This window comes from Paenibacillus sp. ACRSA (assembly GCF_022346845.1).
Lineage (GTDB): Bacteria > Bacillota > Bacilli > Paenibacillales > Paenibacillaceae > Paenibacillus.
In genome coordinates this window covers 173,015-403,700 of the sequence record NZ_JAKRNP010000003.1, presented here as the reverse complement: position 1 = coordinate 403,700, position 230,686 = coordinate 173,015, and the positions used below count along the sequence as shown (strand labels likewise).

Here is a 230,686-nt window from a genome sequence, read left to right as displayed (position 1 = left end):
CTGAACGGTAGGGCCGAATATTTCCATTACAGGAATGCGCGTAGCTTGACTGGGAATGCTACTCATCGATCATCCACTCCCGTCTCGCTTCGGCATAACTGGTTGGTGTCTCATAGAGTCGTACAAACTCCGTACGTCCGCCTTCGGTGAGTGCCGCATATGGCTCCGTCTGAAGCGCATGTTCCATCTGTTCGAACAGCCATACGACCATATTTTCTGCCGTTGTGTTCATCAGAGGCAGTGTCTCATTAAGGTACTGGTGATCCAGATAACCTTCGATTTGTGTTTTCCATATATCTTTAATATGTCCAAAATCAACCGTCAGCCCGGTTTCACCCGGATAACCGCTGATGCCGAAAATAACTTTATACGTATGACCGTGAAGGTTTTTGCACTTACCTTCATAACAATGCAGATGATGTGCCGCGTCAAAAGTAAACTCTTTGCTGACCAGTACACGTTTGCGATGATATCTTAGCTGTGTAGGCAGAATATCCTCGTCAATCCGTTGCAACCGCTCAACAATACGGAATGTTCCAGGCTCTCTCATCGCATATCCACTCCCGTATGACCAGTTGCTGTACGTTGCTCCACGTACTGATCCAATCCGGCTTTGCGCAATTTACATGCAGGGCATTCTCCGCAGCCATCCCCAATCACGCCGTTATAACAAGTGAGTGTGCGCTCGCGTACATATTCAAAGGCACCCAGATCATCTGCCATTTTCCAAGTCTGGGCTTTGTCCAGCCACATCAAGGGCGTGTGAATTACGAACGGATAATCCATCGACAGATTAAGAGTGACATTCATTGATTTTACAAATGAGTCGCGGCAATCCGGATATCCACTAAAATCAGTTTCACATACACCTGTGATTAGATGACGTGCGCCTTTTTGTTTGGCAAGAATAGCGGCAAAGCTGAGGAACAGCAGGTTACGTCCATCCACAAAAGTGCTGGGCAGTTCGCCTTCATTATGTGTAATTTCTACATCATTACGAGTTAATGCGTTAGGGGCAAGCTGGTTGAGCAGGCTCATATCTAGCACAGTCTGCTGCACACCGAGATCCTTAGCAATAGCAGAAGCACATTCAATCTCCAGCTTATGGCGCTGTCCGTAATCAAATGTAACCACCTCAACCTCAGCAAATTGCTGTTTAGCCCAGAATAAACAAGTTGTACTGTCCTGACCGCCGCTGAAAACAACGACTGCTTTTTCTTCGTTCAACATAAAAAAACCTCTCCATCTTCTTAAGATCACGCCATGCACTTAGGCATAGGGTGTCGGAAGAACAGAGAAGTCCATGAACTAACATCCATCAAAAAACACACCTTCTTGCAAATCGCTTCAAAAAAGCGGATTTCCAATCCAGTGTCCTTAGTTTTTTACGTACATGCTGTTTGTGTTGTTAACACAAAAGTATTGAACTGCTGTACAACAGGTGCATAACACGGTGTCCACAAGATCAATTCAATGTACGCAAGACTGTGCTGACCCGTTGGATCAAGTCTTGTAGAGGGAGTTCGCGAACCTCTCCCATGCCAGGTGGCATGGATTTTCTTCTTCAAATGTCTGATCCATTATAACATGAAACCGCCTGGTGGCTACCTCACTTCAATAAAGTGGCATAAGTCCCCAGACGGCTTGGCGGTGAAATTCATTATTTAATCAAAACGTTCCCAAAGGGAATCACTTCTTTCAAGATTCGCTTGAACAGACCTTCATCGTTCACATCCCGTTCCAGTCTGCTATTCTCACGTCCTGCTTGAAATAGAACCGAGCCGTGTCCAGTCATCTTCCAATGATAGTTCATATGCTGGCTCGCCAGATGGTTCCCATATACGGTGAGTTCCAAGTGTGCATTCTCAGGGTAAGCGATAATGCTGCCCGCGTCGACATAGAGCGGAGCGGTGGGATGTAGCTCCTGTTGGCATACTTGGCCTTGAGTTAACAATCCGATCTTGCCTTTTCCCGAAAACTTCATTTTGACCGCATCTTGGGTGATGAGCATATTTTTAATTTTCTGAATTTTGGTATGCATGGTGACGCCATCGGAGTAAAAAAAGAGATGTCGGAAATCGTATAACAGATCACTCTCTTCATCCAGCTCGACCTCTTTCATCGTAAAGCCGGGAGGGAGTGCGGCTACAAACTGGCAGGGACCAGAGATTTCCGATTTAATCAGTTTCTTTTTGCGGACAATGCCTGAAATGTTCATAAACTTATCATTACGGCTATTGCTAGAGCCGCGAAACGCAACAATCTGCTGTGGATGCAAAATATGAAGCCGGTCGTTCTGAACAAGCGAGAATGTAACGACTTGTCCAGCGCCACCAGCTTCAACGGTATTGAGGTGTATGTGCATGCGGCTGCTCCTGTTCTCGTTTTAGATTCGGCCTGAGCGACGACGCATTCCCAAACGCATAAGGCGAATCAAAATAAAGTAACCCAATATAAGAGCAACGATTGTAATAATCATCGTCTGAATTCGTTTGGCGGTAGTATTTTTGGCATTTTGATCGTCTTGCAATTGGCTGACCATTTCAGTCAGTTTTTGGTTTTGTGCGATTAACTGATCATTCTGAGCTTTGAAGGCTTCGACGTTCGCCTGGGCTTGTCCCAACTGGGCGGAAGTTTCATTGAGCTTGTTTAACGTCTCTTGATAGCTTTGCTGTAGGGCATTCACTTCTCCTGGAAGTTCAGCTACCCGTTCCCATCCGCTGTATATATCTGAAAATATATTGGCATTTGCTGCATGTACTGTAGAAGTTAACGAGGCAGTAAACAAAATGCATGTGGTGAATAACACCCGAATTAGAGCATGATGAATCGATTTTGGCATTCATGACACCTTCTTTCGATGTGGTAGATTCGTCAGACGATTTGTGTCTTTATTTGTTTCATTAAATGAAAACATGGCTCTTACATTATACGTCAAAAGTAGCGCAATGGGTTCAGGCTATCCACATTTTTTGCAAGTAATATTTAGTTTCGTTCACAACGTGTCAGGGTAATAGAACGATAAGGAAGCACACGAACAGGTCTGACTTATAAATATTACCCCAGTTCAGGGAGCTTACTCTTCACAAAGACGAAAATATAATGAAAATAATATATCCGATTTCGGAAGAAGATCGTATACAAAAGGAGTAGAAAAATATGCATACTACAGAACGTGGAGCACCAACCAAAACAATTATGATTACAGTCAATGGCGAGCCTATTGGACGCAAACTAATTATTGATAGTGTGACGTACGCGCCGATTGCCGAAACAGAATGGAATGAATCAATACCTCAAATTTTAAATAATTTATCTGCAATGTGAGTTAGGTCTTGTCAAGAATAACCCCTTGAAAAGCGTGGTAATTTGCCAGGCTTTTTTGTCGTTTATTGTCGTAATTAGACGGATTTAGAAGGAATAAACCATCTATAATTATTTTTGTGTAAATTTTATATACGAACATATGTTCCGTGACAATATAGTGTCCATTCACCCTGATAACTTAGAAGATAATACATAAAAATCGGGGGGGAGACGACGTAGTGAACTCAGTCTTTGAAGTATGTTATTCGTGGAACAAAGAGGCCATACCGACGGGAGGAGCCGACCCCGTGTATATGATGATTGAATGGCGTAACGGTTCCCCTGCCAAAAGACTCAGGAAGTTAGCACCTAAAATTGTGTCTAGAGACTTGGAATTATTGCTCAAACCGGAATATGGGATCGAGCTTAAGGGAATTTACGGATGCCGCTCCAAAGAGACAGATATCGGTTGGGTGCTACGACTTGGAGATGTCTATAAAGGCGAGAGTAAACAGATCTTACTCGAATTTGCGATGGGATCCAGATTATCAGGTAAAGCTTCTGTATGTTCAGCCTATTGGAGTACACGCAAACTGAAACAGAGCCAGCGAGTGTTGCTCCGAAGAGAACAGTTGTACATTCAATATACGAGTCATTTGGGTATGTTGAGGCAACCGGAGGATCCGAAGGTCGAAAAGACCATTAAGCTTAGTGAGACAGTACCGTTGATTAAACAAGCTCTACGAGCTTATGAAAGAGGGCGTGTACAAGAAGGAAGTAATCTACTGCGACGACATGCGGATGCCCTGCTGATTGAAGCAGCCCGTAAACAAGACTTGGATTATTATGAAGAGGCCGAAATGGTGGAGAAACTGCGCTATCACTATGAAATTACGTATGCTAATCCTTACCAAGTTCGTGGAAAAACGATGTTAGGCGAGTAGGGAGAAAGAACCATTCATAACGTGATACCAATAACTGTTTCTACATAGATTTTAAAGGTGAAGTTAAGAAATAAGTCGAATTTACTATGAATGTGATAATGGATATTGCAAAAAAACAGAAGTAGTAAATAAGTTCAATCATGCAATGTCCATCATCATAAAAATGGATGGAGTTGTCACAAATTTATTGAAACAACATCGTGGAGGATCCGGCAAAATGACAGACCGACTGATCCGATTAATGCGCATTATCACGCTTGTGCAGGCCAAACCTGGAATTCTGGCTCGTGAGCTAGCTGAGCGGTGTGAGACAACGGAAAGGACGATATACCGTGATATGGAGGCTCTCAGTGCAATGCATATTCCGATTGCGAATATGGGACACGGTCGAGGGTATATGTTTATCAGCCAATTTGCGATGTATCCCCTGAATTGGTCAGATGATGAGACTGCAGCTTTTATGCATTTGGCTGAGGTTATGGAACATATCCGCCCGTTGTTGAAGCCAGCTTTTGAGAGTGCATATGAGAAGGTCATCGCTTCAAGTCAGAAAAATAAGACGGAGCGGGTGGAATGGTCGGAGCACATTAGTGGGTTGTTTAAAGTTGGGATACCCGTCTGGCAAAATGAAAATTCTGATATGATGAATAGTACACTGGTCACCCTTCTTGAAGCTAGTATTTCTCAGAACACGATTGAAGCAGAGTACATCACCGAGGGGAAAAAAATCGTCATTCAAATAGATCCGTATAGTCTAATTCCTCGAGAGTACAGATTTGATCTGCTCGCTTATTGCCATCAATCGGAGAAGCTGAGGAGATTTCAAGTGGGTCGTTTACAGAACATACGAATTTTGCCTCGCACATTCCGCAAAGATGACTTCCTATTACAGAACTATTTCCGAACCCCAAGGGATGGTAAAGCTACCGAGTGGATTGCGTTTAAAATTCGATTTTCTCCAAATGCCGTAGAGCATGTGATGCAGCAGCAATATTTAGTACGTCCTCTGATGACGAGCGAGCCTGGGGGCACGCTATTATTTGAAGTCATTTTGAGTGATGACCAAGAGTTATTAACATGGTTAACCCAGTATGGTCCCAATGCAGAAATTCTTGAACCCAAAGAGTATCGAAACCGAATGAAGGAATGCCTAGAGCGCTGGCAGCAAGTTTATAAACAAGCCCCTACCTAGGGTGTGTCTCAAAACTCGCTGAAGTACATCTTTTACCGCCTTTTCGCCCCTTGCTGCGTACTTTCCTTTGACGTGCCCCGGCACGCTTGCGGAAAACTTCCTTGCTTGGAACGAAAATCCGGCTAAATCTGCTTCCTTCGGAGTTCTAAGATACGTCCTAATAAGCATTCCTTGTGTTGGTCATGCAAGCGTAGATTATTCTTTGCTCTTAAAGAGATGAGCCAAGTTTCCAAAAGGTGACTCGTGATCATCATCCATACTGCTGGAATAGACCACCTTGGATGTAATTCCTTCATCATCTGCGGCGCAATTCGTCTCAAGATTAAAACTCTCAAATTGATGAATGAATACTTTGGCTGTGTTGATCGCATCATCAAGTGCTCTGTGCTGCGTACCATCGAATTCAATCCCGCATAGTTCAAGTGCCTGAGCAAGTCCGAGCTGACGGAACTTACCTTCTTTGCGTACAGTGCGTGACCATTGCTGCTGTAAATCGTTATGATTCGTGATCCATGCTACATCGAGCTGATGTGTCCGGCAATGAGAGATTAACTTACTGCGATCATCCGGGCCCCATGAGCACATGTAGTATGGGTCGTTACCCATCCATGCAATGAAGTTTCGTATCGCTTCCGGAAAGAGCGGGGCTGCATCAATGTCTTTCTGAGTAATGCCTGTGAATTGAATCGTATCGGTAGAGAGTACCGATTTGTTAGAAGGACGAACATAGGTATGGAACGTGTCGGAAACGACCAGACCGTTCTCACCTTCTGTAACTTTTACTGCACCGATATCAATAATTTCGGAAGAGTAGCGAGCATTACGACTTACGGTAAATTCCAGATCATAAATGATATATGGCATTGGATGAACTCCTTTGTGAAATGTACATGTATAACATAGCGGATTAACGAACTGATTGTTATTTCTCTATATTACAGGTAAGAATCCAACATGTCAGCCACCAGGGCACATTTCATAGCAGAGAGAAGATGGGTTTGAAGTGCAGAATACAAAGGGCGATAGGCTATTCATTTGAGGCCTCATGCCTCTTTACATTAGAAAATGCGAACTTTATAATGGGTAAAGTTAGGGGGAAGTTCCAAGTTTTTGTTATAAGCATGTTCAAGTGGATAGACCGTTTGAGCATACAAGATCGATGTATAATTAACATTTCCTGACATGGTTGAAGGCCATTGGGAAATGTTTTTTTTAATGACATCAGATTACATATGGGGGTTAGGTTAGGTGGGGAAAAGTAAAAAGGGAAGAGTAGCGCTTATTGCCGCGGCTGTATTTATCGTTGTATGCAGTGCTGCCTATGGGGCGTTCTATATCTGGAACAAGAACTATAAGTTCAACAATAATTATGTCTGGCAGCCGTTGGAGGCTGTGCAATCGACGACAGAGCTCGCTGATTCTTACGATGTTATTGTCGCCGGAACGGATCCGGAAGGCATCACTGCAGCATTATCAGCGGCACGAAACGGCATGACTGTGTTGCTCACGGAAGCTCGTGACCGGAAGATGCTTGGGGGATTAATGACAGAGGGTGGACTGAATACGCTGGATCTGAACTACTCTCCTGATCAGCCACAATGGTTAAGCAGTCTGAGGCAGGCTGACTTTTTGAACAAAGGTATTTTTCAAGAATGGTTTGATCAGATTGAGGGCAGTTCATTTGATACGAACACTGCTGCGAACGTTTTCTACCAAATGGTTCGTTCTGAGCCTAACATTGATCTGTTGATGCATGTGAAGCATATGGAACCGTTGACTGAGTCTGCTTCGGGTGATCAAAAGTCCATTACAGGAATGGACATCACAACGGAGGAAGGGACGACTGTGCATATTGCGGCGCGTTCGATCATTGATGCGACCCAAGATGCAGATATCGCCGCAGCTGCTGGAGTGCCTTATTCCATAGGTAGACAGGATATTGGAGATGGCAAGTCTAAGATGGTATCCACCCTCGTCTTTAAGTTAAGTGGTGTTACAGATGCCGTATGGCAGAAGTTCAGAGACAGAGAAGGAACAGGTGTGGATAAAATGAGTGCCTGGGGTTACGGAGATGCGCGAAACTATGAATCAACCGATCCAGAGCGTGTGAAAATTCGTAGCCTAAACATCGGCAGACAGAATGATGACACCATTTTGATTAACACGATGCAGATCTTTGGAGTTGATCCGTTAGATCCTGACTCTGTGCAGGAGGGTCTACGAATAGGTAGGGAAGAGGCTCCGAGAATTGTAGACTATTTGCAGAAAAATTACCCCGAATTCGCAGGTCTTCAATATGAGGGGACTGCCGATGAACTTTATGTCAGAGAATCACGCCATATCTATGGCGAATATCGGTTGACACTCGCTGATCTCATGGAAAACAGGGATCATTGGGATGCTGTCGCCTATGGCTCTTACGACATTGATATCCAAAGCACAAGTGCCGGACTGCCAGGTACAATTATGATGAGTCCGATTCAGTATGGGGTGCCTTTTCGTGCATTGGTCCCCTTGAACGTAGATGGTCTGTTGGTTGTTGGACGAGCTGCGAGCTATGACACTATTCCTCACGGAAGCGCGAGAGTTGTGCCATTAGGAATGGCAACAGGGGAAGCTGCCGGAGCAGCGGTCAAGCTGGCCGATCTGCATCAAGAAACGTTCCGCGAGCTGTCTGCTTCACAAGAACGTGCAACCGAACTACGTACCATGCTGGAGAAGCAAGGAATGGATTTATCGATGCATACATTCGATCAACCCGACTATATGAAGCATAAGGATTACCGAGGTTTATTAGCTGCCGCAAGTATGTACATGACCTCTGGTAACTATAATAATGATGGATGGGACTTGGATGTTGCCATGAATCCCGAGCGCTTCTTGAGCAAATTAAAGCGGATGCAGGCAATGTTCCCGAGCAGTTACCCGGGACAAGCTACTGAAGCTATCACAAACATAACTAACCCAGCTTCAATGCCGCTATCACTCAATCAGGCTGCATATATGATATGGCTAATGATCGAGCCTGTTGGAGCATCCATATCGCCTGAGCAAGCTATAGCTGAATTGCACCGGGAGAATCTCATTAGTGATGCTACGCTGGATGGGATTGCAGACCAAAACGGGCTCACGAATGGAGATGCATACATGCTTCTCCGTGATGTGGTCGAATATCATTCAGATAAGGTATTTGAATGAGTTATAAGCCACGCCCTAGTTGACAATTTTGGGGTAATGAACTAATGTGATCAAAAATGGTAATAGCGATCAACAAGGACATGATTACGACGGTTGGCTTCAACAGAGAGAGAACCAATGGTGTGAGGTTTTCGTTGCTGCTTCGTAATTCCCGCCTTGCTAGCTGCGGAGGAGAAGGTCGATGACTGCAACTTCCGCCGGATGAGCCCGTTATGCTCTGAAGGATTGCATGACTGCTACTCGCCCTTAGGTGCGATAAGCGTTGGCTTATTCAGTGAGCTCAAGTTCAAGAGAACTTCAGCAAGGTAATCAAGCTGAATTCATGCAGTTAAATAAGGGTGGTACCACGACACATTCGTCCCTTGACGGATGTGTCTTTTTGCTGTTTATCCAATGATTATAGTGTGCGTCAGATTACAAAAAGAAGAGGTGTATCCACATGCGACAAAGTGAAATTCTAATCCCTACATTACGGGAAGCGCCAGCCGAGGCAGACGCAGCAGGACATCGCTGGTTGCTACGCTCCGGCATGATTCGCCAATTAGCATCCGGGATCTATAGCTATCTGCCAATGGGGCGACGTGTTCTGTTAAATGTTGAACGCATCGTTCGCGAAGAGATGGATCGTGCGGGATGTCAGGAAGTATTGTTGCCGATTATGCAGCCTGCCGAGCTCTGGGAAGAGTCCGGAAGATACGACCAGTATGGGCCGGAGCTTATGCGCTTGAAGGATCGTCATGCACGCGAGTTTGCACTTGGGCCAACTCATGAAGAAGTGGTGACTGCACTGGTACGTGATGAGGTCAACTCTTACCGGAAGTTGCCATTCACGTTATACCAGATCGGAACGAAATTCAGAGATGAACGCAGACCGAGGTTTGGTTTGTTGCGTGGTCGGGAATTTGTGATGAAGGACGCGTACTCCTTCGCTTCCAATTGGGAAGAGCTAGATCAGACGTACCAGGCGATAAATACGGCGTATTCACGCATTCTGGAGCGCTGTGGCTTGAACTATATGCGCGTTGAAGCGGATGCAGGAACGATTGGGGGACAAGGGGCGACACATGAGTTTATGGCGCTTGCCGATGTGGGTGAGGATACCATTGTCTCCTGTGGGAAATGTGGCTATGCAGCCAATCTGGAGAAGGCAGGGTACCAAGCTTCCAGCTTGAATTCTTCAGGTGAAAAAGGCACAACGATTCTGGCTGGCTCCGAATTGAAACACGATCTTCAGCCAGATTCTAATTCAGGTGCAACGTGGACTCTAATAGAGACACCGGGTATTCGTACGATTGACGAATTAAGCTCCTTCTTGAACATTGGGGCAGAAGCGATCATCAAAACATTGGTATATCAGGCGGATGATAAGTTGGTTGCGGTACTTGTTCGTGGGGATCATGAAGTCAACGATATTGCATTGAAGCAGGTATTAGGTGTGGAAGAGCTAAATTTAGCTGATGAAGCTGCGCTCGCAGGCCATCCTGAATTGGCCGTAGGTTTCCTAGGACCCATTGGATTGAACATACCTTTAGTTGTGGATCGGGATGTGGCTGGAATGGAAACGGCGATTACAGGAGGCAACGAGGCAGATATACATCTCTCAGGAGTGCGTCCAGGTAGAGACTTCCCCGTGAGCCGAGTCGAATCCGTTCGTTTTGCAACAGAAGGTGATGGGTGCCCTTCATGCGGAGAACCACTTTCGTTTACGAAGGGAATCGAGGTGGGGCATATTTTCAAATTAGGGACGAAGTATAGTGATGCTATGGGCGCGTCATTCTTAGATCGTAACGGTCGTCAATGCGCACCTGTGATGGGATGTTATGGTATCGGTGTATCACGCTTAATGGCGGCGGTAGCTGAACAATATGCAGGTGAGGACGGTATACAGTGGCCTGCGTCTATTGCTCCTTACGATGTACATCTCATCACGCTGAGTTGGAAGGATGAACAGCAACAGAAGCTGACGCTTGAGTTGGAACAACAGCTTATGGACGCCGGATACAGCGTATTATTGGATGATCGAGATGAACGACCTGGCGTCAAATTCAAGGATGCAGAGCTGATTGGATTACCTGTACAGATCGTCATTGGCAGAGGAGCAGCTGAGGGACAAGTTGAACTGGGATCACATGTGCTTACGATATCTGGGGATTCCAAACGGATCAGTATGGCCGCGCAAGAGGCTGTAGATCTTGTGAAGGAACAGCTATAATCTTGTAGCCACCATGTGCGTAGATATAGGTCCAGTTATTATGCGGTAAGCTGAAATTCAGTTGTAATGGCACCCATAAGCCGGAAAAAGAGGGCTAGAGTCATAGAAAAGAATTTTAAATTTTGCATATTGTCATCCGTAAACACTATATTGTTGTATGTTGTATTCTGTATACAACAGGTTTGTGTTAAAGGAAGCAACTAGCAAAGTTTTTTCTCGGAGTGACTGTGCAAATACGCAACATCTAAATGCAAGAATGGACAATTAAAAATACAAGGAAGCCTATGATAATGGCAATTATGGGGATATTTACTATAGTTCACTGCGGTAAATGAAGGGAGAACTTTTTGCCCAGTGCACCGCTGAAGATGTGTTTTTGGCGCGGAGTTTGGAAAATGAAGCAGATAGAACCGGTGCAAGGTTGTTAAGTAGGAAGGCCAGCATGGTAAGCATAGTGGTGCCATTCATATTGCCGATTCGTTCCGTATACTAATTCTTGAGTCTGTCAAAATAACATAAGAGAAAGGGTGTTCCATCAGCCGATAGCGGCTCTGAGGAACACCCTTTTATTGTTAAAACTATCGTTCAATTCACTAGCTTAGGTTACACTCACATGCAACGCTAATCCTGTCTGCACGCTCTTGCTCTGGAAAGCAGCTTAAGAAGCGGCTGGCAGTTTCAGTGATTGACCTGGATAAATCCAGTGTGGGTTTTTGATTTTGTTCAGCTTTTGCAATGCCTGCCATGTTGTGCCGTATTGTTTGGAGATGGAGTACAAGGTATCTCCCGATTTAACAACATGCACTTTAGCTGGTGCTGGCTTGCTTGGTGTAGGTTTAGACGGTGCTTCTGGTTTCGGTGTTTCTGGTTTTGGTGATTCTGGCTTCGGTGTAACCGGAGCTGGTGTTTCTGTTACTGGAGCTTCTGGTTCAGCTGTAGGCAATGCAGCTTCTTTGATCCGGCCGTCTGTTTTGATATCTACAGCGCCGAGTTGTTGCATGTATTCAATCAATGCTTCATCCAATGCACCGTACATGCCAGTTGTTGGGTATTTCGTGAACATCGTGTATTCGTCACCACCAACAGCTGTGAAGTCATTCGTAGCTAGTGTATACGTAGCTCCTGGATCCAGTGCTTGATCTCCAACCATCACGGAATGCACGCGGCTTCCTTTGTCTTGGGAAGGATCAATGCTGAATGTGATACCGGATACTTGCGGGAAACCACCACTCGGTTCAGGGTAGGAGCCTACGCCGTTTTCAAGAGCAGCCACAACATCGGAGCCCTTCACATCAATCGTTACAACCTGGTTACCAAAAGGAAGAACGGTAATAACGTCACCTTTGGTTACAACACCTGCTTCAATGGAAGCACGAATGCCGCCACCATTTGTCAGCGCAATATCTGCACCACTTACGTTACGAATTGCGTCTGCGAGCAGGTCGCCAAGGTTTGTTTCCCCAGCACGAACTTGTTCACGCTTACCGTCCAGCAGAACGGCTGTGTTAGCTACTTCTTCTTTCAGAATTGGTTCTTGTTCTTTCTGAATGGAGTTCACCAAAGTGGCAACTTTCTCATTGGGTTTAATATCTTTTGCTGCTGCTTCATCAATCAATGTAGCTTGTTTTTTCGTTACTTTACCAGCATCTACCCACAGGTCAATAACCCCTACGTAGTTCGTATATTCCCCTGCACTAGCGATCAGTGTTCCATTATCGGAAACCAGACCATCTTGCAGTACAGTGTGGCTGTGACCATCGATGAATACATCAATTCCAGGCACTTCTTTAACGACTTTGAAACTAGTATCTGTACTGGATGCATCTTGTCCAAGGTGTCCCAATACAACGACAACATCTACTTTGCTGCGGATTTCATTCACGAGCACTTTAGCTTCCACAGTTGGATCTGTGATATCAAGACCTTCTACATTTTTCGGATTCGTTTTGTACATTGTTTCCGGTGTAGTCAGAGCGATGATACCGATTTTCACGCCATCTACTTCTTGGATCAGATACGGTTCAAAAAGACGAGTACCGTCTTTCTTCTTCACGTTGGCGCTAAGCATTGGGAAATTCATCATGTCCGCAAGCTCAACGAGGCGTTCGGAGCCGTAATTGAATTCGTGGTTACCAGGTACGATTGCTTGGTAGCCCATTTCGTTCATTACTTTGACGATGCTCTCACCGTTAACCAGCGTGGCAAATGTTGTGCCGTGTACAGCATCTCCAGCATCAAGCAGGAGGGTATTTGGGTTTTCGCTACGGTATTTGTCCGCAATTCCAGCTACTTTAGCAAAACCCATCGCAGGTGAGGATTCAACTGCGCGTGCATGTGTATCATTCGTATGTAGAATGGTAATGTGCTTGCCTGTGCCCGGAGTGGTATCCGCAGCCGCAGCCATGCCTACACTGCCAAACAGCAAACAGACCGTTAGCAGAAGTGAAACGTAATTCTTCCAGATTTTCATATGAATCCGAAACCTCCCAAAATAGTAATCTACTTGAGCGTGTATAGCTCATTTGCTATTTTAGCAGACAATGATTAGGAAATCTCGCGATTTACGTAAAAATAGGTAACCTACAAGTGACATCATATTGTATGGATGCAAAAAGAAAATAAATTTTAACAACGAAGGAACGTATGTTCTTAGTTGGGGTAAAAAAAATGCTGCACTTCACGAGGCAGTCCTGTACGTAAGCAATATTTTTCAAGTGATTCATCGGGCTCTGGAGTTACCCCTGAGGTTAAGAGCTGAATGGCAAAAAGATTCGCCTGTCTTTCCAGTTTGCCAGGTGCAAAATAGGAGTGCTCCTCTAAAAAGAAACGGTTGATGCCTTTATGCAATCGGTCATGCCCCAGTTCGTGAGCACATACAAAACGTTGCCATTCTGGAGCCAGGTCATTGTGAATCACAATAAATCTGCGTCGCAGCTTACGAAAATACAAACCTTTGGTGGACTTTCCGAGATTGGTGAAACGGATATGTATCCCAAGGGCTCTCGCAATGCTGAAAGGGCAGTTTGTCCGGTGCTTTCGAATCAGCTTTGTTACAATGTCATCCATATCATCTCACCCGCTGCTTCAATTTGGTTCACCCTGTAATGTTTCATTGCTTCTTATCTGGATCGGTTGTTTTCTTGCGTTTGTTCATCTGCTTAGCTTCCCAGAATAGTCCTGTTAGAACATCCTTAATACGCTTCTTGTCCTCGTCATCCAGTGGTATGCCATCAAACATGAGATCATCCTCATCCTCCAGCATTTTCTTAAAGTCTCGACGATCCTTATAAGTTGCCCATTCAGGTGTGACCAGTGCATCTGTTGTGGTATTCATTTCTTCCATATATCCAGCTTGCTTCATCATCTCTGCATAAGGAACGGAGAGGGCATCTGCCAATTTGCGAATGGTTGCTGGTTTGGGAACACCACGAACCCCATTCTCAATGCGTGAAATCTGTGAGTTACTAATTCCTGCGGAATCTGCTAGCTGATTGATACTATAGCCTTGCAACTCTCGCAGTTGTTTGAGGTAAGATCCAAAAGCATGCTCCACAATTCATGCCACTCCTTCAATTAGTCTATCGTAGTCTACATCTATGTAAGTTCAACTAATGAATATTTACACTTGCCACTCCGATGACAGAATAACCTTCCGAGCGCTGTTATCCCCAGATTTTTTTGATTCCCTTCTTTAAAGGGAAAATCCGGCGATAAAGGCGAGCGCTTCGCTTCTTCACGTTATTTCTGTCTTCTCCGTTCACGTGTAAAAAGTTTAGTTGAACTTATATAATTCGTAGAAGACGACTTGGATGGAACTCGTTCATTATTTGTACTATATCGTATATATACCATTAGGTAAAGAGATTTGAAACAATTATGCCAAAAGGTAAAGAGAATGAGAGAGTGAGTTTTATTTTTGGCTCAAAATGACCCAAAATGAGGGTTTACTCCAATCTCCAGAAAGTGGTATCCTCGAATAGAAATACGAACATTATACGAACAAAATGTAAATTAATGATAACTGATGCCTATTAAAAATACCATCGTTTTTTGGTCTATTCACGCTCGAACAGATTCCAAAAGGCAACAAAGGAACATGAGCTATATGAAGCTCTAGCACAGAAAATAAAATGTTCAGTATATAAGGAGGAGAATGATGATGGAATTATTGTTACCCGAATTGGATCGCCGAAAAACACAGACTGCGGTTGAAGCTGCTCTGGAGAAGTATCGCATATACAAAACCATTGCGTTTGAAGAGCGAGAAGTGATGGTGACTGCGAGCTATGCAGAACGCTTCCATGGTGCAACGAACGTAACCGGAGATTCAACGGCTCGAACAGCAATTTATAATGTGGATGTCCAGCGGGCACGTCAATCCTATTGTGATACGATTGATTTTATTGTCTCTCGTCTTAGTGAGAAAGAGCGTCTGCTTGTGTGCGAACGTTATTTGAAGGATGAAGATGTATTCGATTATAAAGTGTATAACCACGTGTTCGACCCTCCTGTAAGTAAGGATACGTATACGAAGATTCGAACGCGTGCCTTCTATAAGTTGGCTCTTGCTCTATCCGATCGAGGGTTAATTAATGTAGAGCCGTTATCGGCAACACGCAAGGAGCGTAAGAAGCTGGGGTGAGGGCGGCGAACTTCATCCTTTAATATCCATGCCTGATTGGATACAATAATGAACAATACATGGTTTAGTTAAATTACGTGTTCAAAAGGTGCGGTCGGAATTTTTGAACAACCTCTTAAAGGAGAGAATCTGCATGTCTGAAGAAGGTAGGATGCAGGAAATGTACACCCTGAAGACGATTGCGGAGACGTTGAATACCTCGAACGACCTGAGTACGATGCTCGATACCGTAATAGGTAAGTTATTGGGTCTTACAGGACTGACAACAGGATGGTTATTTCTGATTGGTGAACGCGGAGAATATTCGTTCATGGCAGACTATAATTTGCCTCCTGCACTTCAGCGTCAAGAGAAGCAACCGATGCGATGTGGCACGTGTTGGTGTCTGAATCGCTTCTGGGATGGGCGATTGGACAATGCTGTTAATGTTCTTAACTGTAAACGACTTGAGGATGCGCGTGAATATCAATGGGGAGATACCTATGATATCACCCATCATGCAACGGTACCTCTTCGATCTGGTGAGAAGATGTTAGGGCTGCTCAATGTAGCTGCCCCGAACAAAGAGCACTTTAGTGAAAGTGAACTGGCACTATTACAGGCAGTAGCTTATCAGATCGGCAGTGCGATTGAGCGGATGCGGTTATATCGTGCTGAGCAGAGGCGAGCAGATCTATTTGCGAAGCTAGGCGGATTCAGCAGTGCGTTAGGACTCGCGGTGAATGAATGTAAGCATTTGGATTCGCTGGCTGAGACAACGGTTAGTCTGCTAGGGCAACATTATGATTGGCCATTTGCGGCATTGCTGAAACTCAGAGAGGATCGTTTGGTTGTACAAGCTGCACATGTTGTGGGAGCCTTGCAGCAACGATCATTATATGAAGATTTTTCTATAGATGGTTTGAACGGGCTACAGCGTGCTATTGATCTTCATCGAATTACGAAATTATCCGCCTCAGAGGTTCAAGGTATAGCTACAAGCAGTGCACGGTCGTTACCTGTACCTGTTCTATCTTCGGGTCTCGCCGTCCCCATTCTGAGTATTATTCCGGGAGAGGCAGGCGTATTAGTCGTTGGTTATGCTCAATCCAGCATTCTCCCTCAGGCGGATCATGAGGTACTTGAGGCGATTGCTGAACACATTACTGCGTCGTGGGAAAGCTTGAAGCTTGCTGAACAACGGCGTGAGTTGGCTCGATTGGAAGAACGGAATCGCTTGGCACGGGATCTGCATGATTCGGTCAACCAGATTCTATTTTCCTTGTCCCTGACGGCGAAGGGAGCTGAGAGCATGATGTTGGGCTCTGCAGAGCTTGAGCCTATTAGAGAGGCAATGAAGGACGTTCGTTCTCTCTCACAGGAAGCGCTGAAGGAAATGCGAGCACTGATTATGCAGCTGCGACCGGCAGGTTTAGAGAAGGGGCTAATGAGTGCATTGCAAGAATATGGTGCAGGACAGGGACTGCAGGTGGCTGTCCATCGTTCTGGTATGGGAAGTCTGCCCCGAAGTGTTGAAGACGGGCTATGGCGAATCGGACAGGAAGCCCTTAATAATGTACGTAAGCATGCTGGTGTGGACGCGGCTGAGATCATCCTACATTTGAGTGATCGTGAGGTAACATTAAGCGTAACCGATCGTGGGAAAGGTGGAGCCAAGCGGCGTGGAGCTTTGTCCACTCGTTCTCTCGGATTATCGATTATGAAGGAACGTGCTCAAGCGTTGGGAGGTCGATTGGAACTTGTAAGCTCCGCTCGCAAAGGAACAATAGTAACGGTGATTGTCCCGCTTACGTCTGGAACGGTAGAGAATTAAGGAGGAGAAGAGATGCCGATTAGGATTTTGCTTGCGGATGACCATGCGATGGTCAGACGTGGGCTTCATGTTTTTCTATCCACACAGTCCGATATGGTTGTCGTTGGCGAGGCATCTGATGGACAGGAAGCGTTGCAACAAGCGGCAGAGCTCGAGCCGGACGTGGTGTTAATGGATCTGCATATGCCTGTACTCGATGGAATAGAAACAGCTAGACAGCTTCGAGTGCTTACGCCTAGTATTCGGATCATTGTGCTCACATCGTTCTCAGACCAGGATCATGTTGTACCTGCTGTACGTGCTGGGGTCAAAGGATATTTGTTAAAAGACATCGAACCAGAGGATCTGGCGGTGGCGATCCGCAATGTACATGCAGGTCAGGTGGAGCTTCATCCGGCGGCGGCTGGTCAACTCATGCATGTCATGGCTTCTGCTGAACTATCTATGAATGAACAGCAGTTATCGTTGAAGCAGACAGAGCAACAGCCTGTACAAGAGCAACGTCAGGATAAGGATATGGAAGCACAAGCATCCGCACAGGATCTTGATACGCTGACCCGTCGTGAACGGGAGGTGCTGGGGCTTATCGCTCAGGGGTTGAGTAATAAAGAAATTGCAGCCCAGCTAGTCATTACTGAGAAAACAGTAAAAACACATGTTAGTCATCTATTGGATAAATTAGGGCTATCTGATCGTACACAAGCTGCGATCTATGCGGTCCGCAAAGGATGGGTGGTCTAAGCATCATGACCACACCTCAGTCCAAAGTCGTAGAAACTCAGCCGAAAGGTTGAGTTTTTTGGTGCTGGAAGTTAAGCCTTTCTGCTGACGCATCTAAGGGTGAAGAAAGATATGCTAGTAATACATAAACGAGAACACGAAATGAAAAAAAAGGAGCGTGACCCAATGAAATTTATTGTTGTGGCAGGAAGTAACCGCAAAAATGCGACCAGTACACGTCTGGGAGAATATGTGATTCAAGCTATTCATGGTCAAGGACATGAAGCGAGCCTGTTCGATTTATATCAAACACCGGTTCCTTTCTACGCGGCGGATGAGAAACTCGACGATGATCTACATTTGGCTGATCTGAAGGCACGAGTGCTCGCGGCTGACGCCATTATTTTAGCTACGCCAGAGTACCATGGAAGCATAAGCGGTGTGCTCAAAAACGCACTGGATCACCTAGGTCAATCCTATTTCAGCGGGAAGCCGGTGTTGTCCATTAGTTCATCGGGAGGTGCTGTAGGCGTAAGTGCGCTACTACAGTTACAAGCGATTGTGCGGAATATGCATGGGATCAATGCATCAGAATGGATTTCCATTGGTGGAGCGCAACGTAGAAGATTCGAGGCAACATACGATGGATACGAGGAATATGAGGGTAGTCAGGATATTGAGGAACGGATTCAAAGTGTACTTGGTTCATTTTTGCATCTAGCAGAGGCCATCACGTCTGCACGTAAATAACACTTGATAGAGAGGGGGATGTCGCATGATTAAAGGTATATTTGAGACACATCTGAATGTAACGGATCTGGAGAGATCCCAGCATTTTTACGAGCATATTATGGGTCTGGAACATGCATATGGACAGCCCGAGCGAGGGAACTCCTTTTACTGGGTCGGTGGTAGAGGAAACGCAATGTTAGGCATCTGGCAAAAGGAACCTGATAAAGTTCAGCGGCAGCATTTCGCTTTTCATGTGTCCTTAGAGGATATGAAACAAGCCGTCCCATATCTGGAGGCTAAAGGGATTGCGGCGCGTAATTTCTTAGATGATGACATTGGCGAATTGTATGTGTTCAGCTGGATGCCCGCCGTGTCGGTGTATTTCACCGATCCAGATGGGCACTCACTTGAGTTCATATCCATGCTGCCAGACGAAGCGAAGCCTGAGCTGGGCATGGTACCGTGGAGCAAGTGGGAACGCATGCATGGACGTGGTTAGATCAGCAAGAGGAAACGAGATGGTATTTGAAGAGGTTACGTTATACACTGCACAGTTGAAAGATATTAAACCGTTCTATAAGGATACGCTCGGCATTCCCATTGTCGATGAATCTGAGCGTTCATTTACGATTCAAGCTGGACAGACAAGAATGGTATTTATGCAAAACGAGACGAACGAGGAGCACTTCTATCACTTTGCATGGATGATACCTTCAAATCTCTTTCAGGAAGCAAAGGAATGGGTAGCTTCTCGTGTTCCGCTTAGTCGGCAAGATGGTCAAGATCAGTGATACCTTTGCGCCGATGGGAGATATGAATGGTCTATTCATTGTTGTGAAAAAAGAACGGATCTGGTTCTTCTCAGAGCAAAAAGCACAGGTACATGCACTTGAGGTCGTCGTCCAAGATGTCGGAAAGCTGCAAATGTAGTTAAATGCAAGCAAGTGAAGTGAAAATGGAACTGGTCAACAAGGGTGTGCATATCTTCACGATTTTGCTCATTTAATAGAAGTATCCGCAATGTAAGCGGTATATATGGGGAAACACTTATGCGATGAAGGAGGGATGAATTATGGATCGACGTTTGTTAGAAGAGGGTCTAATGATCATCGTTTCGAGTCGGGAGCACACAGGGGATCTGTGGCACGCCCATTATGGGGCAGCGGCGATTGCGGCTTACTTCTGGGTGAGGGAGAACCGCCTAACCTCTCTGGCTGCTGGAAGTGTCACAGCTGAAGCCAAGGCAATGCTCCGTAAACATGGCGTACACTCGGGAGAAACTTCTTTGCGAGGTGAAGTGTTGCCAATGGAAGAAGCGGAAGCACTTATTACCCAGGCACTGGATCGTACTATTGGTGAACTCCATTGGGTTGGGCATCAAGCCATCTATGGGGCATTTAGCCTAAAGGCCATTCGTGAGCTGGAGGGATGGGGGACTGCCCGCGATATACAGCAGCTAGTGGAGCTGATTGATTCATTTGAGCGGACTGTGCCGGGAAGATCGTGGATCAATACGACGGTTAAAGAAATACGCACGCTACGTGTAGATGAATCTGACGGTTTTCCCCTGATTGAACGTCCGGAGGATCTGTCGCGTCTCATTCTGGATGAGCTTGGGGCATTTGATACCATCTATCAAGCAGAGGCTCATCATGATCTCATCGGACATATGTTAACGTATGGACATGCACTTAATATGTTGTATGAATTAGGTTATCCAAGCTTGTTCTACCAAGGGCTGACGCCGTTCTTAACGATGGTAAAAGCGTTGCGACTGAGCCGTAATGTGGATCATGAACTAGGCAGGCTGACATTGCAGTCTCCTGTGGATCAACTACCCTTGGTACGTGCTGAACGCTCGATTGCACTGCCGCATGAACTTGAATACTGGCTGACAGATCGACGCTCACAAGATTGGAACAGCGGACATGTATTTAAATTCCCATTCAGCTTCTATCATCATGCAAGAAACAGCAATTCGGTTCCAGAGAGCTGGGAAAACTTCAGATATATTATTGCTTAACAAGGCTACGAAAGAAACATTCATTCCATGTTGTGGATTGAGTGATTAGATAAATAGTATCAATGGACATATGTAAGGAACGAGGAAATAGAATGAGAAGAGCACAGCCTGTGAAGCATAGGGGCATGTGCTCTTCTTTGGTATGTGGATGTAAGCTGATCCTTAATTCTAACGGACTCCCATCCAAATGATGAAAAGAATTAACGTAGCTCGCGATAACAACATAAAAAGGGGTTTCGTCGATGGATTACGTACGACCCAAACTCCCCAAGAACAGATCAGGGCTGTGCTCGTCCAAAAAACCAGTAAAGGCAAGCCTTCGTCTGTGAAAGGGAACGAAATTGGAGGTAGAGTGGAAAGACCTGTACCAAGGAATAACCAAGCTGTCATATAAACGCTAAGGAAGGAGGCTAATACAAACATAATCGTCTGAGACCAGAAGCGATATAAACCGACTAGACGGAGGATAATTACAGAAAGCAGATACAGCAGCATCACACTCGTTAAATACATCACCACAGTCCATCCAATAAACGAGTCAGTTACTACGCCAGCCTCCCTATATAGAAGGAACAGGGTCAATATATGCATCACGTAACCTGTCATATAACCACTTGTGATCACCCAGAGGTAGAACCAATCTGATTTTTGCATACAATTCACTCCTCTTGATCCTATAAATCTTTCATTTGCAGTATAAACGTTAGCAGGAGTATAAAAGTTGAGTCAAATCAACTAATATTAAGCCTTCGCAAGAAACCGACGCTGAGCCGACGTATTAGCTTCCACAATCGGTCTTAATTCAGGCGGTTAACCGTCAGCGTAGACGTTTAAAAGAGGTAAGATGGTATTATCGGATCAGAAGGAAAGCAATCATATCGATATCATCTATGAATCTACTGGCTAATGGCCAGTTTTTTTAATAGGGGCTAAGCGTTCTGATCAGGTGCTGAAGGAAAATCTCATTCTTGGAGCAGGAGGTAGCATGATATGAAAAAAGTATTGTATGTCCCACTCGATGATCGTCCAGCCAACCTGGATGACGTCATTGTACAAGGTAAAGCAGCCGGTCTCCATATCGTTACACCGAACCGGAAGGACATCCGAAACCGCTTGGATTCGGAGAAAACGGTAGATGGCACCACATTACTTGGTACATCTACACCTCAGTATGGCAAGCCGTCCAATATTCACGATTTTATTCTAGAGCATGCTGCTGAAGTTGAAGGCTTCATTATTTCAAGCGATATGCTGGCTTATGGTGGTCTGATTGGTAGCCGCGAGCTTCGTGAGAACGGAGGCGGTGATTATCCGAACTATGATCAGGAGACGACGCGGTTGTTGGATGTAATTCGAGTTATTAAAGAGAAATATCCATGTAAACCCGTTTACGTGATGGACACGATCATGCGACTTGCGACCACTTCATTTGCAGATGGACTTGCGCTTGATGCTTATAATGAATCGCGAGCATTAATGCAGCAGCCTCGACAGACGTTTACTGCTTTTGAAGATATTATCCAGGGGTATAACTTGTCTCCTGATTCTACAGAGTATGGTGAGACGACCTATTTTGACAAAGAACAATATTACAATACCAGACAGCATAAATTCAAAACGAATCTATACATCCTGGATCAACTGGCACGTAAGGGATATATTGACTTTCTCGCGGTTGGTGTAGATGATGCCAATACACAAGGCGTACAGATTAACGAGATCCGTTATGTGGAGAATCAAATTAACGAATGGCTTGGCGGAGTAGCTGGGCAGAATCCAGACCGTGCGATCATTCTTCCGGATGCCGATGGTTTGGGGCATTCGTTGTTAGCTCGCATGGCAAATCAATTGATTCGTGATGGCGAAAAAACACGTTATGCGGTTACCTACTTTGGCCCGCATGGTAATACCATCGTGAACACCTACGAATATATGAATGTGCATGAGAATGTAGCCCGACATATTGATATCGTGGGTGGCGTGCTTGTTGCTGATTCTGCATATCCAGTTCCAGAGGAAGAGACGGATACTGATCTTGTCACAGGCGAGAACGTTAGGCAGGATGGCGCTTCGCTTCAAGCGGCAACGTTCGATGTTGCCTCAGAACTTGATCGAATGACCAGCCATTCTCATAAGAACAAACCAGAGCCTAACTTAGAAATTGTGGCGATTACGGCACTGGAACAGGTAGAGGCTGCTGTTGAGCGAATTAACGTTAATAGTGAACAAGGTATGCCCACGGTTGTGATTGATTTTGTAGGTAAAGGTCCGGCGAATGTAGATGTAGCTGAAGCGCTATTGACTAGTCCACACACTGGTCGCGTTCTAGGATATAGTGCTTGGAATACACCGGGCAATAAGATTGGAATTGCCGTTGGTATGGGACAATCTCGTTATGCCTTTATTACGAAAGAAACAAATGCCTCTGCACTAGAGGAAGCGATGAATGTTCAAGGGTCACTACTGTTTAAACGTTTCCTGAAGGATTATTACTACAAAGCGGTTGCGATTGCAGATATTCGCACGTATTCCCGAGCTCATGCCTTGTATACCAACGTGGCTACGCTCGCGGATCAGAATATGCTTTTGTTCAATTCCAGTGAGGATTACGAACACCTACAATCGTTGCTGCGAGATTTAATGCAGACATACACAACGACACTTGCCGCTAAACCTGCATTTGCCCAAGGTAATGATGCGGTGGTTCAGTTGGAAGATGGGGAAAGCTCCTATGCTGCGTATGAAAATGCAGAGCTGGAGTATACCAATCCGGACTTTATCTGGGGACGTGCGTTTGAAATTACGCTGAACCCCCAAGTTACATTGGTGTCTGATTAACTTCATATAGTGTCGTCTTTTTTCCACCCAAGATACTCTCTTAATCGCACCGAAGTCATGCCAATCACCATCCGCGTTTGGGATCAACAGGTGTAAGATTATATTATCGGATCAATCGCACAGGGACACACCGAAAGCACATACGCTAATGTACAGCAGACCGGCCATGGAGCCGGTCTTTCTTATGCGGTGATGTTGTCTAGTTTGGTTCGATCATAGATTGTATTGCAGACGGAATGTTAAAGGGGGAGTTTCATGACTGCTGCATTGTCGCTGCACAGTGGGAGCAGATCATACATTTGCAGCTGAAGGGGGCGAAATAAATTTGTCTATAACAACTGAGGTAAATTCCACAGCAAGTGTGGGCAGGATGAGCACGCTCATGAAGCAGACATTAAAGCAGAAACTTGCTGAACTTGTTCCGGCGTGGAAGGGTCAGGTGCGTGATGCTCTTGCACCGGGCGAGTTGGTAAATGAACCTTGTGCGGTCATTGCTTTTGCGGAAGAAGTACCTAAATCTAGCTGGGCAGGATATCGCCGAATCATTCGCATTGCTCCATATGCGAGACTCACAGAGGGTGGAGCGGAGCAGTTGGAGGTCTGGGCCAGTAAGTTGGTGGAGGGATTACACCAGATCCGATTAAAGGATACGGAGGGCAATGCCTTCACCTGTATCTACCTCGGATCTTCCGATTGTGATCGAATAGATTCTGGTGCAGGCTTCATTACACGTAGTCTACGATTTGGGGTCTATATACCTGAGGTCATTGAACATGATCTTGCCATCGAAACGCAGGACTATTCGTTGCTTGCACTCCAGAATTGGACACAAACTGAGCTTGGTTCAAGTTGGTCTGTCTATCGTGATATGTGGCCTGGAGGGTACGAATCTCCTTCTGTCTTGTGGCGAATCACGAGTTACGATATCGCCGAGGCGGGTGCTTCTACACTGGAGATTCACAAGCAGTTCGTGGGACATGTCATGACTAGAAATCCAGTGGCGACACGTAACACTGTAATTCGGCTTGTGGAACAGCTAGGGATACAAGCACGAATCGCAATTACTGATGCGGGGAGCGAAGATACTAACGAGAGCAGGCGATATGTCACGGTTGATGACGTCTCTGCCGATTTACAGGTGGACGCCTACCTGAATGGGCAGATCCGTCTGACCTTACAGGAGCGGATTCGTCGCCCAGGAACAGACGTACCTTTCATTCGTCAGGTGCATCATAGCAGAGGAATAGAATAAGCATGAATCACAATAAATTTATGAATAGTTCATGTTCAAAAGCAGACTTTCTGAACAATCTTTAGTTGAACTTATAACCAAATGAGGTGAGATGGCGTTGACAAGCTCAATCGAACAAATCCAACAAGGCGCCGCGAAATATACGCGAGCCGAGCTAATCAATCATGCGGAAGCCCTCTTTGCCGTTAAGGCTGAGGTGCTGTATGGGGCGCTGAGTGTAACGGCGGCGCAGACGTTTTCCATTGCGGAAGCACAAGAACGAATTAACCAATTTATGAAAGCGAAGGTGAAGGGCTAATGGCAGGCGGAACATGGGAGCAGACGAATCGTCCGGTACTTCCGGGCTTATATATGAATTTTCAGGCGGCGGCAGCATCGTCCATTCAAGCAGGAAATCGTGGAACTGTTGTAGTACCAGTGAAGGCAAACTGGGGGCCGGCGGGGACTTTTGTAGAAGTGGGCAGCGAATCAGCGATTGAACGGATTTTCTCAGCGGGTGCAAAGGACAATGGGACAGCATACACCTCTCTAAAGCTTGCCCTGCTCGGCGGGCCGAAGAAGCTATTGGCCTATCGGGTCGTGGGGGAAACGGCGAAGGCGGGAAGTCTTACACTCAAGGATCGTAACGATGAAGATGTACTGCAATTGGATGCCAAGTATGCAGGGGATCGGAGTAACGATTTCTATGTCACGATTCAACCTGGCATCATTGATAATACGAAGCATGAAGTGCGCCTTTTCGAAGGTAATCGCATGTTGTATGCGCTGGTGACAGCAGATATCACAGGTGCAGCTCTGGCAGATCAGATCAATGCGGATGAGAACAACGTATGGGTAACAGCAGTAGCGATTGGAGATGGTACGGGCGAGGTTGCCACCGTTGCTGGTGCATCATTCAAAGGCGGTGTGAGTGGCAATGACAGTCTGACCAATGCGGATTACATTGCCGTACAAGAGGCGCTTGAGAGTGAACAATTCGATGTATTGGCTCTGGATCAAGCCGCGGATGCCCCTCTACTTGCAAGCTTTGGCGCATGGGTTAAACGTGTGCGTAATGAAGGCAAACCGGTTATCGCCGTATTTGGCGGTTCCGCAGCAGATGATACATCGGCGAGTGCTGCTCAGAAGGCATCGGCCCGTTCAGCACAGTTGAACCATGAGGGTGTCGTTAACATGGGTACGGGGGTGCGTTTGGGAGACACCTTCTATAGCTCGGCTGAGACATCTGCGTATGTTGCGGGTCTGATCGCAGGTCAGCGCTTGAACGAATCCACCACGTATGCATCAACTCCGTTCGATGATGTGACACGTCGCTGGACGAGAGCTGAACAGGAGCAGGCTGTGCAGAATGGTGTGTTTATTTTCTTCCACGATGGTCGTCAGGTTAAAGCACTGCGTGGTGTGAATACGCTAGTTGCTCCGGTAGCTGGTCAGAATAATGCCTGGAAAAAAATCCGTTCCATCCGTGTTATGGATGCCATTAACGTTGACCTGCAGCGTTCTGCTGAGGACACGTACATCGGTAAAGTGAACAACACGGAGGAAGGTCGCCAGGCATTGATTGGGGCAATGAAAGCCTATCTGGCACTGCTCGCGCAGAGCAATGTGATTGAAGCATCCGGATACGATGTCGTTCTCGATCCTGCGTATTATGGAACGGCTCCGATTCTGAAGCCGGAAGCAGATCAGGTGTATTTGCAGTGGAATGTGAAGCTGACGGATGTGATGGAGCAATTATTCGGCACTTTTTATGTGCAATAAGATTTGTTAGGCGTGCAGATTCTAGTTTGTGTGTAGAGTGTGCTGTTTCAAGATAAATGAGTTTAGCCGGCTGTGGAAGTAAGCGAATGGGGCAAAGTCCAATCATATCCATAATAAAAATATGTGAACGAATGGTTTACGCGAATCGATACGTTCAATGATCCCAAGGAGGAATATTCATGTTAGATGCATCAAGAGTTATTCTCGGTACCCATGGTCAGCTGCATATTGATGGTACGTGGCAGACCAATATTAACAAGCTGGAAGCGAGTGTAGAGATTGAGAAGCGTGAGCTGAATCTGGTCGGTAACGACTGGAAGGTGCACAAGAATGGAGCGAAAAAAGGAACAGGTACGATGACAGGGTACAAAGTCACTTCAGATATGATTACACGTGGTTTCACGAAGTTCCAGATTATCTCCAAGCTAGATGATCCAGAGTCCTATGGACATGAGAGTGTACTGCTAAAAGGGTGTATGGTGGACAAAATTCAGCTTGCGAACTGGACTGCCGGGGAAGAAGTGCCGGAGGAAACAGGCTTTACCTTCGAAGGATTTGAGTTGCTTAATCCGATTGTAGCGAACTAAGAATCGTAGTTAGGAATATGAAGTAAGACAAAGTAAGACAAAGGAAGACAAAGGAAGACAAAGGAAGACAAAGGAAGACCAAGGAAGACCAAGGAAGAGGAAGGCATAGGCAAGGCGAAAGCAAGGTTATGGAAAGCTAACCCGAAGATATAGTAATTATAAGAACAAGCAGGCTGAGGGCAACTCGGTCTGCTTCTTATGTTTCAGCGGATTTTGTAATACGAAGTACATTTTAGGAAGCTAAAAGGAGACATGCCTCGATGAGTATGAATGAAAAGCTGTCAGAAGAGCAAATTTTGGATCAGCTATTTGAAGCGGCAGAGCGATTGCCAGAGGAAAATGTGCGTATTCAGCGGTTGGATCTGCTGCTTACGCTGCGTGGACTGACATCCTCCAAAGTCGATCAGATCCGCGAGCGTTGTACAGTTCGCAAAACGGTCAAGGGTCGCACCGAAGAAAAGGTGGACACGGAAACGTTCAATGCACTGCTTATCTCCGAAGCGACGGTGAAGCTGCAAGTGCGCAGCCTGGAATTATCCGGCTGGGGTGATAGCCGCATTACTGGTCGCATGAAGTTGTCTGGCGGGGAACAAGCGGTTCGCCGCATGCTGCTTGCTGGTGAGCTGGATGCGGTGGGTGACAAAGTACTGGAGCTATCTGGGTTCGGTGTGGAGATTGAAGACCTAAAAAACTAATTCACTCCGGCGGGATGACAACGTTCCTCTATCACATGTGGGTGCGTCATCATCTAAGACCCGGAGAGTTCTGGTCTCTACCCCGAGGCGAACGCTCGTTGTTGCTTGCTTTCTCGGAAGAGGAAATGGATGCAATCACGAAGCAAAACAATCGGTAAGGTAGAGGAATCCATATGGAATGACAGGAGGTGAATTAGATGGCAGAAATGATTGTAGGTCTAAGTAAGTCCAATGCGCAGATGCGGACAACCCTTCGTTATCTGGATCAGATTCAGCGCTCGACCGAACGGCTGGGCAGGGTGCGATATCAGAGTCTGATTAAAACAAATAACGAGCTGCGAACAACCGGACGCAGACTTGAGCATGTGTACAGTACCGCAATTCGATTGAGCAGATTGCGCATCACACCAACGATTGGGCTGAATGATCAGCTAAGTCCTGCCTTGGATCGGGTATTGGCGAAGCTGAACCGAGTTCAAGGGCAGATGGTCAAAGCATCGGGAACGGTCTCTGTCGAGGTGCGCCAAAAGGTTGAAGTGGCGATGGGTAAGATGAATCCGGCGAGCAATCCTTCGCTGTCGCTTAGTATTGGCAGCAATAACAATACGGTTAAGAATGTAGCGAAGGAAGAAGAAAAAGGCTGGTTGGATAAGGGTGCTGATTTTGCAGATTACATTAATAAATTTGGAGATGCAGTAACTCATGTTGCGAATCTACTCGGAAAACTACGAGATGGTTGGAACAAGATAAGAGGCAAAAAATCTAAAACAGATGCTGCTTCAAGCCCGGCCGCTAAATGTGGTTGCTGCTCTGGCGGTAGTCTTGGAAAGACTCGCAGAGGTGGTTCAAAGAGCGGTTCAAGAGGTGGGAACCGATCCAGAACCAATTCTCGAACTGGAAATGTTGGTGGTGGTCAAGCCGAGAAAACCCCACGTAGAGTTTCTGGGGGAGGTTACAGAGGCCGATCCCCGAGAACTACTCCAGCACCCGCTCCAACCCAATCCAAAATTCATGAAGACACATCAAACAAGTCCTTCCGCGAATCCGTATCCATGGAGAAGAATAGGCGGATGCGAGGTGGAGGGAAATCCGGTTTTAGCTCGGGCATCCTGTCAGGTTCACCGATGGGCATGTCCAACCTGTTATCGGGTAACGGCATGTTTAGCAAGATAAGCGGAGGTCTAGCGAAAGGAGCAGGAAAACTGCTTGGGCCGATCAGTATGTTGACGAGTGTAGCGAATGTGGCTTCTGCTGCACCTGGAGAGCGTGGCCGAGCCGTAGGTTCCATGATTGGAGGAACAGCGGGTACCGCTATTGGCAGTGCCATTGGGAGTGTGATTTTACCTGGGATTGGCACGTATGTGGGCGGCGCAATTGGTGGCTGGGCAGGAAGTGCTGCGGGCGAATGGATTGGCGGTAAAGCGAAGGATATTGGCAATTTCATGTCGAGCGCAACTGAGAGCGTGGGCAATGCTGTATCTGGTGCGGTAGATTATGTCGCCGAAAAAACGAAAAACATCACGAGCGGCATCTCCAATTTCTTTGGGTTTGGCTCGAAGGAAGAAGAGAAGGTTCCACCCGCTCCCGTGCCTCCAGCACCTTCGGTACAACCTACAGTAGCTCCTCCATATATTCCTTCCGCACTCTTGACCACAGGTCCATGGGCGTATACGACATCAATGGGGGTTCAACCCACTTCGGCGGCATTTCAAGGTTCGAGCATGATGCAACTGCAGGCAATGAATGCGGGAAATGGATCACAGTCCACAGCGGGAACGAATGGCAAATCATCCCCGATGACCGTACAGATTTCGGAAGATCAGATGAGTAGCCTGTCGAGTTACCTTAAGGATTTCAAAACCGAAACAACGAACCAGATTGCTGTAAATGTTCCTGTAGGTGCGGTGCAAGTTACCGTTCGCGAGAATGCGATTGACTATGATGGGCTTGCCCGACAGGTCGGACAGCGTGTGGTGAGTGAGGTACGACGTGCGATGGAGAACCGCAAAACGATCATGGCCTAGGATGAAAGGAGGTCAGGTATGAGTGTGATTGAAGATCAAGTGAAAGGGATAGAGATGGAGTTCACGTTAAAAGACGGAACGACATCATTCCAATTCCCCGTGAATCCAGAAGAGTTGAATATTTCCCGTACCAAAGGGTATGAGACGATTCAAATGCTGGAGCATGGTGAGTTTGATTTTGCGCAGGGAGAGAGGGTGAAGGAGATCACCTTCTCTTCTTTTTTTCCCAAAGAATACGATGCATCCTACTGCACGTATGCAGATATTCCCGATCCACGTGTAGCGATGAACATACTGAATACATTTCTAGTATCAAAGAAGCCGCTGCGCTTCATTATTACGAATACAGGAGTGAATGTGCCTGTGTATCTCGTGTCTCACAATACGACCTTCCGGGGTGGGGAGAGTGGGGATATTTATTTTGACCTCACCATGCGTACTTGGCGGGACTCGAAGGTAGAGAAGACGAGTGCGAAGACAGCAGGCCAGGCAGGCAAGACAAATACTCGCACCGATCTGAAAAAAACAAACAAGACTTATATCGTTAAATCTGGGGATTCGCTGTCCAAAATAGCCAAGCTGGAGCTTGGGAGCAGTTCCCGATGGAACGAAATCTATAAGCTCAATGCCAAGACGATTGGCAGTGATCCGAACCGGATCAAGCCTGGACAGAAGCTGGTGATGCCGTGACGTACCAGGTCATCATTGACGATCAATACGACGTGACCAAACTGGTGGAGACGATTACGCTGAAGGATTCGCTCGAACAGATTGCTTATCAGGCCAACATCCGTCTGGCGGTGTCTGCATCCTCGGGTCTACCTGCGATATCACCGGGGATGCCGGTGCGGATCAGTGGGGTTCCTTTTGGAGAAAAGGCGAAGGTTCCGTTATTGCATCCTGCTGTCATCTGGGAGGTTGAAAGCTCCAATAGTGGCACGAAGCGATTGTCTCTCACGGTGTACGACCGCATGATCTATTTGGAGAAGTCGGAGGATGAGTTCCTGTTACCCAAGGATCAGACCGCGACGCAGCGGCTCAAAACGTACGCTAAGGAATGGAAAATCCCCTGTGCCACGTTGCCAGATACCAAAACTAAGCTCGGGAAGGCGGTGTATCGGGCGCAGACGATTTTCTCGATGATGTTTGCTGATCTGAAGGAAACTGCCAAGTCAGGAGGAGACATGTATCATCCTCGAATGACGTCTGGAGGGTTGCAGCTCTATAAGGTAGGCAGTAACACAAAGGTGCACGAGCTGGATCGGCTCATCGATCTGACACAGATGCGGACGCTCGAAGGTGCAGTTACGAAGGTGAAAGTCATGGCGGCTTCGGAGTCGGGAAGTGGCAAAGAGGTTCCCTCCAAAGTGCTCGCAATTGAGCAGGATGGTGTAGCTGAACTCGGTACATTGCAAAAGCTGATCGAGGACGATCAGGTGAAAACAGCGGCTGCCGCCAAGAAACTGGCGAAGAGTCGTCTGGCCGGGGTTCAGGAGACGTTTACCGTGACTGCTCCAGATATCAATACCATTCGAGCCGGGGATGCCGTGTTATTGAAAGGACTGAAGCTAATCGTCATGTCGGTGAGCCGTGATCTAGCTGGAGCTGGAACGATGACGTTGGAACTAGCTACAGCGGAGATGGTGAGAAGGAGGGTTTACCTTGAATAACGATGATCCATATGGACAGTTTGCCGATGTGATGCGTGGTGCGATGAATAACCATTCTCGCCAAGCCGTTAGTGGAATGGGTGCCGTACTGGGTACGGTGACTTCATCGGGTGTGAAACTGGATGATTTCAAGCATGAGGTGCAGGATTATCTTATTGCTGAGTTTCCCGGAACATTGACGCTGCCGGAGCGTGAGGTTGTTGGCGCAATTTCAGGGATCGGTGATGTGGCGAATGGCGGGACGACGAGCGTAGGACGGTTTCTTTTGCAGGAGAGTGAAGTAGATGAAGCCAATTGGTCGCTGGGAAAAGGCTTGAAACCTGGGGATCGTGTGCTTGCCATGCGTGTGAATAGCGGGAACGACATCGTAGTGCTGTGTAAGGTGGTGAGTGCGAATGCCTAGTTTATTTCCCGGTCGAGGTGTGGTCTGGGGAGATGAGGAGGATCTGTCGGGTGCGGCTTCGGAAGAGGTGATCTTTGGACGGAGCTGGCGATTCGACTATGATACGGGGGATTTTGTACTGACCCCGAGTGGGAAGGTCGCTGTCGCAGATGCTCATGAGGCTTGGGTACAGTGGTGTATCAAAGCGGTCAAAACACCGCGGTACCGGCATGTGATCTATTCTCGGAACTATGGTTCCGAGCTTGAGGAACTGATCGGGCAGGGGGATCGCCGGGGTGTGCTGGAAAGTGAGATCGCTCGTATGGTGAGTGAGACGTTACTGGCAGATCCCCGCACTGAATCGGTAGATCAGTTCACATTCAACTGGAACCTTGAACAATGTATGTTTTCTTGCCGGGTGGCGAGTGTGCAGGAAGAGATGTTTATTTTGGAAAGTGAGGTGACTTGACGGGATGGCTGAGATGCCGCGTTATTTGGAGGATCAGACGGAGGAACAGATTATGCAGCGCATGCTGGATCGTCTGCCCGCGGATCTGGATAAGTCAGAGGGTTCTTTCTTGTGGGATGCAGAGGCTCCGGTAGCGTTCATGTTATCTGAGACAGCACTCTGGGCACAGGAATTATTACGGCGTGGATTCGCAAGTACCGCTGCGAGCAGTGATCCAAATTTTCGTTCGGAGGAGCTGGATTTACGGGTTGGAGAACATGGCATTGTTCGACGTGCTGCGGTGGTGGCACAAGGTGTGGTGAGATTCATGGGTACGCCGGGGAAAGTGGTGCCAGCAGGCACCGTAGTGGCAACACTCGCGGATGAAGTATCGGGTGAAGCCTCGTTAGAATATGAAACGGTTGGCCGTGTGGAGATAGGTGAAAATGGTTCTGGCATGGTCGGTGTACGAGCACTCGTTGCGGGAAAAGAGAGCAATGTGCCAGCAGGCACGGTAACCGTGCTGTCTACACCGATGAGCGGCGTGACTTCGGTCACGAACGTAGATGTAATCAAGGGCGGAGCGGATATTGAAGCAGATACCGCTTTGCTAGAACGCTTCTATGCCAAAGTCCGCAATCAGGGAACCAGTGGTAATAAAGCTCAATATGTACAGTGGGCAAGTGAAGTTCCGGGAGTTGGAGCGACGCGAGTTAGTCCGCTCTGGCAGGGGCCTGGCAGTGTGGGGCTGTATTTGCTGGATACAGATAAACGAGCTGCGGGCAGTGATCTAGTGGCGGCCGTGCAGAAGTACGTAGACCCAACACAGGATGGACAAGGTGAAGGCGTTGCACCCGCGGGGCCTGTAGTAACCGTCATGCCGGCAGAGGAAGTGCCGATGAATATTCAGGTGAAGCTGACACTGGCGAGTGATGCCACGCTAGCCGATGTGCGGGAGTTGATCGAACGCGGGGTGACCGCGTATCTGAAGCAGCTTGCTTTTGCCGATCCGCTCGTTCGCTACACACGTATTGCTGCGATCCTGCTCGACATTCCGCCGATAATCGACTATTCGGAGCTTACCGTGAATGGCGTAAGCGATCAGAATATTGAGATGACGGCAAGTCAGGTGGCGGTTCTGGGAACGGTGGATGTGCATGAATAGTGGGAAAAGTCAGAGTGGGAAGGAGGCTAGCGGATATGAGTAATCCTTCTACGACGACTGTGAAGCTGACAAGCCCAAAGGGGCGGGAGCTTTTCTCATATTTGCCCAGTTATTACGAGACTTCGCGGGTGATGCAAGCCGATATGCAGTCCAAAGGTACCGAGATAGATTTCTTAGTTCAGGCACTGGATGAGACATTGGATCAATTTTTTGTCCGTACGGCAACATGGGGATTAGGCTACTGGGAGCAGGAGCTGGGCGTTGAGACAGATCGTCTCAAACCTGTGGAACAACGGCGTGCTGTCGTGGAATCCAAGCTGCGTGGTGCGGGAAAGTTCTCAGGCAGGCTTGTTGCCAATGTAGCTGAGGCGTATGCCGGAGGCAAGGTGGATGTATCATTTCAGCAGGAAGCGTGGAGTTTTACGGTGAGCTTTGTGGATACGATGGGTATTCCGCCCAATATTGATGATCTCAAACGGGCAATTGATGATTTGAAACCAGCGCATATGGCTGTGGAGTACGAGTATCGCTATCTGATCTGGGACGATCTGGACAACAAACAGATTACCTGGGATGAACTAGATGCCGCGTCCCTGACGTGGAACGAACTGGAGGTGTGGGCATAATGCCAAAAGAAACAGATCGACTGAAGTTACCCTTGCCCCTGGGAAATGAGAGTGTAACCCGGGAGAGTATTAATGGGATTTTTGAAAAGATTGATGCAGGTGTGGCGACACGTGAATCCATCCTTATATCTGCGGAATCTGATCTTAATAGCTATATTACAGAAGGGGAATATTATTGCCCAACAAATGCGACGGTAGCAACTTTAGCTAATTCCCCAGTAGGAGTAGCCTTTCATTTGACGATAGAAAAACATGCTGGTGTGGTTCAAACTCTAACAACCTTTGAACCGAGTAACCTACAAGTCTTTCAAAGGAACTACTATGTCGGATGGGGGCCATGGAGAAAAGTACCTACAAGGGATGATATTGATGAGGTAAAGCTATATACCGATCAGAAGGTCGGGGAAATCGTTATTGATGATGCATCCTTAACAGATAAGGGTATCGTCCAACTATCCAACGCAGTTGATGGCACTCGTGAAGATTTGGCTGCGACGGAGAAGGCGGTAGGAGATGTTTTAGATAAATTAACTGAACATGATTACGACACTTTGAAGCACATTTCAAGTGCCGAAAGAGCACTATGGAATAATGCTGTAGGTTATGGAACAACAACTGGTTCAGCAAATTCTTATAATATTAATCTTTCACCTGCTCCATCAGCTATCGTTGCTGGAATGAGAATAACGTTGAAAGTACATGTAAGCAATAATGGGGTATCGACTTTAAATGTGAATGGAACTGGGCCAAAACTTATAAAAAAATCAAACGGATCTGATTTAACGAGTGGGTTTTTTAGAGAAGGTGGAGTATACACAATTGTTTATGATGGAATGGCTTTTATCTTGCAGGGTGAAGGGGGGGAGTACGGAACTGCAATTGAAGGTGATGTTCGCGCTGGAAAGACAATTAGTACGGAGAATGGACTAGTAAGTGGTACTCTTCCTAACAGAGGGACAGCATCATTCAGGTCTGATATAAATAACACCGTATCAATTCCAGCGGGTATTTATAATCAGAGTAGTATTGCACCATTTGAAGCAACTCCAGGTAATACTCGTATTTATGGACCCAATAGCTCAGACTCGGTATCAGGTAATGTAACAACGCCAACCCCAACTAGTTTATCAGTAACTATAAAAAGAGCAGGTGTTTATCGAACTGAGCTTCAATTTGGAAGCATATGGTCTACTACAGGACTTACTGTATATGTACAAATCTATTCTAGTAGTGGTTCTACTGGAACTTTGCGTTCAATGGAAGTAAGAGGAACTACTAGTCCTATGTACGTGGAAGATATATATTTTAATGCTGGTTCAAAAGTTGGTGTACGTTTGTGGTTTAGTTCATCAAGTAGTGTATCAATGTCAGTATCATATTTTTCTTTATTAGTACAATCACCTACATTCATTTAATTGAAATCAATATATCGGAAATTTGGTAGAACAAGCGATTAAATGCGGGAGTTACCTTATTTCTTCTGAAGCATCTTGTATTTCGAATCAAAGGAGGTGAAACCATGGAACGATGGGATACCCTGTGGAAATGGGGGATAGCACTGATAAGTAGTGCAGGGACGTATTTCTTTGGAGGATGGTCGGGTGTGCTCGGGGTACTGCTCGTATTCGTCATTCTAGACTACCTATCAGGGATCGCGGCGGCGGGGGCGACAGGAAAGTTAGAAAGCAATATTGGGATGTTCGGCATTGCACGTAAAGTATTTATTTTTGCAATGGTATCGGTGGCTCATCTGGTGGACGGTGTTCTGGGAGACGGACATTTGTTCAGGGATGCGGTCGCCTTTTTTTATATCGCGAATGAGCTGTTGTCTATTATTGAAAATGGTGGCAAGCTGGGCGCGCCCATTCCGCCTGCGATTCGGCAGGCAATAGAAGTGCTCAAGGGTAAGGGAGGAGCCGGGGATAACCCCGGTAACCTCCCTTTTAGGTCTAATGAATCTTTTGCTCAAACAGATGATGATAGTGACGTACCAAAGAAAAAAGATAAAAAGTAATTGCATCTTTACATTGTTCAGCTACCGCACAAAAAAACAAATCTAATAGAAATTCAAATAGTATGTTGAAAGCAAACCTATAGCAAACCGAATAGGACTAGCCTCGAAGAATATTTTAGAATCATTTAGCTAATAAACTAGGAATAGAGTAGATCCAACAGTTTTATCTATCACTAAAATGATTAACCTTACTCTCAAATTAGGAATCCAAAATCTAGGGAGAACAGCAAACGATGAGAGCTCTGACATTTTAGTGATTGGTACCTAACCACTAAACGAGTTTTGTTTTATAACACACCACACGAACCCTAACTATTCCAGCAACCACCGAACCTAACCCAACAACATTCCCTCTAAACTCCTCAAAACTTCCAAAACATCAGGACATGCACACAGGCAAACTACCTTGTCCTGACATCTAATATATACAAACGGCAAACTTGCCGCGTAAAGGGTGTGAGAACCATGCAAACGAGAACGCCAGGCAACACGCAGGGTATTGACGTCTCCCGTTATCAGGGCACGATTGATTGGGCCAAAGTTAAGGCAAGTGGCATGACATTTGTGTTCATCAAGGCTACGGAGGGACGAACATATACCGATCCAAATTTTCAGCAAAATGTGGCTGGTGCACTTGCGGCTGGCATGCTGGTGGGAACGTATCATTTTTTCCGCGGAACCTCTACAGAGATCGCCAAAGCAGAAGCAGCGCATTATGCGAACACGTTGCAAAAGGTCGGGGGTGCGAAGGCATTACAATTACCTCCTGTCATGGACTATGAGAATAACCCCGGTAATTTGAGCAGAGCGCAGATGAACACTGTAGCCAAAGCTTTTTTAACCGAATTACAACGTCTTACTGGCATAAAACCAATTATATATACGGGCAATTCATTTGCTGGAAATTTTGATGCCTCGCTCGGGTCGTATGATCTATGGATCGCGCGTTACAGCAACACACTTGTACCGGATGATCAGCCTGCTTGGAAGCGTTGGACATTCTGGCAGTATACGGATTCAGGTAAGGTGAACGGCATTGCGGGCAACGTCGACATGAACGAGTTTGAAGGGACGGCAGCGCAGCTACGAGCCAGATATGCACCTGCAACTACACCTCCAAATCCACCTAAACCGACAGAACCCACAAATCCGCCGAACCCAACCGAACCACCGAAAGGGGGCGAACCGATGACAACCGAAGAGAAAGCAGCGTTTGATGCGTTGAAGGCACAGGTGGAGAGACTACAGGCACGCCAGCAAATGGAGGTTCCGGTATGGGCCAAAGCGGCTGTAGAAGCTGCATTAGCCTATGATCCGAAGAACCCGTTGTTTAGCATCGACAACGGAGCGAGTTATGATTTTTATCGTTTTATCACGGTCATGCACCGTAGAGGTTTGTTTAAAAAATAAAGCTGATCCCAAATAAATGTACACATTCTACTTGTAAATGTAGCTTTACCAAAGCCAAAGACGCCAATCTCTAATGAGATGGCGTCTTTCTTTGCGGTTACTAACAAATCATTTTACACGGAACGGAGAGGGGAGAAAAACGGAAGAAGCGGAAGCGTTAGCCCAAAAGCTATTTGAAAAGAAATCTGGGGGGCACATCGACCTTCAAGGCTTTTCTATATCAGAGTCGCATGCGCGACCAATCTTTAGTTCGGTTTCTCCAACAAAGGTACTAAATACGAATCATAGTACCGCTGAAATGCTTCTTTGGTGCGATCATCTGTCAACGCGCTTTTAGATATAATCATCGCCTGCACATCAGAAACGTATAGATAGTAGTGCTTCTCATCTTCTCGTACAACGACAAACTGATCCCATGCCAAGAAATTTTGATTGTTTTTTGTCTTCCGTGTGATGCCTTGCTCATCTAACAACATCGTATTAAGGCCAAGGACGCCATTTAAATTCTGTTTTTTCATCATCCGAACTATGGAGAAGAGTGTTAATTTTTTGTACAAGCTAGGGAAAACGATGATCCATAGTAGAATGATTCCAATAGTTACAAGTGAAACAGGCCTTTGAAAAATGAGATTTAACAATAATAAAGGAATAGGGAACGCAGAGAGTAGAATGTATTTTACCTTACGATGATGTTTGGATCTTGAGATCACATTTTTCTGTAAGTCGATTAGATCATCAAAAGATAGGTTAAACTGTAGCTTCACAATGAATCGCCTCCATTCATATCTTCTAAATTGTAACGTATTTCAGTAAAAATGGAAAAATAAAGCTTATATCTAGTGGCTACATAACTCGCATCAATCTAGTAATTCGAACGAAATGAGAAGTGGTCAGTAGGGGATGCCAAGACTTTTTTTGTCGATCTATGTTCTATTTCCGTGCTTTATGTAACTTTAAATAACATAGATCATAAAGTTGATGAGCGTTCTATGTAAATCTCTTGTCTAAATGATTAATGTGATGTAAAGTAAGTTACACAAAATGGTTTTTGCCACAGTTTATGAGCATAATCCTCCCATCATGACAAGACTATAACACCCAAAGTTATTGTAATGTCTCCCTGTTGTATATTCCAACACCCTTGAAAACCACTCCTATGTTAGTTTCTATCTAAATGATCCCTATGCTAATGAGTATATGTGTATACCCCAAACAAGTGCCCAAGCTTTTACTCTTATCAATTGACCTTTGTTTAATTGTTCCATCTCTTTCTCTCTCTCTCATTTTATCTACTATTCCTCAACATGATTGCTCAAATTTATTAAAGGTATCATGGGCATGTTATGCCCTTAATAGATACAGATAGTATGTGATACACGCCTCAACGATTTCTTGGATCAGCATTTTGCATGTTGTACGTAACAATCCTGGAAGCATGTTGACTGAACGTGTATCCACTATCCATCCATCGGGATCATTGTTTTGGCACGCCAGCATCACACACATTTTGAGACAGGGAAGGGTGTTGTACGTATGCGAATGAGAAAAAAATGGTTGTCCGGTTTGATGGTTATGGCAATGAGTACGGTCTTGGCTCTATCGGGTTGCTCTAGCCAGGAGGGGACGAACACGCCTGCTCCAGCGGAAGGTAGTGATCCACCAACGGAGGAAGTAGCAACGCAGGATACGATGATTATGGGACGGGGTGGAGATTCTGTTGCCTTAGATCCTGCCATTGTAACTGATGGTGAATCCCTCAAGATTGGACATCAGGTGTTCGATTCATTGCTTGATTACAAGGAAGGTGGAACAGAGGTCATCCCTGGACTTGCGGAGAGCTGGGAGATTTCGGCGGATGGACTTAAGTACGAGTTCAAGCTGAAGACGGGTGTGAAATTCCATGACGGAACTGATTTTAACGCTGAGGCTGTTGTATTCAACTTCAATCGTTGGAGTGATCCTGCGAGTGAATATAAATTCGAAGGTGATTCCTTCGATTATTACGATTCCATGTTTGGCCCAGAGGATGGACGCGTGATTAAGGAAGTGACGGCGATTGACGAGACTACGGTGGAGTTCACACTGAACCAACCACAAGCACCTTTCCTACAAAATATCGCGATGACGCCATTCGGCATTGCTAGTCCAACCGCCATTCAGGAGAAAAAGGAAAACTTCAAAACCGATCCTGTAGGCACCGGTCCATTTGTATTCAAAGAGTGGAAGCGCAACGACTCCATTACACTGGAGAAAAATCCAACGTACTGGAAAGAAGGACTGCCGAAGCTGAACAAAGTTATTGTTCGCTCCATTCCAGATAATACAGCTCGTTTCAACGCCTTGCAGAACGGCGAAATTGACGTGATGGAGGATCTGAATCCGGATGATCTGTCGATCCTGGAGTCGAATGCTGACCTGCAGAAGATTGAACGTCCACCATTCAACGTGGCGTATATCGGCTTTAACTTTAAGAAGAAACCTTTTGATGATGTAAAAGTGAGACAGGCGCTGAACCATGCGGTGAATAAACAAGGCATTATTGATGCGTTCTTTGCTGGACAAGCTCAGCCTGCGGTGAACCCGATGCCACCAACATTATGGGGATACAACGATAGTATTGAGGATTACCCGTATGACTTGGAGAAAGCAAAAGCATTGCTTGCCGAAGCGGGCTTCCCTGACGGATTGCCAGATCCGGTAACCTTCTATGCGATGCCAGTATCTCGTCCGTACATGCCTGATGGTAGGAAAGTAGCCGAAGCTATCCAAGCCGATTTTGAGAAAATTGGCGTAAAAACAAACATTGAGTCTCCCGAGTGGGCGACGTATCTCGATGATGCCAAAGCTGGGGAGAAGGACGATATCTACATGCTCGGTTGGACGGGTGATAATGGTGACCCAGATAACTTCTTGTACACGTTGCTGGATAAAGATGCAATCCCAGGTAACAACCGTAGCTTCTATGTCAACGAGGAACTGCATGTGTTGCTGACGGATGCACAGAAGGAGACCGACCAGGATAAACGGGCAGAGTTGTATAAACAGGCACAGGTCATTATTAAGGAAGACGCACCATGGATTCCGCTTGTGCATACCACGCCAATTCTGGCGGGTAGTGCGAAGTTGAAAGGTTTTGTTCCTTCGCCGCTGGGTAGCGAATCCTATGCAGGTGCCTATTTCGAGGAGTAATGAGTAAGCTGTAAACTGTGATCCGTGTCTGAATTTTAAAGCGCTGGCGCACACGCAATGCTTAGCAGAACCATCATCCGGACGTAATCATCTCGAAGCATACGTGTCCGCTGGCGTTTTTTTCTACTTAATCGGTTGTTCAAAAGGCGGGTGAATGAGGATTGAATAGTTACATCGTCAAACGAGTATTGGTACTGTTGCCTGTTCTGTTAGGCATGACGTTAATCGTTTTTTCCATCATCCATGCCATTCCCGGTGACCCGGCGGAAACCATTCTGGGACAAAAGGCAACAGAACAATCCAAACAGGCTCTTCGAGACCAACTTGGCTTGGATAAACCCTGGTTTCAACAATACTTTGCATATCTCGGTGATCTGGTCAAAGGCGACCTAGGAACTTCTATCCGAACGAAGGTTCCGATTGCCCAGGAAATAGGGCCGTATCTGACGGCAACGTTTGAATTAACGATGGCAAGTATGCTGTTCGCCATTATCGTTGGTGTCAATGCGGGGATCGTCAGTGCGTGGAAGCATAACTCCTGGTTTGATTACTGCTGCATGGTCATTGCACTGGTTGGGGTTTCGATGCCAATCTTCTGGCTTGGCTTGATGGAGCAATGGCTGTTCGCCAACAAACTGCAGTGGTTGCCATCCATCGGTAGGATGAACCCGCGCGATCCGATTGAAGCGATCACAGGTCTGTACGTACTGGATACGATGATTGCTGGTCGCTGGGATCAGCTATGGACGGTGACGAAACACTTGCTGTTGCCGAGTATTGCGCTGGGTACGATTCCAATGGCAGTCATTGCACGCATGACCCGTTCCAGTATGCTCGAGGTGATGAGTTCGGATTATATCCGTACTGCAAAAGCTAAGGGATTGGGTCCGTTTTTTGTCGTGTATGGACATGCGCTGAAAAATGCATTCATTCCCGTACTTACCGTAATCGGCATTCAGACGGGATCGCTCCTCGGAGGAGCGGTGCTTACCGAAACCATCTTTGCATGGCCGGGCGTCGGACGCTATATATATGAAGCAATTAGTTCAAGAGATTATCCGGTGATCCAGAGCGGAATCCTGATCGTTGCTTTTTTCTTCGTGGTGATCAACCTGATTGTAGACTTACTCTACGCCGTATTTGATCCAAGAATCAGCTACAAATAATCCAAGAAGGGGATACCGCATGGCCAAATTATCGACGAATACGGGCGCTTCCGTGGATGTTGCAACCAAATCGACTTCAGGCCCATGGCGGGAGGCTTGGAGAACGTTTCGTAAAAATCGGCTAGCGCTTGCCGGGCTGGTCATCATTGTATTTTTTATCCTAATCGCCTTCATTGCACCTTATATTTCACCTTATGACTACAAAGAGCAGGTTCTCACAGATCGCTTGCAAGCTCCATCGGCTGAGCATTGGTTTGGCACGGATGATCTCGGACGGGATGTGTTCTCCCGTGTGCTGCATGGGGCGAGAATTTCGTTATGGGTCGGATTCTTCTCCGTCATCGGTTCGATTATTGCTGGCGCGCTGTTAGGGCTGATTGCAGGATTTTATGGCAAATGGGTGGATATGCTTATCTCACGTCTGTTTGATATCTTGCTTGCTTTTCCAGGCATTCTACTCGCGATTGCAATTGTCGCTATTCTGGGGCCGTCTTTGCAAAATGCCTTGCTCGCCATTGCCATCGTCAACATTCCGACCTATGGCAGACTGGTGCGGTCGAGGGTACTTAGCTTGAGGCAGGAGGAGTTTGTTACGTCGGCACGGACGCTTGGAGCAGGCAATGCACGAATCTTGTTTCGGCATATCTTGCCGAATAGTCTTACGCCTCTGATTGTACAGGGCACGCTGGGTATCGGTACGGCGATTATTGAAGCGGCTGCGCTTGGATTTTTAGGTATGGGTGCACAACCGCCTGATCCAGAATGGGGCAAAATGCTGTCCGATTCCCGCCAATTCATTCAGAAAGCACCTTGGACACTCATTTTCCCTGGTATTTCGATCATGCTTACCGTACTTGGCTTTAACTTGCTAGGGGATGGACTGAGAGACACGCTCGATCCGAAGATGGCGAAAAAGTAAACGTCTTCTATCCATAGCTATATGTCATTTGCCTAATTCAGGGCACTAATTATTCGCGAAAATAGCTTGAATGCTATGTGTCAATGTTTCATCTACTTCAATAGAAGTATAGGTTTGTTGTACCCGTAACCAGTAGAACGCGGATTAATATTTGAATAGACAGCCGACTACATAGTCGGCTGTCTGCTCGTTAAAGTAGAGGGCAGTGTATTTTCAATATGTGGTGTAGAAAATTCTATTATTAGTTATAAAGGACTGCAAAAAATGATTAGCCTTATCGCAAAATGAAATTAGGTATTGTTTTACATACAGCGATAACTCCATTTCACGCCATTCAATTTTCCCGTTGTGTATCTTTTCTAACTCACATGTCACAATCAAACCCACTACCTCGTTCTATATGCAAACGACAGAAGAGGTGGATATTATGAAAACATTAACGTGCGTTGTCATTGGCGCTGGGTATGCGGGAATTCATGCAGTAAAAGAAATCCGTAAACGGTTTAAGGATCAGGTGAATAAGCATCCGCTGCGACTAGTTCTGATTGACAAGAACGCTTTCCATCTGCGTAAAGTGTTAATGTTTAGACCTGCCGTTACAAATGAAGACATACGGATTCCGCTAACTAAGTTGTTTCCGGACGAGGTTGAATTGGTGCAGGCCAGGGTCCACAATATCAATGCGGTAGAGAAAAAGCTGGTATATGTGAATGATGTGGGAGCAGAACATGAGATGAATTACGATATGCTCGTTGTAACCGTGGGCAGTGTGATTCGACAGCCCGATCCGGATCAGGGTGGAATTGCACTCACCTCACTGGAAAGTGCGCAAAAGATACGGAGTGTATGGCTTACTAATCTTCAACAAGCCGCTTCTGAATCTAATGTAAGAGAACGTGAGCGATTGCTGCGCATTGCAATTGTAGGAGCTGGTATAAGTGGCATAGAAACTGCTGCAGAGCTAGCTTATTATGTCCGCAAGGATGGGGAGCGGCTAGGACTTGACCCGCAAGCTATTCAAATTGATCTGTACAATGCACATGAACGCCTTTTTCTCGACGGCCCTGCCAAAGTAGGAATGAAACTAGAACGACTTCTCCAAGACATTGGTATAAACACACTGCATAATAAACGGGTCATCAAGGAAGAAGATGGGGTAATATGGTTGTCAGACGGTGAAAAGCGGAGTGTGGGGCTGTGTGTCTGGACGCTTGGACTACTGCCTAATCCGATGATTCACACGATCGGCTTGCCGATAATATCTGATGGGCATGTGCGTGTTGATGTCAGCTATAGAGTGGCGGATATGCCTGGAGTCTATAGTATTGGTGACTGCGCCAGAATTGTAGACCCGCTTAATGGGCATGTCGATGGCAAGACGTGCAAGGAAGCGATTCCCCAGGCTGCTCGGCTTGCCAAGATTATGCTGGCAGACCTCGAAGGACGCCAAGCACCGGTTCATGAGAGCTACATGAATTTGTTTAGCATCGGACTGGGTCCTGACAAAGGGTTAACCTGGGTAAACAAATGGGGGATTGATTTTGTCATCACAGGTAAACTGAGTTGGAAAATTAAGGAGTACACATGGGATGCAGCAAGTATGTTGACGACATGATCGGATGAATGAGGTGGCTGAGATGGAGGAATTATACGGTCGGTATAAAAAGTTATTGCTTACACTGGCTTACCAGATGACGGGTACGTGGACCGATGCGGAAGATGTCGTGCAGGACGTATTTCTTAAAGTATGCGATGTGAATCCGGCTGGTCTGACCGAGGAACCGAAGGCGTATTTGTGTAAAATGGTCGTTAATCGATGCCGAGATCTGTATAAATCGGCTCGCAGGAGACGAGAACGTTATGTCGGAGAGTGGCTCCCTGAACCCATTCCGACTTCAACGGTAGATCCACTTGATTTTATAATGCGTGATGAATTGCTGTCCTATGCCGTCCTGGTCATGCTAGAGAAGTTGTCTCCGGCAGAACGCGCGGTGTATGTATTGCGTGAGGCTCTTGGTATTGAGTATGGCGGTATAGCCGAAATCATTGGTAAAAGCGAGATCAATTGCCGAAAGATTTTCAGCCGTGCAAAAGGGAAGATGGGGCTGAGCGAAGGGGAACCAGATATTATCAAGACGGATAGAGAAGCGTGGATTCGCCAATTTATAGCCGCGTTTGAGCAGGACGACGCAGAGCGAGTTATTTCCATGTTAGCGAGCGATGTCGTACTCATATCCGATGGGGGAGGGAAAGCGCTCGCTGCCGTTCGGCCGATTGCAGAACGAGATTCTGTTTTCAAATTTCTGTATGGTATTTTCCATAAATCATTTCAACATGAAGATGGACTACGGATAGATGTGAGAGAGATCAACGGCCAGACAGGAGTTGTTATTCGTATGGGAGAGCGTGTCGATACCGTTGCGCTGATTCATATCATAGGACTTTCTATTCGCAACATTTATCTTATTCGAAATCCAGATAAACTTCGATTTTTTCATCATATCTGAGTTTCATCTCATACTTCATGCCGTTTCGAAGCATCGTTCGAGGCGGCTTTTGTATTGCCTACCCTATTACGTTAAAATAAGAAGATGCGCTCGATTTCAAGCGTTGTTCAATCATTTTGTTAAAATATCCGCCATCATGTTGACACCCAATTTTCCCATATGTTATATAAAAGGTAGGGTTTAGCACTCTAACGACCTGAGTGCTAATGCAGGATGCTGTTAAATACACGACTACATATGGAATGATTTTGTTTTAAATATTAAATTGTTGAATTTGAAGAGAACACGAGTGTGGCTGAACAGAAAATATTCGGTACGTCGTAGCGTGTCTTCCTGAATGTTCTGATCTAGAGAAAGCCTCATAATTTCATTGGGTTCTTGGCTAATAGCCTAAGTAGTGGAGGGGGCGGAATCGATTCTGAAGAAGCGATAGCGTTCGCCTTTGTCTCCGTATTTTCACCTATTTAATATAATTCACAAAAATTTGGAGACAACAGCGATCGAAAGAACGATCCGTAACCGGAACGGTCACTGGAGGAGAGCCTTCAACGATAGTGATTTAATGAGTCTTGAATATGAATTAGATTAGTTCAGGTATTAAGCGACAGAAGATTTTCTGTCCATGTGATGCTTGTGTGGAGATTCTAATTTTTACTTTTAATATTTAACTCAATCATTCGATATCCAAATTGAGAGGAGACACCCATTCATGGCTAAGAAAGAATTCCAAGCAGAATCCAAGCGTTTGCTAGATATGATGATCAACTCCATTTACACGCAAAGAGAAATCTTTTTGAGAGAGCTGATCTCTAACTCCAGTGACGCGATTGACAAAATATATTACAAAGCCCTCACCGATGACTCACTTGTATTCAACAAAGAGGACTACTACATTAAACTGACCATCGACAAAGAAAATCGTACACTCACTCTGACCGATACCGGTATTGGTATGACTCAAGAAGAGCTGGAGAACAACCTCGGAGTTATCGCGAAGAGTGGTTCCCTTGCGTTCAAGAAGGAAAATGAAGCAAAAGATGGACATAACATCATCGGACAATTCGGGGTTGGTTTCTACTCCGCATTTATGGTGGCAGACAAGCTGACCGTGACAAGTAAAACGCTGGGCAGTGATGAAGCGTGGAGATGGGAATCCGAAGGTGCGGATGGATATACGATTACACCAGCAGAGAAGGATTCTGTAGGAACTGAGATCGTTCTGACGATCAAGCAAAATACCGAAGAAGATTCATATGACGAGTTCTTGGAAGAGTACCGCCTAAGATCCATCATCAAGAAATACTCTGACTTCATTCGTTACCCAATCAAGATGGATGTGACGGGACAACGTCCTAAGGAAGGTACAGAGAACGAGTTCGAGGAATACCAAGAAGAACAAACCGTTAACAGTATGGTACCGATCTGGCGTAAAAATAAAAGCGAACTGACCGAAGAAGATTACACGAACTTCTATATGGAGAAGCGCTACGGTTTTGACAAACCGCTGAAGCACCTGCACATTAGTGCGGATGGCGCAGTGGTATACAATGCAATCTTGTTTATCCCTGAGAACACGCCGTTTGATTATTACACCAAAGAGTATGAAAAAGGTCTTGAGCTCTACTCCAACGGTGTATTGATCATGGACAAATGTGGCGACCTGCTGCCGGATTACTTCGGTTTTGTTAAAGGTATGGTGGATTCCGAGGATCTATCTCTGAACATCTCTCGTGAGATGCTACAACATGACCGTCAGCTCAGCCTGATTGCAAAAAATATCAAAAACAAAATTAAGAGCCAACTGCAAAGCTTGCTCAAGGACGAGCGTGAAAATTACGAGAAGTTCTACCAAGCATTTGGACGTCAGTTGAAATATGGCGTATATAGCGACTATGGTGTGAACAAAGATACCTTGCAGGATCTGTTGCTGTTCTCTTCTTCCAAAGAGAAGAAGCTGGTTAGCTTGGATGAGTACGTCTCCAGAATGCCGGAAGATCAGAAGTATATCTACTATGCGTCTGGTGAATCGATCGAACGGATTGAAAAATTGCCACAAATCGAGGGTGTACTCGACAAAGGCTACGAAGTGCTCTACTTCACAGACGATATCGACGAATTTGCGATCAAGATGATCACGAACTACAAAGAAAAAGAATTCAAATCCATCTCCAGCGGTGACCTTGGCATCGAGGACAGTGCGGACAAAGAAGAAACAGAAGCGCAGGACAACGATAACAAAGAGTTGTTTGAAGCGATGCAAGCACAGCTCGCAGGCAAAGTAAAAGCGGTTAAAGCTTCGAAACGTCTGAGAAGCCACCCGGTATGTCTTTCCACTGAGGGCGAGCTTACCATTGAGATGGAGAAAATCTTGAAAGCTATGCCTAACAGTGAAAATGTACAAGCAGATAAAGTGCTGGAGATCAACGTGAACCACGATGTTTTCAAATCGTTGAAAGATGCATTTGCACAAGACAAAGAAAAACTGAGCTTGTACACAAGCCTGTTGTATCACCAAGCCTTGCTGATTGAAGGTTTGCCGATTCAAGATCCAGTTGAATTCACAAACGATATCTGCAAAGTGATGGTGTAACTCGACATTTTAACGTGTTTAAAGTGAAAGACAGGACAAACAATGTCCTGTCTTTTTACTATACCGACAAAACATACGTCATGGGGAAGAGCTTGCCAACCAAACGATGTCCAAGTAACTCAACGGATTAGTTAATCTAAATGATAGGTGTATGGACAGAAAGTGAGTTGTCAGTCGTATTAACATGATTAGTTGGTGACTCAATTAATCAAGCAGTCTCATACCAATTTCGATGCAAAGTGGAAAATTGCCTATTCTCTTTTTTTAAAACATACTTGACAGGTAGGGATAAGGGGGTTATATTGGTTTCAATAATACTTCACTACTAATTAAATGAACAGTGAAATAATTTCTGAGCTCATTGGATCACCAAAGGCTCCAGTACATCATCCCCGTGGGGAAGGTGTGCCGGAGCCTTTTTTTTATTGCCTCCACACGAGGAATGAGGCCGAGTTCACAGAAGGGAAGGCTGCCTAATGGATAAAGAAACATGGGAGCAACTAACGATTGTAGATGACCTATACCGCAAAATGGTACGCAGATTTGTGAAAGAACGGGATCGCGTTAGCGTGGAAGGTGTGACGTTACCTGCCATGCTCATTTTACAAAAGATCATTCGCGATGGTGAGCAGCGACTTGGCGATCTGGCAGAACAGATGGATTTTACCTCAGGTGCAATCACTGCACTGAGTGACAAGCTGGAAAGCGCGGGGTATACGGTACGCCGCCGTAAGGAGGATGATCGCCGCACGGTATTGTTGGATATTACCGCCAAAGGGCGGGAGATGGTAGCCCGCAACAACAACATCGGTGATCGATGTATTACGCTTCTGTTTCAAGGGTTCACGGTAGAGGAGCTGGAACAGCAGAGCCGTTTCTATGAACGGATATTTGCCAATCTGGAGGGATTCTCCGAAACATTGCTGGGGCTGGCAGAACAGAATGCGGAGGCTCCATCACCTGTGGATCAGGAACAGAAGCCGGCACGAAACAGTGAGAAAAATTATTTGAGTTATTGAATGAATTGCATAACTCGCTAACTTGAATTTTTGTAACTAGAGATAGGCTATTAATTCTACTTAATACACAAAAGGAGCGGATTACGATGGGACACTCAACTATTTACCCGACAGGGGCAACGGTATTTCAACCAGACAAAGCATGGAGTGGATATACAATCTTTCAGGCAGGGGATGAAGGTGTTGTTCTGATCGACATGAACGGCAGAGAAGTGCGTCTGTGGCAAGGATTGATCGGTTTTCCGGCCAAATTATTCCCGGGTGGCTACGTGCTTGGAAGCACTGGACGCAGAGATCCCAAGTTTGGTATTCAGGATAATCTGGATCTGGTACAGGTGGATTGGGACGGTAACATCGTCTGGAGATACGACGGATATGAACACATTGAAGACCCTGGTTATGAGCCGCTCTGGTATGCAAGACAGCATCATGACTATCAGCGGGAAGGTAATCCGGTGGGGTATTATGCACCAGGTTTGGTACCGAAGATCGGTAGTGGTACCACACTCATTCTGTCTCACAAAAACGTCAATAATCCGAACATATCAGATAAGCCGTTGCTAGATGATACGATCCTCGAAGTGGATTGGCAGGGCAATATCATATGGGAATGGGCGGCAAACGAGCATTTCGAGGAACTAGGCTTCGACGAAGCGGCACGCAATGTGTTATTCCGTGATCCCAACTCTCGATCCTTTGGTCATCTGGGAGGGGGCGTGGGAGACTGGCTGCATATCAACTCGGCTTCGTATGTCGGCCCAAACCGCTTTTATGATGCTGGGGACGAACGTTTCCATCCGGATAATATTATCTGGGATGCACGCGAAGCTAATATTATTGCAATTACTGACAAACGCACAGGTAACATCGTCTGGCAGCTCGGGCCAGATTACTCCCGACCAGAAGTGAAGCATATTGGATGGATTATCGGTCAGCACCATGCCCACATTATCCCGAAAGGGCTGCCGGGTGAAGGTAACCTGCTAGTGTTCGACAACGGCGGATGGGCTGGATATGGTCTGCCGAATCCTGCTTCTCCGATTGGGCTGAAATCAGCGGTACGTGATCATTCCAGGGTACTGGAGATTGATCCGGTCACTTTGGAGATCATCTGGCAGTATACACCAGCAGAAGCAGGCTTTTCGGTACCAACGGATTCATACAAATTCTATAGTCCATATATCAGCTCTGCTCAACGGCTTGCGAACGGTAATACACTTATCACGGAAGGTTCGAACGGACGTCTATTCGAGGTAACGCGTGAGTATGAACTAGTTTGGGAATACATCTCGCCGTATTGGAATGGTCGTAATACCAACATGGTGTATCGTTCTTACCGTGTTCCTTATAGCTGGGTGCCTCAGTTAGACAGACCAGAAGAAACGGCGATTGAGCCGATCAGTGTCGAGGATTTTCGTGTCCCAGGAGCTGCTTCAAAAGGGGCTGAATCGGTCGTGAGTGTTATAGCAACACTGCCATTCGTCGAAGAAGCTGCCTGCGTGACGACCTCACATGATTTGAAGTCCGATAAAGGCGACCATACGAATGAATAGGATAAACATTAATTCTACGCAGGGGTGATTACCGTGAGAAGATCATTGATTCATTCATCCATAATACTTTTGGTTACGACTATGCTTATACTTTCCGGTTGTGCATCGGGAGAAGAGGGCGGGGCGCAGACAGGAAATGCTAGTGCTGAAGGGAAAAAAGTGAAAATCAGGATTGCGGATACGGCAAGTAATCCAACGTTTCGTGTCGGTATCGAGAAAGGATTCTTTGCGGAACAGGGTATTGACGCTGAGAGTATGATTTTCGGTACGCCTGCCGAAGGTGTGAACGCCTTGTTCATTAATCAGATCGATATCGCCTATGGTGCGGACTTCCCTGTATTAAACGCTCTTTCCAAAGGTGACTATTCCGTCATCGCTTCGGCTGGGCAAGCAACGGATTATGCGGCTGAGTCTTGGAAATTGTACGTGAGTAACGACATTCAAGCCGCTGCCGATCTAAAAGGAAAAAAGGTGAGTTTTTTGAGAGGCACCTTCATTCCCTATTTATGGGATGAGTATCTGAAGGACAACGGAGTGGCACTGCAGGATGTAACGCAGGTGGGTCAGGGTTCTTTTGACGAGACATATATCGCACTGAAGCAAGGTGACTTAGATGCTGCCTGGGTTGTTGGCTCGGCATTGACTGACAAATTCGATGCGCTGGACAACGTGCATCAGCTATCGGATATGTCGAAAACCTCAGTGCGACTTGGCATGGGACTTGTTGCGAGTGATGCGTTCATTTCGGAGAATCCTGAAATGATTAGCGGGTTCCTGAAGGCGCTCAATCAAGCTTCAGAGTATGCGCAGGCTCACCCAGAAGAAGTGGCTGACTTGCAGTACAAGTTAACCAAGCAGCCCAAAGAAGCAACCCTGAAGGATATCCCGATCAACCCTTGGGTTGTTGGTTTCACTCAAGCCGCCTTTGATAGCCTTGCCAAGCAAAAGCAATATATGGTCGATAATGGAATCATTCAGCAGGATTTTGATCTTGCAAGTAAATTGAAGTTGGAGCCGTTAAGCAAGGTGCTACCAGATCAGGTCACTTTTGATAAGTAGATATATTAGTACAGAGGAGGGTCTTGCATGTCAACACCTGCAACGATATCGGCTATTGAGATCGAACAGCTTCGTAAAAGCTATAACGATGTGACGGCTGGCGATGTTCATTACATTATCAAAGACGTGAATTTGGTCATCAGGGGAGGAGAATTCTTTGTCCTGCTCGGGCCAAGTGGTTGCGGCAAATCAACGTTGCTTAACATGATAGCGGGTTTTATTTCCAAATCAAGCGGACAATTGAAAGTCAATGCGAGTGAAATCTTGAAACCGGGGAAAGATCGAGCCATGGTGTTTCAACAGGCAGATTCTTCACTGTTTCCATGGTTAACTGTGAGACAGAATGTGGAGTTTGGGTTACGTATGGCACATGTACCTAAGGCTGATCGAAAGGCGATCTCAGATCGGTTTATCGCGATGGTTGGTTTGAATGGTCACGAATCCAAATTCCCGAAGGAACTTTCGGGCGGCATGAAGCAACGTGTTCAGCTCGCGCGGGTGCTTGCCAACGATCCGGCCATCCTGTTAATGGATGAACCATTTGGAGCGCTCGACGCGATGACGCGCAGGACGATGCAGAAGGAATTGGTCAATATCTGGCGTGAGACGAACAAAACGGTTATTTTTGTGACCCATGACATTCAGGAAGCGTTGCTGCTCGGTGAGCGAATTGGCATCATGTCAGTGGGACCGTCCTCCAACATTACGGACATTTATGACGTGAATTTACCCTACCCGCGCAATATCGCCTCCGAGGAACTGGGGGCTCTATACGAGCGGATTGGCAGCCATTTTGAGAAATAGGGGGCGTACGTTATGAAATGGTTGGAACGCAAATGGATTACTGTTCCAATATTATGGTTAGTGGTTATCGGTATTTGGCAGATAGGTGCGTTGATCTACGGATCGGATGTTGTTCCAGGGCCATGGGCGACCTTGCTGGGAGCCAAGGAGTTGATTGCTGATGGCACATTGGTGCAGTATATTGGCATCAGCTTTCAGCGTGTGTTGATTGGATGGGTACTCGGCAGCCTAATTGCTATTCCGATTGGTCTGTTGATCGGTCAGGTACATATCATCCGTGTGTTTGCAGAGCCGTTCCTGAATTTTATCCGCTTTATTCCACCGATCGCGTTCATTACGTTGTTTCTGGTCTGGTTCGGAATCGGAGAACAGTCGAAGATAGCCCTGATTATGTACGCGACCTTTTTTATTGTCATTCTTAATACATTAACTGGTGTGCTTGCAGTGGAAGAAGATAAAATACGTTCAGCCCGCAGTATGGGAGCAAGCGAGTGGCAGATATTGCTGTACGTGGTTGTGCCAGCAACGACGCCGTACATTTTTACCGGAGTAAGGCTGGCTATGGGGACATCTTACATGGCAATCATCGGAGCGGAAATGATAGCTTCCAATGAAGGTGTTGGTTACTTAATCTGGAATTCGCGCTTATTCTTTCGCACAGACTGGATATTTGTCGGCTTAATCTGCCTAGGGTTCATGGGATTTACTACCGACAGAGTGTTCAACTGGTTTGGGCGCAAGGTGTTAGGCAGATACGGTATATCCAATGCACCAGCGTGGAAAAGGTAAACTGGGAAGATCGGTATGAATGAACACATGAGCGATTCGCAAACGTAACATTTTGCGAGGTCGCTTTTTTCATTTCTATGGACTCTTATATGGACTCTATTTGGAGGAGAATGTTCCAGTGTATATGTTGAGAGGTTGCACGAACGATCATTGGTCAGGGTATAATGAGATAAAGAGGACTGACCGTAACAAGTTGATGTGAGAAGATATAACAATGACAGATAGGTTTTGCTTTTCGAAACCGCTGATTATGTGTATAATCACTCAAAATAGAGACAGTCGGCTAGGAGTGATCAAGATGCAATGGAACGATCTGAGAGAACATAGACAATATCCTGAATTGACGAAGATGGATGGGGCTCGCGCAGCCTATGAACGGGATTATTCGAGACTTATCCACTCACCAACCTTCCGTCGGTTGCAAGGCAAATCCCAGGTGTTTGGGGCAGGAACAGGCGACTATTATCGTACTCGTTTAACTCATTCACTAGAGGTAGCGCAGATTGCACGAGAGGCAGCGAGAAGTCTGCTTCGTCGTTTTCCCGAGGTGGATTGGAATCAGGCAGATAATGCTGGACTCATTATCGATTCAGAAGTGGTGGAATGTGCAGCGATTGCGCATGATTTTGGCCATCCACCGTTTGGACATAAAGGGGAAGAAGTATTAGACGGTATTCTGGATAATCTCATCAACACCGAGTTGAAGAAGATTATGAAGAAGAGTCGCAGTGCACAGACACCTAGACCAGAAGCGGAAGTACGTGCTGAACTGAAGCGTAAATATGAACATTTTGAAGGCAATGCGCATAACTTCCGTCTCATCATGTATCTGGAGAAACGGGAGGATATCGACGGACTTAATCTGTCTGATGCAGTACTGCTGGGGATTAATAAATACCCTTATCCGGGGACAGAGAGCAAGAAGGGCATGTACCACCACGAGTGGCAGTATATTCGCGAGATCCGTGATCGTTGGAACATCCCGGCGGGCAAGAAGACGCTTGAAGCGCAGCTGATGGATCTGTGTGACGATATTGCCTATTCAGCGCATGATCTAGAGGATGGTATCAAAGCAGGCAAAATTGAAGTGCATGAGCATTTCCTGCAAGACCCTCATATCAATCGACTTATCGTAGATAAAATTACGACGCTTGAAGATCTGTTCTGGAACGGTTGGACGCGCGAGGCTATTGGGCAAAAGGTGGAAGAGGTACTTGCTTCATTTCTGCGTGTATGGAATGAGAAGATGCCGTTCTGCGAGCATGATTACTCACGGACTCGCCGTGAGGTCAAGGCGTACTGGGTAAGTTTGTTTGTAGGCAGTCTAGGCGTAATTGAGGACGGGAACTGGAAGAAGGTTACGTTTGTTCGAGAAGGTAAGGAAGATCTCGATATGCTGCGCACGGTGAGTGTGCTGAAAAGCTTCGCTTGGGTGACCATGATTCGTGACCTGCGTGTGCAACGGTTGCAAAAGCGTAGTGAATGGATGATTAAACGCCTATGGGACGCATTTCTAGATCCAGAGACATCCAAATCGATTATCCCGTCGGACTGGCTGCAACGGTATGAGAAAGATCAGGCGAAGGCGAATCCGATCTGGACTTGGGAGCATATGGTGATTGATTATATTGCTGGCATGACGGATGCTTTTGCCGAGAAAATCTACAATGAACTATATGGCTTAAAGGTTGGCTCCATTTACGATCTCGACTAGAGCTATGGAGTTGTTTCATAAAAGTATACAAGGACAGGGGGATGAGACGCTTGGATATGAGCACATATCATCCAACCCATCTGGGCGTGCTTGACTTAGTTCCAAGGCTTGGCGGCGTGTCAGCAGAGCGTGCATTGCAACAAGCGGTAACGCTCGCTCAACATGCCGAAGAATGGGGATATTTACGATACTGGACTTCGGAGCATCATGATATGGAAGAACTCGCTTCGGCATCCCCAGAGGTGCTTCTTGCTCATATTGGAGCGAGAACCTCCTCGATTCGACTAGGATCGGGTGCAGTGCTTCTGCCGCATTACAGCGCACTTAAGGTAGCCGAGTCGTTCCGCTTACTTGCATCACTCTATCCTGGGCGGATCGAATTGGGTCTGGGAAGGGCACCTGGTGGTGGGCCTCATGCTACGATGGCGCTGAGCGGTAACTATCTACAGCATGTATCCCAGTTGCCTGATAAGCTGGAAGCTCTCACTGCACTCCTTGAGAATCGGTACACCTATGAGGAGCATGAGGTACAAGCACGACCTATTCCAGAACATCCATTATCGGTATGGATGCTCGGCACGAATGTGAAGAGTGCTGAGTTTGCTGCCCGTTTTGGTATGGGATATGTATTTGGCCAATTCATGAGTGAGGCGGATGGAACGGAGGCTGTGCGGCGATACCGGGAAGGTTTTGTTCCTAGTGCGCATCGAACCGAGCCGGAAGTGATGGTGGCTTTGAGTGTGCTATGTGCGGAGGATGAGGAGCAAGCGCGAAGCTGGAGTCGTCAGATGGAAGAGCGGCGCAGAGCGAGCACGACAGGTGATTCTTCACAGAGTAACGGTGATGAGAGTGCTTCTAATGCAGATGAGGAGCCATCAGATCGGCATATTGCCGGAACCCCCGAGCAGGTGTGGAAGCAGATGCACCAAGTCAGCGCACGGTTGCGTACGAATCAATTGCTAATCGTGACGGCAGGCCCTGATTATGAACGAAGACTTGAATCTTACAAACTTCTCGCCGAATATCCAAAAAAGGTTCAATCTCTAAAATGATAGGAAGAGCTGCAGTTCACGAATGTTGGTGTGCTGCAGTTTTTTTATGATTTTATAGGTAGAAAGGTTTGGAAATTAGGCTTATACTTCATGAAGATGAAAATATGTCACAGATCCTATGCGGCATTCACAAGATTTTACAAAACAAAGTATCTTAATAACAAAAGAATGTTATAATACTTTACGTCTGTTTTGTCACAGATATAATATAGAAAAGGATATTTTGCAAGATGCCAAAAGAAGGTTGATTAGCAGACAAAAGTCCTAAAAATCCACTGTTTTGAACAAGCACTAATAAGCCAAATCCGGCATGAGGGGGAAATCGTATGTTCAGCAGATTCAAGATCAAGAGTATTGGTCTGCGTATCAGCATCGCGTTCTATCTGTTAATCCTCTGTTTAATTCTTCTGAGCGTGACCATCATCACCCGAATGAATTCGATGGAAGCCAACACAAACGAAATAACGGGTAACTGGATGCCCTCCATTCAGCAGATTAATCGAATTAATTATACGACAGAGCATATTTTGTCGCTGAGCTACCGTCATTTCGATGCACAGGCATCAGACAAGACGGGACTGGCGGAAGAGCGTACTCAGTATATTCGTGAAACGGCTCAGGCTATAAAGATATATGATCAGCAGCCAAAGGCTCCAGAGGAGAAAGAACATTGGGATACCTTCAAATCCAAGTGGGAAGCCTATCTCAAAATCAATACCCAATCTATCAAGCTCAGCGATGAAGGGCAAGAGCAGCTCGCGAAGGAAGTATCGGAGAAGGGTGCCGATTCGTTTGATGCTATGCAGGTTGATCTAGATTACCTGGTGGAATACAACCAAAATCAATCCGACTTATCTGCGGCTCAAACGATTCGTTCCGTGCAGGATGGTCGTATGATTATCATTATTGGTGTTCTGATCATGATCGTGATTACAGTGATCACCATTCCGATTATCCGTTCCCAGGTCGTTAAACCGCTGCTTCGCGTGATTAGTGCTGTGAAGTTGATTGCCGAAGGGCAATTGAATGTTCAGGACATACATACGAAACATCAGGATGAAGTCGGCGTTCTGGCTAAGGCAGTCAATGACATGAAAGGTAACCTGACTTCAATGGTGCTGAATGTAAGACGTGTTGCAGAAGCGGTGAACCGTCAGAGCAGTGAACTAGCGATTTCCTCAGAAGAGGTTAAGATCGGTAGTAGTCAAATTGCACTCACCATGGAAGAGTCAGCGAAGGCGGCGGAGAGTCAAGCGGAGACGGCAGTACAGTCTGCGCGTACGGTTGAGGAATTGAATGAGCACATTCAGCAGCATACAGAACAAGGGAAACAGCTACGTATCATGTCGGATCTTGTGTTAGAACAGGGCCTGAATGGTCGCAAGGCGATGGAGCAGTCGGTTCAACAAATGAAGCAAATCGCAAGTTCTGTCTCGATCTCTATGGATAAGATGGAACTGTTGGATCGCAAGAATGAGGATATTACGAAGCTCGTACAAGTGATCCATGATATTGCGCGTCAGACGAACCTGCTTGCATTGAATGCATCAATTGAGGCAGCGCGTGCCGGAGAGAGTGGTAGAGGATTTGCGGTCGTAGCCGCTGAGGTTCGCAAATTATCGGAGGCTGTACAGACGTCGGTAGAAGAGATTACAACGATTACCCAAGATATTCAGCAGGACTCCCAAGGAGTTGTCTCAGAATTGAGGACTGGCGTTCAAGAGACTGAACGTGGACAGGAGCAAGTCCTGCAAACGGGAAGTGTGTTTAAGAATATCAATGAGTCGGTTGAGGGTATGGTTCAGGTGATTGGTACGATGACGGATGGGCTTGAAGGCATGCAGGAAGCAAGTGGACGCATGAATGACTTCAGTCAACAGATCTCGGCTGTATCGGAACAATCTGCGGCGAGTGTCGAGGAAGTATCGGCATCAGCAGAAGAGCAAGTTAGCTCGATGGAAACGATTAGTGGCAGTATTCAGAATCTGAAGGAGTTGTCCGATGACCTGCTTACTTCCATTGAGAAATTAAAAATATAGACCTTTTTCTAGGTATGAATAAGTGGGATTGTTGAACTCGCATTTATAATAGAAGAAACATGAAGGATGGCTACTGTTTTGAACGAATCCAATCGTAAATTTTCCGCAAAAGGAAGTTATCTGTACACCTTTGCTTGCCACGAGAATGAACGTGAGTTATGTATGCTTGAACTGGAAGTTCTACTGCGTCACGCTTCAGAAATTCATTCGATCTCTGGGGCATATGTCAGATCGGAAATCAACATTCCACCTGGAAGAAGTCCCTTTATTCGTGGCAGGTTAGAAGTGAGTGCTGAGGCAGACTCGATTAGTGAGCTATTGCCATTTGCTTCAGAGATCAAGATACTGCCGGAGGAGACGTTCAAGGTCGTTTGTCCGAAAGAAGGAGACGACACACCAGATTACGAATCTGCTCGCAAGCTGGAGAGACAAGTCGGGATGTGCATTCAGGGTAAAGCGCAGATGAAGGAACCGAAAGTGACTTTCGGCCTAATCCATGCTGGTGGAAAATGGATCTTGGGGCGGTGGACAGAAGCAGATCGTTCCTGGCAGAATCGCCGTAACAAACCGCAAAATTATTCAACTGGATTCGGTGTAGCTCTGGCTAGATCGCTTGTAAATATTGCGGTTCCAGAGATTCAGGGTCATCGATTGCTTGATCCATGCTGCGGAATGGGAACAGTTGTTATTGAGGCAATGTCCATGGGGATTGAGGCCAGAGGCAATGATCTGAATCCTCTCGCAGTTCAAGGTGCACGTGTTAATCTTCCCACTTACGGATATGACGCGGCATGTATAACTTTAGGTGACATGAATGATCTGCAAGGTAAGTATGATGCAGCCATTTTGGACATGCCCTATAATCTATGCTCTGTTCTTCCAGATGATGAGCAACGAGCGATGCTCACAAGTTTACGGCGATTGACTGGACGAGCAGTAGTCGTCTCTACCGAATGGGTGGAGAACCACTTATTATCTGCAGGCTGGAAGGTGACAAACTACTGCAAGGTGAGTAAAGGTACGTTTATACGACATATCTGGTTATGCACATAAGCTCGGGTGTAACTGGAAACTATTTCAGTTGCTGATATTAAATTTTTTTAAAGATAATGTAAAATAAAGTAAAATGATAGAAAATGAAAACCTCCAATCCTGGAAAAGTATGTATTCCGGAGTGGAGGTTTTTTGTTATTTGTACAATTATGCATAGGAATGATTGGATGATTTAATACTGATGATCATAATCTACTGGATTACGAGGGAGTGATTTGCCAGCAAGGTAGGCCTCTAAATTTTCTAGGAAAATATCGAGTGCGCGATCCTTATATGCTTCTGTGCTCCCCGCAATATGTGGTGTAATTAATACATTGTCCATTCCCCACAGAGGGTGTTCTGAAGGGAGAGGTTCCTCCTCAAATACATCCAGACCGGCAAAGGCGAGATGTCCGCTATTTAGAGCATCTAGAAGCGCATCGGTTTTCACACTAGGACCTCGTCCCACATTGATGAAGCAGGCACCTGGTTTAAATTGTGCGAAGGCAGTTTCATCATAGACATGTTTGGTCTCGTCCGTCAGCGGCAGGATGTTAATGACATAGTCACCTTGCCCCAGGGCTTTATGTAAACCGGACATGTCATACATACGATCAACATTAGGGACATCTTTACCAGAGCGGCGCACGCCGATCACATTCATGCCAAGCGCTTTGAGGATTCGAGCCGTTTCACTGCCGATTTCTCCTACGCCAGCAATGACAGCTGTTTTTCCGTGTAATTCAGGCAGAGGCTGATCAGGTGCTTTCCACTCATGTTGCTGTTGGTGCAGCATTGCTTGTCTTAACCAGCGGCTGTGAGATAACATCATGCCCAAAATAATTTCCGTAATTGGAATAGAGTGAACTCCATTTGCACTGGTTACTTGAATTTGCTGTTGTTCCAGATCCGAGAATGGCAGGTTATCCACACCAGCAGACCATACCTGAACCCACTTCAAGGAGCCTTGCTTCTTGAGTACATGTTCTTTAATAAGAGGAGACCAGCCTAGAATGATTTCAGCTTCTTGTAGCTCTGTCGGGTCCATGTCGTTGGCTTTGCCAACGTTCAAGGTATAACCAGGTGCAGCGTCCAAAATTCGTTGTTGCTGTTCCTCTGACAGTGCTGGAAAACATACAATTTTACCCATGATATGTAGCCTCCTAAGTTTTATTCACTTGTAATATCAAGTGTAGCAGATTTGAAGTTGATGTGCAGAAAGAGCAAGGGGGTAGGTGGCTACCTCTAAGGCATTCTGGCATCGAAATCGTCAGTGCAACATTTTTTTAGTTGGATATATATATTTATTTACCCAACTTGAAACAATAGGTATGACTGTGAAATAATAAAACGAACTTTAGAGGGGTGTATCCGATGAACTATCGTAACCATAATGATTCGCATGTTAATCATCATTCGCAACAAGAAAGGCTGTTTACAGCCATTCGCCTTCCTGATCCCATTCAGGAAACGTTGCAAATGGATGCAAGGCTTGCGCAGAGTAAACTCGATTTTCGCAAGTGGACTCACCACAAAGATTATCATATCACTTTGCAATTTCTGGGAGATACACTTGTAAGTAACATGGGTCATCTTCGGAAGGCACTTCGTGAAGTCAGTGCAGAAGTTCAATCCTTTTCGTTGCAGATTACCGATTGGGGTACATTCGGACTGGAGCAGACACCAAAAGTGCTGTGGAAAGGTGTTAGCGGAGAGATGGATCGTTTGAATCTGTTGCAGAAGAGAATAGTAGAAGCGACATCAGAGCTGGGATATAAAGCGGAGTTGAGACCCTATCGACCTCATATTACAATCGCTAGAAAGTTCCTGGGAGCTGTCCCTGGAAATGAAAATAAAGGAATAATTGAGGTGCTTCCAGAACATTCTACTGGAACACTTTCATGGAATGTGGAGGATTTTGTACTTTATGTGACGAGGCTTGGGCGTAGCCCGATGTATGAGATTGTGGAGACGTTTTCTTTTTCCGGAAAATGATCTATATCCCATATAATCACATTGACATTACGTTGTTCCCTATGTAATATTAGCCAACGTTATTCAAATTCTTTTTTTTGGGTTACTTAGATTAGGGAATTGTTGCGACTAGGAGGAATCTTCGAATGGATATTATAAGCAAGAATCGTTGGGTAGCACCGATGTTATCTGTGCTGCTTGTGTGTATAGTGGGGGTTAATGTAGTCCAGGCGACTGGGAAGTGGAATGAGGATGGTGATAGTAAGCAGATGACTGAGCTCGCAGCGTCTGTGAATAATGGAGCAGTTTCTTCAAACGAGGATAGGCGAATGCTGCAAGATGGGACAAGTCTGTCTAACGATACGTCTGCTTCGAGTGCAGACTGGATTAATACGCTTCCGGCCAAAAATTGGCTTGTTTCTGCTCAGGAAGAGCAAGAACTAGCAGAGGCTAGAGCCAAAAATAAGGCAAGAGCAGCGGCGGCAGCTCAAGCTAAGAAAGAAGCAGCAGTGAAATTGGCGAAGATCGAGAAAGCCAAAGCAGCAGCTGCACTTACAACTCCCCCCAAAAAACTTTACTTTACGCGGACCAAACTTCTGAACCAGGCGGACTCGAAGCTCGCTACCTGGTCATGCAGTGTGTCTGATAAAGATGTGCTTCTGCTGCAAAAAATTGTCATGGCAGAGGCGGAAGGTGAACCGTACGAAGGCAAAGTGGCAGTTGCTAATGTTGTCTTAAACCGGCTGCGGTCAGCCAATTTTCCCGACTCCATTTACAAAGTGATTTATCAGAAATCTCAGTTTAGTCCTGTAGCTAATGGACGTTTGAAACGCGTTGTTCCAAATGAGGACAGCATTAAGGCCGTGAATGCAGCATTGAACGGGAAGAAGGAAGTAGCCGATGATACGTATTATTTCTTATCATTGACGCTTGCGGATGATCTGACAGTGGCTCGTTCACAGAAAAAGGTAAAAACAATCGGTCATCATACATTTTACAAGTAAAACAAGCTGGATGTGTTAAGAAATCAAAGGTCGGTTCAAAAGGGTACTAATTGTGCCAATAATTCTGCAAACAGGCAGGCTAGTTAACTATGTGAGCTTCACTGGTGACCAAAAATAGCCGGATTGTGCAGGTTTATTTCGTGGTTTTCGAAAGATCATTACTTTTAAATTACCCTTTTATATGGAAAATCATACGATAAAATTATCGAAATAAAAAAGGTTCCTTCCAACTTGTGGAGGGAACCTTTTTTGTATGATGTTATTCGAGAGAAATAGGCTTGATGAGGTCAAATGACATCATATAACTCGTCTTATCCTCAGTATGACCCTCGTAGAACGAATCTAAAGGGGTCTAGAGGGGTTAGAATGGGATTCTGGTACCTGACAGCGGCGTGGCAGTAATCCCGGCTGTAAAACGCTCTTTAGGAGCGTTTGTAAGTTCCGTAGTCGTCGGAAATAATAAGTCGTGGACAGCCTGTGCGCAGCATGTAGGATCGTAAGTCGATTTGGACTTGGTAAGTTTAGCCGTATTTGGCTGTTCCTCGGCCGATGTCTGAGCAGAATGCTGATCACATAATTCCCCAAATCGTTTCGAAATGACCTCTGCTGAATGAATGACCTGCCCATATCCGGCTTGTACGAAGTATTCACAATTTTCTTCCTCTTGCCCCGGAAGCGGAGGAACAAACAGCATAGGCAATCCTTTCGCCAGTGCCTCCGTACATGTCATGCCACCAGGCTTCGTGATTAGCACATCGGAAACATCCATCAGCTTGCTGACTTCACGGGTGTACCCATAGATCCGAATGTTCGGATGCTGGAAGCAAGGCATTTCTTTCATTTTGGCTATCATCTTTTCATTGCTTCCAAGACAGAAGAGGAGCTGCACACGGTCTGCCCAGGAGGTTAATGCCTTCATATGTTCTTCGTCAAAAGAAAGTCCCCAGCCTCCACCCATCAGCAAAGCTGTCGGCATATCTTTAAGCCCAGACTCCTGTCTTAACGTGGCTTTGTCTCCTGCCTCCCAGAAGTCGGGATGAACTGGAATGCCTGTAATTTGAATACGGGACGGTTCGACCCCTCTAATCTCTAGCAATGCTTTTACTTGTGGAGTAGAGACCAGATATTTGTTGACCTCTGGATTGATCCACGTCCCATGGACATCGTAATCGGTAACCACGGTATATAAAGGAACATCAAGTCCTTGGCGTTTAAGCCTAGAAATAACCGCATTCGGAAATGGGTGGGTACAGATTACGGCATCTGGCTTCAATTGAGCCACGACCTGTGCCGTTTGCGTATAGAAAATACGGTGTAGCGCTAATTTCGTAAAACCGTTCAGTGATTTGTTATATTGCGTGCGATATAACAAACTGACAAGTTTGGGCTGCACAGATAATGTTTTGCGGTATGCAGAGAAAATTAACGGGGCTACCGTTGGATTCAAAAATTTACCGAGCTCAATCACTCGACTGTGGATATGCGGGCTTACTTTCTTGATTCCGCTTGCCAGTGCATGGGCGGCTTGGGTGTGACCGGTGCCGAAACCTTCTGATAATAAGAGCACTCTTGGTTTTCGCATGAGTTCACCTTTATTCATAAATTTAAATTCAAATCAATTGTAAGTAGATTTTGCCGGAACGTTGCGATACTACAAGAATATACAACGAGGCGGAAAATCATGTTTTTTTATTCGTTAGATAATTACACAAGATTAAGAGTTCTGAGACATATAACTTCCGATTCATTCACGTTGATGGAATCATCATACACTATAGACGACGCTCCACGTAGTTTCCACTGCATTTCGGTTAAAAAATATTAACACAATTTTTTATATTTAGGGTTGCAATCATTTTTCAAAGGTGGTATTGTAATTTTTGACCGAATGACCGAAATGTATTTTTGGTCACTCCCTAAAGGACGATCATGGAATAAAGGAGGAGATATGATGGCTCCGATTGACCGGAGACAGCAAGTGATACAAGCGGCAGCGCAATCGTTCGCCATGTTCGGATATAAGGCGACCACGATGGATCAGGTAGCCAAAATTGCGAATGTGGGCAAAGGAACGATTTACACGTTTTTTACGAATAAGGAGCAGTTGTTTGATCAGATTTTGGTGGACGTCATCCAGGAGATGAAGAACATTGCTCATCGTGAAGTTCATCAGGAAAGTGCGTTTTTTGAGAATCTGTTCCGTGTCCTGGACTCATTGTTGGAATTCAGACGGGATCACGATCTGTTGGTGAAACTTGCTCAAGAGTTAAAGGATTTCGGTACACTTCAGGCCAAAGAAGGTCTGGATAAAGTGGAAAAGGTCATTTCGGACTTTCTGACACGTGAGCTAGAGAAGGCCAAGGCTTCAGGCGAAATTCGCGACTGCGATCCACAGGTTGTGTCATTTATGATGATTCGATTATACATTGCCCTGACGTCGGATTGGAATAAGCAACATGAGCCACTTAGCAAGGAACAGATCAAAAGCTACTTTCGCCTTTTCTTAATGGAAGGAATTGCTGTTGTTACTTAAATGGTACGACGGTGAGGCTTGTCGGAAGACAGGTTGTTTTTTTGCCCTAAATTGACCGTTTGAGGAAAATGGTCATACGTTATTTCAGAAATTTACTTTTTCACATCAAATGTTTACATTACAAGGAATTCCTGCTGATTAGCAGAGACAAGGGGAGAAATGACATGAAATCTTTATCCGTGTTTTTCAAGGATGTGGGATCGGCCGTGAGAAACCCGAAGGTATTGATCCCCGTTATCGCCATTATGTTTATTCCGATTCTGTATAGTGGTATCTACCTAGCGGCCTATTGGGACCCATATGGTCATGTGGATCAGATGCCTGTCGCAGTAGTCAACCTCGATAAAGGGGCTGAGCTGGAAGGGAAGTCCTTGCATGTTGGGGAAGATCTCGTTGATGAGTTGAAGAAAAATGCAGATTTTAAATGGGAATTTGTGAATAGTGCTCAAGCACAGCAAGGTATGAAGGACGATAAGTATTACATGCAAATTACGATTCCTGAAAATTTCTCATCTCAGGCTACCACATTGCTGGATGATCAACCTAAACCCGCGGACCTCATCTATGAACCTAATGGTAACTATAGCTTCGTAGGTGCTCAGATTGGTAAGACGGCGATCAAGGATCTGAAGGCGAAAGTATCAGCTAAAGTGACAGAGGCGTATGCGGAGACATTGCTTGATAAGTTCTCTGAGGTGTCTGACGGACTTGCTGAAGCCGGAGACGGTGCTGGCGAGCTGAATACCGGTGCAGGCAAGCTGGATGATGGTGCTGTGAAGCTCAAAGATAATTTGGCTAAGCTTGCATCAGGAACAATTGAACTACAAGAAGGGCTTTCACCTTTGACTGATGGTGTCAATGCGCTTCATACAGGAGCTACGAAGCTGGAAACAGGTACTTCAAGCTTGGTTTCTGGTCTACAGCAGCTTCAAACCGCAGCCGGAACACAGCTTCAGAGCGGAGCTGATCAGTTGAAAGAGGGTAGCGACAAGCTGTCAGCTGGTCTGCAAACGTCGCTGGATGGTACAAGTAAGCTGCAAACAGGGCTGCAAGCCTCCGAACAAGGTAGCGCTAAATTGTCAGAGGGTCTGCAAAGTGCGGTTCAAGGTAGTGGTACTTTAGCTACAGGATTGCAGTCGGCTGTCGACGGAAGTGGCCAGGTTGCAGATGGGGCTAAAGGCGTTGCCGATGGATTGAAGCAGCTTGCTGCCGCAAATCCAGAGCTAGCCGAAAGCGCTGATGTGCAGAAACTGCTCGCAGCAAGTCAGGCGGTTGCCGATGGTAGTGCGCAGCTGCATGAAAGTGAGCAGAAGCTGGCACAGGGTGCAGGTCAATTGCATGAAGGTAACCAACAACTGGTTACGGGAGCAGAGCAACTGCATGAAGGTCAGAAGCAACTGCTTGCAGGTGCAGGTCAGCTTGTGGGCGGACAAGAGCAATTGCTGGCAGGTGCGAGCCAACTTTCTGATGGAGGTTCTAAGCTCTCAGATGGCCTAAAACAATTTACAGGTAAGCTCAGCGAGGCTGCAAACGGCGGTGCGCAATTAGCAAGTGGTGTTAAACAACTTGGAACAGGCACAAGCGCTTTGCAAACGGGCGTTGGTAAATTAAGCGGAGGCGTTTCCTCCCTAACGGATGGTTCCAAACAACTGGGTGATGGTGCAGGCAAGCTTGCCGATGGATTGTCCGAGTTGAAGGACGGTTCGAATGAGCTGGCAACGAAATTGAACGATGCTGCTCAGAAAACGTCTGAAGTGAAGAAAACCGATGATGTTGTGAATATGTTCGCTGAACCGGTGAACTCATCGGAGAATGAAGCAGAGGTTGTGCCAAACTACGGTACAGGATTGACGCCTTTCTTCTTATCAATCGGATTGTTTGTCGGGTCTCTGATCTCAACGATTGTATTGAAAATGCGTGATACATCCGTGCCAGGTGCATCTGGATGGAGTCGATTTGTCAGTCGTACACTGGTCTTTGGTTCGATGAGCGTCTTCCAATCCGTGATTGTAGCAAGCTTCATGTTGTATGGACTTGGATTAGAGACACACAGTGTACCGCTGTTCTACCTGTTCACGATCATTACAGGTCTTACATTCATGATGATTGTGCAGGCGCTCGTAACATGGCTTGATCTGCCAGGACGATATGTAGTCATCTTGATGTTGGTCTTCCAACTCGCGGCAAGTGCAGGAACGTTCCCAGTGGAGCTGATTCCATCATGGTTGCAAGCATTCAGTCCTTGGCTGCCAATGACTCACAGCATTATGGGCTTCAAGGCGGTTGTATCTAGCGGTAACTTTGATGTGATGTGGCATCAAGCTGGAATTCTGGCGATCTACGCTGGTGTCTCCATCCTGCTCACGCTTGCCTTCTTCCTCTGGAACGGCAGAAAGCCGAAAAAGGAAGTTGAATTGGTCGAATCGGGTCAAGTTGTGACTGCATAAAGCATAGAGAAGTGCGAAATTTTAAAAAATAAAGTTTGTAGTTCAGTATCAAAATTATGCAACATAGTAGTCAAATAGTGCAAAGAGCCTACAGCCCTAAAATGGGCAGTAGGCTCTTTCTGTATACAAATGCATGCTAGAAGGCTGAAGGAGGGTTACTAGGATTTTACATTTGACTAAATATGGCTGAAACACACGCCCCATATGGAATGATTTTCTTTTGTCAGCAGATAAATTCAGTTGTACTCTATCATAAAATGTGTATAATTATTCGAAAAAGAGATGAATTTAAACGTCATCACACTAAAGCTGTACTGCAAAACATTTCTTATCAGAGGTATTAAAAAGTTTAAATTGCGCTGATGTTAGGTCGGTGTTAAAATAATAGAACTATATCAAAAAAACGTCGCTTCATAATGAGTGGTCGTGCCAGCGGCTACGTGTTGTTATATTAGACTGTTACCGAATCGTTCGGTCAGTCCACTTTCAAATAGCGACTGCCTCAGTCGCAAGGCTTGAAACTATGACAGATGATGGCTGTCACCTCTATTCAGCAGGCTTCGTTAGTTAGCCAGCTCCTCCCGTTTCATTGTTGCTTGTTGCCTATGTTCTTGATCTTTCCGAAATACTTCATTATAGAAAGGTTGCGTTCCATGAGACAGATCGGATTACCTCCTAAACAAGGTCTTTATGACCCACAGTTCGAAAAAGATGCATGCGGAATGGGTTTTGTTGCCAACATTAAAGGAAAAGCTTCACACGATATCGTTAGCCAGGCACTGACCATGCTCAGTAATATGGAGCACCGCGGAGGACAGGGCAGCGAGCCAAATTCCGGCGACGGAGCCGGAATTTTGATTCAGATCCCACATCGCTATTTTGCACAGGAAGCTGAACGCCTCGGATTTGCATTACCTGAACGAGGATTCTACGGCGTAGGCATGCTGTTCCTTTCGCAAGATGCTGAGATTCGTCACGCACATGAGGAGAGCCTCAAGAAGATTATTGAAGAAGAAGGACAGACATTCCTAGGTTTCCGGGATGTGCCTACGTATGATGAGATGCTTGGTCGTTCTGCACTGGCTGCGAAGCCATATGTACGTCAGGTGTTCATTGGCAGATCTGCCGATGTGAAGGATGAGCTTGGGTTCGAGCGCAAACTTTATGTTATTCGTAGACGCGCTGAGCTTGCTATTCGTTATTCTGCGGATGAGAAAGAGGGCGGATCATTCTATCTGCCAAGCTTGTCTTGTCGCAAAATTGTATATAAAGGCATGCTGACAACGGAACAAGTTGGACAGTTCTATCTGGATCTACAAGAAGAGTCTGTGGAATCGGCAATTGCTCTTGTTCACTCTCGTTTTAGTACGAACACCTTCCCAAGCTGGGAACGTGCCCACCCGTATCGCTTCATGATCCACAACGGTGAGATCAATACGATGCGTGGTAACGTGAACTGGATGCATGCTCGTCAGTCTTTGTTCGAGAGCGAAATTTTTGGTAATGATATCTCCAAAGTGAAGCCGGTCATTAATCCGGACGGTTCCGATACAGCGATGTTTGATAACACACTTGAATTCCTCTATTTAAGTGGACGCTCTTTGCCACACGTAGCCATGATGATGGTTCCTGAGCCATGGAGCACAGATGAGGGAATGGATCCTGCCAAAAAGGCATTCTACGAGTATCACAGCACGATGATGGAGCCTTGGGATGGACCGGCAGCAATGGCGTTCACGGACGGCTTGCAGATCGGTGCAACGCTCGACCGTAATGGTCTTCGTCCTGCACGTTATTATGTAACGAAGGATGACCGAATCATCCTATCTTCCGAAGTTGGTGTATTAGACATTGAACCGGAAGAAATTCTATACAAAGACCGTTTACGTCCAGGACGCATGCTGTTAGTAGATACAGAGCAAGGACGCATTATTTCCGACGAGGAAGTTAAAGCGCAAATTGCAGCCGAGAATCCGTACCAGGATTGGCTGGATGAGCACTTGATGGATCTGAATGAATTGCCAGAAGCACCGGAGCTACCTGATCCAAAACATGATAATGTAACTCAGCTTCAGCTTGCGTACGGATATACGTTCGAAGAATTACGCAAAGTGCTTGAGCCGATGGCATCAACAGGTATGGAAGCAACAGGTTCCATGGGTTATGATGCACCGCTCGCAGTATTCTCGGATCGTCCACAGCGTTTATACAATTACTTTAAACAGATGTTCGCACAAGTAACCAATCCGCCAATCGATGCGATTCGTGAAGAAATCGTAACGTCTACAGCAACTACAATTGGACCAGAGCGTAACTTGTTGAATCCTGAACCGGAGAGCTGTCGTCAGATTCGTCTGGATACACCGGTATTGTCTAATGAAGACTTTGCCAAAATCCGTCATGTACGTCGCCCAGGCTTCCGTTCCATGACAATCCCAATCTTCTTCGCAGCCAAAGAAGGAGCAGAAGGACTTCGCAAAGCTATGGATCTGCTCTTTGAAGCAGCAGACCGTGTCATTGACAAAGGTCATAACATTCTGATTCTCTCTGACCGCGGCGTGGATGCGGAGAATGCAGCTATTCCTGCATTGCTGGCTGTTGCGGGACTACATCACCACTTGATCCGTCAAGGAACAAGAACGAAAGTTAGTATTTTGCTTGAATCGGCTGAACCCCGTGAAGTTCATCACTATGCATTGCTGCTTGGGTATGGCGTGAGTGCCGTGAACCCATATCTGGCATTCGAAACTTTGGATGACATGATCCAGCAAGGTTTGCTGCGTGGGATCTCACATGAGAAAGCTGTGAAGAACTACATTAAAGCCGCGACTAAAGGCGTTATTAAAATCCTGTCCAAAATGGGTATCTCAACGATTCAATCTTATCGTGGAGCACAGATCTTCGAAGCTGTGGGTCTGCAATCTGATTTCGTTGACCGTTACTTCACATGGACACCTTCCCGAATTGGGGGGATTGGACTTGAAGAGGTTGCGGCGGAAGCATTGACGCATCATCATCGTGCTTTCACGGAAAAAGATGGTAATGATAAGGTGCTGGATTCCGGCGGTGATTACCAATGGCGTAATGATGGAGAAGAACACTTGTTCAATCCACAGACAATCCATACCCTGCAGCATGCAGTGCGTACCGGCGATTATAAATTGTACAAAAAGTATTCCAAATTGGTTCAAGGTGAGAATGATCAATTGCTGACCATTCGGTCGATGCTGAAACTGAAACCAGTTGGTAACGCAATTCCTCTGGAAGAAGTAGAGTCCGTAGAATCCATTATGCGCCGTTTCAAAACGGGCGCGATGTCCTTCGGATCAATCAGTAAAGAAGCACACGAAGATCTTGCAATCGCAATGAACCGTGTCGGTGGTAAATCGAACACAGGTGAAGGCGGAGAAGATCCAGCTCGCTTCATTAAAGATAGCAACGGTGATTCTCGTCGTAGTGCAATCAAACAGGTGGCATCTGGACGTTTCGGTGTTACTTCGAATTACTTGGTTAATGCTGACGAGATTCAGATCAAGATGGCGCAAGGAGCAAAACCGGGTGAAGGTGGGCAATTGCCAGGACGTAAAGTTTACCCTTGGGTTGCTGAGGTTCGTGGATCAACACCAGGCGTAGGTTTGATCTCTCCACCACCGCATCACGATATTTATTCCATCGAGGATCTGGCTGAGCTCATCTATGACTTGAAGAATGCCAATCCACGTGCCGAGATTAACGTGAAGCTGGTATCGGAAGTTGGCGTAGGTACCATTGCAGCAGGTGTAGCTAAAGGTCGTGCCGACATTATCCTGGTGAGTGGTTATGACGGTGGTACTGGTGCATCACCACAAGGTTCGATCCGTCATGCGGGTATGCCGTGGGAGCTAGGACTTGCCGAGACACACCAAACGCTGATTCTAAACAATCTGCGTGACCGTGTCGTATTGGAGACAGACGGCAAAATGCTGAATGGTCGTGACTTGGTTGTTGCAGCATTGCTGGGCGCGGAAGAGTATGGTTTCTCCACAGCACCACTCGTTGCTCTGGGTTGTATCATGATGCGTGTCTGCCAAATGGATACTTGTCCTGTTGGTGTGGCGACACAGAATCCAGAACTACGTAAAAACTATATGGGTGACCCAGAACACGTCGTTAACTTTATGCGTTTTGTTGCAGAGGACGTTCGTGAGATCATGGCTGACCTTGGTTTCCGTACCATTCAAGAAATGGTAGGTCGCACAGACTGCCTGGAGACTGTAGAAGCAGTGGATCATTGGAAGAAAAAAGGTGTAGACCTGTCCGTATTGCTGCATGTGCCTGAGATGCCAGAAGGCTCTGCACGTTATCGTACACAGTATCAGAATCACGGTTTGGAAGAGACGCTGGATATGCAGCAATTGCTTCCGCTCGCAGGACCAGCTATTGAATCCGGTCAACCGGTAGAGGCCGTGCTTCCAATTACGAACGTGAACCGTGCCGTAGGTACGATCCTGGGCAGTGAAGTAACACGTAAATATGGTCTCGCTGGATTGCCAGAGGATACCATTCAATTCAAATTTGTTGGATCTGCTGGACAGAGCTTCGGAGCCTTCGTTCCTAAAGGGATTACCCTGACGGTAGAAGGGGACTCCAATGACTATGTCGGCAAAGGTCTATCCGGTGGTAAACTCGTTGTAATGCCTTCGCCAAAAGCGACATTCGACGCTGAGGATAATATCATCATCGGAAACACGGCTCTCTACGGAGCAACAAGTGGCGAAGCTTATATCCGCGGCATCGCGGGTGAGCGGTTTGCTGTTCGTAACTCTGGAGCAAAAGTTGTCGTTGAAGGTGTAGGCGACCATGGTTGCGAGTATATGACAGGTGGACGCGTCGTCGTTCTGGGCGATACAGGTCGTAACTTTGCGGCAGGGATGTCCGGAGGTATTGCCTATATCTATGATCCAGAAGGAACGTTCTTGCAACGTTGTAACCTGGAGATGGTACTGTTGGAGCGTATTGAGGATTCAGCAGAGAGCGCAGAGCTGCATGGAATGATTGAACGCCATGTTGCGAATACAGGAAGTGCAGCAGGTCAGCGCATCTTGGAGAATTGGCAGCAATCGGTAGATCAGTTCGTGCGTGTCATCCCGAAAGACTTCAAACGTATGACAGAGCAGATCGAGCGTATTCAAGCGACTGGACTGACGGGTGAGGCAGCATTGCTGGCAGCATTTGAAGCTAACATGCGTGAGCTTGCACGCACAGGCGGGTAATTTGCCGGGATGAAGCTAGAAATGGAGTAGCGGAGCGTAGGCAAACTACGTGAGCAACTGAGTTGTTTCCGAGGGAAACAAGCTTCGTAAGCATTCGCTTATTTCGGCTGAATTCCATATTCGACGCTGATCATGCCGTTAGGCATGCTACGTAATCAAAATAGCCCTTTTTAAACAACATCTAATAGGAGCTTTATGTTTGCCTGTGTGGCATTCATAAGGCTCCTATTTTGTTTTCGACAAAATTAGAACCCCGACCAAAAACGCTATCGCCATGAGACGACAACATTGAGGAGGGTTCTCAAGTATAATTAGGCTAGTTTTGGAGCACAGGGAAAGTATTAAGATAGGAGAGGTTCGCGGAATGAATATGAAAAATCCAAACAAGGGCGATCGCAAGCCGAAAGGTGAACACGTTGAAACAACCGAGATGGACATCAAAAAAGTTTTACTGCAATGCGGAATCGACCCAGAGCGTTGGAACGATTACATATCCTCCGTCAACAACATACGTCCTTGACTAGAACTAGAAGACATGAATGAAATGGAGGGAACTAAAGACAAGAAAAAAACCCAGAAACCGATAAATTGCTTTTTCGGTGCTGGGTCTTCTTTTGCAAATCTAAGCATCTAATCCATACTACGCTCCATACGGACAAAGGCAATAAAACGACGTGCCTCTTCTTCGGTCAAGGGTTTACCGTCGATCATCAGGCCGAAGCGTTCCAACACTTCCTTATCCGATAATTCAAGAGAATCAACAAATTCCCGAACGTCCTCATCCATTACCATATCACTCTGCTTCGTACGACCAATGAGATAATCAATGGATACGCCAAAAATGTCTGCAAGCCTTGTTAATACTTCAAAATCCGGTTTGCGTCGATTCTTCTCATAATGGGAGAGTGCAGCCCGGGTAATATGGATGGAGCTCGCAAGTTCTTCTTGAGTAAGTCCCCGCTGTTCCCTTAATTCAGCAATGCGATTCCCGTAGTTCATAAGCCATTTCCCCCTGAACGCCATGTCAAATATATATCGAAACAATCCTGAGCTATTTTTTGATCAGGGCAGCTTTCCTGCAAAAATGATACGACCGCACCAGATTAATACAACCATTGTCATGTAAAAAGACAGTGAAAATATTGCAATGTAGGTCTGTCTAAGGACATCTCATATTGTCGTAAATCAAAAGAACCATGTCCAAATACTGCTTGACATGATACAATTTGTATCGTAAATTGGACGTATGGAGTTACAAAATGTATCATTTGGAATATTTTAAGTATCTCCTCGTTGCCAGATCTGTATACCTGTGAGAAGGGAGGTCAGGCAACGAATGTGTTGCTAAATCCATTCTAAAAGGAATGAAGCCATGAACTCATTGATTCAGGAATGGGCTGATCTAGAGTTAAATGTCCATATGTATATCCAGGAGTTTAAGGGTAAAGCCTTCAACCGCAAACGTCGTCCCGTTCTACTCCTTGGAATGGATACAAGGGCGATCAGCTTCCTGAGTGATTTGGTCTTACCAGTATCATCCGAGATGTTGATAGGTTTAGATGTGGAAGATTACCATGTGTGTTTACGACTCCAAGCTGTACCCGAATGGAAACATCCTTTTGGAGGACTCACATTGTATCATTCCAAGTTGCATATTCAGCAAGAACAGAAACTATATATAACTGGACAGTTAAACACTATGTTTCGTGATGTTCAATTTCCGGCGGTATCTCGTGTTCTGTATGAGAAGTTATCGACCCAACCAACGGTGCAGAAAACCTATCATTACATTAATTTTACCATATAAAAAGGAAATATATTCGAAAAGATGCATGTACTTAACGCCATTTTACTATATTTCATAGCGTTATGCATTAGTTCTTTAACACCAAAAGCAATTGCGCAATGAATAAAGGGGCAAGGGGGATCATACTATTTCAGGAAGTTTGGATATGGTTGAAATGCACTGCCACATATTATCTGGTCTTGATGATGGCCCTGTCCATATGGAACAGTCTATCGCAATGGCGGAGAAAGCGGCTGCTGCTGGCATAACCTCCATCATTGCAACTCCGCATCACCTGAACGGGCGCTACAACAACGAACCGATCGTAGTCAATCAGGCAGTAGATCTGCTCCATGCAGAGCTTCGCAAACGCAACATTCGATTGGATATCCATCCCGGACAGGAGATCAGAGTGCATGACACACTGATTGGAGATCTCTATGCAGGTAGATGCTGCACACTCGCCGGGAGTCGCTACATGTTGCTGGAATTGCCTTTTGGCTCCATTCCCTCGCAGTTTCCCGGTATCCTTCATGAACTTCGGGTAGCCGGTATCACACCTATTATTGCTCATCCGGAACGTAATCTAATCTTGCTGAAAAAGCCGAAGCTGCTTGCAGATTATTTGAGGCAAGGCGTGCTGTGCCAACTCACGGCTCAATCCTTCACAGGACTTTTCGGTCGAAAAGTTCAGAAATGGTGTTTTCATTTTTGCAAAGAAAACGGGTTTCATTTCATTTCATCAGATGCTCATGATACACGTCAAAGAACGTTTGCTGTTAATGAAGGAAACAAAATGATTGAGCAATACTTTGGAATGGATGCCGTCAGGCGGATAGCGGAAAATGCTGCCCTCATTCTATATAACTCTGAACCGATTATTACTCGGTATAATCCCCGCAAGCTCCGCATGCTCCTCTGGTAGCTCGGAGTGGGGTTAAGCCCAGAATTATGCAACAGGCTTACATATATGACACTAACGTATAGGAGGAATGTGAAGGTGGAACTGAAGGGATATTTCCGCATTTTGCAAAAAAAATGGTGGTTGATTGTTGCCATTGCACTGATTGCTGGGGTAGGTGCTGGAGTTAAGAGTATTTTCTTCACACAACCAATCTATGAAGCAAGTTCCAAGCTCATCGTGAACCAAACATCCAATGTTGAAGGTCGAGCTATGATGGATTTCAGTATGATTCAGAGCAACATTAAGCTCATTAACTCCTATAAGGAGATCATTAAATCATCGGCAATTATGGAGAAAGTGGCAACAACGTATCCTGACTTAAAAGTAACTACCGCTGAACTGATCAGCAGAACCTCCGTTACAACCGCAAGCGAATCCCAAGTCATGAATATCACAGTACAAGGGACTACCTACGAAAACGCCGCAAAAACGGTGAATGCAATCTCCAAAGTTTTTCAATCGCAAATTCCCCTAATTATGAAAATCGATAACGTAGCTATTCTCAGTGAAGCCAATATAAATGGCAATGCAGCGCCAATTAATATGAAAACCACACTCACCATCATCGTTAGCTTGTTTGCAGGCTTGGTTCTTGCGATTGCACTTGTCTTCCTCATGGATTATCTGGACGATACGTTCAAATTAGAGTCCGAAATTGAAAAGGAATTGGGCATTCCGGTATTAACGGTTATTTCCAAAATGAAAAAAGACGATGTGAAGGGCAGTAAAAACATTGTATCTCAGCAGAAAGTGGGGGATGGAAAATATGTCACGGTTAACCAATGAAAATAATAATCTGGTGACCTATTTCAATTCCAAGTCTCATATCTCAGAAGGCTACCGCAAATTACGTACCAATATTCAGTTCTCTTCTATTGATAGTCATATCAAAACGATCATGGTTGCCTCAGCTCAAGCTGGTGAAGGGAAAACCACCACCATTAGCAATTTAGCCGTGACTTATGCGCAAGAAGGCAAAAAAGTTCTGCTCATTGATGCCGATCTGCGGAACCCATCTCTTCATCAAGTGTTTTCGGTACCTAACCATATCGGACTCAGCAGTGTCTTGTCGAATCAATATGACGTGGATGAGGTTCTGCGAGAGAGCTACATCGAGAATCTCCAACTCTTCACATCCGGTCCCATCCCGCCTAACCCGTCTGAGATGATCGGTTCTAATCGGATGAAGAACCTAATGAATGATTTACAGTCGAAATACGATGTCATCATGTTCGATACGCCGCCGGTGCTCGCTGTAACGGACGCGCTGATTGTAAGCTCCTTCTGCGACGGTGTGTTGCTGGTCGTGAACTCAGGCAAGGTCAAGAAAGAGCTGGTGAAGAAAACGAAGGCTCATCTTGAGCATGTGAATGCACGAATTCTAGGTGCCATTCTGAACAATATCAAAACGACATCGAACTCGGTCAGCTATTACGGAGAGAAGTAATACGCTTTGATTGAACAGGTAATGTCTACTGCACCTTTATCACTGTAGGCACTCGGTCATGCTGTGGGTTCGGTGAACCTTAGACGTTAATCGTCAGAGGTATGACGTGAGGTTGGGTTCGATGCCCCTTTTTTAACGATTCAATAAACTTTAAAAAAAGAGGATAGGGTGGTATTTATGAAAAAAGTGAGAAAAGCGATCATTCCCGCAGCTGGTCTGGGAACACGTTTCCTGCCTGCCACGAAAGCTATGCCTAAAGAAATGCTCCCTATTGTGGACAAACCAACTATACAGTATATCGTTGAGGAAGCCATTGCCTCTGGTATTGAAGACATCATTATCGTTACAGGTAAGGGAAAACGGGCGATTGAGGATCATTTTGACAATGCATTCGAATTGGAACACAACCTGCTCGAAAAGGGGAAATTAGGCCTGCTTGAGGAGGTACGCAAATCATCCAATGTGGATATTCATTACATAAGGCAAAAAGAGGCCAAGGGGCTTGGTCATGCAGTGTGGTGTGCAAGGAATTTTATCGGTGACGAACCTTTTGCGGTGTTACTGGGAGATGATATTGTTGTCTCGGATGTTCCATGCACCAAACAGCTCATTGATCAATATGACCAGGTTCAGCAATCCGTGGTGGGTGTTCAAACGGTTCAACCTGAACAAACCGAACGTTACGGTATTGTTGATCCATTGCGATCGGACGGACGTCTGACTGAGGTACTTCAATTCGTTGAGAAGCCAGCACAAGGGACGGCACCATCCAATCTAGCGATCATGGGAAGATATGTCCTGAATCCAGAGATTTTTGACTTTTTGGAAGAACAAGAGATTGGGCAAGGGGGAGAAATTCAATTAACTGATGCGATCCAACGACTAAATGAGAAACAAGGAGTGTATGCTTACGATTTCGAAGGAGTTAGGTATGACGTGGGCGAGAAGTTGGGATTCATATTGACAACTATTGACTTCGCGCTCCAAAATCCGGAACTGAAATTACCGATGTTACATGCTTTACAGCTGATTCTGGAGAAACAGTCTGTTGAGCAAGTAATCGCTGGGAGGGAGTTTGAATGAGTCCATCTCCCCAAACAAAAGAAGCGGAGATTGTTATAGACAAAGGTCTAGGATACAGTGCAACGACGACCGCCCATGGACTTGAAGCAGATAAAGTGTATTTGCTTATGAAAAGAATGCTCGACTTTCTCGGCTCTTTCATAGGTTTGATCCTATTATGTCCGTTGTTTGCAGTAATAGCTCTTCTTATCAAAATCGAGGCCCCTAAGGGGTCTATTTTTTTTCGCCAAGTTCGGGTAGGTCTGAATGGTAAGGAATTTCATATGTACAAATTCAGATCTATGGTCGTGAATGCTGAAGATTTGCTGGAGAATCTTATCGATCAAAATGAAGTGGGCGGCAATATGTTCAAAATGAAAAATGATCCTAGAATTACGCGCATCGGCAAGTTCATTCGCAAAACCAGTCTGGATGAGCTTCCACAACTATGGAATGTGCTCAAAGGGGAGATGAGTCTGGTTGGTCCCAGACCTTCACTTCCAAGAGAAGTGGAGAATTACACTTCCTACGACCGACAACGTCTCAAAATGATTCCAGGCTGCACTGGACTATGGCAAGTGAGTGGCCGAAACAGTGTTGGTTTTAATGAAATGGTTGAGCTGGATCTGACCTATGCCCGTGAGCGCAATATTTTCATGGACATCAAGATCATTCTGAGAACATTCAGAGTGTTGATCGGTTCCAAGGATGCATTTTAAGCGAAGTGTGTTTGGCGTAGTTGATGCAAGGTTGAAATACGATTCTGGCTCTGAGGTGGCATAGCTATCATGCAAAAAGCAGCATTTTTTGCTTCTTCTAAACTAGGTGCGTTATATCTTGTTTTTGCCTCGTTGTTCATTATTAGCCTAGCTATTTACGTACCTATTGTTGCGGTAATGGCATTGATGGCGTTGATCTTGCTAGGGGTGTATCTGAAGCATCCCAGCTGGGTCTATTTTGTGGTCATTGGAACGTTTTCGTTATCTGTGGACAAAATTTTGAGAATGCAAGTGATGGGATTTGATTCTTCCTCGTTCTATAAGTTGCTTATTTTGTTTTTTATCCTTCCTATCTTTTTAAGATACGGCTTCAGGAAGGAAATGATCTATCCTGCTCTAGCAGTTGGTTATCTCTTTGTGCAAAGTTACTTTTTATCCAATATGCCTGACAAGATGAGCCCGATTGATCCCTTTAAATCCTTTTTGGGATTAGTTGTGCCATTTCTGTTACTGATGGTTAACTTCTCCAAGGAAATTAATATGAGGATCATACGGGTTCTTGCATGGCTCCCGGTGTTTAGCTTGGTCGCTGGTTTCATCCTGCAGCAAATGGGGATGCTGTCGATCGTAAGCTTTGAAATTTCGGGTGTGAATCGTTTGCAAGGAGCCAATATAGCAGCACATCTGGGGATGTTATGTTTTATCTCCATCTGTGTATGTCTTATCGAAATTCGAAATAAACACCACATTATTTTGAATTATGCTCTGACGCTAACTCATTTTATTATATTAATCCAGACGGGAACCCGTGGCCCTCTAATCGCACTGATTCCCATTGTGTGCATGTATTTATTCGACCATGTACGGAAGTTTGCGAAGGGAAGAGCAGGGGCATTAATTCCAGTTGTTCTATTTATGGCGGCCGTGATTGTGATGGTCTTTGCCCAGTGGGACAATTATCAGTTAAGGCAGGAGAGCAAGGGGCTATCTGGCAGGGATTCCGCTTGGGCTTTCTTTACGAATAGGGCGAATGAACACCCTGTCTTTGGGCAAGGCCTTGGCTCAGCTCTAGTTGCGAATGATGGAAGTATCTTCTCGGGCTTTGTTGTGCCGCATAATGAGTACATTCGATTCTACTATGATGGTGGATTTGTCGGAGCACTGTTGTTTTTTGGTGCTTTGTTCTTCGTGTATCTGAAAGTGTATCGTCGCTTGAATTCCCTGGTGAAACCTTACTTTTTGGGAATGATCCTGGGTTTCTTGGTGTATTCCTTCTTTGACAATACGCTATCCACGATGCATTTAATTGCTCCCTTCTGTGTATACCTGAATTCGTTATACCTGACGAGCAGCAAGCAACATCCTGAACCTGAAGAATTACCGAAGTTAGCCCCTCGAAAGGAGATCTTGCAATGAAAGTCTGTTTGGTAAGTTCAACAGGAGGTCATCTGAATCAATTGTTGAATCTAGTTCCTGCTGTCGAGGATCATGATTACTTTTTGGTGACGGAGAAAAGCGAAGCGAGCAGCAAGCTGAATCTTTCCCAGCGAACCTATTTCTTATCGCAACAGGAACGCAAAAATATGCTGTTTATATTTATCGTTTTGCGGAACATCATCACTTCGCTGTTCATTCTGTTGAAGGAACGACCTAAGGTTCTGATCACGACTGGAGCTGGGGCGGTATATCCGCTGTGCTTGCTAGGGAAATTGATGGGAGCAAAGCTAGTCTATGTAGAGAGTTATGCCAAAATATATTCGCCAACGCTAACGGGCAGATTGATTTATAAATTTGCTGATGAATTCTATATTCAATGGGAAACGTTGCAAGAGGCTTATCCGAAGGCAAAGTATAGGGGGGCATTATTTTGATCTTTGTCGTGCTTGGTACACAGCGATTCCAATTCAACCGGCTTTTGCAAGCTGTCGACAATCTGATTCAAGAAGGGAAGCTACCTTCAGACGTGCTTGTACAATCAGGTTACAGCGAATATAAGCCTCGCCATTATCAGCATAAGCCATTTTTTAATCAGGAAGAGATGAATGATCATATTGCCAAAAGTGAATTTGTTCTGTCCCATGCAGGTGTGGGGGTGATCACTAGTGCACTACAGATGAACAAAAAGGTCATCGTCATGCCTAGGCGCAAGGATCAAGGGGAGCATGTGGATAATCATCAACTTGAGATCGCCAAGGTATTTCAAGACAAAGGATACATTTCGGTTGCTCAAAACGAGGATGAACTGTCCGCATTAATATCCAATCTGGATCAGCTCGACTTCAAGCCTTATGTGAAGAGTAACTCCCAGTTGCTATCATCCATCAAAGGCTACATCAATTCCCTATAAGATTTAGAGGATGTTCAAAAAATCTGCTTTTGATTACGAATGCTCTTGATGATTCAAAAGGAGTGGAAGAATGAAACCTAAGGTGCTGGTCATCGGTTCTTCGACGAAGGACATGGGCGGGATTGTGAGTGTCATTGTGAATATTGAGAATTCGCATATCGCCGAGCAATACAATTTACAACGGATTGAAACCTATATTACGGGCAGTGTTCTGGCACGGTTGCTCATCTTCATGAAGGGGTTCCTTCAATTCCTTGGGAAGCTCGTTACGTTCAAACCAGACATGATCCATATTCATATGTCGTATAACGGAAGCTTCTACCGTAAAGCGTTATTCATTCTTGTAGGCCGCAAGCTGTTCAGGGTACCGGTGATTGTTCACATTCATGCCTCTAGTTTTGATGTGTTCTACAATCGACATCCACTGCAACAGAAGTTATGCAAGTATGTTCTGAATCAGGTGGATAAGCTAATCGTGCTGTCCTATACATGGCAGGAATTTTTCTCCAAGATTGTGCCTGAATCCAAAATCGAGGTGCTCTACAACGGCGTGTTCATTAAAGAGCCCCCGATTAGGGAGGAGCGTCCAGTTCCGCGTTGCTTGTTCATGGGCCGGCTGGGTAAGAGAAAAGGTGTATATGATCTTTTATTAGCGATACAGCAATTGAAGCAACGAGGTGTGGAAGCGGTCTTTACGCTTGCGGGCGATGGAGAAGTGAATGAGGTTAGGGCGCTTGTGGAGCGTTATGACATCTCCGATTGTGTAGAAGTGCCTGGATGGATCAGGGGCGAAGAGAAGGAACGTTTATTACAACAAGCGGATCTATTGGTTCTGCCTTCCTATCATGAGGGGCTTCCTATGGCGGTGCTGGAAGGAATGAATAGTGGACTGCCGATTGTCTCTACCCGAGTCGGTGGAATACCGGAAGTAATTACGGATGAGTTGAACGGTTTCTTAGTGGAACCGGGAGATGTTGAGTCTCTGGCTCAAGCTCTGGAAAGGATCATTCTGGATAAAGAGCTGAGGTTGCAAATGGGCTTAAATAACAAACAATTGGTTACCTCCAAGTTCAATATGACTGATCTTATGCATAATTTATCGTCCATCTATGACAAGCTGCACGTGAACGTGTCCTAGGGGTATGTATACAAAAATCCAGCTCCTTTTGGGATATAAGATACGCCCTGTATAGATTGAACTAGACAATTACACAAGAACGGAGAGGACAGAAATAACATGAAGAAGCGAAGCGCTCGCCTTTATCCCCGGATTTTCCCCACTGGAAAAGGAAATCAAAAAATCTGGGGATAACAGCGATCGGAGGGTGTTCTGTCATCGGAATGTTCAGTGTAAATATTTATAGTTAATCTGTATAGTTTCGAGGGAAAGGTGGTTCTATGAAAGCATTAGTGAGCTGTATTATAACAACGCATAATCGCGCTGAGTTATTGAAGAAAGCCATGGCAAGTGTGATGGCGCAGACCTATCCCCATCTGGAAATTATTATTGTTGATGATGGTTCTAAGGATCATACCGAAGAGGTATGTAGAGCTTGGGCTAAGCAGGATCAGCGAATTCATTACATTCAAGTTCCGTATGCCCAAGGTGCCAATCATGCCCGGAATTTAGGAATACAACGTGCCAATGGCAAGTATATTGCATTCTTAGATGATGATGACCAGTGGCTGCCTGATAAGATTCAGGCTCAGACCCAGACGCTGGAGCACAGCAAAGGGCTTTTTTGCTTTTGCAGCAAAGTGCTTGTCTATGTAGATCGGGATAACAACGTCACGCGGAGAAAGGTATCCATCGAATCCCGTGAGCTGGTGTTCTACGAGGACTTACTGACGTACAACTGGATTGGCGAAACGTCCAAAATCATGGTGCAAACGCAGTTGGCACGCACAGTTATGTTTGACGAACAATTAACCTCTGCACAGGATTATGATTTCTATCTACGTATTCTGCAACGAGGGCATCATGCGATCAATGTGATGGAGCCGCTGGTGCACATATATATTCATCCGGGGCCACGCATCTCTACCTCTGCCAAGAAAAAGTTCCAAGGGCAACGGAGGGTGCTAATTAAGTATTACAAGGATATGAACCAAGAACAGAAGAAGCGCCAGCTTCATCATTATCGCATGATGGAATGGTCGAAAAATCCTAACCGCAATACCCTTTTTCTCAAAAAAACATTGACGCTATATCCGTGGTGGCGAAACTTCACGCTGCTCAAGCGTAATGTGAGAACCATCTGGCTTGGTTTTCGCTTGCGCAAACAGCTTCGTAGCGAGACGTTGAACAAAGAGTATAAAGGAACAGCCTAAAACAGAGGTGTTATCATGCGAGAACCAATCGTCTACATGTTGCCCAAAATGATCAAGACGAACAAATTCAATGAACTATTGTCACAGTCCATCGAGGATGAGGGATGGGATGTGAAGCACTTTTCCAAAAAAGATCTAAGAAATGTACGCAAAAATGACGTATTACATTTTCACTGGCCGAGCTTTTATTACAAAGGAAACAATGCGTTCTCGACATTCATCAAGTCCATATTGTTCATTCTCATGATTGTTTACGTGCGACTAAAGGGTGCGAAGTTGTTCTGGACGGTGCATAATATATGGCCGCATAACAGCGGTAGAACTTGGCATGACTACTGGATGAGGACGTTTCTGGTGCGGAATTGTACCAAACTCATTGTCATGGGCAAACCGCTCATTCGTAGTGTGTGCGAGACGTTTCATGTGAAAGAGAGCCTCATCGAAGTGATTCCCCACGGACATTACCAAGGAGTGTATGGACGGACAGGGCAGAACATTAGAGAGTTGTTCAACATCCCGGCGAATGACTATGTCTTTGCCTTTTTTGGTCAGGTATCACCCTATAAAGGGGTGGATGATCTAATTAAGGCGTTCAATCATCTAGACTGGCCGGATGCTCATCTGTTGATTGCCGGTAAGAAAGCAGCTGATTATGACCTAGAGGCATCGATAGGCCAATCGGATCGGATTCATACGTACTTCAACTTTATTCAGGATGGGGAGTATTCGGATTATTTTGAAGCCATTGATTCAATGATTCTGCCGTACAAAAATATTGCGACATCAGGCAGTGCCATACTGGCACTGTCTTATGGCAAGCCTGTCGTGGCTCCACGAATTGGGCTTATGGAAGAGTATCTGCCCGAGAACTGCGCTGTCTTGTATGATCCTGCGGATCAGAGCGGGCTGGAAGAGGCGATGAAGCAGATCCGGGCAAAGGACGACGAGTTCAGGGAAGGCAAAGGGTTTCAATCGATGCTTGAAAAGCTAGAATGGTCGGGAATTGCGAAGCGCACGATTTCGCTTTACGCCATCTAAATCAATGAGGATGCGGGGACGATCGAATGAAAGCCACTGTAGCCATTTGCACCTACAATAGAGCCTATGATCTAAGTGAATCCGTTCATAGTGCCATTCAGCAGCATGCTGAATTTGAGTATGAAATTATCGTTATTGATAACAATTCAACCGATGATACCGCTAAGCTTGTACAGGAGATTCGGGCTAGCGAAGGTGGAGAGTGCGTCAAGTATGTACTGGAGAAGACACCTGGCTTGTCAGCAGCAAGGAATCGAGCGATTCGTGAGGCGCGCGGACAGTATATTCTTTTCTTAGATGATGATGCGATTGCATCTCCATTATGGATTCAGCACATTGTCGGTGTATTTGACAGTGATCAAGCTATCGGAGTGGTGGGCGGCAAGATCGAGCCTCTCTGGGAGAGCCGGAAGCCAGATTGGATACCCAGTGAGAATCTATCCCTATACACGATTCTGGATTATGCGGATCATGTGGTGGAGATGCCGAGTCCATCGATTCCGTTTGGCGCCAATGTCGCCTTTCGTACACAGGTGTTTCGAGACATTGCCCCTTTTCGCGAAGACCTAGGCAGAGTAGGGAAGAACCTGTTATCTAATGAAGAGAGTGAGTTAATCGCTAGAATCAGAGTACACCACAAAGTGTTTTATACACCCTTCGGATCAGTGCAACACAAGGTATCCAAAGAACGCACGACCAAGAACTGGTTTTTGCGGCGTGTGTTCTGGCAAGGGGTTAGTGATGCAGTTCGTAAAAAAGACAAGGGAGCTGTTCGGACACTGAAACACGCGATTCGCTTGGGTCAAGGTGTGGTTCGAGCGCTGCTGTGCATCTATAGCCCAAAGCGTTTTACCCGGCAACTCGCCCAGATCTGTTACCGGAATGGTCTGATTATCGGCATACTCAGATATAACAGTAAGGAATGAGGAATAGTTCATGTCACAACTCGCTCTCCCTAAACTCTTAAAAGGCAATGGTTTGTTACAGACCATTGTGCATACCAGTGGAACTAACGTCATTATTATGGTCTTCACCACCATTACATCCATCATCACTTCACGTATGTTTGGCGTTGAAGGTAAAGGCGCCTTCTCAGCGATCCTATTCTGGCCGACATTTCTCATTGGTCTGGTCAGCTGGGGACTACCAACCTCGATTATCTATAATCTGAAACGTGAAGCTGCGGAGAAGAGTGCTGAGTATTTGCGGCTGAGCTTCATGGTTCAGATTCCGATTAGCTTCATTCTCGGAACGATTGCCTGGATCTTCATGCCTACATGGATGGCAGATTATCCCGCAGACGTCATTACGATTGCCCGCTGGTTTACCGTGACCAGTATTCCCGTGCTTATTCTCATTAATCTGCTATCTGCACTATCGCAGAGCCGTGACAGATTCCAGGTGTATAACGGTATTCGTTTATATAACCCTGTGCTGAAAGTGGTTGTCATGGTTTCGTTGTGGTTACTTGGTGCGATGAGCATTGGCATCGCGTCTTTTGTATCCTTGGCAAGCTCCGTGGTTGTCGTTGCATGGGCAGTGTATACGCTCAGAGGCAGTTTGAAGTTTAAGTGGTTTCGCCAAGCGATCGATCGGAAGGCAGCCAAGAACCTATTTGGTTACGGGGGTCGAGTGTTTGGGGTAGAACTACTTGGCACGCTGTACACACAGTTTGACAAGATTATTATACTGGCTCTACTTACGCCGAGAGATTTTGGACTCTATTCGGTCGTTTTTGCGTTGTCTCGCATCTATAATGCAGTGCAAAATGCGATAAGCAGCGTTGTGTTCCCCAAGGTCACTGGATTACCGCAGGATCAGGTGATTCGTACGGTTGGGCGAGCGTTCCGACTTTCCTTAATCATCATGACCATTGTCGTTCTGCCAACGATGTTTATTGGCAATTGGCTGATGGGTGTTTTGTTTGGGAAGGAGTTTTTGGAGGCGAGTCAGGCATTTTATATTTTGGCGTTTGAATGCATTATTGGCGGTGGTTCGTGGATTCTCGCTTCTGCATTCAATGCTTTGGGAAGACCGGGACTGGTGATGATTAGACAGCTAGTTGCGTTGTCCGTCACGATCGGTCTATTTTTTGTATTCACACCTTTATGGGGGCTCAATGGCATTGCGTTTGCTCTCCTTATTGGTTCTATCGTGCGGATGCTCGTTACCGTTGCAGCGATGAAGTTTGCATTTAAAGTGAAGTTCAGCAGTATGTTTTTTGACAAAAAGGATTTGGTTTTCTTATATGAACGGTTGAACAAAAAAAGAAGAGTTACCCAAGGAGGAGATGGAGATGCTGGCTAATCCCAACATTCACCCGATGGAAGAGTTGAAGAGACATTTAAGGCAGATTCTAGATGTCATCCCACCACAATCTGAAATATTTTATATCGACTATCCTGTGTACAATAATGGTGGGGATTTGCTCATTATGAAAGGCACGGAGGCCTTCTTCAAAGATAACGATATTCGTGTTCTCCAAAGGTATAGTGTATGGGATGTTCCTTTTCCGCTCAATATTCCCAAAGATGCCATCATTGTAATGCAAGGTGGAGGGAATTTTGGTGACTTATATCCCGTTCATCAGAAGATGCGAGAGAAGATTATTGCAGGCCATCCAAAGAATCGCATTGTGATATTGCCTCAGACGATTTTTTTCAAAAGCGACATTGAGCTGAAAAAGACAGCAAAAGTGCTTAATTTTCATAAAGATCTACATTTCTATGTTAGAGATCAGACCACATATGAGCTAGCCCTGAAGGAATTTAATCAGACGAGTGTATATCTCTGCCCGGATATGGCACATCAACTCTGGCCGATTCAGCCGAAAGGTAAGGCGGTTCTGGATCGACTGTTTTTTTTCAGGGAAGATATTGAGAAGAACAAAGAACAGCTCAAATATGAATCAGCCGCTAAAGGGGATGGAGCATTTCTAGATTGGAATACGCTATACAACCGGGTGGATCGCAAAATCATTCGCATGGTGACATCCAGTCTGAAAGCTCGTAACACCTTCTTGCCTGTTCAATGGTTCTGGTCGAAGTACTCCGACTATATGGTACATAAGGCTATCAGGAACTTCTCAAAATACAAAAATGTGACGACCTCTAGGTTGCATGGGCACATTCTGGCATGTTTGCTCGATCAACCGAACGTACTGTTAGATAATTCGTATGGCAAAAACTCCAACTACTATTGGGCATGGACGCGCAACAATCCCAAAGGCATATTGGAGTCGAGTCAGACGGAAACGTATAGCAAATCGTTGGATAAAACCAAAGCCAATGGCTCCGTTGCGTTGTCCGATGGTACAGCGTTATGAGAAGCATTCTATTATCTGGTGGATCAGGCAAACGACTCTGGCCATTGTCTAATGATTCCAGATCCAAGCAATTTCTGAAAGTTCTACGTAATCCTGAGAGCAGACCGGAATCCATGGTACAGCGGGTTTGGCGGCAGCTCGGTCAATCTGGACTTGCGTCTGAGGCGCTTGTAGCTACAAGTTTACCTCAAGTTGAGATTCTGACTGCACAGCTTGGCGATGACGTGAAGCTGATTGTTGAGCCAGAGCGTAGAGATACGTTCCCAGCGATCGCACTTGCCGCTTCGTATCTGTATTCCGTGGAAAGTGTGAGTTTACATGAGACAATTGCCGTGCTACCCGTTGATCCTTTTGTGGAAAAAGAGTTCTTCGATGTGCTGGCAACCTTGCCAGATCTGCTCGATAAGTCAGGTGCGGATCTTGCGCTGATGGGTGTGGTACCTACCTACCCTTCAGAGAAATATGGGTATATTATTCCTGAGAATACGTCCTCTGAGAATAAGGAGTCCAACCGCAATAGTAAGTTCTACGATGATAAGCAAGATCGTTACGTTAACGTAGCGAAGTTTCAAGAGAAACCCTGCGAATCCGATGCAGCCGCCATGATTGAACAGGCTGCCTTATGGAATTGCGGGGTTTTTGCGTTCAAGTTAGGTTATCTGATCAATCTGCTCATTGATATGGAGCTGCCTATTCAATACGACGAGATGCTGAAACAGTATGGACGACTACACAAGATTAGCTTCGATTATCAGGTTGTCGAGCAGGCAAGCCACATTATTGCTGTTCCCTATGATGGTTACTGGAAAGACCTTGGAACGTGGAACACACTCACGGAGGAGATGAATGCTCCAATTGTGGGCAAGGGATGGATCACAGCGGATTCAACCAATACCCATCTCATCAACGAATTGAATATTCCGGTGGCCATCCTCGGTCTCTCCGACATTGTGGTAGCGGTTAGCCCTGACGGCATTCTAGTCAGTGATAAGGATGCAAGTCCGCGAATTAAGGAAATTGTGAAGCATGAAGATCAGCGCCCCATGTATGAGGAACGTAGATGGGGCTGTTATCGCGTGCTTGATTATACAAGGAATGAGGGCGGTGACGAGGTATTAACCAAACGCATCTGCATCAGCCCCGAACGAAATCTGAGTTATCAATATCATCGACTGCGCAATGAAGTGTGGACAGTGGTATCTGGAACGGGTGAACTTATTCTGGACGGTGTGAGTCGAATGATCCGTCAGGGGGATACGGTCATTATTGATCGAGGCATGCTGCATTCCGTCAAAGCCTTCTCGGAGCTTGAGATTATTGAGGTTCAGATCGGCAGCCAATTGATTGAAGAAGACATTGTTCGGGTTGCTACACAGTGGCAGGATATCGTGAAAACGTATGTTAAGCATGCCTGAATCAATTTCATAATACGTAAAACTGCTTCAATCAAGGCTAGATATAGATCAAAACGGTTCAATTTGTCTACATCTAGTTTCATAAATCCATTATTAATGAGTTATGAAATTGTTTCACCTAACAACTACTTAGGAAGATGGGGGAATGGCGATGAATATTACAGTGATTGGTACGGGGTATGTAGGTTTAGTTTCGGGAGTGTGCTTCTCTGAGATTGGAAACAACGTTATCTGCGTAGATAATAATCCGGACAAAGTTGCGCTGCTCAGAGAAGGAAATGTGCCTATTTATGAGCCAGGGCTGAAAGAACTAATGAATGCCAATATGAAAGCAGGCAGATTATCATTTACTGAAGATATCGGTGAGGCGATCAACCGTTCAGACATCATTATCATCGCTGTAGGTACACCTTCCTTGCCGAATGGTGAAGCCAACTTAAGTTACGTTGAACTCGTTGCCAAACAAATTGGTTCTCATATTGATAGTTACAAAATAATTATGACTAAAAGCACGGTTCCTGTCGGAACAAACGACCGGATTCACGAATGGATTAGCAGTTTGACCCAACATGCTTTTGATATGGCTTCGGTTCCTGAGTTTTTGCGTGAAGGAACTGCTGTAAAGGACACGTTATACCCTGATCGAATTGTCATTGGGACAGCTAGTGAGCGTGCTGTTGCGACGCTTAAGGAGCTTCATCAGCCTTTGACGGATCAGATCATTACTACGGATATTCGTTCCGCAGAGATGATTAAGTATGCATCCAATGCCTTTTTGGCAACCAAAATATCCTTTATTAATGAAATTTCAAATATCTGTGAGAAGGTGGGGGCAGACGTCAGTCGAGTTGCTGAAGGTATGGGGTATGACAAGCGTATTGGCTCCTCCTTCCTAAAAGCAGGTATTGGCTATGGTGGCTCATGCTTCCCTAAAGATACACAAGCGCTGATTCAAATTGCAGGCAATGTCGATTATGACTTTAAATTGTTGAAATCAGTAGTCGAAGTGAATAAGGATCAGCGTTTCAACGTCATTCGTAAACTAGAAGAGGCATTGGATGTACTGGATGGCAAACAAATTGCGGTGTGGGGCCTCGCCTTCAAACCGGATACGGATGATGTACGGGATGCGCCAGCGATTGAGATTATTCAGCGCCTGCTAGATCAGGGAGCGACGGTTAAAGCTTATGACCCTATTGCTACAGAGAATTTCCGGAAGGAGGTCGATTCACCAGCAATCTCATGGGCTTCAAGTGCGATGGAAGCTGCTCGTGATGCTCATGCACTCTGTGTCCTGACCGAATGGAAGGAATTCATGGAGGTTGATCTGGCTGAACTAGCTGCACATATGGATCAACCAATTCTCATCGATGGAAGAAATATCTATGAAGAAGATCAGATCAAGGATACACCATTTCAATATTACTCCGTTGGACGTCCTGGTTTAACCAATATCGATGGTAGAAAAACCGCAGTTCTGTGACCGGAGGCATGAACATGAAGCTCAAACGGGGAATTCAAATTTCGTTAGCCATTCTGTTTCTCATGATAGCGATTGTGCTCGGTTATGCAGTCTATCTGTATCTTAACGTTAAATCGGCTGCAAACGACATCTATGAACCCCGGGAACCGGTCAAAGAGGTATCTATCGTAGATAACAGGGGAGGCGTCGGATTTCCCATTGATCTGGAGAATGAAGAACCATTCAATGCCCTTATCCTAGGTGTGGATACACGCGCCAATGATCGTGGACGCTCTGACACCATGATTGTGCTCAGTGTGAATCCAGCTCAAAAGTCCGTACTCATGTTCAATATTCCTCGCGATACTCGCACCAGTATCGTGGGGCGTGGAACAGAGGACAAAATCAACCATGCCTATGCCTTTGGCGGCGTAAATATGTCTGTGCAAACTGTTGAGCAATTCCTCGGTGTACCAATGCACTATTATTTGAAGGTAGATATGGAAGGATTTGCGCGAGTTATTGATTTAGTTGGTGGTGTAGATGTGGAAAATCCATTTGCTTTTGAATATGAGGGCTATCAATTCGACAAGGGTACGATTCACTTAGATGGTGCGAGTGCATTGGGTTTCTCGCGCATGCGTTACGAGGACCCGAAGGGTGATCTGGGACGTAATGACCGGCAACGGGAAATTATTAAACAGGTATTGAAAAGCACGGTGCAAGTCTCCACGGTGTTTCAATTGGAATCTCTGCTTGGAGAAGTGAGCGAGCATGTCAAAACAGATGTTTCATTTGATGAGATGAAATCCATGCTCACCAAGTATCGTAACGTTCTGGAGCATGTCGAATCGGTTGAAATTAAAGGCACTGGCAAAAAAATTGACGGAGTTTATTATTACATGGTGGAACAGTCTGAAAAAGATCGTATACATCAGTTGATCAAAGAACACTCCGGGTAAATGGAAATGGGGGTGAACCACATGCGTAGGTTCAGGCTGCCTAAATTATTACTGATCATAGTGCTAATGTACACACTGATGATTCCAACAACGACAAGTGTAGTTCAGTCTGCTGAGAGTTATCAATGGAGTTCGATCCCCGTTGGCGGTGGAGGTTACGTCACAGGGATAGTTATTCACCCTACAGAGCCTGACTTAATCTATGCTCGTACAGACATCGGGGGCGTCTATCGACTAGATCCGGCGAATAACAGATGGATTCCATTACTGGATCATATTGAATCAAATGAAAGCAATCTGTACGGTATGGATGGAATTGCGCTGGATCATCAGAATCCGGATATCGTCTATGTTGCTGCTGGGAAGTATGCGAATGGCAGTCCTAGTGATGTACTGAAATCGACCGATCGTGGTGCTACATGGACACGAACCGGATTGAATCTGCGTAATGTCTCTAATGGTAATATTCATAGAGCCATGGGTGAGAACATTGCAGTTAATCCAACAAGCTCAAGCTTTCTGCATGTCGGTACGAGATACAACGGTTTATATGTATCCAATAACGGAGGAAGCACCTGGAGTCACGTACGAGAAGTGCCTTATGGCATTGCGGGACAGGGGATTCGCAGCGTTGTCTATGGGGTTAATCCAGTAGCTAAGCATGAGCAAGTCGTATATGCAGGAGTCAGAGGTGTAGGGATTTTCTCCAAAATGAAACGAAGTAATGGGGTGGTCGCCTGGGAGCTCATCCGAAACAGTCCAGATAGCGTAGCGCGGATGACAGTTTCCAAAAGTGGGATTTTGTATGCCACTACCGATAACAAAGGTGTCTTTAAATATAACGGCAGACAGTGGACCAATATTACGCCGAGTTCAGCCTATTCATCCTATTATGGGATCAGTATAGACCCTTCGAACGAAAATCACATCTTGGCTGCTGTTCGAACAGGTGGCAGTAACTTACCATTGTATCGCTCCACGAATGGTGGGCAGACCTGGGTTAATGTGAACAAAACGTTGAACGACAGACCGTCATGGTGGACACCAAATATGTTCTTTTCTGCAACAGCAAGTGTTGTATTTGATCCTCATCATTCCGGAAGAGTATACGTTTCCGATTGGTCAGGTGTATACAAGACAGATGATATTACGGCACAGAATACGCAATGGGATGCCATTACAGATGGGCATGAGGAGCTTGTGGCACTAGCTGGTTCAGCACCACCAAAAGGAACTGCTTTCTTTAGTGGTGTCGCAGACCAGACTGGATTTGCCCATTCGGATGTCTATAGTACACCGACCAGGAAGCTGCAGCTTGAAGGTATGAAAGAAGTGGTCAGTATCGACTATCACGAAGCTGACCCGAATCAGATGATTTTCTTGGGCAGTAACGATTGGTATGGAACGATCACCAGGCTGTATATTTCATCTGATAATGGTCAGACGGCTACCTCTGTGAATGTGCCTGAGGGCTCCACATTGGGGCGTATCGCATACTCAGCTACAAATCCCAATTTGATCATTTACTTGCCGCAAACCGGCAAAGCCGTAAGGAGCACAAATAAGGGAGCAAGCTGGCAGAGTGTGACCGGGCTTCCATCCAATGAAAATGATGCCGATTCGATATTCACGTATAATGAGAGGCTCGCTGGGGATCGAATCAACGGAAATAAGTTTTATATGTATTCCGCAGGTCATCTGTACCGCACGACCAATGGTGGAGCGAATTGGTACAAAGCCAACTCTAGCCGATTACCTAGCGGAGGGAAAATCACGGTGGAGGCTGCACCAGGATTGGGAAATGTAGTGTGGGTTAGCCTGGGGGATGCAGGATTGTATGCTTCTAGCAGCTCTGGCACTACATTTACCAAATTGCCTAATGTGCAGTCGTCTGAATTATTTGCTTTTGGCAAAGGAAAACCAGGTACGCTTAATCCTTCAGTGTTTATCTATGGAACCGTCAATAATGTAAAAGGGTTTTACCGTTCCGATAATATGGGACTGACCTGGCAGAACATCTCACCAGCTACCGGTATCGGTCTTGGAAATGAACCCCAAGTGCTGGAAGCGGATCGCCAGACGTATGGGAAGGTCTATGTAGGTACGAACGGTCGAGGTTTATTTACAGGCTCTATCGCCCAGTGATCTGTAGTGAGTTTGGTGAACATTAGAAAGAGAGATGAAAGCGGTGATTACAATATTAGTAGAGGAGGGTTCACGGCGTAGGCGACATCATCATAAGCGGAGAAAATGGGGATACTTGCTTACCGCGCTTATGATCGTGTCATGGATTTTGTTCATCTGGTCAATGTCGGCACAGTCGTATCAGGAGCAGACGATTCAGCCGTGGCTGCGTCAATGGTCTGGGGATATTCAGTGGCTGTTAGCATTGCCTGATATCCAGTTCACCTATGGCGAGCATCATTATTCACTCAATGAACGACCGTTAGACTTTGCCGAGTTTGTATTTCGCAAAAGTGCACATGTATTCGTGTATGCCGTACTGGGTGTACTTGTATACTGTGGGATGCGTTACCTAAGAAAAAAAACGATAACCAGTGTTGGGATTGCGCTGGTTGTGGTTGCCGTCATTGCCGCAGTGGATGAGTACATTCAGCATTTCAATCCTAGCCGAACAGCTTCTATTCGAGATGTTGGAGTAGATCTAATTGGTGGCTTTTGCGGTGTGATGTTATGGATAGCAGCCGTAGCGATCTATCGGAAATTAAGATCAAGAGGTATCCATAAGCGCTCAGAGCGGTGATGAACGCCATTTCCCAGGAAATCAGATGTTATTGTTGCAGCTTCTACTTGTCCGTCCTCCATCATAGATATGGAAGGAGGACAGGGAGGGACAGGGATGCTGCGAAGAAGGCAACGTAATGAGATGTTCAAAAAGATTGGCTTTATCATCATTGTACTATTGTTGTTATGGCTTATCGTAAGAACAGTTCCACATCTGTTCCGTGCCAATGCTCCTGATGAGGCGGCAGCAGTTGTTGCTGAATTTTATCGCTATGAGCAGACAGGTGATTTCGGTAGTTCATGGGAGCTGTTTCACCCGCTTATGAAGGAACGATTCCCAAAGAGCACCTATGTGCAATCCAAAGCCCATATTTTTATGCAGCACTTTGGCGTGGAAACCTTTGGTCTGGAGATAGAGAAGCCTGAGCGTGAATTCGACGTCAATATCATTGACGGCATGCAGGTATTCTCGGAAGCGTACAAAATGAATGTAACGATGAAATATAAGAGCACATTTGGTGTGATCGACATGGTGCAAACCTGTTATGTCGTGCAAGATGGGAAGGAATGGGTGTTGCTCTGGTATTACCCTTCAAGTGGTGAGCATCAGCAACAGGAGAGCAGTGAATAGGTGATGTTGTTTATTCAATTTGATATATGCCCATAGTTTGAACCGAATTGTATCGTAAGTCCTTGAAGAAGCTCTATGAATGCGAGACTTTTGTCGCATTTATAGAGCTTTTTTTGTGTTTTTTCCTTTTTATAGCCGATATACTCTTGACAATAGTCCCGGTGTCAAGTAAATTACGAATTAGATACAAAATGTATCAATTCTCAGCATCTAACGACAAATAACAGGGACCTCAGTGCTCCTTGTGAGGGGAATGAATTCAGTGATCGAATCGAGTCGCTTTTATTGTGTCAGTTGTGGGAGGATTGTGTCGGTTGCTAGTAACTCAGACCAAGTTAAGGATGAGAGTTGCGGAGTCAATCAAGTATTTCGCACGGGATTTTATCGAAGTGAGATGCCGCTAGGATGCTGTGGAACATGTCAGGTTCAGACGAAGCGACAGGAGAATGCCCAGTTTACAGGACAATATACTAAAGATTATGATACACTGAATTCATATGAGAAACGGGCATGAATGGTGAGCCCGTCGATGAGGGAGGGAATGGAATGCAGAATGAACCGGTCGTCCGTCTTCAGGGCGTCAGTAAAATTATCTCTTCCCGCTCGTTGGTCAGCGACCTGACTCTGGATATTTCTCCGGGGCAGGTTTTTGGTTTTTTAGGACCAAACGGGGCAGGTAAAACAACGACGATCCGAATGATGGTTGGGCTTATGTCGATCAGTAAGGGAGATATCTTGATCTCTGGACATAGTGTGAAAACGGACTTTGAGAAGGCCATCGCAGAAGTTGGTGCGATTGTTGAGAATCCTGAAATGTACAAATTCCTCACAGGGTATCAGAATCTTGTCCATTTTGCCCGCATGTCACCTGGCATTACGAAGGAGCGCATAGCGGAGACCATTGAGCGGGTTGGTCTTACCGCACGGATTCACGATAAGGTGAAAACGTACTCGCTTGGAATGCGTCAACGCTTAGGGGTTGCCCAAGCCATATTACATAAACCGAAGCTGCTCGTATTGGATGAACCTACGAACGGATTAGATCCACAAGGGATTCGGGAACTGAGAGATTATTTACGTCAGCTCACGCGAGAAGAAGGTATTACCGTGTTTGTGTCCAGCCACTTATTATCAGAGATGGAACTCATGTGTGATACGGTAGCCATTATTCAGAACGGCAAGCTGATCGATGTGCGGAATCTGAGACAAGAAGCGGGAGCGGATGCTCTGATCGAAGTTGCCTTCGAGGTCAATGATGCACAGCGTGCTGCTGAGCTCATTCCAGGAGCAACGATTCAGGGCAGTAACATCGTAGTTAGCGTATCTCGTGAACAGATTCCAGAATTGAACGCTAGATTAGTGCATGAAGGGCTTCAGGTTTATGGTATCCGTAACGTAACCCATACCCTAGAAGATCAATTTTTGCAAATGACTGGGGGCGGAGGTATTGGCTAGTTTCGGTAATCTATTATTGAATGAAAATATGAAAATATTCCGTCGTGCACGAACCTGGATTATGCTCTCCATTTTGGCTTTAAGTGCGCTATTGCTACCGGTGTTGTTAAGAGAAGGTATGGGAGCAAGCGATATGCCTGCCTTAGAAGCCGCATACACAACCGTTCAGATCGTATTTTTTCTAAACACCATCTTCTGTGTCGTCATAGCAGCTGAGGCGGTAGCAGGTGAATTTACCTGGGGAACGATCAAGCTGCTGTTGATTCGCCCATGGTCGCGGAGCAAGATTTTGTTATCCAAATATTTGACGGTCATTGGGTTCAGCATTTTGAGTACGCTCGTTGTGATTCTTCTGGCCTGGGGGATATCGTCTGTTCTTTTCACGACGGATCTTGAGACTAGAAGCACAGGACAGGTATTTACATTATGGGGATATATGTACGTTGACTTGTTTATCACGCTGGCGATTGCGTTCATGGTGTCCTCTGTCTTTCGTTCAGGAGCGCTGGCGATTGGATTATCGCTATTTATTATGTTTACGCAAAATATCTTTACATTGATCTTCAATCCAACGCGTTATGAATGGGCGAAGTATGTTCTATTTAATAACATGGATCTTAGTAGATACATGAACTCAGGTTCGGTCTTTGACATGATTGGCGGAGGCGTTCCAGAGGGCATGACTATTGGCTTTTCCATTGCCGTGTTGGCTGCATACTATGTCGTCTTCATGGTTATATCGTGGGTCGTATTCAGCAGAAGAGATGTAGCAGGCTAATCGCCTGCTTCTTTTTTTTGCTCGTTTTGATATGAGTTTTTCTATTTAACAAGACATTCTTAACCGTTAAACTCGTCTAGGCTGAGGCAAGAGCCACATTTCAGGGTACATATGTTACAACAGACATGGCTTGGAAGGTGAAAATTTGTCCATGCTGTAGTCAACACGTTGTAATTACATATTTCGCCGCAGTCGCATTTGGCAGAGCAGCGCATGGAGGGATCACGTTTCTTGGTAAACAATAAGTTTTATCGCATATGCACAGCCATCATCTTGCTGCTGCTCATCGTTTATTTGGGGGATAAAGTAAACTTTATTTTCCGTCCGTTAACCTCATTGATTCACATCATCATTATTCCACTACTGATTGCAGGATTTTTCTATTATTTGCTCCGTCCGCTCGTCGATTATATGGAGCGGCACAAAATGAAGCGTGCTCTGTCAGTTATCATTATTTATGTTGTGATTGCTCTGATTCTTGCAGGCTTCAGCGTCATAGTTTGGCCGTCTCTGCGAGAGCAACTGTGGAATTTCATTGAGAACACACCGACGTTGATTACTTCACTCACCAGTCAGCTCACAGAATTAGAGCAGAACGGTTTCCTTTCCAGGTATCTGCCCGAAGATTCCGATCTGGTCTCACGTTTGTCGGATTTCTTAAGTCAGGGGATAACTCAAGTCAGTGATTATGTCGCTGGATTATTCTCGGTAGTATCGAACCTCGTCATTATTCTCGCGACGTTTCCGATCATGCTGTATTACATGCTCAAAGAGGGAAGTAAGTTTGGCACGAATCTGACGTTATTATTGCCAAGGCATTACCGCAAGGATGGCGAAGAGACGGTTCATGAGATTGATGATGCACTGAGTAATTATATAGTAGGGCGTGTCATTGTGAATGTGGCACTTGGTATTCTGATGTATATCGGGTTCCTTATTCTAGGCTTGCCTTACGCGCTGTTACTGACCATGGTATCCATCATTTTGAACTTTATCCCGTATGTTGGTGCGATTCTGGCCGCTATTCCGGTTGTCATCGTGGCTTTTATTGAATCACCATCCATGGCGATCTGGTCCTTGGTTATTATCGTTATCGCACAGCAAATTCAGGATAATCTTGTTTCCCCATATGTATATGGGAAGAAGTTAGATATTCATCCGCTAACGACGGTTATATTGTTGCTTGTAGGTGCGGACTTGGGAAATATTTTGGGAATGATTATTGTGATTCCGTTATACATGATCCTTAAGATTATTGTTCGGAGAATTCATCATCGAATCGTGGAAGAAAAGTCCGAGACTGTAGAGTGAGCAAGCTTTTCATTAGATAAGCCGCATATAAGTTGTAAAGGGTCGCGTAAGTTGTCCTTAACAATGCATATGCGGCTTTTTTTGACGTATCTGAAAATCTGAAAGGGCTGACTGAATTCATTAGAAATGGTTATGTAACTTGCCCCTCCCATATTCAAATCTCATCATTCGATACCCTTTACTCAACCTTGTTCTATCTGTTATACTTGATATATAACAGATAACAAAAAGAAGGTGAACTCATGATTATTCAACTTGATATGCAGTCTGAACTTCCCATCTATTCGCAACTTGTTAATCAAATTATTGAAGGAATTGCTAGTGGTCAGTTGCAGCTAGGGGAGGCTCTACCTTCGGTTCGGAATTTGGCTGCAGATATTGGTGTTAACCTTCATACAGTCAACAAAGCTTATACGTTACTCAAGCAGGACGGGTACATTCAAGTACATAGACAAAAGGGAGTTGTAGTCAACCCCGATGGCATGCCTGAATTAACGGATGATTTTCTGAGAAAGCAACACAGCGAATTAAGGCCCATTATTGCTGAAGCCATCTGTCGAAGTATGAGCAAGGAACAGCTAGCAGCAGTTTTAGCCCAAATCTACGATGATATTAAAGAGGGTCACAGCGAAGAATAAATGACATAGAGGAGTGTTGGGTATGCAACTATTTATCTTATTGCCTATTTTTTTAATCTTAGCTCCATTAGCGATGGTTCTCTCGTTTACACCATATTTGACCAGAGAGACCATTAGCTTTGGAGTAACGGTAAGTGAGTATAACTATTACACGCCTACCTTACGCAAGCTTCGACGTACATTCGCCTCATTAAGTCTGATTGGATATGGAATTATTATGGTTGCCTGTCTGTATTCACTTCAATCAGCCAATGAAGAGTCTACTGCAATGATTGCTGGTGTTGCCGTAATAATGTTTATTGTGTACGGGGCAGTACTAAGTTTGTCATTTCATTTCAAGATGAAAAAGATAAAGGCAACACTCCCAACTGAAACGTCACCCCATAGCGTTAAAATCGATACCACCTTCCGCCAAAATAAGCTCACCTATTCCAACTATTGGTTTACAATTCACATTGCGATCATTGTAGCTATTGCAATCATTTCGATACTGAACTATGAGGCATTACCTGGCATGATTCCAATGAAATATGACCTTCAGGGCAATGTCACCTCCAGTGTTCCTAAAACCTACCTTTCCGTATTGGCTATTAATCTCATACAGCTAGGTATGATTGTGCTTATGATGTTTGTGAACTGGAGTATTAAATCAAGTAAGCAACAGCTTACGTCGTCTGATCCTGTCCAATTTGCAACTAAAAATATTCAGTTTCGACGTAAATGGTCTCTATTCACAATCATTACAGGCTTACTTCTAACGATTTTATTTGCCTTTATACAAATTAACATGTTTGTTCCTAATCAGAACTTGTTATTAGCAATTAGCTTTATCATCCCTGTGGTGATTATTATAGGCGCTGTATTGTTGTCTCTCACTGGCAGACAAGGTGGTGGGAACATTCGTAATCATCAAGATGATCGTCAGCGATCTAAGGAGCAACCTGTGAATGACGATCGATATTGGAAGCTTGGCTTTCTATATTTCAACCCTGATGATCCTTCTTTTGTTGTTGAGAAAAGATATGGAATAGGGTGGACGGTTAATTTTGCTCGCCCAGCATCTTGGATTCTGTTTTTGTTCATCATCACTATTGTTGTTGTAAGCATAGCCCTGAGCCAATAAACGCTCATCTATGTACTTATAAATCAATAATTAGGAGGAGTTCTTATCGTGAACCATTGGAGAAAACAATTGATTTCCCTTATTTCCGCATGTCTCATCCTACCCGCAACATCTATTTCAGCAGCTACTCCAGAGTCTAATGAAATCCAGTCACAGGTTCCTATCCGTGAAGTGGCTGAAATGAATGGAGCAGAGGTATCTTGGCAGCAAAAAAACGGACATATCACGATTACTAAAAATGACATTACGATTGAAGTTAAGGTTGGAGAAAAACAGGCGATGGTGAATGGGCAGGCAGTGCCCTTAGATCATCCTGTACAACTAATTAAAGGGGTTAGCTTGATAGATGTAGCTTTTCTTACAGAGGCATTAAAGGAAGCGCCCGAAGATATTTTTATTTCACTTGTGAGTGAGGGCAATGGTGTGGAGGCAGCGAAGTATATCCATACCTCTGTTAGTGGAGTGCTAACGCCAACGTTACTGAGCCAGCTATGGGCTTCCTTAGAAGGTCAGAATGGCAAAATTACAAGTCAAGCCTCAGCGAAACGCGTAGAAAACAACAATGTGCATCGTAATGTAACATATACGTTTAAGACCGAGCTTACTCGTTTGAGTATTACGGTCAGAATGAATCATGACGGACTTGTAGATGACTTACGCATTGCAGCAGCGACACCAGATGTTTATCAAAAACCGAGCTATGATAATCGATCTGCCTACACAGAACAAGCGATTACGATTGGTGAGGGTGAACTAGCTCTGCCGGGAACATTAACCTTACCCAAGGGAGAAGGGGCTTTCCCTGTTGTGATACTCGTACATGGTTCTGGACCGAGCAATCAAGATGCTGCCATCGGTGGTGCGAAGCCATTTCGTGATCTTGCAGTAGGGTTAGCTTCACAAGGAATTGCTGTATTAAGATATGATAAGGTTACTTATGAACATACGTATAAGGTAGCTTCGCAGCCTAAGTTCACATTAAAGCAGGAAAGTGTAGATCAAGTTGCGGATGCAATCCAACTCCTCAAAAAGAATCCACAGATTGATACTACAGCGATTTATGTGGCCGGACATAGCCAAGGCGGGTTCGTAATGCCACTAATCATTGAAGAAGACAAACAAAATGAAATTGCAGGAACAATCCTGCTTGCCGCGCCAAGTGGTAGCTTTGTAGATGTGCTCATCGAGCAGCAAGATGAATTGGTAGATCGGGTGAAGCAACTTGGTTTAGACACGGAGAACGTTAAGTTACAGGCTGATTTTTACAAGAATGTTGCTGCCATCGTTAAAGATCCTACGTATTCTGTAGATCATCTGCCTGACTCATTCCCGCTTGGACCTGCTTATTGGTGGTATGAGCAAAGAGATTATGTGCCTTCGGCATTAGCTAAAACACAAAATACGCCTATGCTAATTATGCAGGGTGAAAATGATGTGCAGGTGTCTATGCAGCAATTCGAGGACTGGAAATCAGCTCTTCAAGGGCACTCCGATGTTACGTTCAAAAGCTATCCTAACGTAAACCATATTTTATCCACTTTCGATGGTCTTTCCATTGGCACAGAGTATGCTGAGCCATCCAATGTCTCTCCAGCAATCATTAATGATATTGCGAAGTGGATTAAAAGATCAAACGAATAATCTGTATTGGTGCAATAACAAAAAAATGAACGGTAGTCGCATGACAATAAAGTAGTAGCTTACTGAATGTAACATTACCAAAAAAGAGCACTTGCCAGCAAAGGCAAGTGCTCTTCTTCGAGTTATATCAGAAATATCCCAGTCGCTTCTTTTAGCTAAATTAGGATTCCTTCTCGTTTTCATCAGCATAGTCTGACATAACGAGGGGTTCCTTCGGAACGACAGCAACTTTGTAAAAGCGGTTTTTATCTTTTTCCAAAAGAACAAACGTGAGATTCTCGTATTCGTATTCTTCCTGTTCGTTCATCTCTGGACGATGGCTGTATAACCAACCACCAATGGTATCCCATTCATCCGCATCGAGGTTGGATAAGAACATATCATTCACTTTCGACAAGGATACTTTACCATCCATAATGACATATTGTTCATTGATGATCTGAATGTCTTCAACTTCGTCAGCATCGAATTCATCGCGAATCTCGCCGACGATCTGCTCAAGTACATCCTCAATGGTAACAATCCCCGACGTCCCACCATACTCATCGACCAATACGGCGATATGTACGCCATCCTTTTGCATTTTCTTTAGCAGGTCTTTGACAGGTGTTGTCTCATGGACAGCCGATACGGGCTGGATGAGGGAGGACAGGTCAACAGGTTCATCATTACCATACAACTCTAGGAAAAATTGCTTGGTGTTAATAATTCCGATGATATCGTCTTTGCTCTCATTTACAACAGGAAAACGAGTATATTGTTCTTCACGAATAATATCTAGATTTTCTTGATTCGATTTATTTAAATAAAGGCAGACCATATCGGTCCGAGGTACCATAATTTCTTTAGCTAACATTTCATCAAAAGCAAAGATCCGACTTACATATCCGAATTCCGCTTGATTGATCTTACCACTCTCGAAACTTTCGTTAATGATAATCTGTAGCTCTTCCTCCGAGTGTGCGTCTTCATGCTCAGAAGCTGGTTTAATACCGAATAATTTGACGAGCTGATTGGCAGAGCCGTTCAACAACCAGATAAATGGATACATAATACGGTTAAACCAGATGATCGGTGTTGACGTTAGTAGCGCGACCGTTTCGGCTTTGCGAATCGCAATCGTTTTGGGTGCAAGCTCGCCGACTACAACGTGCAAGTATGTAATGGCAATAAATGCGATAATAAACGATAAGAAAGATGATAGCGACTCAGGCAATTGCAAACTTTCGAATAAAGGATGTAGCAGCTTCTCTACGGTTGGTTCACCGAGCCAGCCGAGTCCCAGAGAGGTGATTGTAATGCCGAGCTGGCAGGCGGACAAGTATCCATCCAGATTAGCCACTGCTTGTTTCACCGCTAAGGCACGCTTGTTCCCTTCGGCAACCATTTGATCAATCCGGCTTGGTCGTACCCGCACTAAGGCAAATTCCACCGCTACAAAGAAAGCTGATAATCCTATCAAAAACGCAATCATAAATAATTTTAACGCATACCCGTCACTGTCCATTACAATATTCTTCTCCTTTGAGTAATAAGTTTTTAACGATTATTATATCTAATTTTACGTAAGAAGACCACCTTTAGCTTATACATAGAGGAAGTATTTGGAACTGAAAACGCTATGAATGGCGCTGTACCGCCACTTTCACAGATCTTGGATGGATATGTTTAACCTATCACTGTCATAATATACACGTTGTTTTCCGTTTCAATCCTAGTGTTAGTGTGCGTATGTAAAGTTTTATCTATGCAAACCGTTACGAATAGGGTCAACATTGGGTATCTATGATTAGTCGCTCACTTAAACGTCAAAGATGATGTAGTGAACGTGTAACAGGATGATGTTTTTTGTCACTGAGGGGGAAGTTGAATGTTCTGGCTGCTTATCATATTGCTTATTTTTATTTTTCAGGCTGGTACCATTCTATTGCTGGAATTTCGTAATCCGGCGAAGGCTGTAGCTTGGTTATTTATTTTGTTTTGCGTTCCCCTGATCGGTTTTGTTGTCTATTATTTCGTCGCTCAGGATTACAATAAACGTAAAAAGCTCCGTAAAGGAGGCTCACGCATTTTCCGTGAGATTAAGGAAACGATATGGCAGCAAGCTCATATCATTGAGGATGCGCAGCAGATGACAGATCACCGTTTCCGGCATCAGCATCGGTTGTTCAATCTGTTGTCTCATCTGTCTGAAAGTCCGATAACAGGCTGTAATCGAAGTCGGGTGCTTACGAATGGGGAAGAAGCATTTGAAGCCATGCTGCAAGCGATGGAAACGGCTGAGCATCATTTACATGTGGAGTTTTATATTTTTCGCGATGATGAGATTAGTACCAAGTTTCAAGATGTGATGATTCGTAAAGCCCAAGAAGGCGTGCATGTTCGCTTTATCTGCGACGGGCTCGGGAGCCACAAGATGAGTTGGAATTTTATTCGCAAGCTGAAGGATGCCGGCGTGGAGTTTCACTATTTCCTGCCACCGCTCATTGCTACGATTGATCGCCGGGTCAACTACCGTAATCACCGCAAAATAGTGGTGGTGGATGGGCGTATTGGTTTTGTTGGCGGAATCAATGTTGGCGATGATTACTTAGGCAAGTACCCAGAAATCGGATTTTGGCGTGATACCCATGTGCAGATTGAAGGGGATGCCGTCTATTTTCTGCAAAATACGTTTCTCAACGACTGGAAGCTTGCTTCCGGTGAGCAGATTACAGAGCCGCAATTAACGGAACTATTTCCCCCGCATATTTGCAGTGGGGATGAGCGCATCCAGATCTTAAGCAGTGGCCCGGATCAAGATTGGGATGCGATACAGGAGATGTGTTTTGGTGCAATTTCTGTGGCGTGTAACCGGATCTATATTACGACGCCTTACTTTATTCCCGACCCTGCCTTATATGAAGCGCTCAAAACTGCAGCCGTCAGTGGAGTGGATGTGAAGATTATCATTCCATATCAATCGGATTCTCGGCTGGTGCATCTAGCTTCTCTGTCATATGTGGAGGAACTGCTTCGTGCAGGTGTGAAGTTTTATCAATATCGGAAGGGTTTTGTACATGCCAAAGTCATGATTGTGGATGACCTGCTTGCAACTGTAGGAACGGCCAACATGGATATGCGTAGCTTCTTTTGTAATTTCGAGTTGACTGCGGTGTTGTTTGAGTCATCGGCTATGGATCATTTGCTTCATGATTTTAAACGTGACTTAGAAAATTGCAGCTCCATTGATGTAAAGGTTTTTCAGCAGCGATCACGGTGGCAAAAAGGGGCAGAAATGCTTTCTCGGATGCTTTCACCGCTTCTTTAGCCGTTTTTAGCCCGATTTCTGAAGATAAGTTCACTTTTTGTGAATTTATCTTCTTTTTGCTAACTGTTTTGCTCAAATTTGATCTTTTATGATATAATAGATATATAAATCATGTCTTGGCGAAGGAGGGGAGTCTGCGGGAAAACAGGCTCCCTTTTGCTCTCTTTTGGAAGTGTGAACCGGAATGCAGACAATCTTGAATCCATTTTATATCGCCTTTAGGTGCTTGTGCTCGTATAAGCCAGAGGATGTGTAGAGCTAGCTTCATTTTTTGCTCTACTGTATGTAGATCCGCTGTGAAGTATTTAAATGATTTATAAAATGGATTCACATACTGATTTAACGGGGGGGATACCATGTCTAATGTAACAGTGAAAGAATTAACATCTAAGGCAGCTGACCGCGGCGTCAAAAGCTCGGTGTTTACATTGAAGCTTCTGCAACGCATTGTAATGATACTTGTCGGTGCTGCACTCATGGCTGTATCACTTGAAGTATTTCTCGTGCCAAATGGCGTTATCGATGGCGGGATTACGGGGATCTCGATTATGGTCTCAGAGCTCACGCATCTGCCACTCGGGATATTCCTGACCTTGCTCAACCTGCCTTTTCTAATTCTAGGTTACAAACAAATTGGTAAAACATTTGCGTTATCTACGCTGCTTGGGATCGTAGTGATGTCCATCGGGACATCGTTATTGCATAAAGTGCCTGCATTAACGCCAGGCGAACCGCTGCTTGGAGCAGTGTTTGGTGGATTGATCCTAGGGGTGGGTGTTGGTCTAGTTATTCGTTCCGGTGGATCTCTGGACGGAACCGAGATCGTTGCCATTTTGCTGAGTGAGAAGTCACCATTATCAGTAGGACAGATCGTATTGTTCATTAACGTATTTATTTTTGCAGGTGCAGGATTTGTATTTGGATGGCCAAATGCTCTGTACAGCATGATTGCTTATTATATTGCGATGAAGATGATCGATATTGTCAACGAAGGATTGGATCAATCCAAATCGGTATGGATTATAAGTGAGAAATATCGGGATATTGGATCAGCGCTCACAGACCGTCTTGGTCGTGGTGTTACCTTCCTCGATGGAGAAGGTGGATTCAGTGGGGATGAGAAGAAAATCATTTTTGTGGTTATCACCCGTCTGGAAGAAGCTAAGTTGAAATCGATTGTAGAAGATTGGGATCCACAAGCCTTTGTAGCTATTGGTAATATCCATGATGTGAAGGGCGGACGTTTCAAGAAAAAAGGTATCCATTAGCGAGCCTAATCGCTTAATCGCTTAATCGCTGAATAACTGAATAACTGAATGACAATATGCCGCATGTGCTCGGACGAAATGCACATGTAGTTAGAACAATAGCCGACACCCTTGGTTTGAGGGTGCCGGCTATTTCTTTTTGAGATGCTGGATGATCAGCTCCACCGGTTGAGGCTCGACAGCAGCAATGAGGTCTCCCATGTGTGCGAGCCGTTCTACGATGTTCATGAGATGATAATCCTTGACGGACACGTCGTTACGAACCTCATCCCAAGTGAGAGGTGTGGAGACGGTGCCTCCTGGTTTAGCTCGCGGTGTATAAGGAGCTGCCAGCGTTTTGCCACCATAGTGCTGAAGATAGTCAAAATAAATACGATCCCCGCGGTCTTTTTTGAGTCGTTCTAGCGTGAACAGGTTAGGGTGTTTCTGGGTAACATACTTGCCTACAAAATGGCCGATGTCCCTTAGTTCATCAAAGGTGACACCCTGACGAATCGGCACAATAATCTGAACACCAGTGGCGCCAGAGGTTTTTGGTACAGATCGAAGACCAAGGGACGTGAGCGTTTCTCCTACAATCTGGGCAGCCTGCATGATTCGTGGCTCGTCCTCTTGAGAAGGATCAAGATCGATCATCCATTCGCAAGGTAAATGACTTCCGACTGCATGTAGGGAAGGATGGAATTCAAGTGATGCCAGATTCCCAAGCCAGAGCAGTTCCGGTAGTTTGTTCATGACTACGTAGTTAATGCCTTCATGATTTGAGGTGTGTACGAATGCTGGAAGCGGCTCGGGGGCATTCTTTTGATAAAAAAATTCACCGTCCACGCCATGAGGATACCGAATGGTAGTAAGGAGTCGATTGCTGGTATAGGTGAGCAGATAAGGAGCAAGTGCTGCTAACTTTTGCAAATAGATGGCTTTTGTCACCCCAGCTTCCGGCCATAAAGGTTTGTTCGGGTTCGTCACAGTGATCTCCATTCCGTCAATCATGATGGTTCCTTTGATCGTGTGTGCCATGGCATATGCCTCCTATCCTACAAAATTTGTCGTATTGGCAGATTATGCTGCCATCTCTTATCTGTGTGAACGTTTAGTTGAATCGTTATACATGGAGCTACACATTCTACTGCTCTTCATGGATAAGTTGACTTGCAGGGCAATCCTCCTTTGTAACTTCGGCAAACGTCTGAATACTTGGATGGCGCAACGTTCGGTGATGGGTCAGTTCCATGTATTGCACTTTGACTCCAATCTGTGGCTCGATCCATGTTGTCTCTGCACTGCGTTCAGGGATGTTGTGAAATGGATTCGTTTGCCGAATTAGAGGCTGTATATCCGCAGTAAGCTTGCGCCACGTATCCGAGTTTAGTTTACCTGTGCCCACATGACCGATATAAATAAAGTGTGACCCATCGTATACCCCTACTGCTATGGCATTCACAATACCACTACGAAAAGTAACGCCGCCAATCATCGCATAGAGATCATGCATAATTTTTACTTTCTGCCAGCGTGAATCCTTCGCCCGAATTCCATACGTACTGGCAAGATCCTTAATCACGATGCCTTCCATCTGATGCTGTCTCATAACGGTCAATAGTGCCGCTGGATCGGACATATTAGTGACCTCTTGCACATGAGAGGATGGAGTAAGCACCTGGTGCAGCAATTGCTGGCGCTGGGCAAGAGGCTGATCAGTGACCCATTTTCCGTCATAGTACAAGATATCAAACACCATGTAAGTGATCGGAATATGCTGAACCGCTTGAGCGATTGCGTCTGGTTTGCTCATACGATCACGGCGCAAAACATGATAAAAGGAAGGTTTGCCGGTGTCGGGATCTAACGCGATAATTTCGCCATCCACAATGTAAGACGGAGCAGAGCAAATATTGCGGCTTAAAACAAGCTCAGGGTACTGTGCCGTTCGTTCATGCTGTCTACGGTTGATCAGTCTGAGCTCTTGTCCATCCTCATAAGCAAGCATACGAACACCATCCCATTTAATTTGGGCAATCCAATTAGATCCTGTAGGTAGAGTAAGGCTTGAGATGGGTTCAAAGGGAGTGATCGGAGTGAACATGTATATGGGCTCCTTTCCTAAAAGAGGTTGTTCGAAACAGCGCGCTTTGGATTACGAAGGATGCCTGATGACATCTCAGCGTCGAATATGGGATTTAGCCAAAAGCCGCTTTTGAACATGTACGTAAAGGGATCATGTTTATATTTTTGACGAACGGGCTCGGAGTTTATGTACAAGAATAAGAAGTAGCGGAAGAGCAATTCCACACGTAAGATCCCAGTCGATCCAATAAGGAATGACGACTTTGAGATAGTAAGTTTCGTTTGGCGCTATAAGGATAGACATACTAAAAATGATCAATGCGCTCGGTAAGATGAGTGAGCGGTAGCTGGACAATCGGAATAGGTGAGCAGTTCCTAAGATAAATCCGTAAAAAAACAAAATGGCTTTGAAAAAAACAGCGATAATCCATACACATGCGATAAAAGCTTCCATTCGCTGTAGAAAGTTGCCTATATTAATTTTCTGTGCAAGCATAAACGAGGCAAACCAATAATGTTGTGTTAGAAAAGAACCCATGACCAACAAACTGATCGTCAACGTTAGTGTCAGCATTAATCCACCAATCATGCCTGTTAGTAGAATATCCTTTTTCATATGAGGCTTTTGATTGGTGTAGGGGAGCAGCATCATAAAAATACATAGTTCGCAATATGGATATGTCAGTACAGCGACAAAGCCTTTCAACGGAGCGAGTATGCCACTGGAGAGAAAAGGTTTGATGTTACTCAGTTGCATTTGAGGGAGCAGTAAGACAAGCAGAATAATGAGAAATAATACAACAAGAGGAAGGAACACCTCCGCAGTTCTACCTATGCAGGCTATCCCCTGTATGAGTCCCCATGCAAGTGCACCAACAAAGAGCAGATCAATCGCCCATATTGGCGATGAAGGTAAGATCTGAGTGGTCATGAAATCGCCAAGTTCCCGGATAAAGGTAGATGCACTGATTAGAAAATAAAATAAATAAAAACAACTGAACAGTGCACCGATCCAAGAACCAAATGTTTGAAGTGCATTTTCAATTAGGTTTCTCCGCGGATTAAGATTATAGGCTGCCAGAAAAATGATTAATACTCCCATCCCACCCCCAACGCCAAGTAACGCTGATAACCATGCGTCTTCCTGTGCGTAGGAAGTAATCATGGAGGGGAATACGAGAATCTGTTCGCCAATCGTACATAGGAACAATAGAATGGCAAGTTGCCTGACGTTCAACCTTCCCTTCTCAATCATATGTTATCTCCTTCGAGTATCTTCGTTGTCTTGAGCATGTGGATAGGATGCACGAAAAGAACCATATTTATAAGGCAGGCTTGACGTATAACATCATCATGAATAGAAAATCCCGAACATCATGGAAGCCCTCCGAGTAAAGGAAGGCATCGTATGTTCGGGATTCTAGATTGTATAGAGGAAATTGATCAGGATGCGAAACTTAATTCTCTACTGTCAGACGAATGTGAATCTGCTGTGGATCGACTGTAAAGTAGACATCGTTTTGTTGTGTTAATGTCGCTCCGGCTTCACGTAACTGTTCTACAGCTTGGTTACGTTCCTCTTGGCTGGAGTATACAATCGTAAAGTATTCAATACCTGTAGCATGGCTAGGATTCACAGGTGCTTCTGAGCCTGCCCAAATATTAAGTCCGATATGATGATGGTATCCGCCTGCAGAGATGAACAGTGCTGACATGTTGGCAAAGTTGCCGACGATATCGAAACCAAGTACACCATGATAGAAGCGGCGGGATTCTTCCAAACTACGTACGTGGAAATGCACATGACCAATGACAGTACCTACCGGAAGACCTTCCCAAGTTTCATTCGCAGATAGGTCAAACAGACCTTGAACATCAACTGGATTGGTTCCCATGATGTAGTTGTTATCTGCGTCACGTTGCCATGTATCGCGAGGGCGGTCGGCATAGATTTCAATACCATTAAGGTCCGGATCAGAGATATACAGTGCTTCACTAACAAGGTGATCCCCTTGTCCAATCTCAATACCGGATGCAGCGAGGTTGCGCAGAGCTAACCCGAGAGACTTGCGATCAGGCAATAGGATAGCAAAATGATACAAACCAGCGGATGAACGTTCAGGCATAGTCACTGCGTTAGGAATTTCCTCAAGACGCAAGAGTGAATGCTGTCCATCTACGGTAAACGTGGCGACAGAATCCTTCCGTTCCAGCAGTTTCAAACCTACCACTTGCGTATAAAATTCAATGGAGCGCTCCAGATTGCTGATTCTCAGACTAACTTCACCCAGATGGGTAGTAGCAGGAATTTGATAAGGTTGAGTCATGTCGTTACCTCCTGAAATAAAATATGATTTTTGTGTTTAGCCACTAAGGGGTTGTAAGAATTCATAGTTATTATGGGTTCATAATTAGAATTGAATGGATTATAAGATTGCAATGGATGTTTGGACGTTTATGCAATTAAAGATCAAGCTGACTTTAAAATCGCAAATAAGTTACTTTTCATAAGTTAATATAAAATATAAATCGACTTTCGTCAAATGATAAATATCGATTAATCCGTGTGATTTCATCTCCTACAAAACATAAATCCGGCTGTAGCGCCGGATTTAATGAGTTCTGATTGAGAAGACATGAGCTATGTCTTCGGAGTCGTTTTTCTCTTTTTCGCAGGCGCAGCAGGGGTGTCGTTTTCTCCTCCAGCCGCAGCTTGAATGGCCGTTTTTTTCGGTGCGCGTTTCTTCGGCTTGGCGGTAGATTTACCAGGATCAGTAGGGATCGGTTTAACAGCCTCGATACTCGCCTGCAAGGCAGCCATCAGATCCATTACATTAGCCTCCGGTTTGGCAGGAGCAATCTTGATCTCTTCACCCGCAACCTTGTGATTGATCAGATCCAGCAATTTGCCTCGGTAATCGTCGGTATATTTTCCAGGCTCAAACGGGGTAGACAGTTGGTCAATTAGAAGCTTCGCCATGGTCAGCTCCTTCTCATTGACTTGCTGTACCTCGGGCAGATTAGGAACTTGTGAGACGGGACGGATCTCATCAGGATAGAATATCGTCTCCATGGAGAGACAGTCCTCAAGCACACGAATAGCGGCTAAGCTGCTTTTGGATCGAATCGAAATCTTGGCTATGCCGATTTTGCCTGTATCTCGCATGGCGTTCATTAATAGCTGATAAGCGTTCCCTCCCGCCTGATCGGGGGACAGATAATATGTCTTTTGGAAATAGATCGGGTCAATTTCAGTTAGATCTACGAAATCGAGGATCGTAATGGTTTTGCTGGTGGAATCGTTGAGAGCTTCCAATTCCTCTTTCTCAAAAAGGACGAACTTGCCCTTCTCATATTCGTACCCCTTGGTAATCTCTTCCCACTGCACTTCAACTTCACAAGAAGGACATTTGCGAACATAAGCAAGCGGGCTACCACAGACTTTGTGGATGTAACGCATGGAGATGTCTTTGTCTTCGGTAGCCGAGAACATTTTGACAGGCACATGTACAAGTCCAAAACTAATAGCGCCTTTCCAGACGGTATGCATGGATATCGGCTCCTTTCCGTTAATCATTTATAGGATCAGTATGGGCATTTCTGTGAACGGCTAACCGCTTCACCCCATGGATGATGTGCTGAGTATGCTTCAGCAAGAGTGGGGGATGATAACAGAAACATCCTTGAGATCAATCCATAGAGCAGGCGAGCTGGAGAGTGGTCTTCGTCATAGGATGAGCAATTGTAACTATTTAACCTAGGAGGTGTCTCATGAAGAATGGACGTGATGAAGGGGAGGCCCATGCTCACACATTTTCACCTTATCCTCTTGCAGCGTCGGAAGGCTCCGAGTATTTCCACACGCCAGCGACATCTGTCAATTGGGAGGCCGTGACTTCAGAGGAATTACCGCTTGACCGAGAATCGTTCATGCTCGATATTGATCGCATGGTCAATGAGGGGCTGGGTGGAGGTCAGGTAACCGATGATAATGGTTACATTGGGGACAGTACAACCGATACGATGGTTCGTGAATCACACGATGATCCGGAAGGGGAGTATGAATAAGATGATGGATGTTAAGCGTGCCAAAGCGATATATGATTCTGAGGATACAATTGCCGTTACGCTCGAAGGGGATCCGGTTTGGATTGAAAGTGTGGACGAAGCCAATGGGATGGCTACAGTTCAGGTAGGAAGTCGCCCTGGTAATACGCAAACAGTTCGTGTGGATCGACTGGAGGAGTAGCAACTAAGCGTCGTAAACGTTCAGTGCATGAAGGGTGCTGTAGAGGCGGCTTCGATTGTGCAGGTATAGGTCATGATCGTGGAGAAGAGACAAGCAGATTTTTGGTATCACGTCTGCCTGATTATATCTATGCCCTGATTTTAACTAAGCGTGCTTTATTACAAGGTTGGTCAGCCGCATATAGAGAGCGAGATGAGGCCGGTGCCATTAGGTGCCGGTTTTTCGTTATTTTAGTGGGGATATCAAGCGTCATTCCTTCGCAAGTGTTGCGGGGGAAGAAGGTGACCGATATAATAGTCTTCAAAGTGAACTCAGGCGGCAGAGCCGTCAAAGGTGGGGCATAAATTGAATCAAGAGCATGAGCAGTGGGTGTATGATTCCCATGGCATTTCAGATACAGAAGCGCTCGCGTCTGCACTTGCTGGACAGGCGATGGCTGGTATGGTGATTGCACTGGATGGTGATCTGGGCGCGGGCAAAACGGCATTTTCACAAAAGTTCGCCTGGCATTTGGGTGTGCAAGGTGTAGTTAACAGCCCTACGTTTACATTGATCAAGGAATATGAGGGGCGATTGCCTTTATATCATATGGATGTATACCGTATTTCATTGGAAGAAGCGGATGAGCTTGGGCTAGATGAATACTTCTATGGAACCGGAGTCAGTCTGGTGGAGTGGTCAAGCATTATCCCAGAGCTACTCCCCGAAGAGCATCTGCATATACAGATTGAAACGATCGGTCCGGAGGATCGTAAGATTACGCTGGATGGATACGGTGAGAAGTATGCCGCCATATGCCGGCAGTTCAGACAGAATGGAGTCTAATAAGATGATGGAAGATTTACAAAAAAAGCCGCGTCAGCGGTTTTTGGCGTTGGATACGTCTACAGCGGTGATGGCTGCCTCAGTGATGGAGGATCACACGCTGCTGGAGGAACGAAATGAACGGGCAGAGCGTAATCATTCCGTGCATGTTGTGCCCGTAATGGAGCAGCTCTTGGCTGCGAGTGAAACACAGCCTGGACAATTAGACGGCATTGCCGTTGGCATTGGGCCAGGGTCGTACACAGGCATCCGCATTGCGGTGACGGCGGCCAAAACACTTGCCTGGGCATGGGACATCCCCGTTGCCGGGGTGTCCAGCCTTCAGGCAATGGCCTGGGGCGGCTGGCATCATGGCCTCGCCGCCAAGGCCGAAGCTGCGGCAGAGGAACCTGCCGCAGCAGGGGCTGGCGGAACGCCATCCGCGGACGAGGGCAGCCAGTCGGCTGCCCCGGTCCACTGGATCGTTCCGCTCGTGGATGCGCGGCGCGGTCAAGCGTATACCGCGCTGTTCGCCTCCGCCGGGAGCGATGCGCCCCGGCGGCTTGAGCCTGATGCCATCCGTAAGATGGACGGATGGCTAGAAGCCCTCGCCGCCCGCATCGCGGAGGCGGCGCCGGAAGAGCGGCCCGCTGCCGTCTGGCTTGTCGGCGATGCGGGGCCAGTTGAGGCTGCGGCTGCGCTGCGCTGCCCAGCAGATACGGCGCTGCAGCTCATTCCATATGAGCTGGAAGGCCGTTGGGTCGGGCGCCTTGGCGCCGCCGCGCTGCTTGCAGGTCAGCGCGATGATGTTCATGCGCTGGTGCCGAACTACACCCAACTGGCTGAGGCGGAAGCCAATTTACTGCGAAAAGGGTGAAGGGGGTACGGCGAGCGGATGGATAATGTGATAGAAAACGACCAGGGTGAGGCGCTCCAATTCAAGCTCATGACACTATCGGATATTCCTGATGTGATGGTGATTGAGCATGAAGCTTTTACGCTGCCCTGGACGGAAGAGGCATTCCGAAATGAATTAACGAACAATCATTTTGCTAAATATATGGTTATGGAAATAGACGGTACGGCGATCGGCTATGCCGGGATGTGGACGATTATGGATGAGGCGCATATCACGAATATTGCGGTAAGACAGGCCTATCGCGGACGAAAGCTTGGCGAGAGATTGCTGGATGAACTGATGAGAACGGCAGCCTATTTGGGCATGGAACGGATGACGCTGGAGGTAAGGGTTTCGAACCTAGTTGCTCAGCGTTTGTATGAGAAAAAAGGGTTTGAATCGGCAGGTATTCGCAAAGGGTATTACTCCGACAACATGGAGGATGCGATGATTATGTGGGCGAATTTGCCGTCTACAGGCCGAGACGGCGCAGAGGAAGGAAGCGTAACGGATTCATGAAGGAACTGAGTGAGAACCAACAAACACAAACGGCTCCATGCTACATTTTGGCGGTGGAGACGAGCTGTGATGAAACGTCTGTGGCAGTGGTCAAGGATGGACGGGAAGTGCTGTCCAACTTAATCTCCAGTCAGATTGAGACACATAAGGCATTTGGTGGCGTTGTGCCTGAAGTGGCTTCACGCAAACATGTGGAAGTAATCACATTAATGCTTGAACAGGCCATTGAAGAATCAGGTATTCGTCCAAGAGATTTAAGTGCCATCGCCGTAACGCAAGGCCCTGGACTCGTGGGTGCTCTGCTTGTCGGTATCGTTGCAGCCAAGACGCTGGCAATGGCGCTGGGTAAACCGCTAATTGGGACTCATCATATTGCAGGACATATCTATGCGAATCGTCTTACACAAGAACTGAAATATCCTGCGATGGCGCTTGTCGTATCGGGCGGACATACGGAGCTTGTGCATATGGAATCCGAAGGTAAGTTCAAACTGATTGGCCGCACACGGGATGATGCTGTAGGTGAGGCATATGATAAAGTGGCACGGGCATTGGGTTGTCCTTATCCTGGGGGCTCACATGTAGACCGGATGGCATCAGAAGCAGAGCAGGTTGTACCATTGCCAAGAGTGTGGCTGGAAGCTGATTCATATGACTTCAGTCTCAGCGGATTGAAATCAGCTGTACTCAATGTGCTGAATCAGGCCAAAATGCGCGGAGAAACCTTGGAAGCTTCTGCTGTGGCGAGAGGGTTCCAAGAGGCTGTCGTTGAAGTGTTAGTTGAAAAAGCCGTCCGTGCCGTCCGGCAATATGGTTCACAACAACTGTTGTTGTGTGGTGGTGTTGCGGCAAACCGCGGACTGCGCACGGCTTTGCAGGAGCGTTGTGAACGGGAAGGGCTTGAATTGTTAATCCCACCAATGGTGTATTGTACAGACAATGCTGCCATGATTGGAGCTGCAGCGTACCTGAAATGGCAACGTGAAGAAATTTCCGAATTCGATGCCAAAGCCGATCCAGGGTTATCGCTGGAGGAATGGTCTGTGCAATCCATATAGAGGCTGTTCAAAAAGTCCGCTTTTGATTATGAAGGATGCCCTGAGGCATCTCAGCGTTATGCGTAAGTTTCCAATGTAACAGTTGACATTCGGATGTGAAGAATGTATATTAGTTACAAATTTAAACAATGTGTTCTTCTGAACGATAATAGAAAACGCGATGAACAGGAACAGTAAGGAATTTCCCGGTTGTAGAGAGCTGCGGGGTGGTGCAACGCAGTCGACGGAAAACCTGAAACTCACCTGGAAGCGGAACGATGGAACACGGTTACTCGCATAGAGAAACCGAAGACCGATTAAGGTCGAAAGTACATGGTTACGGGTTGCCTCCGTGAATGGGCCGTTGTCTTGAAATGCCGGATATAATGACGGTAGATGATTGGCAATAACTGAGGGGGCTTCTGACGGCTTCGGGTGATTCTATTGTGTGCATAGACATACAGGAGTTACGCGAGTGAATAGGAGAAGTCAACAAGAGTGGTACCGCGAAGGTGAACAGCCTGTCGTCTCTTGCATACATGCATGAGGTGGCAGGCTTTTTTGATTTTATTTTATCCAATATTCGATAAATGTAATGAACGGGAGCAGTACAAGGAAGAGGCGCACAGAGAGCTGCGGGTTGGTGCGACGCAGTGGCTAATTCCTTAGAATCTCGCCCGGGAACAGAGCTATGGAGGCATGGAAAGGCGATCTGAGTATCACGATACTTCCTTGATGGTAGTTGATGATCGAAGTCCATGTTACACAGCGACGGTTAACCTCCGTTATGGGGTGTTTCTCCGTTTGTCATGTTGCGGCTGTGCGACTTGCCTGCAATATCACAAACGGAGACACAAGGTGGATGGTGATTCGGCTTAAAGTCGTAGCCATCAAGCAAGAGTGGTACCGCGGAGGGGAGAATAACCCGCCGTCTCTTAATAGAGATGGCGGGTTATTTGTATTTGCTGCCGGCAGCAGGGTGGGTATAGAAATGAGAAGCGCTTATGAAATTACTATATCTGGTGTGTAAGTCGACGTACACGCTAGAGCTAATGGCATGACATAACCTATTGATGGAGGATGATGATATATGACAACGAATAACAAACGACACATTGAGATTTTTGATACAACACTGCGTGATGGGGAGCAAGCGCCAGGTGCGAGCTTACAGCCCGAACAAAAAATTGAACTGGCACATCAACTAGCTTCTCTTGGTATTGACGTCATTGAGCCTGGATTCCCGATCTCCAGCCCAGGGGAGTTCGCGGCGGTTCAGGCGATATCTAGACAATTGCAGAACGTAGAGATCTGTGGATTTGCCCGTGCTGTAAAAGGGGATATTGATGCAGCAGTGCGTGCAACGGCTGATGCTGCTCGGCGCAGAATTCACCTGTTTATTTCTTCGTCAGATATTCATATCGAGCATCAACTGCGTCGTCCGCGCAGCGAAGTTGTGGCTACTGCTCGTGAGATGGTGTCATACGCAAGGCAGTTCAGCGATATCGTAGAATTCACAGCGATGGATGCGGCTCGCACCAAAATGGATGATCTGATTGAAATGATTGAAGTCGTCATTGAGGCTGGAGCTTCGATCATTAATTTGCCAGATACAGTTGGTTATGCACTGCCACATGAATACGGGGAAATGTTCCGTCGTGTACGCGAAGGCGCTAGAGGTGGCGACCAAGTTCGTTATAGTGCCCATTGTCATAATGATCTGGGTCTTGCGGTGGCGAATAGCTTGGCTGCCATTGCGAATGGGGCTTCTCAGATTGAAGTAACCATTAATGGTGTAGGTGAGCGAACAGGTAATGCAGCATTGGAAGAGCTGGTTATGGCACTGGAAACGCGGGGTGATGTGCTTGGAGCAACAACGAATATCAAATTGGAGCAACTGTACGAGACATCCCGTCAAATCAGCCGAGCGATGCACTTCCCGATTGCCTATAACAAGCCAGTCGTAGGACGTAATGCCTTCCAGCACGAATCCGGTATCCATCAGGATGGGCTGTTGAAGAATCGGAACACATACGAGATTATGGATCCAGAAGCACTTGGTATTCCGCGTAGCATGATTATTTTGGGTAAACACTCTGGGCGCCATGCCTTGAAGGATCGGGTTCGTAAATATGGATTTGAGCCGGATGAACAGCAAATGGAACAACTCTACAATGTATTCAAAGAAACGGCTGATCAGCAAAAAGTCGTTAGTGATGACCAGCTGCTGCAGATGGTCAGTCAGACCATGAATATTCCTGCTCAGGATTATGAGCTGATCGAATTGCAAGTTACGGCAGGTAGCATGACAGATCGTATGGCTGCTGTACGTATGCGTGCAGGTGGAGTAGAGAAATCCTATTCCGCAGTAGGAAGTGGGCCTGTAGAAGCGGCAATTCATGCGATCGGTCAGAGCATCTCTGACGATATCACATTTGTGGATATGGAGATTCATGCCTTGAGCGGAGGAGAAGAAGCGAATGCTGAGGCAGCAGTTACGGTTGAGCGTGCTGGTCGGGAATTCAGAGGAACCGCTATACACAGTGATATCGTGATGGCTGCTGGACTTGCGTATGTGGCTGCATGTAATGCTGCCGGACTAAAAGCAGAATCATCCGAAAGTGGAGAGGTCGCTCACGTATAAAAAGGGGCTCTGATTCAACGGGAACGGTGTGTTGATTAGTTTGTCGAATTGATGGTACAAAATATCAAGTCACCACTTCAATTTGTCAAGATGTGATTATAGTTATCCACATATTCAGGATAAATTGTGGGTAACTAAGCTGGAGCCAAACCAGCGTAGTTTTCGAAACGATAAGGTTTTAGGGGATAGAATCCGAGATGTATATCCACAAAGTTGTGGATAATGTGCATAAGTCGGTGGATAAATATGGATTTTTGTTGAAAATGCGATTCTACCGCCGTTTAATTAAGCTTGATGAACTGCTTGGTGTCTTGCTTAATTGTGGATAAATGCGTAGGTTATTCAACAAAAAATATTTTTCAAAATTCGAGTGAATTTGACAAATGGGAAATGATCAGATTACAGCTACCCACTTGAATATAATCAACAAAAATGGAGCTGACTTAAGAAATCTCTTTTCGCTCCAAGCGCTAACGAACCTACCGCATCTTAATAAGCGGATTATCTTACTATGCAAGATATAACGAATCTCAGTAACGCTCTTCCTTCATATAATGGTGTCACAACCTAAATAATGGACTGAATCGATGAAATAACGCCTCTATGATTCGTTAGATATCAGATTTGGGAAAATAGGAGAGAATAGCGTGTATCAGGTTCATTAGCTCAAATTAACGCTAAAAAGGGATGTCCCTCGTCATGTTTGTGACTTTGGGAGATCCCCTTTTAATATGTGGTGTGAATATGCATGAATCGTAGGTGGTATATCAACGCAATGCTACATTATAATGCTTCATTGGAATCGTGCGTCTCTATTCCAAAGCGAGAGCTTCCCATTCTTCATAAGCTGTCGCAACTTGCTGCTTAAGCTCCTCCGATTTGGCTTGCAGCTCCTGTAGCTTCATGTAATCCTGGTAAACTTCAGGTAGAGCCATCTGTGCCTCCAGCCCTGTAATCTCATCTTCCAGCTCCGCGATTTTCAACTCTAGCGTTTCTTGTCTGCGTTGTCGATTGCGTTCTTCGCGCTTCGCTTGTTTATCCGCTTCAAAGGATGCTGCGCCTGATTTCTCCGCTGATGAGGGAGCAGTGCTCGCTTTAGACGAGAGTTTAGCAGAGGCTGCCTTGGCTTCAGCAGCTTCGCGTGCGATATCTTCCAGCTCCTGTTTTTTCTCGACATAATCATCGTAATTGCCAAGGTAATGCTCCGTTCCACCTGGATGCAATTCTACGATTCGCTCCGCCATTTTATTGAGGAAATAACGGTCATGAGAGATGAACAGCAATGTGCCTTCGTAGTCCATGAGAGCCGCTTCGAGTACCTCTTTGGCGAATAGATCCAGATGGTTCGTAGGCTCATCCAGAATCAGCATATTGGCTTCCTTAAGCATGAGCTTAGAAAGGGAAACACGCGCCTTTTCCCCGCCGCTGAGCGAGGAGATTTTTTTGAGCACATCGTCACCGCTGAACAAGAAGTTGCCCAGAACCGTACGAATGCGGGCTTCCTCCATGCCAGGATAAGCACCCCATAGTTCTTCCAACACGGTATTGCTAGGGGTTAGTCCTGTTTGTTCCTGATCATAATACCCAATCTGCACCTTCGTTCCCCACTGAATATCACCGGCTGCCGGGCGTAAGCTTCCTGTAAGGCATTTGAGCATGGTGGACTTACCAATCCCGTTAGGCCCAATGAGGGCAACGGTCTCTCCCCGTCGCAGATCGAAGGATACATTGCTGAATAGAGGCGAACCCTCTTCATATGCAACGGACAATTGATCCACTCGAAGAACTTCCTTACCCGACATGACGGCTGTTTCAAAAGAAAAGTGAGCCTTCTTCAGATCGCCCATCGGTTTGTCGAGACGTTCCATTTTGTCCAGCGCCTTACGACGACTCTGTGCGCGCTTGGTTGTTGAAGCACGAACAATATTTTTCTGCACGAATTCTTCCATCTTAGATATTTCATCTTGTTGTTTCTCATATTGCTTCATCTGCGTTTCATACTCAGCAGCTTTGAGTTCCATATATCGACTGTAGTTACCTGTATATTTCCTAGAACGGTGCCGTTCGATTTCAACGATGGTTGTAACAAGTCGGTCAAGGAAGTAACGGTCATGAGATACGACCAGCAACGCGCCTGAATACCCTCGCAGGTAATCCTCCAGCCAAGTTAAGGTAGGGATGTCGAGATAGTTCGTCGGCTCATCCAGCATGAGAAGATCAGGGGCTTGTAACAGAATGCGAGCAAGAGCAAGTCGTGTTTTTTGCCCACCGCTCAGCGTAGCAATCGGCGTGTCTGCGGCGAATTCGCCAAACCCCATTCCGTGCAGTACGCTTCGAATGCGAGTTTCCATCTCATAGCCGCCATGATCCTTGAACCAATCGGAACGCTTCGCATAACGTTCGAGCAGATCTGCATATTTTTTCTCGTCTTCCATGAAGGCAGGGTCGGCGATATCCTGCTCCATCTGTCTTAATTCAGCCTCAGCTTGGGTTAGATGGGCGAAGACGTTCATCATCTCTTCCCAGATGGTGCGATCGGACTGCAGTCCACTATTCTGAGCTAGATAACCCAGCGTTGTCTCTTTTGATTTGAAAATTTGTCCGCCATCATAGGACATCTCACCCGCAATAATTTTGAGCAACGTTGATTTGCCTGCGCCGTTTACACCGACGAGGCCAATTCGTTCACGTTCTAATATTTGTAAGTTTACGCCGTCCAAAATTGGATCGACACCATAACGTTTAATAATTCCGGATACTTGTAATAACATAAAATGAAGTTCCTCCATCGGTCCAGTACGTGATTTGATAACAATAAGTGCGCGTTCAAAAAGTACGGTTGCTAGTACCGAGAAGATGGGATGAACTTTTTGAACAACCTCTATAGTCCAGTTTACATGAAATACAGATCAAATGCACCGCTTGAGAGCGGGGGGCCGTGTAGTCTTTTTGGACAATCAATGATAAACTGAAAGAAGGCATGTTAATTCATGAGTATTTTGCAGAAAATGATTCATGATAACCATTTCAACGAGATGACATCACGTCATAACATATAAATTTTATTCTTTAAATGCGTTTTTTTTCACCTTCCACATCAACAGGAGGTTATTCAAAACCATGCAGGATCGGATGGAACACAAGAGCGAGCTTCGTTCTCGGCTGAAGCAAAGTCGGGATCTGCTGGATGAATCGCTTCGCCTTCATGCGATGAGGGACATAAGCCTTGTGGTGAAGCAGGAGCTACAGCGATTGAGGCTGGATAAGCCACAGTTAATGATTTTTAGCTATTTGTCCTATCGCAGCGAGGCAACGACTGCGTTTTTGTTTGAAGATGGCTGGAAGCATAGGGATGTGATGCTTGCCCCCAAAGTGCTGGCGAATCCCCCTCGGATGGAACTCAGGAGGGTGAGAGGACAACAGGATATTCAGCCAGGTGTATGGGGCATACCCGAACCTAAGGAATCCTGTGAAGTAGTACAGCCGGAGGATTGGCCTGATATCGATCTTGTTATTGTGCCTGGTTTGGGATTTGACCTTCAGGGCGGCCGGATTGGTTATGGCGGCGGTTATTACGACCGTTTTGCCGAGACGCTGGCAGTCCAATGTTCCCAAGCAGGTCAAAGACCGCAGTTGGCAGCACTTGTGTTACCAGGGCAATTGCAGGACGAGATTCCGATGGAACCGCTCGATCTGCGACTGGATCTGTTGATGACGACCGAAGGTGTACTACATATCAATAAAGGGTTGTGATGGTATTGAGTTCAGATGTACACAACGGACAGACTTCCGGAGGGGAGTTTACCCATTTTAATGAACAGGGACGGGCTCGAATGGTTGATATTTCGGGCAAGGAGGCTACCGTTCGTAAAGCAGTGGCGGTGTCCAAAGTAACGATGGATCCAGCTACGCTTGAAGCAATCCGTGAAGGACGCATCGGCAAAGGCGACGTGCTGGCTGTTGCTCAGATCGCCGGTATTCAAGGGGCTAAGAAAACATCGGACTGGATTCCAATGTGTCATCCCCTTGCACTGACAGGTGTGGATATCCGTTTTCACGACAACGGTGTGGATGAGATACAGATTGAAGCAACGGTAAAAACGGAAGGTAAGACTGGCGTCGAGATGGAGGCACTAACGGCAGCCTCTGCTGCGGCGCTAACGATCTATGACATGTGTAAAGCTTTGCAAAAAGATATGATTATCGGTCCAACGATGCTGCAATCCAAAAGTGGTGGCAAAAACGGGGATTTCAATCGATAACGGATATTTATTTTCATAAAGGAGAAGGGTGATCTTTATGGTGTGGAGAACAGCAATCCTGACAGCCAGCGACAAAGGGGCCCGCGGGGAACGTGAGGATACGAGTGCACAAGTCATCCGGGAGCTTGTAGAAGAAGAACTGGGTGGGGAGATCGTAGAGTACCGCATCGTTCCTGATGAACCCGATGAGATTATCGCGGCACTAATTGAGATGACAGATTATTTTCATGCAGACCTTGTACTGACCACAGGAGGTACGGAACTTGCGATTCGCGATATTACCCCTGAGGCGACAAGACGGGTAATTGAGAGAGAAGTTCCAGGTATGGCTGAAGCAATGCGTTACAGTGTCATGAGCAAAAATCGTTCTGCCATGCTGTTCCGCGGCTTATGCGGTATTCGTGGACGAACACTAATCGTCAATTTGCCTGGTACGCCTAAAGGTGTACACGAGCATTTGGCAGCGATTATGGATCAGCTTCCGGAGGCACTACTTATGGTTACAGGACAGTTTAAACAATAAATGAGTGCGAATCTCCATAGGTAATCCATTCATAAATATTGAATAATTTATGAATATTGTGGGTTATGTAAGTGGTTACATCTGTGGTATGATTGGCGTAAATCAACATTGTTGTCGTTCTTAATCTAATCATTGGATTCTTGTAAACAGAATTTCTGAGCCTTGCAGAAGGAGGAGTATCCGTGGGAAGTGCTATAGGTCCAACAGGTTTTATTTTATTAGTTGTTGTGGCGTTGTTGTTGTTTGGTCCAAACAAGCTTCCGGAACTAGGACGTGCAGTTGGCCGTACTTTTCGTGAATTCAAGGACGGTGCACGCGAGATTATCTCGGATGATGACGCGTCCAAGCGCAAGGAGCAGGAGAAAGCCAAACCGCTGGCATCGGAAAGTGCACCTGTAGATAAGCCTGAAGACAAACGCTTGCCGGAGTAATGACGGCCATGAATGAGAATTCCCTTCCTGCCGGAAGGGTTTTGTATTTTAAGCTGGCAATAATGGGGGGCAAGCATGACGCAGCAGACAGAAGAAATGACTATTGTGGAACATTTGAGCGAGCTGCGCAAGCGGCTGATTTATGTGCTGAGCGTTTTTATTTTAGGTCTAATTGTAGGCTTTTTTGTATCAGATCCCGTCTATACGTACTTAACGAAAGCCGAGTCGGTTAAAGGTTTTGTGCTGCATGCCTTCTCTTTCTGGGATGGTATTGGCATCTACATGAAGATTGCGGGACTGTTTTCGCTGGTTGTGACATTGCCATTTACGGTGTTTCAGATCTGGAAATTTGTAAGCCCGGGGCTACGACCGATTGAGCGGAAGGCGGCATTGAAATATGTGCCGTATGTGTTTCTTTTGTTTCTGATTGGTTTGTCCTTTGCCTATTATGTCGTTTTCCCGATGGCGCTTACGTTTACAACATCGATTACGGAGAAAATGGGACTTGTCGAGACATATGGCATGAAGCAATATTTCAGTTTTCTGTTCGGCATTGTGCTGCCTGTATCTTTGTTGTTCGAGCTTCCACTGCTTATCATGTTCCTGACAGCAATACGGATACTTAATCCTACCCGTCTTCGCAAAATGAGAAGAGTGGCTTATTTCATCTTGATCTTCATCGCTGTAGTGGTTACACCGCCTGACTTTATCTCGGATCTCCTGGTGATGATTCCTTTGCTTTTATTGTATGAGTTCAGTGTTTTTCTATCAGCCTTCGTATATCGCAAGCAGCTAGCTGCTGATGAGGCAGAAGAGTCTCGTTACACCCGGGCGAGTGACGATAATAGCATGAATAGTTAGATCGGGAGTAGTGAGAAAACAATAGAGTTTATTAACGTTATCTTAAGATGAAGTATTCTAATGTCTTAAATGAGCTTTGCGAGGACAGAAGACCTGAAGAAGGTACGACGATAACTTTTCGTTGACTACAAGAGTTTGAGCGTAGCCGTTGGAGGGTAACTCTGTCCTTGAGGTGCTCTAATATTCCTATTTATCTGTGCCTTTCACTGATCTAAAGGACAAGCAGGCATATTTTGCCGAGCAATGGATACAATGGAAGAGGGCTGAGCACCCCCAATAGGGTAAGGCTTGGTATTGTCTTGCGTCTGAACAGTGTGGGGTAGAAGAGCAGAGATTCTAGTGTAATTCTGAGGTCTCGTTGTAAAGAGAACGTAAATTATCACATGAATTCGTGAAAAGGACTTGAAATCATGCTTCAAGTTGAGTATCATAAAGTTGGTTGTTAGCACTGGGCACGGTCGAGTGCTAATACATAGCTACAACCTACAATGTAACGTTATATAATTTCAAAAGGAGGCTATTTTTCATGATCAGACCTTTAGGTGAACGCGTATTGGTAGAACCATTGGAGCAAGAGCAAACGACTTCTTTCGGGATCGTACTTCCGGACTCTGCTAAAGAGAAGCCGCAAGAGGGTAAAGTAATTGCTGTTGGCGCTGGAGTGCTGAAAGACGGCGTACGTGTAGCTCTGGAAGTGAAAGAAGGAGACCGCGTAATCTTCTCCAAATATGCCGGTACAGAAATCAAATTCGAAGGTAAAGAATATTTGATTATGAAAGAGAGCGACATTCACGCGATTCTCGACTAATTCAAATTTTATCGGTTAACCGAACCATATAGCAGTACCATTTTACACAATATACTAGGGAGGTTTTCTTAACATGGCTAAAGACATTAAATTCAGTGAAGACGCTCGTCGCTCTATGCTTCGTGGTGTAGATGCATTGGCTAATGCAGTAAAAGTAACACTCGGTCCTAAAGGCCGTAACGTGGTACTTGAGAAAAAATTCGGAAGCCCGCTCATCACGAATGACGGTGTAACCATCGCTAAAGAAATCGAACTGGAAGATGCATTCGAGAATATGGGTGCACAACTGGTTAAAGAAGTAGCAACCAAAACAAACGATGTTGCCGGTGACGGTACAACTACAGCAACTGTATTGGCTCAAGCGCTGATCACAGAAGGTCTGAAAAACGTAACTGCAGGCGCTAGCCCAATCGGTATCCGTAAAGGGATCGACAAAGCGGTTAAAGCTGCGGTTGCTGAATTGCAATCCATCTCCAAACCGATTGAAACAAAACAATCCATCGCACAAGTTGCAGCAATCTCTGCTGCGGACGAAGAAGTAGGCGAATTGATCGCTGAAGCTATGGAAAAAGTAGGTAAAGACGGTGTTATCACTGTAGAAGAATCCAAAGGATTCGCTACTGAGCTTGAAGTGGTTGAAGGTATGCAATTCGACCGTGGATACATCTCTCCTTACATGATCACAGATACGGACAAAATGGAAGCTGTTTTGGACAATCCGTACATCTTGATCACAGACAAAAAAATCTCCAGCACGCAAGACATCTTGCCATTGCTTGAGAAAATCGTTCAACAAGGCAAACCACTCGTATTGATCGCTGAAGATATCGAAGGCGAAGCATTGGCGATGTTGGTTGTGAATAAATTGCGTGGTACATTCAATGCTGTAGCTGTTAAAGCTCCAGGATTCGGTGACCGTCGTAAAGCTATGCTGCAAGATATCGCTGCCCTCACTGGTGGCCAATTGATCACGGAAGAACTGGGTCTGGATCTGAAATCCGCTGTTGTGGAACAACTGGGTACAGCTCGTCAAATCCGTGTAACAAAAGAAAACACAATCATCGTTGACGGTGCTGGTAACAAATCCGATATCGATGCACGTGTAAGCCAAATCCGTACGCAATTGGAAGAAACAACTTCCGAGTTCGACAAAGAGAAACTGCAAGAGCGTTTGGCTAAATTGTCTGGCGGCGTAGCAGTAATCAAAGTTGGTGCGGCTACTGAAACTGAATTGAAAGAACGCAAACTGCGTATCGAAGATGCCCTGAACGCAACTCGCGCTGCGGTTGAAGAAGGTATCGTATCCGGTGGTGGTACTGCGCTTCTGAACGTATATCAAGCTGTTGCTGCTGTAGCATTGTCCGGCGACGAGCAAACAGGTGTGAACATCGTCCTGAAAGCTCTGGAAGCACCAATCCGTACAATCGCTGCTAACGCTGGCGAAGAAGGTTCCGTGATCGTGGAACGTCTGAAAAAAGAACAAACAGGCGTAGGCTTCAACGCTGCGACTGGCGAATGGGTTAACATGATCGAAGCAGGTATCGTTGACCCTGCGAAAGTAACGCGTTATGCATTGCAAAACGCTGCTTCCGTAGCAGCAATGTTCCTGACAACTGAAGCCGTTATCGCTGACAAACCAGAACCTGCAAGTGCTGGTGCTGGAATGCCTGACATGGGCGGTATGGGTGGAATGGGCGGCATGATGTAATAAAGGTATAAAAACCTTTAAAGCATTAAACAAATTATAATAATACAAGAGCCACTTCTTAATATCTATTAAGAAGTGGCTCTTTGTGTTGTATGGATGCTGATACGAATACACTTAATTCGCAAGCTGCCAGACAAGAGTTGCAAGTACGAACTTAAAGATTTCTTTAACTTTCACACAGGGGCTAATCCTCAATGATAGGCTAAAGTAGCTGTGTAAAAGCAACAAAGAAAACAATGTTTTCTAGGTTTTTATCAAATCGGAGTGGCTTGGTGTAAAGTTTAACCTATATATCAAGGGAATTTTCAGATTGAAAGGTCGGAATGTGATGAGAAGTATCCGAGGTTTAATCATTTTATTATTTTTGTTTCTTGCAACAACTTCATCAGCATCGGCACAAGATACAAGCCATGCAGATGCGCTTAACCACTTGGGATTATTCAATGGAACGGAGAATGGCTATGAACTCTCGAGGGTGCCTACCAGAGCAGAAGCGCTGGTGATGATGCTTCGTCTGTGGGGGAAGGAAGAAGACGTTCAGAAAAACACCAATAAAAATCCATTTAAGGATACGGGTTGGGAAAGTTCCTATGTGTCGTTTGCCTATGCCAATGGCATTGTTAATGGAATCAGTGAGCATCATTTCGGAGGTAACCAACCAAGTTCTCTAAAGCAATATAGTGCAATGGTTTTAAGAGTTTTGGGGTATTCAGAAACAAAGGGTGACTTTACATATGAAACTGCGGTTTCTTTCGCTTCAATCGTTTTAGGAATAGACCTTACAAAAGAAGTCGAATTCAATCGGGGAACTCTTGCAAAAATAAGTAGCTATGTGTTAAACACCAGACCCAAAAACCAAATTGCAACACATGGTCAGATCCTTCGAGAGAAAGATGTGTTCACAACACAAAGTTTAAACGAGGCAAGATCGATCTTGGAGCAGGATAAAAAATTGGATTCAACGACAATTCTAATATATGCAATTGGTTCTGACCTTGAATCACAACAAGGCCAACTAACCAATGACTTGGAAGAAATGTATCGTGGTCAGCCAAACCAAAATACGAACATCCTGATTCAAACAGGTGGAACGCTCAAATATCACAACAAATATATGACGGATGGAGCATCCGAACGCTTTGAAGTTAGCGATGGACGACTTAAAAAGCATCCAAGCCGCATCCAAACCGCCGCATCAGACCCTAAAACACTAAGGGATTTTCTTGTTTGGGGCAAAGCCGTTGCACCAAGTGAGCGTTATATACTCGTTTTATGGGATCACGGGTACGGTACAATGGGTGGCTTTGGTGCAGACGAGTTAAACGGACGAAAAACGATGAAGGTTTCGGAGCTTTCGAAGGCGATCGATGAATCAGATATGTATTTCGACTTAATCGTCTTTGATGCATGTCTTATGGGCACAGTTGAAACGGCCTATTCGCTTAGAAACCATGGTAAGTATCTCATCGCTTCTGAAGATTCAATCCCCGCAGCAGGATTGTACTATACCACATGGATCGGTGCACTGGAGCGAAACCCACAAATTAGCTCGGAAAGATTAGGACGTTTAATTTTGGATTCCTTTACCCTTCATTCCGGGATTGAAGCTAGCATGCAGACGACAATGTCAATGATGAAGCTTTCTCAGGCTGAATCATTGGTTCATGCAATAGAAAATGCAGCATTTGATTTCTCACTTACAGACCTTGCAAAAAAATCAGATCTATTAGGCAAAAACGACGGAATATTTGATCAATATGATCTTATAGATCTAATGGGCAAATCATCGGAAGTTACTGCTGCTGCTCAAGCACTTGCCTTCGAAGTGAAAAATTCAGCAGGATTTAAAAATCGTAATGGTGTGGGTATGTACGTTCCTAACAAAAAAATGGAACATGCAAAAGAAATGAAAGAAGAACTAAAAGCCATGGGTCTTAGTTCAAAGTATCTAGAATCTATTTTTAACTAAAATGAGCCTAAAGCTCGAATTAACCAAAACGGTTCCTAGATTCTTCATTAAGAGGTTCGCATTGGTTTACCAAACTTTTGCGGATCTTTTTTTTGCGATTATGTTCATCTATGAAACTTAAAGTTTTCTTTATATAAGACAGTTCCTACAATTAATGATGGTATTATATGAGAAGATGTCACAAATTGTCGAACATGATTCATAATACCTAATGCGTACACTGCCGATGCAGCAGGCGACAGCCGCCAAATTAGCGGATTTGAAAATGAAAATGTAACAAATGGAGGATTGTAAGGTGTTAGGTCAAAATGGCAAGCACAATGAACCGAGGAGGCATTACATGAAGAAGATTTTAAGTTTGATGCTAGTCATTTCACTTCTGGCATCAGTAGCACCTGTTTATGCGAATGTGCCAACAGAGTACACCTATGTGTTCGGTGTGAAAACAGGAGGAAACGAAAATGGAGGAACAGATGATGATGTTCATATGGGCGTAAGTACCTATGAACCTGGGATAGCCTCTGATCATTATAGAGCAATTGGTGCCGCTGGGGCGTGGTCTGATGTGCAACATACATTTAAATTACAGAATATTCCACCATGGAGAATGAATGAATTGGTTTTTTGGCTGGTTGGCAGTGATGACTGGTACGGGGATTCTGTGGTTCTATGGCTTCCTACTATTAATGGGGGCATAAATCCAACACAGGCGAAGACCATTAAATTAAACACATGGACAAAAGATCAGGGCAGACTTTATCGTGATATTTCAGATGTAACAAAACGGAAATTCACAGCTATGGGTAATGTTGATGTTGGTGGAGGAGAGTTCTACCTTGATACTAATTCATCAGGCTCTGAACTTGTAGAGTGGGACAAAAAGGTTAGAGATCAATATGGTGAATACGACATAATGCAATATGAAGATACTCCAGTGATCAACTATACCGTTTCGGACGATGCTGTAGGTAGAGATTGGTTAACATTTGAAGAGCCAACCAAAACAAATAATTTCAAGTTAGATATTGACCGCAAAAAGCTTCATGATGCAATGGTTGCGCAGAATAAAGCGGAGATATCACTAACCTATAGGGTGGCGCTTCTTGCCCAGTCTACCAACGCTGAGAGCCTTGGAGGGACTTTTGCCCATACAACTTCAGGAAATCCCGAAGTTAAAACCTATTTAACAACAAAAATCGGGCAAGCGGATTACTATTATAAAGATGTTACATATACGTTCTATCGCAGCATTTATGACTTAGGCAATGAAAATATTTCGGAAACAGCTACGTTCTCGCATGCAACTGACAATCGATATCTAAATCGAAAATTCACAGACGTGAATATTACCGTTGATGCACTTTCAATTCATAGAAAAACGATGATAAAAGAAATGAAAGAAGAACTTATTACTAATTTTCAAGCAACACCAGTGTTATATCTTGGGAATAGTACTACAACACCACTTACTAATCTTACGATGACCAAACTATTGGGAGCGGATGGTAAACCTAATGGTACGCTTCAGTTTACGGGGAAAGTACCCATGGATGTTAGCGAAGTGGAGAGTGAGGGCATAAGGCTACAGCTTAATGATGTATCTACCTTTTTAACGAAAAATGGTATAAATCAGCCATATTATTTGGAAAGACCCACACCAGAATCGAATTCAGCACAAAGTTTTTATTTTTCTACTCATAAAGTGGACACAAAAACACCAACGATCAGAATTACCGATGAAAATGGACAGGATCTAACAGGACAAAATTCCATTCAAAATAATGTGAAAAAAGTGCATCAATTTTATATGGTAGCTAGCGAAACACTATATCCTGAGGGGAATGTCGCTCACACCATCGATAATCAAAACTATTTGGCATACGAGCTATACAAGAAAAACGGGGATGTCTATGAACCGACAACGACAAGAATAACCAACTTTGACGGTTTAGGTAGCGCAACGAAAGTTATAGCACCTGTTAGTACGGAGGTATTAAAAGGCGTTAGTACAAACTTAAGCCCAATTGATCCTACAGAGGGCGAATTCAAGCTTCGTTTGTATGGGTGGGATAAAGCTAACAATCCACTTGGTGGAGATGCTGGATACACAGAGATTGAACATATTAAATTAGATAATCAGGCTCCGCGTGTAACGGTTCACGAAAGTGTAAAGCCGCAAGATGCACAGTCTCGTAAAAGAAATGACTATAGATTTGAAATGGAAGATTATCAACAAAGTAATGGCGGTTGGTCTAGAACGTATTATACGTTTATGAACGGTACGGATTCACCACCAAATACGCCTATAGATGACATCAAACTTGGATCACAAGAAATTTCTTCAGTTCAAGGCAAGTGGGCATTTGTAGATTCAAAAGGTGAAAGTTCAACGGCTGTATTATCTGTTCCCAAAGGTGATAGCTTTGACGGTACTCTATATTATTTCACAGTGGATTCATTAGGTAACGATTCAAGAAACGAGCAAGCGTCAAAGTATTATACAAAAACAGTCCAGATCTTTAATGGTTCTGTTGCTGACACCATCATTACAAAGGATACAGGTTCACCAAATACACATTTTGATATCAAATTCGATGTAAGTAATTCAAATATTGAAACGAGCTATAGATGGGTCTCTCATCCTCGTAATGGAACAAGCTTCACACAAAACTTTACTGTCTATGATGCAAGCGATGATGTTGGTGCAGCTGAGAAACGTAATAGCAGCGGAACTGAAGTTTTGATGGACGGTAAATATATACTTGAATATCGAGTTAAAGATAAGCGCTCTGGCAATTCATTAGAATTTACTCGAGAGTTCACGTACGACAATAAAGCACCGGAAATTAGTTATATCGTTGGAAATCAGCATGATCATTTCAAGTCAACACATCAATTTAAAGTTAAAGTGACAGATGCAAGTGGTATTGCAAGTGCAAGTTATTATTTAGCTAAACCAGAAACAGAAACTAAGATTGAGAATACGCAAAATCATCCGCTAACACTGACAGCAAATAGTGAAGGTGTATTCGAAGTTGATCAAACATTAACAATGACAGGACTTCCTTCGGGTGCTTATAGCATTGTTGTTGTTGCGACGGATGTTCTTGGTAAAGAAAGTAAAAAGGTTTCCCCGTACTTTGGGATGAGGTCGGGACCTGCGACCATTGAGTCGTTAGCACATGCTCAAGCAAAGACGCTAAACGGAATAGGTGCAACCAATGACGGAACATATAAGGTCGATGTTGTATTAAATGAACCCCATGTAGCTTGGACTTCTGAAAGTGCAACGAAATATCAAAATCCAGTCTATTATGCAACAATTGACGGGATGCCGACAGATCAGGGTGTGTTAGTTCCAACTTTTACAGAGAGCAATAATTCAGGTGGTAAGTTTGCATTTACACTAGATACACCTGTGGCACTCAAAGAAGGGATCAATACAATATATCTTCAATTTGGACTTTTAAATCACCCTGCTGACGAAAGGCCAGAGTTTTTAACAGAAACAAGACCTGTCAAAATCTTATATGATAGCCAGGCACCAACTTTCGAATTACCGGACTACAGCACTATTCAGCCAACCAACTCATCAGTAACGGCAAGAATAGTAGCTAATGATGTTGGGACAGGCATTTCAAAACTGACGGTTGAGCCAAAAGATCAGGACAAAATCACCGTTTCTCCATATACAAACGGTGCATTCACAGTAACTGTGAGCGAGAACGTTACAACAAACCTGGTACTGTCTGACGAGCTTGGCAATCAGGTTTTAGTACCGATTTCAGTTTCGAATATTGACAAGGCAGCTCCGAATGCAATAGCATCCAGCGAAATGGTAACCAATGGAGCAAGACAAGATGGCCGAATCACGGTCGATGTTTCAGACAAGAGTGACACAACTGTTTCATTTGCACTTATTAAAGATCCATCAGCCAGTCATATTCTTACTGAAGAAGATTATGAGCTGTTTAATTCGAGTAAATCAGTAAAAATGCAAAGTAGTCAGCCCGTCGTTAATGGCGAAGGAAACAAACAGACAACATATACGATTGATTTGAAAGGGCTAAGTGGCAACTATGCAATTGGGATTAAAGCAGCGGATAACTCAGGCAATATTACTGAAAAAGTATTCGTTGACTCCAGTGTGAATTTGGTGGACGCGGAGGCATCCATTGTAAGTGTTAACGCAAACCCTCAAATAACAAAAACGACTTCAACGGTTAATGTTACATTCAATGTTCCAGTAACAATCATGCCTAATGCACCAAATGAGGGTGATAAGGTGAATGAAATGGCAAGGTCGAACCAACTGTATACAGGGCTATTAACAACATCTGTTGAGTATGCGATAGAACATGATCTTGTTATTCAGAACAATAACGAAATTAGTCTATATGTTCAGGATGAGGCTGGAAGGGATCGTGTTCTAAAATTCACACCTACTGTTGAATTCATTCAAGGATTTGAGATTACAGGAAATGTAGAGAAAAATGGAGTTCCTATTCAAAATGGAGGATTTATATCCTATACGGAAAGCGATAAGCTCACCTATGTGATTGATCCTAATCCTAATTATTCCGGACAATTTTTCTTTGTTGAGAATGCCGTATTGTCAGGATTAGAACTAAATGCGGAGCTAAGTGTAGTTGATCCTTCATTTACAGAGGTAGAAGGAAGAACAGCTTATTCCAAGCTTGTATTTGAAGCGCTAAGAGATGGGAAGACAACCAAGTCAGCTTACTTCGAGGTCTATACAACTGAAGGAGTTGAAGCTGATCGGATGGAAGATGCGTATGTTGCTATCTCAGTCGTTGATGAAACTGCAGCTGTTACTGATGTGGTGTATTCAACTACTGAGCCAACAAACCAAATTGTGAAGGCAGTACTTTCAATATCTGACCCGGAAAGCGGGATTATGAAACTGGAACGTTCATATGATGGGACAAACTTTGAGCAAATTGACTCCATTGCATCTCATACCGAAAGATTTGAGCAGAATGCAACGGTATATTTCAAAGTAACGAACCAAGCGGGAATAGAAACAACCGTACCCGTTACAGTTTCAAATATAGATACAACGCCAATTGAAGAAGACGTACACTTCAGGGTGGAATACACCTACGAAAACTATCTAGGGAATTGGGTTCCAATTCAAGATGGCAAGGCCTATAGAAGAGTAATGGCAACCATTAAGCCGATCAGTGATCAGAAAACTCTATCGATGACTAATAACAATGCTTCATTTTCAAGAATTCTAACTGAAGATGTTAATTCATTCACCTTTGAGTTTAGAGATCAGGCAGGAAACACAAATTCTCGTACGGTTAGCTATAAGCTTTTTGACAACACGATTGGTCAAACCTCTTATGTGTTATCCAACACAGCAAAGACGAATCAAAATATACATGCAACGATCACATTAACAGACGATTCAGGTGAAATATCATTTGCAGAGGTTAAGAAGGACGATGTCGTGTACCCATTCAAAGGTGAGCCACTGGAGAATGAATATATCGTTGAACTGGATAGCTCAGGTATCTATTATGTGACAGCGTATGACTACGCAGGAAACAAGTGGGTCACTCCAATAACTGTCTCAAATATTAACAAAGTAGCGCCAGTTGCAACTGCGAGAGCGTACAGCACATTACCAACTGAGATTACTACACAAAGTGTAAATGTGGAGTTGACACAGTTTAGCAAAGATATCAATACAATTAGGGTCACAGGTGTTGAGCCAGTAGGCAGCTTGACCTATAAAGACATCGTTCATATCCCTGGTACCAAAGCAGTTCGCCTTAGAAAAAATGGTACAGTTACGATGTCCTTTGTCGATGACTATGGTAACGAAGGTCATGAGATTATTACCGTTTCCAATATTGTATCTTCACCACCACAAGTTACCGCAACCGCAACATTAGCCAAAGATAAGTTAAGTGTTGATGTGTCATTTGACCAAATTCGGGATAGTGATGGCGTTCCGCTCGACATCCTTAGAAATATGAAAGATCTTACCGTTTCTTATAAAGGATATGAATATGCACTTTCAACAGCGGTTGAAAATGAAGATGGGGATGAGGTGTCTTATAAAGATACGGTCATCAATGTTAAAACGAATGGGGAGCATGTCTTCCAAGTTAGAGACAAAACAGGATTAACGCAAAAAATTCTGCTAACGATTGAAGGAATTGAAGTAGGAGCACCAAAGATTAAAGAAATTCATTGGTCTTATAAATATCTTGTGAAAAACGAAGCTGGTGAGTGGGTAGAACAGGATTATCAAAATAAGATTACGGTTGGCGTTGATACATCTGGAAAAGAAGAAGGATATGTTGTCGGAACGGATAAAAATCCAATAACAAATCAGGATGTCACTGTCACTGTAAACACGGACAAAGATACGAAATCCGTTGGAGGAAACGACGTTTGGGAACTAGATAAGTCCATGAACTATAGCAACAATGGACTATATGTATTTAATCTTCAAGGAAGAACGGGAGAGCAGGCTTCGTATGGTGTTGACATAGGTCTCATCGACAAAACAGCTCCGGAGTTAACACTTGAAAATGGCGAAGAGCTCATCTTCATTGAAGGAATGACTCCTCAAAAAGATGCTTCAATTGCCTATAATAAATCGAAGCTTCTTGACTTTGAAGCATGGGATATGGTTGCAAATAAAAAGGTTGATTTAACTGACAAAGTTACCATCAACTACGATGTTGGCGGGCGAGTATTTAATCCGGACAACATCTCGGCGAATGAATTTAATCGCTCTAATCCTTACTATATAGACTATACAGTAAGAGATGACGCAGGAAATCAAACGACTATTCGTCGTACAGTTCGTCTTGTAGGTCTTTATGACACCATAGCACTTGTGAACGGAGTCATGCCTGACAGTTCAAATGTTGCAACGGTGATTGGAAACAAAGTTGAGATTTCACTGAAAAACTTTGCTGGAGTATCGTATGCACGTTATGAAAAAGGCAGTTTAACACAAGGTCAAATGAAAACAAAAGGAACGGTCCTGCGGGAGAAAAACGGAGTGTATACCATTGATAATGTCTCAAATGGTTGGTATACCATATATATTCAAACGGACAAGCGTGATTATTTCAATATTTCTGTATATGTTTCAAACAAAGGAGGGAAATAGGCAATGATGATCGATCGTCGATTAAAACGCGGCATAGCTGTATCCCTTATTCTAGCGATGCTATTCACTCTTGTAAGTTTCCCATTGAGTGCAGATGCAAGCAGTGCGAATTATTCAATCGCAAACGACTTTATGAAATATTCAATCAATTCAAAAACAGGTGGATTTTCGATTGAAACCGTGGATGGTCATCCACAAAAAGCGTTTGACAACAATATTCCGCTTCTCTATAAGGAAGATACAGCAAGAAGCAATGGAACATCATTTACTACCGTTCGTATCGATGGAAAAGATTATATTTTCGGTCAGGAATATGGATGGTTCGGAATCGATACTAAGCTTCATGAACCTGTTGTCTCTGAGCAAAATAGACTTTTGACGATTGCATGGGATATCAAGGGTTACACGATCACACAAAAGGTTTCCATTTCTACTGACCCTAATAACTCGCGGGTTGGAAACGTTGGTATTTCATATGATGTGGTCAATAATAATAGCAAAGCGGGAACGGTAGGTATTCGTCTCCTTCTAGATAACGCGCTTGGTTCAAATATTGATGCACCTCATGTGCTCGTGAACCCAAAACAACCGACCATCGTGGAAACAGAATACAGCGGTGAAAACCTGCCGCAACAAATCAGATATGTGGATTCTCTTTCAGCTTCAGACAAAATGGCCTACGCCCTTTTGTCTGGTTGGAGTGGGAACAAAGATGTAAATGTGGATAAAGTTATTGTTGGACATTGGGTTAATCTTGCAAATACAAGATACGATTATACACCGAATCCTAACGTTGACTTTACGAACTATTCAAACAAATATTTAGTGCCTGATACGGCAACAGCATATTATTGGAATGAAAAACCCATTGAGGCAGGCGAAGTGAGAATTTCAGAATTGTTATATGGTGTTGGTAACTTTTCTGATCAAACACAAAAGAAAGAGGTAGCAATCGGGATCCAGACAGATAAAGTTCAAGTGAATGAAGGCAAAGATGGATATCTAAACGATGGTAAGTTTAAAGCGACAGTAACCATTGACAATAGTGTTACAGGAGCTAAAGAACTAATAGAACCGGTGGTTACCCTTACTCTCGATGAGGGACTTACTTTTGCAGCGACGAATACAAGAGAATATACGGTGAGAATTTCGGGTGGATTAAACATTGGTACTGTATTTGACATTCCCGATCTAGAAATCATCGCAGAGAAACAATCCATGATTACGGCAAAGCGATTAATAGTTTCGTTAAACGCAACGGCAATTATGGATTCAAGCACACATAAACTGGTTGAGTATAGTGCGAATTCAAACATTTTAATTCCCGCGATTGAAGGGGAACTTCCTAATGTCTCATTGAAACATATTTTCCCTTCTGCGGTTTTTCATGAAGGAGACAAAAATATAACCGTTTCTGGAGATATGAACGAATTGAAACAAGCGATTACAGGAATTGATGGATGGGATCTTTATCTTGTCTCTGCATCAAGTGGTACAACTACGTTAATCGACAAAAGAAAAATAAGTTTTGTTGAAGATGGTCAAGCCCTTTCGTTCTCGACAAATGAAAATTTGCCCGTTGGAAAATATAACATTGAATTCAGATTTACAAATCAACAGTTAATCAGTGCGTTTAAAGAAAAGATTATTTCTACAACTCAAATAGATGTAACTAATAATCTGGCGGATAAAAGTGCAAGCTACGGAATTGTTTCACTAGTTCGAATAACAAACTCTTCTAATAATAGACAGTTATATGATTATGTAAATTTTGAAAACGAAGATGTAATGAAAAAATTTATCGAGGGTAGCGTCACTAGAAATGGTATTGTTCATAACAATATAAAATATGTAGAAGATGAAACCGAAATTCTATTGACCGTTCGTGGGAAAGTCAGGCTAATGGGTACGGGTGTTAATCGATATTACTCTGCCAGTAAAGCCGATGGCGACATTACGATTAACAACATCTTGACGTATGATAGCAACACGCCACTCAAGATGACGGTTACGGACGTTGGCGCAAAATTAGAAGGCGATGGCACCATAAAAGTCATAAACTCTGTTAATGTATGGCATAATAAATGGTTTTATGAAGTTAAAAATGGAGTGAAATACAGCTTGGATAGTGAAGCTGTTTCCGAGGATGAGGCTAAAGCATTAGAACTGAAATTTGGAGATACAGGTTCTATGCTACAAAATATTGCAGGATTTTTAATCAATATCAAGTACGGTGTCATGACTCAGGATAAGGAAGACTTCGGAATTAGCTTCGGCGGAAAGATTTCAATGCCTTTAAAAGCAGCAGATAAGAATAATGGTGAAGAGCATTATGACTACAAGGGCTCCCTTACTGCCGAGATTAGTGATATCCGCTATGGTAGTAAAGATAAGAAAATCGGTTTTATTGGTGTCAATACGACACTAGCTGTAGCACTGCCAGAAGATATACTAGGTCCATTAGTAGGAAATAAAGTGGGTGCTATGGCAGAAGTAACAATAGATACGATTGATGGAATCTATAAGCTGGATTACGGAGTTGCTCTTACCATGCTAGAAGTAGAAGGTTCGCTGGCATTTAAAGAGGTTCCTATAAATAATGTTCCGTCGATCATGCTTGACGAACTTACATTCTTCTTAGCAAGTAATACGACGAAAGTTCCGATTGTTACGCCATATGTATTTATGACAGGTCTTGGTGGAGGTTTCGGAAATCTTGCAGAGACCATATCTGGAACATCAGACGGTAAACTTCCCCCCATCACACTTCATCTTCAAACAAGGTTATTAATTAACCTGGTTATTGTAGGTGACTTCAAGCTGGAAGCAAAACTATCCGGTCTTAGTCTTGAAGGTACGGGTCGGTTGGCAAAAGACGATGAAGGAAGATTACTTAATCTTGAAGCAGGAATGAATGTTCAGTGGATATCGCCATTTCAGCTAAATGCCTTTGGTAATATTAGTATTCACGCCGGGGCGGTTCGTGGTGGTATAACGATTAAAATTACTGAAGATTATTTCTATGGCTATGTATACGCAGGATTCTATATTCCAACTTCAGTCCCCATTATAGGAGGAAAGGAAATTGGAGGCGTTGAGGCAGCTGTTTCATCTGACTTTGTTGGTGCAAACATGAAAGTCATCGGCGTGAAATTTGGCTTTATCTATTATTGGGATGGCGATTTTAACTTTGGTAGTTCCATCAATCTCGCTTCTAGAGGAAAAGCTGTACACTATGTTCACTCGGAAGAACTGGATGCGAACGGAAATCTTGTGCCTACCACTGCATTATATGGAACGAATATGAGAAGGCTCACGACAAAGGAAATAGCTAAAACTAGAGCAGGAGATGGCATTACAAAAGAAGTGATCCCGGCATCAAAAGATTCACTACTGTTTGAAATCCCACTTCGTGGCCATGTCAAACCTTCTGCATCTGAAATTATAGTCACTAATCCAGCTGGTAATAGATTGACAATGGTTGAAGACGATAATAAGGGAAATGGAAACTATCTTATTCAATCGATGAATGGTAAAAATACTTTGTATATTTCAGTGATTGATCCAGCTCTTATTGTTGGTGGTAACTGGTCCATCTCAGTGACAACACCGAATGTGTATATCGACAATTTTGAAGTGAACAGTGTTGAAAATATCCCGGAGCTTACAGGTATTAGAACTACGCATAGTAGTAATACGAGCCGTGAGCTTGATGTGTCTTGGACAACGGACGGGCAAAGTGCATATTCAGGAGCAGTTAATGTCTATGTCACCAAAGATCCATCCATTATGCAAACCATTGAATCAGATAACATGCAAGACACATCATCATTAATTAGTATTGGTAATCTTGAGCTGGATGAAATTAAATCAGGTTCTCATGTCTTTACACTTCCGGAATCTTTCCCTGAAGGGAAGTATCATGTGGTTGCAATGCTTGTTAACCATCTGGGTGGAATGAGTAAGCAGATCACTGCATCTCCAATCACTTTTACCAATCCATTACTTCCACAAGAACCTAAATCAGTAACAGCGGAATACAGTGGAGATGGATACGTGAAAGTTAACATCAATGGAAGTGACCAAACTGCAACCCATTATTTTGTGGCGATTGAAGATGAGAACGGGGTTGAGATTGAGAATTCCTTTGGTCAGTTCCCTGTAGGCAGCGAAATTAGGTTGAAACCATTAGAAGACCAAACCAACCTCCCTCTATTAAAGGAAGGCAAGAAGTATTTTATCAAAGTAAAATCCGTTAAAATTGTTGAGTCAGCACTTAATGCTACGGAATATTATAGCTCTACCAAGGTTGCATCATCGCAAAGCTTTGTTATGCCTGCCATGGGTAAACCTAAGCTTGTCAGTGTTGAAACCAATATCGACAAATCAAAAGAAAACTATTATTTAAGGACTGGACAATTAGAGGCAACGTACACGTTCGATCGACCGGTCAAAATGACATTGACCCTGAACAAGGAAAACAAGAACACGCCTGAAGAATTTAAGACGGTTTGGTCATTTGAAGAAAACCTTGAAGATGGTGAGAATTTGATTGACTTCACTGCAGTTAGTGAAAATCATGACAGCATTCAAGGTAGCAGATCATCAGGGGCAATAGGTGTTACTGTTGATACAAGTGCACCGATATTACTTTTAGGTGAAGAAGTAGAGCCAAGCCTTGATAAGGAGCCGGTTGATAATACAGTCAGCAATCAAGTTGTTTTTGTTAGTTCGGACTCAAGCTATAGCTTCCATGGGCTAACAGAGGTATCGGCATCATTAACTTTAGATGGTAGTTCAGAAGGTATTGTGATCCATCCAGACGGGACATTTGTCGTTAATCGTAAGAGTTCGAGTCAAGAACCAAACGAAACTTTACAGCTTAAAGCAGTTGATAAAGCTGGAAACGAAACGGTTGTTCCCGTTTATCTTGTTAATCGTGAATTGTCAGAGTTTGAGAGTATTAAACTGATATCTGACCTTGAGAACTCCCAGAATCAACCTGATGTGATCGAACTTGGGATTGGCGGAAAAACAGTGCTTTCTGTTAAAGGTCTTCGTCAGGGTGGCGAATTGGACTTAAAAGAAGAAGATATTGTATGGGATGTTCTATATAATCAGAACATTATCAAGATTTCACAGGATGGTACCATTGAAGCTTTGGCTCCAGGCGAAACGGCAATCAAAGTTGGTTATAGACTTTCTGCTTTTGAAGATGAGAATGGGAAAATAGTCTATAAAGAACTGTCAGATGTAATCAACATTCATGTGAAAGATCTTGGATATCGTTATGAAGTTCGGCAATCACAAGGATTCTCGTTGTTCACCATATATACGGAGATCAATATGGGTAAAGCAACAGTTGTGATTGATGGCAAGAAACAAACGCTCTTGTATGACAATCTTAAAAAAGCATATATTGGTTCTTCAAGAGAACTTGTCACGGGTGAACAATTAACAGCCAATCTTGTTTTTGAACCAACGTTGAAATCTCCTAATCTTCTTCGTGGAGATACGAATGGTAGTGGGGCTGTAGATCGAGCAGACGTTCTGGCGACGATAAAAGCGATATTAAATAATGTCTACAATGGCTTTAATTCTTCTGAAGACTGGATGAGATCTGATATAAACGGTGATGGTGTTGTTGATATTGTAGATGCACAACTCATACTAATGGAGGCACTGAGACGATGATGAAACAATTGAAAGTGATATTGTGCATGCTACTTCTGGTAGCTACTCTACCATCATACGTCTACGGGGCAGACGATGCTGCTGACCTTAGTTATCGTGTGGACATCACAGTAACTGACAGCTCTGGTTCTCCAAAATTTTCATTTGATGTTGGAGAGAACATATTTGTGAAACTAAGTCTTGCATATACTGGTGCGGGTAAAGCGCCGGTATATGGTTTTCAAGGAAAGCTACACTTTGATTCTTATGTTGTAAAAAACACCAGTGTCAAAATGGAAAAGGACATTTCAATGAATTATTCCTATGGTGACATCAATTATGTATATCTCGATATGACCGCCAACGGTAAAGATGATGAAATTATGAAAAATATCGGAACTGCTGTCTTCCAAGCTAGAAATAACGGAACGTTCGATTTTTCTTTAAGTAACTTTCTCATCACGAATAAAGATGCAACCCTGAGGGGAATTGAACCGTTTGAAGATGTACAAATTGTGGTCGGTTCTGGTGTGAAGGAAATCTCTAAGTCTTCACTATATGAAGACATTGAGGCTGCAAAAGCTTATCTTGCTTCAGTTACGATTGCGGATAATCCCAAAGTCATATATTATCCAGATTTTTGGTATACAACAAAATCCGCTCAAAATCTAAGAAGTGCGATCTCTAAGGCTGAGGCTGTTTTTGAGAATGAAAATGCGTTGGATACGGAAATTTCTGAAGCAATAGATTTGCTTGAGATTGCATTTTCTAATTTTGAGAATTCGAAAATTGTAGGTCCGAAACGTTGGGTTATCACGGACGAGGATTCTAACGCTTCTAATGGTGGTTCTAATGGTTCTAATCCTTCTGGTGGTTCTAGTGGTTCTGAGGGTCCGAAACATCAGCTTAACTATACGGTTAACGCTTCTGTAAAAGGTGGGAATGGTAAAATTGCTGATGGCTTTGAAAATCAAACGATTCGTGCAACAACCTCTGCCACGATCAGAGTGATTCCTGATGAAGGATTTGAAACAGAATATATCATTGTCAACGGCGAAAAATTCATAGGTCGTGACATTTATACCATTCCAGAGATTAGTCGTGACACAACTGTAGTTGTTACATTTGTAAGAAAGACTCCTTTTACAGATATAGCACATGACGATTGGTTCTATTTTTCTGCAAGATATGTTTACAATGCGGGGCTATTCACAGGAACTTCTGAAACTGAATTTTCACCCTCAAAGAACATGAGTCGTGCAATGCTTGCTACTGCACTATATCGTATGGATAATCAACCTAATGTTAAATTTGCAGATGTTTTCTCAGACGTTCAAAGTGGTCGTTGGTATTCAGATCCTATTATTTGGGCAAACGAAAGCAAAATCGTTAACGGATATGGTAAGGGGATATTCGCTCCTAAAGTTTCAATCACTCGTGAGCAAATTGCGGTTATGCTCTATCGATACGCAGAGAGTAAAGGGTTGAGCCTGCAGAGCGAAATTTCAACCCTTAGCTTCAAAGATGCAGATAAAATTTCAGCCTTTGCCAAAGAGTCCATTCATTGGGCTGTGTCAAAGGGCATTATGAATGGTAATTCTGATCTGACTCTAAATCCTTCTGGTCTTGCAACCAGGGCAGAAGTTGCTACGATGATTCAAAGGTTCAAAGAATTAGAATAAATTGAACTAAGATTAGTTCAATATAGAAGAACTTTGAGTTGATATAAACCAAACTGACATAGAGCTTTTCTTTGTCGGTTTGGTTTTTTTCTGTGAACCTTTAATTATAAAAGCTATGTTAATCTATAATATGGAGAAACAGCGTGAGAAGGCGCGTGTACCACATCAAAACGTCAATAGCTAACGCAACTGTTTAAAGATATGAATGGATCGCTTTAATAGAACTGCTATAATTAGTTGAAACATTCTCTGACGTGGTTTCGTAACTTAAGTAGCAAAGAATATGATATAGATAGTGTTTTCACAATTAACTCAAGCAGGAGGTATATATTTAATGGAGATTTCGTTATGTAAAGCAGATTTAGAAGATGCAGCGACTCTTCATGAAATGAAAATCAAAGCATTTATGCCCTTGTTGGAGAAGTATCAGGATTTCGAAACAAGCCCTGCCAATGAAACTGTAGAAAGAATTATTACTCAACTCAATCAATCTTTTACATATTATTATATAATTTATTATCTTAAGGCTGCTGTTGGCGGAATTAGAGTTGTGAAAAAAGATAATCAAGTCTATAGTGTTAGCCCAATTTTTATTCTGCCAGAACATCAAGGAAATGGGATTGCTCAAAAAGTCTTTACAATGGTTGAGCAGATACATGATGATGCTAGGACATGGAAATTGGGAACCATCTTACAAGAGAAAGGGAACTGTTATTTGTATGAAAAGATAGGCTATATAAAAACAGATGCAACAAAAGTAATTAACGATAAAATGACAATGATATTCTATGAAAAGCATCTATAGGTGAATAGCGACTGGTTAAGATAAACGGAATTAAGGAGGAACTTATGTGCGGAAAAGTACAAAATGGGTATTGTGGATACTAGGTTTAATGCTCGCTGCGATTTTTATTAACTTTTATATGAATCTATATAGCTTTGGATTTGCTCTAATTGGGGTGCTGTTTATGGCATTCACGGGATGGGGATTTCTAGCCAAGCTAAAGAACGATGTTCGTCAGCACGAGGATCATCATAGAAGAATGCATGAATCTGTGAACGATGATATTGAGAGATACACCAGGTAAATTAACAGTCTAATATACCTGAAATAGGGTTAAGAGATGATAAGTAGCACTTACACTGGATAAGTAACAATTATGGACTCCCGCAAGGGAGTTTTTTAATTATAAGATGTAACAAATGATATTACGTATTGCTTAGGCTGGGTTAAATACGATGCTCAGAGTATCGTGAATGCTGTCCTTCAGAGGTAAAACGAACGCATATGACATCTCATATTTTGGGTATATACCTAAAAGGAGGGATCATATGAAACGTATCAAGATGGCGTGCATGACTTGTAGTCTATTACTAGTATTCATTTTATCAGCTTGTGGTGCGGATAATATTCTACACGGGAAGAGTGATCACTGGGATGTAGCTCTACAAAGATCAACAGGGATTTATAGTATTACTTATATCGGTGATGAAACGTATATAAGAGATTTTGTATTTGACCTTACCGGCAAGAATATAAATCAACAGGGCAGTGCACTCTCAGAACAAAAGAAACCATTTAAGATGTCGGGAACGATTACGAATACGGAAGACACGAAAGATCCTCTTGAATTCAAAATGAGTTGGAATAATCAAAGCGAGAGTGTTACCTTTGAGTAGCTCTGGCTTTGTGGAGGTGTTACAGTTTGGAGTGGTCACAATCCATACATCTAATACGTTACACAATGAGCCGTTCTTCATAGGACGGCTCATTGCACGTGAGAGACTTACTCCACCGTTGTTATTTCAAAAACAGACGTTCCATCATCCTGTACCTGGAAGCGATATTGGAACCCATCTCGTTCTGTCATGCCATCAAACTCATTTTGATTCACATCACGATCCAACAATCCGATATCCTGAATGACGTCTTGTGCATCGTTATAGGTGTACTCGCTATGCGTGGTTAGAATGAGTGTGGCAATAGCAGTCAGCAGTACGCCACGTGTCGGTTCATTGACATTGCCAGTACCGTATAACTTGATTTCCTGTATGTGTTCATCTGCATCTAATACACCGACCATACGAAGCTCATCATTGAATGCATACTCAAAAGTGGGAGTGGCCTGATCTGTTGATGAATCATTCATCGTCAGTCGGGTAATCGCTAGCCCATTTAATCGGTATTTACCTACGGCAGCATTAAACTTATTTCTGAAATCACCAGCAGTCATATGAAATCCAGTAGTATCCTTTGGACTTGAAGCATCGTTGTTACTTTGATCCGAAGTAGCATCGGCATTCTGTTGTGTTGCCTGATCTGGATCAGGCTGTGTAGTGTTCGAGGATAAAGCTAACATACCATACATACCTATGGAAGCCATCGCGAAACATAGTGTCGTTAGGATAATATGCTTGATGGTTACCTTGTTATGTTTTCTCATGGATAAGATCATAGATATAAGAAACACAAAGAAAGCCAATAAGCCAGTGATCCATATTACGGTAAACAGAACTTGCAAATTCTCACCTCATAATAGATTAATGATTAATATCATGTTTGTCCCATCACTCATTATAATGTTTCTTCGAGCAACTTTAAACTGAGCGCGTATGCTCACGCATCAAACATTACGCACCACATATCTTAAATCAGACATCTTGCATCACGTATCGGATATCTCTTATCAATCATCACGCGAAAAAAGCACTACCGGCTTACGGCCAGCAGTGCTTTTCTTAGTGCTTTCCTTAATTACATCTTTTGTTATACAGGTCTTACTGTAAAAGTGAAGTGATACGCACGGTTAGCGGGCAATGTATATTCTGCATGAGTTGGCGCACCCCAGCTATCATCTCCGCCTACGCCCATTTGTTTGTAATTGATACGAGCAACGGTCTGGGTGCTCTGAGGTAATTTGTACACATGGTCATGTGTCTCAAGTTCCTCAGGAGTCCACGGCAATGCATTAATCTCGAACGGTGTTGCTGATTCGAAGCGGACACCGGTTGTACTAATGCTAGACGTAATTTCAGCATAGCGTACATCGGTTTTGTTACCGCATTCCTGTGGTCTCAGGTACGGAACGAATTGATCGCGAACGGCTCCAGTGTAATAGCCTAATCTTGCGCTGGTCAGCCGGTCTGCATAGTTATCGTGTGGCCCTCTACCATACCAAGAGATTGTATCCAGCTGGTTATTCAGTTGCAGCAGCATGCCGAATTCCGGTAGCTCGGGTAATCCTTCACCTGGAATAAGATGCTGTTGTATTTCCAGCGTGCCATCTGGGAGCATCTTGTACGTAATGGACAACGTGCATCCTGGGTGTGCATTCCACGTATAATCGCTTGTCACGATGCAGTTTTGTTCATTCACTTGATGTTCGAAGCGAATTAATTGGCTAGTCGCGTGAGCATCTTTCCAGAAGCCGGAACGCTCTGGCAGACCGTTACCTAGATCATTGTCTGTCACCGCACGCCAGAAATTAGGCCGGACGGGTGCAAGGAGTTGCTCTTGCTTGTTGATCTGATAGGAGGTAAGCGCACCTGTAGTTTGATCAAAAACAAACGATACATGATCACTACTTACGCTTAACTCGTTCTGTGCATCCTCTACGAGTAACGATATACCCTTGCCTTGGTCTGCTGCCTTGGTTGGTTGTAATCTTGGCGATACAACGAACTGATCCCAAGCGACTTCATGACCCTCACTTGCCCATTTGGTTGCAACTTTGGTCACGAGAGACACGGTTAATACCGCTTCTTGGAACAGATCTGCCGATGGAGTATAAGGAATCCGAATTTCGCTCGATTCTCCAGGTGCCACGGCAATGTCAAGGCTACCGTTTTCGACAGGCTTACCGTCATGTAATAACGTCCATACAAGATCATATTCGCTCAGATCGGTGAACAGGAAGAGATTACGGATACGCAAGATACCCTCCTGTACATTCACAGCTTCCATACGAACATTCTGGTAACATTTCTTCACTTCTTCAAGCTTCGGTGTAACAGAGCCATCTGCTAGGATCAGTCCGTTTCCGCAGAAATTCCCATCATGCGGCGATTCTCCGAAGTCCCCACCATAGGCGAGATATTCAATCCCATCTGCTGTAGTTGTGAGCAGCGCCTGATCGATCCAGTCCCAGATAAAGGCTCCCTGCAAAATGTCATAACGATCAAATACATCCCAGTATAAGTGCAGTCCACCACATGAGTTACCCATGGCATGGCTGTATTCACAGATGATATACGGTTTCTTCGGCACCTTCAGCTGGGCATATTCCTCAACTTGTTGAGGTTTGATATACATGGTTGACTCGATGTCACTTGCTGAATCGGAAGGACGATAATGGAATGTTCCCTCGTAATGAACAAGTCTTGTTGGGTCAGACTGCTTCAGATAATCGTACATAGCAATGAAGTTGTCGCCACCGAAGGATTCATTGCCCAGCGACCAGATGATGACGGACGGATGATTTTTGTCCCGTTGGAACATCGAGTTACAGCGATCTAACACATTCTCTCGCCATTCTGGCTTGCTTGCAGGAATGTTGTTCTCATTCAGTTCCTTTTGTCCGTAGTACCATGATCCATGTGTCTCCAGATTCGTCTCGTCGATGACATAGAGGCCGTACTCATCACACAGCTCGTACCAGAGCGATTGGTTAGGATAATGAGAGGTACGCACGGCGTTAACATTGAAAGATTTCATCAGCTCAATGTCACGGATCATGTCCTCAGCGGTAATCGCACGTCCTGTTTTCGGAGAAAATTCATGGCGATTCACACCTTTGAAAACAATGCGTTGACCATTGATTTTCATCAAACCGTCCTTCAATTCAAACGTGCGGAATCCAACGCGGGAACGAACCGCCTCAACCGTTTCACCATGGCCTGCCTGTATGGACAGAACTAATGTATATAGATTGGGGAATTCTGCACTCCATTTCAGTGGATTGGTTACCTCTGCAGATAAGTGAATGCTTAGTTCGTTGTTATCATTTGCAAAAGAAACAGCCGCTTGTATTGGTTGATCCAGCACCGCTTGTTCCTGTGCATCATAGAGCTGTGCCTGCACGCTCATTCCATCTGTAACGCTGGCATTGTGATTGAACAGTGTCACATCGATCTGTAGCTCAGCATCCTGATAGGCTGCATCAAGGTTAGTTTGTACGAAGAAGTCAGCAATCTGAACCGGTGAAGGAGAATACAGATATACGTCACGGAAAATACCACTCATTCGCCAGAAGTCTTGATCCTCCAGCCAGCTTGCATCACACCAGCGGTATACTTCTACGGCAAGTGTGTTCTCGCCCTCATGTAGATACGCGCTAATATCAAATTCCGAAGGGGTAAAGGTATCTTCGCTATAACCGACTAATTCGCCGTTAACCCACACATAGAACGCAGATTCAACTCCTGCAAAATGGAGAAGAACAGGGCGATCCTTCCAGTCTGCAGGCACGGAGAATGTTCGAATATAAGAACCAACAGGGTTATAGGTTGTTGGTGCGAATGGTGATTTTAATTCTGGCTCACGCTCTGACCATGGGTAACGGATATTCGTGTATTGTGGATAGTCATAGCCTTGAAGCTGCCAGTGCGAAGGAACCGGGATCTCGTCCCACTGGCTATAATCGTAATTAGTCTCGTAAAAGGATGTGATTCGAGCATCTGGTGTTTCTGCAAAAGCAAACTTCCACATTCCATTCAGGGACTGGTACCAAGGAGAAGACGTTGCTTTATTGTTCAATGCTTCCGCAACAGACGGAAATGGCATCATTGAAGCATGTGCATTTAATCGACCGACTTGAAAGGTCTCAGGATTATTGTTCCATTCAGGATAACCATTGGCTGGAGGGGTGTAGTTCAATTTGTTTCTCATCACAGCAACTCCTTCAATAATGTTATAATATTGTCATTATAAAATTGAAAAGGCACTTATGAAATAAAGGATATTGCCCACATCTATCACAATATGAAACTAAATGACAAGGTGGTGAACTGGTGGAGACTCAATATAGGTTTGGGAAAACAGACGAGACCTCTCGTTTGCCGATTTATATGACTACAGTAGGGTATTGGGAGCATCAGAAGGAGACAGATCGTCCGCAGGGTTTTCCTGACTATCAGATCCATCAAGTCATTGAAGGGCAAGGGAAACTGATCATTCAGGATGAGGAGCATCTAGTCGGCCCAGGTGATGTGTTTTTCCTCTATCCTGGTATTCCGCATCGTTATCACCCGATAAGTGAGCACTGGGAGCTGGCGTGGATATCCTTCCAAGGGCGAGAGGCCAGTGAGTTGCTATCTTATGCGGGTATCACCCATTCGCGCGTATGCAGATTGAGGTCTAACAAGCTATTACAAGGACTGCAACACATGCTTGTGAGAGAAGAGAGTGTGGAAGATACCGATTATGAGATTGAATGCTCCAAGTGGTTATACGCGCTGCTGCTTGATCTTAAACCAATGCTTATCGCTCCAGCTAATCACAATGATGAATTACAGCGGTTAAAGCCCGTGTTGCAGTATATCGCTGAGCACCTAGATCAATCGTTGTCTCTAGCTGAGCTAGCCGAAGTGGCCGTGGTGTCCCCGCAGTATTTATGTCGATTGTTCCAGCGGGCATTATCCACCAGACCTTTGTTCTATGTGAATCAACAGCGTATTAATCGCAGCAAGCAATTGATGTTTAGCGAGATGCAGCTGCGAATATACGAAATTGCCCATCGGGTTGGGTACGAGAATGCTAGTTACTTTTGCGCCATGTTCAAAAGGCATACCGGCATGAGCCCGGAAAGCTTCCGTAAGCTGCATGGATTACACTGATTTCATTCACAGCCTGAGGGAGACAAAAGGCTGTGAATGAAATCCCAAGGTAACGAATCGGAAGGCTGTTATATCAACTTTCATCTGTCATCTTAGTGGCTAGTGTTCATATTCATTAGTTCAACTTATATAGAAGGTATATGTGTAACGGCGTATACTTCGCTCAAATGAAATGCCAGATAGATCTTCATCCAGCCTTCTGAATCATTCAGATCAACACCTAGAATTTCTTCTATTTTACGTAGGCGTAAATAAAGTGTATTGCTATGAATATGCAATCGTTCGGCTGTAGCCTGAACGGAGCGGTTCTCTGCAATGTACGTTTTAAGTGTAAGTTCGAGCTCACCTGATTTATGCTGCTGGAGCGGTGCTAGGACTTCATGAATATAGTTTTCAATATCTGACGTCTCTTGATTGAGGAAGAGTTTGTTAATGCCGATATCTTCATAGAGCATCATCCCTACCTTATTACGCTTCAGTAGAAATGAAAGCGCGCGTGCCGCCTCGTCATTACTCTTCGATACATATTCCAGCCCACGGTACACCCCGCCAATGCCCATCAAGAGTTTCGGCGTCTTGGAGGTTGTCCATTTTTGGATGGCGACCTCAAGTGTGCTTATGACGTTCAGCCGGATTTTGGGATCGGAAGCTGCGGCCAGAATCGTTATTTTATTGTGGGTATTGAACAGGAGATGCTCTGTCGTACCTAGCTCCTTTTCCGTAAATCCAATCAGCTTCCGAACCCAGTTTTCTGTTGTTTTCATATCCAGATGCTCACTCTGAAGTTGGATCTGTATGACGAAGAGGGACTGATGGGCTGGTAAATGAAAACTGGCGAGTCTGCTCTCTAACTGCTGAGGCTCCCGATACTGTACCAGATCAGCAAAGAAATCCTGATTTTTACGATAAGTCATTTCTGTCAGTGAGTAGGTATTCATCATCTCTAGTGTGACAATGGCTCCGCCCTGTTCAAGAATGACATGATCAAGCTGGCGTAAGGGGTGACGCAGCTCGATGAGGAAACAACCGAGCATTAGAGAGCCATACACAATGGGATATAGATATACATCGGGATTCCCGTCATCAGGTAGTGTCATAGGATCGAAGCTGTTCTCTAAGACACTGTAGACATTGAGCTCGTCAAGCACTGTACTCTCCGGTATCGTAGGATACCAATCACCTCTCGCCATATCAATATAATAGGTAGGCAAGTGAAGCATCGAACCGACCTTCTCGATGGTATGCCCTAAAGAACCGTGCTCAATGGACAGTTTGGTAAACTGATTATGAATTTCATTACGACTGACGAGATAACGGTTCTTCTCCAGTAGCTCAGAGTACATGGTCGCGTTGGAGATGGCGATCGCGGCTTGATCCGCAAATCCTTGCATTACGTTCAGATCATGCGGAGCAAAACGCCTGTATTGTGTGAATTGATAGACGAGCATGACCCCGATTTTACGCGTGTTCATCGTGACAGGAACAGCAATCATGCCTTTAGCCACACTATCATTGGGCAATGCACTAACAATAATGCTGGCGTTCTCCGGATTGACGTTATCCATATCTTTGTACGCCTCTTCTGGATTACTGTAAATACGGCCGATGCCTTCCTCATATACCTTCCCAGTAATTCCTTCATCAATCTCTCCTTGATATTGAAACACACTATCCTGAAAACCAACCTTGGCTCTGGGAATCATTTTACCGGATTCAGGATCGACCATCATAAATAAACCACAGGACAGGGAGGGGATGACCTTAAGAGCATTCTCCATAATTTTCAGCAACAGATCGTTTAATTCTAATGAGCAGGTAAGCTCTCTAAGTCCTTTCATCCAGCGCTCATTGTGCACACGTTCCTCCATAATCTGCTGTTTAAGCAGTTCTTCCCGGATCAGTGATTCGAGACGTTCACTCTGTAAGAGGGTCAGCTGCTTATGGGTTTCGACAGCAACACGAATATTACAATGGGACAAAAAATCAAACGTATACTTAAATATTTTCCAATCTGAAATGGGAAATCTATCTTCTATATATTCAGGCATCTCTCCAACAAGCAGCCAGTTATTCCACTGAACATCATAATCATCCTTAAGCCATATGCCGTATCGGCAGGTTCCGAAACTATGTGTCATAAAGGAATGAATCGTCTCATTCATCATGTGCGTGACTCCTTTCGTGTACCAATACATAACATTAGTCATATCAGTTTGAAGGAAACATCCCCTTCACTGTGTGCATCACTAGAAATGTCCATATAAAGCTGTTGGTATCAACAATGACATTATACAATTGCAGCTTATATAATGTCAGTAACTTTAACGCAATACAATTTCAATGTATTACAACAGTATAGCTTTAACTTGAATAGGTACAACACGTATCGTTCATTACGATGATGCGTAACTAAATCTGAAAACGAGGTGGAATATTGATGAGTTCAATGATTGCTTTTACAGGTGCATTGCTGATAGATGGACAAGGCGGAGAGCCTGTTTCCGATAGTGTGGTTCTGGTAGAGAACGGTAAGATTAAAGAAGCAGGTGCCAAGGCAACTGTACAGATCCCAGAAGAGGCTCAGATTGTCGACGTGACCGGGAAAGTCATCATGCCAGGATTGATCGATGCCCATGTTCACGTACACGGAGCGAAGAATCTGAACATGGCTGCGGTGGCTCTTGAGCCAAATGAACTTCAGATGGGGAGAGCGTTACAGGATCTACCGAAGCTGATTAACGCAGGTTTCACAACGGTTCGGGATGTCGGCAGCCATGTTGCTGTGTATGTTCGTGACCTGATTAAGGAAGGCGTGGTAAAAGGCCCGCGAATTAAAACGTCTCGTCATATGCTCAGTCAGACAGGTGGACATGCAGACATTCATATGATTCCAACCGAACTGAACATTTTCACGACATGTGACGGTGTACCAGAAGTCATCAAAGCCGCACGTACTCAGTTCCGTGAAGGTGCTGATTTTATTAAAGTATGCTCCACAGGTGGGGTGTTGTCGGAGAAGGATGATCCACGCTGGTCACAATTCCGACTAGATGAACTGAAGGCAATTGTCTACGAGGCTGAGGCAGTACAGTCTTATGTAGCATCCCATGCACAAGGTACACAAGGAATTAAAAATGCATTGCTCGCGGGTGTCCGTACAATTGAACACGGAATTTATATTGATGAGGAAGGCATCGGCATGATGCTGGATCAGAAGGCCATTCTCGTTCCAACACTGGCAATTGTACATCGAATTATCAAAGAAGGGCATAAATACGGTGTTCCAGAATTCGGAATTCGCAAAGCAGAGCGTGTATACCAAGAGCATATTGAAAATATGATCATTGCACACAAAGCAGGTGTAACCATCGCAGCGGGTACGGACTTCTGTACGTGTGCACCGGTAGAGCATGGCGGTAATGCGCTCGAACTGCGATTGCTTGTAGATGATGTTGGCTTCACACCAATGCAAGCGATTGTTGCTGGAACGCGAGATGCGGCTAAAGCGATGCAGATGGAAGAAGAGATTGGTACCATTGAAGCGGGCAAATCAGCAGACTTGCTGGTATTGAATGTGAATCCGTTGACAGATATTAGTCTGCTCGAAAATACAGCCAATATTGAGCAGGTCTACTTATCAGGTGAACGCTTGAAATAATAAGCAGACAACATAGAGAATGGGGAGAGGTCACCATGTTTAGTCAACCGATTTATATCGCCACGCTATTACTTGTCATATTAGCTGTAGGAGAGTTGGTCTCCATCTGGTCCAAAGCACGAATTCCTTCTTTACTCGTTATTTTGATCGGTTATCTTCTACTGAACTGGGCAGGATTCTTTCCGCAAGGCGTGGTATCTAGCTCTGCACTAAGCGCGTTCGGGGCGCTGATGGTGGCTCCACTTATTGTGCACATGGGTACCTTGATTCCACTGAAATTGATTCGTTCGCAATATAAAGCGATATTGATTTCGCTGTTTGGATCACTGATCGCTACAGGGCTCATTTTGTTAATCGTCACGCCATTCTACGGTTATCCTACAGCCGTTGCTGGATCAAGTCCGGTAGTTGGCGGGATTATCTCCTATCTAATTACAGCTACGAAGCTACAAGAGATGAACCTCGCTCACCTGATTACGATTCCGGCCGTTATTCTTGGTATTCATTCACTTGTGGGCATGCCGCTCGCAACGAATTTACTTCGGAGGTATGCACTGAAACTACAGAAGCAGGGCGCTTTTGAAAATAAAACTTCATCATCAAATAACGTAAATATTAAGGAAGCGAATGCGAAAACATTTCTTCCACAGCGTTTCCACACCGCGCCAATCCTGCTATTGTTCTTGTTTATTATGGGAAGTCTGTCCATCTATCTTGGTAATGTAACCGGGCTTAGCTATAGTATCTGGGCTCTGCTTCTGGGTGTTATTGGTCACCTCGTCGGGTTATTCCCATCACGGATTCTGGATAAGGCTAGTACATCAGGGATTGCTATGATCGGCCTTATCATTGTGGTTATGACAAGTATGGAGTCAATTACGTTAGATGCGGTGGTCAGCTCCATTATTCCCGTATTGTTCATTATCGCAGTCGGGGTGGTCGGGGTGATGATCGGGGGATTCCTTGGCTCCAAGATATTCAAATGGGACCCGCTGAAGGGTCTGCCTGTGGCATTAACAGCCCTATTTGGTTTTCCAGGGGACTACATCATCTGTGAAGAAGTGAGTCGTTCCGTCGGGCGTGATGAGAATGAACGTCAAGCGATTCTGGATGAGATTTTGACACCTATGCTGGTAGGTGGATTTACAACCGTCACCACAGCTTCCGTATTGATCGCGTCTGTACTGATCAAGACATTATAAGAGGTTGTTCAAAAAGTCCGCTTTTGATTACGAAGGATGCGTGAGCGGCATCTCAGCGTCGAATATGGGATTCAGCCGAAATAAGTGGATGCTTACGAAGTTTGTTTCCTTCAGAAACAATGTAGTTGCTCACGTAGTTTTGCCTACGCTCCGCTACTCCATTTCTACCTTCATCCCATCTTCTCGGTACTGAAAACCGCCCTTTTCGAACTCGCACTGTAAGTACATGAGCAGAAGTGGAATGTTTAGTTTAATTTTCTTTATAAAATTGATCTTCTCTTCATCCAAATTTCAGTTTCTATTAAGGTTCGAGGGCTAAGATAAGTCTTGTAAACCCCTTCTCGTGTTAAATAGATGTGTGACTGGCTCCGCTTGGATTGTCTCCGGCGGGGTATTTTTTTGTCCTTTGTGTGCGTTGATTCACGCGCTGATGGTATGATAGGAGAATACATAGACCAATACATAGATCGTTGTACAGATTAGAGACTTGGAGTGGAAAGGAAGAATTCTCATGGATGCGACGTTGCATTCGATGTTTCGACCTATTCAGATGAATAGTAATGATCATCAATCGTATTATATGGAGAGAATGCCTTCTATTGAGTTAATGCCGTATGTGGTATGTTACTGGGAATCAGGCTTTTTTGAGAATAGAGAAGACGGTATGCTGCCTAAGCAGGGGAGTGGAGTGCCTACTCGGGTATTGCCGGACGGTTGTACGGATATTCTGATAACATACGATGCCGCTCAGTCGAAACATACGTTATCGTATTGCGGTAACTACACGCAGCCCTTCGTGTTTAACCAACCAATAGGCCTAGTTCCGTTAGGGGATTATACTTTTGGTGTGCGCTTTTTCCCGGGCGGGGCACGCTCATTTCATGGATTGCCGCTGGATACGTTCACAGATCTGAGGATCGCCCTTGAGGAATGCTGGCCTACCCAGGTGGATGAACTTCGGGAACGCTTGGCTACAACGAACAGCTTTGATGAGCGAGTGCAAGTCATGGAGAGCACATTGAAAAAGTTGTCGGTGCGTATCCCAGCGAATGAGCTGGATCTCATGAAAAATGTTCTGCACCGTATATTCAGCGATGGCGGCAGTATGAATGTACAAGAACTCGCCATGCGTGAGGTTGTGAGTGAGCGGCAATTGCATCGTAAGTTTTCAGACTGGATTGGCATTAGCCCAAAGCGATTCAGCGAAATTGTTCGTTTTCACCGTGTGCTGGCAAGCATTCATCAGAAGTCGGTGAGCGATTGGGCGGCATTGGCGGTTGAGCATGGATTCTACGATCAAGCACACTTGATTCGTCACTTTCGTAAGTTCTATGGAGAGACACCGCTGACTGCTGCTAGGGAACATCAAATGATGATGTCCGATTTGTACAATAGATTAGACAAGCCATCGGTTATACTTAAACAATAAGATGAATGATAAAGGAGATGTCATATGATGAATGGAACTATGCAAATGAGAGATCATCTGCTTCGAGAATTGGAAACCGGCGTGAGTACGGGAGCATCACTTATCCGTCTGATTCGTCCAGAGGATTGGGCATACCGTCCACAGGACAATATGCGTTCACTGGTGGAGCTAGTGCATCATTTTATTCAAATTACAGCTTCGGATCTTGCTATCATGCAAGAGAAAGGTGAAGCAGAGGTAGGACAAGTTGAGAATAGTCTAGCAGGCATCGAGGATATTGAGAAATTAGAAGCAACGCTGTGGAGTAATCTAGAAGCGTACAAAGCCTATATCGTTTCACTCAGTGAAGAGGATCTATTAACCCGTTCAACCAAAGCATTTTATATGGAGCATGGACACCTTCAGGCGCAGTGGCAGATTGAGACGCTAACTCATGTATTCCATCACCGTTCCCAGCTCTATAATTATCTCAAGCAGCAAGGGCATGAGCTAAACTTCTTCATGTTATATGCTTAAGCTCGTGAGAAAAATGATGTTCTGTCAGCGGAGTTTGCGAGTGTAACTCAGGTCAGTTTCTACGTTAAACATACAGTACACATCGCAGCAGCTCTACCGGATTGTTCGGTAGGGCTCTTTCGCGTCCCGCCCCATAATCGAGTCTCATTGTATGTTAAATGTTAAATCTATGAGGTCTAGCAAAAATAGACGGAATAACACTGGCATTTTACCGTTACAATACTAGTTTTCAAACATAGAATACCGTATCAAAACAAAAAGGAGGTGATTCACATGGCTATCCTTTTACCAATTCAGTATTACAATCTTCCAGCGGGCGTAGGCAAGTCCTACTACGAAAATCTGGCTGGAGGTACTAACGCTACTGTAACAGTCAACAACAATGGACCATTTCCCGTATCTCTTGTGATTACGCGTGTCAATGAACCAGTTGTCACTTATGTTGTTCCTGTAAACAGTAGTCTTACGATTGGAGCGGGTCATGTGTTAGTTTTCGCGTTGTTAGCGAATAATGGAGGCCCGGCTTCCGGAACGATTCAATTCGCTGTAGCTGATTTCTAATGCAGACTTGACTGTAGTGCACCGAACAAGCCCTTGTCTGGTAGGTTATCCTTCCGGGCAGGGGCTTAATTTTGGATAGTGCTAGTTTTGTAGAAAATGGTATGATGTGTAAGCTTGTTATATTTACATAACGCTGTTATAAGAATGAGCGCTTCTTGCACAGCACTCAAACCGCACATCGATCAATTCGAAAAGCTGGCTAAGCAACTGTAGACGTCGTTCTCCTGTTTGACATGGCTCCCATTCGATTAATTCATGGTATAGCATTGTACAGAAATTAGTGAATTGGTTATACCAATGGGAGGGTGTAATATCATGAAAGAGACTCATCAGATGGAGCGAAACACGTTTCTGGAAACGGATCGGCTTGAGTTTGCGACTTGGACTGAAGAAGATCGCCCCTTGGCATCCGCGCTCTGGGGTGATCCAGAGGTGACGAAGTGGATGAATAATAAAGGGTTTTTGAATGAGGATGAGGTGGAGGCGCGACATACACAAGAGATGAAACGGCAGCAGGAAGAAAATGTGCAATACTGGCCGATGTTTGAGAAAGAGACAGGTGTATTGGTCGGTTGTTGTGGGCTCCAGCCACATTCGTCGGAGGAGAACGTGTATGCATTGGGTGTTCATCTGACACGGGATCATTGGGGTCAAGGTTATGCGACAGAGGCCGCTCAGGCGGTGATTCAATATGCTTTTGAAGAGTTGGATACAAAATCCCTAGTGGCAGAACATCATCCAGAGAATGAAGCTTGCAGACAACTGTTGCTTAAGTTAGGCTTCTCTTATGTAAGCGATGAATTGGTTGAGCAAACGGGGAAGAGGCATCCGTCATATCTCTTGCAGAGGCCGTCTCAGAAATAACAATAAGGATTCGATGAAACTAGGAAGTGTAGCGCTCACACCATAGTCCTGTCTTGACTAATCCTAATAAGTTCGTCGAATGAAGTCCAAATTCATGCTTTTTTTATTTCATTTTCAGCTTCTATTAAGGTAGCGAAGGTAAGATATTTCTTGTAAACCCCTTCTCGTGTTAGATAGATGTGTGACTGACCCTGCCGGACGCCGGTGGGGTATTTTTTTGTTTGATTTTAAAATAAACCAGATAAACAAACACAAACAAAAATAAATAAAATTAAATGGCGATAATATGATTGACTTATAAAGATAAACAAAGGTATAATGAATGTGAAAAAAGGAACTTACTAGTACGTGGCAAGCTAAAAAATGAGGTAATCTAAGGAGAGAATGATCATGAACGTGACCCTTACGAATAAAACAAACGAAACGGATCGACCTGCTGGCTGGAATATTCCCTTTATCCGTGAAATGGCCGAAATTACACAGCATATGTGGAAAAATGGTTGGGATGAACGCAATGGTGGTAACGTCAGCTATTTACTAGAGGAAGAAGAGGTCGCCCAGTATATTGATATTCATCAGGTGATTCGTACGATTAAACCGGCATTTGCTGTGCATGAGTTGGCTGGGAAATATTTTATTGTCACGGCTTCAGGGAAATATTTCAAAAATGTGCTAGCTGACCCAGAGAGCAATCTCGGATTACTGCGTGTCTCGCAGGATGGACAGGAATTGGAGGTATTGTGGGGCTTGAAGTCGGGAGCCAACCCAACCAGTGAGCTACCTACACACTTCATGAGTCATATTGAACGCCTAAAAATCGACCCAAATCACCGGGTTGTGATGCACAACCATGCGACCAATGTACTGGCAATGACCTTCATTCATGAACTGGACGAAGCGAAGTTCACGAAGACATTATGGCAGATGTGTACGGAATGTGTGGTTGTATTCCCGGATGGTGTAGGTATCATTCCATGGATGATCCCGGGATCGAATGAGATTGGACGTGAGACGGCTGAGAAAATGAAAGAGTATCATGCAGTGATCTGGCCACAGCACGGTATTTTTGGTACAGGGACAACGATTGATGAAGCGTTTGGACTTATTGAGACAATTGAGAAGGCTGCCCAAGTGTATATGCTGGTTGCTGGTCATGAAATTAAACAACGAATTACGGATGAGCAGCTTACAACACTCGCTGGAGCCTTTGGCGTGACTCCACGACCTGGCATCATCGGCACTAATGTTTAATTTAATTCAATGAATTTCATATACGAGTACAAAAGAAAATGGCCTTTGGTTCACAAACCGAAGGCCGTTTCTTTTTTTTGGCATTTAAACGTCAATTAAGCTCAAAAAAGTTCAAATTAATCATAAAGAATGGCTTTGTTATTCATTATTGAATTGTAGAATGCATTATCTCACGCTGACGAATTTCGGGTGAAATGACGTATTGTTATTGTGCTGGCGATTTTGCATAATAACAATGCTTCACACATGAAAGACGGAAGGAAGTCATGGTCATGATTGGCAAAATGAAGAGGGTCTTAATAGGCAAGCCGATGAAATCGGCGCAATTGGATGGAGAGAAACTGGGGAAATGGAAGGCTCTCGCGATTCTATCCTCGGATGCATTATCGTCTGTAGCCTACGGTACGGAACAGATTTTACTAGTGCTTGTTGCGGCTGGATTTGCCGCTCTGTGGTATTCTGTGCCGATCTCCATCGCTGTGCTTGGATTACTTGTCATTTTAATATTCTCTTATCGTCAGACGATATTTGCCTATCCTACAGGAGGCGGGGCGTACATTGTAGCGAAGGATAACTTGGGTACAACGCCAAGCTTGATCGCTGGTGGCTCATTGCTGGTCGATTATATCCTCACGGTTGCTGTAAGCTCATCTGCCGGAACCGATGCGATTACGTCGGCATTTCCTGCGCTACATGATCACAGTATAGCGATTGCACTGTTGATGATTGTTTTTCTAACGATTATGAATCTGAGAGGGGTCACAGAGTCGGCTTCCGTGCTGGCGCTCCCGATATATTTGTTTATTTTCTCTATCGCAATTCTCATCATCTCTGGGGGAATCAAGTTCTTCGCTGGAGGTATGCATGCAGCAGTACCTGAATTTGGAACGAGTCTATCGCACGTAAGTATATTCCTATTACTTAAGGCTTTCAGCTCAGGTTGTTCTGCACTAACCGGGGTGGAGGCCGTAAGTAATGCCATTCCGAACTTCAAGCAGCCTGCTGAGAAAAATGCGGCAGGAACCCTACTGCTGATGGGATGCATTCTTGGCGCAATGTTCATCGGCATTACGTTGCTCGCTTTTGGTTATGGCGTGAAGCCTGATCCGCAGTCAACGGTTATTTCACAGATTGCTGAAGCAACCTTTGGCAGAGGCACGATGTATTTTATCATCCAAGGTGTGACAGCACTCATTCTATTCCTGGCTGCGAATACGGCATATTCGGCTTTCCCGTTGTTGTCGTTCATGATGGCCAAAGACAAATATATGCCGCACATGTTCATGGTGAGGGGAGACCGATTAGGCTTCTCTAACGGTATTATTTTTCTAAGTGTAATGTCTGCATTGCTCGTTGTAGGCTTCAAAGGGAACACGGAAAGTCTCATCCCCCTCTACGCGGTGGGTGTGTTCATTCCATTTACGTTATCACAACTCGGCATGATGATTCGCTGGATCAAAGTCAAACCATCGGGCTGGAGAACGAAGTTACTCGTTAATACGGTGGGTATGCTGACGACCTTGTCGATTACCTTAATCTTTATTTTCACCAAGTTCACGCAGACATGGGTTATCTTTATTTTCTTACCACTCGTCGTTTATGGATTCATGCGCATTCACCGTCACTATTGTAACATCGCTGATGAGCTGCGAATTGACATCCAATCGGAGAAGCCGGCTCGAAAAGGGAATACGATCGTGATTCCAGTGGCAGGCATTACACGGGTAGTGATGAATACGATCAGTTATGCCCAGACGATGTCGGATAACGTTGTTGCGCTATACATTGGTTTCGATGATGAGGCCATTCACAAGATGGAGAAAAAATGGGCCGAGTGGAACCCAGGCGTGCGCCTCGTGGTTGTGAAGTCCAGATACCGTAGCATTATGGGGCCTTTAAAAAAATTCATTGATACCGTAGAGTGGAAAACATCTGAGACGGATCATATTACCATTCTTATCCCACAATTCATCACCAAGCATTGGTGGCAAAATGTACTGCATAATCAAACCAGCTTCATGATTCGAACTTACTTGATTAATTACAAGGACGTTATTGTAACAACTGTTCCTTATCATCTTAATCGCTAGACGTAATGACAAGAGATTCATGAGGTTTATGTACAGTTGAAGTTTAAATCCGTTGTTAGAAGCGCTAAGCTTCTGACTTAATAATAACCAGAGCACCTTTGTAAATTGAGATTTTCCAGTTTTGTGTTAAATGAGTGATATTTCAGGAAATGAAAATTTCATTTCACATTTACAAAGACAGCCGCATGAAACTTCCCGAATGAAGGGAGGACATGCGGTTTTTTTGTCATTATATCCATTAATCTGGAAGCTGTTTCAACATGATTCGTTTGGTAAATGCACTTGTCCACGATTAACATTACGTTGATTCAGAATGGATTCTGCAATGATGTTGAACTTATAGACTGATTAAGGTGGTTATGACGCTTGAGTCATGACCGAATGAGCTAGGACATGTCTGAAAACTCACTGAAGTGCATCTTTTACCACCTTTTCGCTCTCTGCTGCGTCATTTTCCCTTGACGTGCCTCGGCACGCCTGCGGAAAACTTCCTTGCTTGGAACGGAAATTCGGTAAAATCTGCGTCCTTCGGAGTTTCCAGACACGCCCTAATCAAGGGGGGAGAAAATCCGATGAGTGAGCTTGATAACCGGATCGGCTTGCCTGCTGCCAGTCGGCGTATATCAAAGACAAGTGAGCGCCGTACGGCTTCGCTCCGCGTACAACGGATGCGGGAAAATCTGCTGGCCTATGGTTTCCTGGCACCATCGCTGCTTTTGTTTGCAGTGTTCCTGTTCTATCCGATGTTTAAATCTGTGTACCTCAGTATGCATTCAACTGATCCTACGGGACAGATTGCTGCCTATGTAGGACTGGATAACTTTAAGGCGGTTTTCCAATCCGGGCTGTTTCTGCAAGGAATGAAAGTGACGTTGCTGTTTGTTTTGTTCACGGTGCCAACGGGCATCTTGGCCGCACTCATTTTGGCTGCGCTAACCCATAACAAATTTAAGGGAATGCGTGTGTTCCAGTTTGTCTTTTCTCTACCCGTTGTATTATCTGTAGGTTCGTCCGCAGTCATCTGGAAGTTTCTGTTCCATCCGACACTGGGCATGCTGAATTATTTATTAGGAAAAGTCGGTATTGATCCGATTCCTTGGCTAACCAGTCCGGATTGGGCACTAATCTCCATTTCGATTATGACCATCTGGATGAATCTTGGATTCAATTACATTATTTTGTCCAGTGGATTGCAAGGCATCCCGGATGAAATCTATGAGAGTGCGAAAATTGATGGAGCAGGACCATTGCTTACGTTTCGCAAAATCTCAATGCCGTTGCTGTCACCTACGCTGTTTTTTGTCAGTGTGGTTTCCATCATTGGTGCGTTCCAGTCGTTTGGTCAGATCAATATTCTAACCCGAGGGGGACCGATGGACAGTACAAACGTATTCGTCTACTCGATCTATCAGGAAGCCTTTGTTAATTTCCGCTTCGGAACAGGTAGTGCACAGGCGCTTATTCTGTTCGCGGTCATTATGCTTCTAACCCTAATTCAGTTCAAATGGGTGGAAAGGAAAGTACATTATCAATGAGAACTCCATGGATGAACACCTTATTGTATGTGCTTCTCACGATCTGTGCAGCACTGGTATTGTATCCGGTCATGTATACCTTTTTCATGGCTGTGATGACGCCCGAGGATGCAAGTGCCTATCCGCCGCATATCATTCCGCAGACGATTGACCTGTCCAACTTCTCCGAAGTATTCGATATCGTGCCTATTGGTACGTTTATCTGGAATACCTTCCTGGTTGCTGGACTGACCATGCTGGGGCAATTGATTACGGCGAGTATGGCTGCATACGCTTTTGCCAAAATGCAGTTTAAAGGGAAAAACGTCATCTTCAGTATGTTTGTCGCGACGATGATGATCCCTTGGGAAGTCACGATGATTCCGAACTATCTGACGGTTCGTAGTTGGGGCTGGCTTGATACGTATCAGGGGTTAACGGTTCCGTTCCTGGCTACGGCGTTTGGTACCTTCCTGCTAAGACAGTTCTTTATGCAACTCCCCAAAGAGCTGTTTGAAGCAGCAAAAATTGATGGCTGTGGACACATTCGATATTTTGTATCGCATGTACTACCGCTGTCTCGCCCAGCACTTGGAACACTAGCGATCTACTCGTTCCTCAGTATGTACAATTCGTATCTGTGGCCGTTGCTCGTAACGAACACCCCAGAGATGAGAACAGTACAGATCGGGATCTCGATGCTGGAGTTCCAGGAATCCACTGCATGGAATCTGGTATTTGCCGGCACGGCGATGGTCATTCTGCCATCTTTGTTGCTGCTGGTGTTTGGGTTGAAACAGCTTGTCCGCGGAATGGCAGCTGGTGCACTGAAGGGTTAGTTCAATCAGAGCTTTACCACCCATTGAAAAAGGTTCTTGCATTCCAATGCTACGAGCGAGTAAACCAGGCTCAATCTTAAAATCTTTTTAGGAGAAAATGCGAAAGTAATGGAAGGAACGAAATCGATTCTGAAGAAGCAACGCGTTTGCGTTTATCACCGGATTTTCCCATTGAAAGAATGGGAGAAAAAAATCTGGGGATAACAGCAATCGGAAGAACGATTCGTTACTGGAATGGCCACTTCGCCTAACTCTAATGAACTGATTTTTGAAATGAGCCCTAAAAAAGGAGAGAGATCATGGTAAAGGGATTTGGTTTGAAAAAAAGAGGAACGTTTGCATTAATGTTGGCAGCACTCATGTTAGTTATCTCCGCATGTGGTACCAAAGCAGACACAAGCAGCACGCCAGCGGCTGGTGGACAAGCGGATGCCGCTGCAGCTACGACTGAGCCTGTTCAATTGAATTGGTGGCACTCCATGTCCGGAGCAGGGGAAAAAGCGATCAATCAACTTGCCTCTGACTTCAACGCTAGTCACCCTGACATTCAGGTCAAAGCAATCTATCAAGGTAAATATGATGAGAGCTTGAACAAACTGAAAGCATCGATGGGATCAGACAGTGGTCCTGACATCATCCAGGTTTATGAGATCGGTAGTAAGTTCATGATTGACTCTGGCATGATTACGCCAGTACAGCAATTTATTGATAAAGATAATTTTGATCTTTCTCAATTGGAGCCAAACATCATTCGTTATTACACCATTGATGGTAAATTGAATGCGATGCCTTTTAATACATCGAACCCAATTCTTTACTACAACAAAGACATGTTCAAAGCAGCGGGCTTGGATCCAGAGAACCCACCGAAGACATATGAAGAGTTCGAACAAGCAGCCAAAGCACTGGGCAAAGACGGTAAACCAGGCGCTTCCATGGCGATCTATGGCTGGTTCATGGAGCAATTCTTCGCTAACCAGAATGCAGATTATGTAAACAATGGTAACGGTCGAGACAGCGCAGCTACGGAATCTCTGTTGAACTCCGAAGCTGGCGTGAAGACATTGTCATGGTGGAAAAAGATGATCGACGAGAAAACCGTATCTAACCTCGGACGTAGCACAGATGATACAACTGCAGCATTCACAGCACAACAAATCGGTATGACACTGGATTCTACGGCTGGATTGCGTAAAATTGTAGAAGGCTCTGGCGGTAAGTTTGAACTTGGAACAGGATTCTTGCCTCGCCCAGCAGATGCAAAAGATGGCGGAGTTGTCGTTGGTGGTGCAAGCTTGTACATCATGAATAACAAATCCGATGCACAACAACAAGCAGCGTGGGAATTCATCAAGTATTTGGCGACACCAGAAGTACAAGCCAACTGGAGCGTTGCGACAGGATACTTCCCAATTACGACAGCAGCTTATGATCAGCAAGTATTAAAGGATAATATGGCGAAGTACCCGCAATTCCAGACAGCAGTCGACCAATTGCACGCTTCCGTTGATTCGACAGCAACTTCCGGCGCAGTTATGGGTGTATTCCCAGAAGCAAGACAAATTGTCGAAGGAGCAATCGAGACAGTTCTGAACGGACAAGGTGAACCTCAGGAAGCTCTTGATGCTGCTGCGAAGCAAATTACAGATAAGATCGCACAGTACAACAGCACAGTGAAGAAATAATGTTAGATTAAACTCATAACAACAACTTAGATGCGGCGGTCGAACATGATCGTCGCATTTATTGTCTTTGGTCGATGTCGACCAGAGGTGGATCAAAGAGAGTCAACTGCAGTCTGAGAATCTGATATCTAGTTTATATGCTAAGCGCGACCGTAGTAAGGAAAATGATTGACACCCTAGCGACTCCTATCATATAATCAGCACGATAAAATGATAATGATTATCATTAATGATTAGGGGAGAAAACACAGATGAAAAAGAGAATGATCCTGCCGTTGATTGTGATCATGCTGTTCACGATCATCGCCAGCGCCTGCGGTAACGATGCTTCAAACAATGTAACCAGTAACAGCAATCAGGAGACTGCTGCTGATACAACAAGTACAGGTGCTGCTCAGGAAGAGACAACGGATACAATTACGTATCAGTCTGAAACTGGCCCTGTAGAGATTCCGGCCAAGCCCGAGAGAATCGTCGCTCTGTCTAATGGCCCTAATATACTTTCTATGGATGTAACACCAGTGGGTGTGGATGAATGGACTGCGGCAAATCCGCTGTTCAAAGACAAATTAAAAGATGTTGCCATCGTAACCGATTCAGATCCAGAGAGCATCGCGGCAATGAATCCGGATTTAATCATCGCAGGTTCAACGGCGAAGAATCTAGAACAACTGTCTAAGATTGCACCTACCATTGTGTATACTTGGGGCAAACTGGACTACTTGGATCAACAGTTAGAGATCGGTAAAGTACTGAATAAAGAAGCTGAAGCACAAGCGTGGATTGATGATTTCACAAAAAGAGCAGAAGATATCGGCAATGAGATCAAAGCCAAATATGGGGATAACGTGACGGTATCCACAATTGAAATATTTGAAAAAGAAGTGTTTGTCATGGGAGATCATTGGGCGCGGGGAACTGAAGCGTTATATCAAGCTATGAAGCTGAATATGCCGGAACAAGTGAAGAATGATACACTACAAGAAGGCTATCACTCCTTATCACTTGAGGTTCTTCCTGAATACATGGGTGATTTTGTTGTACTTAGTAGAGATATGACTCGGGATAATGAAATTATGAAATCTACCATTTGGAGCAATATACCTGCTGTTCAGAATAAACATGTTATTGAGCTGGAAACGAAAGCTGTCACGTATAGTGATCCGACTACACTTGAATATGTACTGAACATCTTCAAAGAAGCGTTTCTTGGTGAATCGAAGTAAGTAGAAGAGCTTATGAGTTCTTTTACACCGATTTAAAAAGGTACCATATACGCACGCACACAAGTTTGGCCTTCACATTTCATAATTTCGCAAAAATAAACAACCTTCTCGCTCATCGAGAAGGTTGTTTTGTGATATACGAGCAGCGTAACATTGCTCGCTTTTTTTCCAAATCCAGGTTGATACAACTCGATTTGGGTTAATTATCTTTTAAATCTTCAACTGAAGTGATGTCCATGTAGGTTGGAACGACAAGTCCTTGTTTCACTCCAGTCATACTTACAGCGATGTCTTCGATTTTGTCTCCATATGAATCCCAATAGTCGCCATGAGTAAGTGGAAGCCAAACGGCTGGAGAAGCATCGATATCACCTGCTGCTAAGCCTGCCCACATAGGACCTGCTTCGACTTGCAGTGCTTGCACGTTGTAACCTAGATCCGTCTCAAGGACATATTTCAGCAGATTTGTACTTGCAATCTCAGAGTCCCATGCAACATAACCTAGGCGTAGCGTATCACCCTTAACAGGTGTAAGCCCTTTGATCCATTCCTCAATTTGGTCTGGATGTTTCTCAGCATAAGTCTTGGCAGCTTGTTCAGGAGAAACACCCTTTTGGATGTCGACCATGATTTCACTCATTTCGTCGGCAGTCCAATTAAAGCGAGAGAAGAACTCGTAAGCTACAGGATGATCTTCTTTAATCCCTTTACGACCAACCGTGTGAACCTCTTCTGCGTCACCGAAAATTAAGTCTGGGTCATCCAGATATTTCAGATCATACTGATTGAACATCCAATGAGGAGTCCAACCAGTAACAATAATTGGTTCTTGATTTTTGTAGGCTTTGTCTAGTGATGCAGTCATTGCTGCTCCAGAGCCTTCAATTAGATTCCAGTTCGTTAAACCATAATTCTCAATGGCATTTGCTGTAGCTTTCATCAAACCTGCACCTGGGTCAATCCCAACGATTTGGTGATTCACTTCGTCGCCCACATTGGTACTTGCTGTTGGAGCGGCAGTAGAAGCAGCAGCGCCCGTTTCCAGATCTTCAATGGAATTAACATCTGTCATATAACTAGGAACCACAAGACCTGTGCGTACACCTGTCATATTAGCACCAAGATCGTCAACTTGATCTTTGTACCGATCCCAATAGTCCGCATGTGTCAGTGGCAACCATGCTGCCGGAGAGGCATCTACGTCACCAGAAGCAACACCCGTCCACATTGGACCTGCTTCAACTTGAAGGGCATTGACTTTGTAACCAAGTTTTGTTTCCATCACATATTTCAAAAGGTTCGTACTTGCGATTTCGGAATCCCAAGCCACATAGCTGAGCTTGAAGGTATCACCATTTACTGGAGTCAGACCTTTTGTCCATTCATCAATCTGATCAGCATGCTTCTCAGCATAAGCTTTAGCTGCGTCTTCTGGAGATGTACCATCTTGAATGGCAATCATCATCTCACCCATCTCATCCGATGCCCAACTGAAGCGGGATAAGAATTCGAAAGCGACAGGATGATCTTCTTTTAGACCTTTACGGGCGATGGTATGAATTTCTTCAGCATCTCCGAAGGATTTTTTCGGATCTTCCAAATATTTCAGATCATATTTGTTGAACATCCAGTGCGGAGTCCAACCTGTAATGATAATAGGTTCTTCATTCTTGATGGCTTTATCCAGTGTAGCAGTCATTGCTGCACCAGAGCCTTCGATGAGAGTCCAATCTGACAGATTGTAATCTTCAATCGCTTTTGCAGTTGATTTCATGATACCGGCACCTGGATCGATACCGATAATTTGATAGTTCACTTCATCACCTACAGCATTAGCTGCTGCGTTGTTTCCGCCAGCGGAAGTTGTACCGCCTACGAAATACTGGGAGAAGCCTGCGAGGAGCACAATAAGTGTCGCTACAGAAGTAATCCAAGCTTTTTGTTTCGATGTAACGCGTGACGTCTTCTTGCGACCTGGCATGAATAGATTCTGTGTGAATCGGTCAAGCACAATGGCAAGCACGACAACAGCGAGACCTGCTTCGAAACCTTTACCAATTTGAAGTTGCGTAACGGCACGATATACTTCGGCACCAATACCTTGCGCACCAATCATGGACGCGATAACGACCATGGAGAGGGACAACATGATGGTCTGGTTAATACCGGACATTACTGTAGGCAAAGCCAGTGGAAGCTGTACTTTGAACAACTTCTGCATGGAAGTTGAACCGAAAGCGTCCGCAGCTTCAACGAGTTCGCTAGATACCTGTTTGATACCCAAGTGCGTCAGGCGAATCGTAGGTGGGATTGCAAAAATTACAGAAGCGATAACGCCCGGAACTACGCCTAAGCTGAAGAACGTTACAGCTGGCAGCAAGTAGACAAATGCAGGCATTGTCTGCATGAAGTCAAGCAGTGGCGTGATGATACGAGCTGCTGTCTTACTATAAGCAAGCCATATTCCGATGGGTACGCCGAGCAGGATCGAGATTAATCCTGATGTGATAACCAGACCGAGTGTATCCATCGATTGAGACCAGTACCCGAGGTTATCTACGAGCAGGAATCCGATAACTGTAAATAGTGTAAGCGGGAGTCGACCCACAATAAATGCGAGAATACCCAAGATTGCGATGAAGAGGAGCGGATGGGGCAACAAGAAGAGCCCAGAGAAATATCCGACAACCCCATGTATAACGGTAGAAATGACATCAAACAATCCGGAGAGCGAGGAGCTCATCCAGTCAACGATGGCTTCAATCCACGATGCTAGTGGTATTTTGGGAATCATTCACAAGTTCCTCCTTTACTGCAACTTCACCGCTAAGTGCACCCAGCAGGGCACCGCGGACGATAACACCTTGCAGACGGCCATTCTCACCAACAACAGCGAGCGGCACATGGGCAGAACTTACCATTTCAAACAATTCATGAATAAGAGTCTCAGGGGCTACCGTCGGTCCATCCGTGATCAGAATGTCGTTCAATACTTTATTTTCGCGCATCGCACGGGTAGCATCTTCTGCTGTAATGACACCTAACAATTTCTTCGAACGGTCAATGACAAACAGGTTGGAAATACCACGTTCGCGCATTAATTCGAGGGCAACACGAGGACCACGGTCTAGTGTAATCGTTTCTGGGCGACGCATAACGTGAGAGGCGGTAAGGACTTTGGACAAGTCCACGTCTTCGACGAAGCGGGCCACATAGGAGTTGGCCGGTTGAATCATAATTTCTTCCGGTGTACCGATCTGCACGACGGCTCCATCCTTCATAAGAGCAATACGATCGCCGATGCGCAGCGCTTCGTCCAAGTCATGGGTAATGAAAATAATCGTCTTTTTCATTTTATCCTGAAGCTCAATCAGTTCATCCTGCATATCACGGCGAATCAGTGGATCGAGGGCGCTGAAGGCTTCATCCATCAACAGCACTTCTGGATCATTGGCAAGCGCACGGGCAAGACCTACACGCTGCTGCATACCACCACTGAGCTCATCTGGCATTTTATCTTCCCAGCCTTTTAGGCCAACCAGTTCCAGTGATGTTTTTGCTTTTTTCCGCCGAACTTCTTTGTCCACTTTTTGGACTTCGAGTCCATACTCCACATTATCGAGAACGGTACGGTGCGGGAACAACGCAAATTTCTGAAAAACCATGCTGATTGTTTTCCGACGTACTTCGCGCAATTGTTCTTTGTTCATCTTACGTAAATCTTTGCCATGAACCAGTATTTCTCCTGATGTTGGTTCGATTAATCGATTAAACATACGAACCAGTGTGGATTTACCACTACCGGACAAGCCCATGATAACGAAAATCTCGCCTTCTTTGATCTCCATGTTGACCCGATTGACACCAACCGTTATCTGTTTTTCTTTGGCCAACTTTTCTTTCCCCCAACCTTGCTCTAACAATTGTAATCCTTGCTCGGTTTGGGGGCCAAACAGTTTACTTACATTCTTCACTTCAAGTATGGTCATGTTTTCACCCCTTCTGATGTGTTGTGCACTTCGAACGGCTTACAGCATCCACAAGCCCATACACTTGTGCGCCCAGCCACGAAATCCGGTAATCGTTGCTTCGCTTCCCGTCTTTCTGGGTAACGTTTTGTATTCTAACAATACTTAACCAGTATATCAACTGAATAAACAGTACATAATGTTTATACAGTAAAAACTGTACAAAGTTTTCCTCCCATATGCTCCGTCTATCTCCTTATTCTGGCTAATTAGAAACCTTTACTTTTCAGAATGCTTTTTCTAAAATAGAAAATGGGTTGAATTGAAGTTAATTTTTTTGGTTAAAAGAGAGTCATAGGCAAATGTATCTTGGCAAAGTTACCATTTTAATACATTGGGTGATCAGAGCCCTCTGGCGTATAGGATGTCCGGCCGGATGCTTTCCCATGTAAGCAGGACTTTGTAAGGGTGCAATTATTTTTGCCAAGACTGGTAATGTTCAGAATGGAGGTTGCAAGCATGGGCTTGGACCATTTACAAGAAGAGCAGCAGGAAACAGTTCTCAGAATCCGGAAACGCGTCATTGAAGCCATTGGGCGCAATATGGATCTATACGGCGTTACGCTGTCCACGGGACACTTATACGGTTTACTTTTTTTTGCGGACAAACCAATGACCCTTGACGATATGGGACGGGAAATGGAAATGAGCAAAACAAGCATGAGTACCGGCGTTCGCACCCTGCTGGATCTAAAAATGGTGAATAAAGTTTGGAGTAAGGGCTCGCGTAAAGATCTATATGAAGTGGAGTATGACTGGCACCAGACGTTCACAGACTATTTCGTAATTAAATGGAGAAAAGCGGTGGAGAGCAATCTTCAGACCCTGCGCAAATCCATTGAAGAACTAAATCGTTTAATTCGTGACTTGGATGAACAAGCTGACGCGGAGCTACTTCATATCCTCATGGAGGACAAGAAGAAAATGCTGCAAGCGGAGGCATATTACAAATGGCTTGATCGATTAATTGATACAATGGAAGATGAAGAAATATACAAGTTAGTCCCTCGGGAAGAAGTTCAAGAACAGTCCTGATCCTGAAAAAAAAGATGATCAACACAAAAAGGCGTTCTCCACACTGGAGGACGCTTTTTCTGCGATTATAATGTAAAAACGTGCACTTAGGCTCTTATAGTGCGTGTTCAAAAAGGCGGTTTTCAGTACCAAGAAGATGGGATGAAGCTAGTAATGGAGTAGCGGAGCGTAGGCAAACCTACGTGAGCAACTACATTGTTTCCTACGGAAACAAGCTTCGTAAGCATCCACTTATTTCGGCTGAATCCCATCTTCGACGTTGAGATGCCACTCGCGCATCCATCGTAATCAAAAGCGAACTTTTTGAACAACCTCTTATAGAGTCCAAGCTGTTTGAGAGAAGGCCGCATACTGCTGGGCAATCTGCTCTAATTCATTCATGATCTGAATCTGTCCGCGAGGTGTCCAGCATATCTCAAACCAATGATGAATGTCATGGACATTACCATGAAGTACAGCAGGTGAGCGGTTCCAGCCTGCCGTCTGCTTCATTCGTCGCATCACTTTTTCACTGGCAGCAAGGGTAGGCACACGTTGAATTAACAGATGGTCTGTATCCAGTAATGGGGTACTCTCTGCTAAGAACTCACTTTGTGGTTGATGGGTAGGGACAAGTTGTGCAGGTTGCAGTCCCAGCTCACCATATAACAATTCTGGCAGTGGATGATTAAACGTACCCTGTATACGAACGAGTTGTGATGTCACTTGAACAAGCGTAATACGCTCATTAGCAAAATAAGTCTGCAGACGCTTGCTCGTCTCCAAGATTCGGAAGGCTAGCTCCTTGATATGAGATAACGCTTGTTTTTCTCTTCCAACCAGTTCACCTATTCGAAGATAGCTTTCGCGCCAGTCCTCCACTTTGTTCAAGATCACAGTGGGTGCAATGCTTTTGAGTGTATCCACATAGGGCCCGTGGTACCAATCTGCGATGATCAAGTCAGGCTTAGCTCTGCGAAGTTTATCTAATTGAGTAGTGAACTGACGATGGGATTCTTTTTCAGCGACTTCTCTGTCATTCCATGCATTAACTGTGGCGACCGGCTCAAGACCTAGGGAAGATAGGTGTTCAGACAGGGCAAGCACCGATGCAGTGGCAACTTTTAATTGATTTTGCTTCATATATAAACTAGGGGAAATACCTACAGTTTGTTTGAATTTGCGATTGAAATAATATTCGTTGCCGTATCCGACGGATTCTGCGATTTCTTTTATAGAATAATCATTTTGTTGTAATTGTGATTTGGCTTTGCAGATTCGTAATCCGTTCAGATAATCAGTAGGGGACATGCCCTTTGCTTTTTTGAAGCTGCGAGAATAAGAGCTTGGCGTAAGTTTGGCAATTTTGGCGAGTTGATCCATGGTGATTCCGTCTCCCATGAAGCGGTGCATATATCGGATACTGCGTTCAAGCGCCGGATCGACTCTTTCTTGATTCGCTTCTAGCCGATGCTCTGAGACGTACTGGAGCAATTCATGGAGCTGGCTATGTATGCTAACAAAATGATCTTGCGTCACACCACGATATGCATCGTACAGTTGTTTAAAGCGCGCCACGATCTGATGTTCCTGACGGACAAGGATTCTGCCTGTATGCCAGTGCAGCGGAAGCCCAGGAACAGATGTCATTTTCCATTCACCTTGGATTTGCTGCACAATGACCGTGCTCATGCTCACCAGAATAAACTCCGTTATATTGGACGAAGAGGTGGCCTCGACGTGTGTACCTTCTTCTAAGACAAACAGTTGGTTGGCCGTAGCCGAATAGAGTTCATTATTAAGGGACAGAAGCCCTTCACCTTGTAAAACAAGGCACAGCATTGGACGGGACACCGCTTTGCTATTCACACGGAAATTCTCTCCACGGCGAACTCGGCACATGGAGGAGAGCAACGGCAGAGATGAAGTTTCACTATTAAAAGAAAGCTGTTCAGTCATACCGACCATCCTTTTTGGTTCATTTTCTTAATGATAACAATTATCATTCTCATATGGAAGTTTTTTTTGAAAATGAATAACGTATAAACAAAAAATACCCCGAACCTTAGTAGGTTCAGGGTATTTCTCACGCAGTAGGAATGCTGCTTAGTTTGATGTAACCAAGCGGATATCGTCAAGGTATACGTCACTAAGTGCTTTTTTGCCTGTGCCGTTGGCGTTTACGTGGTACAACCGATAGAGGTCATTTGCATTGATGTAGAATACGCCTGGCACGTTGTTTCTGAATAGGAAGGTATCCCATTCTTCACCAGTAAGTTTGGTTACCTTGAAAGCTGTTGTAACAGAGTAGAGACCGTTGTTGCCTGAGATGTACACCGTGGTTGGTGTGCTGTTCGTGTACTGATTGGATGCATAGGTTACGTTGTTCAGGTTCAGGGTAGTTGATTTGGTCACCTTGTTGCTAACAAACGTTTTGCCGTAAGCTTTTTTGTCTGCATCAATGATGACTACTTTATCTGTTCCTAGAGCAGTGACTTCTCGCACACTCTTGCTGTGAACCTGGAAGGTCTTGCCCGCAGAAGTCAGAGCAAAGGCTTTGCCTGTTGAATAGTTGTAATCTTTGTTGCTATCAAGCACGATGCCTTTGTTATAAACGTAAAGGTTATTTCCCCAGCCACCGGAGTACACAGCGTTCACATCAAGCTTAGACTTGGGATTAACAGCTGTACCCTTGCCGGTATTGTAGTTTACTTTGTACAGAACCATCGCATTGGTTGAATAGTAATCCTCGTAGGGATCTGTATTGAGCATCACTTGTAACTGATTTTTGGCTTCATTCACTAGGTAACGACTCTCTACAGCACCAGATGCAATCCGTTGCACAGCTCCGCTTCCATTAGAAGCTTTGGAGACAAACCATGTGTTGCCATTAACGAGACCGTTGTAGTATATGCGACCTTTATTGACCGAGAACATCGGGAATTCTGTATCTGCTTTATCGGCAATCTTTGTAGCGGAAGATGCAGCGCTATTTCCATTTGCTCGATAGATCTGTCCGGTTGTATCTAGATAATAAATAAATCCGTTATCGGTGTAGTAGTCGAGTACACCTGTTGCATATGTCTCCGCAGCATCACTTGATCCATCATTCGGGACTCTAAGCAGGGTTGTAGAATTATTGGATGGCAGGTAGTAGAGATAAGAGCCTGCTTCGACCGGATCGGTACCTTCATAATCAATCAATACTTCTGTAGTTTCGCTGCCGTCCCCAGTCACCTTGTAGAGAACGCCATCCGAATCATAATACACGCTAGACTGACTAAGCGTTGCAGCTTGTACCTCAGCCCCACCAACGAGTGTTGCGCCGCCCACCAGTGCGCAGATCAGCAATGCTCCCATGGAGCGCTGCATTTTGGCCAACCATTTGTTCATAATGAAATCGTCACCCTTCTTCATGTTATATATGTATAGACCTTTAAATTATATCGGTAAACAAGGGGAAAAATGTTACAGCTCCCAACTCCAACAGAACTAAAAATGAAATTGAATTTCACTAAAATCCCACTTGAGAGTCCTTCTGTGCATGGTGGTGCCTATTCGGTTCTTAAGCATTCTCGGAGCGAATCAAGCATGATAACATTCGTGTATCCTAGAGCAGAAGGAGTCATGGTAAAATGCTAAATATCGCCATCATTGGATTCGGCAATGCTGTTGTCAATTATCACCTGCCTTATCTGGAGAGAACAAAGGACATCAAGGTGAAGAAGATCTACCGGCGTGAGGAAGATCGCATAGGTGATACAGAAAGAGAAGCGTATTATCCCGATATTACATTTACGATAGATTTCAATGACGTACTTCAAGATACGGAGATTGAATTAATTGTTGTAGCAACACATGTGGACAGTCATGTCGATTATGCGAAGCAAGCCCTAGAGCATGGAAAACACGTATTGGTAGAAAAGCCGTTTGCTGCAACGTCAGCAGAAGCGAAGGACATTTTCGAACTTGCTAAGCGCAAAAATCTAATCGCTATGGCGAATCAGAATCGCAGGTTTGATGGGGATTTCTTAACCTTGAAAAAGGTAATCGAGAGTGGAAAACTGGGTAATATCCATGAAATTCAGTCTCATTATGATTATTTCAAGCCATCCTGGATCAGACCTGGGTTTGGGTTAATGCATGGATTGGCTGTGCATACCATTGATCAAATGGTTTCCCTATTTGGTGTAGCGGATCGAATTGATTACGATGTCCGAAGCTTGGTTTATCCGGGTCAGGCGGATGATTATATCGATATTGATTTTCGCTATGGCTTGACCAAAGTAACGATTAAGTGCAGTTTGTTAGTCAAGATTGCACATCCCAAGTTTGTCGTCCATGGTGATCGTGGTAGCTTCATTAAATATAGCAGTGGTCATCAAACCAAAAATGGAGAAGGGCCAACACAGGTATCCTTTGATCAAGAGCCTGTAGAGAATTGGGGTACACTGACTTATGTAGATGATGAGGGAGAATCTCATACGGAGAAGGTACCTTCTGAGATTACGGATTATGGGCTGCTGTATGAGAGTCTAGTGAGGGCGATCCGACATCAAGGTGAACAACCCGTCAAGAATGAAGAAGTACTGTATGTACTCGATATATTGAGTGATGGAGTTGAGGCTGCGAAGCAAGCCCAATAATATAAATGAACTTAACCATATAGATCTAGTAGGAGTCGCTAATACTACCCATATATAGGATATCAAAAAGATAGAGAACAGAGACCATGGTGGACATCTTGGATAGACGTAACTGTTCATAATATCCATGAGTAAGAAGAGTTTCAGTGCACTGTCTGGACAGTGTTGAATGATTGTTGCTAGTGACTGCGATGACCTTCATGGACTTCTGACTAAGAATTGTGGCTGCATCGATCATAGACAGATTCTCTCCTGTATGTGATATGACAAAAGAGAGCGTTGTCTGACTGGGAGCCATAGTGTTCAAATAATGCAAATTAGGGCTATTGTGAGCAATGGCAGATATGCCGAGTTCATTCCACTTGGTACAGGCTTGTTGGGCTAGATAATAGTTCATGTCGTTACCGTAGATATCAATTCGATGTGATTCTCTGACCCAATCAATAATTCGTTGCAGAACAGAGGGGTTCAACAGACGGCGAGTCTCATTCAGTGCTTGTTCGTAGAGATAAGGAACGGATTCGATTGCTGCGAGTGCATTACCTTGTTCTGCAATCAGTTGATCCTCAGAGTGGAATGGGGTAGAACTAGGCTGATATTCCAGCGCAAGTTTGAGTTGAAAGTCTGGGTACCCTTGGGTACCCAGTTTTTTGCATAAACGGACAATAGTCGAAGCGCTTGTATAGGTTAATTGAGCAAGTTCATGTGCGGTTGAATGAAAAACAATGTGAGGATTGTTTAAAATAAAGTCTACAATATGCTTTTCTTGTGGCGTTAATTTCTCTGCATATTTCAATTTTTGAAGTAGCTGGGATTCCATTCTATCCTGTATGCCTCCTACTAGCATTCTAGGTACATCTCTTCATATCATAACCCTTGAGTTTTGTTTTCTCAATGATCATAGAAGAGACGACACCGCATCAGAATAATCTAAATCTGACTCTCTGCTAATTGCTGGCGGCTGTTCCAGAGTGTAACGAGACGAAGCAGGATGAAGCAGACTAGTAGAAGAATTGCACCAATGAGAAGTAACATGAAAGGACGAATCAGCAGCATTCCACTTGCCTGACCAGCAATGAGAGCAAGTAGTGGAATAACGACGAGACCACCAAGCTGATAGGCTTCCTGAAATCCACGTACTTTGGCTGAGATGAGCACATTGAATAGGATGACCATCAGACTACATGAAGGCACAACCCAGAGAACTAAGATGATCCAGTTGAGATTAGGAAACATCAATTGTCCGAACATCGGGTACATCAGAATATTGGCAATGATGCCATAGATGATGAATGTAACCCAAGATAGCAGCACAGAAGGGATGAAGGCGGCAAGCACTTTTCCTTTGAACAAGGTATCCATGCTGATGGGTATGAATAATAACCCCTCCAATGTCTTGCGCTCTTTCTCACCAGCGAAGCTGTTCGCCGTTAATATGCTGGATGCCATCACTGGAATAATGAGGAACAAAGGAGCGAACATGTACAAGGCAAGGTAATAGACAATTCGATGATTATCCGTAGGCATGGAAGCGAGCTGAGGGATTTGCCCTGAACGCGTGAGTGCATCTAGAGAATCAAGCATAAATTTAAGATTACCTATAGTGCGTAGTTCTGTTCTTGAGGCTACCCATAGGAGGGCGGCAGGCATAATAATACCAATCAGAAGTGGAACAATGATCATAGGAAGCCAGAGCTGCACACTGGCAGTAATAGCTCGAATATCTTTGCGAACAAGTGCACGAATGGCATGGCGTTTATTCATGGTGGTGTGCCTCCCTTATGGCAAAATATATACGCTCCAGATCACTGTTAACAATGCGAGCTTGATACACTTCCCCGTGCGCAGTCAACTGTCTTAACAAGGTTGGAATATCTTCACGGGATTGAAGCTGGAAGACAGCTCGCTGCGCGGATATAACCTCAGGGCTATAACCTTCGACCCGATCCCATCCCTCTGGCAGAACCGCTTCTACTTCGATCCGCGGCGCCGTCTGGTAACGGCTAATAATCTCATGCTCAGTGCCCTCCTCCACTTTGCAGCCATTCTGCATAAATACATAACGGTCACACACGGCTGAGAGCTGGGATAATACGTGAGATGACACGAGAATCGTCAGGTGTTCCTCTGTGTTGAGACGACGAATCATCCGAAGAACCATCTGAATTCCATCGGGATCTAGCCCGTTTGTGGGTTCATCCAGAAACAGAACGGATGGACGGTGTAGCAATACCCGTGCTAGTCCTAATCTTTTTTTCATACCTGTACTGTAGGTACCGACTTTACGATGTTGATACTCTTGAAGCTCCAATAAATCCACAAGTTCGTTTATTCTTCCATCACGCTGCGGAATACCAAAAGCATCTGCAAAGAAAGCCAGGTTGTCACGCCCACTCATATTGTCATACAGCCCACTTTGTTCCGTTAGTGTGCCGCACATGGCAAGAACCTTCTCTGTCTCCACGAACGGATCAAGTCCATGAATTCGAACCTGTCCGCCGGAAGCGCCAAGAACACCATTCATGATGCGAATCAGAGTGGTTTTACCTGAGCCGTTAGGGCCAATCAAACCTGTGATACTGCCTTCTGTAAGGGTAAAGCTAACATCGTTTAATGCTTGATGATCCTTGAACTGTTTAGAGATATTACGAACATTAATCATATGTATTCACCGTCTTTCATACTGATCAGAGCTTCGTTATCGATGATTCTTCCTGCACTTCGCTCGATCCATGTTTGCTAATGATACGAGTAGCTTAGCCAGATCGTTCAATCCTTTTCGAAAATAGTTTTGATGAGTGTTCAAAAGTACTCCTCTGCTTGATTTTAGACATGAATTTGTTTCTTTTTCTATCTTTAGTCCCAAGTGATCAACATAGTTATGAACCTAAAGTCTATTGAATTCGGGTCCCAGGTTTGTTTTCATCCGTTCTTCTACCTAGTATCCTGAATATAAGGTGACTGAAGTCGTTTCAGCGCTAATGCCATTGTGGTAATGATAGGATAGACCCCAATGATCCATATAAAAATGAATTATTCGTCTAACGCCGGTCTTGGTGAACAAGGCCGGCTTGACGCGTGGTTTAACCTATTGAATCTAACCTATCGTTGCTGAAACAATTTATTAATATGTATACATATTTAATTCGTCTAACAGATCAAATGCCATATAGACTATGGAGTTATGGTGTGGTTGGACTTTAAGGAAGGTGAACGAATATGACAGCATCTAATGAGTATCGTTTTCAGGTTAACCTGAGCGGTATGATCCAGATTTTATCGAACCATTTGTACAGCAGCCCTAAAGTGTTTTTACGTGAACTCATGCAAAATGCGACAGATGCGATTACAGGACGCGCGGAAGTAGAACCGGGATTCATGGGGAATGTCCGAGTGGAGCTTACGGGCAGCGGTGAACAGTTAACGATGATGGTAGAGGATAACGGTATCGGATTAACTGAAGCGGATATTCATGAGTTTCTGGCGATGATTGGTCAATCATCCAAGCGGGATCCACAGTCACTTTTGCAAGGAGAGACCTCATTTATTGGCCGGTTTGGGATTGGTCTATTATCCTGCTTCATGGTGAGCAATGAAATTGTTATGCTGACACAGTCTGTGAAGGGTGGACCATCGATGGAGTGGCGTGGGAAGCCAGATGGTACGTATACGATTCGACAGCTGGATACGCAATTATCTCCAGGAACCAAAGTGTATTTGCGCTCGACCCCCGAAGCAGCCCATTATTTTGAAAAGGATTATGTGCAACAGGCGTTGTTCTATTACGGAGCATTACTACCTTACCCAGTTACGCTACACAGTGAAGGTGTGCAGAGCATCGTGAATGCCGAATCGCCTGATTGGCTAATCGCGCCTGAACGTGCAAGAGGGCGGAAATCTGAAGTATTGGCCTTTGGCGAGCGATTGTTAGGTGAGAAATTTCAAGATTTTATCCCGCTGACAACAGCCTCAGGGCGCACAGGGGGGATTGCCTACGTGTTGCCCCATGCTGTGAATTTGAACGTCAAGCGTTCACACCGGGTATATCTGAAGCGCATGCTCATATCGGAGAAGGCAGAGAATATTTTGCCAGAGTGGGCATTCTTCGTGAAATGTCTGATCTGGACAGATGAGCTTCAGCCAACGGCATCACGGGAGCATTTTTATGAAAATGAGAAGCTTGAAGAAGTGCGCTCTGAATTAGGAGGTGCTCTTCGTCAAGGACTAGCTGATATGGCTGAGACTCAGACAGAACGATTACAGAAGATTATTCGTTTACATGCGTTGTCTATGAAGGCTCTTGCTGTGGAGGATTTGGAGTTCTATCGCATGATTCACCGCTGGTTGCCGTTCGATAGTACCCGAGGTCACCGGGAGTTAGGAGAACTTCTGGAGGAGCAGGAGACACTCTATTTCACCACAACGGTAGATGAGTATCGTCAGATTCATCACGTTGCTTCTGCCCAATCCATGCTGGTCATTAATGGCGGTTATATATATGACAGTTCACTGATGGAGAGCCTGCCTATGGTGGCAGAGAACGTGAATACCGAACGGATTGAGCCAGATGAAGTGTCGATGAGCTTTACCGATGTCCCGCCAGATGAACGCAATCGTTATTATGATGCCTTGCGTCTTGCCGATTCAGCCTTACAGCGTTTTCGCTGCCGAGCAGAGGTTAAAGGGTTCAAACCAACCGACCTGCCGGTGCTGTTCACACTTTCACAGGAATCGTCAACGCTACGTGCACTAGAGAAAGCAAGTGAAGAGACTACGGATTTATTTTCATCCGTACTTGGCTCCTTATCTTCTGGCTTTGGATCGGCAGGATATTCGACGTTATATCTGAATGTAAGTAATCCCGTAATACAGCGGGTCTTAACGTCACCAGACCCTCAGATGACACCGATTGCCATTGAAATGTTGTACGTGAATGCCTTGATGATGGGTCATTACCCGATGAACCGCCAAGAGCTTGAAGTCATGAATCAAGGTATTGTTCGTTTCATTGATTGGGGTCTGCAGGCGAATACGAAACCACAGGAGGGACATGAATGAGAACGGAGATGGATTTTGAAGACTTAATGGAAGAGGCTTATGGACTCCCGAACGGGCCTGCCAAACTGGGGATGTTAGAAGAAGCGGCTAGAATAGCTGATCTGAGTGGTATGGAGGAGGAGGCGTACGAAGCTCGTTCCGAAATTGTTGAGGTGGCTTCCTTCTGTGGCTATCCCATGAAAGCCTTGATTGCATTCTCCTGGCAGTTGGGGAAATTCGATCAGCAGCCGGAGTTATATGACGAAGAAACATTGATGTGGTCGTATAAATGGATTCTGGGGAAAATGACGATCTTCCCTGAAATTTCACGTGATAAAATTATGGAGCTTCTCGAGGACTTCGGACGTCGTTTCCAATCATTTGGATATAGTGATCGTTCGTACTGGTATTATCGCTTCCGTGTCTATATGGATCTCGGTGAATTGGATGAAGCTAGTGCGAGCTATGCCAAGTTCAGAGACCTCGAACGTGACTATATGAGTGATTGTGAGGCGTGTGAGCAGGATGAGATTATGCGCTACTGGGACAGAATGGGTGATGATGAGAAGGTGCTGCAGACAGCCAAGCCCATCTTGAAGGGTCGCATGAGCTGTGCCGAGATTCCACACTTGACCTTGTCCGAGGTTCTTATGCCATTATATCGATTGGGTAAGATCGAAGAGGCGCATGTTCACCAGAAAAATGGTTATCGATTGATTAAGGGACAGAATGATTTCGTGCAAAGTTTCGGCGAACAGATGGAATTCTTGACGTTAACTGATCCTGCGAAGGGCATTGATATACTGGAGGAAAGCCTTGTGCTGGCGATGGATCATGAAGATCCTTTTGCCAAAATGATCTACTATGCACATGCCGCTTCGCTATTACGGCGCTGGGCAGAAGAGTCACCTGGCTATCGCCTGCGCCTACCCGCATCGTTTCCGTATGACGGAGATCCAGGAGATCTGATTAAGCTTGCAGATTATTTCGGAGATTACGCCAAATCGATGGCAGAACAATTTGATCAACGGAATGGCAATCGCCACGTTTCATCGTTGATAGAGAAGCGTTAAACATAAACAAAATTTTGGAACAGAGAGATTGACTGAAGCGATCGTATATGTTCAATTGTTCTGTTCGATATGTTAAGTGAACCTGTAGCTCATGGTGGGATTGTTCAATCCAGCCATGAGCTTATTTATTAGCTGAATGGAGTTATGCTTTGTTTTTACGATAGACTTCACGATAATAGATGCCGATGTGGGCAATCCAGATTACAGAAAGAACAACGATAGGAAATGGGGCAAAGGTGAAAAGTATGGAATATAGCACCATAGAGACCATCCCCGCACTAAGTAATACATTTATGTTGCGGAAGGAACGATAGGCTGCGCGATAGACGGTCCACTTCTCGCCTTCATCAAGTTTATCAAAGTGCTCCTGATGCATGTTACTTGAGTTTAAATCCAACGTACGATCTGGAAAATAATTATTATATCGTTTAAGAGTTATGTTCTGAAGGAAAATAATGATAAATATGGCGATGACCGCAACGATTAAGTTAATCAGATTAAACATTTCCGAAGAGCCAGTAACTGTTCGTGTTGAAGCAAGTAATGACAGAGCAAGAGCTCCCCAAGTAAACGACAGGATCACATTGAAATTGCTAATGATCATTGCTCTGCCTAATGAACGTTCCGCAGGTGAATCAAGGGTATCGGCATCACTGTAGAGGTCTTCTTCCGGATTCAGTTTAGTAGGAATACGAACCAGAATGGCTGTATTGCATGCAAACAACGCCAGAACCAAAAAGCCAAGAATGCCGAACAGCAGATCGTAATTGTAGTATACAGAAAAAGTCCAGTCTAGATTGGCAGGTGCTTTCAGCAAGATACTCGAGACCAAAAAACCAACGATTGCTCCACCAGCCATGTACAGCGGTAGACGTAACCAACGATACTTGGAATTTACGCTTGTAGTTGAATTAGTCATGTGAATCTCCACCCTTCAATTCAAAAATTTGTTCAACAGGTTCATTAAAAACTTTGGCTATTTTCAATGCCAGAACGACAGAAGGAGAGTAATCTCCGCGTTCAATGAGGGCAATGGTTTGACGAGAGGCGTTGATTAATTTAGCCAGTTCTGCTTGAGATAGACGGTCTCTGGCTCGTAACTCCCGAACATGATTGTGTAATTCTTCCACTTGCTCACCTCCTGATTGAATTGTATATTATAATATACAATTTGTAAACGATAATATACAAATTAAATAAGATAATATACAAAAAAACAAGGATGCACGGCAAAAAACCTCCGTGAAACTTTATTCGGAGGCGAAGTGGATAAGTAGTATAAAATGCAAACTTCATTTGAACTATGCCTTATTTTCTAGACTTGGAACCAAGCAACTAAGAAGCATCTGCAACAGAGACAGAATCATGATGAGTCGGTGTGACCGGTGACTGCAACGTTAATGTCTGACGGAAAAAGAATAACGAAGTGATTCCGAGCAGCGCATACAGGGCTGCCATCCCGTATGAAGGGAGGAAGGCACCAAGCGTGAGTCCCAAGCTTCCGAGCAATGCAGCTACATTGTAGCTCATGCCGTCAACAGCCATATAGGCAGCTCGATTCGCATCTGGGATCATTCCTGCAAGTAGAACTTGCCGGACGGGATTATACATCAGTTCCCCAACCGTGAGTATTACGGTGCAAATGATGAGCAATAGCGTCCAGTTACTGAATCCGAGAAAGGCAAATCCAGCAGTGTACAGACACATGCCAACCGTCATCACTTTTTGAGTAGGTAGCCGTCCCATCCATTTGGTGAAAGGAATGGCAATGAGTACAACGAGTACGGTGTTAATAGCCATAATGAGACTGAACATTTGCAAACCTGTGATATCCCAATGGAGCAACTGAGCACTGAATTCGTTTTTTAGCCTCACCGCAATGTACTTGTCTAATTGAAATTCTAGAGAGACTGCTAATACGGTAGCGGTGAGGAAGATCATAAATCGCTTGTCTTTAAGGACATCGATGTAGGTATAGAAGATGTTTTTAGGAGCGGTTGGTTTTGTTCTGTGAGACAGGATCGCATGTCTTCTATCCATTGTTTCGTGAATATAAAAGACAAGGATAACTAAGGTGACTAGACTCTCTACCCATACGATACTAAATAGGATGAAGCGGAAGGATTCAAATAACAATCCCCCCATCAAAGCACCGATCGTAATCGCAGCGTTGGTTGTCCAGTATTGCAGTCCATATACATAATGGCGTTCAGATTCACTGCTTACATCAACAATCATGGCGTTGGCAATCGGAACAGTGATCCCGGAGCTTAAGCTGCTAAGGAAAAACATCCAGCAGGTTAAAGGGACTGAATTAAGCCATGGCGAGTTAGCGGCAGCTAACCAGAAAAGTGCGAATACCTGCAGTATTTGAGCAATGACCATCCATTTTTTTCTTCCAATCCGATCAGCCCAATACCCAGCCCATAACCCAACCAACATGGAGCCGATAATGTTAATCGTCAGTAACAAGCCTGCCCAGCCTGCACCAATCTGAAGACTCAGGTAGATCGCCATAAAAGGAATAATGGATTTCTGTGTCAGGTCCGTAAAGAAATCGGTGATGATTCGAATCTGAATATTGCGATGTAAGTCGGTGTATCTCATATGGTTTCAGTCTTCCTTTCGTTGGTGAAACGGTTTTTCCTGAGTATAATGAAGAAAAACCTGAAGAAAAACTGTAGGAGTTCAGAGATGGATTTCATATTTTAGTGAAGGCGATGAAAGGCTGGGACGGTTGTGGAAGTGACAGAACATTATATCCAACTTAGGTTAATCTTCTCCCATGTACATGAAGAGGAAGAAATAGAGATAACGATGGGTGAATTAGCAACTCATTTGTGCTGCACCATGCGTAATATGAATCTGATCATGAATAAGTTTTTGGATAACGGCTGGGTCAGATGGAGCCCGCAGCGGGGAAGAGGCAAAAAGTCTATACTTGTTTTTTGTTTACCGTTACACGACGTGGCTGGGGACTGGTTTGAACGTCTACTACATAACAACAAAATAGAAGAAGCATACGCACTGGCTGCATCATTGCCGTTTCTCATCCGAGAAAATTTAATGCATAGACTACAGGGACAATTCGGTCTTCGTTCAGATCATGGTGCTCGGGGGAGAGTGGACACACTCCGCATTCCTCAGGAGACGTCGTTCGAGACGTTAGATCCTACCCAGGCTGTTGTATGGGGCGATGTGGGGATCGTTGCAGAAGTGTATGATCGCTTAGTGCGTTACAATGCAGAGCGCCATGTCTGTGAGCCAGGGCTTGCGATGGCATGGGAGAGCAACGCAGAGGGAACGGAATGGACATTTTATTTACATAAAGGTGTGCTCTTTCACCATGGCAGAGTTCTGGAAGCAGAGGATGTACAATTTACATTTGAACGCATCCTATCCAGCATGGACAACCCTTGCAAAGCCTTATTCGGCTCGATTCAGAGGGTGGAAACGTTTGACGATTTGACGGTTCGCTTTGTGCTGAATGCACCCAATTTTATGTTTCCTGATTTGATGAGCAGCATTAATGCTTCTATTCTGCCAAGAGATGTGGAGATAAGCCCACTTCATCCGATTGGAACGGGACCTTATCGTTTGGTTCGCAACGATCCGAACATCTTAGTCTTGGAGGTATTCTCTTCCTATTTTCAAGGCCGTGCGTTTATTGATCGTGTAGAGATCTGGCAGCTTCCTCAAGCAGGGCGGGGGGAATCCATGATCCGACAGGAACTATTCCCAGACGGTAAGCCACATGCGGTACAGCATGAAGTACAGGGCGGGGTTTTTATGACGTTTAATATGCGCAAAAGAGGCCCTCATCTCGATATATCCTTTCGTCGTGCCATACGAGAGCTTATGCACCCACAAGTCATGGCGGATGCTTTGAATCGATCATCGATCCAGCCGACATCTAGTTTGGTGCGCAAGTATGATCGAGGAAACCAGCAGGAGGAAGAGAGGTATCTGTTCGATGCAGATAACCACCTGAGAGAAGAGAAGATGGAACAACAGAAGTGGACTGAAGTAAATGAAGCTGTAGATGTAGGCGTAGGTGTAAGTGCAGATGTAGATACAGGTGTAGACGAACCTTCTCTCGTTAGCGCTTCGGCATGGTTGAAACGTAGCCATTATGCAGGAGAGATGGTGAACGTGTGGGTTGAAGAGGGCGTGAACATGGAGCATGACATGGTTTGGTTTGCTAAGCGATGTGAACAGATTGGTCTACATGTAAACATCGTACCTGGTGATGTGGTCAAGGCCATTTATCATGATGAATTACAGGCGTATGACCTCATATACACTGGAGAAGTTTTTGACGATCATGTGATGCGAAGTCTCGTTACGATGTACACGTTCCAAAATACGATCTTTCTCAGTGTAATGGATGATCATTGGAGGCTTGAGTTAGAACGAGAGTGCGGTCAGATCGTGGCGATGCAGGAGCCAGAGGATCGGATGGAGAGTTTGCTACAACTGGAGGATCGGTTAATTCACGAGGCGTTATTATTGCCTGTGTATAGCTTCAGGGAGGAGCATTCACATCATCCATCGCTACGAGATTATCGCGTGATGGGATATGGGATGCCTGACTTGCGACGGTTATGGGTCAAGCGAAGTCCTAATGCTTCGGAAGAGTCTTCCAGCTATTCGGCCTATATCCCGTTGTGGTAGAAGTTCACTACAACGGGATGGTCGAATATTAGATAGAAGGACGTTTAATCTGTATTTGAATCCTACCTTAAACTCAAGCGTAAGATGCTGCTCAAGGTATTAGGCTTTACTTTTGGGCATCAATATCAACATTAACAGTAACATTAGCTTTTGTTTTAGTTTTAGTAAACGTAATTTCATTTGTATTGGGCTCCATCAGTAGTGGAATGTGAAGAGAATGGGTATGGTTTTGATCATCTAACGTGAACGTGAATGGGAGCTTTTGTTCCTGTCCCTGTTGAACAAGCTCAACATCGAAGGTTCCGTTGCCAATGTATTTCATGCTCATATCTAAATTGTTAAATGTTGCTCGTAATCCGTCCTCAGTAGTGGATTCGATCAGGATATCACCATAGCCCAGATGGGTGTATACGCCAATATATTCGGATGCGGGACGATCCAAGGGTTGAACTTCCGTTTTCTCGAAATCTGTTGTCTCCTGCTGCTCAGATCCGACAGAGGCTGTACCTTCTGTTGCTTCGGATTCGTCCCCTGGTTGAGTACCCTCCCCATCGATTAGTTTGGTCAATCTATCGCTCCAGTCGATTGTTTCCAGTTCAAGTAATCGATCAATAATGTGATAGGAAACGGTATAAGGCACTACGCTGCCATTGCTATTACATAGCACAACGACGCCAATCTGTTCATCTGGCAGGAAGGCTACTTGGGAGGTAAAGCCGTCGATTCCTCCGCCATGATGGATCATCCGATGACCGCGATAAGATTCAATAATCCATCCCAATCCATAGGTGCTAATCGGAACTTCTTCACTACGGAATGACGAATCACACGGCATATGTGGGTCATGCATGGTCTGCATTTCCTCCATGGAAATGAGGGCTCTGCCATCATGCTGTCCTTGATTCAATTGAAATTTTAACCACGTAATCATATCTATAAGATTGCTGTTAATGGAGCCAGCAGGGCCAATCGTATCGATATTGCGATAAGGAATTCGAATGTGCTGTTCATCCTTCTCCATATAAGGCAGTGCATATTCAGGTTGAAGCTGCATCAGATCAACGGATAACACGCTTGAATTCATCCCTAGTGGGCGCAGCAACGAATCTTCTAATACGCTCTCCCATGACGAGCCTTTTATTTGCCCAACTAGATAACCTGCCGTCATATACATCATGTTCTGATACTGCCACTTATTTCTGAAATCCTCATTAGGCTCCAAGTATCGTAGACAATGAACGAGCTCTTCTCTCGAACGAGGTGAGTTATACCAAGCCATCTCATGTCTTGGAAGTCCAGAACGGTGGCAGAGTATATCCCGGATCGTAAGCCGCTCCGTCGTTACCGGGTCGAACATTTTGAAATCAGGCATATACTGCACAACAGGCGTGTCCCAGTTCAATTGATTTTGATCTACAAGTATAGCGGCAGTCGCTGCTGTGAAGGCCTTGGTAGATGAACCGATTGGAAAAAGCGTGTTAGGAGTTACGCCAAGCTTGGTTTCTAGGTCGCGATAGCCATAACCTTTTTGCCATATCACCTCATTCTTGTGCACTACCGCAACGGCTGCGCCCACACCATTCCAATGTTTCATTTGTTCTTCTACAAAATCATCCAACCCTTCCAGCAATGAGTGAAGATCCGTTGTCGTCATCTGTTACCCTCCAAATGTATGAATTAGGTTTCTGATACAAACAAGATGATTGTACTCCAGTAGTTGCTTCCCTATATTAACTATCCCTTTTCTATACAGAAAAAGCATCCTTCCCTAGACGGATTTGATCCTAGACCTCCGGTATAAATTAGAACAGGTGATGCTTGTCAAACTAGTCCGCATAAATCGAACAAGTCCCTCATAGACATGTACTAATCAAGTAGGGGTTCTGCTGCAAGCACAGCCCTGAAGTGAAAACAGTGCTAAAGGGGATGATGTCATGCGCCGAATATCATGGATGCTTGCCATGGTATTGGTCTTATCGGCCTTGCTTGCTGCTTGTGGGAAAAAGGATGCGGCAGCCGTGGTCAAAGATCTGAACGAAGTCGTAGGAGAGATGGAAAGTTATCAGGGGGCAGGCGTGATGACGCTGCACACTGGAGATACGCCGCAGCAGTACAAGGTCGAGGTATGGCATCAGAAGCCTTCCTATTATCGAATCGCGTTAACGAATGCGAAGAAAGATGTAACTCAGATCGTATTACGTAATGATGAGGGTGTGTTCGTACTCACACCGAGCCAGAACAAGAGCTTCCGTTTCCAAAGTAATTGGCCAGACAATCAAGGACAGGTTTATTTGTACGAAACATTGATTCGCAGCATTACGGGAGATTCGACTCGCCAGTTTGTAGATGAGAAGGATAGCTACGTGTTCGATGTTGCTGCCAATTACAATACGCATGCATTGGTTAGACAGAAAATATGGCTGAACAAGGCCGATTACGCTCCTAAACAGGTTGAGGTATCCGATTCCAATGCCAATGTTGTGGTCGATGTAAAATTCGACAATTTCAAATTCGGTGCTGAATTTGGTAAGGATGCGTTTGATATGCAGCGTAATATGACTGCGGCTACAGAAGGAAATGGGAACATCGGAGCAAGCAGTGAAGGTTCACCTGCCACAGATCCTCAATCTTCAACGGAGCAACAACCAGCATCCGATTCGAGTGGTGAAGTAAGTGACGGTCAGACTGGTATTAGTGGAAGTGATGAGCAAGAGGGGGCACAAGACCCAGCGAGCACAGATCAAGGAGCAGAAGAGCCAACGATGACAGCGCCAGAGGAGAGCGAAGGGTTTGGTGTTGTTGAACCAACCTACGTCCCTGAAGGTGTGAAACTGAAAGATGATCAGATTGTAGAAGAATCAGGTAACTATTCTGTACTGCTGCGCTACGAAGGGATGTATAACTATACGATCTTTGAAGCTAGACCACAGGACAGAGCTGTATCGCTTGCGCCATCCAGCGTTGTGGATCTCGGATTCACGTTGGGCATGATGAGTGGAGACGCATTGAAAACTCTTACGTGGATGTACGATGGAATCGAATACCGGATTACAAGTGCAGATCTACCCGAGAATGAAATGAAACAGATTGCATTATCCATGCAGGAGCAATCCGGAAAATGATATTATAGTGGACTTTTCGAACAATTCTTTAAAGGTATAGTTGTCATATCAGAAGGAATGCTAAGAAGCATCGGAGACCTATTCTCCGGTGCTTTTGTGTTGTGCACGGCTGCAACGCTGGTCGCATAGAATGATGATGCACATCAGTGGTAATATGGGATCGAAACATGGAAATACACAAGCTTGAATAGGCTTGGAAATCTCAATAATTCAAAAGACGCTTCTACGCACGAGGAACCGGGTAAGTAATACGGTATAGACGGACATATTCGATCGTGGGATGAGAAAATGATCTGACGATGTTCAGTCTATCTGCCGTTTTCTTCCTTAATCTCCGGCTGCATGATGACAAGGTCATTGCATTTGAATGAAGCACATATTTAACTCATTTGACAGTCACATGTTAGAGCATTACGATGGAGTCTGATGCGTGAGCCGGATTAAGACGATTAGAGAAGGTGACATAACGTGCAAGAACAATATCGGCCGACCCAAGCGGAAATTAACTTGGATCATCTGTGTGACAACGTAGAAGCTTTCCGTGAGGCATTGCCGAAAGGGATGAAGCTCCTTGCTTGTGTTAAGGCCAACGCTTATGGACATGGAGCTGTAGAGACAGCGAGAGGACTTGAACAATATGGAGTCGATTATTTGAGTGTTGCTTTTCTAGATGAAGCGCTCGAATTGCGTCAACATGGGATCAAGCTTCCGATTCTCGTGTTAGGCTACACACCGCCTGAAGGTGTTGCTGTAGCTTGGGAACATGATATTACAATTACCTTGTACAGCCGGGAAGTGCTGGATGCGATTCGAAACCTGAATGCATGCACATCCACCGGGAAATTGAAGGTGCATATTAAAATGGATAGTGGTATGGGGCGGCTAGGCTTGCTACCTGGTAAGGATGCAGTAGCCTTCGTACAAGAAGTCGCTTCGCTGGATCAGGTAATGCTCGAAGGCATGTTCACTCATTTTGCGAAGGCAGATGAAGCAGACAAGACCTATACACTGGAGCAGTATCGACGGTTTCAAAGCGTTGTAGAAGCGCTGAAGGATCAGGGATGTGTCATCCCGATTATACATACGGCAAACAGTGCCGCCGCCATTGATACACCGAGTCTGTCCTACGATATGGTTCGAGTGGGCATCAGTTTGTACGGATTGTATCCGTCTACTGAGGTGAATCATCAGGTGGTGAAGCTGTCTCCGGTATTGACACTGAAGACAAAGGCGGTTCTGGTCAAAACGCTGCCACCCCACTGGGGCGTCAGCTACGGAACACGCTATGTTACACAGGAAAATGAACGAATTGCGACCCTGCCTATCGGCTATGCAGATGGATTCTCAAGAATGCTGACAGGCAAAGCACAAGTGCTTGTACGTGGACGCCGTGTTCCCGTTGTCGGTACGATCTGCATGGATCAGTGTATGGTGTCGCTACAATCTTTCGCTGAAGAAGCGGAAGAAATTCAAGTCGGCGAAGAGGTTGTCCTCATCGGCCACCAGTCTGGCGAATGTATAACCGTAGACGAGGTGGCCGCCCAGCTAGGTACGATTCCATATGAAGTGATCTGTATGATGGCACACCGTATTCCGCGGATCTATCTGCGGGATGGTATAGAGGTTGCCAAGGTTAATCCACTTTTGTCCTCCTAATAGGTTAACTGGACGCTATTTACAATAAACTTTTTTTAGAACAGAAGGAAAACTGTCGGAGCATCTCGAATTATGTATGACGATAAGGATTTATAATCCTGGAAAAGAGATGTTTGGTCTGTACGAATATTGTTCCCCGTGTTTATAATGGAGTACAGCATACTTGATATACGCGGGGCATATATATTCCTTTGTATAAAAGTTCTGGAAAAACGTAATACTGGTTCACAATGGCGAAAGGTTTGTGGGGGTGGAAGAAAGGTGGCCAACTTGCAGAACACCAAGCGAATCATGATCAGTCTGCCTGATCATCTTTTGCAGGAAGTGGATGGCATCGTAGCGCTGGAGAACTCCAACCGCAGCGAATTGATTAGGCAGGCCATGAAGCTGTATCTGACGGAACGGAAGAAGCGGTATATCCGTGAGTCTATGCAGCGTGGGTACATGGAGATGGCGAAGATTAACCTGACCATGGCATCCGAGGCCTTTCACGCGGAGGAAGATGCGGACAGCACTCTGGACCGCTTAGTTAGCGGGGTGTAGACATTGATCGTAAAACGCGGTGACGTTTTTTTTGCGGATCTTTCTCCCGTTGTCGGTTCCGAGCAAGGTGGAGTCAGACCGGTGCTGGTCATCCAGAATGACATCGGTAATCGATTCAGTCCAACTTGTATTGTGGCGGCGATTACCGCCCAGATCCAAAAGGCAAAGCTGCCGACGCATGTAGAGATTGATGCGGCGGCACACGGCTTTGACCGGGATTCGGTTATTTTGCTCGAACAAATACGGACGATTGACAAGCAAAGATTGACTGACAAGATTACTCATTTGGACGAGGAGACCATGAAATTGGTTAACGAAGCCTTACAGATCAGTCTGGGCTTGATCGATTTTTAAAGGTGGAGCAGTGGTTTGAGACTGCCAGCCAGCCGTTGACAGCGGGAAGTGCCTTAGGTGTTCTAAGGCATAACCAATTTAAGTGTGTGTTCAGAAGATCCCTTTTGAACAACCACGTTATAGTGCATGTTCAAAAAGGTCGATCTTCAGCACCTTTTAGGGCAGTAATTCACAGGAGCGTACAGCAGCCAATCGGCAGCGGTACGCTCTTTTGAATAAAGCTGGATGAAAGCGTAGAACATTGTCCATCTTTTCGCTATAATGAAACCTGAGAAACCGTTTACCCAAAAGACAGATATATAGAGGTGGAGGAGACATATGAGCATTTATATCAATCAGGAGAAACTACAATTTCATTTACAAACTCGCAAGGCAAGTTATGTGTTTCAAGTATTGCCTTCAGGATATTTGGTGCATTTGTACTACGGTAAGAAATTACGCGATACCGATCTGAGCTGGTTGCATGTTCGTACAGAGCGCGCATCTTTTAGCCCTAACCCGGTGCCAGAGGATCGAACGATCTCTTTCGACACATTGCCAGTGGAACTGCCAGTGTATGGGACGAGTGATTTCCGTAACCCAGCCATCCAACTCCAATTGGAAAACGGCTCAACCATCTCGGAGTTTACCTACACAGGTCATCGCCTGGAGAAGGGGAAGCCTTCCCTTGAAGGACTACCAGCAACATATGTAGAAGCTGCGGATGAAGCAGAGACATTGGTCATTGAATTGCAAGACCGTGTTGCTGGCATCAAAATCGAGCTTTCTTATACAGCCTTTACAGCATTTAATGCGATTACTCGTTCGATGCGTGTAGTGAATGAGAGCGCTACCTCAGTCAATGTCTTGCGTGCGCTTAGTTCCTCAGTTGATTTCCCACACGCAGATTATGAATTGCTGCAATTGTCGGGTGCTTGGACACGTGAGCGCGACATCGTTCGCAGACCGCTTGCTTCTGGATTGCAAGGCGTAGAGAGTCGCCGTGGTTCGAGTAGTCATCAGCAGAATCCGTTTATTGCCTTGATGACGCCAGGTACGGACGAAGACCAAGGTGAGGTATATGGATTCAGCCTCGTTTATAGTGGAGGCTTCACAGCACAAGCGGAAGTGGATCAATTCTTCACGACACGTGTGTCGCTCGGAATCAACCCGTTTGACTTTAGCTGGAAGCTGGAGCCACAAGAAGCATTCCAGACGCCTGAGACCGTTATGGTGTACTCTGATGCAGGTCTTGATGGCATGTCTCAGTCCTATCACGAGCTTTATCGTGAGCGTCTTGCACGCGGTCAATTCCGCAACGCAGAACGCCCTGTTCTTGTTAACAACTGGGAAGCAACTTACTTTGGCTTCGATGCAGACAAGATCGAACAGATCGCACGTGCAGGACAGAAGCTGGGTATTGAGCTGTTTGTATTGGATGATGGCTGGTTTGGACATCGGGATAGCGATAACTCCTCGCTAGGTGACTGGATCGTAGATAAGAATAAGTTACCTCAAGGTCTGGACGATCTTGCGAATCGAGTGACGGGTCTCGATATGCAGTTTGGACTGTGGTTCGAGCCTGAGATGATCTCGCCTGATAGTGAGCTGTATCGTGCACACCCAGACTGGTGTCTGCATGTACCTGATCGTCGCCGTACCGAAGGACGCCAGCAGCTGGTACTCGACTTCTCCCGTCAGGATGTGCGTGATGAGATTGTACGCATGCTGAGTGACGTACTGGGCTCTGCACCGATCTCCTATGTGAAATGGGACATGAACCGAAATATGACGGAAGTAGGCTCCGCGTTACTGCCAGCAGATAGACAACGTGAGACAGCACACCGTTATATGTTGGGATTGTATGAGGTAATGGAGAAGATCACGAGCAAATTCCCGCATATCCTGTTCGAAAGCTGTTCAGGTGGTGGCGGACGCTTCGATCCAGGTATGCTCTATTACATGCCTCAAACTTGGACAAGTGATAATACGGATGCGGTATCCCGTCTGCGTATTCAGTATGGTACGAGTCTCGTGTATCCAGTAAGTTCGATGGGTTCACACATCTCTGCCGTACCGAATCACCAGGTAAACCGGATTACATCATTGGAAACGCGTGGACATGTAGCGATGTCAGGGAACTTTGGCTATGAGCTGGACTTGACTCGTTTCACTGAGGAAGAGAACGAAATTGTAAAAGCACAGGTTGAACTGTACAAAGAAATTCGGGGTACAATTCAATACGGAACATTCCGTCGCTTGCTCAGTCCGTTTGAAGGAAATGAGACGGCATGGATGTTCATCGCACCGGATGGCAGCGAAGCTGTCGTGTTCTACTTCCGTGTGTTGTCTGAGCCGAATGCACCGTTGCAGCGCCTGAAGCTCAAAGGATTAGACCCTGACGCGGATTACCGTCTGAAGGGCAGTGAAGAGACACTTACTGGCGATGCCTTGATGTATGGCGGTATTGCAGTTGGTGCAGCGTCAGGAGACTACCTGAGCGAGATGTTCCGTTTCGAGCGAGTATAATTTAGAAGCTATATCAAATGAACTAAAGCGTATTACACTTGCCACTCCGATGACAGAATAACCTTCCGATCGCTGTTATCCCCAGATTTTTTTGATTTCCCTTCTCCTGAGGGAAAAATCCGGGGATAGCGTATGCTTCCGAAGTAGCTTTCTTTCAGAAAGCTTTTAGGCGAACGGTTCGCTTCTTCACGTTATTTCTGTCCTCTCCGTTCTCGTGTAATTTACGAAGTTCATTTGATATAGCAAATCCAAAGTAATACTTCGCTTTTATAATTAGTATGATGAAGACCGGGATGCGTCGAAACGACGTTTTCCGGTCTTTTTTTTGCCAGGACATTGCATGATAGCTGCCGATAAACGGGGGTATCGGGATTGGATGAACTTGTAAGCTCGCCTCATGCTGGAAATTTGAACGGGATTTTGTGATAATATAGGGAAGAAGAATCTGCACACGTGTGGATTCCATACTGTGATTATTGCAGCGAAGCTGCCCTGATCGTGCTTCTAATGATCGATTCAGGAAGGAAAGAGGGATTTATTTGTCTGAACAGGAAACGGTTCTGGAACCTAATGAAGAAACGATAAAGGCTGAACGCCACGAGCGAATCATCAAGCAGGTAGCCAAGGAATTATCGCTACCCCTGAAGCAGATCCGGACGACGTCCGAGCTTCTGGATGAAGGCAACACAATTCCGTTTATCGCTCGTTACCGTAAAGAAATGACTGGAGAGCTGGATGAGAACCAGCTACGAAATATTGAAGAGCGTATCGTATACTTGCGTAACCTCGAAGACCGTAAAGTAGAAGTTATTCGTATTATAGACGAACAAGGCAAGCTGACGAAGGAACTGAAGCAGTCCATCACTCAGGCTGTGAAGCTGCAAGAAGTCGAGGATCTGTATCGTCCATATCGTCAAAAGCGTAAAACGCGTGCCAGCGTAGCCAAAGAGAAGGGTTTGGAGCCGCTCGCTACTTGGATCTGGAGCCAGCCTAAACAGGGAGATGCCCTGGAAGAGGCAGCGCGTTATATCAGTGCTAAGCTTGGCGTAGATGACGCAGAGGCTGCGTTGCAGGGAGCTAAGGACATATTAGCTGAGAACATTGCGGATGATGCGGCCATTCGTGCGTGGATTCGCCGCTATACGTTGGATCACGGAATGCTGACTTCGGAAGCGAAGGATGCGGAGCAAGAGTCCGTGTATGAGAATTATTATGATTATCGTGAATTAGCGAAAAAGATGCCGCCGCACCGGATCTTGGCGATTAACCGCGGTGAGCGTGAAAATATTTTGAAAGTCGGTTTGGACGTGGCAGCAGATCCGGCTCACCGTCATATGGAAGGACAGATTATTAAGGGTGCTTCTGTTGTACAGGACATTTTGCGTGCAGTAATTGAAGATGCTTATAAACGTCTAATCGCACCTTCCATTGAGCGTGAAGTTCGCGCAGAATTAACGGAAAAAGGGGAGACCCAGGCAATTTCCGTATTCTCAGCTAATCTTCGGAACCTGTTGCTCCAACCGCCGATCCATGGCAAACGTGTGCTTGGTGTCGATCCTGCCTACCGTACAGGCTGTAAGCTGGCAGTGGTTGATGATACGGGCAAGCTGCTTGAGGTGGCTGTAACTTATCCAACCCCACCACATAATAAGAAACGTGAAGCATCAGAAGTGTTCCACCGGATGATTAAACAGTATGATATCGGTCTGATTGTAATCGGGAATGGTACAGGATCTCGAGAAACCGAGCAGTTTGTTGCCGAGATCATTCAGGAGAATGGCGATGAAAGTCTTGTCTATCTGATCGTTAATGAAGCTGGCGCAAGTGTGTATTCTGCATCTAAGCTGGCTCAAGATGAGTTCCCGGATCTGGACGTTGCTGAGCGTAGTGCGGCTTCCATTGCTCGTCGAGTACAAGATCCGCTGGCAGAATTGGTCAAAATTGATCCTAAAGCCATTGGTGTAGGGCAATACCAGCATGACGTTTCTCAGAAAGTTCTCGAAGAGAGCCTCAAAGCTGTTGTTGAGTCTGCCGTTAACCATGTTGGTGTTGATGTAAACACCGCATCTCCTTCACTGCTGTCCTATGTAGCTGGAGTGAATGCAACCATTGCGAAGAACATCGTGAAATACCGGGAAGAGAACGGTCGCTTCACGAATCGCCGTCAGTTGCAGAAGGTGCCTCGTCTCGGAGCCAAAACTTATGAGCAATGCGTTGGCTTTATGCGGATTGGTGAAGGGGAGAACCCACTCGATCGCACACCAATTCACCCAGAGTCCTACAAGGTTGTGGATCAGTTGTTCAAGGAGCTTCAAGTGGAATTGGACAAGCTTGGCAGCAAAGAACTGGCTGAACTGTTGTCTGAGCAAAAGGCTGATCAGTTGGCTGTAAAACTGGATGTCGGTGTGCCGACACTTCGCGACATTTTGGACAGCTTGCAGCGTCCGGGCCGAGATCCACGTGAGGAAATGCCATTGCCAATCTTCCGTACAGACGTATTGAAGATTGAGGATCTCGTTGAAGGTATGGAACTGCAGGGTACGGTTCGTAATGTTATTGATTTTGGTGCCTTTGTAGATATCGGTATTAAGAGTGATGGACTTGTCCACATCTCACAGCTCAGCAATGGTTATGTTAAACATCCGATGGATGTGGTTTCCGTCGGGGATAATGTAACGGTATGGGTTATGAATGTAGATACCAAAAAAGGCCGTGTAGGTCTAACGATGAAGAAACCAGCTTCAGCTAAGTAGTTTCTTTAAAGTGCCTTTGGAAACGATAGAATAGCCTTCCCTAGTGACAATGTCATTAAGTATTTTTATCTTAATGACATTGCGCTTAGGGAAGGCTGTTTTTGGTCTGGTTGGATTGTCCTGTGGGCTAATTACCATTCGATGATAGATCACTTATAATATCAATGTTAAGCTATATAGAGGAAGAGTATTTGATCGGACGGAGAAGGTTAAGCATAACAACGTCGTTCTTAGAGTTCGCTGTCCGCGCTGCGTACCGTACCACTTTTCGGTTTGTTACGATAAAAGAACCAACATTCGTTAAGTAGCTTAATCTGGCGGCTGTCTTTTTTGTGGAATGCACGCATGAGTTGATTGCAGAGCCATTGAGGCAAGGGTATCTCCTCCTCTTGCATAATTCATCTGTATGTTAGCATATGTGATAACAGCCTGGCCTGTGCAAATGAACCATTGACATTAGGAAATTCAGGTAGGGTTGAGTTGATTACAGTTAGCGTGCAGTTGTGGACTAGAGGTATATAGCAAACAAAACGCACACCCATAGATGGGGATGCGTTTTGTTTAGGCCGTGCTAACTTTTCCAAGATGAATTCAGTTGAATTATAGCGTTTCCATCTCTTCTTCATACCATTGTTCTAATTGAGCTTGGAGTGCTCGAATTTCAGTGAGTAAGGAAATTAACGGATAATGGCTCTCATGTAATTCGGCAAAACTATGCTCAAGCGCGTTGATATAGTCTAGACCTCCAACAATCGAAAGTTGTTCATCCAGCAGATCCAGTTGGTCACATTCGGCAATTGCTCGGGGCAGAACGGGTACGTTAGGTGCGGTGAGTTTATCGATCTCTTTGTGTAGGCGCAGATTAAGGGCGCTGAGCTGATAAGCATAATCGGCAGGCATTTCTACAAATTGTAATTGTTGTTCCAGTTGCAGGATGACGTAGCGCATTGTAGGCATAACAAGTAATAATCTCCCCTCATACATTCTACTTGACAGTGTAGCCTAGGAAACGGTTAGAATTCAAGTATTATAAGAGGTTGTTTAAAAAGTCCGCTTTTGATTACGAAGGATGCATTAATGCATCTCAGCGTCGAATATGGGATTCAGCCGAAATAAGTGGATGCTTACGAAGGTGTTTCCTTTGGAAACAATGTAGTTGCTCACGTAGTTTTGCCTACGCTCCGCCACTCCATTTCTAACTTCATCCCATCTTCTTGGTACTGAAAACCGACCTTTTTGAACACGTATTATGCGGGAAAACGAATCGTTTAATCGGTGTGAAAGGAGAGGGATCGATGGAGAATGAGGAATTACAACAATGGATTGAACAGGTATCCTTGGATCACTTCGGGGTTCCGTTCACCCATGAGGCGTTGTTTAATCGGCGGCTAACGACTACGGGTGGACGATATATGCTTAAGAGTCATCGGATTGAGATCAATCCACATCAGCTTGAAGTGTATGGGAGAGAAGAAGTCGAGAAGATCATTAAACATGAGCTCTGTCATTACCATCTGCATATTCGTGGACGGGGTTATCAGCACCGTGATCCTGAATTCAAGGCTTTATTACAAAAGGTTGGTGGTTCTCGCTTCTGCCAGTCTCTTCCCGGCAGTAAGGGTCGGAAGCCGCTGCCCTATCGCTATAAACTGGTGTGTAAGAGCTGTGGTACCGAATATTTGCGTAAACGTAAAGTAGATCCCAAGCGTTACCGCTGTGGACGATGTGCGGGTAAATTGAAGATGGTAGATTTATAAGACAAGCCCTTTATTAGAATGGAAATTAGTCTTGTTGACTTGGCCCTTTAATCATGATAAATTGAATCTATTCAAGATTAATATTCCCTGATAGCTCAGTTGGTAGAGCACTCGACTGTTAATCGAGTTGTCACAGGTTCGAGCCCTGTTCGGGGAGCCATTCTTGGAGAGATACCCAAGTGGCTATAAGGGGACCCTCTGCTAAGGGGTTAGGCTGCGTAAGCGGTGCGAGGGTTCGAATCCCTCTCTCTCCGTATTGAATAAACTTCCCTGTAAAGGGATGAGAACCCTAAAGGTTCGTCGAAGCATAAGCTTCGTTAGTGATACTTCGCAGTCTCGAATGAAGTGAGAGTATCCCTCTCTCTCCGTTCTGAATAAAACATGTAAATCCCCACCGGATTGAGCGATAACAGCTCCATCTGGTGGGGATTTTTTGTTGTTTCGATATGCTCCGTTTACTATCATTTTGAATAATCCTGCCTTTAAGAACAACCTCTATAGGGAAATGTTGAGTGCTTCGTATAGCCCTTTCTTACCTGTCTCTGTTAATTCAACGGAGCGGCTTCCCTTCATTTGTCGTGTCCAGTCTAGTTGAGATAATCGACGGTTCAATTGCTCTCCGAGCAAGCCGGAAAGGTGGTGTCGTCGTTCGCTCCAATCCAGACATTTACGAGCCAAAGCACGGCGTGATCCGGGTTTCACCTGAAGCTCGATTCCAAACGAGGCAAACCATTCGTATCCTTTCGTTGTAATCGTATAGTCTTTGTTTTCCTCATCTTCCGGTTCAATTAGATACTCCTCACGCAGCAAAGCCTCACACATGGCGATTCCCAGCTTCCCAGCCAAATGACCATAACAAGTTCTAGCGAAGCTCAGATGCCGCAGTTGATCAGATTGTTTGAGTGAACGCACTTCTACAGGAGGGGCAATGTTGGCCATGGACTCGATCAAAAAAGCAATCTCTTGATTGGCCAAACGATAATAGCGATGTCTGCCTTGTTTCTCAACGACCAATAACCCGCCCTCGACCAATTTGCTCAGATGATTACTTGCTGTCTGGGGAGTAACTTTAGCCATATAAGCAAGTTCGCCTGCAGGTAAAGCTCGTCCATCCAGCAATGCTTCTAAGAAGATGGCGCGACTTGGGTCGGCAATTAATGACGCAATAATTGTTATATTCGGATATGTACTCATACTTCGATGATACTTGAACTATAGGTGTATTACAATCGATCTGAGACGAATGCTCTGGGCTGCGTAAAGAGGAGCTAGGTAAATGAATGGGAATAGGAGAGGAAAAATAGATGAAGCAGGAACAACCACAACTACGGCAACAATCGCAGGAACTGCAACCGAATTATGAAAGTTCTGAACAATCAAATGGAGAACAAGAACGAAGCCCCAATAACGACTCACATTCACAACATATAGGAGATACGCATGATACGGGAACGATACAACCGAGTATTTTATACTATGGTACCCCAGTGATGATGCTTAGCACGCTTAATGAGGACGGTTCGACTAATTTATCACCGTTATCTTCCTCTTGGGCATTAGGGGATTGTCTCGTACTTGGTATCGGGATTCAAGGGAAGGCATACGAGAATCTGATGCGACACCCAGAGTGTGTCGTTAACCTGCCGGAAGCTTCGATGTGGAAACAAGTTGAGGTGTTGGGGAAATTCACAGGTGTAACTCCAGTACCTGAGGCCAAGCAACAGATGGGCTATACATTTTGTCAGGATAAATTTAACGCTACAGAACTTACACCTCAGAATTCAGTCGAGGTTGTGCCACAGCGAATTGCAGAATGCCCGATCCAGATTGAAGCTTCTGTCCAGCACATTCGTATTCCGGAGCATACACCTTATATGGCTATTGTGGAAGTAAAGGCGATGAAAGTGCATGCTCATTCCAAGATCATCTCAGGCACAAACAAAATTAACCCCGAGGCGTGGCGACCGCTTATCTATAACTTCCGGCATTATTACGGGCTCGGAGCGAAGTGTGGAGAGAACTTCCGGGCGGAGAAGGTGTAAGGGGACTAGTATCATAACCTCATATTTTGGACAAAAGTAAACAAGCACAGACTCTTAGAAAGAGACTGTGCTTGAATTTTATGTTTTGATATACGCACACTATGAGTGGGCTGTTACAGATTACCTTCGCTAACACCTGCTGGTGGGTTGATCGGTTTACCTTCAAGTACGGAATAGATAGCATGAGCTACGCCGTGCTCTACATTGGTCAATGTGATAGTTTTAGCTAGTGCTTTAATTTCCGGTTCTGCGTTGCCCATCGCGATTCCGAGCCCTGCCATTTGCAACATGGATACGTCATTGAAGTTGTCCCCGATCGAGACCGTATCTTCCATAGCAATGTTCAGATGAGCTGCAAGCTTAGACAAGGCATTACCTTTGGACACATCAGGATGCTGCATCTCGAAGTTGTGTTCAGAAGATACAACCATCGCGACATCTGAACGTGCTGCAAAGTATTGTCTACCTTCACGTAATTGATCCGGATTCATGGAGAAGGCCATAATATTGTAAATGTGTGCTTCTGCAGGGATTTCCTGATGTGAGTTCACACGGTGGTAATCCTTTTTGTCGTAATGCTTCTTAACAGCTCGGATGAGGCGTGCAACGTCCTCGCTAGGGCTTGCGCCTAGAATACGATCCATCTCGGCAAGCATCGCATTATGACTGTTAATTGGAGCATAGATCCCCTGCTGCGTGGAGGCTTCATAATAACAATCGTGATCCTCCAACCACTGCATAACAGAGGCAGCTGTTTCGCGTTCCAATGGGAGATGGAAGAGACGTTCTCCATTCTCATCATGGATGGTTGCGCCATTTGAACCGATAACCGGTGTTTTAATTCCTCCTTCTAGAGAAATAGTAACAACATCGGAATACACGCGACCTGTCGCAATCGTCACCCGTAGACCTTCTTGCTGTGCACGGTGAATTGCGGCTGCGTTCTCAGGGCTAATCTGGCTGTCTCTGTTTAATAACGTTCCATCTAAATCTGTAGCAAACAATTTCATATACTTACAACTCCTTATCTTCTGTAGGTTCAGGAATGAGAATCTCGACTTGTTGTTCGGCTAGAAAAGTGCGCCATTCCGGCGATGGCCATTGGTTCGTAATTAATATGTCTACCAGTGACCAGTCGGCAAAGCGATAACCGTAACGTTTGTTAAACTTAGAATGGTCTGCGAGTACAATAACTTGTTTGGCTGCTTGCATCATACGGTATTTAATCTTGCCTTCTTCTTCGGAGGCGCTGAAGCCATCCATGGTAAGACCACCAATGCCGATGAAAGATTTGTCTACATAATAGTGAGAGAGGGTTTCGATCACAGGAGCGCCATAAACATAGCGTTGCTCTTTATCAACTTTACCACCAAGCAAACGAATTTCGACGGAGGCATGATTGGAGAGAAGATCAGCTGAATGCATGGAGTTCGTAATGACAGTGCAGGATTTACCGTTAAGGTTCTCGGCACAGGCTTGCACTGTAGTTGAGGCATCCAGGATGATATTCTCACCTTGACGAACGATAGCTGCAGCAAGTTTGCCAATGGCTCTTTTTTCCTCTGAGACATAGAGTAGGCGGTCTTTGTAGGATCTGAATTCTTGCGGAGGAGAGGGGAGAATCGCGCCGCCACGCGTCCGGATAATGCTATCCTGCTCTTCAAGTTTAATGAGATCTCTACGAGCGGTGTCCCGGGATACGTCAAAGAGTGAACCGATCTCCTCGACAGAGATGCGATTATGTTTACGTAAGTGTTCTATAATAAGCTGCATGCGTTCCTCTTGAAACAAACGTGCCGCCTCCTTATGCAGGGATGACCGTGTTATATATCTATATTTTTAATTATAAGTAGTTATAATGTTATTTGCAATATTATAAGTGAATATCAGTTTTTATAAGTAATTTGACGTATCTTTTACATATACATCCGATTCTAATGACATATCTCTGAAAGGCTCCTTATTGATATTCTTAGTTACTGAAAACTTCATCAAAAAAAGTGTTGCACTACTTCGAATGATCGTGGTATACTCATTCTTGTCGCCAAGAAAGACAACTTGTTATTAAGGCCCGTTGGTCAAGGGGTTAAGACACCTCCCTTTCACGGAGGTAACAGGGGTTCGAATCCCCTACGGGTCATATCTTCACCACCTTTTTAATCGAAGGAACCTCGCAAGTCATTGTTCTACGTAAGAGATGATCATGGCACATCAGGGTGAAGTTACAGCAAGAGCCATTAGCTCAGTTGGTAGAGCACCTGACTTTTAATCAGGGTGTCGAAGGTTCGAGCCCTTCATGGCTCACCATTTTTACAATTGAATATGCGGTCGTGGTGGAATGGCAGACACGCTATCTTGAGGGGGTAGTGGGCGTACGCCCGTGGAGGTTCGAGTCCTCTCGACCGCATCATAGTATTATGAAATAGACTCTCATGGTTATCCATGGGGGTCTATTTTTGTCTAAAATCCAGTGTACGGATTTATCGTAGGATTAGTGGCTGAGGATTCATGGAGGTTGTGGTATAATTATGTATATTGTGTTGTCCGTGATTCATTAGGATAAGAAGATTATTATCGTTGGAAGGCGGTCCTGTATGCAGTCAATATATGAGCGAATTGAACACCTGATTGCTGAACGAGGAATGACGAAGAAGGCTTTCTGTCAACAACTGAAGATTAGTACAGGTAATTTGGGTGATTGGAAACGTGGGAAGTCCACGCCGAGTACGAATAAACTGATTGAGATCGCTGCGTTTTTTGATGTGAGTCTGGACTGGCTCATGATTGGTCGTCCGTCGAAGGAAGCGATGGTACGGGAAAAACGAGAGGATTATTTTTTTGACGTGTTGCGGCAATTGAATTGCCAAGAGAGTGAATTATCGACTGAAGAGCAGTCTTTTATTAGTGAATACATTGAGTTTACCCGCTACCGTAAATCGAAGGAGAGTCGAAATACTCAGGAATTCCGTTATGAGAAAGAGCGCAAGACGGAAGAGGATGAATCGCTCTAGCTTGAGTACTTATTTAGTCTGTGGTTTTCCTCAGGTTTTTCCCTTTGAAGAAGAGAGTTTATTTTGTTCGTTGTATATAGCTTTTACCTATGAGAAACGCTTGAATACCCGTTGTTATGCGGGTACTCAAGTTTTTTTGTTGTTTCTCATAAGAAGTTGTAGATCGTATATTCATTTACGGAAGGTTAAAGCTCCTCTACCAAGTAGTTGGGGGCGAATTGTATTCCAGATGTGCAGGCATTGTTCTTGGAGCTCCCAAGCTGCGGTGCCGAGTATACGGACGCCGATCCCACCAGTGGCCAGTAGACTGGCTCCAGCCAGCATGCGTCCATCTGGGGGGAGGGCTGAACGTATGAGCTCTAACTGTGTTGCCCCGAGATTGGGGGCGATCATCCACAATGCTGCGGTATGAGTGTAGTGAAGTAAGGCGGCAGATTGTCTAGGGTTGTTGAATGTTGGTTCTAATCCGAATCGATCCCAGACTGCAAGTTTTTGCCCTTGCCAAATCTCTGTTAAACTGCGATACGTATTGAATTGAAAAGCCTCTCCCCGGTGAATGCGTCCCGCTGACCAGATATCCGCATAGGCAAGTATGCAATTTCCCTCTAATTCAAAGGTGGCGTGAAGTGAGGAAGAACTGCCTTTGAACGGGATAACGCATTCCGGAAAATACTCCAGCACCGCCCCGTGCTCCAACCGGAAGTGATGATGGATTGAAGAAGGGAGAGATGGTGTTGGGTGAAGGCGAGTGGCTGACGTGCTACTCAGCATCACATGAGTGTCTTGGCCTAAATGCCAGTTGGAATGATAGTGATCTCCATTCAGGACGCCTGGCGAGACATCGGAGGTATAAATGCAAAGTCCATCTCTGTCGCCGGGTGAACGAAAGGAACGGCTGAATCGAAGAGGGGCGCTGTAATATCGATCTGTCATGACGGTGCGCCCGCCTTGAAGGGCGAAAGTTGCCTGTAGCTCGCTGCGACGCATCACGGCTCCTTCGACATGAATGTCCGATTCGATTGTACCTTCTGATCGTGAGGAATTAGGCTTAATGGGTGTGGGTGGAACCGTGGCCATGTGTATGTGGATGCGCAGCGGCATCGTCATCCATATATTGATGTTCAAGCCAATGGACAATCTCGGAGACACCTTCGCCACTCATTAGATTAGACATGACATAAGGGCGTCCTTCGCGTACTCGCTCAGTATCTTCCTGCATGACCTGTAAGCTTGCACCGACATAAGGCGCGAGATCGGTCTTGTTGATGAGCAGTAGATCGGAACGTGTAATACCGGGTCCTCCTTTACGAGGTAATTTCTCCCCTTGAGCAACGTCAATAATGTAGATGAAAACATCTGCTAGTTCAGGACTGAATGCCGCTGATAGATTATCCCCGCCGCTTTCAATAAAGATGAGTTGCAGGTCAGGGAAACGTTCAATTAATTCGTCAACAGCTTCGAAATTCATAGAAGCATCCTCGCGGATGGCGGTGTGAGGACAGCCGCCTGTTTCGACACCAATAATACGTTCGGGTGCGAGTGCGTTTTGGCGTAGTAGGATCTCAGCATCCTCTTTGGTGTAAATATCATTGGTAATCACTGCGAGACTATAACGGGTACGCAGTGCCTTGGATAACTTCTCTACCAATGCGGTTTTGCCTGAACCTACGGGGCCTCCGATTCCAATCCTCATCGGACGACTCCGGTCAAACGTTTTGCGTTCCCATTCTGGGTGATGTGTATGATCTGCTCCTCCGCACATAACCATTCCTCCTCCGTTTTTCCTTCAAGATTGAGCGTGTATGAATGCCCTTAGAATCAGGACATAAACAGACGGGCGGGTAAACTTTCATGCCGCATGGCGTAGATTTCTTGCGCGATACCAAAACTATGCATGTCATCTGGAGCGTCGCCGCGGACTTGGTTCCATTCAAGTTCAATGACGTCTAATAGTGTATGGATGAGCATTTGAGCTTCGGTCTGCCCGATGGGCAGAAGGCGTAATGCGCTGTTCACATAGGCGTTGACGGAAGTGTAGAGATGTCCGATGACGGCTTCGTCCAATCCGATATCCAACCTGTGATTAATGTGACCGTGAACGGTTGTGATCCCGCAAAAGGCACCGTGCTCATGGATGGCGGTGTCGATAAGGGGAAAGTCCATCTGTGGATAGAGTGAGCGTGCTAATTTCAGTAGTCGCTTACCCATTTTATGTCCGCTTTCCCTGAGTTCGCGTGGTGTGCGCTGGGCGTGAACCTGCTTGTCATAGAGGGCGAGAAGGGCTGCGTTCTCCTGATCCATTGCCTCGTAAACACCCTTGATCGCAAGCCCGTCGAGGCGAACAAGGCTAGCGTGGAGTTGGCTACGAATGAATGCTTCGAGTTCGCCCGTTGTTCGCACGGTGCCATCATGAGTGTATGCCTCCAAGCCGAATGAATGTGAGAATCCGCCGATAGGCAGAGCAGAGTCCAAGAGTTGAACGTAACGAAGTAGCTTCGTGCCACTATGCATCATGAGAAGCTCCACCCCTTTGTCAAAACATGAAATAACGCTGAGCCATAGGTAATTCGTCTGCGGGTTCACACGTAAGGAGTATACCGTCGGCGCGCACCTCATACGTTTCGGGATCTACTTCAATGATGGGAGTCACATCGTTGTGAATCATGTCTTTCTTATTTACTGTACGGCAGCCCTTCACAGGCTCGACACGCTTGTGAAGCCCGAGTTTTTCTTTGATGCCGGCATCTGCCGCAGCTTGGGAAACGAAAGTGATGGAGCCTTTGGGCAATGCGCTGCCATAAGCGCCGAACATGGGTCTGCCAAACACGGGTTGAGGTGTTGGGATTGAAGCGTTGGGATCACCCATCTGGGCAAAAGTGATCATACCTCCCTTGATTACCATCTCGGGTTTGACGCCGAAATAGGCGGGATTCCAGAGTGTGAGATCGGCGAGTTTACCAACTTCGACGGAACCCACGAGATGACTGATTCCGTGAGCGATAGCTGGATTAATTGTGTACTTGGCGATATACCGCTTGATGCGATCGTTATCAGCTGGTGAATCTAGATTGATGTCCAGTTTGCCACGTTGCTTTTTCATTTTGTCTGCCGTTTGCCATGTTCGTATGATGACTTCTCCAACACGTCCCATAGCCTGGGAGTCGGAACTGATGATGCTGAATACACCAAGATCATGCAAAATATCTTCAGTGGCGATCGTCTCGGGTCGGATTCGAGAATCTGCAAAAGCGACATCCTCAGGGATAGACGGGTCTAAATGGTGGCAGACCATCAGCATATCCAAATGTTCTTCTACTGTATTTCGTGTGTAAGGTCTGGTGGGGTTAGTGGAAGAAGGGATGACATAGGATTCACCGGCTGCTCGAATAATGTCGGGTGCGTGGCCGCCGCCTGCGCCTTCTGTGTGGTAGGTGTGTATGGTGCGACCGTTAATGGCTGCGAGTGTGTTCTCCAAGAATCCGGTTTCGTTCAAGGTATCAGTATGAATGGCTACCTGCATATCATGCTCGTCAGCAGCGGTCAGACAGGCATCGATTGCACTTGGGGTTGTACCCCAATCTTCATGGAGCTTGAGTCCAATGACCCCTGCTTGAATCTGTTCAATTAAAGGGGCTGTAGTGGAGCTATTTCCTTTACCGAGAAAGCCAATATTCATAGGGAAGGCTTCTGCTGATTCTAGCATGCGATGGATGTGCCAAGCTCCTGGTGTGCAAGTTGTTGCTTTTGTTCCTGTGGCTGGCCCTGTGCCGCCGCCAATCATGGTGGTAACACCAGAAGATAATGCCGTCTGAATCTGTTGTGGACAGATGAAATGAATATGGGTATCAATCCCGCCTGCAGTTACGATCATTCCTTCGCCAGCAATGATTTCCGTGGAAGCACCTATAATGAGTGAGGGATCGACACCGTCCATCGTATTGGGTTGCCGGATTTTCCTATGGCGCAGATGAGTCCATCGCGGATGCCGATATCGGCTTTGACGATCCCCCAATGATCAATAATGATTGCGTTGGTGATTACAGTATCAGGGGTGCCATCACTACGAAGGGCAGATGCGGATTGACCCACGCCGTCGCGGATGACTTTGCCACCGCCGAACTTGCTCTCGTCTCCGTAGATGGCATAATCTTGTTCGATCTCAGCCCAAAGTTCTGTGTCTGCTAGTCGAACGGCATCGCCGGTGGTGGGTCCGAACATGGAGGCGTATTGCTCGCGGCTCATTGATTTCATGCAGAATCACTTCCATCCTGCTTCGGTGGGGCGAAAGTGTTCAAGAACGTGTCTAGCTTCTGAGAGTCGGGAGGATGGTCTATGGCACCTTCGGTTAAACCGTTAAAACCATAAATTTGTCGTTTGCCGCCAAATGTCGTAAGCTCGATGGGTTTCTCTTCACCAGGCTCAAAACGAACAGCGGTACCTGCCGGGATATGCAGGCGATGTCCATAAGCGGTTATGCGATCGAATTCCAATGCGGCATTAACCTCGTAGAAATGCACGTGGGAACCGACTTGTACGGGACGATCCCCACGGTTCAAGACAAGTAATCGCACTGTTGGGCGATTGGGGTGACAGATGATTTCGTCCTGCTTCAAACGATATTCACCAGGAATCATGATGTTCTCCTGCCTTTCTTAGCGTATGGGCTCGTGTACGGTAACGAGCTTTGTGCCATCGGGAAAAGTAGCTTCTACCTGTACCTCGGGAATCATATCGGGTACACCTTCCATGCAGTCCACACGTTTCAGAATGGTACCGCCGTATCGCATCAATTCTGCAACACTCATTCCGTCACGCGCGCGCTCCATGAGTTCAGAGGTCAATAGGGCGATAGCTTCGGGAACATTCAACTTAAGTCCTCGGCCTTTGCGTTCTCGGGCGAGGTTAGCGGCTACGGTAACCAGGAGTTTTTCTTTTTCCTGCTCAGTCCAATGCAATGTAATCCGACCTTTCCTCATATGAAGTCAGTCTTGAACTTTTTTTGAAGACGAACGAGAGTATGTTCATCTGATATAGAATAATATGTTAAATATACTCACACAGGGTAGGTTCATTGTCAATGGGATTTGAATATTATTGGAATTTTATCATCGTTATAATCGATTAATGTGTTAAGTATACTAACATTTGAGTTTGGTGTTTTCTTTGAATATCACATTACCAGGGGGCTGGGATGTTTGGGTTGGTACGTGTATTAACAAGATGACGTGAAAAGAGGTGGCTGGTTGGGGATGAGAATAAGGTGGGAGTTGAGGAGTTGAAGGGATTTCTTCGAGGTAAATCGTCCGAAGGCATTCAGCCTTCGGCACCAACAAGGTTAGAATTTATCTATCACTACCCGAGAATGCCGGAATATTGTGGGTACAATCTGCGGATGCAATCCGGGCAAATGTCGTGGGTGAACTCGGCATGGGTGTGCTTTCTGAGATAACTCTCGACGGAGTTCCATGTATCCTGTTCATCCTTGATTTGTTTACATACGGCACATATAGGAAGAAGTCCTCGTAGTGTGCGTACCTCGGATAATGCTTGTTGAAGTTGCTGCTCGGCTAGTTTCTGTTCTGTGACATCGGTGTGGGCGATTAAGGCGAGTTCAGAGCTACATGGTGACTCTGTTGTTGGCAAAGGAGTGAGTTCTAAGCGGAACCACCTCTGTTTCGAATTGGGGAGGCGTATCGCGATGTCGTATGTATGGTTACTGTCAAAAGGTGTTCGAATCTTTTTAAGTCGCTGGATGGTCTTATTGCTCTGATGATCTCGCTCATGTGACGTCCATACCTCTAGTAGATTGAGATAAGGCAGTGTACCGGATTCAGAATAAAAGTAAGCTGGTAAGTGTGTGTAGTCATGCATTTGACCAAGTCCTTGTCGCCAAGCGTTGTTGCAGCTACGAATGATCCAGTTGTTATCTACGATAATGAGCTGGTGGCGCATAAATTGATAAGATAGTTTCTCTAGATCGGTTGTTAAGTACCGCATTGGTTGAAACCCTCCTTGTGGTCAGTTGGCGAATGAGACAGGGTGCTTTGCTAACGTAGATCGTCTGGAATTTGTAAAATATCTGCGACCTGATTCCGGAATCGGGTAGCCTTGCGTGTGCCGTGAATTAGGTTGGATAGACGGTATGGTGGGATGTCGTGTTGTTCGCAAAAGGTCTTCTGATCCATCTGGAGTTCGGTTAAACGGCGTTTGATGGCCCATCCGAATGGGGTCACGGGTTTCTTTTTGTTCAAAAGGGTTCACCCCTAGGTTAAAAGTAGTATTCAGTCGCTCCTACTTCGGGTAGAATGTAGGGAGATGCGCGCTGTATATTTCATTATATACGTTATTACGTCATGTAACAATTAAAAATGACGGAAATAAGTGTATTTTATGATTTAAAATGACGTAAATTCGCAAATTCATCCATTAATGAATAACAACAAAAACACGCCAGCAAAGGAGTTGCGGCGTGTTTTTGTTCAATTGGAGAGGTATGTGTTGCGGGAGAATGCGTGGGTACGCAGCTATGCTTTGAATGCATGTAACCCTGCACCAAGCATGTGGAAGCTTGGGAATAGTGACTTCATAGACGTTGCTGTTGCTTGTGCTGGTTCATCCGCAACGGAGGCGCTGACAGTATTCCATTCATGCTCTAGGTCTGTGGTTAGGTGAACCATCAGTTCCTGTATGCTTTGACGATCGAGGGGGATGGCTTTCGAGGCTTCCGTTATGCATGCATTTGAGGCTGAGTGGAGATAACCGAGAACTGCCTCCTCGACGGGGATATCGAGATAGTGGTTAATCCAGGCGTGAACAGTGGATAGGCATCCAACTGAATTATAGGTAGACAGGGTGTGCTCGAGTTTTCTGAAGTCGATCCAGGGATGGAGGGCTTGAGCGAGCTTGATTAACCGTTTGCCCATAGCGGAGGAGTGTTCCCTGAGATCTGGAGGGGTTCGCTGGACGTGAACTAGTTTGTCAATAAGAGCTGTTCGCCATGTGTCCTTCTGATCCGCTGCACTGTAGATTCCCTTAATTGCCATTCCTTCCAGGCGCACAATGCTCGGATGTAATTGACAACGCATGAATGATTCCAGGTCTGCTACGTTACGGATTGAACCTTCTGCTATAAGTGCATCCATGCCGAATGAATGAGTGAACCCTCCGACTTGAATGGAGGAATCAAGCAGTTTGACATAATCGAGCAGCTTATTCCCACGGTTCACGATCTTTCGCCTCCTACGTTCGCTAAATGTTATTATATATAACATTTTATTTCGTTTTGGTGCTGTTTATGAGTTTGAATCCGAATTATATGATATATATAATCACATAATTATCCGCTTTTTGTCAATTAAATCTTGTTTATTTTGCGCTAATTTCTTAATGTGTTAGTTATAATCACTCAACAAGTTATGTATTGGAGTGTGTGGTGATAATCTTGTCATTGAAAGAGAAATAGTAAATGTAATATTAGTGGTTATTCCATTGGGTTGCTCATTGAAGCTTATCAAGGGTAAAGGAACTACAAAAATAGTTCAAACTCAAGGATATGCAACTGCTGTGGAAATATGACGATTCATGCAGTTAGAGGGGGAACTATCGTATAAGACAGCTGAATTTAAAAAATGCTTTACTTTTATAATGAAACCCGGTATAATCAATTTTGTTGCCGATAATTTACGACATGCGGTCGTGGTGGAATGGCAGACACGCTATCTTGAGGGGGTAGTGGGCTTATGCCCGTGGAGGTTCGAGTCCTCTCGACCGCATCATAATGCAAGACAGAAGAAGCTTCCGAACTCGGAAGCTTCTTTTTTGTTTCTAACGTTTTTATTTTATTCTAACTTCATTAAGCCTGACCGATTTGAAGTAAACGTATGATTTCGCCATCAATAAGCTCTCTACTTACTTGCATGAATCCTAACGATTCATATAACGTCCCGGCGATCTGATTGTCTGATCGATGTGCAATCATAATCCTTGTACCATTAGAAAAGTCACAGGTTGTAAATCGATGTTCATCCTTAGTTCCTCCCGAATTTCGAATTCGCAGAGGATCTAGTGCTCTACGATGATCTTGAACCCTTTCTCCGAACCATTGCAGTAAGTACTTTTTGCATACCACATCACTCCTCTCAACAGAACACTCTAATGTATATCATAAGCTCTCATGCCAAAATAAGCTCTTGAGTGCAAAAAAAGCCACCGACCAGAGAGTTCCTGCTTAATGCTGGGGTCTCCAGTGAGATGGCTGTTGGTTGTTCAATTTATTTTTTTAATAATTTCTCGATGTCAGCTTCAATCTGATCAGGAGTTGTTTTGGGTGCGTAACGCTTTACGACACGTCCGTCCTGATCCACGAGGAATTTAGTGAAATTCCATTTGATTGCTTTGGAGCCGAGCAGACCTGGAGCCTCTTTGGTGAGATGTTGGAACAGGGGATGAGCGTTCGATCCGTTGACATCGATTTTCTCAAACATAGGGAAGCTTACACCATAGTTCATTTGGCAGAACTCAGCAATATCATCGGATGAGCCTTTTTCCTGTGCAAACTGATTGCTCGGGAATCCGAGAACTTCAAAATTACGATCTTTGAATTTATTGTACAGCTCTTGCAGCCCTTCGAATTGTGGTGTCAATCCACACTTACTAGCTGTATTCACAATAAGCAGTACTTTGTTCCGGTATTGAGACATTTCTTGTTCTTGGCCTCGAAGCGTATTAACTTTGTATTCATAAACGGTCATAAAAATCGCCTCCTATATCGAATGGATTAATCCTATTTTGTATATATCTATTATATTGGTTGCAATTAAATAATGCAAAACTAATATTGGATAATTATAGTTTTAGTACTTTTTGAGCTTGAATTGGTCTTCTTATGGACGAATAGGTAGAAGATTTCTGTGATCACGAGAATTAGAGAGCTTTGGGGAGATGTATGAAGCAAAAATATGTTGTAAGCGATATCATTGGGTTGAAACGGCATAAATCAGTCGATTCGGTGATCTATGTACACTTTACATCAACATGACCTCGGTGTATGATTCATATCGTAATTTCTAATTTAATTTCTATTGTACATGAAAAAACGAAACAAACGATAATATCGATCTAATCAGTCATGATGTAAGAACGATGTTTTAATCGCTGAGTTTCCATTCATTCATGGGTGGAAAACGGGGGAACCAACAGGATGCGCTGTTCTAGGACGGTATGGATCCATGGGGTGAATTTTCCGGTAACAGCCGGAAATAGGGCGACTCTCGCGCCCGAATCCGTCAGCTAACCTCGTAAGCGTTAAAGGGAGAGGCAACAAGCCGTACGCTGGTTCATGGTGTTTTTGCCATGGATTCTTTAAGAAGCGTCCGGGAGGCCTTGGTCCCCCACGCTTCTTTTTTGTTGTCTTTTCACGCTAAGGGAGGAACGAATGATGGATAATGAGATGATTTTAGTAACTGCTCCGAACGAAGCGGGGCGCAAATTTATCAAACTATTGATGTACAAAAAAATGCCGTTTGCCGTTCTGACCAACAGTGCAGGGGAAGAGCGGAAACTCCGGAAGTTCGGGGTAGAGCATGTCATTCGCATGAATACGGCTGCAGCTGAGAAATGGTTCTTGCCTCAGAGTAGTGTAGGCAATGTTTTTATTTTTGAGAATAGTCTGAACTTGACCTGCCGTTATTTGCAGATCTGTCGTTCATGGACATCCAAGTCACTGTGTGTAATTACAGAACAGAGCCATCCAAAAGGAATTTATCGTGGCATGGGGGCCGATCGGATTGTCTATTCATTAAACGGAGAAGTGGGCTTCCTGCTTAACGGTTGATGCTGCAACCGATGATTGCTCCCTTGTCAGGTGCCTGATATAATTGGACTAATAGATCATTATACTTATGAACAAAAGGGTAAACGGAATTTTGAGGAGACTCATGCATGAAGTGGGTCTTCTTTTTTTATTGTTCAGGGGTGCAGCAAGATAAGGAGGAATTGATGTGCCGGATGTACGTGGGTTAAAATGGTTGTTCTTCGATGTAGGAGATACGCTAGTGGACGAATGGGAGCCTGTAGACGATATTATCGGTCAGTTCGTGAGAGAAGCCTGTGCGCTTGGATATCCGGTGCAGATCGAGACTGTACGGGAGATATTTGTCACCTGTTACCGAAACTACGAGGCGTGGCCAATGAAAGTGGCGATACGTACGTTGATTAGCGATGAACAGCATAGAGAACAGATTCAGGCTAAATTGAAGTTTCGTAAAGAGCTTGAGCAACCTTATGCGTGCGCAGGTTCAGTGCTGAAATCACTGTCACGATATTATCGAATTGGCATCATTGCTAATCAGAGTCCGGGTACGGAGGAACGGCTAGAACGTTACGGTTTGCGTAAGTATGTGAATGTGCTCGCCTGTTCCGCTGAAGAAGGAGTGTCCAAGCCTGATCGTGAACTGTATGCAGTGGCATTGAAGCAGGCGGGATGCAAGGCGGAGGAAGCGGTGATGATCGGAGATCGCATCGATAATGACATCGTTCCGGCGAAGAAGCTTGGCATGCGAACGATACGCATTTTACAGGGGTATGGACGGTTCCAGCCTGAGCTTGAAGATCAGGATCACCCGGATTGGACAATTGATAATCTAGAGCAGCTTCTTCCTTTGCTTTTACCAGATCAAGACTAGGAGATATATACTCCAAAATAAAATTTGTAGCTGATGACCCTACTGGAGCATATCGTTCTGGGAAAGGTTTAAAAAAGAGCCGACCCATTTCAAGTGAACATTTCACTTTGGATGAGTCGGCTTTTTTTAGAATTAAAACAGAGCAATGGTCTGAATAATGAGGTACACATTCAGGACAACGATGACTGCAGCAATGATCCATGACGTAATTTTCAACCACAGTTTGTTAGCGAATGCACCCATACTCTTCTTATCACTTGTAAACATGACCAGCGGAATAACCGCAAAAGGAAGTTGTAAGGAAAGTACAACTTGGCTTAGGATCAGAAGTTCCTCTGTTCCATGCTCTCCTGCAATAGCGGTCACAATGACGGCAGGAATGATTGCAATCAGGCGAGTGACTAGACGCCGCAACCATGCAGGAATTCGAATGTTGAGGAACCCTTCCATAACAATCTGTCCGGCCAGAGTGCCAGTAAGTGTCGAGTTCTGACCTGATGCCAATAGAGCAACGCCGAACAGAACACTTGCAACAGTGGTACCGAGCAGGGGTGTGAGCAGATGGTAAGCATCTGCAATCTCGGCAACCTGTGTCATGCCGGCACTATGGAATACTGCCGCAGATACGATCAAAATCGCTGCGTTGATGAACAGCGCGAGTGTAAGTGCAATCGTGGAATCCATCGTTGTATAACGAATGGCTTCTTTTTTACCCTGCGGTGTCTGTTCGATCTGACGTGTCTGCACAATGGAGGAATGCAGATACAAGTTATGCGGCATGACGGTAGCTCCAATAATACCAATCGCGATGTAGAGCATAGCCGGATTCTGTAGAATTTCAGTGCTAGGTACAAAACCGTGAAGCACCCCGCCCATATCGGGTTTTGCCAAAAATAGATCAATACCGAAACAAAGGGCAATGGTCGCCATAAGTACAATTACAAGGGTTTCAAGCGCCCGGAAGCCTTTATTCTGTAACACTAAGATCAATAGTACGTCCACAGCTGTAATGATAACGCCGTATAACATCGGAATGTTGAAGAGCAGCTTCAAGGCAATAGCGGAACCAATAACTTCCGCTAGATCGGTGGCTGCAATAGCAAGTTCGCAGAGTACCCAGAGCATAATAACCACCGGCATACTGAAGCGTTCACGACAGGCTTGAGCCAGATCGCGTCCTGTGACGATCCCGAGCTTACCCGCGAGTGATTGCAGTACAACAGCCATCAGATTCGAGATGAGAATAACGGACAGTAGTGTATAACCAAACTGTGAACCACCTGCGATATCTGTTGCCCAGTTGCCGGGGTCCATATATCCGACAGCTACCAAGTAGCCCGGGCCAACAAACGCGAGGAACTTTTTCCACCAAGCTGCGTTCTGAGGAACCTTCATGGAGCTGTGAGCTTCCCCGAGGGAAGGAGCCATCCCAGCCGTGGATAACGATTCTCTGGAAGGAGTGTTAAATGGATTTCTTTTACTCATACAATAATCACCTGACTTTGAAATAATAATGTGACAATATGCGATATGTGATATATCTAAATTTTTATGTTTATTCTTACATTGTACTCCTTCAATAATTTTTGTCTAGTGCAACTTTTATGTGCGGGCACAAAAATAAGACGATATCTTTATCAAGCTCCTCTGTATATTACCCATTGATCAAAAAAATACAGCCTCTGAGCGTTATCTGCATGAAAATGAAAAAGATGTACAAGCTGAATATGAATCCAACATGCGTTTCAAAATGAGCCAGAAGTTTAAAATGAATTGTAGGCAACAAAAAAACAAAGTGAAGGAGAGATTCTAATGGAAGCTTTATATACAGCAACAGCAACGGTTAAAGGTGGACGTACAGGCTCAGTAACTTCTTCGGACGGCGTACTTCAGCATGATCTGAAAATGCCTAAAGAACTAGGTGGCTCCGGTGGTGAGGGAACGAACCCTGAACAACTCTTTGCAGCCGGATATGGGGCATGTTATGAGAGTGCACTAGCTAACGTAGCGCGCAAAGCAGGTGTGAAGCTGGAGAACGTAGTTGTAACAAGTAATGTATCCATTGGTAAAGACCCTGCGGATGATGGATTCCAACTGTCTGTTCGTCTCGATGTAAGTATGCCGGGAGTGGATCATAGTCAAGCAGAGGATCTCGCTCGCAAAGCTCATGATTTCTGCCCATACTCCAAAGCAACTCGTGGCAATATTGACGTTGTATTGAATGTAGTATAACCACTACTTATAGGAAAAGAATTGATCCATAGAAACAGATAACCTTGATATCTGTTGCATAAGACAAGCCCTGCTGGTAATCGGCAGGGTTTTCAATTTCAGAACCTTTCTGAATAACCTCCTAATTAAATTAACGGATGGTGCAGGAGATTGTAGGGTCAGGAGCGTACTCTTTTACATAAATTATACTCTTATTTCATGTGAGCTATCCTAAAAAAGGGGGAACGCAAAAAATGAGTATTGAAGAGATGATCGAACGTCGGTTTGTATGTTCAAAGTGCCGAGGAACCGATTGTGATATTAAGGAAGTGTCGATGTCGGGGGCGGGTTTAAGCAAAGTATTTGATATTCAGCATAATCATTATTTGTTCATCACGTGTACTTCCTGTGGGTATGTAGAGGTGTTTAACCCGGATGTGCTAAAGGGAAAAAAACAAGGACAGGTAGGGACGATTCTGGATATTTTGTTTGGAGGATAAGATCACAAAAGGTTGATTGTAGGTAAGTATTCCGGAATATTCCAGTTCAGGCGTAGCTACTTGAGTTGACATGAGCCTGAAATTTCTTTAATATGACTTAGTACTGAGAAGTATCATTGCATGAACCAAATTTGAATTGACAGGTGATATCCATGTCTTATAGACCGAAAATTGCACAATTGCAAGTAGCTAGCCAAAATGAAAAAGACGGATTGTATGAGTTTACAGTAAAACTCGAAGATGGTACACATTGTCGTGTGTTCTACTCCCGTTCCCCAGAATGGAAGTTGACTCATATCAGTCGTCTGCAAAAAACACCTTGTCCAGTATGCCGCAAAGATTTCATTTGTAAATGTATGGATCAGTGGTCAGAAGATCTGCATCATCAAATGATTGATGAGCAATGGGTGGACAAAGGACTTGCTGAAGTAACTAAATAATATTTCGTCTGATTTCGGGTGAATAGCCCAGACAGATATGAGCGTAGGCACCGAGCCTACGCTCTTTTTCTATTTTTCATTCCTACTTCGGAGTGTGCTGTGTTTATTAGTATGATTCAGTGTTGCTCAATTTAGGGCATGCTCTAGTTGAACATAGTCTAAAATGGGTAAGTAATCTGATAGCAACAACTTTAGGAGGCCTGCATTATGACAGCTAATGACATCGAACAGCATCAAGGACACCCCATTGTGCTCGTGGACGGCGTATGCCATTTCTGCCAGGGCATTACTAAATGGATTATTAAGCGTGATCCGGAAGGTAAATATCATTTTGCATCTTTGCAGTCCGATATTGCGAAGGAGTTACTGCGGAAGGGCAATCTTTCGCCAGATCAAATGGATACATTTGTACTTATTGAAGATGGCGTTTATTATACGCGTTCTACGGCGGCACTTCGCTTAGCCAAAGGCCTCGCCTTCCCATACCCATTGTTATACGGGTTAATCATTGTTCCCAAATTCATACGTAATGCTGTATATAATCTGGTTGCTCGTAATCGTTATAAGTGGTTTGGTAAGGATGAGGCTTGTATGTTGCCGACACCAGAGATCAAAGAGCGTTTTTTAGAAATGTAGTTTAAAAAAAATTGCTTTTGATTACGAATGATGCCTGTGGGCATCATCAGCATCGAATATGGAATTCAGCCGAAAATCTTTTCATGATTAATAACGGGAAAAACTGGGTAATAAATAAGGATTATATTTATTTTGGGAGGAAATCAACTTGAAGAAGTGGACTACATTAATTATCGGGGCGTTATTATCAATCAGCTTGGCTGCATGCGGAAACGATACAGATAACAGTGCTGCAACGCCGCCAGCAAACAACGAATCAACCAATGAAGCAACCAATGAAGCAACGAACGAAGGTACCGCAACTGAACAACAGGAGACGGCAGCAATCCCTACGCTCGACGAATTAATTAACAAAACAAATGAAGCAACCAAAGCGATGAAGAGCTTCACAACAGACGCAAATATCGACCAAGTTTTGAAACTTGAGGCTGGCGAACAGTCCCAGGATCAAGAGGTTAAAACCTCACTGAAGATGGATATCATCAAAGATCCAATGATGATCTATCAAGAGATGAAGGTCGAAATGGCTGGGCAGGAAGCACAGAATGTGAAGCAATATATTACTTCAGATAATATCTATTCACAAGTTGGCGATCAGTGGGTTACGATTCCAGAAGATCAAACCAAGGAACTGATCGAACAGATGCAAGCAAGTATGAATCCGGAAGCGGAACTGGAGCAATTCAAAAAAATCGCTGAAGATACGAAGATTACAGAAGAGGGCGACAATTATGTGATCAACGCTGACGTATCGGGTGATAATGTGAAAGAATTAGCCAAATCCGTCATGGAGCAAAATGGATCAGATGCTCAGACTCAAGCGATGCTGGAGCAAATGAACATTACGAGCATGAAGATGAAGTATATGGTTAACAAAGAGACATATCTGCCTGCAGCTACCGATGTAACTATGGTAATGGAGATGGAGCAGAATGGACAAAAAGTAACCATGGATATGAAGATGAACTCGACCTTCTCCAACCATGACCAAGTAGAAGAGATTAAAGTTCCACAAGAAGCATTAGATAGCGCGAAGTAATCTAGCTCAATGCGAATTGGTGAGTAATCTCTAAACTATACGATTGTAAATCAAAAGCATGTCTTAACACAGTTCGGTGTGTAAACATTATGTTTGCACTCATCTGTGCAAGACATGCTTTTTGTTTATGTCCATCTTTCCTGGTCATGAATCAGGAAAGTATAGTAGAATTTATGTAAACGTTTAACGTGAAATAGCTTGGACAGTATCTCAAGAGAGGGGATTCAGAAATGATTCAATATGCACATTTACATCATGTCAGTCTGGCTGTACGTGATCTGGAGATTGCGAAGCAATTCTACTCTGGACTGCTACAGATGCAGGAGATTGAACGTCCGCCTTTTCGCTCTACAGGTATATGGTACGCCATTGGAAGTCAGCAGCTGCATTTGCTGCAGCATCCAGAAGGGCATACGCTGCGTGAAGCGGGGATTGATACGACAGATGGGCATTTTGCCATCTGGGTTACAAGCTATCAGGAAACCATAGACTGGCTCACGAAGCAAGGCATTGAATACGAAGCGAGACCAGATAGTGTGGCTGGCTTTGCACAGATTTTTGTGCTTGATCCGGATCGTAACATTATTGAATTTGGCGCATTGTATAATTCCTAATATGGATCATCGGATAGATGTCTACAACGAGTGCATGAGGTTAAGGTGAATTAGGCCATAGGATCATTTGTATAAATCTCTTGATCCTCCACAAATTGTATGATATATTATTCATACATTCATAGCACGTGACGGAAGCACCGTCCATATGCTGCATGCTCATGCAGTCATTGGACGGTGCTTTTTTGTGCTTTTTTTGCGGGGAGGGGAGTACATTGATTGTTCTGAAAGTAGTGCTTGCTTCAAAAGATCGAGAGTATATCAGCGCCTGGTTAGATTTTGTGCAGGGGAGCTCATCAGGCTCTGGTTTGCGATTCACAGCATTTTCACAATGGGAGCTATTCAGAGAGCATATGCATGAACAGGGGGAGCGAGAGATACCCGATCTGGTCATTGCGGAGCCGGAACTGTTGAACGCTTGGCTCAGTAATGGTGGGGACACCTCGGGGATCCCATGGTTAATGCTAAGTGAGGGGAATGATGAGGTGTATGAAGATAAACAGTTGATGAAATATCAACCTCTGCCCTCTTTGCTAGATGCGGTAATGAATGCATGCCGTCAGCCACGTCGTAAGAAAGCGCATCGACCCGGCCAGGACACCCTTTCCATTGGAGTCATATCTGCTTCAGGTGGAAGTGGGAAGACAGCAGTTGCTCTGCATATGGCGAAACAGTTAGGACTCGCTGGATATGCTGTGCTCTACCTTAATCTGGAGACATTAGACAGTACGCAACCCTTCCTTGAGAAGGGTCTAACTCGAGGCCTACAGCGTCAGCCTGATGCCGAAACGGGGTTGTCTCGACTGTTATATGATCTGAAGGTCAGCCGGAAAGAAACAGGAAAAGCAGTAAAATCCCAATCACAGTCCAAAGGTGTAGATCATTATGTGCTCCGTCATGAGGGATTGAAGTCCGATGTATTCTGGCCTCTATCCAATCGCAAAGAGTTGTTGCAAATGTCCAAGGAGGATACAGCTAATCTCATTCAACACCTGATCCAATGTGGACAATACGATGTCATTATTCTAGATGGAGATTCAGGTTGGGATGGACGCAGTGAAGGGATCATCGAAACAGCAGATACATTCGTATGGCTCGTAGAGGATGATATTGCAGCGATGCATCGCTGGGGGCAATGGATACAGTACGCTGAACGGGTGAAGCCGAACTGGATTGATAGTGTAATGGATCGTGCACGATTCGTCGTGAACAAGTATCGGGATAGTGTTGTGAATGCGACGCCAAGACCTGATCTGCATCTGGATGCCGTATTGCCATATATTCCATCCTGGAGGCAGATTAGTCAGGAGGAAGTACTGCTTAGCTCACCAATCTTTCAGCGAGAAGTGAAAAGACTGTGCGCACTGCTGATCCAGAATGGGGAGGAAGAGCTAACGCAGACAGGTCGAATTCACCAGGGAATGGGAGGAGGCTAATGACAGACTCATCCCTCAATGATCTGAACCGGGAAGAATTGTTCCAGCATATGCGCCAGGAAGTAAGGGCTGGGCTAGATCTGACTTCATCTGCAGGAGACGAGGAGTTATGGCAGGGAATTGAGCGGAAAGTGCTCTCTGATCCGAACCTGCATGACCTGACATCTGGTGAGCGACATACGTTGGTACAGCGGTTGTTTGACTCCTTCCGTGGGCTAGATATATTACAGCCGCTTGTGGATCATCCCGATATCACGGAGATTATGATTAATAGCCATAGGGAGATATTTGTAGAGCAAGCAGGTGAAGTTAGCCGGATTACACTTGAATTCGAATCCAAGGAACGGCTAGAGGATATTATTCAGATGATCGTGTCTGGGGTGAACCGAATTGTTAACGAATCTTCTCCAATCGTTGATGCCAGGCTTAAGGATGGTTCACGTGTCAATATCGTATTGCCGCCCATTGCCTTGAAGGGGCCTACGATGACAATTCGTAAATTTCCGAGTGAGCCGCTGACGATGTTGGATCTGATTCATAAGGGCGCCCTACATGAAGAGGCGGCTGAATTATTACAACAGTTGGTACGTAGTAAGCACAATATTTTTATCGGGGGCGGTACGGGTTCAGGGAAAACCACGTTCCTCAATGCATTATCTCAGTTCATTCCCGCTGATGAGCGGATTATTACGATTGAGGATTCGGCAGAGCTACAGATTGTGACTGTACCTAACCTCGTTTCTATGGAGACACGTAATGCCAACACCGAAGGTAAGGGTGAGATATCGATCCGGGATCTAATCAAGTCTTCCTTACGGATGAGACCCAATCGTATTGTTATTGGTGAGGTTCGGGGCGCGGAGGCGCTAGATATGTTGCATAGTACGTCTATAAAAATGGGTATGAGTAACGAGAGGAGTAATTGAAATGAAGAAAATGCTTGCTACTACAGGGGATTTTGAACGATATATAAACTTTAAACGTCCTATAGTTGTATTGTTTACTGGTGAGAAGGAAGAGGGAGTGATAACATCTCACAATGAATATGCAGTTAAGGTTAACGGGAATTATTATGTAAGGGAATCGTGTGTGTTTTGGTTAGAGTAGAAAGTAAGTTCGTATACATGGTATAATATCCCTATTACAATATAGAGGGAGAAATGTGAATTTGGGATATCGCAATTTGTTTATTGTCATGTCAGGCTTATCTAGTGGAGCAGCTATATTTTTGTTGTTTACAGCACTCTTTAAAATTAATCCTGTGATAGAATACACCAATTCCAGCATCGGGCAAATTAGAACAATGGGATATGATTTCTTTAGTCAGTTACAACGTATAGCAATAGATCCAACCAATATAGTAATTGCAGGAGTTGTACTTGCATTTTCGATGTATTGTATGATGGAAATAAAACGATATCAGACAGCCTAGACAGCCTTATGTGGCTGTTTTTTTGTTCTGTCCCATACCCATGTCGCCCAACTCCTAAAACTATAGCATGGACAATCTAGGCCTCCCGTAATCGTGTCTCTTGGTGACGCTGTGGTTCCGGATTTAGGAAATGCAAAAGTTGCTCTTCAGTGGTATCATTTGGCGATACCCCATATGTATCTTTACGTTTAAAATCACTTTGGCGGGTGCTATACTGTATTTAAGGAGTGAAGATACATATGAAGACAGATAGATTAGAAATTGAACAAATTCTTTTGACTCATCTTGAAATAGCTCTTAAAACTAAAAAAGTGAAGCACCAATTACAGGTTCAATTAATCGAATTAAATGTTCCAGTTGAAGAGATAAATTCAATAATATCTAATGTGGAGTCAGTTTCCAATTTAGATATTCCAATGCTTTATGGCCTGACCAAAGCTCTATATGAAGTAACAGAGGATAAAATATTCAACCCAGATAGGTATTTCGGTAAGCGAGAAATTAAAGAAGCGGAGATTGTTCTTAGTCAATCAGTTCAAGAAAGGATCACTCTACCTATCCATTTTGAGGAATGTACAAAGATTAAATTTGATAGTTATATCACTAAGATCTCAATTCAAACTTTAGTCAAGTTGTACGACAGCCAGTTAATTATTTATGACGATGAAACACAACGTGGAGTCAACTATAAGACAAACAAATCAGGAGGTATAGTTAGGACTCCTATTGTAAACAAGGCCAGTGTTAAAAGGATTGCTGATAAAATGGCTTCCAACAGTTATTTTGAAGATATGATCACTCTTAATGTATTCTCAAGTGAAGTAGACCCTGTCACGTACAACGAGGAGTCTAATACACTGACAATAAACGATGGAGTTGTTATATCCATCCTTGATGGTTTCCATCGCTTACAGGGTGGCGTGGTTGCGCTACAAGTCAATCCACACTTGGACTTAGAATTAATTCTATCAATAAGATCGTATGACCATGATACAGCTCAAAGATACTTTGGTCAGATTAATACAGTTAACGTGTTGAAGAAAGAAAGAAGAGAAGAATTAGCTCAGGAGAGATTGTCTGATAAAGTAGTGGCAAATATGCAACGTAAGTCTGAAATCGGGAAACAGATTGCATCATCTAACAAAGTAAGTTATTTAGTTGGAGAACTTACAACGTTTGATATCCTTTCTTACGCTATAGATAAAGTTTTCAAATTGGAAAGGCAATTTGATGTGCTTCAAGTATCGGATTACTTAATAGAATTCGTAGTTTATTTAGTAGGAAGCTATCCAGATAAGTTTTCAACCAATGTAAAACTACGAGGAAGTCACATTATGAGTCACCCTCTAATGTTTATAGGATATATCGTTCTAGCTCATTACATTTATGAGAAAAAGATTCCTTTACAGAAATTATCTCAATATATTGATAGCATTAATCTAGAAGATGGAAAACTATTAAATCTACTGAATGAAAAGAAGACATTAACCGGAAACAAGCGTATACGTGAGGATCTTATCAAGTATTTTGACTCTATATTTAGAGGTGTACAGTGTGAATAAAATCTATGATGAGTCCTTCTACAATTCAGCCGTGAAAGAACGATATTTGAAAAATCAGAGTCAAGCAGCGAGAATCTCATATGGACGTGTACTCAAGAGAGCTTCGAGTATTGAAGCTAAATTAGGTCGTGATCTATATGATTTTAACTTGGGCGAGATTAAACAGGTGTTGCTCTTGTTGAAGTCCACAAAGATGACAACAATAACTGCTACAGGAATCATAATACAAAATTATATAAGATGGGCAGTTGCACAAGATCTTAGAATAGACAATATCAATCCTTTAGATGCTGTGGCATCAGGTGAGTTTTATAAGCAATTTTTAGATACAAGTGAGCCTACATTATTCTCTCACGATGACATCATGCACTGGGTGGATGAGTGCATAAATCATCAAGATAAACTTGCCATACTCGGAATATTTCAAGGCATATACGGCAGACAATACAGTGAACTTTTGACCCTTAAAATGGAGAGAGTAAGAGAAGTTAATAGCGATCCGTTGAGTTATGAAGTTGAATTATTCAATGAAACATCAGATGGCAGTAAAGAATCAAGAGTGATACCCATCTCAAACAAACTTTATAACATTATGAGAATTGCCAACAATGAAGAGGTCAATTTCAAGAATAATGGATTAGAGTTTGAAGGCATGAGAAACAATAAAAACTATCTTACTAAAACGGACTACATAGTTCGTGGTGCGGCTGATGCACGTACAGGTGTTGAGGGTAACGTACCAGCAGCTTCTGCATTGATCAATAGAAGAATAAAGAAGATATCAGAGCTGTATCAAGTTCCAACTTTAACACCTACAAATATCAGAAACAGTGGAATGTTATATATGGCGTATGAATTGCATCAGGAAAGCGGGAAACTTGGCAAAGAGGAATATTTTTCTATTTGCGAACGTTACAATGTAGGACGTACACGTGATGGAGGTTATGTTTACGCTAGATTGAAAAAGGATTTCTTGAACATGGAGAACCTTGAATTAGTATATGGATTGGAATAATTTGATCGCATGGGGTGGCACTTGGTGTCACCCTGTAACTGGTTTACGTCACGTCAACCTGTTCACTACGCAACTTTGCACAGTCAGAATATACTTAGGACGAAATTTCGTCCCCTTTTACACACTACGAATATAACCAGTTTGATAAGTTTAACTGTGTACTCACTGTACACACACCTGATCGTCAAATTGACGAGAAGCTTCCACGAAAATATCGGGTAACCTATTGAAAACTCTTATCGGGAAATCATCCAAGATAGACAGGGAAATCCTCTTGGAGAAAATCACCCTTAATAAGTATTACTATAATTTAGACTTTAGACATGTATACACAGTATTTACAGGTGGCTTCGCAAAGCTAATCTACCATGTCTAAGATTGATTTTTGAATGTTGGTTGAATTATCTATTCTTTAATCAATACAAACAACCCTACAGCAAGGATAGTGAATGATACAGCCGTTATAGCCAATACATAGCTCATATCATTATCAATCACATATAGTACAGCTCCAATAAGCGCTAGAACGTTACCATTTGCCCAATAATATTTAGAGTATTTAATACTGATCATTCCTCTGATGTGGAGTTGTGATTAGTTAAATGTACATGGTATTATATTCCTATAGAATAATTAGGAGGTGAGACTATGGTTAGAAAAATAGGAGTCTTTGAAACTATGCCGAATACTAACATAATTGTGGTATCTGGCGTAGAAGAGTTAAAAGGAGCGAATGTTGCAGATGAGTATGAAACGTTCTACGATATGTTAACACTGCATGAGGCACAAACTCTCGTGTTTAATATCACTGCAAAATATACTATGGAGAACAAGCCTAGAACATTCACTGTAAACTTAAATGCAAAAGCAAATCGAAATGCACTATTAACCTTAGCAAAAGGATTGCCAATGTATTTTACAGCAGCCGACAATAACTCAATCATTGGGAATATGTTGGGAGCAGAGCTGCAGTTAGTAATGGCTAAAGAAGGTGCGGTACATATACTTATTGAAGATCCAATTATTCAATGGACTATTAGTACATTCGCTGATAAACACGCATAAAAATTTGACCCTATTAATTTAGGGTCTTTTTAATACTTACTTTTTATTTCTCTGATTTTCTCTTCAAGTTCTTGGATAATCTCCTGTTTTGTATTATCAAGAACAAATTGTAACTCTTCTCTGCTTGGATCGCCAAGTTTCTGACCCTCGTGTTCTTTCCCTTTCAAAATCCAATCTACAGATACATCGAAATACTCTGATATAGCAATAATTAAGTGGATATTGGGATCATTTCTATCATTTTCTAGATTGCCAATAGTTCCTTTTGTCACCTGTTTGTATGATGCGATTTCTCCATATTGGTTGTACACAGGTATCTTGATTTCATTGACAAGATCATTAACTGTCTTCATTTTCTTCATGCGTAGAAAGCGAACTCTTTTCCCTATACTATCTAACATGGCATACCTCACTAATGCTGAAATAAGTACTATGTAACTATTATATCAATAGTTTGGAGTAAATAAACTATTAGGTACAAACTTTTAGATTTGACATGGTTAAAATATTAGATTATATTTGTTTTTAGATACAAAACTTTGTATCTTCATATTTTTGAAGGTTAATGTTTTATTTCATGTTATATCTATTTTGGGTAAGAAAAAAACCACATCAATGGGATGTAGGCTCATGTTCATCTGTATCCGATACTTCTTCAAACTGGATCAACTCAGATATATCTGTGATGCCGAGGGCTGTAGCTATTTTTGTTAACATATCGAGGTTGATTTCTAAAAGCGAATTAAATCAGCAACGTTGTACTGTAACTATTATTTGTGTAACAACTAATAAACAACCTCCCGGAAAATTTCCGGTAGTCAATCCTATTATAGAAAGGTGTGTTGATATGGTAATAAAGAAAGTGTTGCCTGAAATTGATGTCAAAGCAATATCTTCAGTCATGAGTGAAATTTTCAAACAGTACGTGATATGTAAATGTACTGTCTCTAATCCAGATAGAGAGCAATACCAACGTGATGTTGAGTCTGCTGTAAATTTATTGGCTGACGAAGAAAAGGATTTGATTACCTATAAGTTTATGGTGAGTGAATACATAAAGGATTATCAGGTTTACAATTTTATGATTGACCCACCAATTTCAAAGGATACATTCATGAAGATTCGTGCATCTGCATTTTATAAACTTGCAATTTTATTTCAAGAGCGTGGTATCTTACAACTATAAATTGTAAGGTGTGCAAAATTTTGCGGAGCAGAGGGGAGAAATGCAAATGTATAGACATGGCAAATTGATTAATCGACAGCTATGTTTACTTACTCATAACGGTTCTTGGATATCGTTGAAATCTGTTGCAATGACCTATAGAACAAAATTAAACACCAAGGAGACTGATGCATATGGCAATCGTAATTATTCCTTCTATTAAACCTAAATCTTTAACGCTTGAATCGATCATTACCAAATTGAAGATTAACCCTAAAGCTCATAGATTGATAGCCAACCTCAAAGCTGTGCTTACTACAGATGAGTTACGCTACGATTTTATGATGCGAATCCCTTATAGTCCATCTGGTTCAAATATTCACGCTTTGCTTGATGAGATGAGAGATGAGCAGCTTCAATCCAATCCAATGTCGGATGATGCATTTTTGGACATGTATATGCTTAATCCGCTACAGGCTCTACGTAACTACTTCCTCCATAGTGTTGTTCTAGCTCATATTGAACGAATTCAGCAATGGGGTATAGATGTCAACGATATAATCAAACTGAAGCGAATGGAGAGTAACATACATCTCAATGATGTGCTGGAACGATTGTACACTTAATAAGGCGACGTGACAGGAACTAGATCGACTCTCTGTCGGGAGATTAATATAAAACGAAATTTGTAACATTGTACTGTAATGAGATTTTCATAATTCATATAACAATTTAAATAAATGGTTTTCCTGATAAAATTTTTGATTTCAACTTGATTAAGGGGGTAGCACCGTGAGCGATAAAATACAATCATTTGAATCAGATTTTGACAATTTACCTTCAGATGAAAAGGCAGCTTGGAACTATGATCACTATCGGCGTACTCGTGAAACCATTGAAAGATATTTTAAAAAGTATGGATTAGATGTTGCCATGATCATTGGAATGATGGAAAGAGCTAAAGAAACAGACATCAGATATGTCACTATGATCAATATCATTGATGCGAAGCTGTCACAGCCATTCAGTAGTGAACTAAGTGAAATAGAATCATTGTTTGCTGATTTGTTACGTGAAGTACTTAGACCACTTCCAGAAGAACTGAAGGGATGATAGATATGGAATGAAATATTGCTAATCAAACACAACCAATTGTTAATCGTATTGAGGGATTATTTGATCTACCTGAACTGAACAAGGAATTGAGTATGAAGGTATTGAATAAGTTTGATGACTACAAGTTTTGCTGTTTAATAGACAATGCTTGGGATGCAGTTATCAAAATGGTTGTTGCGTCTGCGCCTGATATTGGAGAAGAAAAGTCTCAAAGATTGGTGAGATATTTGGAAAGTGATCAGTATTATGACCATTTCGCCAATAAGATAGCTGAACATTTTGAGAGCGTTGTTGTTGAATTCTATCTTATAGCTAACAGTATCGTAATTTAGTATGTAATTGACTTAAGGGAAGGAGAACGAAATTCGATGTATGGCAGAGAGAGTTTGTTTGAAACGATTATGAGCCTGAATCATACGGAAATTCCGTATCGGTCACCTAGTAGTAAACGCAGAGCTAATCGTATCAAGCCAAATAAACAACGCAAACATAAGCTTAAGCCTGTAATAATTGAGTCAAGGTATAGTCATTTGGTTGC

Annotated in this window: 198 protein-coding genes, 6 tRNA genes, 3 pseudogenes, 1 riboswitch and 1 other annotated feature (1 of these 209 only partly in view); of the genes and pseudogenes, 154 read left to right on the top strand and 53 right to left on the bottom strand. The window is 44.6% G+C overall.

All coding sequences use genetic code 11. The features are described 5' to 3' along the window. The 5 genes from queE to MH215_RS11425 form a co-directional block, all read right to left on the bottom strand. Positions 1-66, bottom strand: the beginning of a protein-coding gene (gene queE, locus MH215_RS11445; protein WP_239290285.1) for a 7-carboxy-7-deazaguanine synthase QueE. It extends 684 nt beyond the left edge of the window; only the first 66 of its 750 coding nucleotides appear in the window; the start codon lies at positions 64-66; its stop codon lies beyond the left edge, outside the window. Continuing rightward, positions 59-550 (bottom strand): 6-carboxytetrahydropterin synthase QueD, encoded by a 492-nt coding sequence (gene queD, locus MH215_RS11440; protein WP_128100640.1) that lies wholly within the window; start codon positions 548-550, stop codon positions 59-61. Before queD ends, queE begins: the two co-directional genes overlap by 8 nt. After that, the gene (gene queC / locus MH215_RS11435; RefSeq protein ID WP_239290818.1) at positions 547-1,227 is read right to left on the bottom strand and encodes a 7-cyano-7-deazaguanine synthase QueC; all 681 of its coding nucleotides are present in this window, start codon (positions 1,225-1,227) and stop codon (positions 547-549) included. Before queC ends, queD begins: the two co-directional genes overlap by 4 nt. A gap of 433 nt (positions 1,228-1,660) precedes the next feature. Then, positions 1,661-2,365, bottom strand: a complete 705-nt coding sequence (locus tag MH215_RS11430; RefSeq protein WP_056694113.1) for an AIM24 family protein — start codon at positions 2,363-2,365, stop codon at positions 1,661-1,663. Between the two features lie 21 nt (positions 2,366-2,386). Next, positions 2,387-2,842 carry a hypothetical protein gene (locus tag MH215_RS11425; protein ID WP_056694116.1) on the bottom strand — a complete coding sequence of 152 codons (456 nt, stop codon included), beginning with the start codon at positions 2,840-2,842 and terminating at the stop codon, positions 2,387-2,389. Between the two features lie 317 nt (positions 2,843-3,159). Here MH215_RS11425 and MH215_RS11420 point away from each other — a divergent pair, with 317 nt between their 5' ends. The 3 genes from MH215_RS11420 to MH215_RS11410 all read left to right on the top strand — a co-directional run bounded on the left by MH215_RS11420 (position 3,160) and on the right by MH215_RS11410 (position 5,442). Next, complete coding sequence (locus MH215_RS11420; protein WP_239290283.1) at positions 3,160-3,327, top strand: hypothetical protein; 168 nt, start codon at positions 3,160-3,162, stop codon at positions 3,325-3,327. A 218-nt stretch (positions 3,328-3,545) separates the two neighbouring features. Next, complete coding sequence (locus tag MH215_RS11415) at positions 3,546-4,250, top strand: hypothetical protein (RefSeq protein WP_239290281.1); 705 nt, start codon at positions 3,546-3,548, stop codon at positions 4,248-4,250. Between the two features lie 217 nt (positions 4,251-4,467). Beyond that, positions 4,468-5,442: a helix-turn-helix transcriptional regulator gene (locus tag MH215_RS11410; protein WP_239290280.1), complete on the top strand. Its 975-nt coding sequence runs from the start codon at positions 4,468-4,470 to the stop codon at positions 5,440-5,442. 195 nt (positions 5,443-5,637) lie between these two features. Here the strand turns inward: MH215_RS11410 and MH215_RS11405 are convergent, their stop codons facing one another. Then, positions 5,638-6,306, bottom strand: coding sequence for a 3'-5' exonuclease (locus tag MH215_RS11405; protein ID WP_056694128.1), 669 nt, complete (start codon positions 6,304-6,306; stop codon positions 5,638-5,640). A 384-nt stretch (positions 6,307-6,690) separates the two neighbouring features. Here MH215_RS11405 and MH215_RS11400 point away from each other — a divergent pair, with 384 nt between their 5' ends. Continuing rightward, positions 6,691-8,640, top strand: coding sequence for an FAD-dependent oxidoreductase (locus tag MH215_RS11400; RefSeq protein ID WP_239290279.1), 1,950 nt, complete (start codon positions 6,691-6,693; stop codon positions 8,638-8,640). 439 nt (positions 8,641-9,079) lie between these two features. Then, positions 9,080-10,852 (top strand): proline--tRNA ligase, encoded by a 1,773-nt coding sequence (locus MH215_RS11395; protein ID WP_239290278.1) that lies wholly within the window; start codon positions 9,080-9,082, stop codon positions 10,850-10,852. 658 nt (positions 10,853-11,510) lie between these two features. Here MH215_RS11395 and MH215_RS11390 read toward each other — a convergent pair. The 3 genes from MH215_RS11390 to MH215_RS11380 form a co-directional block, all read right to left on the bottom strand. After that, positions 11,511-13,322 (bottom strand): 5'-nucleotidase C-terminal domain-containing protein, encoded by a 1,812-nt coding sequence (locus tag MH215_RS11390; RefSeq protein ID WP_239290277.1) that lies wholly within the window; start codon positions 13,320-13,322, stop codon positions 11,511-11,513. A gap of 179 nt (positions 13,323-13,501) precedes the next feature. Then, on the bottom strand, positions 13,502-13,918 hold the full coding sequence (locus MH215_RS11385) for an ImmA/IrrE family metallo-endopeptidase (RefSeq protein WP_239290276.1): 417 nt from the start codon (positions 13,916-13,918) through the stop codon (positions 13,502-13,504). 43 nt (positions 13,919-13,961) lie between these two features. After that, positions 13,962-14,408 carry a helix-turn-helix domain-containing protein gene (locus tag MH215_RS11380; RefSeq protein ID WP_239290817.1) on the bottom strand — a complete coding sequence of 149 codons (447 nt, stop codon included), beginning with the start codon at positions 14,406-14,408 and terminating at the stop codon, positions 13,962-13,964. A 603-nt stretch (positions 14,409-15,011) separates the two neighbouring features. On the opposite strand from MH215_RS11380, the gene MH215_RS11375 reads away from it, so the two are divergent. The 8 genes from MH215_RS11375 (at position 15,012) to MH215_RS11340 (ending at position 20,782) form a co-directional block, all read left to right on the top strand. Further along, complete coding sequence (locus tag MH215_RS11375; protein ID WP_239290816.1) at positions 15,012-15,494, top strand: ArpU family phage packaging/lysis transcriptional regulator; 483 nt, start codon at positions 15,012-15,014, stop codon at positions 15,492-15,494. Positions 15,495-15,627: 133 nt separating this feature from the next. Beyond that, positions 15,628-17,307: a GAF domain-containing sensor histidine kinase gene (locus MH215_RS11370; protein WP_239290275.1), complete on the top strand. Its 1,680-nt coding sequence runs from the start codon at positions 15,628-15,630 to the stop codon at positions 17,305-17,307. A gap of 12 nt (positions 17,308-17,319) precedes the next feature. After that, positions 17,320-18,048 carry a response regulator gene (locus tag MH215_RS11365; RefSeq protein WP_275446085.1) on the top strand — a complete coding sequence of 243 codons (729 nt, stop codon included), beginning with the start codon at positions 17,320-17,322 and terminating at the stop codon, positions 18,046-18,048. 165 nt (positions 18,049-18,213) lie between these two features. Next, the gene (locus tag MH215_RS11360) at positions 18,214-18,777 is read left to right on the top strand and encodes an NADPH-dependent FMN reductase (protein WP_239290274.1); all 564 of its coding nucleotides are present in this window, start codon (positions 18,214-18,216) and stop codon (positions 18,775-18,777) included. 25 nt (positions 18,778-18,802) lie between these two features. Then, complete coding sequence (locus MH215_RS11355) at positions 18,803-19,258, top strand: VOC family protein (RefSeq protein WP_239290273.1); 456 nt, start codon at positions 18,803-18,805, stop codon at positions 19,256-19,258. Between the two features lie 19 nt (positions 19,259-19,277). Beyond that, a complete protein-coding gene (locus MH215_RS11350) occupies positions 19,278-19,550 on the top strand; it encodes a VOC family protein (protein ID WP_239290271.1) in 273 nt (90 codons plus the stop codon). Continuing rightward, positions 19,513-19,689, top strand: coding sequence for a hypothetical protein (locus MH215_RS11345; protein WP_239290270.1), 177 nt, complete (start codon positions 19,513-19,515; stop codon positions 19,687-19,689). Before MH215_RS11350 ends, MH215_RS11345 begins: the two co-directional genes overlap by 38 nt. A 142-nt stretch (positions 19,690-19,831) precedes the next feature. After that, entirely contained in the window at positions 19,832-20,782 is a 951-nt protein-coding gene (locus MH215_RS11340) for a hypothetical protein (protein ID WP_239290269.1), read from the top strand. Positions 20,783-20,950: 168 nt separating this feature from the next. Here the strand turns inward: MH215_RS11340 and MH215_RS11335 are convergent, their stop codons facing one another. Further along, complete coding sequence (locus MH215_RS11335) at positions 20,951-21,436, bottom strand: hypothetical protein (protein ID WP_239290268.1); 486 nt, start codon at positions 21,434-21,436, stop codon at positions 20,951-20,953. A 336-nt stretch (positions 21,437-21,772) separates the two neighbouring features. On the opposite strand from MH215_RS11335, the gene MH215_RS11330 reads away from it, so the two are divergent. The 16 genes from MH215_RS11330 to MH215_RS11255 all read left to right on the top strand — a co-directional run bounded on the left by MH215_RS11330 (position 21,773) and on the right by MH215_RS11255 (position 37,654). Further along, positions 21,773-23,620: a DUF4127 family protein gene (locus tag MH215_RS11330; RefSeq protein ID WP_239290267.1), complete on the top strand. Its 1,848-nt coding sequence runs from the start codon at positions 21,773-21,775 to the stop codon at positions 23,618-23,620. Positions 23,621-24,002: 382 nt separating this feature from the next. Further along, positions 24,003-24,872 carry a hypothetical protein gene (locus MH215_RS11325; RefSeq protein ID WP_239290266.1) on the top strand — a complete coding sequence of 290 codons (870 nt, stop codon included), beginning with the start codon at positions 24,003-24,005 and terminating at the stop codon, positions 24,870-24,872. A 97-nt stretch (positions 24,873-24,969) separates the two neighbouring features. Continuing rightward, positions 24,970-25,170 carry a YqzN/YkzM domain-containing protein gene (locus MH215_RS11320; protein WP_239290265.1) on the top strand — a complete coding sequence of 67 codons (201 nt, stop codon included), beginning with the start codon at positions 24,970-24,972 and terminating at the stop codon, positions 25,168-25,170. Next, entirely contained in the window at positions 25,170-26,633 is a 1,464-nt protein-coding gene (locus tag MH215_RS11315) for a phage tail sheath subtilisin-like domain-containing protein (RefSeq protein ID WP_239290264.1), read from the top strand. The genes MH215_RS11320 and MH215_RS11315 overlap by 1 nt, the downstream gene beginning before the upstream one ends. A gap of 179 nt (positions 26,634-26,812) precedes the next feature. After that, entirely contained in the window at positions 26,813-27,220 is a 408-nt protein-coding gene (locus MH215_RS11310; protein ID WP_056694176.1) for a phage tail tube protein, read from the top strand. Positions 27,221-27,480: 260 nt separating this feature from the next. After that, positions 27,481-27,915 (top strand): phage tail assembly chaperone, encoded by a 435-nt coding sequence (locus tag MH215_RS11305; protein ID WP_056694180.1) that lies wholly within the window; start codon positions 27,481-27,483, stop codon positions 27,913-27,915. A 197-nt stretch (positions 27,916-28,112) separates the two neighbouring features. Then, the gene (locus MH215_RS11300; RefSeq protein ID WP_239290263.1) at positions 28,113-29,939 is read left to right on the top strand and encodes a hypothetical protein; all 1,827 of its coding nucleotides are present in this window, start codon (positions 28,113-28,115) and stop codon (positions 29,937-29,939) included. 54 nt (positions 29,940-29,993) lie between these two features. Next, positions 29,994-30,629: a LysM peptidoglycan-binding domain-containing protein gene (locus MH215_RS11295; protein ID WP_239290813.1), complete on the top strand. Its 636-nt coding sequence runs from the start codon at positions 29,994-29,996 to the stop codon at positions 30,627-30,629. Then, positions 30,626-31,609: an XkdQ/YqbQ family protein gene (locus MH215_RS11290; protein WP_239290262.1), complete on the top strand. Its 984-nt coding sequence runs from the start codon at positions 30,626-30,628 to the stop codon at positions 31,607-31,609. Before MH215_RS11295 ends, MH215_RS11290 begins: the two co-directional genes overlap by 4 nt. 31 nt (positions 31,610-31,640) lie before the next feature. After that, positions 31,641-32,012: a DUF2577 domain-containing protein gene (locus tag MH215_RS11285; RefSeq protein WP_239290811.1), complete on the top strand. Its 372-nt coding sequence runs from the start codon at positions 31,641-31,643 to the stop codon at positions 32,010-32,012. Continuing rightward, the gene (locus tag MH215_RS11280) at positions 32,005-32,460 is read left to right on the top strand and encodes a DUF2634 domain-containing protein (RefSeq protein ID WP_239290261.1); all 456 of its coding nucleotides are present in this window, start codon (positions 32,005-32,007) and stop codon (positions 32,458-32,460) included. The genes MH215_RS11285 and MH215_RS11280 overlap by 8 nt, the downstream gene beginning before the upstream one ends. A 4-nt stretch (positions 32,461-32,464) precedes the next feature. Next, positions 32,465-33,604 (top strand): baseplate J/gp47 family protein, encoded by a 1,140-nt coding sequence (locus tag MH215_RS11275; RefSeq protein WP_239290260.1) that lies wholly within the window; start codon positions 32,465-32,467, stop codon positions 33,602-33,604. Positions 33,605-33,639: 35 nt separating this feature from the next. Further along, positions 33,640-34,230 carry a YmfQ family protein gene (locus MH215_RS11270; RefSeq protein ID WP_239290258.1) on the top strand — a complete coding sequence of 197 codons (591 nt, stop codon included), beginning with the start codon at positions 33,640-33,642 and terminating at the stop codon, positions 34,228-34,230. Continuing rightward, positions 34,230-35,645 (top strand): tail fiber protein, encoded by a 1,416-nt coding sequence (locus tag MH215_RS11265; protein ID WP_239290256.1) that lies wholly within the window; start codon positions 34,230-34,232, stop codon positions 35,643-35,645. The genes MH215_RS11270 and MH215_RS11265 overlap by 1 nt, the downstream gene beginning before the upstream one ends. A 104-nt stretch (positions 35,646-35,749) precedes the next feature. After that, positions 35,750-36,244 (top strand): phage holin family protein, encoded by a 495-nt coding sequence (locus MH215_RS11260; RefSeq protein WP_239290254.1) that lies wholly within the window; start codon positions 35,750-35,752, stop codon positions 36,242-36,244. 465 nt (positions 36,245-36,709) lie between these two features. After that, a complete protein-coding gene (locus MH215_RS11255; protein WP_239290252.1) occupies positions 36,710-37,654 on the top strand; it encodes a glycoside hydrolase family 25 protein in 945 nt (314 codons plus the stop codon). A 245-nt stretch (positions 37,655-37,899) separates the two neighbouring features. Here the strand turns inward: MH215_RS11255 and MH215_RS29215 are convergent, their stop codons facing one another. Then, positions 37,900-38,418 (bottom strand): YcxB family protein, encoded by a 519-nt coding sequence (locus MH215_RS29215; RefSeq protein WP_239290250.1) that lies wholly within the window; start codon positions 38,416-38,418, stop codon positions 37,900-37,902. Between the two features lie 775 nt (positions 38,419-39,193). Between MH215_RS29215 and MH215_RS11245 the strand changes: the two genes are divergently transcribed. From MH215_RS11245 to MH215_RS11175, 15 genes are all read left to right on the top strand, one after another. Continuing rightward, on the top strand, positions 39,194-40,843 hold the full coding sequence (locus MH215_RS11245) for an ABC transporter substrate-binding protein (protein ID WP_239290810.1): 1,650 nt from the start codon (positions 39,194-39,196) through the stop codon (positions 40,841-40,843). A 161-nt stretch (positions 40,844-41,004) separates the two neighbouring features. Beyond that, the gene (locus MH215_RS11240; RefSeq protein ID WP_239290248.1) at positions 41,005-42,009 is read left to right on the top strand and encodes an ABC transporter permease; all 1,005 of its coding nucleotides are present in this window, start codon (positions 41,005-41,007) and stop codon (positions 42,007-42,009) included. A 19-nt stretch (positions 42,010-42,028) separates the two neighbouring features. Next, the gene (gene nikC / locus MH215_RS11235; RefSeq protein WP_239290246.1) at positions 42,029-42,928 is read left to right on the top strand and encodes a nickel transporter permease; all 900 of its coding nucleotides are present in this window, start codon (positions 42,029-42,031) and stop codon (positions 42,926-42,928) included. Positions 42,929-43,355: 427 nt separating this feature from the next. Further along, positions 43,356-44,543, top strand: coding sequence for an NAD(P)/FAD-dependent oxidoreductase (locus tag MH215_RS11230; protein WP_239290244.1), 1,188 nt, complete (start codon positions 43,356-43,358; stop codon positions 44,541-44,543). Positions 44,544-44,565: 22 nt separating this feature from the next. Continuing rightward, on the top strand, positions 44,566-45,435 hold the full coding sequence (gene sigJ / locus MH215_RS11225; RefSeq protein WP_239290242.1) for an RNA polymerase sigma factor SigJ: 870 nt from the start codon (positions 44,566-44,568) through the stop codon (positions 45,433-45,435). Positions 45,436-46,144: 709 nt separating this feature from the next. Continuing rightward, positions 46,145-48,025 (top strand): molecular chaperone HtpG, encoded by a 1,881-nt coding sequence (gene htpG / locus MH215_RS11220; protein ID WP_239290240.1) that lies wholly within the window; start codon positions 46,145-46,147, stop codon positions 48,023-48,025. Positions 48,026-48,501: 476 nt separating this feature from the next. Beyond that, positions 48,502-49,044, top strand: coding sequence for a MarR family winged helix-turn-helix transcriptional regulator (locus MH215_RS11215; protein WP_239290238.1), 543 nt, complete (start codon positions 48,502-48,504; stop codon positions 49,042-49,044). Positions 49,045-49,130: 86 nt separating this feature from the next. Beyond that, a complete protein-coding gene (locus MH215_RS11210; RefSeq protein WP_239290237.1) occupies positions 49,131-50,597 on the top strand; it encodes an aryl-sulfate sulfotransferase in 1,467 nt (488 codons plus the stop codon). 33 nt (positions 50,598-50,630) lie between these two features. Then, positions 50,631-51,656 carry an ABC transporter substrate-binding protein gene (locus tag MH215_RS11205; protein ID WP_239290236.1) on the top strand — a complete coding sequence of 342 codons (1,026 nt, stop codon included), beginning with the start codon at positions 50,631-50,633 and terminating at the stop codon, positions 51,654-51,656. A 27-nt stretch (positions 51,657-51,683) separates the two neighbouring features. Continuing rightward, on the top strand, positions 51,684-52,460 hold the full coding sequence (locus tag MH215_RS11200) for an ABC transporter ATP-binding protein (protein ID WP_239290235.1): 777 nt from the start codon (positions 51,684-51,686) through the stop codon (positions 52,458-52,460). Between the two features lie 12 nt (positions 52,461-52,472). Continuing rightward, positions 52,473-53,249: an ABC transporter permease gene (locus MH215_RS11195; protein ID WP_239290234.1), complete on the top strand. Its 777-nt coding sequence runs from the start codon at positions 52,473-52,475 to the stop codon at positions 53,247-53,249. 298 nt (positions 53,250-53,547) lie between these two features. Further along, positions 53,548-54,963: a deoxyguanosinetriphosphate triphosphohydrolase family protein gene (locus tag MH215_RS11190; RefSeq protein ID WP_239290233.1), complete on the top strand. Its 1,416-nt coding sequence runs from the start codon at positions 53,548-53,550 to the stop codon at positions 54,961-54,963. Between the two features lie 41 nt (positions 54,964-55,004). Next, on the top strand, positions 55,005-56,015 hold the full coding sequence (locus tag MH215_RS11185; protein WP_239290232.1) for an MsnO8 family LLM class oxidoreductase: 1,011 nt from the start codon (positions 55,005-55,007) through the stop codon (positions 56,013-56,015). Positions 56,016-56,341: 326 nt separating this feature from the next. Next, positions 56,342-58,054 (top strand): methyl-accepting chemotaxis protein, encoded by a 1,713-nt coding sequence (locus tag MH215_RS11180; protein ID WP_239290230.1) that lies wholly within the window; start codon positions 56,342-56,344, stop codon positions 58,052-58,054. 162 nt (positions 58,055-58,216) lie between these two features. Then, positions 58,217-59,107 carry a TRM11 family SAM-dependent methyltransferase gene (locus tag MH215_RS11175; RefSeq protein ID WP_481857433.1) on the top strand — a complete coding sequence of 297 codons (891 nt, stop codon included), beginning with the start codon at positions 58,217-58,219 and terminating at the stop codon, positions 59,105-59,107. 172 nt (positions 59,108-59,279) lie between these two features. On the opposite strand, the gene MH215_RS11170 is transcribed toward MH215_RS11175, so the two are convergent. Next, positions 59,280-60,236 carry a D-2-hydroxyacid dehydrogenase gene (locus MH215_RS11170; RefSeq protein ID WP_239290228.1) on the bottom strand — a complete coding sequence of 319 codons (957 nt, stop codon included), beginning with the start codon at positions 60,234-60,236 and terminating at the stop codon, positions 59,280-59,282. A 224-nt stretch (positions 60,237-60,460) separates the two neighbouring features. On the opposite strand from MH215_RS11170, the gene thpR reads away from it, so the two are divergent. Beyond that, entirely contained in the window at positions 60,461-61,081 is a 621-nt protein-coding gene (gene thpR, locus MH215_RS11165; protein WP_239290227.1) for an RNA 2',3'-cyclic phosphodiesterase, read from the top strand. Between the two features lie 125 nt (positions 61,082-61,206). Then, a complete protein-coding gene (locus MH215_RS11160) occupies positions 61,207-62,064 on the top strand; it encodes a cell wall hydrolase (protein ID WP_239290226.1) in 858 nt (285 codons plus the stop codon). Between the two features lie 361 nt (positions 62,065-62,425). On the opposite strand, the gene MH215_RS11155 is transcribed toward MH215_RS11160, so the two are convergent. Next, positions 62,426-63,646, bottom strand: a complete 1,221-nt coding sequence (locus tag MH215_RS11155) for an MGDG synthase family glycosyltransferase (protein ID WP_056694259.1) — start codon at positions 63,644-63,646, stop codon at positions 62,426-62,428. Between the two features lie 369 nt (positions 63,647-64,015). Here MH215_RS11155 and MH215_RS11150 point away from each other — a divergent pair, with 369 nt between their 5' ends. From MH215_RS11150 to MH215_RS11135, 4 genes are all read left to right on the top strand, one after another. Beyond that, a complete protein-coding gene (locus tag MH215_RS11150; RefSeq protein WP_145051265.1) occupies positions 64,016-64,597 on the top strand; it encodes a TetR/AcrR family transcriptional regulator in 582 nt (193 codons plus the stop codon). Positions 64,598-64,761: 164 nt separating this feature from the next. Then, complete coding sequence (locus MH215_RS11145) at positions 64,762-67,044, top strand: YhgE/Pip domain-containing protein (protein ID WP_239290225.1); 2,283 nt, start codon at positions 64,762-64,764, stop codon at positions 67,042-67,044. Between the two features lie 653 nt (positions 67,045-67,697). Continuing rightward, positions 67,698-72,296, top strand: a complete 4,599-nt coding sequence (gene gltB / locus MH215_RS11140) for a glutamate synthase large subunit (protein ID WP_239290224.1) — start codon at positions 67,698-67,700, stop codon at positions 72,294-72,296. Between the two features lie 364 nt (positions 72,297-72,660). Then, complete coding sequence (locus MH215_RS11135) at positions 72,661-72,816, top strand: hypothetical protein (RefSeq protein ID WP_156395379.1); 156 nt, start codon at positions 72,661-72,663, stop codon at positions 72,814-72,816. Positions 72,817-72,926: 110 nt separating this feature from the next. On the opposite strand, the gene MH215_RS11130 is transcribed toward MH215_RS11135, so the two are convergent. Continuing rightward, the gene (locus MH215_RS11130; protein WP_056694267.1) at positions 72,927-73,295 is read right to left on the bottom strand and encodes a helix-turn-helix domain-containing protein; all 369 of its coding nucleotides are present in this window, start codon (positions 73,293-73,295) and stop codon (positions 72,927-72,929) included. A gap of 373 nt (positions 73,296-73,668) precedes the next feature. Between MH215_RS11130 and MH215_RS11125 the strand changes: the two genes are divergently transcribed. The 28 genes from MH215_RS11125 to MH215_RS10990 all read left to right on the top strand — a co-directional run bounded on the left by MH215_RS11125 (position 73,669) and on the right by MH215_RS10990 (position 101,476). Continuing rightward, the gene (locus tag MH215_RS11125; protein ID WP_239290223.1) at positions 73,669-74,103 is read left to right on the top strand and encodes a hypothetical protein; all 435 of its coding nucleotides are present in this window, start codon (positions 73,669-73,671) and stop codon (positions 74,101-74,103) included. A gap of 145 nt (positions 74,104-74,248) precedes the next feature. Next, positions 74,249-75,007, top strand: a complete 759-nt coding sequence (locus MH215_RS11120; protein ID WP_239290222.1) for a tyrosine-protein phosphatase — start codon at positions 74,249-74,251, stop codon at positions 75,005-75,007. A 75-nt stretch (positions 75,008-75,082) separates the two neighbouring features. Continuing rightward, positions 75,083-75,832 carry a YveK family protein gene (locus MH215_RS11115; RefSeq protein ID WP_056694275.1) on the top strand — a complete coding sequence of 250 codons (750 nt, stop codon included), beginning with the start codon at positions 75,083-75,085 and terminating at the stop codon, positions 75,830-75,832. Further along, positions 75,813-76,493 carry a CpsD/CapB family tyrosine-protein kinase gene (locus MH215_RS11110; RefSeq protein WP_056694276.1) on the top strand — a complete coding sequence of 227 codons (681 nt, stop codon included), beginning with the start codon at positions 75,813-75,815 and terminating at the stop codon, positions 76,491-76,493. The genes MH215_RS11115 and MH215_RS11110 overlap by 20 nt, the downstream gene beginning before the upstream one ends. A gap of 177 nt (positions 76,494-76,670) precedes the next feature. Next, entirely contained in the window at positions 76,671-77,576 is a 906-nt protein-coding gene (gene galU, locus MH215_RS11105) for a UTP--glucose-1-phosphate uridylyltransferase GalU (RefSeq protein ID WP_239290220.1), read from the top strand. After that, positions 77,573-78,274, top strand: coding sequence for a sugar transferase (locus MH215_RS11100; RefSeq protein WP_239290218.1), 702 nt, complete (start codon positions 77,573-77,575; stop codon positions 78,272-78,274). The genes galU and MH215_RS11100 overlap by 4 nt, the downstream gene beginning before the upstream one ends. A 69-nt stretch (positions 78,275-78,343) precedes the next feature. Further along, the gene (locus tag MH215_RS11095) at positions 78,344-79,690 is read left to right on the top strand and encodes an O-antigen ligase family protein (protein WP_239290216.1); all 1,347 of its coding nucleotides are present in this window, start codon (positions 78,344-78,346) and stop codon (positions 79,688-79,690) included. Further along, on the top strand, positions 79,687-80,145 hold the full coding sequence (gene pssD, locus MH215_RS11090; RefSeq protein ID WP_056694282.1) for a PssD/Cps14F family polysaccharide biosynthesis glycosyltransferase: 459 nt from the start codon (positions 79,687-79,689) through the stop codon (positions 80,143-80,145). The genes MH215_RS11095 and pssD overlap by 4 nt, the downstream gene beginning before the upstream one ends. After that, complete coding sequence (gene pssE / locus MH215_RS11085; RefSeq protein WP_056694286.1) at positions 80,142-80,621, top strand: PssE/Cps14G family polysaccharide biosynthesis glycosyltransferase; 480 nt, start codon at positions 80,142-80,144, stop codon at positions 80,619-80,621. Before pssD ends, pssE begins: the two co-directional genes overlap by 4 nt. Before the next feature lie 70 nt (positions 80,622-80,691). Next, positions 80,692-81,759 (top strand): glycosyltransferase family 4 protein, encoded by a 1,068-nt coding sequence (locus MH215_RS11080; RefSeq protein WP_239290214.1) that lies wholly within the window; start codon positions 80,692-80,694, stop codon positions 81,757-81,759. Positions 81,760-82,019: 260 nt separating this feature from the next. Further along, complete coding sequence (locus MH215_RS11075; RefSeq protein ID WP_239290213.1) at positions 82,020-82,952, top strand: glycosyltransferase family 2 protein; 933 nt, start codon at positions 82,020-82,022, stop codon at positions 82,950-82,952. A 15-nt stretch (positions 82,953-82,967) separates the two neighbouring features. Next, positions 82,968-83,990, top strand: coding sequence for a glycosyltransferase (locus MH215_RS11070; protein WP_056694294.1), 1,023 nt, complete (start codon positions 82,968-82,970; stop codon positions 83,988-83,990). A gap of 26 nt (positions 83,991-84,016) precedes the next feature. After that, complete coding sequence (locus tag MH215_RS11065; protein WP_056694295.1) at positions 84,017-84,916, top strand: glycosyltransferase; 900 nt, start codon at positions 84,017-84,019, stop codon at positions 84,914-84,916. Between the two features lie 10 nt (positions 84,917-84,926). Continuing rightward, entirely contained in the window at positions 84,927-86,297 is a 1,371-nt protein-coding gene (locus tag MH215_RS11060) for a lipopolysaccharide biosynthesis protein (RefSeq protein ID WP_239290212.1), read from the top strand. Next, the gene (locus tag MH215_RS11055; protein ID WP_239290211.1) at positions 86,287-87,315 is read left to right on the top strand and encodes a polysaccharide pyruvyl transferase family protein; all 1,029 of its coding nucleotides are present in this window, start codon (positions 86,287-86,289) and stop codon (positions 87,313-87,315) included. Before MH215_RS11060 ends, MH215_RS11055 begins: the two co-directional genes overlap by 11 nt. Next, complete coding sequence (locus MH215_RS11050; protein WP_239290210.1) at positions 87,312-88,730, top strand: sugar phosphate nucleotidyltransferase; 1,419 nt, start codon at positions 87,312-87,314, stop codon at positions 88,728-88,730. Before MH215_RS11055 ends, MH215_RS11050 begins: the two co-directional genes overlap by 4 nt. A gap of 151 nt (positions 88,731-88,881) precedes the next feature. Next, positions 88,882-90,213 (top strand): UDP-glucose dehydrogenase family protein, encoded by a 1,332-nt coding sequence (locus MH215_RS11045; RefSeq protein ID WP_239290209.1) that lies wholly within the window; start codon positions 88,882-88,884, stop codon positions 90,211-90,213. Between the two features lie 14 nt (positions 90,214-90,227). Then, positions 90,228-91,154, top strand: a complete 927-nt coding sequence (locus MH215_RS11040) for an LCP family glycopolymer transferase (protein WP_239290208.1) — start codon at positions 90,228-90,230, stop codon at positions 91,152-91,154. 21 nt (positions 91,155-91,175) lie between these two features. Then, entirely contained in the window at positions 91,176-93,299 is a 2,124-nt protein-coding gene (locus MH215_RS11035) for a hypothetical protein (RefSeq protein ID WP_239290207.1), read from the top strand. Between the two features lie 43 nt (positions 93,300-93,342). Continuing rightward, complete coding sequence (locus tag MH215_RS11030) at positions 93,343-93,918, top strand: VanZ family protein (protein ID WP_239290205.1); 576 nt, start codon at positions 93,343-93,345, stop codon at positions 93,916-93,918. Between the two features lie 96 nt (positions 93,919-94,014). After that, entirely contained in the window at positions 94,015-94,530 is a 516-nt protein-coding gene (locus MH215_RS11025; RefSeq protein ID WP_239290204.1) for a hypothetical protein, read from the top strand. 307 nt (positions 94,531-94,837) lie between these two features. Then, positions 94,838-95,044 carry a hypothetical protein gene (locus MH215_RS11020; protein ID WP_239290203.1) on the top strand — a complete coding sequence of 69 codons (207 nt, stop codon included), beginning with the start codon at positions 94,838-94,840 and terminating at the stop codon, positions 95,042-95,044. Positions 95,045-95,076: 32 nt separating this feature from the next. After that, the gene (locus tag MH215_RS11015; protein ID WP_239290202.1) at positions 95,077-95,985 is read left to right on the top strand and encodes an ABC transporter ATP-binding protein; all 909 of its coding nucleotides are present in this window, start codon (positions 95,077-95,079) and stop codon (positions 95,983-95,985) included. Next, entirely contained in the window at positions 95,978-96,763 is a 786-nt protein-coding gene (locus tag MH215_RS11010) for an ABC transporter permease (RefSeq protein WP_239290201.1), read from the top strand. Before MH215_RS11015 ends, MH215_RS11010 begins: the two co-directional genes overlap by 8 nt. A 231-nt stretch (positions 96,764-96,994) precedes the next feature. Then, complete coding sequence (locus tag MH215_RS11005; RefSeq protein WP_239290200.1) at positions 96,995-98,074, top strand: AI-2E family transporter; 1,080 nt, start codon at positions 96,995-96,997, stop codon at positions 98,072-98,074. 242 nt (positions 98,075-98,316) lie between these two features. Further along, positions 98,317-98,712 carry a GntR family transcriptional regulator gene (locus MH215_RS11000; protein ID WP_239290199.1) on the top strand — a complete coding sequence of 132 codons (396 nt, stop codon included), beginning with the start codon at positions 98,317-98,319 and terminating at the stop codon, positions 98,710-98,712. A 22-nt stretch (positions 98,713-98,734) separates the two neighbouring features. Then, positions 98,735-99,835: a DUF1648 domain-containing protein gene (locus MH215_RS10995; RefSeq protein WP_239290198.1), complete on the top strand. Its 1,101-nt coding sequence runs from the start codon at positions 98,735-98,737 to the stop codon at positions 99,833-99,835. 48 nt (positions 99,836-99,883) lie between these two features. Next, the gene (locus MH215_RS10990; protein ID WP_239290196.1) at positions 99,884-101,476 is read left to right on the top strand and encodes an alpha/beta hydrolase family protein; all 1,593 of its coding nucleotides are present in this window, start codon (positions 99,884-99,886) and stop codon (positions 101,474-101,476) included. Between the two features lie 160 nt (positions 101,477-101,636). Here the strand turns inward: MH215_RS10990 and MH215_RS10985 are convergent, their stop codons facing one another. Continuing rightward, on the bottom strand, positions 101,637-102,983 hold the full coding sequence (locus MH215_RS10985) for a hemolysin family protein (protein ID WP_239290194.1): 1,347 nt from the start codon (positions 102,981-102,983) through the stop codon (positions 101,637-101,639). A 363-nt stretch (positions 102,984-103,346) separates the two neighbouring features. Between MH215_RS10985 and cls the strand changes: the two genes are divergently transcribed. Together cls and MH215_RS10975 are read left to right on the top strand one after the other, a co-directional pair. Continuing rightward, positions 103,347-104,786, top strand: coding sequence for a cardiolipin synthase (gene cls, locus MH215_RS10980; RefSeq protein ID WP_239290192.1), 1,440 nt, complete (start codon positions 103,347-103,349; stop codon positions 104,784-104,786). A gap of 356 nt (positions 104,787-105,142) precedes the next feature. After that, on the top strand, positions 105,143-106,054 hold the full coding sequence (locus tag MH215_RS10975; RefSeq protein WP_056694330.1) for a YitT family protein: 912 nt from the start codon (positions 105,143-105,145) through the stop codon (positions 106,052-106,054). Positions 106,055-106,183: 129 nt separating this feature from the next. Here the strand turns inward: MH215_RS10975 and ligD are convergent, their stop codons facing one another. The 5 genes from ligD to ku form a co-directional block, all read right to left on the bottom strand. Further along, a complete protein-coding gene (gene ligD / locus MH215_RS10970; RefSeq protein ID WP_239290190.1) occupies positions 106,184-107,074 on the bottom strand; it encodes a non-homologous end-joining DNA ligase in 891 nt (296 codons plus the stop codon). A gap of 106 nt (positions 107,075-107,180) precedes the next feature. Then, positions 107,181-108,140, bottom strand: coding sequence for an ATP-dependent DNA ligase (locus MH215_RS10965; protein WP_239290188.1), 960 nt, complete (start codon positions 108,138-108,140; stop codon positions 107,181-107,183). A gap of 138 nt (positions 108,141-108,278) precedes the next feature. Then, the gene (locus MH215_RS10960) at positions 108,279-109,376 is read right to left on the bottom strand and encodes a GerAB/ArcD/ProY family transporter (RefSeq protein WP_239290186.1); all 1,098 of its coding nucleotides are present in this window, start codon (positions 109,374-109,376) and stop codon (positions 108,279-108,281) included. 202 nt (positions 109,377-109,578) lie between these two features. After that, positions 109,579-110,448: a VOC family protein gene (locus MH215_RS10955; RefSeq protein WP_239290184.1), complete on the bottom strand. Its 870-nt coding sequence runs from the start codon at positions 110,446-110,448 to the stop codon at positions 109,579-109,581. 314 nt (positions 110,449-110,762) lie between these two features. Beyond that, a complete protein-coding gene (gene ku / locus MH215_RS10950) occupies positions 110,763-111,671 on the bottom strand; it encodes a non-homologous end joining protein Ku (protein ID WP_239290182.1) in 909 nt (302 codons plus the stop codon). 221 nt (positions 111,672-111,892) lie between these two features. Between ku and MH215_RS10945 the strand changes: the two genes are divergently transcribed. The 8 genes from MH215_RS10945 (at position 111,893) to MH215_RS29040 (ending at position 118,601) form a co-directional block, all read left to right on the top strand. Continuing rightward, positions 111,893-112,189 carry a hypothetical protein gene (locus tag MH215_RS10945; RefSeq protein ID WP_239290180.1) on the top strand — a complete coding sequence of 99 codons (297 nt, stop codon included), beginning with the start codon at positions 111,893-111,895 and terminating at the stop codon, positions 112,187-112,189. A 4-nt stretch (positions 112,190-112,193) separates the two neighbouring features. Continuing rightward, positions 112,194-112,370, top strand: coding sequence for an H-type small acid-soluble spore protein (locus MH215_RS10940; protein WP_056694429.1), 177 nt, complete (start codon positions 112,194-112,196; stop codon positions 112,368-112,370). 345 nt (positions 112,371-112,715) lie between these two features. Continuing rightward, positions 112,716-113,195, top strand: coding sequence for a tRNA (adenosine(37)-N6)-threonylcarbamoyltransferase complex ATPase subunit type 1 TsaE (tsaE, locus tag MH215_RS10935; protein WP_239290178.1), 480 nt, complete (start codon positions 112,716-112,718; stop codon positions 113,193-113,195). A 7-nt stretch (positions 113,196-113,202) separates the two neighbouring features. Then, positions 113,203-114,051 (top strand): tRNA (adenosine(37)-N6)-threonylcarbamoyltransferase complex dimerization subunit type 1 TsaB, encoded by an 849-nt coding sequence (gene tsaB / locus MH215_RS10930; protein WP_239290809.1) that lies wholly within the window; start codon positions 113,203-113,205, stop codon positions 114,049-114,051. 18 nt (positions 114,052-114,069) lie between these two features. Beyond that, the gene (gene rimI, locus MH215_RS10925; protein ID WP_275446084.1) at positions 114,070-114,591 is read left to right on the top strand and encodes a ribosomal protein S18-alanine N-acetyltransferase; all 522 of its coding nucleotides are present in this window, start codon (positions 114,070-114,072) and stop codon (positions 114,589-114,591) included. Further along, positions 114,588-115,649 (top strand): tRNA (adenosine(37)-N6)-threonylcarbamoyltransferase complex transferase subunit TsaD, encoded by a 1,062-nt coding sequence (gene tsaD / locus MH215_RS10920; RefSeq protein WP_239290176.1) that lies wholly within the window; start codon positions 114,588-114,590, stop codon positions 115,647-115,649. The genes rimI and tsaD overlap by 4 nt, the downstream gene beginning before the upstream one ends. A 565-nt stretch (positions 115,650-116,214) precedes the next feature. Beyond that, positions 116,215-116,567: a binding site (T-box leader), on the top strand. Between the two features lie 151 nt (positions 116,568-116,718). After that, entirely contained in the window at positions 116,719-118,272 is a 1,554-nt protein-coding gene (locus MH215_RS10915) for a 2-isopropylmalate synthase (RefSeq protein WP_239290174.1), read from the top strand. A gap of 197 nt (positions 118,273-118,469) precedes the next feature. Continuing rightward, a complete protein-coding gene (locus MH215_RS29040) occupies positions 118,470-118,601 on the top strand; it encodes a hypothetical protein (protein WP_275446083.1) in 132 nt (43 codons plus the stop codon). Positions 118,602-119,084: 483 nt separating this feature from the next. Here the strand turns inward: MH215_RS29040 and MH215_RS10910 are convergent, their stop codons facing one another. Then, entirely contained in the window at positions 119,085-121,043 is a 1,959-nt protein-coding gene (locus tag MH215_RS10910; protein WP_239290172.1) for an ABC-F family ATP-binding cassette domain-containing protein, read from the bottom strand. A 349-nt stretch (positions 121,044-121,392) separates the two neighbouring features. Here MH215_RS10910 and MH215_RS10905 point away from each other — a divergent pair, with 349 nt between their 5' ends. From MH215_RS10905 to MH215_RS10840, 14 genes are all read left to right on the top strand, one after another. Further along, positions 121,393-122,025 (top strand): 5-formyltetrahydrofolate cyclo-ligase, encoded by a 633-nt coding sequence (locus MH215_RS10905; protein WP_239290170.1) that lies wholly within the window; start codon positions 121,393-121,395, stop codon positions 122,023-122,025. After that, the gene (gene moaC, locus MH215_RS10900) at positions 122,025-122,534 is read left to right on the top strand and encodes a cyclic pyranopterin monophosphate synthase MoaC (protein WP_145050410.1); all 510 of its coding nucleotides are present in this window, start codon (positions 122,025-122,027) and stop codon (positions 122,532-122,534) included. Before MH215_RS10905 ends, moaC begins: the two co-directional genes overlap by 1 nt. A gap of 37 nt (positions 122,535-122,571) precedes the next feature. Continuing rightward, positions 122,572-123,057, top strand: a complete 486-nt coding sequence (locus MH215_RS10895; protein ID WP_056694365.1) for a MogA/MoaB family molybdenum cofactor biosynthesis protein — start codon at positions 122,572-122,574, stop codon at positions 123,055-123,057. A gap of 182 nt (positions 123,058-123,239) precedes the next feature. Next, positions 123,240-123,488 carry a twin-arginine translocase TatA/TatE family subunit gene (locus MH215_RS10890; protein WP_056694367.1) on the top strand — a complete coding sequence of 83 codons (249 nt, stop codon included), beginning with the start codon at positions 123,240-123,242 and terminating at the stop codon, positions 123,486-123,488. 75 nt (positions 123,489-123,563) lie between these two features. Continuing rightward, positions 123,564-124,349: a twin-arginine translocase subunit TatC gene (gene tatC / locus MH215_RS10885; protein ID WP_239290169.1), complete on the top strand. Its 786-nt coding sequence runs from the start codon at positions 123,564-123,566 to the stop codon at positions 124,347-124,349. 526 nt (positions 124,350-124,875) lie between these two features. Then, the gene (gene groES / locus MH215_RS10880) at positions 124,876-125,157 is read left to right on the top strand and encodes a co-chaperone GroES (RefSeq protein ID WP_056694371.1); all 282 of its coding nucleotides are present in this window, start codon (positions 124,876-124,878) and stop codon (positions 125,155-125,157) included. A 73-nt stretch (positions 125,158-125,230) separates the two neighbouring features. Then, positions 125,231-126,865 (top strand): chaperonin GroEL, encoded by a 1,635-nt coding sequence (gene groL, locus MH215_RS10875; RefSeq protein ID WP_145050416.1) that lies wholly within the window; start codon positions 125,231-125,233, stop codon positions 126,863-126,865. A gap of 328 nt (positions 126,866-127,193) precedes the next feature. Then, on the top strand, positions 127,194-128,834 hold the full coding sequence (locus MH215_RS10870; RefSeq protein WP_239290168.1) for a clostripain-related cysteine peptidase: 1,641 nt from the start codon (positions 127,194-127,196) through the stop codon (positions 128,832-128,834). A gap of 340 nt (positions 128,835-129,174) precedes the next feature. After that, on the top strand, positions 129,175-135,993 hold the full coding sequence (locus tag MH215_RS10865) for a hypothetical protein (protein WP_239290167.1): 6,819 nt from the start codon (positions 129,175-129,177) through the stop codon (positions 135,991-135,993). Positions 135,994-135,996: 3 nt separating this feature from the next. Beyond that, on the top strand, positions 135,997-141,687 hold the full coding sequence (locus MH215_RS10860) for a dockerin type I repeat-containing protein (RefSeq protein ID WP_239290166.1): 5,691 nt from the start codon (positions 135,997-135,999) through the stop codon (positions 141,685-141,687). Next, complete coding sequence (locus MH215_RS10855; RefSeq protein WP_239290165.1) at positions 141,684-143,348, top strand: S-layer homology domain-containing protein; 1,665 nt, start codon at positions 141,684-141,686, stop codon at positions 143,346-143,348. The genes MH215_RS10860 and MH215_RS10855 overlap by 4 nt, the downstream gene beginning before the upstream one ends. 334 nt (positions 143,349-143,682) lie before the next feature. Beyond that, entirely contained in the window at positions 143,683-144,153 is a 471-nt protein-coding gene (locus MH215_RS10850; RefSeq protein WP_239290164.1) for a GNAT family N-acetyltransferase, read from the top strand. A 46-nt stretch (positions 144,154-144,199) separates the two neighbouring features. Further along, entirely contained in the window at positions 144,200-144,436 is a 237-nt protein-coding gene (locus tag MH215_RS10845; RefSeq protein ID WP_056694375.1) for a DUF2306 domain-containing protein, read from the top strand. Positions 144,437-144,680: 244 nt separating this feature from the next. Continuing rightward, the gene (locus MH215_RS10840) at positions 144,681-145,028 is read left to right on the top strand and encodes a hypothetical protein (RefSeq protein ID WP_239290163.1); all 348 of its coding nucleotides are present in this window, start codon (positions 144,681-144,683) and stop codon (positions 145,026-145,028) included. A 107-nt stretch (positions 145,029-145,135) separates the two neighbouring features. Here MH215_RS10840 and MH215_RS10835 read toward each other — a convergent pair whose 3' ends face one another. After that, on the bottom strand, positions 145,136-145,792 hold the full coding sequence (locus MH215_RS10835; protein ID WP_239290162.1) for a hypothetical protein: 657 nt from the start codon (positions 145,790-145,792) through the stop codon (positions 145,136-145,138). Positions 145,793-146,115: 323 nt separating this feature from the next. After that, positions 146,116-149,235 (bottom strand): beta-galactosidase, LacZ type, encoded by a 3,120-nt coding sequence (lacZ, locus tag MH215_RS10830; protein ID WP_239290160.1) that lies wholly within the window; start codon positions 149,233-149,235, stop codon positions 146,116-146,118. Positions 149,236-149,357: 122 nt separating this feature from the next. Between lacZ and MH215_RS10825 the strand changes: the two genes are divergently transcribed. Beyond that, positions 149,358-150,182 (top strand): AraC family ligand binding domain-containing protein, encoded by an 825-nt coding sequence (locus MH215_RS10825; RefSeq protein ID WP_239290158.1) that lies wholly within the window; start codon positions 149,358-149,360, stop codon positions 150,180-150,182. 125 nt (positions 150,183-150,307) lie between these two features. On the opposite strand, the gene MH215_RS10820 is transcribed toward MH215_RS10825, so the two are convergent. Next, a complete protein-coding gene (locus MH215_RS10820; protein WP_239290157.1) occupies positions 150,308-152,347 on the bottom strand; it encodes a helix-turn-helix domain-containing protein in 2,040 nt (679 codons plus the stop codon). 272 nt (positions 152,348-152,619) lie between these two features. Between MH215_RS10820 and MH215_RS10815 the strand changes: the two genes are divergently transcribed. The 12 genes from MH215_RS10815 (at position 152,620) to MH215_RS10760 (ending at position 167,017) form a co-directional block, all read left to right on the top strand. Then, entirely contained in the window at positions 152,620-153,840 is a 1,221-nt protein-coding gene (locus tag MH215_RS10815) for a metal-dependent hydrolase family protein (RefSeq protein ID WP_239290156.1), read from the top strand. 35 nt (positions 153,841-153,875) lie between these two features. Continuing rightward, a complete protein-coding gene (locus MH215_RS10810; protein ID WP_239290155.1) occupies positions 153,876-155,042 on the top strand; it encodes a hypothetical protein in 1,167 nt (388 codons plus the stop codon). Between the two features lie 511 nt (positions 155,043-155,553). Further along, entirely contained in the window at positions 155,554-156,471 is a 918-nt protein-coding gene (locus tag MH215_RS10805) for an AraC family transcriptional regulator (RefSeq protein ID WP_239290154.1), read from the top strand. Positions 156,472-156,498: 27 nt separating this feature from the next. After that, positions 156,499-156,987: a DinB family protein gene (locus MH215_RS10800; protein WP_239290806.1), complete on the top strand. Its 489-nt coding sequence runs from the start codon at positions 156,499-156,501 to the stop codon at positions 156,985-156,987. Between the two features lie 273 nt (positions 156,988-157,260). Continuing rightward, on the top strand, positions 157,261-157,548 hold the full coding sequence (locus MH215_RS10795) for a hypothetical protein (RefSeq protein WP_239290153.1): 288 nt from the start codon (positions 157,261-157,263) through the stop codon (positions 157,546-157,548). Positions 157,549-157,863: 315 nt separating this feature from the next. Beyond that, positions 157,864-158,412 carry a GNAT family N-acetyltransferase gene (locus MH215_RS10790; RefSeq protein WP_239290152.1) on the top strand — a complete coding sequence of 183 codons (549 nt, stop codon included), beginning with the start codon at positions 157,864-157,866 and terminating at the stop codon, positions 158,410-158,412. A gap of 390 nt (positions 158,413-158,802) precedes the next feature. Beyond that, complete coding sequence (gene rhaD, locus MH215_RS10785; protein ID WP_239290151.1) at positions 158,803-159,663, top strand: rhamnulose-1-phosphate aldolase; 861 nt, start codon at positions 158,803-158,805, stop codon at positions 159,661-159,663. Positions 159,664-159,935: 272 nt separating this feature from the next. Further along, on the top strand, positions 159,936-161,753 hold the full coding sequence (locus tag MH215_RS10780; RefSeq protein ID WP_239290150.1) for an APC family permease: 1,818 nt from the start codon (positions 159,936-159,938) through the stop codon (positions 161,751-161,753). Positions 161,754-162,325: 572 nt separating this feature from the next. Next, positions 162,326-163,288 carry a carbohydrate ABC transporter permease gene (locus MH215_RS10775; protein WP_239290148.1) on the top strand — a complete coding sequence of 321 codons (963 nt, stop codon included), beginning with the start codon at positions 162,326-162,328 and terminating at the stop codon, positions 163,286-163,288. 11 nt (positions 163,289-163,299) lie between these two features. Continuing rightward, on the top strand, positions 163,300-164,106 hold the full coding sequence (locus tag MH215_RS10770) for a carbohydrate ABC transporter permease (RefSeq protein WP_239290146.1): 807 nt from the start codon (positions 163,300-163,302) through the stop codon (positions 164,104-164,106). A gap of 299 nt (positions 164,107-164,405) precedes the next feature. Beyond that, positions 164,406-165,791: an ABC transporter substrate-binding protein gene (locus tag MH215_RS10765; RefSeq protein WP_164848628.1), complete on the top strand. Its 1,386-nt coding sequence runs from the start codon at positions 164,406-164,408 to the stop codon at positions 165,789-165,791. A gap of 251 nt (positions 165,792-166,042) precedes the next feature. Beyond that, a complete protein-coding gene (locus MH215_RS10760; protein WP_239290144.1) occupies positions 166,043-167,017 on the top strand; it encodes an iron-hydroxamate ABC transporter substrate-binding protein in 975 nt (324 codons plus the stop codon). Positions 167,018-167,216: 199 nt separating this feature from the next. Here the strand turns inward: MH215_RS10760 and MH215_RS10755 are convergent, their stop codons facing one another. Together MH215_RS10755 and MH215_RS10750 are read right to left on the bottom strand one after the other, a co-directional pair. Beyond that, the gene (locus MH215_RS10755; protein WP_239290142.1) at positions 167,217-169,811 is read right to left on the bottom strand and encodes a glycine betaine ABC transporter substrate-binding protein; all 2,595 of its coding nucleotides are present in this window, start codon (positions 169,809-169,811) and stop codon (positions 167,217-167,219) included. Then, positions 169,777-171,006: a quaternary amine ABC transporter ATP-binding protein gene (locus tag MH215_RS10750; protein WP_239290140.1), complete on the bottom strand. Its 1,230-nt coding sequence runs from the start codon at positions 171,004-171,006 to the stop codon at positions 169,777-169,779. Before MH215_RS10750 ends, MH215_RS10755 begins: the two co-directional genes overlap by 35 nt. Before the next feature lie 498 nt (positions 171,007-171,504). Between MH215_RS10750 and MH215_RS10745 the strand changes: the two genes are divergently transcribed. Beyond that, a complete protein-coding gene (locus MH215_RS10745) occupies positions 171,505-172,080 on the top strand; it encodes a GbsR/MarR family transcriptional regulator (RefSeq protein ID WP_056699698.1) in 576 nt (191 codons plus the stop codon). 315 nt (positions 172,081-172,395) lie between these two features. On the opposite strand, the gene MH215_RS10740 is transcribed toward MH215_RS10745, so the two are convergent. Both MH215_RS10740 and MH215_RS10735 read right to left on the bottom strand, forming a co-directional pair. Next, positions 172,396-174,018, bottom strand: coding sequence for a helix-turn-helix domain-containing protein (locus tag MH215_RS10740; protein ID WP_239290138.1), 1,623 nt, complete (start codon positions 174,016-174,018; stop codon positions 172,396-172,398). 147 nt (positions 174,019-174,165) lie between these two features. Then, entirely contained in the window at positions 174,166-175,452 is a 1,287-nt protein-coding gene (locus MH215_RS10735) for a DUF5050 domain-containing protein (protein WP_239290137.1), read from the bottom strand. A gap of 242 nt (positions 175,453-175,694) precedes the next feature. On the opposite strand from MH215_RS10735, the gene MH215_RS10730 reads away from it, so the two are divergent. Beyond that, entirely contained in the window at positions 175,695-176,705 is a 1,011-nt protein-coding gene (locus MH215_RS10730) for a Gfo/Idh/MocA family oxidoreductase (RefSeq protein ID WP_239290136.1), read from the top strand. Positions 176,706-176,730: 25 nt separating this feature from the next. Here the strand turns inward: MH215_RS10730 and MH215_RS10725 are convergent, their stop codons facing one another. From MH215_RS10725 to MH215_RS10715, 3 genes are all read right to left on the bottom strand, one after another. Beyond that, the gene (locus tag MH215_RS10725; protein ID WP_239290135.1) at positions 176,731-177,525 is read right to left on the bottom strand and encodes a MurR/RpiR family transcriptional regulator; all 795 of its coding nucleotides are present in this window, start codon (positions 177,523-177,525) and stop codon (positions 176,731-176,733) included. 110 nt (positions 177,526-177,635) lie between these two features. Further along, positions 177,636-178,469 carry an ABC transporter permease subunit gene (locus MH215_RS10720; protein WP_239290134.1) on the bottom strand — a complete coding sequence of 278 codons (834 nt, stop codon included), beginning with the start codon at positions 178,467-178,469 and terminating at the stop codon, positions 177,636-177,638. Beyond that, positions 178,462-179,367, bottom strand: coding sequence for an ABC transporter ATP-binding protein (locus MH215_RS10715; RefSeq protein WP_239290133.1), 906 nt, complete (start codon positions 179,365-179,367; stop codon positions 178,462-178,464). Before MH215_RS10715 ends, MH215_RS10720 begins: the two co-directional genes overlap by 8 nt. 557 nt (positions 179,368-179,924) lie before the next feature. On the opposite strand from MH215_RS10715, the gene MH215_RS10710 reads away from it, so the two are divergent. Both MH215_RS10710 and MH215_RS10705 read left to right on the top strand, forming a co-directional pair. Further along, positions 179,925-181,763, top strand: a complete 1,839-nt coding sequence (locus tag MH215_RS10710) for an HSP90 family protein (protein ID WP_239290132.1) — start codon at positions 179,925-179,927, stop codon at positions 181,761-181,763. After that, on the top strand, positions 181,760-182,815 hold the full coding sequence (locus MH215_RS10705) for a hypothetical protein (RefSeq protein WP_239290131.1): 1,056 nt from the start codon (positions 181,760-181,762) through the stop codon (positions 182,813-182,815). Before MH215_RS10710 ends, MH215_RS10705 begins: the two co-directional genes overlap by 4 nt. 142 nt (positions 182,816-182,957) lie before the next feature. Here MH215_RS10705 and MH215_RS10700 read toward each other — a convergent pair whose 3' ends face one another. The 3 genes from MH215_RS10700 to MH215_RS10690 all read right to left on the bottom strand — a co-directional run bounded on the left by MH215_RS10700 (position 182,958) and on the right by MH215_RS10690 (position 185,422). Then, positions 182,958-183,734 carry a DUF3169 family protein gene (locus MH215_RS10700; RefSeq protein WP_239290130.1) on the bottom strand — a complete coding sequence of 259 codons (777 nt, stop codon included), beginning with the start codon at positions 183,732-183,734 and terminating at the stop codon, positions 182,958-182,960. After that, positions 183,727-183,945 carry a helix-turn-helix transcriptional regulator gene (locus tag MH215_RS10695; protein WP_056699668.1) on the bottom strand — a complete coding sequence of 73 codons (219 nt, stop codon included), beginning with the start codon at positions 183,943-183,945 and terminating at the stop codon, positions 183,727-183,729. Before MH215_RS10695 ends, MH215_RS10700 begins: the two co-directional genes overlap by 8 nt. 205 nt (positions 183,946-184,150) lie before the next feature. Beyond that, a complete protein-coding gene (locus MH215_RS10690; RefSeq protein ID WP_239290128.1) occupies positions 184,151-185,422 on the bottom strand; it encodes an MDR family MFS transporter in 1,272 nt (423 codons plus the stop codon). A 138-nt stretch (positions 185,423-185,560) separates the two neighbouring features. Here MH215_RS10690 and MH215_RS10685 point away from each other — a divergent pair, with 138 nt between their 5' ends. After that, positions 185,561-187,489: an ABC transporter substrate-binding protein gene (locus MH215_RS10685; protein WP_239290127.1), complete on the top strand. Its 1,929-nt coding sequence runs from the start codon at positions 185,561-185,563 to the stop codon at positions 187,487-187,489. A 106-nt stretch (positions 187,490-187,595) separates the two neighbouring features. Here MH215_RS10685 and MH215_RS10680 read toward each other — a convergent pair whose 3' ends face one another. Then, positions 187,596-189,143 (bottom strand): serine hydrolase, encoded by a 1,548-nt coding sequence (locus tag MH215_RS10680; protein ID WP_239290126.1) that lies wholly within the window; start codon positions 189,141-189,143, stop codon positions 187,596-187,598. 280 nt (positions 189,144-189,423) lie between these two features. On the opposite strand from MH215_RS10680, the gene MH215_RS10675 reads away from it, so the two are divergent. The 6 genes from MH215_RS10675 to MH215_RS10650 all read left to right on the top strand — a co-directional run bounded on the left by MH215_RS10675 (position 189,424) and on the right by MH215_RS10650 (position 198,425). After that, complete coding sequence (locus MH215_RS10675; protein WP_239290125.1) at positions 189,424-190,611, top strand: DUF4367 domain-containing protein; 1,188 nt, start codon at positions 189,424-189,426, stop codon at positions 190,609-190,611. Between the two features lie 468 nt (positions 190,612-191,079). Continuing rightward, positions 191,080-192,267, top strand: coding sequence for an alanine racemase (alr, locus tag MH215_RS10670; RefSeq protein WP_239290124.1), 1,188 nt, complete (start codon positions 191,080-191,082; stop codon positions 192,265-192,267). Positions 192,268-192,528: 261 nt separating this feature from the next. Next, positions 192,529-192,810, top strand: coding sequence for a CopG family ribbon-helix-helix protein (locus MH215_RS10665; RefSeq protein WP_056699650.1), 282 nt, complete (start codon positions 192,529-192,531; stop codon positions 192,808-192,810). Positions 192,811-192,813: 3 nt separating this feature from the next. Further along, positions 192,814-193,164, top strand: coding sequence for a type II toxin-antitoxin system PemK/MazF family toxin (locus MH215_RS10660; RefSeq protein WP_024630714.1), 351 nt, complete (start codon positions 192,814-192,816; stop codon positions 193,162-193,164). A 318-nt stretch (positions 193,165-193,482) separates the two neighbouring features. Beyond that, on the top strand, positions 193,483-195,672 hold the full coding sequence (locus tag MH215_RS10655) for an alpha-galactosidase (protein ID WP_239290123.1): 2,190 nt from the start codon (positions 193,483-193,485) through the stop codon (positions 195,670-195,672). Between the two features lie 539 nt (positions 195,673-196,211). Continuing rightward, positions 196,212-198,425, top strand: a complete 2,214-nt coding sequence (locus MH215_RS10650; RefSeq protein WP_275446079.1) for a Tex family protein — start codon at positions 196,212-196,214, stop codon at positions 198,423-198,425. 230 nt (positions 198,426-198,655) lie between these two features. Here MH215_RS10650 and cmpA read toward each other — a convergent pair whose 3' ends face one another. Both cmpA and MH215_RS10640 read right to left on the bottom strand, forming a co-directional pair. After that, entirely contained in the window at positions 198,656-198,799 is a 144-nt protein-coding gene (cmpA, locus tag MH215_RS10645) for a cortex morphogenetic protein CmpA (RefSeq protein WP_128100760.1), read from the bottom strand. 226 nt (positions 198,800-199,025) lie between these two features. Beyond that, positions 199,026-199,382 carry a hypothetical protein gene (locus tag MH215_RS10640; RefSeq protein WP_056699640.1) on the bottom strand — a complete coding sequence of 119 codons (357 nt, stop codon included), beginning with the start codon at positions 199,380-199,382 and terminating at the stop codon, positions 199,026-199,028. Positions 199,383-199,720: 338 nt separating this feature from the next. On the opposite strand from MH215_RS10640, the gene MH215_RS10635 reads away from it, so the two are divergent. From MH215_RS10635 to MH215_RS10625, 3 genes are all read left to right on the top strand, one after another. Next, positions 199,721-200,182 carry a SprT family protein gene (locus MH215_RS10635; RefSeq protein ID WP_239290122.1) on the top strand — a complete coding sequence of 154 codons (462 nt, stop codon included), beginning with the start codon at positions 199,721-199,723 and terminating at the stop codon, positions 200,180-200,182. Between the two features lie 84 nt (positions 200,183-200,266). Beyond that, a tRNA-Asn gene (locus MH215_RS10630) sits at positions 200,267-200,342 on the top strand. A 5-nt stretch (positions 200,343-200,347) separates the two neighbouring features. Then, a tRNA-Ser gene (locus MH215_RS10625) sits at positions 200,348-200,436 on the top strand. A gap of 241 nt (positions 200,437-200,677) precedes the next feature. Here the strand turns inward: MH215_RS10625 and MH215_RS10620 are convergent. Then, positions 200,678-201,376, bottom strand: coding sequence for an ArsR/SmtB family transcription factor (locus MH215_RS10620; protein WP_239290121.1), 699 nt, complete (start codon positions 201,374-201,376; stop codon positions 200,678-200,680). A 110-nt stretch (positions 201,377-201,486) separates the two neighbouring features. Between MH215_RS10620 and MH215_RS10615 the strand changes: the two genes are divergently transcribed. Then, positions 201,487-202,224 carry a flavin reductase family protein gene (locus MH215_RS10615; protein ID WP_275446078.1) on the top strand — a complete coding sequence of 246 codons (738 nt, stop codon included), beginning with the start codon at positions 201,487-201,489 and terminating at the stop codon, positions 202,222-202,224. Between the two features lie 113 nt (positions 202,225-202,337). Here the strand turns inward: MH215_RS10615 and MH215_RS10610 are convergent, their stop codons facing one another. Together MH215_RS10610 and MH215_RS10605 are read right to left on the bottom strand one after the other, a co-directional pair. Beyond that, positions 202,338-203,234 (bottom strand): Cof-type HAD-IIB family hydrolase, encoded by an 897-nt coding sequence (locus MH215_RS10610; RefSeq protein WP_239290120.1) that lies wholly within the window; start codon positions 203,232-203,234, stop codon positions 202,338-202,340. Positions 203,235-203,238: 4 nt separating this feature from the next. Then, on the bottom strand, positions 203,239-204,015 hold the full coding sequence (locus tag MH215_RS10605) for a DeoR/GlpR family DNA-binding transcription regulator (RefSeq protein ID WP_145050496.1): 777 nt from the start codon (positions 204,013-204,015) through the stop codon (positions 203,239-203,241). 277 nt (positions 204,016-204,292) lie between these two features. On the opposite strand from MH215_RS10605, the gene MH215_RS10600 reads away from it, so the two are divergent. The 4 genes from MH215_RS10600 (at position 204,293) to MH215_RS10585 (ending at position 205,235) form a co-directional block, all read left to right on the top strand. After that, positions 204,293-204,364, top strand: a tRNA-Glu gene (locus MH215_RS10600). Positions 204,365-204,455: 91 nt separating this feature from the next. Next, positions 204,456-204,531: transfer RNA gene (locus MH215_RS10595), tRNA-Lys, on the top strand. 17 nt (positions 204,532-204,548) lie between these two features. Next, positions 204,549-204,631, top strand: a tRNA-Leu gene (locus MH215_RS10590). Positions 204,632-204,818: 187 nt separating this feature from the next. Next, positions 204,819-205,235, top strand: coding sequence for a helix-turn-helix domain-containing protein (locus MH215_RS10585; protein ID WP_056699627.1), 417 nt, complete (start codon positions 204,819-204,821; stop codon positions 205,233-205,235). Between the two features lie 171 nt (positions 205,236-205,406). Here the strand turns inward: MH215_RS10585 and MH215_RS10580 are convergent, their stop codons facing one another. From MH215_RS10580 to MH215_RS10540, 9 genes and pseudogenes are all read right to left on the bottom strand, one after another. Beyond that, positions 205,407-206,222: an urease accessory protein UreD gene (locus tag MH215_RS10580; RefSeq protein WP_239290119.1), complete on the bottom strand. Its 816-nt coding sequence runs from the start codon at positions 206,220-206,222 to the stop codon at positions 205,407-205,409. 61 nt (positions 206,223-206,283) lie between these two features. Then, positions 206,284-206,997 carry an urease accessory protein UreG gene (gene ureG / locus MH215_RS10575; RefSeq protein ID WP_239290118.1) on the bottom strand — a complete coding sequence of 238 codons (714 nt, stop codon included), beginning with the start codon at positions 206,995-206,997 and terminating at the stop codon, positions 206,284-206,286. A gap of 56 nt (positions 206,998-207,053) precedes the next feature. Then, entirely contained in the window at positions 207,054-207,749 is a 696-nt protein-coding gene (locus MH215_RS10570; RefSeq protein WP_239290117.1) for an urease accessory protein UreF, read from the bottom strand. Positions 207,750-207,768: 19 nt separating this feature from the next. Next, a pseudogene (gene ureC / locus MH215_RS10565) lies at positions 207,769-209,486 on the bottom strand (urease subunit alpha). Beyond that, the gene (locus MH215_RS10560; RefSeq protein ID WP_239290116.1) at positions 209,483-209,869 is read right to left on the bottom strand and encodes an urease subunit beta; all 387 of its coding nucleotides are present in this window, start codon (positions 209,867-209,869) and stop codon (positions 209,483-209,485) included. Before MH215_RS10560 ends, ureC begins: the two are co-directional and overlap by 4 nt. A gap of 18 nt (positions 209,870-209,887) precedes the next feature. Next, positions 209,888-210,211 (bottom strand): urease subunit gamma, encoded by a 324-nt coding sequence (locus MH215_RS10555; RefSeq protein ID WP_481857430.1) that lies wholly within the window; start codon positions 210,209-210,211, stop codon positions 209,888-209,890. A 376-nt stretch (positions 210,212-210,587) separates the two neighbouring features. After that, positions 210,588-211,232, bottom strand: coding sequence for a nitrogen regulation protein NR(II) (locus MH215_RS10550; RefSeq protein ID WP_239290114.1), 645 nt, complete (start codon positions 211,230-211,232; stop codon positions 210,588-210,590). A 50-nt stretch (positions 211,233-211,282) separates the two neighbouring features. After that, on the bottom strand, positions 211,283-211,486 hold the full coding sequence (locus MH215_RS10545) for a hypothetical protein (RefSeq protein WP_056699605.1): 204 nt from the start codon (positions 211,484-211,486) through the stop codon (positions 211,283-211,285). Between the two features lie 273 nt (positions 211,487-211,759). Further along, positions 211,760-212,461 carry an urease accessory protein UreF gene (locus MH215_RS10540; RefSeq protein ID WP_239290113.1) on the bottom strand — a complete coding sequence of 234 codons (702 nt, stop codon included), beginning with the start codon at positions 212,459-212,461 and terminating at the stop codon, positions 211,760-211,762. A gap of 463 nt (positions 212,462-212,924) precedes the next feature. Here MH215_RS10540 and MH215_RS10535 point away from each other — a divergent pair. Continuing rightward, positions 212,925-213,007, top strand: a tRNA-Leu gene (locus MH215_RS10535). Between the two features lie 80 nt (positions 213,008-213,087). Here the strand turns inward: MH215_RS10535 and MH215_RS10530 are convergent. Both MH215_RS10530 and MH215_RS10525 read right to left on the bottom strand, forming a co-directional pair. Then, a complete protein-coding gene (locus tag MH215_RS10530) occupies positions 213,088-213,363 on the bottom strand; it encodes a hypothetical protein (protein WP_239290112.1) in 276 nt (91 codons plus the stop codon). Between the two features lie 142 nt (positions 213,364-213,505). Next, positions 213,506-213,985 (bottom strand): glutathione peroxidase, encoded by a 480-nt coding sequence (locus MH215_RS10525; RefSeq protein ID WP_145050530.1) that lies wholly within the window; start codon positions 213,983-213,985, stop codon positions 213,506-213,508. A gap of 391 nt (positions 213,986-214,376) precedes the next feature. Beyond that, a riboswitch (cyclic di-AMP (ydaO/yuaA leader) is annotated at positions 214,377-214,553 on the top strand. A 115-nt stretch (positions 214,554-214,668) separates the two neighbouring features. On the opposite strand from MH215_RS10525, the gene MH215_RS10520 reads away from it, so the two are divergent. Together MH215_RS10520 and MH215_RS10515 are read left to right on the top strand one after the other, a co-directional pair. Then, the gene (locus tag MH215_RS10520) at positions 214,669-215,067 is read left to right on the top strand and encodes a hypothetical protein (protein WP_235540704.1); all 399 of its coding nucleotides are present in this window, start codon (positions 214,669-214,671) and stop codon (positions 215,065-215,067) included. Between the two features lie 166 nt (positions 215,068-215,233). Continuing rightward, positions 215,234-215,917 carry an HAD family hydrolase gene (locus tag MH215_RS10515; RefSeq protein ID WP_056699594.1) on the top strand — a complete coding sequence of 228 codons (684 nt, stop codon included), beginning with the start codon at positions 215,234-215,236 and terminating at the stop codon, positions 215,915-215,917. A 132-nt stretch (positions 215,918-216,049) separates the two neighbouring features. Here the strand turns inward: MH215_RS10515 and MH215_RS10510 are convergent, their stop codons facing one another. Further along, the gene (locus MH215_RS10510; protein ID WP_239290803.1) at positions 216,050-217,345 is read right to left on the bottom strand and encodes an Nramp family divalent metal transporter; all 1,296 of its coding nucleotides are present in this window, start codon (positions 217,343-217,345) and stop codon (positions 216,050-216,052) included. Positions 217,346-217,729: 384 nt separating this feature from the next. On the opposite strand from MH215_RS10510, the gene MH215_RS10505 reads away from it, so the two are divergent. The 13 genes and pseudogenes from MH215_RS10505 to MH215_RS10445 all read left to right on the top strand — a co-directional run bounded on the left by MH215_RS10505 (position 217,730) and on the right by MH215_RS10445 (position 227,867). Next, positions 217,730-218,149 carry an organic hydroperoxide resistance protein gene (locus tag MH215_RS10505; protein WP_056699592.1) on the top strand — a complete coding sequence of 140 codons (420 nt, stop codon included), beginning with the start codon at positions 217,730-217,732 and terminating at the stop codon, positions 218,147-218,149. Positions 218,150-218,382: 233 nt separating this feature from the next. Next, entirely contained in the window at positions 218,383-218,628 is a 246-nt protein-coding gene (locus MH215_RS10500; RefSeq protein ID WP_239290111.1) for a zinc ribbon domain-containing protein, read from the top strand. Positions 218,629-218,780: 152 nt separating this feature from the next. After that, positions 218,781-219,068 carry a hypothetical protein gene (locus tag MH215_RS10495; protein WP_239290110.1) on the top strand — a complete coding sequence of 96 codons (288 nt, stop codon included), beginning with the start codon at positions 218,781-218,783 and terminating at the stop codon, positions 219,066-219,068. A 207-nt stretch (positions 219,069-219,275) separates the two neighbouring features. Then, a complete protein-coding gene (locus tag MH215_RS10490) occupies positions 219,276-219,704 on the top strand; it encodes a thiol-disulfide oxidoreductase DCC family protein (protein WP_239290109.1) in 429 nt (142 codons plus the stop codon). Between the two features lie 148 nt (positions 219,705-219,852). Next, positions 219,853-220,743, top strand: a complete 891-nt coding sequence (locus MH215_RS10485; protein WP_239290108.1) for a DUF6612 family protein — start codon at positions 219,853-219,855, stop codon at positions 220,741-220,743. 230 nt (positions 220,744-220,973) lie between these two features. Beyond that, complete coding sequence (locus MH215_RS10480) at positions 220,974-221,357, top strand: VOC family protein (RefSeq protein ID WP_056699563.1); 384 nt, start codon at positions 220,974-220,976, stop codon at positions 221,355-221,357. Positions 221,358-221,572: 215 nt separating this feature from the next. Further along, the gene (locus tag MH215_RS10475; RefSeq protein ID WP_239290107.1) at positions 221,573-222,793 is read left to right on the top strand and encodes a P-loop NTPase family protein; all 1,221 of its coding nucleotides are present in this window, start codon (positions 221,573-221,575) and stop codon (positions 222,791-222,793) included. Continuing rightward, positions 222,793-223,704, top strand: a pseudogene (locus tag MH215_RS10470) (TadA family conjugal transfer-associated ATPase); the annotation flags it as partial. The gene MH215_RS10475 and the pseudogene MH215_RS10470, both read left to right, overlap by 1 nt. 16 nt (positions 223,705-223,720) lie before the next feature. Then, a complete protein-coding gene (locus MH215_RS10465) occupies positions 223,721-223,900 on the top strand; it encodes a hypothetical protein (protein ID WP_239290106.1) in 180 nt (59 codons plus the stop codon). 61 nt (positions 223,901-223,961) lie between these two features. Further along, entirely contained in the window at positions 223,962-224,225 is a 264-nt protein-coding gene (locus tag MH215_RS10460) for a hypothetical protein (protein ID WP_239290105.1), read from the top strand. 239 nt (positions 224,226-224,464) lie between these two features. Next, positions 224,465-225,787: a DNA sulfur modification protein DndB gene (locus tag MH215_RS10455; RefSeq protein WP_239290104.1), complete on the top strand. Its 1,323-nt coding sequence runs from the start codon at positions 224,465-224,467 to the stop codon at positions 225,785-225,787. Continuing rightward, complete coding sequence (locus MH215_RS10450) at positions 225,780-226,802, top strand: phage lytic cycle repressor MrpR family protein (RefSeq protein ID WP_239290103.1); 1,023 nt, start codon at positions 225,780-225,782, stop codon at positions 226,800-226,802. Before MH215_RS10455 ends, MH215_RS10450 begins: the two co-directional genes overlap by 8 nt. A gap of 648 nt (positions 226,803-227,450) precedes the next feature. Then, positions 227,451-227,867 carry a hypothetical protein gene (locus MH215_RS10445; RefSeq protein ID WP_239290102.1) on the top strand — a complete coding sequence of 139 codons (417 nt, stop codon included), beginning with the start codon at positions 227,451-227,453 and terminating at the stop codon, positions 227,865-227,867. A 167-nt stretch (positions 227,868-228,034) separates the two neighbouring features. On the opposite strand, the pseudogene MH215_RS29320 reads toward MH215_RS10445, so the two are convergent. Then, a pseudogene (locus MH215_RS29320) lies at positions 228,035-228,268 on the bottom strand (helix-turn-helix domain-containing protein); the annotation flags it as partial. 176 nt (positions 228,269-228,444) lie between these two features. On the opposite strand from MH215_RS29320, the gene MH215_RS10435 reads away from it, so the two are divergent. The 4 genes from MH215_RS10435 to MH215_RS10420 all read left to right on the top strand — a co-directional run bounded on the left by MH215_RS10435 (position 228,445) and on the right by MH215_RS10420 (position 230,480). Further along, positions 228,445-229,053 carry an ArpU family phage packaging/lysis transcriptional regulator gene (locus MH215_RS10435; protein ID WP_239290100.1) on the top strand — a complete coding sequence of 203 codons (609 nt, stop codon included), beginning with the start codon at positions 228,445-228,447 and terminating at the stop codon, positions 229,051-229,053. Between the two features lie 173 nt (positions 229,054-229,226). After that, positions 229,227-229,658 carry a hypothetical protein gene (locus MH215_RS10430; RefSeq protein ID WP_239290099.1) on the top strand — a complete coding sequence of 144 codons (432 nt, stop codon included), beginning with the start codon at positions 229,227-229,229 and terminating at the stop codon, positions 229,656-229,658. A gap of 166 nt (positions 229,659-229,824) precedes the next feature. Next, positions 229,825-230,145, top strand: a complete 321-nt coding sequence (locus tag MH215_RS10425) for a hypothetical protein (RefSeq protein ID WP_239290098.1) — start codon at positions 229,825-229,827, stop codon at positions 230,143-230,145. Between the two features lie 95 nt (positions 230,146-230,240). Continuing rightward, complete coding sequence (locus tag MH215_RS10420; protein ID WP_239290097.1) at positions 230,241-230,480, top strand: hypothetical protein; 240 nt, start codon at positions 230,241-230,243, stop codon at positions 230,478-230,480. Positions 230,481-230,686: the final 206 nt, after the last annotated feature.

Excerpts from the sequence above, each read along its gene's own strand:
- MH215_RS10710 (WP_239290132.1), top strand. The coding sequence starts at position 179,925 with ATGACAGCATCTAATGAGTATCGTTTTCAGGTTAACCTGAGCGGTATG.
- queD (WP_128100640.1), bottom strand. The coding sequence starts at position 550 with ATGAGAGAGCCTGGAACATTCCGTATTGTTGAGCGGTTGCAACGGATT.
- MH215_RS11155 (WP_056694259.1), bottom strand. The coding sequence starts at position 63,646 with ATGCGAAAACCAAGAGTGCTCTTATTATCAGAAGGTTTCGGCACCGGT.
- MH215_RS10725 (WP_239290135.1), bottom strand. The coding sequence starts at position 177,525 with ATGGAATCCCAGCTACTTCAAAAATTGAAATATGCAGAGAAATTAACG.
- MH215_RS10745 (WP_056699698.1), top strand. The coding sequence starts at position 171,505 with ATGGGCTTGGACCATTTACAAGAAGAGCAGCAGGAAACAGTTCTCAGA.
- MH215_RS10975 (WP_056694330.1), top strand. The coding sequence starts at position 105,143 with ATGTCTAATGTAACAGTGAAAGAATTAACATCTAAGGCAGCTGACCGC.
- MH215_RS11095 (WP_239290216.1), top strand. The coding sequence starts at position 78,344 with ATGCAAAAAGCAGCATTTTTTGCTTCTTCTAAACTAGGTGCGTTATAT.
- MH215_RS10820 (WP_239290157.1), bottom strand. The coding sequence starts at position 152,347 with ATGATGAATGAGACGATTCATTCCTTTATGACACATAGTTTCGGAACC.
- MH215_RS10445 (WP_239290102.1), top strand. The coding sequence starts at position 227,451 with ATGGTTAGAAAAATAGGAGTCTTTGAAACTATGCCGAATACTAACATA.
- MH215_RS10860 (WP_239290166.1), top strand. The coding sequence starts at position 135,997 with ATGATGATCGATCGTCGATTAAAACGCGGCATAGCTGTATCCCTTATT.
- MH215_RS10580 (WP_239290119.1), bottom strand. The coding sequence starts at position 206,222 with ATGCGTCGCAGCGAGCTACAGGCAACTTTCGCCCTTCAAGGCGGGCGC.
- MH215_RS11075 (WP_239290213.1), top strand. The coding sequence starts at position 82,020 with ATGAAAGCATTAGTGAGCTGTATTATAACAACGCATAATCGCGCTGAG.
- MH215_RS10700 (WP_239290130.1), bottom strand. The coding sequence starts at position 183,734 with ATGACTAATTCAACTACAAGCGTAAATTCCAAGTATCGTTGGTTACGT.
- lacZ (WP_239290160.1), bottom strand. The coding sequence starts at position 149,235 with ATGAGAAACAAATTGAACTACACCCCTCCAGCCAATGGTTATCCTGAA.
- MH215_RS10790 (WP_239290152.1), top strand. The coding sequence starts at position 157,864 with ATGAAAGAGACTCATCAGATGGAGCGAAACACGTTTCTGGAAACGGAT.
- MH215_RS11150 (WP_145051265.1), top strand. The coding sequence starts at position 64,016 with ATGGCTCCGATTGACCGGAGACAGCAAGTGATACAAGCGGCAGCGCAA.
- MH215_RS10525 (WP_145050530.1), bottom strand. The coding sequence starts at position 213,985 with ATGACCGTTTATGAATACAAAGTTAATACGCTTCGAGGCCAAGAACAA.
- MH215_RS10730 (WP_239290136.1), top strand. The coding sequence starts at position 175,695 with ATGCTAAATATCGCCATCATTGGATTCGGCAATGCTGTTGTCAATTAT.
- MH215_RS10815 (WP_239290156.1), top strand. The coding sequence starts at position 152,620 with ATGAGTTCAATGATTGCTTTTACAGGTGCATTGCTGATAGATGGACAA.
- MH215_RS11160 (WP_239290226.1), top strand. The coding sequence starts at position 61,207 with ATGGATATTATAAGCAAGAATCGTTGGGTAGCACCGATGTTATCTGTG.
- nikC (WP_239290246.1), top strand. The coding sequence starts at position 42,029 with ATGGCCAAATTATCGACGAATACGGGCGCTTCCGTGGATGTTGCAACC.
- MH215_RS11260 (WP_239290254.1), top strand. The coding sequence starts at position 35,750 with ATGGAACGATGGGATACCCTGTGGAAATGGGGGATAGCACTGATAAGT.
- MH215_RS11025 (WP_239290204.1), top strand. The coding sequence starts at position 94,015 with ATGCTGCGAAGAAGGCAACGTAATGAGATGTTCAAAAAGATTGGCTTT.
- tatC (WP_239290169.1), top strand. The coding sequence starts at position 123,564 with ATGACGCAGCAGACAGAAGAAATGACTATTGTGGAACATTTGAGCGAG.
- MH215_RS10995 (WP_239290198.1), top strand. The coding sequence starts at position 98,735 with ATGCAACTATTTATCTTATTGCCTATTTTTTTAATCTTAGCTCCATTA.
- MH215_RS11145 (WP_239290225.1), top strand. The coding sequence starts at position 64,762 with ATGAAATCTTTATCCGTGTTTTTCAAGGATGTGGGATCGGCCGTGAGA.
- MH215_RS10805 (WP_239290154.1), top strand. The coding sequence starts at position 155,554 with ATGGATGCGACGTTGCATTCGATGTTTCGACCTATTCAGATGAATAGT.
- MH215_RS11395 (WP_239290278.1), top strand. The coding sequence starts at position 9,080 with ATGCGACAAAGTGAAATTCTAATCCCTACATTACGGGAAGCGCCAGCC.
- MH215_RS11040 (WP_239290208.1), top strand. The coding sequence starts at position 90,228 with ATGAAGCTCAAACGGGGAATTCAAATTTCGTTAGCCATTCTGTTTCTC.
- MH215_RS11305 (WP_056694180.1), top strand. The coding sequence starts at position 27,481 with ATGAGTATGAATGAAAAGCTGTCAGAAGAGCAAATTTTGGATCAGCTA.
- MH215_RS11195 (WP_239290234.1), top strand. The coding sequence starts at position 52,473 with ATGAAATGGTTGGAACGCAAATGGATTACTGTTCCAATATTATGGTTA.
- MH215_RS10570 (WP_239290117.1), bottom strand. The coding sequence starts at position 207,749 with ATGATGCATAGTGGCACGAAGCTACTTCGTTACGTTCAACTCTTGGAC.
- MH215_RS10435 (WP_239290100.1), top strand. The coding sequence starts at position 228,445 with ATGTTATATCTATTTTGGGTAAGAAAAAAACCACATCAATGGGATGTA.
- MH215_RS10510 (WP_239290803.1), bottom strand. The coding sequence starts at position 217,345 with ATGGCTCCTTCCCTCGGGGAAGCTCACAGCTCCATGAAGGTTCCTCAG.
- MH215_RS10775 (WP_239290148.1), top strand. The coding sequence starts at position 162,326 with ATGAGTGAGCTTGATAACCGGATCGGCTTGCCTGCTGCCAGTCGGCGT.
- MH215_RS11175 (WP_481857433.1), top strand. The coding sequence starts at position 58,217 with ATGCTTGAACTGGAAGTTCTACTGCGTCACGCTTCAGAAATTCATTCG.
- MH215_RS11425 (WP_056694116.1), bottom strand. The coding sequence starts at position 2,842 with ATGCCAAAATCGATTCATCATGCTCTAATTCGGGTGTTATTCACCACA.
- MH215_RS10420 (WP_239290097.1), top strand. The coding sequence starts at position 230,241 with ATGAAGGTATTGAATAAGTTTGATGACTACAAGTTTTGCTGTTTAATA.
- sigJ (WP_239290242.1), top strand. The coding sequence starts at position 44,566 with ATGGAGGAATTATACGGTCGGTATAAAAAGTTATTGCTTACACTGGCT.
- MH215_RS11300 (WP_239290263.1), top strand. The coding sequence starts at position 28,113 with ATGGCAGAAATGATTGTAGGTCTAAGTAAGTCCAATGCGCAGATGCGG.
- MH215_RS10720 (WP_239290134.1), bottom strand. The coding sequence starts at position 178,469 with ATGAATAAACGCCATGCCATTCGTGCACTTGTTCGCAAAGATATTCGA.
- MH215_RS11230 (WP_239290244.1), top strand. The coding sequence starts at position 43,356 with ATGAAAACATTAACGTGCGTTGTCATTGGCGCTGGGTATGCGGGAATT.
- groL (WP_145050416.1), top strand. The coding sequence starts at position 125,231 with ATGGCTAAAGACATTAAATTCAGTGAAGACGCTCGTCGCTCTATGCTT.
- MH215_RS11365 (WP_275446085.1), top strand. The coding sequence starts at position 17,320 with ATGCCGATTAGGATTTTGCTTGCGGATGACCATGCGATGGTCAGACGT.
- MH215_RS10770 (WP_239290146.1), top strand. The coding sequence starts at position 163,300 with ATGAACACCTTATTGTATGTGCTTCTCACGATCTGTGCAGCACTGGTA.
- MH215_RS11110 (WP_056694276.1), top strand. The coding sequence starts at position 75,813 with ATGTCACGGTTAACCAATGAAAATAATAATCTGGTGACCTATTTCAAT.
- MH215_RS10550 (WP_239290114.1), bottom strand. The coding sequence starts at position 211,232 with ATGCGGTACTTAACAACCGATCTAGAGAAACTATCTTATCAATTTATG.
- MH215_RS11210 (WP_239290237.1), top strand. The coding sequence starts at position 49,131 with ATGGGACACTCAACTATTTACCCGACAGGGGCAACGGTATTTCAACCA.
- tsaB (WP_239290809.1), top strand. The coding sequence starts at position 113,203 with ATGGAAGATTTACAAAAAAAGCCGCGTCAGCGGTTTTTGGCGTTGGAT.
- MH215_RS10905 (WP_239290170.1), top strand. The coding sequence starts at position 121,393 with ATGCAGGATCGGATGGAACACAAGAGCGAGCTTCGTTCTCGGCTGAAG.
- MH215_RS10945 (WP_239290180.1), top strand. The coding sequence starts at position 111,893 with ATGAAGAATGGACGTGATGAAGGGGAGGCCCATGCTCACACATTTTCA.
- MH215_RS10560 (WP_239290116.1), bottom strand. The coding sequence starts at position 209,869 with ATGATTCCTGGTGAATATCGTTTGAAGCAGGACGAAATCATCTGTCAC.
- MH215_RS10680 (WP_239290126.1), bottom strand. The coding sequence starts at position 189,143 with ATGACGACAACGGATCTTCACTCATTGCTGGAAGGGTTGGATGATTTT.
- MH215_RS11200 (WP_239290235.1), top strand. The coding sequence starts at position 51,684 with ATGTCAACACCTGCAACGATATCGGCTATTGAGATCGAACAGCTTCGT.
- MH215_RS10870 (WP_239290168.1), top strand. The coding sequence starts at position 127,194 with ATGAGAAGTATCCGAGGTTTAATCATTTTATTATTTTTGTTTCTTGCA.
- MH215_RS10690 (WP_239290128.1), bottom strand. The coding sequence starts at position 185,422 with ATGAGATACACCGACTTACATCGCAATATTCAGATTCGAATCATCACC.
- MH215_RS10430 (WP_239290099.1), top strand. The coding sequence starts at position 229,227 with ATGGCAATCGTAATTATTCCTTCTATTAAACCTAAATCTTTAACGCTT.
- MH215_RS10520 (WP_235540704.1), top strand. The coding sequence starts at position 214,669 with ATGATGGATAATGAGATGATTTTAGTAACTGCTCCGAACGAAGCGGGG.
- MH215_RS11375 (WP_239290816.1), top strand. The coding sequence starts at position 15,012 with ATGGAATTATTGTTACCCGAATTGGATCGCCGAAAAACACAGACTGCG.
- MH215_RS11405 (WP_056694128.1), bottom strand. The coding sequence starts at position 6,306 with ATGCCATATATCATTTATGATCTGGAATTTACCGTAAGTCGTAATGCT.
- MH215_RS11065 (WP_056694295.1), top strand. The coding sequence starts at position 84,017 with ATGAAAGCCACTGTAGCCATTTGCACCTACAATAGAGCCTATGATCTA.
- MH215_RS10865 (WP_239290167.1), top strand. The coding sequence starts at position 129,175 with ATGAAGAAGATTTTAAGTTTGATGCTAGTCATTTCACTTCTGGCATCA.
- MH215_RS10615 (WP_275446078.1), top strand. The coding sequence starts at position 201,487 with ATGAAGCAGGAACAACCACAACTACGGCAACAATCGCAGGAACTGCAA.
- moaC (WP_145050410.1), top strand. The coding sequence starts at position 122,025 with ATGGTATTGAGTTCAGATGTACACAACGGACAGACTTCCGGAGGGGAG.
- htpG (WP_239290240.1), top strand. The coding sequence starts at position 46,145 with ATGGCTAAGAAAGAATTCCAAGCAGAATCCAAGCGTTTGCTAGATATG.
- MH215_RS11055 (WP_239290211.1), top strand. The coding sequence starts at position 86,287 with ATGCTGGCTAATCCCAACATTCACCCGATGGAAGAGTTGAAGAGACAT.
- MH215_RS10705 (WP_239290131.1), top strand. The coding sequence starts at position 181,760 with ATGAGAACGGAGATGGATTTTGAAGACTTAATGGAAGAGGCTTATGGA.
- MH215_RS10840 (WP_239290163.1), top strand. The coding sequence starts at position 144,681 with ATGAAACGTATCAAGATGGCGTGCATGACTTGTAGTCTATTACTAGTA.
- MH215_RS11050 (WP_239290210.1), top strand. The coding sequence starts at position 87,312 with ATGAGAAGCATTCTATTATCTGGTGGATCAGGCAAACGACTCTGGCCA.
- thpR (WP_239290227.1), top strand. The coding sequence starts at position 60,461 with ATGAACTATCGTAACCATAATGATTCGCATGTTAATCATCATTCGCAA.
- MH215_RS11430 (WP_056694113.1), bottom strand. The coding sequence starts at position 2,365 with ATGCACATACACCTCAATACCGTTGAAGCTGGTGGCGCTGGACAAGTC.
- MH215_RS11035 (WP_239290207.1), top strand. The coding sequence starts at position 91,176 with ATGCGTAGGTTCAGGCTGCCTAAATTATTACTGATCATAGTGCTAATG.
- MH215_RS11255 (WP_239290252.1), top strand. The coding sequence starts at position 36,710 with ATGCAAACGAGAACGCCAGGCAACACGCAGGGTATTGACGTCTCCCGT.
- MH215_RS10465 (WP_239290106.1), top strand. The coding sequence starts at position 223,721 with ATGAAGAAAATGCTTGCTACTACAGGGGATTTTGAACGATATATAAAC.
- MH215_RS10940 (WP_056694429.1), top strand. The coding sequence starts at position 112,194 with ATGGATGTTAAGCGTGCCAAAGCGATATATGATTCTGAGGATACAATT.
- cls (WP_239290192.1), top strand. The coding sequence starts at position 103,347 with ATGTTCTGGCTGCTTATCATATTGCTTATTTTTATTTTTCAGGCTGGT.
- MH215_RS11130 (WP_056694267.1), bottom strand. The coding sequence starts at position 73,295 with ATGAACTACGGGAATCGCATTGCTGAATTAAGGGAACAGCGGGGACTT.
- MH215_RS11215 (WP_239290238.1), top strand. The coding sequence starts at position 48,502 with ATGGATAAAGAAACATGGGAGCAACTAACGATTGTAGATGACCTATAC.
- MH215_RS11280 (WP_239290261.1), top strand. The coding sequence starts at position 32,005 with ATGCCTAGTTTATTTCCCGGTCGAGGTGTGGTCTGGGGAGATGAGGAG.
- MH215_RS10910 (WP_239290172.1), bottom strand. The coding sequence starts at position 121,043 with ATGTTATTACAAGTATCCGGAATTATTAAACGTTATGGTGTCGATCCA.
- MH215_RS11180 (WP_239290230.1), top strand. The coding sequence starts at position 56,342 with ATGTTCAGCAGATTCAAGATCAAGAGTATTGGTCTGCGTATCAGCATC.
- MH215_RS11120 (WP_239290222.1), top strand. The coding sequence starts at position 74,249 with ATGGTTGAAATGCACTGCCACATATTATCTGGTCTTGATGATGGCCCT.
- rhaD (WP_239290151.1), top strand. The coding sequence starts at position 158,803 with ATGAACGTGACCCTTACGAATAAAACAAACGAAACGGATCGACCTGCT.
- MH215_RS11340 (WP_239290269.1), top strand. The coding sequence starts at position 19,832 with ATGGATCGACGTTTGTTAGAAGAGGGTCTAATGATCATCGTTTCGAGT.
- MH215_RS11315 (WP_239290264.1), top strand. The coding sequence starts at position 25,170 with ATGGCAGGCGGAACATGGGAGCAGACGAATCGTCCGGTACTTCCGGGC.
- MH215_RS10495 (WP_239290110.1), top strand. The coding sequence starts at position 218,781 with ATGTCTTATAGACCGAAAATTGCACAATTGCAAGTAGCTAGCCAAAAT.
- MH215_RS10635 (WP_239290122.1), top strand. The coding sequence starts at position 199,721 with ATGGAGAATGAGGAATTACAACAATGGATTGAACAGGTATCCTTGGAT.
- MH215_RS29040 (WP_275446083.1), top strand. The coding sequence starts at position 118,470 with ATGTATATCCACAAAGTTGTGGATAATGTGCATAAGTCGGTGGATAAA.
- MH215_RS11135 (WP_156395379.1), top strand. The coding sequence starts at position 72,661 with ATGAATATGAAAAATCCAAACAAGGGCGATCGCAAGCCGAAAGGTGAA.
- MH215_RS10810 (WP_239290155.1), top strand. The coding sequence starts at position 153,876 with ATGTTTAGTCAACCGATTTATATCGCCACGCTATTACTTGTCATATTA.
- MH215_RS11245 (WP_239290810.1), top strand. The coding sequence starts at position 39,194 with ATGAGAAAAAAATGGTTGTCCGGTTTGATGGTTATGGCAATGAGTACG.
- MH215_RS10765 (WP_164848628.1), top strand. The coding sequence starts at position 164,406 with ATGGTAAAGGGATTTGGTTTGAAAAAAAGAGGAACGTTTGCATTAATG.
- MH215_RS10505 (WP_056699592.1), top strand. The coding sequence starts at position 217,730 with ATGGAAGCTTTATATACAGCAACAGCAACGGTTAAAGGTGGACGTACA.
- MH215_RS11325 (WP_239290266.1), top strand. The coding sequence starts at position 24,003 with ATGAAGCAGACATTAAAGCAGAAACTTGCTGAACTTGTTCCGGCGTGG.
- MH215_RS11015 (WP_239290202.1), top strand. The coding sequence starts at position 95,077 with ATGCAGAATGAACCGGTCGTCCGTCTTCAGGGCGTCAGTAAAATTATC.
- MH215_RS11370 (WP_239290275.1), top strand. The coding sequence starts at position 15,628 with ATGTCTGAAGAAGGTAGGATGCAGGAAATGTACACCCTGAAGACGATT.
- MH215_RS10555 (WP_481857430.1), bottom strand. The coding sequence starts at position 210,211 with ATGAGGAAAGGTCGGATTACATTGCATTGGACTGAGCAGGAAAAAGAA.
- tsaD (WP_239290176.1), top strand. The coding sequence starts at position 114,588 with ATGAAGGAACTGAGTGAGAACCAACAAACACAAACGGCTCCATGCTAC.
- MH215_RS10985 (WP_239290194.1), bottom strand. The coding sequence starts at position 102,983 with ATGGACAGTGACGGGTATGCGTTAAAATTATTTATGATTGCGTTTTTG.
- MH215_RS11000 (WP_239290199.1), top strand. The coding sequence starts at position 98,317 with ATGATTATTCAACTTGATATGCAGTCTGAACTTCCCATCTATTCGCAA.
- MH215_RS11295 (WP_239290813.1), top strand. The coding sequence starts at position 29,994 with ATGGAGTTCACGTTAAAAGACGGAACGACATCATTCCAATTCCCCGTG.
- rimI (WP_275446084.1), top strand. The coding sequence starts at position 114,070 with ATGGATAATGTGATAGAAAACGACCAGGGTGAGGCGCTCCAATTCAAG.
- MH215_RS10835 (WP_239290162.1), bottom strand. The coding sequence starts at position 145,792 with ATGAGAAAACATAACAAGGTAACCATCAAGCATATTATCCTAACGACA.
- MH215_RS11330 (WP_239290267.1), top strand. The coding sequence starts at position 21,773 with ATGAAAAAAGTATTGTATGTCCCACTCGATGATCGTCCAGCCAACCTG.
- MH215_RS10915 (WP_239290174.1), top strand. The coding sequence starts at position 116,719 with ATGACAACGAATAACAAACGACACATTGAGATTTTTGATACAACACTG.
- MH215_RS10675 (WP_239290125.1), top strand. The coding sequence starts at position 189,424 with ATGCGCCGAATATCATGGATGCTTGCCATGGTATTGGTCTTATCGGCC.
- MH215_RS10795 (WP_239290153.1), top strand. The coding sequence starts at position 157,261 with ATGGCTATCCTTTTACCAATTCAGTATTACAATCTTCCAGCGGGCGTA.
- galU (WP_239290220.1), top strand. The coding sequence starts at position 76,671 with ATGAAAAAAGTGAGAAAAGCGATCATTCCCGCAGCTGGTCTGGGAACA.
- ku (WP_239290182.1), bottom strand. The coding sequence starts at position 111,671 with ATGCATACCGTCTGGAAAGGCGCTATTAGTTTTGGACTTGTACATGTG.
- MH215_RS10735 (WP_239290137.1), bottom strand. The coding sequence starts at position 175,452 with ATGAACAAATGGTTGGCCAAAATGCAGCGCTCCATGGGAGCATTGCTG.
- MH215_RS11190 (WP_239290233.1), top strand. The coding sequence starts at position 53,548 with ATGCAATGGAACGATCTGAGAGAACATAGACAATATCCTGAATTGACG.
- MH215_RS10855 (WP_239290165.1), top strand. The coding sequence starts at position 141,684 with ATGATGAAACAATTGAAAGTGATATTGTGCATGCTACTTCTGGTAGCT.
- MH215_RS11060 (WP_239290212.1), top strand. The coding sequence starts at position 84,927 with ATGTCACAACTCGCTCTCCCTAAACTCTTAAAAGGCAATGGTTTGTTA.
- MH215_RS11410 (WP_239290280.1), top strand. The coding sequence starts at position 4,468 with ATGACAGACCGACTGATCCGATTAATGCGCATTATCACGCTTGTGCAG.
- MH215_RS11385 (WP_239290276.1), bottom strand. The coding sequence starts at position 13,918 with ATGGATGACATTGTAACAAAGCTGATTCGAAAGCACCGGACAAACTGC.
- pssD (WP_056694282.1), top strand. The coding sequence starts at position 79,687 with ATGAAAGTCTGTTTGGTAAGTTCAACAGGAGGTCATCTGAATCAATTG.
- MH215_RS10760 (WP_239290144.1), top strand. The coding sequence starts at position 166,043 with ATGAAAAAGAGAATGATCCTGCCGTTGATTGTGATCATGCTGTTCACG.
- MH215_RS10490 (WP_239290109.1), top strand. The coding sequence starts at position 219,276 with ATGACAGCTAATGACATCGAACAGCATCAAGGACACCCCATTGTGCTC.
- MH215_RS11360 (WP_239290274.1), top strand. The coding sequence starts at position 18,214 with ATGAAATTTATTGTTGTGGCAGGAAGTAACCGCAAAAATGCGACCAGT.
- MH215_RS11185 (WP_239290232.1), top strand. The coding sequence starts at position 55,005 with ATGAGACGCTTGGATATGAGCACATATCATCCAACCCATCTGGGCGTG.
- MH215_RS11100 (WP_239290218.1), top strand. The coding sequence starts at position 77,573 with ATGAGTCCATCTCCCCAAACAAAAGAAGCGGAGATTGTTATAGACAAA.
- MH215_RS11355 (WP_239290273.1), top strand. The coding sequence starts at position 18,803 with ATGATTAAAGGTATATTTGAGACACATCTGAATGTAACGGATCTGGAG.
- MH215_RS11045 (WP_239290209.1), top strand. The coding sequence starts at position 88,882 with ATGAATATTACAGTGATTGGTACGGGGTATGTAGGTTTAGTTTCGGGA.
- MH215_RS11270 (WP_239290258.1), top strand. The coding sequence starts at position 33,640 with ATGAGTAATCCTTCTACGACGACTGTGAAGCTGACAAGCCCAAAGGGG.
- MH215_RS10655 (WP_239290123.1), top strand. The coding sequence starts at position 193,483 with ATGAGCATTTATATCAATCAGGAGAAACTACAATTTCATTTACAAACT.
- MH215_RS10780 (WP_239290150.1), top strand. The coding sequence starts at position 159,936 with ATGATTGGCAAAATGAAGAGGGTCTTAATAGGCAAGCCGATGAAATCG.
- MH215_RS11335 (WP_239290268.1), bottom strand. The coding sequence starts at position 21,436 with ATGCAAAAATCAGATTGGTTCTACCTCTGGGTGATCACAAGTGGTTAT.
- MH215_RS11125 (WP_239290223.1), top strand. The coding sequence starts at position 73,669 with ATGAACTCATTGATTCAGGAATGGGCTGATCTAGAGTTAAATGTCCAT.
- MH215_RS10500 (WP_239290111.1), top strand. The coding sequence starts at position 218,383 with ATGAGTATTGAAGAGATGATCGAACGTCGGTTTGTATGTTCAAAGTGC.
- gltB (WP_239290224.1), top strand. The coding sequence starts at position 67,698 with ATGAGACAGATCGGATTACCTCCTAAACAAGGTCTTTATGACCCACAG.
- MH215_RS11420 (WP_239290283.1), top strand. The coding sequence starts at position 3,160 with ATGCATACTACAGAACGTGGAGCACCAACCAAAACAATTATGATTACA.
- MH215_RS11080 (WP_239290214.1), top strand. The coding sequence starts at position 80,692 with ATGAAACCTAAGGTGCTGGTCATCGGTTCTTCGACGAAGGACATGGGC.
- MH215_RS11350 (WP_239290271.1), top strand. The coding sequence starts at position 19,278 with ATGGTATTTGAAGAGGTTACGTTATACACTGCACAGTTGAAAGATATT.
- MH215_RS10895 (WP_056694365.1), top strand. The coding sequence starts at position 122,572 with ATGGTGTGGAGAACAGCAATCCTGACAGCCAGCGACAAAGGGGCCCGC.
- MH215_RS10755 (WP_239290142.1), bottom strand. The coding sequence starts at position 169,811 with ATGATTCCCAAAATACCACTAGCATCGTGGATTGAAGCCATCGTTGAC.
- MH215_RS10620 (WP_239290121.1), bottom strand. The coding sequence starts at position 201,376 with ATGAGTACATATCCGAATATAACAATTATTGCGTCATTAATTGCCGAC.
- ureG (WP_239290118.1), bottom strand. The coding sequence starts at position 206,997 with ATGTGCGGAGGAGCAGATCATACACATCACCCAGAATGGGAACGCAAA.
- ligD (WP_239290190.1), bottom strand. The coding sequence starts at position 107,074 with ATGGCACACACGATCAAAGGAACCATCATGATTGACGGAATGGAGATC.
- MH215_RS10960 (WP_239290186.1), bottom strand. The coding sequence starts at position 109,376 with ATGATTGAGAAGGGAAGGTTGAACGTCAGGCAACTTGCCATTCTATTG.
- MH215_RS10455 (WP_239290104.1), top strand. The coding sequence starts at position 224,465 with ATGAAGACAGATAGATTAGAAATTGAACAAATTCTTTTGACTCATCTT.
- MH215_RS10715 (WP_239290133.1), bottom strand. The coding sequence starts at position 179,367 with ATGATTAATGTTCGTAATATCTCTAAACAGTTCAAGGATCATCAAGCA.
- MH215_RS11070 (WP_056694294.1), top strand. The coding sequence starts at position 82,968 with ATGCGAGAACCAATCGTCTACATGTTGCCCAAAATGATCAAGACGAAC.
- groES (WP_056694371.1), top strand. The coding sequence starts at position 124,876 with ATGATCAGACCTTTAGGTGAACGCGTATTGGTAGAACCATTGGAGCAA.
- MH215_RS11285 (WP_239290811.1), top strand. The coding sequence starts at position 31,641 with ATGCGTGGTGCGATGAATAACCATTCTCGCCAAGCCGTTAGTGGAATG.
- MH215_RS10585 (WP_056699627.1), top strand. The coding sequence starts at position 204,819 with ATGCAGTCAATATATGAGCGAATTGAACACCTGATTGCTGAACGAGGA.
- MH215_RS10480 (WP_056699563.1), top strand. The coding sequence starts at position 220,974 with ATGATTCAATATGCACATTTACATCATGTCAGTCTGGCTGTACGTGAT.
- MH215_RS11170 (WP_239290228.1), bottom strand. The coding sequence starts at position 60,236 with ATGGGTAAAATTGTATGTTTTCCAGCACTGTCAGAGGAACAGCAACAA.
- MH215_RS10750 (WP_239290140.1), bottom strand. The coding sequence starts at position 171,006 with ATGACCATACTTGAAGTGAAGAATGTAAGTAAACTGTTTGGCCCCCAA.
- MH215_RS10740 (WP_239290138.1), bottom strand. The coding sequence starts at position 174,018 with ATGACTGAACAGCTTTCTTTTAATAGTGAAACTTCATCTCTGCCGTTG.
- MH215_RS11390 (WP_239290277.1), bottom strand. The coding sequence starts at position 13,322 with ATGAAAATCTGGAAGAATTACGTTTCACTTCTGCTAACGGTCTGTTTG.
- MH215_RS10800 (WP_239290806.1), top strand. The coding sequence starts at position 156,499 with ATGAATGGAACTATGCAAATGAGAGATCATCTGCTTCGAGAATTGGAA.
- MH215_RS11310 (WP_056694176.1), top strand. The coding sequence starts at position 26,813 with ATGTTAGATGCATCAAGAGTTATTCTCGGTACCCATGGTCAGCTGCAT.
- MH215_RS10610 (WP_239290120.1), bottom strand. The coding sequence starts at position 203,234 with ATGAAATTGTTTGCTACAGATTTAGATGGAACGTTATTAAACAGAGAC.
- MH215_RS10640 (WP_056699640.1), bottom strand. The coding sequence starts at position 199,382 with ATGCCTACAATGCGCTACGTCATCCTGCAACTGGAACAACAATTACAA.
- MH215_RS10955 (WP_239290184.1), bottom strand. The coding sequence starts at position 110,448 with ATGACTCAACCTTATCAAATTCCTGCTACTACCCATCTGGGTGAAGTT.
- MH215_RS11265 (WP_239290256.1), top strand. The coding sequence starts at position 34,230 with ATGCCAAAAGAAACAGATCGACTGAAGTTACCCTTGCCCCTGGGAAAT.
- MH215_RS11275 (WP_239290260.1), top strand. The coding sequence starts at position 32,465 with ATGGCTGAGATGCCGCGTTATTTGGAGGATCAGACGGAGGAACAGATT.
- MH215_RS10965 (WP_239290188.1), bottom strand. The coding sequence starts at position 108,140 with ATGTTCACTCCGATCACTCCCTTTGAACCCATCTCAAGCCTTACTCTA.
- MH215_RS10850 (WP_239290164.1), top strand. The coding sequence starts at position 143,683 with ATGGAGATTTCGTTATGTAAAGCAGATTTAGAAGATGCAGCGACTCTT.